The sequence below is a fragment of the Variovorax sp. GW821-FHT09B01 genome, assembly GCF_059418345.1.
This window is the reverse complement of the sequence record NZ_JBWKPQ010000002.1, coordinates 265835-492938: the sequence shown is the minus strand read 5'-3', so window position 1 is coordinate 492938 and position 227104 is coordinate 265835. Positions and strand designations below refer to the sequence as shown.

The following is a 227104-nucleotide window of genomic DNA, read 5'->3' as shown; positions in this document are numbered from 1 at the left end:
CCCAGCGAGATGAAGAAGGCCGTGAGGCTCATCTGGACCGCGCCGATGTCGGCGCGCAGGCTCTGGCCGATGGCCGGCAGGGCCGGCAGGTACATGTCGATGGCGAAGGGACCGATGGCGGAGAGCAGGCCCAGCAGCAGGGCCATGCGGAAGAAGGGAGAGGAACGCATTGGAGCGATTGTCGCCAATGCGCCGCCCGCGCGCCGGCGGCGCGCCCAGTGTCCCCTCGCCCCGGCCCCGCTAATCTTGCGAAAAGAAACGGTTGACCGGTCGCGGCAGCCCCAGGTTCTCGCGCAGGGTACGACCTTCGTATTCCTGCCTGAAGATGCCACGACGCTGCAGTTCGGGCACCACGCGGTCGACGAAGGCATCGAGCCCGCCGGGCAGCCAGGGGAACATCACGTTGAAGCCGTCGGAGCCCTCGCTCTCGAGCCATTCCTGCATCTCGTCGGCGATGGTCTGGGCCGTGCCGACGAAGGCCAGCCCGCCATAGCCGCCCAGGCGCTGCGCGAGCTGGCGCACCGTGAGGTTCTCGCGCCGGGCCAGCTCGATCACGCGCTCGCGCCCGCTCTGGCTCGCGTTGGTGGGCGGCACCTCGGGCAGCGGGCCGTCGGGGTCGAAGCTGGAGGCATCGTGGCCCAGCGCGATCGACAGCGAGGCAATCGCGCTGTCGTAGTGCACCAGGCTGTCGAGCTTGGCGCGGATCGCCTTCGCCTCGTCGACCGTGTCGGCCACGATGGTGAAGGCGCCCGGCAGGATCTTGAGGTGCTCGGGATCGCGGCCGAGCTTGCGCATGCGCGACTTGACGTCGGCATAGAAGGCGCGCGCGTTCGCCAGCGTGCCCGGCGCCGCGAAGATCAGCTCGGCCGTCTCGGCCGCGAGCTGGCGTCCGGCCTCCGAGGCGCCGGCCTGCACGATCACCGGCCAGCCCTGCACCGGCCGCGCGATGTGCAGCGGCCCGCGCACCGACAGGTGCTCGCCCTTGTGGGCCAGCACATGCAGCTTGGCCGGATCGAAGAAGCGGCCGCTGTCGACGTCGCGCACGAAGGCGTCGTCGGCCCAGCTGTCCCACAGGCCGGTCACCACGTCGTAGAACTCGCGCGCGCGGTCGTAGCGCGCGTCGTGCTCCATGTGGTCTTCGCGGCCGAAGTTCAGCGCCGCGTCGGGATTGGAGGTGGTCACGATGTTCCAGCCCGCGCGGCCGCCGCTCAGGTGGTCGAGCGAGGCGAAGCGACGCGCGATGTGGAACGGTTCGTCGAAGGTGGTCGAGGCGGTGGCGATCAGCCCCAGGTGCTGCGTGTGCTGCGCCAGCGCCGACAGCAGGGTGAAGGGCTCGAACGAGGTGGCCGTGTGGCTGCGCTGCAAGGCCTCGATCGGCATGTTGAGCAGCGCGAGGTGGTCGGCCATGAAGAAGGCGTCGAAGCGCCCGCGCTCCAGCGTCTGCGCGAGCTGCTTGAGCCGCTCGAAGTTGAAGTTGGCGTCGGGCCAGGCGCCCGGGTAGCGCCAGGCGCCGGTGTGGATGCTGACCGGGCGCATGAAGGCGCCCAGGCGCAGCTGCTTGCGCGCGCTCACGGCTTGTCCCAGAACACCAGCGCGCGCAGCTCGATGCTGCGGCGGGGCGGCGCCTCGGGCGAGCCGGTCGGATCCTCGAAGGCCGTGTGGGCCGTGAGCCGCGCCGTGCCGTCCTCGCGCGAATCGAAGATCTTCAGCAGCAGCGCTTCGTCGGGCCGCAGCCGCGGGAACCAGTACCAGCGGTGCTTCGGGTTCCAGGTGAAGGAATAGGTCTCGCCCACCTTGTCGGGGTAGATCAGGTCGCTGGGCACCAGGTCCGCGGGATCGATGGAGCGCGCGTCGCACAGCGCGAGCGGCAGCCGCTCCACGGTGGCCAGTGGCCGCCACAGGTTGACGATCGCGAAGCGCTTCGTGAGCCGCTCGGCCGCTTCGTCGGGCGGCAGGTGGTCGGTGACGCGGCGCCGCGCCGAGGCCGGCGTCTGGTCGTCGTGCACGCGGCGCACCGGTTCGCGCAGATCCGAGGTGCGGCGCGAACCCTGGGCGCTGTCGCGCAGCGTGTGGTCGAACACCACGATCTTCTCGGCCCCGGTCACGTCGCGCAGCAGCGCCTCGGACTCGCGGTAGTAGATGTCGCGGATGGTCGCGTCCTGCGAGAAGTCGGCCAGCACGCTGCGGTGCGCGATCTGGGTGAAGCCGCTGCGGTCGAGCGAGAGCTCGCGCAGCGCCACCAGCGGGCGGCCGTCGCGGATGGCCACGCGCCGCGCCTCCAGCTCGCCCGTGGTCCAGGGCGTGCCCGGCGGCGGCTCGAAGGTGTAGCTCGCGGGCCGGCCCTGGCCCGGCTTCAGGTAGTTGAGCTCGGCCTCGACCGATGGCAGGGTGGCGATGAGCGGATGCTCGTGCGGACTGGATGGCGATGCGGACCTCATGCGCTCCTCGTTCTGAATCAGAAGGGTTCCTTGAACGGCCGCAGGTCGAGTTCCTGCGTCCAGGCGCTGCGATGCTGGGCATGCAGCTGCCAGTAGCTCTCGGCGATGGCATCGAGCTGCAGCAGCCCGTCCTCGCCGGCCTGCGCCGCGCGCTGGGGCGCCCCGCTGCGCAGCCGCTCGCCGTCGATGCCGCCGTCGATCACGACATGGGCGACATGGATGCCCTGCGGCCCGAACTCGCGCGCCAGGCTCTGGCTCAGCGAACGCAGCCCGGCCTTGGCAGCCGCGAAGGCCGCGAACGGCGGCTTGCCGCGCAGCGCGGCGGTGGCGCCCGTGAACAGCAGGCTGCCGCGCCCCGCGGGCGTGGCGCCGTCGAAGGGGTTGGCCAGCAGGCCGCGCAGCGCCTCGCGCGCGAACACGAAGCCGCCGAGCGTGCTGGTGCGCCAGGCCTGGGTGAACTGCTCGACCGAGATCTCGAGCGTGGGCGCGCGCGCCGCGCTGGAGGCATTGAACACCGCCACCGACAGCGGCCCGAGCGCGCGCACGCGCTGGCCGACGCCGTGCACCTCGGCCTCGCTCGCCACGTCGGCCGCGAAGGCATGGGCCGTGCCGCCCGCGGCCGCGATCTCGGCGGCCACGGCCTCGAGCTGCTGCGGCGTGCGGCCGGTCAGCGCGACGACGAAGCCCTCCTGCGCGAAGCGCCGCGCGAGCGCGGCACCGAGGCCCGCGCTCGCGCCGACGCCCGCGATCCAGGCGACGGAGGGACCCCGGGAGGCGGTGGGTTCGGCGGGGGAGGAAGACGGGGAGGAAGCGGCGTTCGTGGACATCGGGACGGCTCGGCAAAGCGTGGATCGTCACGAAGGCTATACCCGCGCCCCGGGGGCCGGAACGATGGAAAAGCGATAACCATATGCGCGAACCGGTCGAGTCCCGGGCCCGATGCAGGCCGGCCGCGGAAGGTGCACAAGCGCCCTGCCCCGTGCTTTCCCGCCTCGGTCATTTCCGTGTCAGGAATGCCGGCCCGGCCGGCCTAACATGGTCCGGCGGCCGGCGACGGCCGCTGCGTTCCTCAACGCCTCCCATATCACACACACAACAGGAGACAACACGTGAATCCGATCGAGCAGAGAACCATCTCGAAGATGAGCTGGCGGCTGTTGCCGCTGCTCATGGTCAGCTACTTCATCGCCTACCTCGACCGCGTGAACCTCGGCTTCGCGGGCGCCGCCATGTCGAAGGACCTGGGCTTCAGCGCGGCCGTGTTCGGCAGCGCGGCCGGCATCTTCTTCATCGCCTACTTCCTGTTCGAGGTGCCGAGCAACATGGCGCTCGAGCGCTTCGGCGCGCGCCGCTGGATCGCGCGGATCATGTTCAGCTGGGGCATCCTGTCGGCGGCCCAGGCCTGGGTCGGCGGCTCGACCAGCTTCAACGTCGTGCGCTTCCTGCTCGGCATCGCCGAGGCCGGCTTCTTCCCGGGCGTCATCTTCTACATCACGCTGTGGTTCCCATCGGCCTACCGCGCGCGCATCGTCGGCTGGTTCATGTTCGCGATCCCGATCTCCACCGTGATCGGCTCGCCGATCTCGGGCTTCATCCTCAACATGGACGGGATGGGCGGCATGCACGGCTGGCAATGGCTGTTCATCCTCGAGGCGATCCCCTCGCTGATCCTGACCTTCTTCGTGCTGTTCTACCTGCCCGACGGCCCGAAGGACGCGAAGTGGCTCACGAACGAGGAGCGCACCTGGCTGCAGGGCACGCTCGACGCCGAGCGGCGCAACCGCGAGTCGATCAACCAGATCTCGTGGAAGCAGTCGCTCTTGAACCCGCGCGTGATCGGCCTGGGCTTCGTCTACATGGGCATCACGGTGCCGCTGTACGGCCTGAGCTTCTTCCTGCCGCAGATCATCAAGGGCTTCGGCGGGCTGGGCAACGTGGAGATCGGCTTCATCAACGCCTTCCCCTACCTGGTGGGTGCGATCGCGATGCTGTTCTGGACCCGCGCCTCCGACGCGCGCAAGGAACGCAAGTGGTTCCTGCTGATCCCGCTGGCCTGCATCTTCGTCGGCCTGGTGCTGGCGGCCGAGACCAGCGCGCCGGTGCCCAAGATGGCGGCCGTGACGCTCGCGGCCTTCGGCATCTTCAGCGCCCTGCCCACCTTCTGGACCCTGCCCACCGCCATGCTCAGCGGCACCGCCGCGGCCGCGGGCATCGCCTGGATCAACTCGATCGGCAACCTCGGCGGCTACATCGGCCCGACCATCTTCGGCACGCTCAAGGACCGCATGGGCAACGACATCTACGCGGTGATCTTCCTCGCGCTGCTGGCGGCCGTGGCTTTCGTGCTGGTGCTGATCATCGGCCACGACGCGCGCACCGAGCAGGCCACGGCGCCCGGACGGGCCTGAGATCGCTCAGGCGCCGGCGCGCAGTTCCGCGCCGGCCAGCCGCGTCGCTTCCGCGGCCTTGGCGGTCTCGAGCTGGTGCCAGGCCTCCCAGCATTCCTTCGAGCAGCAGGGCCACCAGCCCAGCGGCCCGACCACCGCCACCTCGCCGCAGCCGTTGCCGCACCAGCGCAGCACGAAGGACTTGGAGCGGCGGCGCGGCGCGGCGGGTGGCTGCAGGGATTCGAACGGGGAATGACCGGGGTGCATGGGCGGGGCTTTCTTCGCTGTCTTCGAGAGGCCGGAACGGGTCCGACCTCCTGAAGACGAACGAAGGGTGCCAAACCCTCAGTCCTTCGCAAAAAAAAATTTGCGCCTCTTCAGTAAAGCGTGGCCTTCTGCCGCGCCGGCAGCTCGCGGTCGTAGCTCGCGCCGTCGAAGGCGGCATCGGTCAGCGCCGACAGGATCGCGCCGGGCGTGGGCACGTCGGGCCGCGCCTCGTCGGGCCGCGGCGCCCACAGCCGCGAACGCTGGATCGCGCGGGCGCACTGGAAGAACACGGTGTCCACGGCGATCTCGATCACGCACTGCGGCGCCTTGCCCTCCACCGCGAAGCGCGCGAGCAGCGCGGGATCGGCCGTGATGCGCGCGCGGCCGTTGACGCGCAGGGTCTCGCCCACGCCCGGGATCAGGAACAGCAGCGCCACGCGCGGATCGGCCACGATGTTGCGCAGGCTGTCGATGCGGTTGTTGCCGCGGCGCTCGGGCATCCACAGCGTCTTCTCGTCCTTCACCGCGACGAAGCCCGGCGGGTCGCCGCGCGGCGAGGCATCGAGGCCGTCCGGCCCGAGGGTGGCGAGCACCGCGAACGGCGAGGCCTCGATCAGCGCCCGGTAGGAGGGATGCAGCCAGTCGATCTCCTTCTTGAGCGAGGCTTCGCCGGGCTGGCCGAACAGGGCCTGGAGCTGGGCCAGGGTCTGGATCGCGTGCGGGTCGTGGGTCATGACGGTCGATGGTGAAGGGAATCCGGGGACGGCTCGAGTTTCGCGGCACTGCGCCCGCAGGCGATGGCCATCGCGGCCAGCAGCACCGCCGCCACGCCGTAGACCCAGGCCGACGAGGCAACGGGCAGCAGCAGCCCGGCCAGCACCGGCCCGGCGCCCGCGCCGATGTCGCGCCAGGTCGAGCGCGCGGCCAGCGCCTGCACGCGCTCGGGTCCGGGCGTGCGGTGCGCGACGATGGGCGCGATCAGCGGCAGTTGCAAGGCGCGAAGCACCACGATCAGCGCCGCGCAGCTCCAGAGCCAGCCCAGGCCGAAGCCCACCAGCGCCAGCGCCGTGAGCAGCGACAGGCTCACCAGCAGGCGCTCGGCGCCGAAGCGCTCGGCCATGCGGCCGCCCACGGGACTGAGCGCGATCTCGGAGAAGTAGCGCAGCGCCATCAGCACGCCGGCCACCACCACCGCCGCGCCCGGCAGCAGGTCCTTGCCGAGGTACGACAGGCCGACGATGAACAGGCCGTCGAGCGCCAGCCCTTCCATGAAGGACCAGCCGTCGAGGCTGTTCGGTCGCTGGAAGCGCTTGGCCGCCACCGCGACCGGATGCGGCGCCGTCGGCAGCCGGCGCGCGGCCAGCAGCCCGAGCAGCGCCACCGCGGCCAGCAGCCAGAAGATGGTGCGCGGCCCGCTCCAGTGCGCGAGCAGCGCGCCCAGCGGCAGCGCCACCACCGGCCCGAGCGCGATGAAGGCGCGCGAGCGGCCGCTGCGGCGCGCGGCGCCCACGGGGTCGGCCGTGGCCAGCGCCTGCGTCGAGAGGTTGAAGGCCGCGAAGCACAGGCCCCAGACCAGCCGCAGCGGCAGCAGCAACCACAGCCCCGAGAGCGTGGCATAGCCGAGGCAGCACAGCACCGCGCCCGCGACGGCCAGCGTGCAGGTGCGGCGGTCGCCGTGGCGCGCATAGAAGTCGGCCACCCAGCCATAGCCGGCGATGCGCACGAGGCGGTTGGCCGCGAGCAGCAGCCCCGCCTCGGCGAGCGTGACGCCGAACTGCGCGGCATACATCGGCAGCAGCAGATAGAGCACCACATCGCCCGGCAGCGCGAGCCCGAGCGAGAGCGCGGCATGGCGGGAGTTGCGGTCGGTGGTGGAGACGGGGGCCGCGATGGCGGCGGGGACGGAAGCGCAGCGGCTGGAGGAAGATGACATCGAGCCCGCATCGTGCGCCCGCGGAGGCCGCGCCGACAAACGACATTAACGCGCCGCATGCGTGACAAAATCGCACGCATGCCGTCCCGCGAGCCTCCCCTGAACGCCGTGCGCGCCTTCGCGGCCGCGGCGCGCCACCTGAGCTTCACGCGCGCGGCACACGAGCTGCACGTCACCCACAGCGCGATCAGCCGCCAGATCAAGGGCCTCGAGGCCTTCCTCGGCGTGGCGCTGTTCGAGCGCCGCATCCGCCAGGTCGCGCTGACGGCCGAGGGCCAGCAGTTCTTCGCCGAGGTCGAGCCCGCGCTGGCGCAGATCGGCGCCGCCGCGCGTGCCTTGCAGGCGCAGGGCGCGGCGCGCACGGTGCGCATCAACGTGCGGCCCTCGTTCGCGGTGCGCTGGCTGATCCCGCGCCTGCCCTCCTTCGTCGAGCGCCATCCGGACATCGAGCCGCAGGTGGTCACGAGCACCGTGATGCCCGAGCAGGTGGCCGACAGCTTCGACATCGCGGTGCGCCGCGGGCTCGAGGGCTGGCCCGGCGCGATCGCGGTGCAGCCCTTCCTCGAGGACGAGGTGCTGGTGGTCGGCGCGCCTGCGCTGTTCAAGGCCCATCCGCTGCGCGACCTGCGCGCGCTGGCCGCGCACGTGCAGCTGTCGGCGCGCACGCGCAAGGAGGACTGGGAGGCCTGGAAGAAGCAGGTCGGCGCGCCGCGCGTGCGGCCGGCCGGACGGCTGCAGTTCGACCACCTGCACTTCGTGCTGCAGGCCGCGGTCGACGGCCTGGGCATCGCGCTCGCGCCGACCTCGCTGGTGTCGCACGACCTCGCCTCGGGCCGGCTGCACTCGCCGCTGCCCGCGCTGCGCATGCGGCTCGAGCGCTACTACTACGGGCTCGCGCCGGGCGCGGCGCCCGAGGCGCGGCAGGTGGCGGACTGGTTCGAGGACATGCTGCTGGCGCAGCAGGCCGAAGCCGCGGGCTGAGGCCCGTCTTCAGGGGTCCGTTTTCGGCCAGCCCGATGCGGGGCGGTCCGTGACCATCGGCTCATGTCCTCCGCCCTGCCCCGTCCCTTTCTCCACCTGGCCCATGCCAACCTCGCGGCGCAGTCGGCCGAGCAGCTCGGCCTGGCCGCGGTGCCGCTGGTCGCGGTGATGGCCTATGGCGCGGGCGCCGCCGAGACCGGGCTGCTCGCGGCCGTGCAGACCCTGCCCTTCCTGCTGCTCGCGATGCCGCTCGGCCTGCTCGCCGACCGCATGCCGCGCCGGCGCCTGATGCTGCGCGCCGAGGTGCTGCGCGCACTGTCGCTGCTGCTGATGCTCGCCGTGCTGGCGGCGCCGTGGTCCGCGCGCATGGGCATCGCGGGCATGGCGCTGCTGGGCTTCATCGGCGCGATCGGCACCGTGGCCTTCAGCGTCGCGGCCCCGGCGCTGGTGCCCGAACTCGTGCCGCGCGAGGCGCTGGCGCGCGCCAATGGCCGCATCGAGCTGGCGCGCAGCGCGGCCTTCGCGGCCGGCCCCGCCGTGGCGGGCGCGCTCGTGGCCTGGACCGGCGCGGGCGCGGCCTTCGTGCTGGCGGCGGCACTGTCGTTCGCGGCCGTGGCCCTGCTGTGGAAGCTCCCCGAGCCGGCGCGCCGCGTGCCCGCCGCGCGCCATCCATGGACCGAGCTGCGCGAAGGCGCGCGCTTCGTGTTGCGCCATGCCTGGCTGCGGCCGATGCTGTTGACTGGTGCCATCTTCAACATCGCGTGGTTCGTGCTGCAGGCCGGCTATGTGCCGCATGCCGTGCGCGCGCTCGGGCTCGGCGCGCAGGGCGTGGGGCTCACGCTCGCGATGTATGGCGCGGGCATGGTGGCGGGCGCGCTGCTCACGCCACGCATCGCGGCGCGCACGAGCCCGGGCAGTGCGATCCGCGTCGGCCCGTTCAGCGCGGTGCTGGCCGCGGTGTTGATGGCGTCGACACTGCGGTGGCCCAGCGCCGGGCTCGCGGCCTTGTCGCTGTTCGTGTTCGGCGCCGGGCCGATGGTGTGGACCATCAGCTCGACCACCCTGCGCCAGGGCGTGACACCCGCGGGCATGCTGGGCCGCGTCTCGGCCGTGTTCCTCACGGTGAATGCTGGCGCGCGGCCCGTGGGTGCTGCGCTCGGCGCGGGGGCCGGTGCGCTCTGGGGCGAGGCCGGCTGCCTGCTGCTCGCGCTCGCGGGCTTCATGCTGCAGGCCGCCGTGATCGCGCTCGCGAAGCTCGATGCCGCACCCTCGGACGAGGCGTTGCGCAGCCCTACTTGAGCGTCGACCAGACCATCGCGCGGCAGCCCGGCTGGTTGGCGGGCGGCAGCAGGTCGCAGTTGCGCAGCGCCTGGCGCTGGTTGTCGTTCATGCGGTCGTAGCGATCGCGGTCCCGGTCGCGTTCGCGCTCCCAGCCACCGCCACCGCCGCCATAGCGGCGCGGGTCTTCCGAGCGGCGGCGCGATTCGATGTCCTGCAAGTTGTCGCGGTCCTGGCGCGAGAGGTTCTCGTTCTGCAGGCAGCGCGCATAGGCCGGACTTTCGGGGCGGAAGCCATAGGCCATGCAGTTCTGCTCGTCGCGCATGCGCTGCTCGCGCGCATGCTCGCCGGGCGTCACGCAGCCCGCGAGCAACGTGCTTGCGGCAACGGCCACCAGCGCAAGGCGCGGCGCGGAAGAACGGAAGGTGTGAAGAAGAGAAAGCGGTCGGGGTTCGATACGGTTCACAGTCATTGCCGAACTCTAGGCCGCAGAGCCAGGAATGTTCTGAATCAATTCTTAAGAAGCACGTCCTCGAAGAAGGCACCGATCGGCCGTTCGAGGTCGCGCACCTGGACCTCGAGCACCCAGATGCCGTCGCCCGGAACGAAGTCGGCTTCGGCCAGGCGGTGCTTGCCGTAGAGCGCATGCGGAAAGTCCGAGACCCGGTGGCCGGCCGTCTCGCGCACCAGCGCGCAGCCATGCGTGCGCGCAAGCTCGCTCGCGAAGTCGTAGAGCGCGGCGCCGCTCAGTCCCTGCCGCCAGGCCTCCTGCGCGCGTTCGAAGATGTCGCGCGCCGCGCGCGTGACGCGCTCGTGGTCGGCATCGGCACCGCGAACGAAGGTATCGCCGTAGTCGCCCTCGTAGCCGTCCCACACCGGGCCGAGGTCGACGGTGTAGACGTCGTCTTCGCGCAGGCGACGCTGCCGATCGACCGGCTCGCGCGAGGTTCGCTGCGTGTCGGGCCCGAAGCGCACATAGGTCGGATGCCAGTTGTAGGCGGCGCCGAGCCGGCGCAGATGCCGGTCGGCGACCGCGATCGCCTCGCCCGTGGTCATGCCGGGTTCGATCAGCGCGGCGATCTGCGGCAGCGCCTCCATCGAGCGGCGGCGCGCTTCGAGGATGCCGTCGCGCGTGAACGTGGCGCCCACCTTTTCCCAGGGATGGCGCGCGACCTGCTTCGTGCTCGGCAGGAACACCTCGGAGACGAAGCGCGCCTTCGGCAGCCCCTCGGCCTGCAGCAGCGCGCGTGCGTCGCGCACCATGGCCGGGTTGCCGCAGGCATAGACGATGGTCCGCGCCCAGTCGTGCGCGGCCTTCGATGCCGCGTGCTGCACATGCTGCCTGCCTTCCGCGCGCGAAGACGGCACCGCGGTCCAGCGAAAGCCCGCGTGCACCCGCGCCATCTCGTCGAGCCATGCGGCCGCATAGCAGTCGCCGGCCTCGGCCACGCCCCAGTAGAGCGACACCGTGCGGAACGCCCCGCTCGCGAGCGCCGTCCGCAGGATCGGCCGAACGCCCGCGAAGCCGGTGCCGGTGGCCAGCAGCACGAGGTGGTCGATTCCGTCGGCGGGTGCCTGCCACACGAAGGCGCCATGGGGCCCTTCGAGCTCGAGCAGGTCCGCGGGCCGCAGCGCCGCGAGACGCTGCTCGGTGAACAGGCCGCCCGGCATGCGGCGGATGTGGAACTCGAGCCGGTTCGAGGCTTCGCCCTCTTCCGACGGCCGGTTGGCGATCGAGAAGCTGCGGCGCTCGCCGTCCTCGAGCACGAACTGCGCATGCTGGCCCGGCGCGCAGCGAAAGGGCTCGGCGCTCTGCAGCTCGACCACGAGCCGCGTGACCTTGGCCGTGAGCGGCTCGCAGATCACGACCTTCGCGGAGTGCCGCGATGGCGCGAGCGCCGGCGCGCTCCAGTGCGCGAAGCGCAGCCGCAGGTCGCTGGTGGCTCGGCACTGGCACATCAGCAGCTCGCCCGCGTCGACCTGGTAGGCCGCCTCCGAGGGCGGCGCGATGCGCTCGACGCCGCCCTCGAGCAACTGCGCGCGGCACGAGCCGCATTCGCCGCGCTTGCAGGAGAACGGCACGGCCACGCCCTGCGCCAGGGCCGCGTCGAGCAGGCTGCCCGCGCCATCGAGGGGAAATCTCGGGCCGTCGGGCGCGAGGGTGCAGAAGAAGTGCGTGGGGGTCGTCGTCATGGGGAGCTTCGTGGGTGGAATGCCTTGGACGCGAATCTAAATAGAATGTGGCCTTGCTTGTAGATCCATTTCGGAGAAAGCGATAAGGCCACTTTCCAGCCCCCCGCAGGCCCGGCGCACGCCATCGAGCCTCGATCTCGCGACCGAACCGCCGCGCGAGGGCGAGGCCAAGCAGGCCTGGATCTACCGCCAGATCCGCGCCCGCATCCTCGACGGCGCACTGGCCAAGGGCGCGCGCCTGCCCTCGACCCGGCAGCTCGCGCAGCGCTGGCAGGTGTCGCGCGTGACCGTCGACGCGGCCTACGACCAGTTGCGCAGCGAGGGCTACCTGGTCAGCCGGGCCGGATCGGGCACCTACGTGGCGGCGCAGGTGCCCGACCGCTTCTTCGAGGCCGGCGACACGAAGCGGCGCCCGGCCACGCCCCGTACGCGGCCGGCCTGGAAGACCGACATGGCGCCGCTCGCCGCCACCGAGGCCCACCAGGCCTTCATGGCGCGCGTGGCCGATCCGGCGCTGTTCCCGCTCGATCTCTGGCGCCGCACCTTGCAGGCCAGCGCGCGGCGCGTGACCGCGGCACAACTGTCCGACGACGATCCCTTCGGGCTGCTGGCGTTGCGCGAGCAGATCGCCGGCTACCTCGGGGTGGCGCGTGGCATCGCCTGCGAGGCCGAGCGGATCGTGATCGTCTCGGGCATTCGCGAAGGGCTCGACCTCTGCGCGCGGCTGCTGCTCGCGCCCGGCGACAAGGTCCTGCTCGAGGACCCCGGTTACCTGCATGCCGCGCCGATCTTCGGCCACCACGGCCAGCAGCTGATCCATGTCCCGATCGATGCCGAAGGCTTCTCGGTCGCGCAGGCGCGCCAGCATGCGGGGGCGCGGCTCGCGCATGTCACGCCCGCGCACCAGTCGCCCAGCGGCCTCACGATGCCGGTATCGCGCCGCCTCGAACTGCTGTCGTGGGCCGAAGCCGCGAAGGCCTGGGTGGTCGAGGACGACTACGACAGCGAGTTCAGCTACGACAGCGCGCCTTTGCCGGCCTTGAAGAGCCTGGACGCGGCCGACCGCGTGATCCACTGCGGCAGCTTCAACAAGACCCTGTTCGGCGCGCTGCGCATCGGCTACATGGTGCTGCCACGCGCGCTGGTCGCCGACTTCCGCCGTGCCTGCCACATCGCCGGGCGCTCCACCGGCGTGATCGAGCAGATGGCGCTGGCCCGCTTCCTCGAAAGCGGCGACTTCGCGCGCCATGTGCGGCGCGCACGCATGGTCTATGCGCAGCGCCGCGACCTCGTGCTCGGCGGCCTGCGCGCGGCGCTCGAGCCCGCGCGGCTGCATGTCACCGGGGAGCACGCGGGCTTCCACCTCGTGTGGTGGCTGCCGCCGGACATGGCGCTGGCGCCGTTCCTGCGCGCGGCCGCGCAGCGCGGGCTGCGCTTCCAGGCGATCTCGGATTTCTGCCAGCGCAAGGACCTGCCGCCGGGGCTGGTGATCGGCTACACGGCGATGGACGACGTGGCGCTGCGCCGCAACGTCGACGAGCTGCGGCGGCTGATCCAGAGCGCCTGACGCGGCCGTGCCTTTGCATCGTCCTGTCATCAAGGCCCTCTAAAAGGCGAGCGAGACGGTCCACGAATCCGCAATCGCCGCCGCCGCCCGCGGCCAGTTGGAGGAGAACATGAACGAGCCCGCACACATCGGTGTCGCCGCGCGCCTGCGCATCCAGCAGCAGGCCGAACAGATCCAGCGCTCGCTCGACGCGATCGGCGCCGGCCGGCCCGGCGACGCCGAGCCCGAGATGCTGCGCCGCAGCGCCGTGCTGCAACGGCGAGTCGGCCTGCCGGTGCAGGAGGCCGCGCGCGAGGCGCCGCATTCGGGCGCGGAGAAGGTTTGGGGCCAGACGATCGACTTCGTGGATGTCGCATTCCTGCAGCGCGGTGCCTATGCGGCGCGCGCCGTGGCGCGGATCGTGACGCGCGACGGCCAGGGCCTCGGCACCGGCTTCATGATCTCGCCCGTGCTGTTCCTCACCAACAACCACGTGATCGGCTCCAAGGCCGATGCGGCGGACCTGCTGGTGGAGTTCGACTACGAGCGCGACCTCGCGGGACGCCCACGCGTGCCCACGCGCTTCGCCTTCGCGCCCGAGACCTGCTTCCTCACCAACGACCAGGACGACCTCGACTACACCGTGCTGGCGGTCGGCGGCCGCCTGAGCGGCCCCGGCGTGCTCGCGGGCTACAGCTTCCTGCCGATCTCCGCGGCCCGCGACAAGCACCAGCTGGGCGACCACGCGAACATCGTCCAGCACCCCGACGGCCGCATGAAGGAAGCCGTGCTGCGCGAGAACCAGCTGGTCTCGCGCGCGAGCACCACGCTGCACTACGTGGCCGACACGGAGCCGGGTTCCTCGGGCTCGCCGGTCTTCAACGTGCTGTGGCAGGTGATCGCCCTGCACCACTGGGGATCGCCGCACCGCGACCTGCTCGACCAGAACGGAAAACAGATCGCCAAGACGGTCAACGAAGGCATCCGGATCAGCGCCATCGTGACCGACATGAACACGCGCAAGAGCGGCCTGCCGGCGCGCGAGCGCGAGAAGATCACCGAGGCCATCGCCGCGGGCCTGGACCCGCAGGTGGTCTCGTCCGTCGAGTCCGCACCGGCCGTGGCGCATGACGCTTCGCTCGGTGCATCGGTCGACGTGGCCAGCGACGGCACGGCGACCTGGACCATCCCGTTGCGCGTGAGCGTGCAGCTGGGCGGCTACCCGACCCGTAACGGATCGCCGACGCCCGCGCAGGATGCCGCGCCGCAACCGCATGCCGACGTGGCGCCGTCGAGCACCGGCGAAGAGGCACGGGTCCAGGTCGATCCGGACTACGGAAACCGCGACGGCTACCAGCCCGACTTCCTGCCCGGCGTTGCCGTTCCCCTGCCCAAGCCGCGCGGTGCGGCGGCCCTGCGGGCGGTATCGGTCAACACGCGTCCCAAGGCGGGCCGGCCCAAGTACGAACTGCCGTACGAGCACTTCAGCGTGGTGATGCACAAGAAACGGCGGCTGGCTTGTTTCACGGCCACCAACATCGACGGGCGGCTGGCCAAGAGCTACGACCGCAGCACCGGCGTCATCGCCGCCTTCCATCCGGGTGAGGAGGAAGCGGACGAGGCCCCGGAGGCCAGCGAGCTCTGGTTCATCGATCCGCGCATCCCCGAGGAAGAGCAGACCCCGCCCGCGCTGTACGCGGGACAGACGGCGTACGACGCCCAAGGCGCGGCCATCGTCGACAAGCGCAAGGCGGACCATGCGAACCGGATCTTCCAGCAAGGCCACCTGACGCGCCGGCAGGATCCGCTCTGGGGGCCGGACGACATCGTCGTGCGCGCCAACGCCGACACCTTCCACGTGACCAACCGGTCGCCGCAGGTGGGCTTCTTCAACATGGGCAAGAGGAAGCCGGGCGCCGAAGCCGCCGCGCACGCGGGCGGCACGCTGTACTGGCGCGCGCTCGAGGACTTCGCGCTCAACAACGCGGTGGCGGACCAGGCGCGCGTCAGCGTGTTCACCGGACCGATCTTCGACGACGAGAACGACATTCCGTGGGAGCGCGGCATGCCCGAGATGGCCGGGTTCAAGGCCCCGCGCGAGTACTGGAAGATCGTGCTGCGCGTGGAGGACGGCCGCCTGCAGGCGACCGCCCTGAGCATCGACCAGACGCCGCTCATCGACTACGTGCCCGAGGCCACGCTGTCCGAAGCGGCCCTGGCGCGCGTGAGCTTCGAGAAGGTGAAGCGCTACCACGTGAGCATCGCGGAACTGGAGCGCAGGACCGCGCTGGATTTCGGCGCGAAGGTGCGTGGCGCCGATACCCATCAAGGCGGGGAGCGGCGCGAGGTCGCGTCCTTGAGCCAGTTGCTGAGCGTTCCGCGCGCGCCGAGCCGCCGGCGCCGCTGAACCTCGGCGCTAGAACAGCGAAGCCATCCCGTTGGGCCGCGCGCCCTCGATGTCGAGCATCCGGAGCTTGGTCAGCGCCCCGCCCCCGGCCGAGAAGCCGCCGGGCTTGTTGCCGGCCGCGAGCACGCGGTGGCACGGCACCACGGGCGCGAAGGGGTTCAGGCCCATGGCCTGGCCCACCGCGCGCGCCAGCGTCCTGTCGCCCAGTTCCTCGGCGATCTCGCCGTAGGTGCGCGTGTGGCCCGGCGGAATGCGCCGCGCGAGCTCGTAGACGCGCCGATGGAACTCGGACAGGCCGCGCATGTCGAGCGCGATGTCGCGCAGGTCGTCCTGCGCGCCTTCGAGCAGGGCCTGCACCGCCGCGATGGCACGTCGCGCCTCGGCATTCGGCTCGGCCTCGGGCAGCTCGGGAAAGCGCTGGCGCATGCGACGGCGCGCGGGCTGCTCGGTGGGGTCGTCCTGCGGCAGCTGCACGCCGACCAGTCCTTGCGGACCCCAGGCGACGCCGCAGACACCGAGCGCGGTATCGAACACGGCGAAGCCCGGCGTGGTGGCCTCATCGGCGAGCGCAAGCGCCTCGTTCATGCGGGCTCCAGCGCATGCTGGCGCGAAGCCAGCACGGCACCGAGCCACAGCGCGATCGCCGACCCCACGAGGCCGCGCGCCAGCCCGCCCGGGCCGTCGGAGATCCAGCCGGTGATGGTCGGGCCCACGATCTGGCCGAAGGCGAACACGATGGTGAAGACGCTGATGCCCTGGGCCCAGCGCGAGGACGGCAGGTTGTGGCGCACCAGCGCGGTGGTCGAGGCCACCACCGAGAGGAACACGCCGCCGAACAGCAGCCCCGAGACCAGCGCGATGGGCGCCGAGGCGCTGAGCACCGGCAGCAAGGTCGCCACGCCCAGCAGCCCGTTGAGCAGCGCCTGCGGCTGGCCGCCACGGTAGCGGTCGAGCAGCCCGGCCCACAGCCGCGACGAGGCGATGCAGGCGATGCCCAGCAACGCATAGAACAGCGTGACGAAGCCCGCGCTGGCGCCCTGCTCGCGCAGCAGCGCGATCACGAAGGTCATGTAGCCGATGTAGCCGATGCCGAAGAAGGCATAGCCCGCGAGCGCCCAGCCGAAGCGTCGCAGCGCGACCGGCGCGCCGGGTGCGGCACCGGAAGCCGCAGCGGCGGGCGCGGGCGCGGGTCGATCGGGCAGCGCGCGGCCGGCCCAGGCCAGCAGCACGGTCGCCAGGCCGCTGGCCACCGCCAGCGCCCACCAGGCCCAGGCCCAGCCATGCGGCTCGCCCGCCGCGGCCTGCAGCACCTGCGGCACGAGCAGCGCCGAGGCCAGGATGCCGAAGCCGGTGCCGCCGTAATAGATGCCCAGCAGCAGGCCGCCGCGCGAGGCATCGGCCTCGCCGAGCCGCGCGGCCATCAGGCCGCCCGCCACGAACACCCAGGCGCTCGCGATGCCCGCGAGCAGCCGCTGCAGCAGCAGCGCGGGCGCCGCGGTGACGAAGCCGCTGCCGGCCATGAACAGGCTCGCGAGCACCGCGCCCACCACCAGCAGCCGGCTCACGCCGAAGCGCCGCATCAGCGCCGGCGTGACCAGCGCGCCGACCAGGTAGCCGACCGCGTTGGCGGTGTTCATGCCGCCCGCCAGCGCATAGCTCCAGCCGAGGTCGTCGCGCATCGGCGGCAGCAGCAGCGCATAGGCGAAGCGCGTGATGCCGAGCGAGACGGCCGCGCCCATCGACAGGGCGAAGGCCAGCCGCAAGGTGGGCGGCACGGGGGCGGAGGAAGTCAGGGTGGTCGACATCGGGCGGTGCGCGGGGAGGCACCATTCTGCGGCAGCCGGCGCCGCCGCGCTGTCGCGCGTGAATCGGCCGCTCAGTGCACGCCGGCGTCCGCGTGCAGCAGGTGCCGCTCGAGCAGCACCGCCACGTGCACCGCCTCGCGCTGCGCGCCATCGACGATCTGGTGCCGGCAGCTCGTGCCATCGGCCACCACGATGGCCCCGGGCTTGGCGCGGATCGCGGGCAGCAGGCTGGCCTCGGCCATGCGCATCGAGACCTCGTAGTGGCTGGCCTCGTAGCCGAAGCTGCCGGCCATGCCGCAGCACGAGCTCTCGATGAGTTCGGGCGCGGCGCCCGGGATCAGCTTCAGCACCTCCAGCACCGGGCTCACCGCGCCGAAGGCCTTCTGGTGGCAGTGGCCGTGCAGCAGGATCGGCGCCTCGGCCGGCTTGAGCGCGAGCTCGAAACGGCCGGCGCGGACCTCGCGCGCGACGAACTCCTCGAACAGCAGTGCCTGCTTCGCCACGGTCTCGGCCTTCTCGCCGAAGCCCATCACCAGGGTCTCGTCGCGCAGCGTGAGCAGGCACGAGGGCTCGAGGCCCACCACCGGCACGCCCGCGCGCGCCAGCGGCAGCAAGGCATCGATCAAGGCCTCGGCCTTGCGCTTGGCTTCGTCGACCATACCGCTGGCCAGGTAGGTGCGGCCGCAGCAGTGGTGCGCGCCGCGCTTCTCGACCGTGTGCAGCACATAGCCCGCGGCCTGCAGCACGCGCGCGGCCGCGAGCGCGTTCTCGCTCTCGAAGGTGCCGTTGAAGGTGTCGACGAACAGCACCGCGGCCTTGCCGCCGCGCCGCGCGATCGCCAGCACCGTGTCGCGGTCGGCGAACAGGCCGGGCTCGCCGTCCTTGGCGCGCCAGAAGGTGTCGCTGCGCCAGGCCGGCAGCGAGCGCCTGGCCGAGAAACCCAGCAGCTTCTCGCCGAGCCAGGCGGCGCCCGGCACGCTGTTGCGCAGGTTCAGGAGCCACGGCAGCCGGCTCGCGCGGTGCGCGTAGTCGGGCAGCTGCGCCACCAGCCGGTCCTTGAGCGTGTGGCCGTGGCGCCGCTTGTAGTGGGCCAGGAACTCGATCTTCATCTTGGCCATGTCCACGCCGGTCGGGCAGTCGCGCTTGCAGCCCTTGCAGCCCACGCACAGGTCCATGGTCTCGTGCAGGGCCTCGCCGGTGAAGGCATCGGGGCCGAGCTGGCCCGACAACGCCAGCCGCAGCGTGTTGGCGCGGCCGCGCGTGAGGTGCTGCTCGTCGCGCGTGACGCGGTAGCTCGGGCACATGGTGCCGGCGTCGAACTTGCGGCAGTGGCCGTTGTTGTTGCACATCTCGACCGCCTTGGCCAGGCCGCCGGTGCTGTCGCCGCCGGTGCCGGGCGCGGAGGTCTGCTCGGTTACCGGGTCGGCATTCACGTCCCAGGCCGACCAGTCGAGCACCGGCTTGAGCTCGATGCGGCGATAGGGCTTCGGCGCGGTCGGCGGCGCGAAGCGGAACAGCGCGCCGTCGTCCATGCGCGGCGGGTCGATGATCTTGCCGGGGTTGAACAGGCCGATGGGATCGAGCTTGTGCTTGATCGCGCGGAAGGCTTCGTTGATCGCGGGCCCGAACTGCCACTCGATCCATTCGCCGCGGCACAGGCCGTCGCCGTGCTCGCCGCTGAAGGCGCCCTTGTACTTGCGCACCAGCGCCGAGGCCTCTTCGGCGATCGATCGCATCTTGGCGCCGCCATCGGCGCGCATGTCGAGGATCGGCCGTACGTGCAGGGTGCCGACCGAGGCATGCGCGTACCAGGTGCCGCGCGAACCATGGCGCGCGAACACCTCGGTCAGCGCGTCGGTGTACTCGGCCAGGTGCGCTAGCGGCACGGCGCAGTCCTCGATGAAGCTCACCGGCTTGCCGTCGCCCTTGAGGCTCATCATGATGTTGAGACCGGCCTTGCGCACCTCCCAGAGGTTCTTCTGGCGCGCCTCGTCGGGCATCTCGACCACGCTGCCCGGCAGGCCCAGGTCGCCCATCAGTTCCACCAGTCGCGCCAGCGCCTGCAACAGCGGCGCCTTCTCGGCGCCCGAGAACTCCACCAGCAGGATCGCGGCCGGCTTGCCGATCAGCGCGGTCTGCACCGTGGGCTTGAAGGCCGGGTTCGCGAGGCTCAGCTCGATCATCGTGCGGTCGACCAGCTCGACCGCGGTGGGTCCGAGCTCGACGATGTGCTGCGCGGCATCCATGGCCGCATGGAAGGTCGGGAAGTTGACGATGCCCAGCACCTTGGCGCGCGGCAGCGGCGCCAGCTTGAGCGTAAGGCTGCGCGTGTAGGCCAGCGTGCCCTCGGCGCCGATCAGCAGATGCGCGAGGTTCACGCTGCCGTCGGCCGTGTAAGGCTTCTCGCTCTGGTTGTCGAAGATGTCGAGGTTGTAGCCGGCCACCCGGCGCATCACCTTGGGCCAGTTCGCCGCGATCGCCTCGCGGTGCTGGCGCGCGAGGCCGCGCACGAACTGCGCGATGCCCGCGGCGCGCACGCCCAGCGTGCCCACGGGCCCGAAGTCCACCAGCTCGCCGCTCGACAGCCAGGCGCTCGCGCCGAGCACGTTGTGCACCATGTTGCCGTAGGCGATGGAACGCGAGCCGCAGGAGTTGTTGCCGGCCATGCCGCCCAAGGTGGCCTGGGCGCTGGTCGACACGTCGACCGGATACCACAGGCCGTGCGGCTTGAGCTGCGCATTGAGGTGGTCGAGCACGAGCCCGGGCTCGACGGTGGCGGTGCCGGCCTCGAGGTCCAGGTCGAGCACGCGCCGGAAATGCTTGCTGTTGTCGATCACCAGCGCCGCGCCCGTGGTCTGGCCGCACTGGCTGGTGCCGCCGCCGCGCGCGAGCACCGGCACCTTGAGGTCGCGCGCCACGTCGATGGCGGTGGCGATGTCGCGCTCGGTCTTCGGCACGAAGGCGCCGACCGGCGTGATCTGGTAGATCGACGCGTCGGTGGCGTAGCGGCCGCGCGAACCCGCGTCGAACAGCACCTCCCCTTGCGTCTCGGCGCGCAGGCGGCGCGCGAGCGCCTCGCAGGTGTCGTTGGGCGGCAGGACGGTTCCGGCGGGCTGGATGCGGCTGGCGGGTTCGATGAGCATCGTGGGTTTTCTTTTTGGGGGAAAGCGCGCTCAGGGCGCCTTGGAACGGGTCTTCTTCGCGGGCGGATAGATCTCGCCCTCGCGCAGCAGCTCGAGCACGGTGTCGCGCTTGCGCAGCACGTGCGCGACCAGCACCTTGCGCATGGCGGCGGCATCGCGCGCGGCCAGCGCCTCGATCATCTGTTCGTGCTCGGCCACGGCGCTCTTCCACTTGGCCTCGTTCTGGTTGGTGCGAAAGCGCAGCGACTGCACGCGCGCATTGATCGAGCGGTAGGTGTTCGACAGCACCGGGTTGCCCGCGGCCTCGTTGATCGCCGAATGGATGCGCGCATTGAGCCGGTAGTAGCCCGAGAGGTCGTGCCGCGCATAGCAGGCCAGCATTTCGTAGTGCAGCGCGCGCACCTCGGACAGCTGCTCCTCGGTGATGCGGCGCGCCGCCAGTTCGCCCGACATGCCCTCGAGCATCGACAGCACCTCGAAGGTGTCGATCACGTCGGCCTCGGTGAGCTTGACGGCCACCGCGCCGCGGTTGGGCAGCAGGTCGACCAGGCCCTCGGCCGCGAGCAGCTTGATCGCCTCGCGCAGCGGCGTGCGCGAGACGCGCAGCTGCAGGCACAACTCGCGCTCGTTGAGCTTGGCGCCCGGCGCGATCAGGCCTTCGACCAGCATGGTGCGCAGCCGCGCCGCGACCTGGTCGTGCAGCGCGAGACGGGAGATTTCGATGATTTCGGCGGTCATGGGATGCGTTCTTTCGGCCTCGTGATTGCATTTTGAATGCAAAAAAGAACACCCACAACCCTTGAATTTCAGGGTAAACCAGCAGAACAAAATGAATTTTGAATGCAAAACTGGCGCCGAAAGGACCCGCCATGCTGCAACTCGACCTCCACCCCACCGGCCGTCACTTCCTCCAGATCCCCGGCCCCAGCCCGGTGCCCGACCGCATCCTGCGGGCCATGAGCCTGCCCACCATCGACCACCGCGGGCCCGAGTTCGGCACGCTGGGCCTGAAGGTGCTCGGCGGCATCCAGCAGATCTTCAAGACGAAGCACCCGGTCGCGATCTACCCGGCCTCGGGCACCGGCGCCTGGGAAGCCGCGCTCGCCAACACGCTGAGCCCGGGCGACCACGTGCTGATGTACGAGACCGGCCACTTCGCCTCGCTGTGGCAGAAGATGGCCACGCGCCTGGGCGTGTCGACCGAGTTCCTCGCCTATGCGGGCAGCGACGACCAGTTGCCCAACGCGCCGAGCTGGCGCCGCGGCGTGCAGGCCGAGCTGATCGAGGCGCGGCTGCGCAAGGACACCGAGAAGAAGATCAAGGCCGTGTGCGTGGTGCACAACGAGACCTCGACCGGCGTCACCTCCGACATCGCCGCGGTGCGCCAGGCCATCGACGCGGCCGGACACCCGGCCCTCTTGATGGTCGACAGCATCTCGGGCCTCGCGAGCGCCGACTTCCGCCATGACGAATGGGGCGTGGACGTCACGGTCAGCGGCTCGCAGAAGGGCCTGATGCTGCCGCCGGGCATCAGCTTCAACGCGCTCTCGCCGCGTGCGCTCGAGGCATCGAAGAGCGCGAAGCTGCCCAAGGCCTTCTGGGCCTGGGACGAGATCGTCGAGATGAACAAGGACGGCTACTGGCCCTACACGCCCAACACCAACCTGCTCTACGGCCTCTCGGAATCGCTCGACATGCTGCTCGGCGAAGGGCTGGACAACGTGTTCGCACGCCACCGCCGCTGGGCCGCGGGCGTGCGCGCCGCGGTGCAGGCCTGGGGCCTGCCGATCCAGTGCGCCGACCCGGCGGTCTACTCGCCGGTGCTCACCGGCGTGATCACGCCCGAAGGTGTCGATGCCGATGCGCTGCGCCGGCTGATCCACCAGCGCTTCGACCTCTCGCTGGGCACGGGCCTGGGCAAGCTCAAGGGCCGCATGTTCCGCATGGGCCATCTCGGCGACAGCAACGACCTCACGCTGGTGGCCATGGTCGCGGGTGTCGAGATGGGCATGAAGCTCACCGGCATCAAGCTCGCGGGCAGCGGCGTGCAGGCGGCGATGGACCATTTCGCGAGCCATGCGGCCGCGCCGGTGGCGCTGAAGAAGGCCGCCTAGCGACACAGGGAGCCTCGATCGATTCCAGGCCGCAGCGCGCCGCTCGAACGGCGCGGCGGCCTCGGCGCGAGGGCCGCACGGACATGCGCCCTTCCCGCCCCGCATCCGACACCCCCATCCATCCACGGAGACAAGCACGATGCAACGACGTTCCCTGATCCAGGCCGCGACCGCCGCGGCCGCCACGCTGGGCGTGCCCCGGCTGTTCGCGCAGGACTGGCCCAACGCGCCGGTGCGCATCGTGGTGGGCTTCCCGCCGGGCGGCGGCACCGATGCGCTGGCGCGCGTGGTGGCGCAGAAGCTCACCGTGATGTGGAACCAGCAGGTGATCGTCGAGAACAAGGCCGGCGTGGCCGGCGTGCTCGCGGCCGACTACGTGGCGCAGCAGCCCAGCGACGGCAGCACGCTGCTGATGGCCCACATCAACAGCCATGCGCTCGCGCCCAGCCTGCAGCCCAAACTGCGCTACAGCGTGGAACGCGACTTCGTGCCGATCGTGCTGGTGGGCGTCACGCCCAACCTGCTGATCGCGAGCCCGGCGCAGAAGGCGCTCACGGTGAAGGACATCGTGGCCGCCTGCAAGGCCGCGCCCGGCACGCTGAGCTTCGGCTCGGCCGGCGCGGGTTCGGCGCAGCACCTGGCGCTCGAGATGTTCAAGCTGCAGGCGGGCGTCGATGCGCTGCACGTGCCCTACAAGGGCAGCGGGCCGCTGCTGGCCGATCTGATGGGCGGGCAGATCCAGTACAGCTTCGAGACCATGACCGCGGCCACGCCGCACGTGAAGAGCGGCCGCGTGCTCGCGGTGGCGCAGACGCGCACCCAGCGCGCCAAGGGCCACCCGAACGTGCCGACCATGCAGGAGCAGGGCTTCCAGGGCTTCGAGGCCACCACCTGGTACGGCCTCGCGGGCCCGGGCAAGCTGCCGGCGCCGATCGCGCAGAAGGTCAACCGCGACGTCAATGCCGTGCTGGCCATGCCCGATGTGCAGGAGAAGCTCGACACCTACGGCGCCGAGGACGGCGGCGGCTCGCAGGACAAGTTCAGGCAGTTCATCCACACCGAGATCGCCAAGTGGGCCAAGGTGGTGAAGGACGGCAACGTGCGCGTCGAATCTTGAGAAGATCGGCGGCATGAACGCACACACGACCACCCTGCCCCCTTCTCTTTCCGCGCTGGCCGACGCCCTCGTCGCCGCGCGCCGCGCCGACCGCACGCTCGATGCCGTGCCCTGGCTCGACACGCTGCAGGAGCCCGCCGAGGCCTATGCGGTGCAGGACGCGGTGGCCGCGGCACTCGGCTGGTTCGACGCGGGCACCCTGCCCGGCTGCTGGAAATCCGGCGGCGGCTCGCGCAATGCGACGCTCACGCATGCGCCGCTGCCGCCCGCCGGCGTGCGCCAGAGCCCGGCCGATTGCTCCGACCTCGTGTTCCACCAGCCCGGCATCGAGGCCGAGATCGCGCTGCGCCTGGGCCGCGAGGTCACGCCGGCGCTGGCCGCGTCGCTCGCGCATGAAGACGCGGCCGCGCTGGTCGATGCCATGACCGTCTCCATCGAGGTCTGCGATGCGCGCTGGCAGGACCGCGAGGCCGCCACGCCGTTGCTGCGGCTGGCCGACTCGCAGGTGCACGGCGCGCTGGTGCTCGGCGAATGGCGGCCCTTCGCCGCGATCGACTGGGCCTCGCAGCGCTGCGAAACCAGGATCGGCAACGCCGACACGGTGGTGCGCGAAGGCAGCCATCCGCTCGGCGATCCGGCCTGGCTGCTACCGATCTGGCTGCGCCATCTCACGCGCCATGGCCAAAGCGTACCGGCCGGCACGGTGGTCACCACCGGCTCCTGGATCGGCCTCTTGCCCTGCGCGCGCGGCGATCAGGTGACGGTCGATTTCCCCGGCATCGGCGCCGTGCGGCTGCGCGTGTAGCGCCCGCCGCCCACGCCCGAGCAGGCCACGAGGAAGTCGAGCACCGCGCGCACCCGCGCCGGCAGGGTGCCGGCCTTGCCGATGTAGACGGCGTGGATCGGCTCCACCTCGTTCGGGTTGAACTCCTCGAGCAGCGGCACCAGCCGGCCCGCGTCGATGTCGTGCTGCGTGTGATAGAGCGACAGCCGCGTGATGCCGGCGCCCGCGATCGCGAGGTGGCGCAGGGTCTCGCCATCGCCCGCGCGCACCGGGCCGGCCACCGGCAGCAGGATCGTCCGGCCGTCGATGCGGAACGGCCAGTCGGGCGCGCTGCGCCGGTAGGTCCAGCCCAGGCGGCTGTGCGCCTCGAGTTCCTGCGGCGTGCGCGGCGTGCCGTACTTCGCGAGGTAGGACGGCGCGGCCAGGATGGTCTGGCTGGTGTCGCCGATGCGCCGCGCCACCAGGTCGGAGGCCGGCAGCTGGCCCCAGCGGATCGCGATGTCGGCGCGCTCGTCCATCAGGTCGACGATGCGGTCGGTCAGCGCGATGTCGAGCGTGATCTGCGGATGCTGCTCGATCAGCTTCGGCACCAGCGGCACCAGCATGTGGTGGCCGAAGGACACGCTGGCGTTGATGCTGACCCGCCCGCGCGGCGCCGCTCCCGCGGCCGCGCAGCGCTCGGCCTCGTCCATGTCGGCCAGCACGCGGTGGCTGCGCTCGTAGAAATGCAGGCCCTCGGGCGTGAGCTGCAGCTTGCGCGTGGAGCGGTGCACGAGCTGGATGCCCAGCCGCGCCTCGAGCCGCGCCACCAGCTTGCTGACGGCCGAGGGCGTCATGCCCAGCAGCCGCGCGGCGGCCGAGAAGCCGCCCGCGTCGACCACCTGCACGAAGGCCTCCATCTCGCCCGAACGGTTGACCTCGATGCGCGGCATGGCGTGTTCCCCGGTGGATTCGGCTTGTGAGTTGAATTCACAAGTGCGTTGACCGGCGGCATTCTAGTCAACGAGGGACTTCGTCCGCACAGTACAGGGCATCATGCCCATCGCTCTACTCGCCCTCACCGCCGGTGCCTTCGGAATAGGCACCACCGAATTCGTCATCATGGGCCTGCTGATGCAGGTCTCGACCGATCTCCAGGTCTCGATCACGGCCGCCGGCCTGCTGATCTCGGGCTATGCGCTCGGGGTCGCGGTCGGCGCGCCGCTGCTCACCATCGCCACCCGCAGGCTGCCGCGCAAGACCGTGCTGCTGGCGCTGATGGCGATCTTCACGCTCGGCAACATCGCCTGCGCGCTGGCACCCAACTACGAACTGCTGATGGGCGCGCGCGTGATCACCTCGCTCGCGCACGGCACCTTCTTCGGCGTCGGCTCGGTGGTGGCCACCGGCCTGGTGGCGCCCGAGCGCCGCGCCTCGGCCATCGCCATCATGTTCACCGGCCTGACCGCCGCCACCCTGCTGGGCGTGCCCTTCGGCGCCTGGCTGGGCCTGCACTTCGGCTGGCGCGCGGCCTTCTGGGCAGTGGCGCTGATCGGCGTGGCGGCCCTCGCGGTGCTGGCCGTGTTCGTGCCGCGCGTCGAGGGCGAGGCCAGGCCCGCGCCGCTGCGCGAGGAGATCGCCGTGCTGGCCCGGCCCCAGGTGCTGCTGGGCCTGGCGATGACCGTGCTCGGCTTCGCCGGCGTGTTCGCCGTCTTCACCTACATCCAGCCGCTCTTGACGCAGGTCACGGGCCTGTCGGAATCGGCGGTGTCGCCGATCCTGCTGGTGTTCGGCGGCGGCCTGGCCGTGGGCAACATCCTCGGCGGCCGGCTGGCCGACCGCGCCGTGATGCCCGCGGTGCTCGGCACGCTGGCCGTGCTCGCGGTGGTGCTCGGCAGCATGCAGTTCGCGATCGGCACGCCGATCGCGGCCGTGGTCTTCGTCGGCCTGCTCGGCGTGGCCTCGTTCGCCACGGTGGCGCCGATGCAGTTGCGCGTGCTCGAGAAGGCCTCGGGCGCCGGCCAGAACCTGGCCTCGAGCCTCAACATCGCGGCCTTCAACCTCGGCAATGCGCTCGGCGCCTGGGCCGGCGGCGTGGTGATCGACCATGGCCCGGGCCTGCGCGCGCTGGGCTGGGCCGCCGCGCTGCTGACCGTGGCCGGCCTCGCGATTGCGCTGTGGAGCCGCGCGCTCGACCGCCGCGGCGACCGCACCCTGCCGGGCGACTGCGCCTCGGTGCGCGCCTGATCCATCCCCCCATTCAAACAACGGAGAAGTTCTCATGGAACAACGCTTTCTCGGCCGCTCGGGCTTCAAGGTGCCCGCCCTCGGTTTCGGCGCCGGCACCTTCGGCGGGCAGGGCCCGCTGTTCAGCGCCTGGGGCAACACCGGCACCGACGGCGCGCGCCGCATCGTCGACATCGCGCTCGACGCCGGCGTGAACCTGTTCGACACCGCCGACGTCTATTCGAACGGCGCCTCCGAGACCATCCTCGGCGCCGCGCTCAAGGGCCGGCGCGACAAGGCCATCGTCTCGACCAAGCTCTCGCTGCGCGCGGGCGACGGGCCGAACCAGGTCGGCGCCTCGCGCCACCACCTGGTGGGCGCGACCGAGGCCGCGCTGAAGCGGCTGGGCACCGACTACATCGACATCCTGCAGCTGCATGCCTTCGACGCGATGACGCCGGTCGAGCAGGTGCTGGGCACGCTCGACGCCCTCGTGAAATCGGGCAAGGTGCGCTACATCGGCATGTCGAACTTCTCGGGCTGGCAGCTGATGAAGTCGCTCGCGGCTTCCGACCGGCTGGGCCTCGAGCGCTACGTGGCGAACCAGACCTACTACTCGCTGGTCGGGCGCGACTACGAGTTCGAGCTGATGCCGCTGGGCCTGGACCAGGGCGTGGGCGCGATCGTGTGGAGCCCGCTGGGCTGGGGCCGCCTCACGGGCAAGATCCGGCGCGGCCAGCCACTGCCCGCGGGCAGCCGGCTGCACGAGACCGCCGGCTTCGCGCCGCCGGTGGACGACGAGCGCCTCTACCGCGTCGTCGACGCGATGGACATCGTGGCCGAGGAGACCGGCAAGACCCATGCGCAGATCGCGCTCAACTGGCTGCTGCAGCGGCCCACCGTGGCCAGCGTGCTGATCGGCGCGCGCGACGAGGCGCAGCTGACGCAGAACCTCGGCGCGCTCGGCTGGCAGCTGAGCGACGCGCAGATGGCGCGGCTCGATGCGGCCAGCGCGATCGCGCCGCCCTATCCCTACTACCCGTACTGGAACGGGCAGTTCGCGGAGCGCAGCCCGGTGGCGGTGCCGGTCAGCGCGCCGGCAACGGCCGGTTGATTTCGCCGGCCGACACGAAGCGCCGCGCGCGCATCCACTTGGTCACGACCCATTTCTCGCCGCGCGTCACGGGCGCGCTCGCATGCAGCGAGCGCGCATCGACGCGCCCCTCGTCGTCGCCGTACTCGAAGTAGCAGGCATTGCCGCGGATCGGCGACATCGCCAGGCCCAGCTGCGGAAAGACGGTCTGGCCGCCCTCTGGCACGTCGTTGAGGTAGGTCACGAGCGTGCTCACGCGCTGGCCGCTGCGCGCGATCGATTCGCGGTTGGCCAGGTTGCCCGGCGCCAGGTAGTCGTGGTGAGGCTCGCTGCCCGCGCCTTCCGGGTAGTGCAGCAGCTGCAGGCCCTCGCCGTTCTCCAGCGGCAGGTTCATCAGCGCCGACAGCCGCCGGTCGAGGCGGGCCACGAGCTCGTTCTCGGCCAGGCGAAAGAACATGCCCCAGCTCGCGCGCCGGTCGCTGACCACGTCGCGCCCGCTCATCGGATCGACCAGGGTGGAAGGCGCGAGACGCGGACGCGCCATCTCGATCAAGGCCCGGCATTCCTCGGCATCCATCACATTGCCCAGCGAGGCATGGACGGGGTCCTCGCCACGCGCATGCACGACGATCTCGCGGTCGATGGCCTGGATTCGCGTGCCCGACGCGAGCCGCATCGCGGGCTTGGCGGCGTCCGCGTCCGGCAGCTCGACGGCATCGGCCGGCATCGGCGCGCCGCGCTGCCGCGCATCGACATGGGCCGCGACGATGGCCTGCGCGGCGCGTTCGTTCATGCCCTTGCCTCGCATCGTGGCGACCAGTGCCTGCGGCATCTGGCCGGCATCGAGCATGCCCTGGAGCCAGCGCCCCAGCTCGGGGGAAAAGCGCACGACGGTGCTCATGGCCGGCCTCGGCTCAGACGGGACCCAGGTGCGGCACCCAGCCCTTGTCACCGCGCGTGAAGCCCTGGCGCAGCTGCAGCGGGCCGTTGGCGCCATTCATGATGCGCGCGACCATCGGGAACACACGCTGCGCGTCGGGGTCCTGCATCCATGGCGCCGGGTCGATGCGGTAGGTGTAGCTCACCACGGCCATCGGATGGCTGGCGTCGGCGCCGGCCAGCTTCACGTCGACGATCTTCTCGCGCTGCAGGTGCGCCACGCAGAAGTCGTTGGCATGGTCGGCGTCGCGGGTCGCATGCGAATGCGGCTTGTAGAACTTGCGGCCCTCGTCGGTCAGCTCGAAGCGCTTGACCGCGCCGTCGGGGTTCTCGGCGCTCTTGGGCGCCGCGACAATGGTGCTGCGCACCAGGCCCAGCTTCTCCATCACCGGGAACTGCACCGCATGGCGCGCGCCGGAGCCGGCCTCGGCTTCGGTCAGGTCGATCGGCCAGTCGAACATCGCGAGGCAGATGTCGCCGCGCTCGGCCAGGTAGGCATCGAGCGGGGCCGCGAGGTTCTCGGCGGTGGGTGCGTTGGCGTCGGGGCCGGCGCTGCAGGCGGCGAGCGCGCAGAGCGCACCCATCGCGGTGAGGGTCGTCAGGGTCTGGAACGAGGAACGGAGAGTCATGGGGTTCTTGTGGATGTATCGGGTAGCCATGGCGCGGGTGGTTGCGGACTCAATGCAGGTCGAGTTCGTCCGCGACCCAGCCGCGCCGCGTGAGGTGGACGCCGAGCCGCATCTGCATCGTTCCCTCGCGCTGGATCGCGCGCGCGAGCAGCGGAAAGGCCTGCTGCACCTCGGGCGCGGTGGCCCAGGGATCGAGCGCGATGCGGTAGGTGAAGAGCAGCGAAGTCGTGGTGCGGTCGTCGCGGGTCTGCGGCGGATCCCAGCCGACCAGGCGATCGAGGCTCAAGGTGGCCGCGCACAGATCGCCCGGATGCACGACGGCCTGCGTGGTGGTGCGCACCACCACGGGCACCTGCAGGTAGTGCTGGCGCCCGGCGTCGGTCAGCGCGTATTCGCGCGCGGCCGCGACGTCCTTGCCGGTCACGAAGCCCAGCTTCTCGAGCAGCGGCATCTGCTGTGCGTCGGGCTCGCTCGACCCGGCCGCGACTTTGATCGGCCAGTCGTACTTGGCCAGGCACACATGCCCGCGCTGCGCGAGGTAGTCGTTGGCGGCCGCGGTGAAGTTGTCGCGGTTCGGAAAGCGGGCCTCTTCGTTGCCGCAGGCGGCTAACAAGATCATCGGCAACGCCAGGCTCGCGGCGATGCCGAAGCCCCGCCAGGGGCTGGAGTGCGTGCCCTTCATTTCGCGCACCGGTCGGAAGCCGAGGACATGGCGGACGGCTGGTAGCCGTCGCTCAGCGTGCCGAGGAAACAGGTCAGGTCGGCGATCTGCTGCGCCGTCATGGCCGGTGCCGAGCCCGGCGTGCGCGGCTTCGTGCCGCTGGCCAGCGTCTTCTCGCCGCCCTCGCCCGTGCCCAGCGGCACTTCCTCGTCGACGTTGCCCTGCTGCGCGCGCGGCAGGTCGTTGTATTTGCGCACCGTCGCGCCCGGCACGGCCGTGGGCTGCAGCGCCCAGGCCGGATTCGCCTGCGCCGCGCCGTTGCCGTCCTTGTCGGCCGGATACCAGTATTCGGGATGGGTGTCGCGCGTGTTGTAGAAGTTGAGCACCTGCTCCATCGAATGGAACACGCCGTTGTGGAAGAAGCTGCCGCGCGTCGCCACGTTGCGCAGCACCGGCACCTTGAACATGCCGCAGTACGGGTTCGCCGTGTCCGGCGTGGCGGGCATGTGGTCGGTGCGGAAGGGACCGCACAGCCCCATGTCGAAGTACTTCGGGTCGTCGTTGGCCGGGATCGGATCGGGATTGTTCGGGATCGAGCGGTCGTTGCGCGGCGCGGCCAGCGCCTGGTAGGTGAAGTCGGTCATCAATCCGGTGTTGCCGTTGAAGTTGGCGCCCGTGTAGTGGCAGCCCGAGCAGTTGGCGACGCCGCTGCTGTGGAACAGCACCTCGCCGCGCCGCTCGGCGGGCGTCAGCGTGCCGCCGATCTTGTTGAAGACATAGAGGTCGTACTTGCTGCTGTATGGGTGGAAGCTCAGGTCCTCGGTCTCGAGGGCCTGGATCGCCTTGCCGAGGTCGTCGAAGGCGGCATTGGTGTCGTCGAAGACCTGGGCGCCGAAGGCCTGCTTGAACAGCGCCGCATAGCTGCCCTCGCGCACCGCCTTCACCACCGCCTCCTTCGAGGCGGCATTCATCTCGACCGGGTTGAGCAGCGGCAGCGCGGCCTGCGCCGCCATCGTGGCCGCGCGGCCGTCCCACATGAAGCCGCCGCCCGGCGACTCGGAGGTCACGCCGTCGGGGTTCGGCGCGTTGTCGTCATAGGCCGGCGTCGATTCGCGGTAGCGCAGCGAAGGCACGGCGCGCGCGCCGGTCTGCGCGATGTCGGAACCGAGCTGCACCGAGATGCTGTTGGGCGGGCCGTAGGCGTACTGCGGATCGTGGCAGCTCGCGCACGACATGTTGCCGCCGCCCGAGAGCCGCTTGTCGAAGAAGGCCAACTGGCCGACCTGGGCCGGCAGGCTCAGCACCGGCGTGCGCGCGACAGCGGCACCTTTGGCCGTCGCCAGGTCGCTACTGTTGCAGGCCACCAGGGCCCACAGCGCGGCCGCGAGCACCATGCCGAGCGCGACCGTCTTTTCCATTGCCAAGTTCATCATTCAACGTTGCATCCCGCGAAGGCGGCCGGGCCGCCTTGCGGGATTCGGAAACCTGAAACGCCGGATTCCAGGCGGTCCGCAGCGGATCCCGTCTGGAATGGCATGAGGGAAACGGATCCGCCGGGCGAAGCGATCTGCCTCGCCCCGCGGATCGTCCCGGGCTTACTTACTTGGTCGCCCAGACGTTGACCTGGCTCGCGTCGGGTCCCACCTGCGGTGTGATCTGGCCTTCGAGCTTGCCGGTGACCGGGTCCTGCACGCCGACGATGTCGTTCGGATAGAGCTTCTGCGTGTAGCCGGCCGGAATCACGTAGGCATGGTTGATCGGCCGCACCGAGTCGAAGTGCGTGTCCGCGCTGCCCGAGTACTCAGGCAGTGCCGCGATGTTGGCCGTGATGAAGGCTTCGGTGTACTTGGCGCGGTTCAGGTAGCTCGCATCCATGGCCGGGTCGGCGATCTGGAACATGTCCTGCAGCGTGCGCACGAACGAGAAGTGGCTGTAGGCATCGCTGTCCACCACCTGCTTCTTCGCGCCGCCCACGTCCTGCTGGTTGCTGATGATCCCGAAGATCGAGTTGCCGTGGCCGAAGTTGCCGTTGCTGTAGTTGAGCGGCGGCGCGGTCGGCAGGCCCTTGCCGTTCGCATCCACGGTCAGCGGCGTGGTCTTCGAATTCGGACCGCCGGCATTCCAGCCGCAGCACGAACCGTTGCTGCCGCCTTCGCCTTCGTCGTACATCACGACGATCGCCACGCGCTTGTTCGGGTTCTTCCACAGCGCCGAGTTCTGGATCTTCTTGACCACCATGCCGAGGTAGATGTCGGCGCGCATGACGCCGTTGGCCTGGCCGTTGTTGTTGCTCACGCAGCTGGTGTCGCTGCCGACGCCGTGCATGTCGTCGCACTGGTCGGGCACCACGAAGTTGATGTTGCCCACGTCGCCGGTCTCCAGGTCCTTGCTGAACTGGTCGTAGATCCAGCCGCTGGGCAGGCCGTAGACCGAGGTCTTGAGCCAGTCGGCTTCCTGGTACTGGGTGCCGAAGATCGTGCGGTTGGTGGCCACGAACTCGGGCAGGTTGCGCGCGTCCTGGAAGGCGATCGAGGGACCGTGCTTGACCTTGTAGAGGCCGTTCACCACGGCGAAGTTCGACGTGCCCACGAGGCTGGGCGTGGAGCCGTCGAGGTTGGTGACGCCCAGGCGGCTCGCGTCGTAGGTGGCGGCCACCTGCGCATCGGCGATGCTGTCGGCGCGCACGTCCTGGCCGGGGTTCATCGATTCGCTGTAGGTGCGGATCGTGCGGCCGGTCTTCGACATCAGCGTGAACAGGTTGTCGCCTGGGATGTTGTGCACGGTGCCGGTGGTCGGCGTATCGCCGCAACTCGCGCTGGCCGCGCTGTAGCCGGCGCGGGTGGCGCTGTTGGCGGGCGGCAGCTTGGCCTGCGCGGGCAGCGGCTGGCCGTCGGACGCCGTGCCGGCCTTGAACTCGACGTCGGTGACCACGTAGGGCGTGCCCGCGACGGCGCCGCAGCCGAACCAGTTGTCGTCGGTGATGCCGAAGTCGTCGCCGCCGCCCAGCGCGGTGTAGTTGGGCTCGGACGGGTTGCCGGTCGAGTAGTAGGTGCTGAGCTGGTTGTACTTCTTGAGGATGTAGTTGATGTTGACGGCACGCGGGTTGTCCACGATCACGTCGGTCGACTTGTTCTCCTCGATGATCACGAAGATGTTGTCGTAGGCCGGCACGCCTTCGACGTTGAAGGCCGCCTGCTGCGCCTGCGCGAAGGTGATGGGCGCCTGCTTCTGCGTCGGCTGCGAGCGCGCGACGCTGCTGCCGTCCTTGTTGCTGATGGTCACGCCCGACAGGCCCACCAGGCGCGGGTCGCCGCCAGCCACCGCCAGGTGGTCGGGGAACATGTCCTTGCGGTCGAGCTTGGCCGTCGCGTAGGTGTAGCGGTTGGTCAGCTCGTTGTCCTGGTACAGGGCCGCGTACTGGTCGGTGCCCTTCAGGCCGTTGACGTCGGCCAGCGGATCGGTGAGCGCGGCCGTGCCGAGGTTGAAGGTGGGCACGTTCAGGCGCGCGAGCAGGTTGGCCTTCTCGGCCTTGTAGCTGCTGCCGTTGGCTTCCACCAGGCGCTGCGCTTCGCTCGACAGCGGGCTGATGACGATCTTGGCCGCGCCCTGGTCGGCGATCTGGTCGGCCGAGGCACGCAGGATCAGGTGGCTCGCGACCTTGGCGCCGGTGGCCGTGTTGGTCGCCGAGGTGCCGATGTCGGCCACCAGCTGGCCGCCCTGGGTGGTGGTCAGCGTGAACTTGCCGCTGGCATCGGTGGTGGTCGAGGCTTCGCCGCTGTCGAGCACGCCATTGCCGTTGGCATCGACGAAGACCGTGGCCTTCGCGTAGTAGCCGGCCTTGAGCGTCGGGTTGCCCGTGTTGCTGCCGGGCACGTAGCCGCTGGCGGCCACGACGCCGCTGAGGGTGGTGCCCGTGGGCGGCAGGAAGGACACGCCGCCGTCACCGCCGCCGCCGCAGGCGCTGAGCACGGAGGCTGCGAGCACCGTGAGCGCGGGGCACAGCAGGCCGGTCTTGATCTTGTGGATGGGTTTCAAAGTCGACTCTCGATCGTTGGGGAATGCGAACGGACGCACGGATTCGCCGAATCCGGCGGCCCTTGATTCAAGGACCGGTCGATGGTGGTTTTGCCAAATGTCAGTCCGAAGGCAGCAGACTTAGGCGCGCGTTAGCGCTTTCTTCCGCCCTCGAAGACATCGCGCGCACGAGCGTGCGCGGCGTGCGCAGCACGCCGTAAAAGCAACGGATTTGCAGTTTCGCGCCCCGTGGTCAGGGCGCGGTCAGCGAGCCTGGGTGGCTGCTATTTCGGCGCGGCCTCGCGCCGCGCCAGCGCATGCATCTGCGTGGCTTCGCGCGGCAGCCACAGCGAGAGCGCGAACACCGCGAGGCCCACCACCAGCATCATCACGAAGGTGAGATGCAGCGAGCCGCCGAGCGCGAGCCGCAGCGCCGCGTCGCCGGCCGCGGGCGAGGCCGGGCCCTGCAGCAGCAGGCGCAGCTGCTCGTCGGTGAAGGCGAGGCGACCGTCGGCGCGCGTGAGGCCGAAGTTGAAGACCGCGCCGAAGAAGGCCGCGCCGAGCGCGCTGCCGAGGTTGCGCGAGAACACGTTGGAGGCGGTGGCGCTGCCGCGCTGCGCGACGTCGACCGACTCCTGGATCAGGATCAGCGAGCTCAGGCTCAGCAGGCCCATGCCCAGGCCGATGACGAACGAGCCCACGCCCGCGAGCACCGGCGTGCTGCCCGCGGCGAGCAGCACGAAGCTCGCGCAGCCCACGGGAATCAGGGCCGCGCCGGCCACGAGGATGCGCCACAGGCCCACGCGCTGGAAGATGCGCGAGGTCAGCGTGGCGCCGATCGGCCAGCCTAGCATCACCATGGTCAGGGTGAGGCCCGCCGTGACCGACGAGCGCTCGAGCACCACCTGCACGTACATCGGCAGGAAGGTGGTGATGCCGATCAGCACCATGCCCGCGAGCAGGGCCGCGCCGTTGACGGTGGCGATGACGCGCGCGCCCCAGAGCTTGAACGACACCATCGGGTCGGCCGCGCGGCGTTCCTGCCACACGAACAGCACCACGGTGAGCGCGAAGGCCGCGGTCCAGCCCCAGGCGGAGGCATCGTTGCCGATGCCGAACTCGGTGAGCGCGATCATCAGCGCCGCGATGCCGGCGGCGAACAGCACCGCGCCCACGATGTCGATCGAGGCCCGGCGCGTGGCCGGGGTCTCGTGCAGGAAGGCCCAGAAGCCCAGCGCGGCGGCGATGCCGATCGGCACGTTGATCCAGAAGATCCAGGCCCACGAGAGCTTCTGCACGATCAGCGCGCCGAGCATCGGCCCGAGCACGGCCGACACGGCCCACACGCTCGCGAGGTAGCCCTGCACCTTGCCGCGCTCGCGCACCGGATAGAGGTCGCCCACGATGGTCAGCGCCACCGGCTGGATGGCGCCGGCGCCGATGCCCTGGATCAGCCGGAAGCAGATCATGGCGGGCATCGACCACGAGAAGCCCGCGAGCAGCGAGCCGACGAGGAAGATGGCGATGCCCGCGAACATCACGGGCTTGCGCCCGTAGAGGTCGGAGAGCTTGCCGAACACCACGGTCATCGCGGTCTGCGCGAGCAGGAACGAGGCGAAGACCCAGCTGTAGAGATGCAGTCCGCCGAGCTCGGAGGCGATCTGCGGCATGACGGTGGAGACGATGGTCGCCTCGATCGCGACCATGGCCATCGACGCCATGATCGACGCGATGACCAGCGGGCGGTGGGTGGTCTTGGTGGGAGGGGCTTCGGGTGTCACGCGGGACTTCCAGGGGAGCGCGGTGCGTCGGGGCACACGGGGCGCGGGAAGCGCACGGGGCACGGGCACGGATTGCGAAGGGCTGCATGCTATAGCCATCACGAGCCCCTGTCCGCTGCTCGGACTCTTCGCAGGATCAGGCAAGTCGGCGGGCGCCCTGCCCGCGCCCTCGCCTCGTCAGCCTTCGCCTTCGGGCGGTTCGAGGAAGGACGGCGGCGACTGCGGGAAGGCTGCCTTGCCCTGGCTGCCCTCGCCCGGCACGAAGAAGGCATAGCGGTTGCGGCCCGCGGCCTTGGCGGCGTAGAGCGCGGCATCGGCGCGCGCCAGCAGCTCGGCCGCCGTGACCGCCGATTCGGCCGGGCCGTGGAAGGCGATGCCGATGCTGGTCGCAACCTCGATGCGCTGGCCGTCGACGCGGAAGGCCGGGTGGTTGATCTGCGCCACGATCTTCGAGGCCACGGCCGCGACCGCCTCGCGCTGCTTGAGGTTCTCGATCACCAGCACGAACTCGTCGCCGGCCAGCCGCGCCGCCATGTCGCTGGCGCGCACGCAGGCCTTGAGCCGGCGCGCGTACTCGGCCAGCACCGCGTCGCCCACCGCATGGCCCAGCGTGTCGTTGATGGCCTTGAAGCGGTCGATGTCGAGGAACATCACGGCCAGCGAATGGCCGGTGATGCGCCCGCGCAGCACCGCGTCGGGCAGGAACTCGTTGAAGGCCAGCCGGTTCGGCAGGCCGGTCAGGGTGTCGATGCGCGCGAGCTCGATCAGCTGGCGCTCGACCAGCTTGAGCGCCGTGATGTCGAGCGCGAGCGAGAAGATGCCGTGCGTGCTGCCATCGCTGCGCGTGTCGGGCACGTAGATCACCTGCGTCACGCGGTCGTAGCCCGCGCGCTGCGTGCGCGCCTCGAACTCCACCTTCTCGCCGGCCAGCGCGCGCGCCAGCATCGGGCGGCGCGACAGGTAGACCTCGCGGCCCGCCACCTCCTCGAGATGGCGCCCTTCCACCTGCGCGGGCCCGAGGCCCAGCCATTCGTGGCTGGTGGCGTTGGCGAAGGTGATGCGCTCCTCGCGGTCGATGTAGGTGATCAGCGCCGGCATGCTGTTGGTGATGGCGCGCAGCCGCAGCTCGCTCTCGGCGGCGCGCAGCTCGGCTTCCTTCAGCGCCGTGATGTTGAAGGCCATCAGGTAGAAGCCCAGCACCTCGCCCTCGAGGTTGATGTCGGAGATCAGGTGGGTCTGGAAATGGCCGTCGCTGCCCTGGATCGGCGCGTCGACCGGGAAGTGCGCGTTCTTGCCGGCCAGCACCGAGGGCAGGTGCGGCCGGATCTGCGCGTACACCGCATCGCCGAGCGAGGAGCGCAGGCTCACGCCCGCGAGCGGGCCGTCGAACAGGTCGGCCAGGCGCCGCGCGCGGCTGTTGGCGAACAGGCAGTTCTCCTCGCGGTCGAAGTAGCCGACCAGCGCCGGGATGCTGTTGGTCACGTCGCGCAGCCGGCGCTCCTGCTCGGTCAGCGCCTTGCGCACGTTGACCTCGTCGGTGATGTCGAAGGTCATCGCGAACACGCCGCGCACCACGCCCTCGGTGTCGCGGTCGGGGATGTAGTGGGCCTTGTAGGTGCGGTCGCCGACGCCGCGCGCCGGGTTGCCGGCCTTCTCGATGATCACGGTCTCGCCGCGCAGCGCGCGCTCGTAGTACGGCGCGACGACCGCGAAGTCCTCGGCGCCGCGTGCCTCGGGCATCGGGCGGCCGACGAGCTCGCCGTCGTCGTGCATCGCCTTCACGTGCGCATTGACGAAGGTGTAGCGCAGCGCCGCATCGACGTGCGAGACCAGCGCCGGGATGTTGTCGGCGATGGTGCGCACCTGGGCCTCGGAGCGCGCCAGCAGCTGCTCGCTCGCGCGCTGCTGCGCCATCAACTGGTCGAAGCTGCGCGCGAGCTCGCCGATCTCGTCCTGCGCATAGCTGGCCGGCGGCTCGGGCACGCCGGCGGCCGGATCCTGCGCCGACTGCATGCGGCCGTGCAGCGCGGCCAGCGGCGTCAGGCGCCGCCGCACGAAGCCCAGCGCGAGCGCGCCCGCGAGCAGCGCCGCCACCAGCCCGCCGCCCAGCGCCACGCGCTCGATCGCATCGATGCGCGCGAAAGCCTCGTCGCTCGGGTACATGGCGCCGACGATCCAGTTGGTCTGGTCGGTGCGCTGGAACGCGAACAGGCCGCGCACGCCCGATTCGTCGATGCCCTCGCTGGTGCCCTCGAAGCCCGCGATCGCGCGCCGGATCTCGGGGTTGGCGCCGTTCTCGGTCGGCAGCCGGTTCAGGATGCGCGCCGCGTCGGGATGGTCGACCACCACGCCGTCGGCCGTGAGGATGAACAGGTAGCCGGTCTTGCCGAAGCGCACGTCGGCCAGGTCGCCGAGGATGTTGCGGTCCTTGAGGTTGATGGCGCCCGAGATCACGAAGCGCACCTTGCCCTGTGCATCGAGCACCGGCTCGGTGATGGCGATCTGCGCCAGCCCGTTCAACCGGTTGCGGTAGGGCCGCGAGATCAGGCCCAGCCCCGACTGCACCGTCTGCTGGAAGTAGGCGCGGTCGCGGATGTTGATGGTGCCGACCTGGCTGGCGTTGCTGAGGTTGGCCACCAGGTTGCCGTCGAGGTCGAGGAAGGCCACGTTGTCGAAGGCCAGGCGCAGCGACTTGTGGCGCTCGAGGAAAGCCTGCAGCGGCCGGCCGTCCTGGAAGTTCTGCGCCTCCACGCTGTCGACGAAGGTCTGCAGCAGGATGCGGCGGCTGCCGAATTTCTGGTCGACACCGGTGGCGATCGAGGAGACGCGCGCGAACTGCTCGCCGGTGATCGAGGCCCGCAGGCTGCCGCGCACCAGTTGCAGCGCGACCATCGCGATCGCGACGGTCGCGGCCAGCACCACGGCGGCGACGCCGAGGCTGACGCGGGTATGGAGTCCGAAGCGGCGATGGAACGGTCGCGAAGGGGTCATGAATGAGATGGGAAGGCCAGTGGCGCGCCGGGGTTCCGTGCCGGCTCATGCGACCTGGGGCGAGTATCGGTGCGTTCGTCGGTCAGCGGAAGGTGAGAAACGTCATACACCTCCGCTTCCCCATACGCGGCGGCGGCCCGAACGGATGCAGCCGCCGCGTCCTCCCGTCAAACGGCAACGAGCGGCTGCCCGGCCGCCGGCGCCGTCACCGCGCCGGTCAGCGCATCCACCATCGCATCCACCATCGCATCGACCTCGGCCTCGGCCCGGGCCAGCGAGTCGGCCAGCAGCGCGCCGCCGAACTCGTCGCCCTCGGCCGCGGCCTCGTGCACCTCGGTCAGGCCGATGTACGAGAAGGCCGTGCGCACCATCGCCTCGGCATGGTTCATGTGCGCGATGCGGCCGCCAGGTCCATAGCCATGGTCGCCGCGCGCGCCCAGCAGCACCAGCCGCTTGCCGGGCGGCAGCATCGGCCAGTACGGCACGGCGCCGCGCGCGCGGTCGAAGCCGAAGGTGCGGCCCACGCGCACCACGTTGTCGATCCAGGCCTTGAACTGCGCCGGCACGCCGAAGTTGTACATGGGCAGGCCGACCACCACGAGGTCGGCCGCCAGCAGTTGGTCGACCAGGCGGTCGCTCTCGGCCAGGCGCTCGGTCATCCACGGCTCGCGCTGCTCGGGCGCGGTGAAGGCGGCATGGATCCAGCGCCCGTCGACGAAGCCCGGCGGCTGTTGGCCGACGTCGAGGTGCTCGACCGCGTCGCCGGGCCGCAGCGCGTGCCAGCGCTCGACGAAGCGGGCCGACAGGCGGCGCGAGTGGGAGCCATGGGGATCGGTGCCGGAACGGCCCGCTCGGGCGCTGGTGTCGATGTGGAGCAGTCGGAGGGACATGGTCGGTGGTCCTTGAGATGAGTGAACGGATGTCTTTCGTCTCGCGATGCCAGAATGGCGATCGTCCGAGGCGTAGCGAGAATCTATGGGCCTCGCTGCCGCCTCACAAACGATCGTTTTTCCTTCAATGAACGAGCCATATTCATCTGTCAGGGCGCCCAGGCGATTGCCGCCGCTGCTCGCGCTGCGCGCCTTCGAGGCCGCGGCGGCGCATGGCAGCTTCCTGCGCGCGGCGCGCGAGCTGTCGGTCACGCCCTCGGCCATCAGCCACCAGGTGCGCGCGCTCGAGGACACGCTGGGCCAGCCGCTGTTTCGCCGGCTCACGCGGCAACTGGCGCTCACGCCCGCGGGCGAGCGGCTGTTCGAGGACCTGCGCCAGGGCTTCGACGCACTCGAGGCCGGCGTCGAGCGGCTGCGCCGGCCGGCCGCCACCCAGGCCGTGACGCTGAGCACCAACACCGCCTTCGCCGCGCGCTGGGTGATCCCGCGCATGGCGGCCTTCCGCGCGGCCTGCCCGGGCATCGAGCTCAGGCTGCATGCGAGCGACACGGTGGTCGACCTGGCGCGCGGCGAGGCCGACATCGCGGTGCGCCTGGGCAGCGGCCGCTGGCCGGGCCTGGCGGCGCGCGCGCTGATGCCCGAGCGCTACGCGCCGCTGTGCAGCCCGATGCTGGGGCTGGCGCGCGTGGAGGACCTGCCGCGGCACCGGCTGATCCATTGCGACTGGCAGCCGCAGGCCCATGCGCCGGCGCTGTGGCCGCGCTGGTTCGAGGAAGCGGGCATGGCGCCGCCGCGCGGGCGCTCCGCGAAGCAGGCGGCCAAGGAGGCGCCGGAGGCCGAGCTCTCGTTCTCCGACGAGACCCATGCGATCCTGGCCGCGCTCGGCGGCCATGGGGTGGCGCTGCTGAGCCTCACGCTCGCGGCCGAGGAGCTGCGCAGCGGCGCGCTGGTCCAGCCCTTCGGGCCGGCGCTCGATACCGGGCGCTACTTCCTGGCCACCGCGAACGGGCGCGAGCACGAGCCGGCGGTGCGCGCGGTCTGGGACTGGATCGCGTCGCAGGCACAGCCGGCGGGCTGATCAGTCCTCGAAGGGCTCGGCGATCTCGCGCAGCGCCATGCGCTTGTAGGCCGCGACCAGCGCCGCGCCCTCCTCGCTCGCCACGCCGATCGCGAGGCGGATCGTGGCCTCGCCCAGCTCCCAGATCAAGAAGGCCGACTGCTCGATCTGCGCGCTGCGCGTTGGATCGGCATTGCCGTGCACCTTGCGCATGGCCTCGGCCAGCATGCCGCCGGCGATGCGGCTCTCGGCGATCTGCAGCCCGAGCAGTTGCCGGTCGGCCTGCATGCCGCTCCAGATGTCGCGCATCACGGGCCGCGCGCTGACGATCTCGAAATAGCGGTCGACCAGCGCCGAGAAGGCCAGCCGCAGGCTCGCGAGGTCGTGCACCTCGCGCAGGCCCTCCTCGATGCAGCCACGGCTGTGCAGGTTGATGCGCTCGGCCAGCACGCGGATCAGCGCGCTCTTGTCGGGGAAGTACTGGTAGAGCGAGCCGATCGAGATGCCGGCGCGCGCGGCCACCTCGCTCATCTTCAGCGAGTCGCTGCCGCCGCGCTCGATCAGCGCCGAGGCGCATTCGAGGATCAGCTCGACCCGCGCCTTGCTGCGCTCCTGCGTGGGGTTCTTGCGGGCGGCCGAGGCGGTGGCGATGGAATTCATGGCGGATCGGACTCGAAAAAACGGTTGACGCTCGAAATGTGAGGGAATATCATTTTTTACGTGAGCAGTCCTCACATTAACCCAAGGAGTCCGAGATGGCAATCGATCAGACCAAAGTCCAGACGCGGGACGATGCACGTCCCATCCTCGTCCTGGGCGCCCACGGCAAGACCGGCGCGCGCGTCATGGCGCTGCTGCAGGCCGCCGGCCATGCGGTGCGCGCCGGCTCGCGCAACGCCCTTCCCGCCTTCGACTGGAACGACCGCGCCACCTGGGGCCCGGCGCTCGAGGGCGTGAGCGCCGTCTACATCGCCTACCAGCCCGACCTCTGCGTGCCCGGCGCGGTCGAGACCGTGAGCGACTTCTACCAGGCGGTCGCCAAGGCCGGCGTGCGCAAGACCGTGCTGCTGTCGGGCCGCGGCGAACCCGAGGCCGAGGACGCCGAGGACGCGCTGCGCGCCACCGCGCTCGACTGGACCATCGTGCGCGCGAGCTGGTTCTTCCAGAACTTCAGCGAGAACTACTTTCTCGAGGAGATCGTCGCCGGCGAGATCACGCTGCCCGAGGGCCTCGCGCCCGAGCCCTTCGTCGATGCCGACGACATCGCCGAGATCGCGGTCGCCGCGCTGCTCGATCCCGAGGGCGGGCGCCATGGCGGCCAGCTCTACGAACTGACCGGGCCCGAGGCGCTGGACTTTCCGGAGGCGATCCGCCGCATCGGCCAGGCCGCGCACCGCGGCATCGGCTGCCGCATCGTGACGATGGACGACTACGCCGCCGCGCTGGGCCAGGCCGGCCTGCCGCCCGATCTCGCGTGGCTGGTGATCTACCTGTTCAAGACCGTGCTCGACGGGCGCAACACACCGGTGGCCGACGGCGTGCAGCGCGCGCTGGACCGCCCGCCGCGCAGCTTCGCCGAGTACCTCGCGCGCACCGCGCCCACCGGCATCTGGGGAGCCGCATCGTGAGCGGCAAGCTGCTGACCGTGCTGGTGCTGGCCGGCGCGCTGTCGAGCGCGCTCGTCGCCGGCATGTTCTACGCGTTCTCGTCCTTCATCATGGCCGCGCTGGCACGCGTGCCGGGGGCCGAGGGCATGCGCGCGATGAACGCGATCAACGTGACCGTGATCACGCCGAGCTTCATGGCGCTGTTCATGGGCACGGCCGTGCTCGGCATCGCTCTCGCGATCTGGTCGCTGTTCTCGATCGCGCAGACCGACTCGCAGCTGGTGCTGCTGGGCGCCCTGCTCTACGTGCTCGGCTGCTTCGGCGTGACCATGGTCTTCAACGTGCCGCTCAACGACCAGCTGGCGGCCGCGCCCACCGAGGCGCTGTGGAACAGCTACCTGCGGACCTGGACCCTGTGGAACAGCGTGCGCACCGCCGCGGCCACGCTGTCGTCGGCCGTGCTGGTGGCGGTGGCGCTGCGGCAGGCCGCGGCCTGAGCGTCAGGGCGCGCGCAACTGCTCGCGCAGCTTGGCGCCGATCTCGGGCCGCTCGAGGAAGGGATCCGCGGGATTGGTGATCGAGACGATGTTCTCCATGCGGCTGCGCACGTTGCCCAGCGCCTTCGGATGGCTGAAGACGTAGAACTGGTTGTCGCTGATCGCGTCGAAGACCTTGGCCGCGACCTCGGCCGCCGTGATCTTGCCGCTGCTCACCGCCTTGTTGCTCATGGCCTGGCCGATCAGCTGGCTCTTGGTGAGCTCGCTCTGCTTGGGCGCATCGGGTCGGTTGCGTTCGCTGCTGGTGATGCCGGTGGGCACGAAGTACGGGCACAGCAGGCTGGCGCCGATCTGGTCGGTGACCAGGTTCAGGTCCTGGTACATGGTTTCGGTGAGGCTCACGACCGCGGCCTTGGCGGCGTTGTAGATGCCCATGTTCGGCGGCGTCAGCAGGCCGGCCATGCTCGCGGTGTTGGTCACGTGGCCGCGGTACGAGGGGTCCTTCGCTGCCGCCTCGAGCATCATCGGCACGAACAGGCGCACGCCGTGGATCACGCCCCAGAGGTCGACGCCGAGCACCCAGTCCCAGTCGGCCACGGTGTTCTCCCACACCAGGCCGCCCGCGCCCACGCCGGCGTTGTTGAAGACGAAGTGCGGCGCGCCGAAGCGCTCCTTCACGGCGGCGGCCAGCGCTTCCATCTGCGCCGCGTCCGACACGTCGACCTTGCGCGCCAGCACCTGCGCGCCGGCGGCTTCCATCTCGGCCTTGGCCTTGTCGAGTGCGTCCTGCTGCACGTCGACCAGCACGAGGTTCATGCCGCGCGCCGCGCCGATGCGCGCGCATTCGAGTCCGAAGCCCGAGCCCGCGCCGGTGAGCACGGCGGTCTTGCCCTTGAAGTCCTGAATCATTGGATACGTTCCTTTGGAATGGCTCTGCGCCGAGCATTAGAGCGCGTCGGCGCGCACACGACTGTCGTTCGTGCGACGCATCAGGAAGCCTTTGGTTTACGCATGGGCCGACAGGGCCGAAGGGTGTCGTGGAAGCTACATGAAAGCTTCCTATAAACCGCCGCAGACCGCTTGCCGGCCCTTCATCCATCGAGAGAACTCCCATGATCCATGCAGCGCCGAGGCCGACCTGGCAACTCAGAACTTTGGTACTCGCGGCGGTCGTCGCATTGACGGCATGCGGTGGCGGAGGCGGCGGCGGTGCCGTCTTCCCCTTCGTTCCCCCGCCGCCCACCGACACCGCGCCACCGCCCGTGCAACCGCCGCCGCCGGCACCGACCTGCGCCGCCGCGATTCCGGCCGATGCACCGCTCGCGGCCATTCCCGCCGTGCAGGGCACGGGCCACCTGAGCCCGATGGCCGAGCAGGCCGTGACCGTGCGCGGCGTGGTGGTCGGCGACTTCCAGGCCACCGGCACCGGCGATCCCCGGCTCAACGGCTTCTTCGTGCAGTCGCTGGTGCCCGATGCCGATCCGCTGACCTCCGAGGGCCTCTTCGTCTACGCACCGGCCAACGCCACGCGCGTGGCGGTCGGCGACTACGTGCAGGTCTCGGGCACGGTCACCGAGTTCGGCCAGACCGCCGGCGCCGGTGCCAAGCCCGACAGCATCACGCAGATCGCGGGCAGCAGCGACAAGCCCGTGGCCATCTCGATCTGCGGCTCGGGCCTCGCGATCGCGCCGACGCCGATCACGCTGCCCGTGGCCGACGAATCCACGCTCGAGCGCTACGAAGGCATGCTGGTCGAGATCGCGCAGCCGCTGGCCGTGTCGGAGCTGTTCGAGCTGGGCCGCTACGGCCAGCTGGTGCTGGCGCTCAACGGGCGCCAGTTCAATCCCACCAACGGCAACGCGTCGGCCACGCACGAGCAGAACCTGCTCGCGCGCATCGTGCTCGACGACGGCGGCTCGCGCCAGAACCCGAACCCCATCCCCTACCTGAGCGCCGCCGGCACTGACGGCACGCGCCGCATGGGCGACACGACGCAGAAGGTCACGGGCATCCTGAGTCACAACTTCGCGGCCTACCGGATCCAGCCGACCGAGGCGACCAGCTTCGCGCAGGCCAATCCGCGCCCGGCCACCGCGCCCGCGGTCGGCGGTGCGCTGAAGGTCGCAAGCCTCAACGTGCTGAACTACTTCACCACCTTCCAGAACGGCGAGAACGCCGCGGGCCAGACCGGCCAGGGCTGCACGCTCGGCAGCGAGGCCGTGAGCGCGGGCAACTGCCGCGGCGCCAACAACCGCACCGAGTTCGATCGCCAGCAGGCCAAGATCGTGGCCGCCATCGCGGGCCTCGATGCCGACGTGATCGGCCTGATGGAGATCCAGAACACCGACGTGGCGACCGACAACCTCGTGGCCGCGCTCAACGCCAAGCTGGGCGCGGGCACCTACGCCTCGGTGCGCAGCGGCAGCTTCGGCACCGACGCGATCAAGGTCGACATCCTCTACAAGCCCGCGAAGGTGCAGCGCGTCGGCGGCCTGGTGTTTCCCACCGGCACCGACCTCACGGAGTACGTCGCGCCCAGCGGCCGGCCGCCGCTGGCGCAGCGCTTCAGCGCGGTGGGCAACCACGGCGGCTTCTGGTTCGTGGTCAACCACCTGAAGAGCAAGGGCAGCTGCCCGGGCACCGGCGACATCGACCTGGGCCAGGGCTGCTTCAACCTCGCGCGCACCAAGCAGGCAACGGCGCTCAACAGCTTCGTCGCCAAGCTCAAGGCGCAGGGCGAAGCCGACGTGCTGATGATGGGCGACTTCAACAGCTACCTGCTCGAGGACCCGACGAAGGTGCTCGAGTCGGCCGGCAACGAGAGCCTGCTCAAGCGCATGCCCGCCAACGACCGCTACACCTACGTGTTCGGCGGCGAGACCGGCGCGCTCGACCATGCCTATGCCTCGGGCTCGCTGGCCACGCAGGTCGCGGGCGTGGGCGTGTGGCACATCAATGCCGACGAGCCGACCGCCCTCGACTACAACACCGACTTCACGACCGACGACCGTTACGCGCCCACGCCGTTCCGCGCCTCGGACCATGACCCGGTGCTGGTGGGGCTGAACCTCGCGGCCGATGCGGCGGTGACGCTGCCGATCCTCGGCGGCACGATCCCCGCAAGCGCCAAGGCCGGCGAAAGCTATGGCGTGACGATCACGGAAGCCCTGCCCGGCGGCACCGCCACCTTGACCTCGCTCTCGGTCGACTGGGGTGACGGCAGCACCGCGACGACCGCGCCTGGCGCGGGCACGGTGACACACACCTACACGGCCGCGGGCAACTTCGAGGTCGTGATCACGCTGACCAACTCGGCGGGCCAGACCGCCACGCGCTCCGGCACCGTAGCAGTCAGCAAGATCGTGGTGGTTCCGCCCGGCCCGCCCGACCTGTTCTTCAGCGAGTACATCGAGGGCAGCTCGAACAACAAGGCGATCGAGCTCTACAACCCGACCGCGGCGGCGCTGGACCTGAGCCTCTACACCGTCAAGCTGTACTCGAACGGCGCGAGCACGGCGACCAACACGCAGGTGCTCAGCGGCACGCTGGCCGCGGGCGCGACGCTGGTGCTCTCGAACAGCGGCGCCACGGCCCCCTTCAAGCCCGCGGGCTCGATCGTCAGCAGCGTGGTCAACTACAACGGCGACGATGCGCTGACGATCGAGAAGTCGGGCACGGTCATCGACCGCATCGGCCAGGTCGGCGTGGACCCCGGCAACGAGTGGAAGAGCGGCGCCATCAGCACGCTGAACCAGACCTTGCGCCGCAAGCCCGAGGTCAAGGCCGGCGACCGGAATCCGCTGTTGCCCTTCGATCCCGCGGAGCAATGGGGCCCCGCCGTCCCCCTGCCCATCGACACCTCGGACGGCCTGGGCTCGCACACGGTGAACTGAGCGGGATCGCCGGGTCGGCGATCACCGGCCCGGCGGTTTCTTCAGGCCTCGGCCTTCTTCAGCACATAGCCGATGCGCGGAAAGTGCACATGCACCCGTCCCGTGCGCTCGCCGTTGCGCTCCAGCGTGTAGTGGGTGCGCGTGGCCGCCACCAGGGTGCCCGGCGTTTCCTCGAGCCCGAAGCTCTCGGCGCGCAGGGTGACGGCGCTGCCCAGCGGGATGCCGTGGTCGTCCTGGAAGGTGCTGTCGGTCAGCAGCGAATGCGGGGTCGCGGCCTTGGCCACGGCGATGGCTTCGTCGGCGCCGAACTTGTCGGGCGTGCCGTGGCCGATGGCCGCCATGCGGTTCATCCAGTCGACCACCGCGGGCGTGAGGTCGAGGATGCCCTTCACCGCCTCGATGCGGCGCGTGTACCACAGCGGGTGGTAGGCCGCGAAGTCGGCGATGCTGGGCACCTCGCCGAGCAGGAAGGGCTTGTCGTCGAGCATGTCGGACAGCCGGCGCAGGTAGGACTTGTAGGCGCTGGTGGCATCGCCCGGGCGCAGCCGCGTCATGTTGCCGGCGCTCATCTTCGCGCGGTCCTCGCCGAAGGCCTTGGCGGCCTCGGGCGGCGCCTTGGCGAACACCTCGGCCGCGCCCTTGGGCTGCAGGTTCCAGGCCATCGCGGCCCAGAACAGGGTGGTGTCGGCCCACTGCGCGAGGATGCGCGACATGCCCTTCTCGGGCTCGGGGTACAGCGTGGGCGCGGGCTGCAGGTGCTCGAGCACGTCGGCGATCAGCGCGCTGTCGCAGTAGATGTCGGCACCGATCTGCAGGAACGGCGTCTTGCGGTAGCCGCCCGTGAGCACCTCCACGTCGGGCTTGGGCATGATCGGCGGGATGAAGACCGACTTCCACGGCAGCTGCTTGGCGCCGAGGATCAGGCGCACCTTCTCCGAGAAGGGCGAGGTCGCGTAGTGGTGCAGGATCAGATCGGCCATCGTGGTTTTTCCTTGTGAGAGGGAGACAGTGTTCTTCTAGACCGGCTGCGCGCGCCGCACGATCGCATCGAAATCGGTGCCCGCGCCCAGCGTGCCGAAGGCATGGCCCCAGTCGCCGCCCAGGCGCGAGGCGCAGAACGCGCCCACCACGGCTGGCGGCGCGGTCTGCGCGAGCAGCGAAGCCTGCACGGCCAGCGCCACGTCCTGTGCCAGACGACGCGCCTCGACCTCGGAGGCCATCGCCTCGATGCGCGCGGGCAGCGCGTCGGCCAGGCGGTCGAGCGCCGCATGCTGGCCGCGCGCGGGCGCCAGTTCGTGCGCCAGCGCCGCCACCGCGTCGCCCTTGCGCAGGCCGCGCAGCAGATCGAGCGCCATGATGTTGCCCGCGCCCTCCCAGATCGAGTTGAGCGGCATCTCGCGGTAGACGCGCGCCATCACGCCCTCGCCGCCCTCCTCCACGTAGCCGTTGCCACCCAGGCATTCCATCGCCTCCTGGCCCAGCAGGCTGCCGCGCTTGCAGATCCAGAACTTGGCGACCGGCGTCAAGAGCCGCGCCATCAGGCGCTCGTGCTCGTCGGCGGGCCGGTCGAAGGCGCGCGCGAGGCGGATCGCGAGCGCGGTGGCGGCCTCGCTCTCGAGCGCCATGTCGGCCAGCACGTTCTGCATCAGCGGCTGCGCGATCAGCGGCTTGCCGAAGGCGCTGCGCTGCGCCGTGTGGTTCAAAGCCAGCGCGAGGGCCTGGCGCATCAGCCCGCTGGTGCCGAGCGCGCAGTCCAGCCGCGTCATCGTGCCCATCTCGAGGATCTGCGGAATGCCGCGGCCCTCCTCGCCCACCAGCCAGGCGCTGGCGCCGTGGAACTCGACCTCGGAACTGGCGTTGGCCTTGTTGCCGAGCTTGTCCTTCAGGCGCTGGATGCGGATCGCGTTGCGCGTGCCGTCGGGCAGCACGCGCGGCAGGAAGAAGCAGCTGAGTCCGGCCGGCGCCTGCGCCAGCACCAGGAAGGCATCGCACATCGGCGCCGAGAAGAACCACTTGTGGCCCGTGATCTCGTAGCGCTCGCCCCAGCCATCGCTGTCCGCGCGCACGGCCTTCGTGGTGTTGGCCCGCACGTCGGAGCCGCCCTGCTTCTCGGTCATGCCCATGCCCATGGTCACGCCGGCCTTGTCGGCCACCGGCTTGAGCGCGGGGTCGTAGACGAGGCTGCCGAGCTTCGCGCCCCAGTCGGCATGCACGGCCGCGTTGTCGCGCAGCGCGGGCGTGGCCGCGTAGGTCATCGAGATCGGGCACAGCATCGAGGGCTCGAGCTCGGTGAAGAGCATGAAGCCCGCGGCGCGCAGCACATGGGGCGATGCCGCCGCGCCGGGCTCGGCGCGCCAGGGCGTGCCGTGCAGGCCCGCGCCCACCGCCGCGGTCATCAGCAGGTGGTAGCTCGGATGGAACTCGACCTCGTCGATGCGCCGACCGAAACGGTCGTGCGTGTGCAGCTCGGGCGTGTGCACGTTGGCCAGCCGCGCATGCGTCTGCATGTCGGCCGAGCCCAGCGTCTCGCCCAGTTGCCGCAGCGACTCCGTCGGCAGTTGCGGCGCATTGAAATTCAACGCATCGCGCAGGGGCCGGTTGGTGTCGAAGAGGTTGTAGCCGGCCAGCGGCGCCGGCTGGTTGAATACCTCGTGGGTCGCGTCCATGGCCGGCTCCTTCGCGTTCTCTTCTCTCAGATCAGCTTGACCAGCTGCTTGCCGAAGTTGCGGCCCTTGAGCAGGCCCAGGAAGGCCTCGGGCGCGGCCTCGATGCCCTGCGCGATCGACTCGCGCGGCTTGAGCTTGCCGCTGCCCACCAGCGCGCCGAGCTCGGCCAGCGCCTCGGGCCACACCTCCATGTGCTCGCTGACGATGAAGCCCTCGACCTTGAGCCGGTTGATCAGGATCAGCGCGGGGTTCGCGAGCGGCAGCGGCTGGCCATCGTAGCCCGCGATCATGCCGCACAGCGCGACGCGCGCGAAGGCGTTGGTGCGCAGCAGCACGGCGTCGAAGATGTAGCCGCCGACGTTCTCGAAATAGCCGTCGATGCCCTTCGGGCAGGCTTCCTTGAGCGCTGCGCTCATGGTCTTGACGTCGGGATGCTGGCGGTAGTCGATGCAGGCATCGAAGCCCAGTTCGTCGGTCACGTACTTGCACTTGTCGGGCCCGCCCGCGATGCCCACCACGCGGCAGCCGCGCGCCTTGGCCAGCGCGCCGAAGGCGCTGCCCACGGCACCGCTCGCCGCCGTGATCACCACGGTCTCGCCGGCCTTGGGCGCAATGATCTTGACCAGGCCGTACCAGGCGGTCACGCCCGGCATGCCGACCGCGCCCAGGTAGTGCGACAGCGGCACGTGGGTGGTGTCCACCTTCTTGAGCGCACCGGGCTGCGAGGCATCGACCACGCTGTATTCCTGCCAGCCGCCGAAGCCCACCACCTTGTCGCCCACGGCGTACTTCGGATGCTTGCTCTCGACCACCTCGCCCACGGTGCCGCCCTGCATCACCTGGCCCAGCGGCTGTGGCTGGGCGTAGCTCTTGGCGTCGTTCATGCGCCCGCGCATGTAGGGGTCGAGGCTCATGTAGTGGTGGCGCACCAGCACCTGGTTGTCCTGGAGCGCCGGGGTTTGCGCGGTCACGAGCTTGAAGTTGCTCGCGACGGCTTCGCCCTCGGGGCGGTTGTCGAGGATCTGCTGCTTGTTGGTCGGCATGGTCGTGTCTCCTGGAAACTGGATGGCGGCGCGCGAGGCGCCTTGGGACTGCGGCGGCGGAACGGGGTCCGCCGCCCCTGGACTGTTCGCGGTCAGTCGGTCGACGGCGGGCGCATCGCGTTGGCGCTCGCCGGGCCGGTCGGCAGCCGGCGCTTCACGTACTTGAAGGTGCCGGTGGCATGGGCGCACACGCGCTCCTGCTCGTCGTAGATCTTGGCCTCGGTGAAGGCCAGCGTGGCGGTGCGGTGGATCAGCGTGCCGCGTGCGTGCAGCGGGCCGACCGAAGGCTGCATGAAGCTGGTCTTCATCTCGATCGTGACCACGCCGGTCTCGGGCGTCACGCTGCGCGCGGCCGCGGCCATGGTGATGTCGAGCAAGGTCATGCAGGCGCCGCCGTGCGTCACGTCGAAGGTGTTGAGGTGCTCGGGCTTGGCCGTGTAGCGGATCTCGGATTCGCCGTTCTCGAACTTCACGAGCTCGAAGCCCAGGTGGCGCGCGAACGGGATCTGGCTCGTGTACGAGCGGATGTTGATGTCGTCGGAGTCTTGGGTCATTGCTTCAGGCCGCGCCCAGGACCACGCTCACGCCGCCGTCGACCGCCAGCCACTGGCCGGTGATGTGCTTGCCGGCATCGCTCGCGTACAGCAGCGTCAGGCCCTTCAAGTCTTCGTCGTCGCCCAGGCGGCCCAGCGGCGCCTGCGCGGCCATCTTCTCCTCGCCCAGCGACTTGATCAGGCCGGCCGCCATCTTGGTCATGAAGAAGCCCGGGCAGATCGCGTTGACGGTGATGTTGTACTTGCCCCATTCGGCCGCCAGCGTGCGCGTGAAGCCGATCACCGCGGTCTTGGAGGTGTTGTAGGCCAGGGTCTGCATCTCGGGCGGGTTGCCGTTGAGGCCCGCGATCGAGGCGATGTTGATGATGCGGCCGCTCTTCTTCGGGATCATGTACTGGTTGGCCACGTGCTGCGACAGGATGAAATAGCCGCGCACGTTGAGGTTCATCACCTTGTCCCAGGCCTCGACCGGGTGGCTCTCGGCCGGCGAACCCCAGCTCGCGCCGGCGTTGTTCACGAGGATGTCGATCGCGCCCAGGCGCTGCAGGGTCTCCTCGGCCAGGCGGCGGGTGTCCTCTTCCTTCGCGCAGTCGGCGGCGATCCAGCGCGCGTCGATGCCGGCGGCCTGCAGCTCGGCCGCGGCCTGCTCGAGGTCGTCGGCCTTGCGCGAGCTCAGCATGATCTTCGCGCCGGCCTCGCCGAGCGCATGGGCCATCTGCAGGCCCAGGCCGCGCGAGCCGCCGGTGATGAGCGCGGTCTTGCCGCGGAGGTCGAACAGTTGCTGGGTGGTGCGGGCGGTCATGGGAATGTCTCCGGGTGTCGATGGTGTTCGGGGGTCAGAGCTCGTAATCCATGCACTGGCGCGCTTCGCGCACGGCGCCGATGAAGGGCTTGAGCGCGACGTGCTGCGGATGCTCGGCATAGGCCGCGAGCGCGGCGGCGTCGGTGAACTCCGAGTTGAGGATCAGGTCGTAGGTGGCTTCCAGGCCCGGCTGGGCCAGCGCGACCTCGAAGCGCACGGTGCCCGGCGACAGCGTCGCGCAGGCCTCGAGCAGCGCCTTGGCCTTGGCGAGGTTGGCGGCCTTGTCGGCGCCCTCGGCGTGCGCCTTGAACTTCCACATCACGATGTGCCTGAGCATGGCCTCGCTCCTTACTTGTCGTTCATGCGCGAGCGCACGTAGATCAGCACGAAGCCCACGGCGGTCGCGATGCCGCCGGGCACGGCCATGGCCCAGCCGGTGGCCGGCTCGGTGCGGCCGGTGGCGATGCCGAGGATGACGAGGAACAGGCCGCCGTAGATCAGGATCCAGATCCACTTCTCGAGCGTGGCATGCGGTTTCGGTGGCTTGGCGGGAGTGGGAGGGGTCATGGCAATGGCGGGCATCAGAATGCCTCTTCGGGCAAGGCGGTACAGGTCGGATCGCGGCTCTCGACCACGTTGAGCCAGGCGCCGTTCTTGGGCAGCTCGTAGTGGAAGAAATAGCGCGCGGCCGCCATCTTGCCAGCAGTCGCGGGCGCGGCCTGCGCCGGGTCGAGTTCGAGCGCGCGCTGCGCCACGTCGAGCCACAGCCAGGCCAGCACCGTGTGGCCAAAGGCCTGCATGTACGGCACCGCGTTCACCAGCGCCTCGGCCGGGTCGCCGGTGGACCAGGCGGCCTCGGTGGCGCTGCCCACGCGCTGCAGCGCCTCGCCCAGCGCCTTGGCATGGGCGGCGAGCGCGGGCGCCTTGGCGGCGCGGCCGATGGTCTCGGTGATGCGGCCCGCCAGCAGCTGCAGGCCGCGGCCCTTCTCCATCAGCACCTTGCGACCCAGCAGGTCGGCCGCCTGGATGCCGTGCGTGCCCTCGTGGATCATGTTGAGGCGGTTGTCGCGCCAGTACTGCTCGACCGGGAAGTCGCGCGTGTAGCCGTACCCGCCATGGACCTGGATCGCGAGCGAGTTGGCCTCGAGGCACCATTCGCTGGGCCAGCTCTTGGCGATCGGGGTCAGCACTTCGAGCAGCAGCCGCGCCTCGTCGGCCGCCTGCTCGTTGCCGGTCTTCTGCTCGTCGACCAGCCGCGCGCAGTAGAGCTCGAGCGCCAGCGCGCCCTCGCAATAGGCCTTCTGCGCCAGCAGCATGCGGCGCACGTCGGCGTGCTCGATGATGCGCACCTGCGGGCCGGCCGAGTCCTTGACCACCTTGGCCTCGCCGCCCTCGGGCTTCTTCACGAGGCGGCCCTGCGGCCGGCTCTTCGCGTAGTCGAGCGAGGCGTAGTAGCCGGCCATGCCGAGCATGGTGGCGGCGGTGCCGACACCGATGCGCGCCTCGTTCATCATGTGGAACATGCAGTGCAGGCCCTTGCCGGGCGCGCCGACCAGGTAGCCCACCGCGCCGGCCTTGCCGCCGACCGGGTACTTGCCCTCGCCGAAGTTCAAGAGCGTGTTGGTGGTGCCGCGCCAGCCCAGCTTGTGGTTGAGGCCCGCGAGCGCCACGTCGTTGCGCTCGCCCGTGAGTTCGCCCTGCGTGTTCACCATGCGCTTGGGCACGATGAACAGCGAGATGCCGCGCGTGCCCGGCACCAGCTTGCCGTTCTCGTCGGGAATCTTGGCGAGCACGATGTGCACGATGTTCTCGGTCAGTTCGTGGTCGCCCGAGGAGATCCACATCTTGTTGCCCGTGAGCCGGTAGCGCGGGCCCAGCGGATCGTCCTGGAAGCCCTCGCCATCGGGCACCGCGCGCGTGGCCACGTCGCTCAGCGAAGAGCCGGCCTGCGGCTCCGACAGGCACATGGTGCCGGCCCAGCGCCCGGAGAACTCGTTCTTGGCGAACACCTCCTTCTGCATGTCGGTGCCATGCACCATCAGCAGGTTGGCGTTGCCGCTGGTCAGCATGTTCGAGCCGATGCTCACCGAGGCCATCGCGAAGAAGCTGTTGGCCGCGGCCTGCACCGTGTAGGGCAGTTGCATGCCGCCGATGTCGTAGTCCTGCGCCGCGCTCATCATTCCCGATTCGACGAAGGCCTTGTGCGCGTCGTGCGTGGCCTGCGGCAGGATCACCTTCTCGCCGTCGAAGTGCGGCTCCTGCGTGTCGACGGTGCGGTTGAACGGCGCGTACTTCTCGCGCGCGATGCGCTCGCAGGTGTCGAGCACCGCGTCGAAGGTCTCGCGCGAGTGGTCGGCGAAGCGTTCGCGCGAGGCCAGCGTTTCGGCATGCAGCCAGTCGTAGAGCAGGAAATCGAGGGTGGGACGCAGGCTCATGGTGTGTTCCAGGAAAGCGGGATCGGGGTCGGACAGCGAGCGCGGAAGGCGCGGAAAGCCAAGAAAAAGTCGCAGAGAAAAACCAATGAAAATTCTGGTTTCTCTTCTGCGACTTCTGCGTAACCTTCGCGACTTCTGCGTTCGGAAGTCCGAATTCAGCGGTTCAGGACGAAGCTCAGATCACCTCGAACACGCCCGCGGCACCCATGCCGCCGCCGATGCACATCGTGACCACGACCTTCTTCGCGCCGCGGCGCTTGCCTTCGATCAGCGCATGGCCCGTGAGGCGCTGGCCGCTCACGCCATAGGGGTGGCCCACGGCGATGGCGCCGCCGTCCACGTTGAGGCGGTCGGCCGGGATGCCGAGCTTGTCGCGGCAATAGATCACCTGCACCGCGAAGGCTTCGTTGAGCTCCCACAGGTCGATGTCGTTGACCGTCAGGCCCAGGCGCTTGAGCACCTTGGGGATCGCGAAGACGGGGCCGATGCCCATCTCGTCGGGCTCGCAGCCCGCCACCGCGAAGCCCAGGAAGCGGCCCAGCGGCTTCAGGCCCTTGCGCTCGGCGTACTTCTCGTCGACCACCACGCAGGCGCCGCCGCCGTCCGAGAACTGGCTGGCATTGCCGGCCGATATCAGGCCGCCCGGAATGGCCGAGCGGATGCCGCTGATGCCTTCCTTGGTGGTGCCGGGGCGGATGCCTTCGTCGTTCTCGATCGTGACTTCCTTGGTGCGCAGGCCCATCACGGGGTCGGCCACGCCGGCCAGCACGGTGATCGGCGCGATCTCGTCCTTGAAGCGGCCGGCTTCCAGCGCGGCGGTGGCCTTCTGCTGGCTCGCGGCGCCGTACTCGTCCATGGCGTCGCGGCCGATGTTGTAGCGCTTGGCGACCTGCTCGGCCGTCTGCAGCATGTTCCAGTAGATCTCGGGCTTGTGCTTCACCAGCCAGGGGTCGGCCAGCATGTGCTTGTTGGCTTCGTTCTGCACGCACGAGATGCTCTCGACGCCGCCGGCCACGTAGACGTCGCCCTCGCCCGCGATGACGCGCTGGGCGGCGGTGGCGATGGTCTGCAGGCCCGAGGAGCAGAAGCGGTTGATGGTCATGCCCGAGGTGGTGATCGGGCAGCCGGCGCGCAGCGCGATCTGGCGCGCGATGTTCGAGCCGGTCGCGCCTTCGGGCGTGGCGCAACCCATGATCACGTCGTCGACCTCGGCGGCCTCGATGCCGGCGCGGGCGATCGCATGCTGCACCGCATGGCCGCCGAGCGTGGCGCCGTGCGTCATGTTGAAAGCACCCTTCCAGCTCTTGGCGAGCGGCGTGCGGGCGGTGGAAACGATGACGGCGCTGGTCATGGTGAGGTCCTTTTCGAAGATGGAAGGGGAAGCCGGGTTACTGGGGCTGCGCGCCGGAGGCGTTGCGCAGCAGCTGCTGATAGAAGCCGATCATCTCGCCGTAGTTCGAGATCGCGAGGCGTTCGTTGGTGCCATGGAAGCGCGCGAGGTCCTCGTTCTTCATGCGGAACGGCGAGAAGCGGAACACCGCGTCGCTCAGGATCGAGAAGTGGCGCGAATCGGTGGCCGCGGTCATGAGGCCGGGCGCGACGATGGCGTCGGGGAAGGACTGGCGCACCGAGCGCTCGATGGTGCGGTAGCCGGCGCTGTCGGTCGGCGAGACCGGCGAGGCCTCGGAGTTGCCGGGGTAGCGCTTGATCTTGATCTCGTCGTTGCCGAGCTGCTTGCGCAGGTGGGCCTCGACGCTGTCGATGGTGTCGCCGGGCAGCACGCGGAAGTTGACGGCGGCCTCGGCGCGGCCGGGCAGCACGTTGTCCTTGTTGCCGGCGCGCACGATGGTCAGCGCGGTGGTGGTGCGCAGCATCGCGTTGCTGCTCGGGCTCTTCTGCAGCTGGCCTTCGACCAGCGGCGCCGTGAGCCAGAGGTTGGACAGCATCACGCGGTTGATGCCGCTCATCTCGGGCGCGAGCGTGCCGAACATCTGGCCCGCCACGCCCTGGATGCCGCCGGGCATCGGGTGGGCCTCGAGCCGCGCGAGCGCGGCGCTCATGCTGCCGATCGCGCTGTGCGCGGGCGGCATCGACGAGTGGCCGGGCGCGGTGTCGAGCGAGAGGAAGAAGGTGGCGTAGCCCTTCTCGGCCAGGCCGATCAGCGCCGCCGGCTTGCTCAGGCCCGGCAGCACGCCGTCGAGCACCAGCAGGCCCTCGTCGAGCACCCAGTCGAGCTTCACGCCACGTGACTTGAGCAGCTCGGCGATCGGCAGCGCGCCGCGCAGGCCGCTGACCTCCTCGTCGTCGCCCATCACCAGGTAGACCGTCTGCTTCGGCTGGAAGCCGCTGGCGATCAGCAGCTCGATGGCCTCCATCTGCGCGAACAGGTTGCCCTTGTTGTCGAGCGTGCCGCGGCCCCAGACGAAGCCGTCCTTGATCTCGCCGCCGAAGGGATCGACGCTCCAGGCCTTCTCGGTGCCCGGCGCGATCGGCACCATGTCCTGGTGCGCCATCAGCGCGATGGGTTTGGCCGCGGCATCGCTGCCGGTCCAGGTGTAGAGCAGCGCCTTCTGGCCCACCACTTCCTTCTTGAGGGTGGCGTGGACCTTGGGGAAGTTCTGCTCGAGGTAGGCATGCAGCCGGTCGAACTCGGCCAGGTTGGCGGCCGGGTCGTCGAGGCTGGACACGGTACGGATCGGGATCGCGCCCGCGAGCCGCTTGGCGGCGGCCTGCAGGTCGATGTCGAGCTTGGGCGCGGGCGCCACCGCGAGCTGGCGCGAGGGCGTGGTCCAGGTCTTGACCGCCACGACCGCCGCCAGCGCGACGAGCGCCAGCAGCAGTCCCAGGAGGATGCGTTTCAACATGGGCGGTCGCGGTCCCGGACGATCAGCCGAAGGACTTGCCTTCGGCCACCAGCTTCTGGATCAGCGCCGCGGGCTGCCAGAACTCGGCGTCGTCGCGCGGGTTCTTCGCGAAGCGCTTCATGGTCTCGGCCACGTTGTACAGGCCGACCTGCGAGGCGTAGTGCATCGGGCCGCCGCGCCAGATCGGGAAACCGTAGCCCGTGAGGTAGACCATGTCGATGTCGCCCGACTTCGAGGCGATGCCGTCCTCGAGGATGTGCGCGCCTTCGTTGACCAGCGCATAGACCAGGCGCTGCACGATTTCCTCGTCGGAGATCTTGCGCGGCGTGATGCCCAGCTCCTTGCGGTGGTCCTCGATCATCTTGTTGACGAGTTCCGAGGGGATCGCGTCGCGCTTGCCGGCCTGGTAGTCGTACCACCCTGCCCCGGTCTTCTGGCCGAAGCGGCCCAGTTCGCAGAGCTTGTCGGCCGTGCGGCTGTACTTCATGTCGGCGCGCTCGACGGCGCGGCGCTTGCGGATCGCCCAGCCGATGTCGTTGCCGGCCAGGTCGCCCATGCGGAACGGACCCATCGCGAAGCCGAACTTCTCGATCGCCTTGTCGACCTGCTGCGGCGTCGCGCCCTCGTCGAGCAGGAAGCCGGCCTGGCGGCTGTACTGCTCGATCATGCGGTTGCCGATGAAGCCGTCGCACACGCCCGAGACCACCGAGGTCTTCTTGATCTTCTTGCCGATGGCCATGACCGTGGCGAGCACGTCCTTGGCGGTCTGCTTGCCGCGCACCACCTCGAGCAGCTTCATCACGTTGGCCGGGCTGAAGAAGTGCATGCCGACCACGTCCTGCGGACGCTCGGTGAACGATGCGATCTTGTCGACGTCGAGCGTCGAGGTGTTCGAGGCCAGGATCGCGCCCTTCCTGGCGACGCGGTCGAGTTCCTTGAAGACCTTCTCCTTGACGCCGATCTCCTCGAACACGGCCTCGATGATCAGGTCGGCGTCCTTCAGGTCGTCGTAGCTCAGCGTGGTGCTCAAGAGCGCCATGCGCTGCTCGTACTTGTCCTGCTTGAGCTTGCCCTTCTTGACCTGGGCTTCGTAGTTCTTCTTGATGGTGGCGATGCCGCGGTCGAGCGCTTCCTGCTTCATCTCGAGGATCTTCACGGGGATGCCCGCGTTGAGGAAGTTCATCGAGATGCCGCCGCCCATGGTGCCGGCGCCGATCACGCCGACCGACTTGATCTCGCGCTTGGGCGTGTCCTCGGGCACGTCGGGAATCTTCGAGGCGGCGCGCTCGGCCATGAACAGGTGGCGCAGCGACAGCGACTCGGGCGTGAACATCAGCGCGGTGAACAGGCGGCGCTCCTCGGCCATGCCCTCGTCGAACTTGAGCTTGGTGGCGGCCTGCACGGCGTCGATGCACTTGAGCGGCGCCGGATAGTTCTTCGACATGCCGCCGACCATGTTCTTGGTGAACTGGAAGTAGGCATCGCCCTGCGGATGGCGGCACGGCAGGCTGCGCACCAGCGGCAGGTCGCCGCCCTTGGCCGCGACCGACTTCGCGAACTCGACGGCTTCGTCGAACACGGTCTCGGGCGAGGCGGCGAGCTTGTCGAACAGCTTCTGGCCCGGCAGGCTGGCGAGCACTTCGGACTTCACGGCCTCGCCGCTCACGATCATGTTGAGGGCGGTTTCCACGCCCAGCACGCGCGGCAGGCGCTGCGTGCCGCCGGCGCCGGGCAGCAGGCCCAGCTTGACTTCGGGCAGCGCGACGTTGGTGCCCGGGGCCGCGACGCGGTAGTGGCAGCCGAGCGCGAGCTCGAGGCCGCCGCCCATGCACACCGAGTGGATGGCCGCGACGATGGGCTTGGTGGCGGCTTCGAGCGCGAGGATCACGCTCAGCAGGTTGGGCTCCTGCAGCGCCTTGGGCGTGCCGAATTCCTTGATGTCGGCGCCGCCCGAGAACGCCTTGCCGGCGCCGGTGATGACGATGGCCTTGACGGCATCGTCGGCATGGGCCTTCGACAGGCCGTCGGTGATGCCGATGCGGGTCGAGAAACCGAGACCGTTGACCGGGGGATTGGTCAGGGTGATCACGGCGACATCGCCGAGCACTTTGTATTCAGCCGTCATGCTGCGTTCCTTGGTGTGTGAAGAGAAAAAAGAAAAAGCACGAGTGTTCTTTTTCCGGGGATTTTAGGCCTTTGGCGCGGCGCAACAATGGCACGCAGTCGCTGGAGGGACAAGGAGCAAAGGCGGACGCCGGACGCCAAGGACTTCGCGCCCTTCGCCTCCGGCCATCCGCCTTCCACAGCCTACCTCAGACCTCGAGCCATTCCTTGCGCGTCGCGCCGTCGGCGCGCAGGCTGGCGGGCGTGCCGTCGAATACGATGCTGCCGTGGCCCATGACGAGCGCGCGGTCGGAGATCGCCATCGCGATGGTGAGCTTCTGCTCGATCAGCAGCACCGAGATGCCCTTGTCCTTGAGGGTACGCAGGTACTGCCCCACGAGCTCGACGATCTTCGGCGCCAGGCCCTCGGTGGGCTCGTCGATGATGATCAGGTCGGGGTCGCCCATCAGCGTGCGGCACAGCGTGAGCATCTGCTGTTCGCCGCCCGAGAGCACGCCGGCCTCGGTGTGCTGGCGCTCCTTGAGGCGCGGGAACATGCCGTACATGTCATCAAACTGCCAGCGGCTGCCCTTGCCCGAGCCCTTCTGCCCGAGCAGCAGGTTCTGGTGCACCGTGAGCTTGGGGAAGATGTCGCGGTTTTCGGGCACGTAGCCGATGCCCAGGTGGGCGATCTCGTAGGCCTTGCGGCGCAGGATGTCCTGCTCCTTCCAGCGCAGCGTGCCCTCGGCATGCACCAGGCCCATGATGGCCTTGGCGGTGGTCGATCGGCCCGAGCCGTTGCGGCCCAGCAGCGCGACGATCTCGCCGGGCTGCACGTCGAAGGAAACGCCATGCAGCACATGGCTCTTGCCGTAGTAGGCGTGGATGTCGTGAAGCTTCAGCATCTCAGTGTCCCGCTCCCTGTGCATCGGCCACCGACGAACCCAGGTACGCCTCCTGCACGCGCGCATTGGCGCGCACCTCCGCGGGCGTGTCGAAGGCGATCACCTCGCCATACACCACCACCGCGATCTTGTCGGCCAGGCCGAACACCACGCCCATGTCGTGCTCCACCGTGAGCAGGGTCTTGCCGGTGGTCACGTGCTTGATCAGCGCGATGAAGTGCGAGGTCTCGGTCTTGCTCATGCCGGCCGTGGGTTCGTCCAGCAGGATCACGTTGGCGCCGCCGGCGATGGTCACGCCGATCTCGAGCGCGCGCTGCTCGGCATAGGTGAGGTTCACCGCATGCACGTCGCGCTTGCGTTCCAGCCCGATCTGGCGGATCAGCTCCTCGGTGCGCGCATTGGCGTCGTCGAGGTTCGAGAGGAAGCGCAGGAAGGTGTACTTGTAGCCGAGGCTCCAGAGCACGCCGCAGCGCAGGTTCTCGAACACGCTGAGCTTGGGGAAGATGTTCGTGATCTGGAAGCTGCGCGAGAGGCCCAGCCGGTTGATCTCGTAGGGCTTCTTGCCGTCGATGCGCTGCCCGTTGAGCAGCACCTCGCCGCTGGTGGGCGCGAGCCGCCCGCTGATCAGGTTGAACAGCGTGGACTTGCCCGCGCCGTTCGGCCCGATGACGGCCACGCGCTCGCCGGCCTTCACCGCGAGGTCCACGCCGCGAATGATCTCGGTCTTGCCGAAATTCTTTCGCAGCGCCTTGAGTTCCAGTGCGTATTCAGCGCTCATGTGTTACGCCGCCTCCCGACGCTTGATTTCCGTTTCGATCTCTTCCTGGGCCTGGCCCCAGACCCGCACGAAGCGGCGCCGCGCGACCTCGAGCGCGCCCAGGCCGATGGCCAGGATCGCGACCGCGCCGAGCCAGCTGCCCATGCCCGCGGTGTCGAGCGAGACGCCGAAGAAGTTCAGCCGCGAGCCCATCGCCGCGTTGAGCTGGATGTGGTAGATCATCTCGATCAGCGCGGCCGCGCCGATCACCACCGGCACCAGCGCCGCGGCGAGCGCGAGGTAGAGCCACCAGAAGCGGTCGAACTTGCCGAACTTGGCCACGCGCAGGTTCATCATGATCAGGCTCGCGATGCCGCCCGGGGCGAACATCACCATGAACACGAACACCAGCCCGAAGTACAGCTGCCAGGCCTTCGAGAGCTCCGACAGCAGGATCGAGGCGAACACCAGCAGCACCGCGCCGATCATCGGGCCGAAGAAGAACACCGCGCCGCCGAGGAAGGTGAACAGCAGGTAGCCGCCCGAGCGCACCGCGTTGAGGCTGTCGGCCGCGTTCACGATCTCGAAGTTGATCGAGGCCAGGCCGCCGCCGATGCCGGCGAAGAAGCCCGCGATGATGAACGCGAAGTAGCGCACGCGCTGCGTGTTGTAGCCGATGAATTCCACGCGCTCGGGGTTGTCGCGCACCGCGTTGAGCATGCGGCCCAGCGGCGTGCCGGTGAAGGCGAACATCAGCGCGGTGCACACGAAGCAGTAGAACGCGATCAGGTAGTAGACCTGGATCTGCGGCCCGAAGGTCATGCCGAGGAAGGGCGTGCCGTAGACGCGGTCGGTGGTGATGCCGCCCTCGCCGCCGAAGAAGCTCGGGAACATCAGCGCCATGGCGGCCACCAGTTCGCCGATGCCCAGCGTGATCATCGCGAAGGTGGTGCCCGACTTCTTCGTGGTGACGAAGCCCAGCAGGATCGCGAAGAACATGCCCGCGAGCCCGCCCACGAGGGGGATCAGCACCAGCGGCACCGGCACCGCGCCCTTGCTCGCGAGGTTCATCGTGTGGATCGCGATGAACGAGCCCAGCCCGACGTAGACGGCATGGCCGAAGCTCAGCATGCCGCCCTGCCCCAGCAGGATGTTGTAGCTCAGGCAGATGACGATGAGGTAGCCCATCTGCGAGAGCATGGTCAGCGCCAGGCTGCTCTTGAACAGGTGCGGCGCGACGATCAGGGCGATGGCGAACAGCGCCCAGATCAGGTAGCGCCCGATGTTCCAGGGCTTGAAGCGGTAGTAGCGCGAAGCTTGCGTGGTCGATGTCATGGCGTCAGTCCTCCCGGGTGCCCAGCAGACCCTTGGGCCTGAAGATCAGGATGAGGACCAGGAACAGGTACGGCAGGATCGGTGCGACCTGCGAGATGGTGAGCTTGAGCAGCTCGTAGCCGAAGGTCTGGTCGTTGACCGCCATGCCCAGCGCCTGCAGTCCGCCGGCCAGCGACTGGTCCATGGCGACCGCGAAGGTCTGGATCACGCCGATCAGCAGCGAGGCCAGGAAGGCCCCGGCCAGCGAGCCCATGCCGCCGACCACCACCACCACGAAGATGATGGAGCCGACCGAACCCGCCATCGCCGGCTCGGTGACGTAGGTGTTGCCGCCGACCACGCCCGCGAGGCCCGCGAGCGCGGCACCGCCGCCGAACACCAGCATGAACACGCGCGGCACGTTGTGGCCCAGCGCCTCGACCATGTCGGGGTGCTTGAGCGCGGCCTGGATCACGAGGCCGATGCGCGTGCGCGTGAGCAGCAGCCACACCGACACCAGCATCAGCACCGCCACCAGCATGATGAAGGAGCGCGACTTGGGGAACTGGGTGCCGTAGAGCGTGAACAGCGGGCCCTGGAGCTGCGCCGGCAGGCCGTAGGGCACGGTCGAGCGGCCCCACACCAGCTGCACCAGCTCGAGGATCAGGTAGGAAAGACCGAAGGTCACGAGCAGCTCGGGCACGTGGCCGAACTTGTGCACGCGCCGCAGGCAGTAGCGCTCGAAGCCGGCGCCCAGGGCGCCCACCAGCAGCGGCGCGAGGAACAGCGCCGGCCAGAAGCCGACGATGTTCGACAGCGTGTAGGCGATGTACGCACCCAGCATGTAGAAGCTCGCGTGCGCGAAGTTGAGCACGCCCATCATGCTGAAGATCAGCGTGAGGCCGGAGCTCAGCATGAACAACAGCAGGCCGTAGCTCACGCCGTTGAGCAGCGAGATGACGAAGAATTCGACGTTCATCGGTCTTTCGGATCACATGAAAAAGAAAAAGGCCCGAGTGTTGAAGTCGGGCCTCGACCGTTCAGGGGCGTCCCGCGTTCAGGAGGGCCGCTTCATCTGGCACGTGGTGGGCGTGCTCGCCACGTAGGCTTCGTAGTACTTGACCGGGGCCAGCGTGTAGCCGGTGTTCTCCGGGCTGTACGGGTTCTTGGCGTCGGCCTTCTGCCAGCGCGTGATCCACAGGCCCTGCTGCAGCTGGTGGTCGGCCTTGCGCATCTCGACGTCGCCGTTGAAGCTCTTGAACTTCATGCCCTCGAGCGTGGCGGCCACCTTCACCGGCTCGGTCGACTTGGCGCGCACAAAGGCTTCGCTGAGCATCGCGTAGACCGTGTAGACGTCGGTGGTGTAGAGGTCGTCGTTGAAGCGCTTCTTGAACTCGCCCATCAGCGGCTGGACCGGGCCCGGCGCGTTGTAGTGGCTGTAGCCGACCTGGTAGACCTTGCCGTCCGAGGCCGCGCCCATGGCGGTCGGCGTGCCGTTGGTGACGGCGTAGTAGGTGTAGAACTTGACGTTGAGGCCGGCATCGTTGGCCGCCTTGATCAACAGCGCGAGGTCGGAGCCCCAGTTGCCGGTGATCACCGAGTCGGCGCCCGAGGCCTTGATCTTGGCGATGTAGGGCGCGAAGTCGCGCACCTGGGCCAGCGGATGCAGGTCGTCGCCGACGACTTCGACGTCGGGGCGCTTGGTCTTGAGGTTTTCCTTCGCGAACTTCGAGACCTGCTGGCCATGCGAGTAGTTCTGGTTGATCAGGTAGACCTTCTTGATCTCGGGCTGGTCCTTCATGAAGGTGGTCAGCGCCTCCATCTTCATCGAGGTGTCGGCATCGAGGCGGAAGTGCCAGTAGCTGCACTTGCTGTTGGTCAGGTCGGGATCGACGGCCGCATAGTTGACGTAGAGCACTTCCTTGCCCGGGTTGCGGGCGTTGTGCTTCTCGAGCGCGTCGATGATGGCCAGCGCCGGGCCCGAGCCGTTGCCCTGCACCACGTAGCGCGCGCCCTGGTCCATGGCCGAGCGCAGCGCGGCGGTGGTTTCCTGGGGGCTGAGCTTGTTGTCGATGCCGATGATCTCGAACTTCACGCCGGCTACGTTCTTCTTGTTGAATTCTTCGGCCAGGAACTGGAAGGTCTTGAGCTGGTTGGTGCCGACCGCGGCCATCAGGCCCGACAGCGGGTCGAGCCATGCGATCTTGACGGTTTCACCCTTCTGGGCCAGGGCGCCGGCGGCGCTGGCGGCAAGGATGGCTGCGGTAGCGATTTTCAGAGCGAACTTCACGATCTATATCTCCTGGTCAAACCGATTCAAAAAACCTTGCACGAGCGTACAAGCCTTCGCAGCCCCTCCCCTCAGGGAATGCCCGTAAGGGAGATGCCGCGAGGCCCGTTTCTATCGCGCAGGCGACAGCGCATTTCTCCAATTTCTACCCGCCGGTAGGCTGTTGCTACCGACGGGTAGGAAATGCGCGCACGAATAGCCTCAGGGGCGCTTCATCTGGCAGGTCGTCGGGGTGCTCGCCACGTACGACTCGTAATACTTCACGGGAACATTGGTGTAACCGGTGTTCTCGGCGTCATAGGGGTACTTGGCGCTGGCCTTCTCCCAGCGCGAGATGTACAGGCCCTGCTGCAACTGGTGGTCGGTCTTGCGCATCTCGACCTCGCCGTTGAAGCTCTTGATCTTCATGCCCTCGAGCGCGGCCGCGACCTTGACCGGGTCGGTCGACTTGGTCTGCGCGAAAGCGGCATCGAGCAGCGCGAACACGTGGTAGATCGACGCCTGCGTGAGGTCGTCGTTCATCTTCTTCTTGTAGCCGCCGAGCAGGCGCTGGATGTCGCCGCCCATGTTGTAGTGGGCATAGGCCACGGTGTAGACCTTGCCGTCGGAGGTGGCGCCCATGGCGGTGGGCGTGCCTGCGCCGGGCGCGTAGTAGGTCAGGAACTTGACGTTGAGGCCCGAGTCATTGGCCGCCTTGATCAGCAGCGACAGGTCGGAACCCCAGTTGCCGGTGATCACGGTGTCGGCACCCGAGGCCTTGATCTTGGCGATGTAGGGCGCGAAGTCGCGCACCTGGGCCAGCGGATGCAGGTCGTCGCCCACGATCTGGATGTCGGGGCGCTTGGTCTTGAGGTTTTCCTTGGCGTACTTGCTGACCTGCACGCCGTGCGCGTAGTTCTGGCCGAGGATGTAGACCTTCTTGATGTCCGTCTGGTCCTTCATCCAGGTGGTCAGCGCCTCCATCTTCATCGAGGTGTCGGCGTCCACGCGGAAGTGCCAGTAGCTGCACTTGCTGTTGGTCAGGTCGGGGTCGACCGCCGCGTAATTCATGAAGAGCAGTTCCTTGCCCGGGTTGCGCGCGTTGTTCTTCTCGACCGCATCGATGATCGCGAGCGCCGGGCCCGAGCCGTTGCCCTGCATGATGTAGCGCGCGCCCTGGTCCTGCGCCGAGCGCAGCGCGGCGGTGGTCTCCTGCGGGCTGAGCTTGTTGTCGATGCCGATGATCTCGAACTTCACGCCCGAGGTGTTCTTCTTGTTGAACTCTTCCGCCAGGAACTGCGTGGTCTTGAGCTGGTTCGTGCCCACCGCGGCCATCAGGCCCGAGAGCGGATCGAGCCAGGCGATCTTGACGGTCTCGCCCTTCTGGGCGAAGGACGCGCCGGCACCGGCCAGCAGGGCGCACACGGCGATGGACTTGAGGGCAAAACGCATGAAGAGTCTCCAGGTTGAAGGGCTGCCCGATTGGCTGCATCCGCAGCGTACAAGCGCACTTTTTTCGTCCGCACAGGGATTGCCCGCAAGCCGGGCCGTGGAGGTGGCCGTGCTATCGCCTAGGCGACACGGCCACCGCCCCACCCGCTTTACAGGCCGGGCAGCTTGTAGTCCTTGAGCTGCTCGCGCAGCCGGGTCTTGAGGATCTTTCCGGTGGCGCCCAGCGGAATTGCCTCGACGAAGACCACGTCGTCGGGGATCTGCCACTTGGCGGTCTTGCCTTCGTAGAACTTCAGCAGTTCCTCACGCGTGACCTCGGCACCGGGCTTTTTCACCACCGCGACGATCGGGCGCTCGTCCCACTTGGGGTGGAAGACGCCGATGCAGGCCGCCATGGCGATGGCCGGATGCGAGACCGCGATGTTCTCGATGTCGATCGAGCTGATCCATTCGCCGCCGGACTTGATCACGTCCTTGCTGCGGTCGGTGATCTGCAGGTAGCCGTCGGCATCGATGGTGGCGACGTCGCCGGTGGGGAACCAGCCGTCGATCAGCGGATCGCCGCCCTCGCCCTTGAAGTACTCCTTGACGATCCACGGGCCCTTGACCAGCAGGTCGCCGTAGGCCTTGCCGTCCCAGGGCAGCTCGTTGTTCTCGCCGTCGACGATCTTCATGTCGACGCCGAAGATCGCGCGGCCCTGCTTGAGGCGCACCGCGAGCTGCTCCTCGGGCGACTGCTTCAGGTGCTTGTTCTTGAGCGTGCACAGCGTGCCCAGCGGGCTCATCTCGGTCATGCCCCAGGCATGCAGCACCTCGACGTCGTACAGGTCCTGGAAGGCCTTGATCATGGCCGGCGGGCAGGCGGAGCCGCCGATCACGGTGCGGTTCAGGGCGCTGAACTTCAGGCCGTTGGTCTGCATGTGGCCCAGCATCATCTGCCACACGGTGGGCACGCCGGCCGCGAAGGTCACGCCCTCGCCCTCGATCAGGTCGTAGACCGACTTGCCGTCGAGCGCCGGCCCCGGGAACACCAGCTTGCAGCCCACGAGCGCGGCCGAGTACGGAATGCCCCAGGCGTTGACGTGGAACATCGGCACCACGGGCAGCACCGAGTCGCGCGCCGAGATGCGCATCACGTCGGGCAGCGCCGCCGCATAGGCGTGCAGCATGGTCGAGCGGTGGCTGTAGAGCGCGGCCTTGGGGTTGCCCGTGGTGCCGCTCGTGTAGCACATGCTCGAGGCCGAGTTCTCGTCGAACACCGGCCATTGGTAGTCGGTGGACTGGCCGCCGACCCAGTCCTCGTAGCTCACGAGGTTGGGGATGCCGCTGTCGACCGGCAGCTTGTCGGGCCCGCACAGCGCGACCCACTTGCGGATGGTCGGGCACTTGGCATGCACGGCCTGCACCAGCGGCAGGAAGGTCAGGTCGAAGCACAGGATCTGGTCTTCGGCGTGGTTGGCGATCCACGCGATCTGGTCGGGATGCAGGCGCGGGTTGATGGTGTGCAGCACGCGGCCGCTGCCGCTGACGCCGTAGTAGAGCTCCAGGTGGCGGTAGCCGTTCCAGGCCAGGGTCGCGATGCGGTCGCTGAACAGCAGTTGCTCGCCGTCCAGCGCATTGGCCACCTGCCGGGAACGCGATGCGATGTCGCTCCAGGTACAGCGGTGGATGTCGCCCTCGACCCGCCGCGAGACGATCTCGCCGTCACCGTTGTGGCGCTCGACGAACTCGATCAGCGACGAGATCAAAAGCGGTCGGTCTTGCATCAAACCCAGCATCTACAGGCTCCTTCTTTCAACAAAATTCAGCGGTTTCAAAGATTACGGCGATTCACGCAATTTATGTGCGTTCGCACAATGACAGAAACCCGCAGTCTGCGAGGACCGATCTGTCGTCCGGATGACAGCTGGCGTCCGCCGGAGCATGCAGACGCCTCGCCCCTCGCGCGACCTTCGCCACCACCGCGGCGGCCATGGCCGTCGCGGCGGTGCGCCTTGCCGGTGCGCGCAGTGCTCAAGGCGCGCTGTTCTGCAGCTGCGTCTTGCTGGCGTCGAGCACGATCTTGCGCGGCCAGTTGGGCCAGGTCACGCCCAGGCCCGCATGGTTCGGATCGCCGGTGCGCGCGAACGCGGACAGGCTGCCGACCATCGCGTCCGACAGCGCCTCGCGGCCCGGCCGGTTCGCCTCGCCATAGGCGAAGGAGAAGATGTTGGTGCCGAAGTTGTGGAACATGAACACCGTGTCGAGGCCGTGCGTCGCGCCGTAGACGGTATTGAACGGCGCCACCTGCTGGCTCCAGTCGAAGCGGTAGTACCAGGTCTTGGTCGGCAGGTACTTCGCGACCGAGTCGATCTGCGCGGGCAGGCCGTTGAGGAAGATCGCGTTGGTCGCGAAATCCGAGGCGGCCTTCCATCCGGTCAGCGGCTTACCTACCGGCAGGTAGGGTGCGTTGATCAGGTCGGCCTCGGTGAGCGTGACCGGTGCATCGGGGTTGAAGTTGTACTGCAGCCCGAAGCGTTCGTAGTCGGTCGGCTTGAAGCCCAGGCCCTGCCCCGTGAAGGTGCCGAACAGGTTGGCGAACAGCGTGCCCTCGTCGCGCGTGTTGCCGATCAGCATCGGCACCTTGTTGAAGCGGCCGGCATCGACCTCGGCCCGCGAGTTCACGGGCAGGATGGTGCCGTCCTCGATCGGCGCGGGCGCGTTGCCCAGCTGCGGGTTCGCGAGCACGATGGTCAGCAGCTTGTCGGCCGGCAGGCCGCGCAGGTAGGTGGCGATCTGCGCGTTGGTCTGCGAGGCCACCCAGGCATTGGCCGAGGTGGTGTCGACGGCCTTGCCGTCGGCGATGGCGATGGCCGCGAGCAGCCCCTTCGAATAGGTCTGCGCGGTGGCACGCGAGGAGAAGGCGATCCCGCCGCTCAGCGGCACCGCCTTGTGCAGCAGGCCGGCCGATGCGCTCGAGACCACCAGGCCCCAGGTGTTGACCGCGCCCGCCGACTGCCCCATCACCGTCACGTTGCCCGCGTCGCCGCCGAAGGCGCCGATGTTGGCCTGGATGAACTTCAGCGCCTGCATCTGGTCGAGCAGCGCGAAGTTGCCCGAGTCGTTCTTCGCCTCGCCGTTCTTGAGCTGCGGCAGGTCGAGCCAGCCGAGCACGCCCAGCCGGTAGTTGATCGTCACGACGACGGCATTGCCGCGCTTGGCGAGTTGCGCCCCGTCGTAGCCCGGATCGGCCGTGTAACCCGAAATGTTGCTGCCGCCGTAGATGTAGACGATCACGGGCAGCTTGGCGGCGTCGCCGCTCGGGCGCCAGATGTTGAGCGTGAGGCAGTCCTCGTCGCCCACCGGCTTGCCGAAGCCCTCGCGGGTGCCGAGGCCGAAGGGCGCGTCGTCGGGTGCCGGGCTGAAGTAGCGCCCGCCCTGGGCGCAGCTGCGGCCGAACTTGGCGGCGGAGCGCACGCCCTCCCAGGCCCTGGGATCGGCCGGCGGCGCCCAGCGCAGCGCGCCGACGGGGGCCTGGGCGAACGGAACGCCCTTCCACGACAAGGTACCGGTGCCGGCGCTGTCGTCCACGCCCTCGATCTTGCCGGCGGTGGTCTGGCGCACCATCGGGCCGTCCGCGGCCGGTGGCGGCGCGGGCGGCGGCGGGGGTGGCGGTGCCACCGGGAAGAATCCGCTCGACCCCGAGCCGCCGCCGCCGCAGGCCACGAGGGCCATGCTGGCGGCCGCGATCGCGGCCATGGCGATGGCCGAAGCCACCCTTGTCTTCTGTCCTGCCGCACCCTGGCTTTTTCGTGCCGTTGCCATTTCTTGCATGTGTTTGTCTCCACACCGGGTTAATCGGAATTCCTGCATCGGTGCCCCGCGGCCATACTCCGGCCCGCCGAACCCGAAAAAATTCTAGGAACGGGTGCCGTTTCCACCGCTATCGCAAGCGAGCCAATCGAATGACTTCAGGAGCCTCCAACCCGCGCCACGCGCGCCGGCCTGCGCGCCGTCCGGGCTGCATGCCGCAGCCCGAGTTGCGCACCAGCTCGTCGGCATGGCTCGAGGGGGTGCTGAGGATGTTCGAGGCCGAGGGCCTGGACGTGCCCTCGCTGCTGCGCGACGCCGGCTTCGACCCCGAATCGCTGCTGCGGCAGAACGCGCGCATCCCGGTCGACGAGATCACCGTGTTGTGGCAACTGGCCGTGGCGCGCGCGGGCCGGCCCACGCTGGGCCTGCACCGCGGCCTGGCCGCCACCCACAGCAAGTTGGGCACCGTCGCCCACGTCATGGCCTGCTGCGTCGATCTCGGCGAGGCGATGGACCGGCTCGCGCGCTACATGCCCGTGATCTCCGATGCCACCGCCTTCTCGGTGCAGCCCGAGGCGCGCGGCAGCTGGATGGTGATGCAGCACACGGGCGGCAGCCTGCCGATCCCGCGCCAGCGCGTCGAGTACGCCCTGCTCACCATGCTGATGCAGTGCCGCTGGCTGATCCGGCGCGAGATGGAGCCGCTGGCGATCGAGTTCGCCTATCCGGCCCCCGACGACGACCGGCCGCACCGCGAGGCCTTCGGCTGCGAGGTGCGCTTCGGCGCGCCGGCCAACCGCATGCTGCTGTCGGCCGCCAACCTGGCGATGACGCTGCCCACCAGCCACCCCGAGCTCGGCGAGATGCAGGAACACCTGCTCGACGACCAGCTCGACCAGTTGGGCCAGACCACCACCAGCACCCTGGTCTGCGCCGAGATCGCGCGCCGCCTGCCGCACGGCGAGCCGCGCCGCCAGGACGTGGCCTCGGGCCTGGGCCTGGCCGAGCGCACGCTGCAGCGCCGGCTGCAGGAGGAATCGGTGTCGTTCCAGGCGCTGCTCGACCGCACCCGGCGCGAACTGGCGCAGCAGTACCTGGCGCAGGAGCGCCACACGCTGACCGACGTGGCCGACCTGCTGGGCTTCGTCGACAGCAGCAACTTCTTCCGCGCCTGCAAGCGCTGGTTCGGCCTGCCGCCGGCGCAGTACCGCACGCGGCTGTGGCATGGCGACGCGGCCGGCTCGCTGTTGCGCGCCGCCGCCTAGTTTCTGGTCTCCGAGGCCCCCCTTGGCCAGGGGTCTAGCGCTCTGCCGGACAATCGGGGCATGACGCCCACGAGCCTGCTTGCCGAAGAGAACCGCCCCACGTCGACCGAAACCCGGCCCGGGAGCGCCGACCTGGGCCTGGGCTGGGCCACCACCGGCTTCTCCACGCTCGGGCCGCGCTTCTACACCGAGCTGCGCCCCACCCCGCTGAGTTCGCCCACGCCGCTCTACTGGGTCGGCCACAGCGAACGGGTCGCGCGCGAGCTGGGCCTGCCCGAAGGCTGGCGCAGCGACGCGCTGCTCGAGGCGCTGAGCGGCAACATCCCGCTCGAGGGCGCGCGGCCGCTGGCCAGCGTCTACAGCGGCCACCAGTTCGGCGTCTGGGCCGGCCAGCTCGGCGACGGGCGCGCGATCCTGCTCGGCGAAACCGCGGACGGCCTCGAGATCCAGCTCAAGGGCGCGGGCCGTACGCCCTATTCGCGCATGGGCGACGGCCGCGCCGTGCTGCGCTCGAGCATCCGCGAGTTCCTCTGCAGCGAAGCCATGCACGGCCTGGGCATCCCGACCACGCGCGCGCTGTGCGTGACCGGCTCGGACGCGCGCGTGCGCCGCGAGGAGATCGAGACCGCCGCGGTGGTGACGCGGGTGGCACCGAGCTTCATCCGCTTCGGCCATTTCGAGCACTTCGCGGCGAACCAGCAGCACGAGGAGCTGCGCGCGCTCGCCGACTACGTGATCGACCGCTACTACCCGGCCTGCCGCCACAACGAACGCTTCGGCGGCAACCCCTATGCGGCGCTGCTCGAGGCCGTGAGCGAACGCACCGCCACCCTGCTGGCGCACTGGCAGGCCGTGGGCTTCTGCCACGGCGTGATGAACACCGACAACATGAGCATCCTCGGGCTCACCATCGACTACGGCCCGTTCCAGTTCCTCGACGGCTTCGATCCGCGCCACATCTGCAACCACAGCGACACCGGCGGGCGCTATGCCTTCAACCAGCAGCCCAACGTGGCGTACTGGAACCTGTTCTGCCTCGGCCAGGCGCTGCTGCCGCTGATCGAGGACCAGGAGCTCGCGCTGGCCGCGCTCGAGTCGTACAAGGCCGCGTTCCCGAACGCCTTCGAGAACCGCATGCGCGCCAAGCTCGGCCTCGCCGACGCGGCCGACGGCGACCGCGCGCTGATCGAGGGCGTGCTCAAGCTGCTGGCGGCCGAAAAGACCGACTACACGATCTTCTGGCGCCGCCTGGCCCGCTACCGGGCCGACGGCAACATCGAGCCGGTGCGCGAACTGTTCATTGACCGCGCCGGCTTCGACGCCTGGCTGCTTTTGTTTCTGGAGCGCCATGCCCACACCCCGCGCGAGCAGGCGGCCGAACTGATGCTGCGCAGCAATCCGGAATACGTGCTGCGGAACCACCTGGGCCAGCAGGCCATCGAAGCGGCTGGCCGCAAGGACTTCTCGGGCGTGGCGACCTTGCTGGCCCTGCTGGAATCCCCATTTGAAGAACATCCCGGCGCGCAGGCGTATGCCGGGTTCCCGCCCGACTGGGCTTCCACGATCGAAATCAGCTGCTCATCATGAACACACCCGTCCAGAAAACCGATGCCGAATGGAAAGCGCTGCTCGCCGAAAAGGGTGCCGAGCCGGCCGCCTTCGAGGTGACCCGCCACGCGGCGACCGAGCGCCCCTTCACCGGCAAGTACGAAGCCCACTGGGACGACGGCACCTACCACTGCGTCTGCTGCGGCGCCAAGCTGTTCGAGTCCGCCACCAAGTTCGACGCCGGCTGCGGCTGGCCCAGCTTCTCGGAGGAAGCGGTGCCGGGCGCGATCCGCAACATCGTCGACCGCTCGCACGGCATGGTGCGCACCGAGAATGTCTGCGCCAATTGCGGCGCGCACCTGGGCCACGTCTTCCCCGACGGACCGACCGAGACCGGCCTGCGCTACTGCATGAACTCGGCCTCGCTCGACTTCCAGAAGAAGCCCTGAGCGGCGCCTTCTCCTTTTTCTTCCGGCCCCGCCACCATCCGACTGCATGAAACTGATCCTCGACTTCTTCCCGATCCTGCTGTTCTTTGGGGCCTACAAGCTCGCCGACATCTACACCGCCACCGGCGTGCTGATGGCCGCCACGGTGGTGCAGATGGCGATCATCTATGCGATGGAACGCAAGCTGCAGGCGATGCAGAAGGCCACGCTGGTGCTGATCCTGCTGTTCGGCACGCTCACGCTGGTGCTGCACGACGACCGCTTCATCAAGTGGAAGCCGACCGTGCTCTACGGCGCGATGGCGGTGGCACTGGCCGTGGCCCTGTGGGCCTTCCGCAAGAACTTCCTGAAGATGCTGCTGGGCTCGCAGCTCGAGCTGCCCGACCGCATCTGGATGCGGCTGAACATCGCATGGATCGGCTACTGCCTGTTCATGGCCGCCATCAACGGCTACGTCGCGGCCTACTTCACGACCGAGGCCTGGGTCAACTTCAAGCTCTGGGGCTACGTGTTCCCGATCGTGTTCCTGGTGGCGCAGGGCCTGTACATCTCGCCGCACCTCAAGAGCGGCGACGACAAGCCGGCCGCCTGAGCATGAGCAGCACCACCGCTTCGCATCCGCTGCCGACCGTGGCGGCCCTCGAGGCCGCGCTGCGTGCCGCACTGCAGCCGACGGCGCTCGAAGTCATCGACGAGAGCGCCGCGCACGCGGGCCACGCGGGTGCCAATGCCGAGGGCTTCGGCACCCATTTCCGCGTGCGCATCGCCTCCCCGCTGTTCGAGGGAAAGCCACGCGTGGCGCGTCATCGGCTTGTGTATGATGCCCTCCAACTTTTCATCGCACAGGGTCTGCACGCCATCGCCATCGAGGTGCTCTGAGTCGTCCATCCACCGCCAGCCTCCGGCTGCCGGGCCCGGTTCTCCGCGGCGGCGCTCCCTCCCCTGTGTCTTTGCTCCGGTTTCCTCCACGCGCACTTTCATCCAACGCGCATTTCTCAGCCTGACATTCAATCCATGAAAAAACAAATCTTGCAGGCCGTCGCGGCCGCAGCGCTGCTTGGTGCCGTTCCCATGGCTGCCCTGGCGCAGAACGCAGCCATCGTCAACGGCAAGGCGGTGCCCAAGGCACGCATGGACGCGCTGGCCCAGCAATTGGCCGCGGCCGGCCGCCCCGTCACGCCCGAGATGCAAGGCCAGCTGCGCGAGGAAATCGTGGCACGCGAAGTGTTCATGCAGGAAGCGCAGAAGCAGGGCCTCGACGCCACCGAGGACTACAAGAACCAGCTCGAGCTCGCCCGCCAGGCGATCCTGATCCGCGCCCTGTTCGAGAACTACCGCAAGACCAACCCGGTCTCGGACGCCGACGTGAAGGCCGAGTACGACAAGTTCGTCGCGGCCAACGGCGGCAAGGAATACAAGGCGCGCCACATCCTGGTCGAGACCGAGGACCAGGCCAAGAAGATCATGGCCGACCTGAAGAAGGGCGGCAAATTCGAAGACATCGCCAAGAAGCAGAGCAAGGACCCCGGATCGGGCGCCAACGGCGGCGACCTCGACTGGGCCAACCCCGCCAACTTCGTGCCCGAGTTCTCGGAAGCGATGATCAAGCTCAAGAAGGGCGAGACCACGCCGGCGCCGATCAAGACCCAGTTCGGCTGGCACATCATCCGCGTCGACGACATCCGACAGGCCCAGCTGCCGAAGATCGAGGACATCAAGCCGCAGATCACGCAGCAGCTGCAGCAGCAGCGCCTGCAGAAGTACCAGGAAGACCTGCGCGCCAAGGCGAAGATCGAGTAAGCGGCGCGCCCTGCCCGCCCTCACCCATGCAAGACGGCCTTCGGGCCGTTTTTCTTTGGGCTTGTTTCTTGCAAGAATCCGCGGCGCGCCATCGGCGCGGAGGGTGTCGACCATGGGCTTCTACCACTCGACCGAGGCGCTCGCGCCGCGGCACAAGACCGAGTTCTGGCGCGAATCGGTGTGCCGGCGCCTGATACCGGCGCGCGGCGAATTCGCACACGACTTCGACGGCTGCCTCTCGGGCCAGCAGCTCGGCAGCCTCACGGTGTGCCGCATGCAGTCGAAGCCGCACACCTTCATCCGCACCGACCAGCTCGCGCGCGTCGCGCCCGACGACGACATCGTGGCCGCCTTCTTCCAGCGCGGCCAGGCCAACATGGCGCAGCAGGGCCGCACGCTGCGCGCCTCGGCCGGCGACATCGTGCTGTACGACGCGGCACGGCCCTTCGTGCACGAGCTCGCGCCCGAATCGCTGCTGCTGGTGCGCTTTCCGCGCCAGCAGCTGCTGTCGCGCTTCCCGAAGGCCGAGCACATGATGGCGCTCAAGATCGCCGACGGCAGCTCGCTGGCCGGGTTGCTGCACGGCATGGCCGAGGAGGCGCTGCGCTTCGAGGCGCGCGACTCGGCGCTGGCCGCGCAGGCGCGCTTCGCCGCCGCCTTCCTCGACACGCTGAGCGCCGCGATGGAACTGCAGGACGTGGCCGAGGGCGCCGCCGCGGCCACGCGCCACGGCTCGATCTACGAGAAGGCCGTGCGCTACATCGACGCCCACCTGGACGACACCGGCCTGTCGATGGCCGGCGTGGCCGAGGCCGCCCATGTCTCGCCGCGCACCCTCACGCGCGTGTTCGCGGCCCACGGCACGACCGTGATGCACCACCTGTGGAAGCGCCGGCTCGAGCAGAGCTTCCACATCCTGTCCGAGGGCCGCGTGCAGCAGGTCACGCAGGCCGCCTACCAGTGCGGCTTCAGCGACCTCTCGCATTTCTCGCGCGCCTTCAAGAGCGCCTACGGCACCACGCCCGCAACGCTGCTGCGCGGCGCGGGCGGCACGATGGTTGCGCTAAACCAGACCCGATAGCCAGCCCTGCACATCGCCGGCCACCCGCGCGTGCGAGCCGGTGTAGATGTGGTCGCAGCCCTCGACCGCGATGCGCCGGACCGCGGGTGCATGGACGAGGGCGCGCTCCATGTCCACCGAGAAGGAAAGCTGCGGACGCTCCAGTTCGCCCGCCAGCAACAGCGTGGGCACGCGAATGCGGTCGGCGAAACGCAACGCCGTCGTCGCGGCGTCGGGGCCGTACTTGTTGACGTAGGTCCGATGGCACATCACGCCCTTCGCCGCCGGCGTGCTGGTGGGCATGTCGATGTGCATGAGTTCCTCGCCCCGCCCTTCGGCGATCCGATCGCCGCAATGCGCCAGCAAGCGCTCATGCGCGGGCCAATCCCAGACCTGCTCGTCCGGCAGGCGCGGCGAGGACAGCATGGCGAGCGCGATCACCTCATCGACCGGATGGAAGGCCTGGGTATATGCCGCCTTGAGGCCACCGAGGCTGTGGCCGCCGATCACGATGCGGCGACAGCCACGCTCGCGCAGCCATCGCAGCGCGGCCTGGAAATCCAGCACGCAGTCCTCGAAGCGCTCGAAGGCTGCGCCGATCCAGCGTCGATCGCCAGGGTTCAGCGCAACCCAGTCGTGGCCGCGGTTGTTGATGAAAGCCACTCCCCACCCCTGGCTCGCGAGATGCAGGCAGACCGTCCAGAGTCCCGACAAGGTGAAGCTGCTGCCCACACCGTGCGTCCACAGAAGAACCGGCAGGTCCGGTGCCCTGGGAGGAATCCAGGCGACCTGGACGGTGACACCGTCGTCCGTCAGCAGCTTGTGCACCTCGAGCGTGGTGTTCATCTCAATCCGCCTTCAGGTTGGCGACGCGCACGACCCGGGTCCATCGGGCCAGATCCTTGCGCGTCAGGTCCGCCAGCTCCTGCGGACTGCCGGAAAGCACAGACAACCCCTGCTGGTCGAATAGCTGCTTCATTTCCGGCGTGGTCAGCACGGCATTCACATCCGCATGAATGCGCTGGACCCGATCCGCCGGCACGCCCACGGGTGCGTACATCCCATACCAGATGTCGCCGTCGATGTCCTTCACGCCGCTGGCCTCGGCCAGCGACGGCACTTCGGGCGTGGCATCGGCGCGCTGCCTGCCTCCCGCCGCCAGCATTGCCAGCCGGCCGGATCGCACATGCGGCAATGCGACATGGATCGGCAGAAAGCCGAGCTTGACCGTGCCACCGATCAGGCCCTTCACGACCCCGGGCGTGTTCGTGTACGGGATGTGCGTGAGGCTGATGCCCAGGCTTTGCTTGAGCAGTTCCATCGTCAGATGATGGGGCGTTCCGTTGGCGGGCGAGCCGTAGTCGATGGCGCCCGGCGCGGCCCTGGCCAATCGGACCAGTTCTTGCAGGTTGTTCGCCCCGAGGCTCGGATGCGCCACGAGCGCCAGGCGCCCGATGGCAAGGGGCGCGATGGGCTGCAGGTCCTTGACCGGGTCGTAGGGGGCCTCGGGACGCAGGCTCTTGTTGAGAACCAGCGTGTTGGCCGTTACCAGCAGGTGATGCCCATCGGGCGTCGCCGCAGCCAGGTACTTGGTGCCGATCATCGAGCTGGCACCCGACCGATTCTCGACCACCACGGGCTGCGCCCATTTCTCGGCCAGCTTCTGGCCGACCACCCGTCCCAGGATGTCCGGCCCGGTTGCCGGCCCGAAGGGCACGACCAGCTTGACCGGACTGGATGGAAATCCGGTCTGGGCCGCCGCGGAACCCCAGAGCGCATGGCCGGCAAACGCTGCAGCGCCTTGCAGCCAGTCCCGGCGCCTCGGTCCGCGCGACGACCCGGCAAGCGACCGTCGGACCTCGGTCACCATTTCCTCTTTTTTCATATCCCTGCTCCCTTCATGACTCGGAGCGCCATTGCATCGCACCGCCAGTAATTGGGGAAATTTAGATGTCATATGAATTAATAACATCGAAATATGAATCAGAGGCCACGGCGCCTGCGCGCCCGACCGCGCTTCAGCGCAGGTATTCGCCCGCCGCTTCGGGCTGGAACTGCAGCGCGGCCACGCGCGCCGAACCGTGCACGCCGGCCGGCGTGGTCCATTCCACCAGTTGCCCCACGCGCGCGCCCAGCAGGCTCGCGCCCACCGGCGACATCACCGAGACCTCGCCCTCGGAAGGCTTGGCATCGCGCGGATAGCACAGCGTGATCGTGTAGCGCTCGCCGTTCGCGGGGTCCTCGAGCTCGACGCGCGAGTTCATCGTGACGAGGTCGGGCGACGCGTCCTGCGGCGCCACGATCTCGCTGCAGTCGAGCATCTCCTCGAGGGCCTGCGCGATCGGATCGGCCGCGCCGCGCGTCTGCAGCGCATGTGCGGCAAGCTTGTGCAGGCGTGCGTGGTCGAGCTGGGTGAGGGTTCGTTCGAGTCGCGTGAACGAGGCGGTGGCTTGCATGGGTGGCTCCTGATGAAGTGAAGGCGTGCCGCGGGCTCCATCGAGGGAGCGGGACAGAACGGACGCGCCGGCGCGCGGGCTTGGAGGAGGCCCGGCGATCAGGAGGTGCGCGAAAGAAGAAAGGGAGGAGGAAGGATCGCCGGGCTCAGGAATGCCAGGGCGATCGGCGCTTGAGCGCCGTCAACCGCGCCGCGCGGCGCCGGCCACGCGCGAGCGCGCCCCGCAGGGCCGGTGCGGTCAGCGTGGAAGCGGAAGTGCGCAGCATGCGGCCGAGTCTACCGGTCCGGTGGCGCAAGCGGCCATCAAAGGCCCCACCGGCCTTGCCGGATTGGGACCCTTGCCGTCGGCGATCAGCCCACCCAGCGGCGGGCGTTGCGCCAGATGCGCATCCAGGGGCTGTGCGCGCTCGCGTCGCCGCCGGTCCAGCTCATCTGGATGTTGCGGAACACGCGCTCGGGGTGCGGCATCACGGCAGTGAAGCGGCCGTCGGCCGTGGTCACCGAGGTCAGGCCGCCCGCGCTGCCGTTCGGGTTGAACGGGTACTGCTCGGTGGGCTGGCCGTGGTTGTCGACGAAGCGCATGGCCGCGATGGCCTTCGACGCATCGCCGCGGTGCTTGAAGTTGGCATAGCCCTCGCCGTGCGCGACCGCGATCGGCAGCCGCGTGCCGGCCATGCCCGCGAAGAACAGGCTCGGCGAATCGAGCACCTCGACCATCGACAGGCGGGCCTCGAAGCGCTCGCTCTGGTTGGTGGTGAAGCGCGGCCAGGCCTCGGCGCCCGGGATGATGTCGGCCAGCTCGGCGAACATCTGGCAGCCGTTGCACACGCCGAGGCCGAAGGTGTCGGCGCGGCCGAAGAAGCGCTTGAACTCGTCGGCCAGGCGCGGGTTGAAGGTGATGCTGCGGGCCCAGCCGATGCCGGCGCCCAGCGTGTCGCCGTAGCTGAAGCCGCCGCAGGCCACCACGCCCTTGAAGTCGGCGAGCCGCGCGCGGCCCGACTGCAGGTCGGTCATGTGGACGTCGAAGGCCTCGAAGCCGGCTTCGTTGAAGGCATAGGCCATCTCGACGTGCGAGTTCACGCCCTGCTCGCGCAGGATCGCGACCTTGGGCCGCGAAGCCAGCACCGCGGGTGCGGCGGGTTCGGCGCCGGCCGGCAGGTGCCAGTGCAGGCCCGGGTCGGCGGACTCGCCGGCCGCCGCGTGCTCGGCATCGGCACAGGCCGGGTTGTCGCGCTCGCGCGCGATCTTCCAACTCACCGAGTCCCAGACCTGGTGCAGGTCGTGCAGGCTGGCGCTGAACACCGACTTGGCATCGCGCCACACCTCGAGCTTGCCCTTGCCGGCCTCGATGGCCGAGCTCGCGGGCCGGGTCTTGCCGACGAAATGGCTGTGGGTGCTCAGGCCATGGGCGCGCAGCACCTGCATGACCTCGTTGCGCTCGGCGGTGCGCACCTGCAGCAGCATGCCGAGCTCCTCGTTGAACAGCGCCTTGAGCGTGAGCTCCTCGCGCCGCGCGCTGACCTGCTGCGCCCAGTTCTTGGCGTCGCCGGTCTCCATGCGGCTGTCGGAGATGCCGTCGCCTTCGGTGACCAGCATGTCGACGTTGAGCGCCACGCCCACATGGCCCGCGAAGGCCATCTCGCAGGCCGCGGCGAACAGGCCGCCGTCGCTGCGGTCGTGCATGGCGAGCAGTTTGCCGTCGGCGCGCAGCGCATTGACGGCATTGACCAGCGCCACCAGTTGCGCCGGATCGTCGAGATCGGGCACGGTGTCGCCGCTCTGGCCCAGCGTCTGCGCCAGGATGCTGCCGGCCATGCGGTGCTGGCCGCGGCCGAGGTCGACCAGCACCAGCGTGCTGTCCTCCTCATCGGCGTCGAGCTGCGGCGTGAGCGTGCCGCGCACGTCGTCGAGCGAGGCGAAGGCGCTCACGATCAGGCTGACCGGCGAGGTCACCTTCTTCGTCTCGCCGCCCTCCTTCCACTGCGTGCGCATCGACAGCGAATCCTTGCCGACCGGAATCGAGATGCCCAGCGCCGGGCAGAGCTCGAGGCCGACGGCCTTGACCGTGGCGTAGAGCGCGGCATCCTCGCCGGGCTCGCCGCAGGCGGCCATCCAGTTGGCCGACAGCTTGACGCGCGACAGCTCGATCGGCGCCGACAGCAGGTTGGTGATGGCCTCGGCCACCGCCATGCGGCCGGAGGCGGGCGCGTCGTAGGCGGCCAGCGGGGTGCGCTCGCCCATGCTCATCGCCTCGCCCGCGAAGCCCCGGTAGTCGGCCAGGGTCACGGCGCAGTCGGCCACCGGCACCTGCCACGGGCCGACCATCTGGTCGCGATGGCTCAGGCCGCCCACGGTGCGGTCGCCGATGGTGATCAGGAAGCGCTTGGAAGCGACGGTCGGGTGCGACAGCACGTCGATCGCGGCCTTCTGCAGGTCGACGCCCGTGAGGTCGAGCGGCCGGAAGCTGCGCGCCACCGACTGCACGTCGCGGTGCATCTTGGGCGGCTTGCCGAGCAGCACGTCCATCGGCATGTCGACCGGCTGCAGCGCGGCGCCCTCGTCGGCCACCAGCAGCTGGCGCTCCTCGGTCGCCACGCCGACCACCGCGAAGGGGCAGCGCTCGCGCTCGCAGAAGGCCTTGAACTGTTCGAGCGATTCGGGCGCGATCGCCAGCACGTAGCGCTCCTGGCTCTCGTTGCACCAGATCTCCTTCGGCGCCATGCCCGATTCCTCGAGCGGCACCGCGCGCAGGTCGAAGCGCGCGCCGCGGCCGGCGTCGTTGGTCAGTTCGGGGAAGGCATTGCTCAGGCCGCCCGCGCCCACGTCGTGGATCGCGAGGATCGGGTTGGCCGCGCCCTGCTGCCAGCAGTGGTTGATGACCTCCTGCGCGCGGCGCTCGATCTCGGGGTTGCCGCGCTGCACCGAGTCGAAGTCGAGCTCGGCCGCGTTGGCGCCGGTGGCCATCGAACTGGCGGCGCTGCCGCCCATGCCGATGCGCATGCCAGGGCCGCCGAGCTGGATCAGCAGCGAGCCGGCCGGGAAGCGGATCTTCTTGGTCTGCGTGGCGTCGATGCTGCCGAGGCCGCCCGCGATCATGATCGGCTTGTGGTAGCCGCGCTGCACGGTATCGAGGTCGCTCGCCAGGGCCTGCTCGTACTCGCGGAAGTAGCCCAGCAGGTTGGGCCGGCCGAACTCGTTGTTGAAGGCGGCGCCGCCCAGCGGGCCCTCGGTCATGATCTGCAGCGGGCTTGCGATGTGCTCGGGCTTGCCGTAGTGGCCGTCCTCGGGCCAGAGCTTCGAGACCGTGAAGCCGGTCAGGCCGGCCTTGGGCTTGGAGCCGCGGCCGGTCGCGCCCTCGTCGCGGATCTCGCCGCCGGCGCCGGTCGAGGCGCCCGGGAACGGCGAGATCGCCGTCGGGTGGTTGTGGGTCTCCACCTTCATCAGCACGTGAGTCAGCGCCGTGTCCTTGGTGTAGGCCGGCGTGCCCGCGGCATCGGCGCCGCGCGGGATGAAGCGCTCGACCTCGCCGCCTTCCATCACCGAGGCGTTGTCGGCATAGGCGATCACCGTGTGCTGGGGGTTCTGGCGCTCGGTGTGGCGGATCATCGAGAACAGGCTCTGCGGCTGCGCCGCGCCGTCGATGGTGAAGTCGGCGTTGAAGATCTTGTGGCGGCAGTGCTCGCTGTTGGCCTGGGCGAACATCATCAGCTCGACGTCGCTGGGGTTGCGGCCCAGCTTGGTGAAGGCATCGACCAGGTAGTCGATCTCGTCCTCGGCCAGCGCCAGGCCGAAGCCGGTGTTGGCGGCTTCCAGCGCCGCGCGGCCCTGGGCCAGCACGTCGACCGTGGCCATCGGCTGGGCCGGCAGTTCGCTGAACAGGCTGGCGGCCTGGTCGACCGTGGCGAGCACCGATTCGGTCATGCGGTCGTGCAGCGGGCCGGCCGCGGCGGCCAGCGGCTCGCCCTCGAGCACCGGCGCCTTGCCGAGCAGCGGCGCCTTGAGCTTCAGGTGGTATTGGGTGACGCGCTCGACCCGGCGCAGCGCCAAGCCGCAGTTGTGGGCGATGTCGGTGGCCTTGGAGGCCCAGGGCGACACAGTGCCCAGGCGCGGTGTGACGACCACCGCCGCCGAGGCCTTGGCCGCCGGCACCTCGAAGGGCTCGCCGTAGCTCAGCAGCGCCTCGAAGCGCTCGCGGCCCGCGGCGTCGAGCGCGCCGTCGGTCACCACCAGGTGCACGAAGCGCGCGGCGATGCCCTCGATGCGCGGATCGACGGCCTGGAGCTTCGGCAGGAGCTGCCGCGCGCGGAATTCGCTGAGTGCGCTGCCGCCCTCGAAGATGGTTACGACGGGAAGGGCTGTGGAAACGGAAGCGGACTGCGTCACGATGGGTGGGGCCTTGGGGCCGCGTTGGGCTTTGGAGAGGTCTGGAAATCCGTGGGCGGGCGGCCGCTGACTGGGGCCGTCCGCGCAGGACGCGAATTTTAGGTCATGGCGAAAGCCTCGCCCGGGCGGCCGGCCAGAGCCCGTCCGGGCGCTGATTTCTTCGCCCGGATGGGATAATTCCACGCATGAGCATTACCTACAAAGACGCCGCGGGCATCGCCGCCATGCGCGTCGCCTGCCGCCTCGCGTCCGAGGTGCTGGACTACCTCACGCCCTTCATCAAGCCCGGCATCACGACCAACGACGTCGACCGCCTGGCCGCCGAGTACATGGTCAAGCAGGGAACCACCTCGGCCACGGTGGGCTACATGGGCGCCAGCAGCGTCCCCTTCCCCAAGTCGCTGTGCACCTCGGTCAACCACGTGGTGTGCCACGGCATCCCGAACGACAAGCCCCTGAAGAAGGGCGACATCATGAATGTCGACGTCACCGTCATCAAGGACGGCTGGTTCGGCGACAACTCCCGCATGTACGTCGTGGGCGATGCCTCGATCGCGGCCAAGCGCCTGTGCCACATCACCTTCGAGGCCATGTGGCACGGCATCCTGCAGGTGCGCCCCGGCGCCCACCTGGGCGACGTGGGCCACGCGATCCAGAAGTTCGCCGAGGGCCAGGGCTTCTCGGTGGTGCGCGAGTTCTGCGGCCACGGCGTGGGCCAGCGTTTCCATGAGGAACCGCAGGTGCTGCACTACGGCCGCCCCGGCACCATGGAAGAGCTCAAGCCCGGCATGATCTTCACCATCGAGCCGATGATCAACGCCGGCAAGCGCGAGGTGAAGGAAGACTTCAAGGGCGGCCAGTACGACGGCTGGACCATCGTCACGCGCGACCATTCGCTCTCGGCCCAGTGGGAACACACGGTGCTGGTCACCGAAACGGGCTACGAGGTGCTGACCCTGTCCGAGGGCAGCCCGCCGCTGCCTTCCTTCGTGAGCGCCATCAGGACATGAGCCGCGCGGCCGGCCGCGCCACCCCACCGCCATGATCGAAGCCGCCCGACACGACGTCGCGACGCTGCGCGAAGCCTACCGCGCGAAGAAGCTCGCCCTTTTCGAAACCCTGCGCTTCGCGCGCGCGCCCACGCGCAGCGTGCACACGGTGCTGCGCCAGCTCGCGGCGCTGGCCGACGAGAGCCTGCAGACGCTGTGGCAGGACGCCGAGTTCGGCGACGGCCTGGCGCTGGTGGCGGTCGGCGGCTACGGGCGCGGCGAGCTGTTCCCCTATTCCGACGTCGACGTGCTGCTGCTGCTGCCGCCCGAGGGCGGCGAGCAGGCGGTCGAGCCGGCGCGTCTCGAGGCCTTCATCGGCCAGTGCTGGGATGCCGGCCTGGAGATCGGCTCGAGCGTGCGCACCATCGAGGAATGCCTGGCCGAGGCCGAGAAGGACGTCACGGTCCAGACCTCGCTGCTCGAGGCGCGGCTGATCGTGGGCGACAAGAAGCTGTTCGCCACCTTCCGCAAGCGCTTCGGCACGGTGATCGACCCGCAGGCCTTCTTCATCGCCAAGTCGCAGGAGATGCGGCACCGGCACCAGAAGTTCGACAACACGCCCTACGCGCTCGAGCCCAACTGCAAGGAATCGCCGGGCGGCCTGCGCGACCTGCAGACCATCCTCTGGGTCGCCAAGGCCGCGGGCTTCGGCAGCCGCTGGGACGACCTGGCGCGCAACGGCCTGGCCACGCCCTTCGAGGCGCAGCAGATCAAGCGCAACGAGGCGCTGCTGTCGCTGATCCGCGCCCGGCTGCACGTGATCGCCAACCGGCGCGAGGACCGGCTGGTGTTCGACCTGCAGACCGCCGTGGCCGCGAGCTTCGGCTACGTGAGCGAATCGCAGCGCAAGTCGAGCGAGGCGCTGATGCGGCGCTACTACTGGGCCGCCAAGGCGGTCTCGCAGCTCAACCAGATCCTGCTGCTCAACATCTCCGAGCGGCTGCAGCCGATCGACGAGCTGCCGACGCCGATCAACGAGCGCTTCTTCGAGCGCGCCGGCCTGATCGAGATCGCGCGCGACGACCTCTACGAGAGCGAGCCGCACGCCATCCTCGAGACCTTCCTGCTCTACCAGAAGACCATCGGCGTGAAGGGCCTGTCGGCGCGCACGCTGCGCGCGCTCTACAACGCGCGCCACGTGATGGACAGCAAGTTCCGCAACGATCCGGCGAACCACGAAACCTTCATGCGGATGCTGCAGCAGCCCTACGGCATCACGCATGCCTTCCGGCTGATGAACCAGACCTCGGTGCTGGGGCGCTACCTGCGCGTGTTCCGCAGCATCGTGGGGCAGATGCAGCACGACCTGTTCCACGTCTACACGGTCGACCAGCACATCCTGATGGTGCTGCGCAACGTGCGGCGCTTCTTCATCGCCGAGCACGCCCACGAGTACCCGTTCTGCTCGCAGCTCGCGGCCGGCTGGGACAAGCCCTGGCTGCTGTACGTGGCCGCGCTGTTCCACGACATCGCCAAGGGCCGCGGCGGCGACCACTCCACGCTGGGCGCGCGCGACGTGGCGCGCTTCTGCAAGCAGCACGGCATCTCGCGCGAAGACTCGAAGCTGATCGAGTTCCTGGTCTCCGAGCACCTGGTGATGAGCCAGGTGGCGCAGAAGCAGGACCTGAGCGACCCCGAGGTGATCGGCGCCTTCGCGAAGCGCGTGGGCAACGAGCGCTACCTCACGGCGCTCTACCTGCTGACGGTGGCCGACATCCGCGGTACCTCGCCGCGCGTGTGGAATGCCTGGAAGGGCAAGCTGCTCGAGGACCTCTACCGCTACACCCTGCGCGCACTCGGCGGGCGCATGCCCGATCCCGACACCGAGGTCGAGTCGCGCAAGCGCGAGGCGCTGGTGCAGCTCGCGCTGCATGCCCAGCGCTTCGAGGCGCACAAGGCGCTGTGGGACACGCTCGACGTGGGCTACTTCATGCGCCACGACGCCAGCGAGATTGCCTGGCACGCGATGCAGCTGTCGCGCTTCGTGCCGCCGAAGAACGTGCCGATCGACCCGGCCGCGCCGCCGGTGGTGCGCGCGCACCTGTCGCCGGTGGGCGAAGGGCTGCAGGTGGTGGTCTACACGCCCGACCAGCCCGACCTGTTCGCGCGCATCTGCGGCTACTTCGACCAGGCCTCGTTCAGCATCCTCGACGCCAAGGTCCACACCACGAGCAACGGCTATGCGCTCGACACCTTCCAGGTGGTGACCACCTTCCTGCCCGACCACTACCGCGACCTGATCAACATGGTCGAGACCGGGCTCGCGCAGACCCTGACCGAGGCCGGCGCCCTGCCGTTGCCGAGCATGGGCCGGGTGTCGCGCCGGGTGCGCAGCTTCCCGATCAAGCCGCGCATCAGCCTGGTGCCCGACGAGAAGGCGCAGCGCTGGGTGCTCAGCATCTCGGCCAGCGACCGCGCCGGCCTGCTCTATTCGGTGGCGCGCGTGCTGGCACGGCACCACCTGAACCTGCAGCTCGCCAAGGTCACGACCCTGGGCGAGCGCGTGGAAGACAGCTTCCTCATCAGCGGTCCCGAATTGCAAGGCCAGCGCACCCAGGCCGCGATCGAAACCGAGCTGATGGAAGCCCTGGAGGCCTGAATGGCCCGCCCGGCGGCCCGCTCCGCCGGGCCAGTTTCGCGACAAAAGTTCACATATTCTTGTGAATTGAATACCAAATGTTTCTTTTTTCTGTCTGAACGGCAGAATGGACCCCATGGACACATTGCTGACCCAGCTTTCGAGTTCCGTATCGTCGGCCAGGACCCTCGAGGACCTGACCCGTCCCATGCTCGAGATGCTCGAGGCCGTGACCGGCCTGGAATCGACCTATCTCACGCGCATCGACCTGGAGCAGGGGCTCCAGCACATCCTGTATGCGCGCAACGTGCGGCGGCTGCAGATTCCCGAGGGCCTCGCCGTACCCTGGGGCGACACCCTGTGCAAGCGCGCCCTCGACGAAGGCCGTGTCTACACCGACAACGTCGCCGAATGCTGGGGTGATTCCGACGCCGCGCGCGAGCTCGGCATCCAGACCTATGTGAGCACCCCGGTGCGCACCGACAGCGGCGGCCTCTACGGCACGCTGTGCGCGGCCAGCGCCGAGCGCCAGCCGCTGCCGGCCAACGCCACCAACGTGCTGGGCCTGTTCGCGCGGCTGATCGGCCACCAGGTCGAGCGCGAGCAGCTGTTCCAGCGGCTCTCGGCGGCCAATGCCGAGCTCGCCACCCATGCCGCGACCGACGCGCTGACCGGCCTGCCGAACCGGCGCGCCTTCCTCGAGGGCCTGCGCCGCATGCTGGCCCAGGGCCAGCGCGACGGCACTGGCGTGCTGGTGGCCTTCGTCGACCTCGACGGCTTCAAGAAGATCAACGACCTGCACGGCCACGAGACCGGCGACGACTTCCTGGTGGAGATCGCGCGCCGGCTGCACGACACGCTGCGCGCCGGCGACCTGCTGGCCCGCCTCGGCGGCGACGAGTTCGTGGTGGTCGGCCCGGGCCCCGCGCTCGCAGGCGGCGAATCGCCGGCTGCGGCCGACGCGCTCGGCCAGCGCGTGGCGGCGGCCACGGTCGGCGATTTCCATCTCGGCACGGTCCGGATCGGCTACGAGGGCGCCAGCGTGGGCGCGGTGTCCGTCGACCCGCGCTTCACCACGGCTGAGGAGGCGCTGCGCCTGGCCGATGCCGCGATGTACCTCGACAAGCGCGGACGCAGCGGCCGACCGCACGGATGACCTGATGATCGGCCGGCCACGCGGGCGCCTCGAGCGCGTGTTCGGATCGCTCAAGGTCCGCCTCACGCTGGGCGGCATCGTGGCGCTGGCCCTGGGCATCGCGCTCAGCACCAGCGTGCTGCTGGGCATCGCCGAGCGCGACCTGCTCGCCGCGCAGCAGCAGCGCGAACTCGGCGAATCGGCCCGCACCGCCGCCCTGCTCTCGCGCAGCGTGGTCCAGCTGCAGCGAGCGCTGCTGTCGATCGCCGAATCGCTGGACGAGGCCACGCTCGACGACCCCGTGGCGCTCGCGCGCTTCATGGACAGCAAGCCGATCCTGCGCGGGCTCTTCACCGTGCTGTACATCGCGCGGCCCGACGGCGAGGTGCGCATCCTGGTCGATGCCGAGAACGGCGTCTCGCGGCCCGCGCTGCCGCTGACCCAGCGCAGCTACTTCCGCCGTACCCTGGCCGAGGGCCGGCCGATCGTCTCGGAGCCGCTGAACGGCCCGCTGTCGGGCGAGCCGATCGTGGTGTTCACGCAGCCGGCGCGCAATGCCTCGGGCATCTACGCGGTGTTCGGCGGCGTGCTGCGGCTGTCCAGCCGCGACCTGCTCGACGGCCTGGTCGATCCGCAGGCCGGCGACGACAACGCGCTGCTGGTCGTCACCACGCTCGACGGCCGCGTGCTCGCGCATCCCGACCGCCGCCGCATCATGAGCTCGCTCGCCGACGAACCGCGCCTGGGGCAGGCCTTCAAGGCCTGGACCGCCGAGCACAGCCCGGCGGAGCCCGCGGGCGTGGCGCTGCCGCAGCCCGGCGAGATCGCCAGCGCCGCGGGCGTGGCCGGGCCCGACTGGATGGTGTGGCGCACCCGGCCCCACTCCGAACTGACCGCGCCCTTCGCTACCGCGCGCGCCCAGTCGCTGCGCTGGGCCGGCCTGATCGTCGCGCCGCTGGCGTTCGCGCTGTTCGCGCTGCTGTGGTGGGGGCTGCGGCCGCTGCGCCTGCTGGAGCGGCGCGCCCAGCACCTGTTCGACGGCAGCCTGGGCGCGGCCGACGGCTGGCCGCGCGCGGGCGGCGAGATCGGCCAGCTCGGCAACGTGCTGCGGCGCGTGGGCATCCAGCGCGCCGAGCTCGAGCGGCTCAACGGCGAAAGCATCGCCAAGCTTGGCTCGGTGATGCGCGCGGCGCCGGTCGGCATCGCGCTGGTGCGCGACGGCCGTTTCGACCTCGCGAGCGACGAGCTCTGCCGGCTGCTGGACTGCGCGCGCGAGGACCTGCTGGGCCGGCTGACCAGCAAGGTTCTGGTGCCGCCCGAGCCCGGCGAAACCCCGCTGGCCGCGCTCGAGGCGCTGGCCTTCGGCGCCGACCAGGCCTACGTGGGCGAATGCCAGGTGCAGCGCGCCGACGGCAGCCGCTTCTGGGCCCGGCTGCGCAGCAAGCCGGTGGACGCGGCGCGCATGGAGCTCGGCACGATCTGGATCCTGACCGACATCGACCAGCAGCGCCGCACCCGCGCGGCGCTCGAGTGGTCGGCCGCGCACGACAGCCTGACCGGACTGGCCAACCGCCAGCGCTTCGAGGCCCATGCGCAACGGCTGATCGCGGGACTGCCGGGCACCATGCCGGCCGCGATGGTCTTCATCGATCTCGACAACTTCAAGCGCGTGAACGACACCGGCGGCCACCTGACCGGCGACGCCATGCTGCGCGCGGCCGCCGGCGCCATCGCCTCGCGGGTGCGCGCGGGCGACCTCGCGGCGCGGCTGGGCGGCGACGAATTCGTGCTGCTGCTCGAGCGCTGCCGCCATGCCGACGCAGTGCGCGTGGCCGAGGCCATCGTGACCTCGATCGCCGAGATTGCCATGCCTTCGCTGCCCGAGGACCTGCGCATCGGCGCGAGCATCGGCGTGGCCAGCCTCACGCCGCAGACGCTGAGCGTCGACGCCTGGCTGCGCGCCGCCGACGAGGCCTGCTATGCGGCCAAGACCGCGGGCCGCGGCGTGGTCCGGGCGGGTTCGGCGCCGGCCGAGCGCGTGCCGGGTTGAGCGGCCGACTATCGACATCCTTCTGGTTTTATCGCCAACCCGCCATCGCTGGCCGGGGCCACAAGGCCCTTCAAAATCACACTAGTTCACACTTCCTGGGGAAACCCCGGATCCAGTGAATCCATTTGGCTGACGAATACGTAACACCCAAGTTACCAGTTCGATGCCACGGGCCCCACGCGAAAGTCGGGGCCGCGGATCGCACTGAACGGAACAGGCCGGAATGCGACTGGTTCGTCACGAATTCCCGACAATCAGCCGTGAACTAATACCAACTCAGTAAACGATTGTTGTCAATCGTTAACCATTCCCAGAGAATGCCCCAGCATGGAAGAAACAAACGGGGACCTCGATCACTTTGAACGCCGAGCTTGCAGCGCGCAGTGGCTCGCATTCAATCGCGGCATGGCAGCCGAGCTTGCCGCCGGGCTCCCGCCCGAGGATCTGCATCAGCTTTTCTTCCGCATCGGCGAGAACGTGGCGCGCACCTTTCCGGTGCCTCCCTGCGCGAGCCTGGCCGAACTGGAAGCCGAGTTCAACGCCCGCTGGGACGGCATCGACTGGGGCTACAGCACCCTGCGCGAGGAAGCCGACGGCCTGCGCATCCGCCATGCCTGCAGCCCGCTGGCCATGGCTTTCGGGCCCGAATCGACCGGCTGGAGCAGCGGCTTCTTCGAAGGCGTCTACCAGACCTGGTTCGGCAGCCAGCGCCTGCCCGCCGCGCTGCGGGTGCAGGCGCTGCCGTCCCATCCGCAGCCCGGCGCGGTGATCGAACTCCGATTGGCGAGGTCTTCCCCATGAACAACGACGATCCATCCGCCGAGGACGTGGCCGGACTGTTCCGCAAGTTCGGCGGCGACTCGCATGTCTACAAGGAATTCGCGCCGCCCGAGCCCACCGACGGCGAAGGCCGCGCCGGCTGGCCGCTGCTGTCGGGCGCGCCGATCGAGCGCGCGCCCGAACCGCCGCCAGCCCCGGTACCGCCGCCGCCCGCTGCACCCGTGAAGCCGGTGCAGGCCGCGCCCGTGCCGCCGCCGGCCCCGATCATGGCCCCACCGCCCGTGGCGGTGCGCCCCGCGCCGGCCATCGCGCCCGCACGGCCGGCCGCCCCGCTCGCGAGTCCGTTCGGCCCGGCACCGACCGTCCCGCCGCCGGCCCAGCCCGTGCCCGCCTGGGCCGCCGCCCGGCCCGCTCCCGCTTTCGCCCCGGGGCCCGCCCCGGCCCTTCCCTCCACCGCCACGCCGACACCTCCCGCCTCGGACGCACGGAGCCCGACCGAGCTGGACGCGCTGTTCGCGCGCCTGGCGGGACCGCAGCGCCCCGAGCCCCCGCCGGGCCCCATGTCACGCTGGCGCCGGCCGACGTGACCATGGTCGTCATCCCCGTCATTTCATCCAAGGGCGGTGTTGGCAAGACCACCGTCGCCGCCAACCTGAGCACCGTGCTCGCCGAGCGCGGCCACCACGTGCTGGCGATCGACCTCGATCCGCAGAACGCGCTGCGCTTCCACCTCGCCAACGATCCGCACCAGTGCGTCGAGGGCCTGGCCGAGGTCGCGGCCGGCCAGCTGACCTGGACCCAGGCGATGCGCCCCGGCCATGGCGGCACCGTAGTGCTGCCCTTCGGCACGGTCGACGACGAGCAGCAGATCGAACTCGAGCAGCAACTCGCGCGCTACCCGGGCTGGCTCGGCGACACGCTCGCGCGCTTCGCGCTGCCCGACGACACGCTGGTGGTGCTCGACACGCCGCCCGGCCCCACGGTCTACATGCAGCAGGCGCTGCGCACGGCCAACTTCTGCGTGGTCACGGTGCTGGCCGATGCCGGCTCCTTCGCCACCCTGCCGATCATCGAGCGCATGGTCGACAAGTACTGCCGCCCGCGCGCCGACTACGGCGGCAGCGCCTACGTGGTGAACCAGGTGGCGCCGAGCCGCCGGCTCAACCACGACGTGTTCGAGATGCTGCGCGCGCGCCTGCAGTCGGAACTGCTGGGCGTGCTGCACCAGGACGAATCGGTGTCCGAGGCGCTGGCCTCGGCGCTGCCGGTGCACCGCTATGCGCCCCTGAGCCAGGCGGCGCAGGACCTCTCGGTGTGCGCCGACCGGCTGCTGGCGCGCATCGCCGCGGCCGCCGCGAACCGCGCCGCCCACGCACAGCCCGCGGCCGACCCGGCCTGGCAGATGGAGTCCCGATGAGCAGCAGCAAGGCGCAGCCGGCATCCGAGGCAGGCTCCGCGCCGCCCCCCTCGCCCGATACCCCGCTGGGCGCCGACCGCCCGCCGCGGCCCGCGCCGGCCTTCCTGCGCCTGTGGCCGGTGCGGCTGCTGGGCTGGCTGATCCTGCTCACGACGGCACCGGCGCTGATCATCGCGCCCATGACCTTCGAGCAGCAGCTGGTGCTGTCGATCGGCATCTTCCTCGCGGCCCTGTTCGTGAACCGCTTCCGCGGCCACTTCGCGGGCCTGGTGCTGATGCTGCTGTCGGTGATCGTCTCCTCGCGCTACACCTACTGGCGCATCACCGAGACGATGTACATGGACAACATCGTCGACCTGGTGCTGGGCGTGGGCCTGCTCATGGCCGAGCTCTACGCCTTCGTCGTGCTGCTGCTGGGCTACATCCAGACCGCCTGGCCGCTGGGCCGCAAGCCCTCGCCGCTGCCCGTGGACCCGGCCGAGTGGCCGAGCATCGACCTGTTCATCCCGACCTACAACGAGCCGATGTCGGTGGTGCGCCCGACGGTGCTGGCCGCGCAGGCCATCGACTGGCCGCGCGACAAGATCAAGATCTACGTGCTCGACGACGGCCGGCGTCCCGAATTCCGCGAGTTCTGCGATGCCGTGGGCGTGACCCACGTCACGCGCGACAACAACCGCCACGCCAAGGCCGGCAACATCAATGCCGCGCTCAAGAACACCAGCGCCGAGTTCGTCGCGATCTTCGACTGCGACCACATCCCCACGCGCTCGTTCATGCAGATCGCGATGGGCTGGTTCAATCGCGACGCAAAGCTGGCCATGGTCCAGCTGCCCCACTATTTCTTCTCGGCCGACCCCTTCGAGCGCAACCTCGACACCTTCGGCACGGTGCCCAACGAGGGCGAGCTGTTCTACGGCCTGATCCAGGACGGCAACGACCTGTGGAACGCCAGCTTCTTCTGCGGCTCGTGCGCAGTGCTGCGCCGCACGGCGGTCGAGGAAGTCGGCGGCATCGCGGTCGAGACCGTGACCGAGGACGCCCACACCGCGCTGAAGATGCACCGCCGCGGCTGGAACACCGCCTACCTCGCGCTGCCGCAGGCCGCGGGTCTCGCGACCGAAAGCCTCTCGGGCCACGTGGGCCAGCGCATCCGCTGGGCGCGCGGCATGGCGCAGATCTTCCGCGTCGACAACCCGCTGTTCGGCCGCGGGCTGCACTGGGCGCAGCGGCTGTGCTACCTCAACGCGATGCTGCACTTCCTGTACGGGCTGCCGCGGCTCATCTACCTGACGGCGCCGCTGGCCTACCTGTACTTCGGCGCGAGCGTGATCCATGCCTCGGCCTCGATGATCTTCGCGTTCGCGCTGCCGCACATCCTGCACGCCAACCTGACCAACAGCCGGATCCAGGGGCGCTTTCGCTACCTGCTGTGGAACGAGGTCTACGAGGCGGTGCTGGCCTGGTACATCTTCCGGCCCACGCTGGTGGCGCTGATCAATCCCAAGCTCGGCAGCTTCAACGTGACGGCCAAGGGCGGCCTGATCCAGGAGCAGTACTTCGACACCTCGATCGCCAAGGCCAGCCTGGTGCTGCTGGCGCTGAACTTCATCGGCGTGGCGCTGGGCATCTGGCGCCTGACCTGGGTCGATCCGCAGAACATCGCCACCGTGTGGCTGAACCTGGCCTGGACCATCTACAACCTCATGATCCTCGGCGCCTGCGTGGCGGCGGCCAACGAGTCGCGCCAGGTGAGGGCCGCGCACCGCGTGACGCTCGACGTGCCGGCGGCGCTGTACTTCGCCAATGGCCACTCGATGCGCTGCAACACCTTCGACTTCTCGACCGGCGGCCTGGGCCTGGAGCTGCCGACCGAGGTCAAGCTGGCGCCCGACGAACCGATCGAGGTGGCGCTGTTCCGTGGCGACGCGGAATCGCGCTTCCCCGCCACCGTGCGCTTCAGCAACGGCAAGCGCCTGGGCATCCGCTTCGCGCCGATGAGCTTCGCGCAGGAGCGTGCGCTGGTGCAGTGCACGACCGCGCGCGCCGACATCTGGGCCGCGCGCTGGGGCAACCATCCGCGCGTGGGCGTGCACCGCGTGCTGGCCCACCTGACGAGCATCAGCCTGGTCGGCTTCAAGGACATGTTCTCCCATTACTACCGGGCCGGCCTCTCGCGGCTGCGGCTGCCCAAGCGCTCCGTCGGAACGAAGAAGGAAACCGCGTGACGATCACTCCGAAAGCGCCGCGCCGCGGCGCCGCCCCCTCCTTCCGTCCGGCCGCCGGCGCTATGCTGGCCCTGCTGGCGCTGACCGCGGCCGGCACGGCCTCGACGCAGCAGCAGCGCCCGGGCGCACCCGCCGCCGCCGCGCCGGCCTTCACACCGGCGACCGTGCCCTCGATCGCGCCGGCCGCCGTGCCCACGCTCGCGCTGCCGCCCCAGCAACTGCCCGGCGCGGCCGGCGTGCCGGTGCCCGTCGCCAGCACGGCCGCCGCCGGCGGCACGGTGCGCGAACTCAACCTCACGCAGCTGGGCATCGACTACGCGATCCAGCTGCGCGGCATCAGCGGCACCATCGGCATCCCGTTCAACATCCGCGCCGACGAGCTGGTGACCTCGGCCTCGTTCCGTCTCAACTACGCCTACTCGCCCTCGCTGATCCCCGAGCTGTCGCACCTGAAGGTGACGGTGAACGACGTGCTGGTGGCCACGCTGCCGGTGAACCGCGCCGACGGCGGCAAGCCGCAGACCGCCGACATCCCGATCGACCGGCGCCTGATCACCGAATTCAACCGCATCAATGTCGAGCTGATCGGCCACTACACGCGCGACTGCGAGGACCCGGCCCACACCAGCCTGTGGGCGCGCATCGACGCCTCGAGCACCTTGCGCCTGAACGTGTCGCCGCTCAAGCTGAGCAACGACCTGGCGACGCTGCCGCAGCCCTTTTTTGACCGCCGCGACGTGCGCCGCGCGCGCATTCCCTTCGTCTTCGGCAGCGCCGAGTCGGGCCCGCTGCTCGAGGCGGCAGGCGTGGTCTCGTCGTGGTTCGGCGCGCTGGCCGACTACCGCGGCGCCGTGTTCCCTGTCTCGCGCGGCCAGCTGCCCAGCGGCCATTCGGTGGTGTTCGCCACGCCCGAGACCAGCCTGCCGGGCCTGGTGCTGCCCGCGATCCAGGGGCCGGCGCTGGCCGTGGTCGACCATCCGCAGGACCCGACCGCCAAGCTGCTGCTGGTGATGGGTCGCGACGCCAACGAGCTGCGCACCGCCGCCGCCTCGCTGGCGCTCAACAGCCGCGCGCTGTCGGGCGCGACCAGCGCGATCGCCGCCTTCCAGGAGCCGCCCGCGCGCAAGCCCTACGACGCGCCGCGCTGGGTGCCCAGCGACCGCGCGCTGCAGTTCGGCGAGCTCACGACCGCGGCCGATCTCTCGGTCACCGGCTACAACCCCGACGTGGTGCGGGTCAACCTGCAGCTGCCGCCCGACCTGTTCACCTGGCGCAGCCGCGGCATCCCGCTCGACCTGCTCTACCGCTACACGCCGCGCGTGCGGCCCGACCAGTCGACGCTCAACGTCAACGTCAACGAGAACTTCATCGGTGCGATCCCGCTGCGCTCGGCCAACCCGGCCGGCGACCGCTGGTACAACCCGCTGGCCGTCAAGCTGATGCCCGACGGCACCCTGGCCGAGCGCAAGGAAGTGATCCTGCCGCCGCTGGCGCTGGGCCCGCGCAGCCAGCTGCGGCTGCACTACTACTTCGAGCCCGTGGCCGGCCGCTGCATCCCGCAGCTCGACAACGTGCGCGGCTCGATCGACCCGACCTCGAAGATCGACGTCTCGGGCTTCCCGCACTTCATCGCCATGCCCGAGCTGGCGGCCTATGCCAACGGCGGCTTCCCGTTCTCGCGCATGGCCGACCTGTCGGACACCGCGGTGATCCTGCCCGACCAGGCCGACACCTCCGACACCGAGACCTACCTCGGCCTGATGGGCCAGATCGGCCGCGCCACCGGCTACCCCGTGCTGCGCGTGAAGGTGGGCCGCTCGGCCGAGGTCTCGCAGTGGGCCGACAAGGACCTGCTGGTGATCGGCAACCTGCAGAACCAACCGCTGTTCACGCAGTGGGCCGAGCGCATGCCGCTCAAGCGCGCCGCGGCCGCCAACGGCAGCGGCGACGGCTCGCCGCAGTTCAAGCTCTCGAGCTGGATCGACACCGCGATCGACTTCGTGATCGGCGCGCGCACCCGCGAGGACTTGCCGGGCTCGATGCAGATCGCGGTCAGCGACGACGGCCGCGACGCGGTGCTCGCGGGCTTCGAGTCGCCGCTGCGCAGCGGCCGCAGCGTGGTCGCCGCGATCTCCAACAGCACCTCGAAGGACGCGCTGCTCAACGCGCTGATGACACCCGACCTGCTCAAGCGCGTGCAGGGCAGCATGGCCATCGTGCGCGACGCGCAGGTGCACAGCGTGCTCGGCAGCGAGACCTACTACGTCGGCCGCCTGCCGCCGATCGCCTGGCTGCAATGGAACCTCTCGCGCAGCCCGCTGCTGCTGGCGGCACTGGTGGTGCTGCTGGCCGTGATCGGCGCCGCGGTGGCCTATGCCAGCCTGCAGATTCGCGCGCGCCGCCGCCTCAAGTGACGACCCTCGCCCCGGAGACCGACCCCACGATGCCAGGTTCGAAGCCCACGCTTCCCCCTTCCGCTCCCGACCGGCGGCGCCGCTCGCTGTTCGCGGCGGCGGCCGCCTCCGCGCTGGCCTGGACCGGCACGCGCGCGGCCGCGCAGGCCACGCCGCCCGCCGCGCCGATGCCCGCCACCTGCCATCCCGCCGCCGACTGGAACGCCTTCGTCGCGCGCCACATCCAGCGCGACGGCCGCGTGATCGACTTCAACACGCCGCAGCAGCACTCGACCTCCGAGGGCCAGTCCTACTGCATGTTCCTGGCGCTGGTGCACAACGACCGCGAGCTGTTCGCGCGCGTGCTGGGCTGGGCCGAGACCAACCTCGCCAACGGCAGCATCGCGAAGAACCTGCCGGCCTGGCAGTGGGGTCGCAAGCCCGGCGGCGGCTGGGGCGTGCTCGATCCGAATCCCGCCTCCGACGCCGATCTCTGGATCGCCTATGCGCTGATGGAGGCCGGCCGGCTCTGGAACGAGCCGCGCTACGCGAGCATGGGGCGCAGCCTGCTGGCCATGGTGGCGCGCGAGGAAGTGGTGCTGCTGCCGGGCTTCGGCCGCATGCTGCTGCCCTGGCCCAAGTCGGTGGCCACCGGCTCGGTGTGGCGGCTCAACCCGAGCTACATGCCGCTGCAGCTGCTGCGCTATTTCCAGCAGACCGATCCGCAGGGCCCCTGGGCCGCGGTGGCCGACAACACGGTGCGCCTGCTCGCGGCCACGGCGCCGCGCGGCTTCTCGCCCGACTGGTGCGCCTGGTCGGAGGACGCGCGCGCCTTCGTCGCCGATCCCGAGAAGGGCACGGTCGGCAGCTACGACGCGATCCGCGTCTACCTCTGGGCCGGCATGCTGGCCGAGTCCTCGCCCGACCGCCGGCCGCTGCTGCAGGCGCTGGCCGGCCCGAAGCGCCTGCTGGCCGACCGCCAGCCGATCCCCGAGCTGGTCGACACCGCCACCGGCACCGTGCGCGGCATGGGGCCGCTGGGTTTCGCCGGCGCGCTGCTGCCCTACCTGAAGGCGCAGGACATGCCCGAGGCGCTGGCCACCGAGCTGGCGCGCCTGCCCAATTCGCGCGCCGACGGCCAGCCGTCGACCGCCCTGCTTCCCTACTACGAACAAATGCTGCTGCTCTTCGGCCAGGCCTGGCTCGACGGGCGCTACCAGTTCCTTCGGAACGGCCAGCTGCAAACCTCATGGAGACTGCTATGTCGACCCACCCGCACGGCATGACATCGCCGCGCCCGACCCGGTTGCGCCGTGCTCCGGGAGGCCTGCCCTCCGCGCGCTGGCTGGCCTGCCTGGGCCTGTTCGCCACCCTCGGCGCCGCCAACCCGGCACACGCCCAGGCCGACGCCGCCACCGCCCTGATCGAACAGGGCAACTACTGGCAGTCGCAGGGCCGCGTCGACCTCGCCGAGGAGAGCTGGCGCAAGCTGCTGAGCGTCAACCCGCAATCGGCCGATGCGATGTACGGCATGGCGCAGGTCGAGCTCTCGCGCGGCAATGCCGAGCCGGCGCGCAGCTGGATCGCGCGGCTGCGCGCGGCCGCGCCCAACGACCCGCGCCTGTCGCGCCTGCAGCAGCAGGCGCAGAACCCCGGCCAGGGCAGCCTGCTGCAGCGCGCCCGCGCGGCGGCGCGCGCCGGCCGTGCGGCCGAGGCGGTGCAGCTGTACCGCGACCAGTTCGACAACCGGCCGCCGCCCGAAGCGCTGGCGCTCGAGTACTACCAGACGCTGAGCAGCACGCCGCAGGGCGCCGACGAAGGCCGCCGCGGCATCGAGCAGCTGGCGCGCGAATACCCCGAGAACGCCAGCTACAAGCTCGCGCTCGCGCAACTGCGCACCTACAGCGAGAGCACGCGGCGCGAAGGCATCCGCGCGCTGGTCGATCTCTCGAAGCAGCCCACCGTGGGCGCGGCCGCGCGCACGAGCTGGCGCCAGGCGCTGATCTGGCTCGACGCGCGCGCGCCCGACATCCCGCTGTACCGCGAGTTCCTCGCCAACAACCAGAACGACACGGCCGTGGCCGCGCGCCTCGAAGCGCTCGAGAGCGGCCGCACCACCGCGGCCTCGGGTCCGGGCGTGCCGCTCGGCGAGGGCTACCGCGCGCTCGAGCGCGGCGATCCGGCGACCGCCGAGCAGCGCTTCCAGCAGGCGCTGCGCGCCAAGGCCGACGACAGCGAGGCGCTCGGCGGCCTGGGCCTGGTGCGGCTGCGCCAGGAGCGCTTCGCCGAGGCGCAGCAGTACCTCGAGCAGGCCGCGCGCGGCGGCAACACCAAGTGGAATTCGGCGCTGCAGAGCGCCACCTACTGGAACCTCGTGAACCAGGCCCGCGCCGCGCAGGGCCGCAACGACCTGCGCAACGCGCAGGCGCTGCTCGAGCGCGCGGTGCGCATCGACGGGCGCGAACCCGTGGGCCAGGTCGCACTGGCCGACCTGCGCGCCGCCGCCGGCGAACTGCCGCAGGCCGAGCAGGGCTACCGCCGCGTGCTCGAGAGCAAGCCCTCGGACGGCCAGGCGCTGCGCGGCCTGATCGCGGTGCTGGGCCGCCAGGGCCGCGCCGACGAGGCGCTCGAACTCTCGCGCCGCCTCACGCCCGAGCAGGCGGCCCAGCTCGGCGGCCTGCGCGACATCCAGGTCGAACAGGCGCGTGCCAAGGCCAAGCAGCAGGCGGATGCCGGCGACGCCGCTGGCGCGCAGCGCACGCTCGAGGACGCGATGCTCGCCGCGCCCGACAGCCCCTGGGTGCGGCTGGACCTGGCCAACATCTACCGCCGCCAGGGCCTGGTGGCCGAGGCGCGCGGCGTGATGGAGGGCCTGCTGATGTCGCAGCCCGACATGCCCGACGCGCTGTTCGCGAGCGCCCTGCTGGCTTCCGAGACCGGCGACGCCGCCGCCGGCATCCAGTACCTCGAACGCATCCCGGCCGGCTCGCGCACCCGCGAGATGGCCGCGCTGCAGCGCCGGCTCTGGGCCCAGTCGCAGGCGCAGCGCGCGCAGGCACTCGCGCGCCAGGGCCAGGTCGACGCCGCGCGCCAGCTGCTGGGCCAGGCCGAAGCCTCGCTGAGCAGCGACATGCCGAGCGAAATCTTCGGCCAGCTCGCGGGCGCCTATGCCGACATCGGCGACGCGCCGCGCGCGCTCGCGATGAGCCGCCAGCTGCTCGCGCGCACGCCGACGCCGACCGTGGCCAACCGCCTGCTCTATGCCTCGGTGCTGCTCAAGACGCGCCAGGACATCGAGCTGTCGGCCGTGCTGCGCCAGCTCGCGAGCACCAGCATGACCTCGTCCCAGCGCGCCGACTTCGATGCGCTGCGCATCGCCTACGCGCTGCGCCAGACCGATGCGCTGCGCGAGGCCGGCAACCTCGAGGCCGCCTACAACGCGATGGCGCCGGTGCTGGCCGAGCAGCCCGACGACCCGAAGGCATTGGCCGCGCTCGCGCGGCTGTATTCGGCCGCGCGCGACGAGAGCCAGGCATTGGCGCTCTACCAGCGCGTGCTGCAGCGCAGCCCGACCGACCTCGACACCCTGCTGGCGGCCGCCGCGAGCGCGAGCGCGCAGCGCAACCACAGCGACGCCGAGAGCTACGTGATGGCCGCGCTCAAGCAGGCGCCCGACGAGTCGCGCGTGCTGACCGCGGCCGGCCGCGTCTACCGCAATGCCGGCGACAGCCGCAAGGCCGAGCAGTACCTGCGCGCCGCGGTCGAGGCCGACAGCCGGCTCGCGGCCGGCGGTTCGCCCGGCGCGCCCGGTGTGCCGGGCGGCCTGCCGCCAGCGAACCCCTTCGCCGGCATGACCGGCGGCGCCGCGAGCACGGCCCTGCCGGTGCCCGCGGGCGCCGGCGGCAATCCCTTCGCCCAGGCGCGGATGCAGCCGGTGGCCTATGCGGCGGCTGCCCCCGCGGGCGCGTACCCGGCCGCCTATCCCGTGCAGTACCCGGCTTATCCCGCCGCGCCCGCGAACGCGGGCTATCCGGGCGCGACGCCGTGGCCCGCGGGCTCGCAGCCCGCGGCCAATGCCAAGGGCCGCCGCACGACGAGCACCGCCGCGCCGGCCGCGAACACGCGCACCGCCGCGCGCACGGCCAACACGCCCCAGGCCACGGCCTACATCGCGCCGCCGCTGCAGCAGTACCCGGTGGCCGGCGCGCAGCCGGTGGCACCGGTCTACGCGCAGGCGCCGCAGGCCGGCTATCCGCCGGCCTACGTGCAGGGCGGCGGCCTGCTGCCGCTGCCGCGCCCGGGTGCGGCGCCGGCCGACCTCGGCTGGAACGCGGCACCGCGTGCCCAGCCGCCGGCCGATTCGGCCGCGGCGGAACTGCGCGAGCTCGAGGCCGCGCGCTCGGTCTCCATCACCGCGGGCACCGTGTTCCGCAACCGCGCGGGCGAGGCCGGCCTGAGCCGGCTCACCGACTTCGAGATTCCGTTCGAGGCCCGCTTCCCGGTCGGCGACGGCAAGATCGTCGTGGGCGTCACGCCCACCTTCCTCGATGCCGGCTCGCCCGCGGGCGACTGGGCCACCGCCAGCCGCTTCGGCGGCGGACCCGGCTCGGCCTTCACGGGCCTGCTGAACGGCACCACGGCGGGCCAGCAGAACGCCTCGGGCCTGGGCCTGAGCGTGGGCTACGAAGGCAAGAACTTCGGCGCCAGCATCGGCACCACGCCGCTGGGCTTCCAGCAGGTCAACCTGATCGGCAACGCCACCTTCAAGGGCGCCTTCGGCGATGCCTGGTCGTACAAGGCCGACCTGTCGCGCCGGCCGGTCACCGACAGCCTGCTGTCCTTCGCGGGCGCGAAGGACGAGCGCACCGGCGAGCGCTGGGGCGGCGTGGTCGCGACCGGCGCGCGCGGCGACATCGGCTACGACGACGGCACCTACGGCTTCTACGGCTACGGCGCGCTGCACGGCCTCACCGGCAAGAACGTGGCGAGCAACTCGCGCTTCGAGATCGGCGGCGGCAGCTACATCCACCTGCTGAGCGAACCCGGCAACAAGCTCACGCTGGGGCTCAACCTCGGCATCATGGGCTACGACAAGAACCTCAGCTACTACACCTTCGGCCATGGCGGCTACTTCAGCCCGCAGAGCTTCGTGAGCCTCGCGCTGCCGGTGGACTGGAGCGGGCGCAACAACCGGCTGTCGTGGCGCGTCAATGCCTCGCTGGGCGTGCAGGCCTTCAACCAGAAGGAAACGCCCTACTTCCCGACCGACAGCAGCCGCAACGGCGATGCCGGTCGCGCGGCCGCCGGCGCGGCGTCGCTGGGCCTCACCAGCACGATCTACAACGGCCGCTATCCGAAGACCTCGAAGACCGGCCTGGCCTACAACCTCGCCGCGGTGCTCGAGTACCAGCTCGCGCCGAAGATGTACCTGGGCGGCTCGGTCGGCCTGAACAACGCGCAGGACTACCGGCAGTTCACCGGCAGCCTCTACCTGCGCTACGTGTTCGACGGCTCGAGCACGCTGGGCGTGCCCACGGGCACGACGCTGCGGCCGCTGGTGTCGCCGTACACGCCGCTGCTCTGAACGGCGACGGCCCATGAAAAAGCCGCGCGGCCCCGAGGGGCTCGCGCGGCTTTCGTCTTTGAAGAGGGCTCAGCCGCCCGAGACCGACGGCCCCGCGACAGGCACCGCCTGCGCGCGGTGTTGCTGCGGACCCCACAGCGGCACGCGCTCGAAGTCCTGCACCCATTGCGGAATGTCGCAGGCCGACAGCGGCATCGAGATGCCGTAGCCCTGGGCCAGCGTGCAGCCCATCTCGAGCAGTGCCTCGCCGAGCTCGAGCGTTTCGACGCCCTCGGCCACGGGCGTGCGGCCCAGCGCCTTGAGCAGCGCGAGGATGCCCTGCACGATCGCGCGGTCCTGCTCGCTCTCGAGCATGCCGCGGATGAAGGACTGGTCGATCTTGACCGAGGACACGGGCAGCTGGCGCAGGTAGGTCAGCGAGGAATAGCCGGTGCCGAAGTCGTCGATGGCGACCGGCACGCCCAGGCCCTTGCAGGCCTCGACGAAACGGGCCACGGTGGAGAACTTGCTGATGGCGGTGGTCTCGAGGATCTCGAGCTCGAGCGTGCCGGCGCCCAGCTTGGGGAACTGCGCCAGGTGCTGCGCGAGCCGGTCGACGAAGTCCCAGCGCATCATGTGGCGCGGGCTCACGTTGACGCTGATCGCGGTGCGCAGGCCGGCCGAACGCCATTCGTGCGCCTGCCGCAGCGCCGCGCCGATCACCCAGTCGCCCATGCGCTCGGCGAGCTCGTCGCCCTCGGTGAGCGGCACGAACTGCCCGGGCTGCAGCAGGCCGCGCTCGGGATGCTGCCAGCGAATCAGCGCCTCGACGCCCACCATCACGCCGCGCTGCATGTCGACCTTGGGCTGGTAGCAGAGGAAGAATTCGTCGCGCTCCAGGCCTTCCTGGATGCGCTGGCGCGCGCGCACCATCTGCTCGTCGGCATGGGCCTGCGGCGCGTCGAAGTAATGCACCCGGCCGTCGCCCGCGCGCTTGGCGAAGAAGGCCGCATGGCTGGCCTGGCGCAGCGCGAGCTCGGGCGGCGGGCCGCTGGCGTCGAGCAGCCGCGCACCGAGGCTGGCCTCGAGGCTGACGGCATGGCCGCGCCATTCCCAGGGTTCGGACAGCGCGGCCAGCATGCGTTCGAGCACCTGGTGGCATTGCGAATTGCCGATGCCCGCGAACACGGCCGCGAACTCGTCGCCACCGACATGGGCCAGCAGGCCCTCGCGCGGCAGTTGGGCCTTGAGGCGGCGGCGCGCTTCCTCGAGCGCGGCGTTGCCGCCGGCCATGCCCAGGCGCTGGTTCACGTCGGCGAAACGATCGAGGTCGATGAAGCAGACGATGGCCAGCCGCTTGCCCTCGCGGGCCCAGTCGGCCAGCAGCGGGCGCAGCACCTCATCGGGCGGAAGGCGGTTGAGTCCGGAATCCGGCAGGGCCATGGCGGGAGGTTGCTTGGTCGACAAAGGGCTGAGTCCGGAAAATCGCAATCTATTGTTCTCTCAAAACTGACCGTGGAGCGATCCGTGCGGGGCGAATTGTGAGGTTCGCGGTCTTCGCGCAACACCGCGGCACCCAAGCGTTCGCGGATGCGGCGCCTGGAACGGGGAAGCGGGATCGAAGTGGCGGGTCGGGCTCTCTTCTATTGGCAGCTCGCTCCCACGATGCGGCCCGAGGGTTCGACCCTCACGTTGAGCCGGGTCGGATCGAGCACGGGGTCGGACGGGTCGGTGACCAGCAGGGTGCGCGCGAACTTCGCGCCGCTGCGCTGGCGCATTTCCTCGAGCAGCGGCGCGGTGACGCGCAGGCCCAGCGCGAAGCGCACGCCCTCGGCCAGACAGCTTTCGGGCGGCGGCGCAAAGGCCGGCGGCTCCGGCACCTCGGAGGTGAGGGGACGGTCCTTGGGCGGCGCCTGGCAGCCGGCGGCCAGCAGGAGCAGCGCCGTGAGAGAAAGCCAGTGTCGGCCGTGGATGCGCATTCGGGGTTCCTTGAACGGGGCGTAGCTTAGTCGGGCGCGGACGCGAATTTGGGCGATCTGGGCGAAACGAGAACAAAAGTATCGACAAAATTCACGATCTCCCTACTGGATTCGGGAGGGGAAACGTTTGCGCAATCTTGGCATGCGATCCGGCGCCCGGTCCAGTGGAGATGACGCGCCGATCTCCGACTGTGCCATCGGCGCCAGCCACCGTATCCTCGGAACACCCGGCCCGGCGCCGCCTTCAGAACCCTGGACACACACCGATGAGCCCTGCCTCCAAGACCTCGGCCCCCGCCGCCCTCCCCGGCCAGCCCGCGCCGCACGACCTGCTGGTGAACGTGCCGCGACTGATCTCGGCCTACTACAGCGGCCGGCCCGATCCCTCGGTGGCCGCGCAGCGCGTGGCCTTCGGCACCTCGGGCCACCGCGGCTCGTCCTTCGACAACGGCTTCAACGAATGGCACGTGCTCGCGATCAGCCAGGCGATCTGCGACTACCGGCGCCAGAAAGGCATCGACGGGCCGCTGTTCCTCGGCATCGACACCCATGCGCTTTCCACGCCGGCCTTCAACAGCGCGGTCGAGGTGCTGGCCGCCAACGGCGTCGAGCTGATGCTCTCGCAGGACGACGAATACACGCCCACGCCCGCGGTGTCGCACGCGATCCTGGTCTACAACCGCGGCCGCAGCACCGGATTGGCCGACGGCATCGTGATCACGCCCTCGCACAACCCGCCCGAGAGCGGCGGCTTCAAGTACAACCCGCCCAACGGCGGACCGGCCGGCACCGACATCACCTCGGCGGTCGAGGCCGCCGCCAACGGCTTCCTGGCCAACGGCCTGCAGGGCGTGAAGCGGCTGCCGCTGGCGCAGGCGCTCAAGGCCTCGACCACGCACCGGCACGACTACCTGAACACCTATGTGGAAGACCTCGCGCAGGTGCTCGACATGGACGCCATCCGCGACGTTCGGATCGACCTGGGCGTCGATCCGCTGGGCGGCGCGGGCGTGCACTACTGGCCCGCGATCGCCGAGCGCTACAAGCTCTCGCGCCTGACGGTGCTGAGCCAGGAGGTCGACCCGACCTTCCGCTTCATGTCGCTCGACTGGGACGGACGCATCCGCATGGACCCGTCCTCGCCCGATGCGATGCACCAGTTGATCGCGCTCAAGGACCGCTTCGGCATCGCCTTCGCCTGCGACACCGACCACGACCGCCACGGCGTGGTGGCGGGCAGCAGCGGCCTGATGCAGCCCAACAGCTACCTCGCGGTGATGATCGACTACCTCTACACGCACCGCCCCGACTGGCCCGCCGCCGCGGCCGTCGGCAAGACCGTGGTGAGCAGCCGCATGATCGACCGCGTGGCCCAGCGCCTGGGCCGCCGTCTCTACGAGGTGCCGGTGGGCTTCAAGTGGTTCGTCGACGGGCTGGTCGACGGCTCGCTGGCCTTCGGCGGCGAGGAGAGCGCGGGCGCGACCTTCCTGCGCCGCGACGGCACGGCCTGGACCACCGACAAGGACGGCATCGTGCCGGCGCTGCTGTCGGCCGAGATCGCCGCGCGCACCGGGCGCGATCCGGGCGAGCGCTATGCCGAACTCACGCAGGCGCTGGGCCGGCCGGTGTCCGACCGCGTCGACGCGGCGGCCACGGTCGAACAGAAGAAGCGGCTGTCGAGCCTGTCGCCCGCGCAGATCCGCTCGACCGAACTCGCGGGCGAGAAGATCGTCGAGGTGCTGAGCCATGCGCCCGGCAACGGCGCGGCCATCGGCGGCGTGAAGGTCGTCACCGAGAACGGCTGGTTCGCGGCGCGTCCCTCGGGCACCGAGAACATCTACAAGATCTACGGCGAGAGCTTCCAGGGCCAGGAGCACCTGGCGCGCATCCTCGAGGAAGCGCAGCAGGTGGTGGACGGCGCACTCGCGGCGCCCTGACACCGGTCGCGCGATGCGCACGCTGCCCCTGCGCCTCTCGCCCGGCGACGACCTGCGCGCGGCGCTCGACCGCGTGCTTGCGCAGCAGGCGGTGGACGCGGCCTTCGTGCTCTCGGGCATCGGCAGCCTGCGCGGTGCGCGGATCCGCTTCGCGGGCACGCCCGAGCCCGCGGCACTCGAGGGCGACCTGGAGATCCTCACGCTCGCGGGCTCGCTCTCGCCCACGGGCTCGCACCTGCACATCAGCGTGGCGGACGCGCAGGGCCGCGTCTGGGGCGGCCATGCGGCGCCGGGCTGCGTGGTGCGCACCACCGCTGAAGTGCTGTTGGCGCTGCCGCCCGAATGGCGCTTCTCGCGCGAGCACGACGAGGCCACGGGCTATGCCGAACTGAGGATGCGCGAGAAAACTCTGGATCGCGAATGAGCCGGACGGGCCTCAGTGCGGCTTGTCGTTGAGGTCGTACTTCATGACGCGGCCATGCCGCCCCTCGATGTCGCGCTCGACCTCGTAGACGTCGCCGCTGTCCGGCCGGCGCTGCGCGAGCACCGCGTCGAGCGCCGCGAGGTCGGCCGCGTCGAGCTGCAACGCGAGCATGCGCAGGTGGTCGGGCAGATGGTCGCCGCGGCGCACGCCGACGATCACGGCCGCCACCTCGGGCTGCGCGAGCACCCAGCGCATCGCGACCGCCGACAGCGAGGTGCCATGCCGCTGCGCGATCTTCTGCAAGGCTTGCAGCAGTGCCTGGAACAGATCCCAGCCGCCGAAGTCGTCGATGATCAGCTTGTACTTGACCAGCGAACGGTTCTCCAGCGGCTCGGCCGGTTCGCTCACGCCGAGCCAGCGTTCGGAGAGAAAGCCGCCAGCCACGCTGCCGTAGCACAGCAGCTTCACGCCGGCCTGCGCGCACCAGGCCGCGAGCCGCGTACGTGGCCGCTGGTCGAGCAGCGAGTACTGCACCTGCATGCTGCGCAGCGGCAGGCCCGCGTCGCCCAGTTCGCGCGCGCGCTGCGTGTCGAAGTTGGTGCCGCCCAGCAGTTCGATCTTGCCGGCGCGCTGCAGCTCGGCGAGCCAGTGCGCGACCTCGACATAGCGCGGCACGCGGTAGTCCCACCAGTGGAACTGCACCAGGTCGAGCCGCTCCACGCCGAGGCGGCGCAGCGAGCGATCGATGGTCTGTTCGACCTGCTGCTTGTCGATGCTCGGCAGCAGCGCGAGGTCGGGCACGAACTTGGTGTGCACGCGCAGCTGCGCGAGGCTGTCGGCGCCGTGGCGCGCGCGGTGCTCGCGGCGGAACTCGCCGATCAGTTCCTCGACGCCGGTGTAGATGTCGGCGCAGTCGAAGGTGGTGATGCCGGCCTGGTAGTAGGCCGACATGTCGGCGATGGCCGCGGCGCGGTCGATGCCGCCATGGCCGCCGGCGAGCTGCCAGCCGCCCTTGAGCATGCGCGAGATGGAATAGCCAGGGGCGAGTTCGGTGCGGGGGACGGTGCTCATGGTCGAAGGTCGGAAGGGTGGACCACGGCCGTGGTGTCGGCGTGGCGGAAGACGCGCGTGCCGATGCGCGTGATGCGAAGGCGCGAGGGGCAGTTCGGATCGGGGCAGGCGATCTCGGCGTCGGTGCTCATCCAGTCGTTGCCGTCGGTGGCGCGCTGCTTGGCGGCCAGCAGCGGCAGCACCGCGCCCAGCGAATAGATCGAGAAGCCCTGCCCCGGCGGCAGGTGCAGCATTTCGCCGCGCAACTCGAAGTGGTCGCCGGGCTGGCCGCAGTAGATGCGCGCGCCCTCGGGCGCGACCACCTCGACGCGCAGGTCGTGCAGCGTGAAGCTGCGCTCGGCGGCGGAATCGGTCGGTGTGCTCATGGGGGGCTCCTGCTCAGGGATTGGGCGGCGTCACCGACAGGATGATTTCGGTCGGCGCCTGCGAGGCGTTCATGTAGCGATGCGGCAGCCGCGCGTCGAAGGAGATGCTCTCGCCGGCCTGCACCGGGTAGTCGACGCCCGCGACCTGCGCCACCAGCGCGCCGGCCACCACGTAGACGCATTCGGCCGAGGCATGGCCGCGCGGCTCGTCGGCCGACATCTGGCCCGGCTGCAGCACCGCGCGCAGCACCTCGAGCTGGCCCACGCCGGCGGTCAGCCGCTCGTAGGCGACCTGGCCCTGCGGCGCCGTGAGCATCGCGCGCCGTCCCGGCCGGCTGACCCAGACGGTGGGCGGCGCGGGGTCGGAGAACAGCGAGGACACCGATTCGCCGAACACGCCGGCCAGCCGGCGCAGGGTTTCGAGGCTGGGGTCGGTGACCGCGCGCTCGATCTGGCTCAGCAAGGTGGCCGACACGCCGGCCTGGGCCGCGAGCTCGCGCAACGAGAGGCCGCGTGCGGTGCGCAGTTCCTTGAGCCGTTCGCCGATCATGGGTGGGGATTTCCTTTTTGTGCAGCCTGACAGCACGAATAAGGCAATGCTATGTGCCATGACGGTGCACGTCAAGATGGCTGGACGCCCAGAGATAGCGCATTAAATACGAGGAAAACCCGAATACTCACCACTTGTGCTTAGTGCACTTTGGCTGCACACTCCGCGCCCATCTCGTGCAGCAGCACTTCACAGGAGTTTCGAATGGCCGGCCCGTCTCCCTCCTCCATCGCATCGCCTCCCCGCCGCCGCACCTACCGATGGCTGCTGGCCTTCCCCTTCGTCTGGCAGGCCGGCCTCGCGCCCGTGGTCAACGACATCGCGCTGCGGCCCTTCGGCCTGCCGTTCCCGATGGCCTGGCAGATGGCGGGCATCGTGCTCACGAGCGTGGCGATCGCGCTGGTGTTCCGGCTCGACGCGCGCCATGGCGTGGAGGACGAGGAAGCCGACTTCCTCGCGCGGCACCAGGACGCCGGTACCGACGGCCACGGGAGCGCGCGATGAAGCTCGCGATCGTCCTGGCCATCCTGCTCGCCACGGTCGCGGGCGCCATCGCCTATGGCCGCCGCACCCGGCGCGCCGCCACCTTGGCCGAATGGGCCGTCGGCGGCCGCAGCCTCGGCACCCTGCTGTTCTGGTTCATGAACGCGGGCGAGGTCTACACCACCTTCGCGGTGCTCGGCATCTCGGGCTATGCCTGGGCGCTGGGCGCGCCGGCCTACCTGGCCTTCTGCTCGGTGTCGATGAGCTATGCGGTCGGCTACTGGCTGATGCCGAAGATCTGGCGCGCGGGGCGCATCGGGCGCCTGCTCACGCAGTCCGACTTCTTCGCCGCGCGCTACGAGGCGCCCTGGCTCGGCGTGCTCACCGGCGTGGTCGGCATCGCCTCGCTGGTGGTCTACGTGCAGATCCAGCTCGTGAGCCTGGGCCTGATCGTGCAGCTCACGCTCGACGGCGCGGTGTCGAGCGAGGCCGCGACCATCGGCGCGGGCCTGTTGATGATCGCCTTCGTGTTCGTGGCCGGCGTGCGCTCGGCGGCCTTCGCGGCCGGCGTGAAGGACGTGCTGATGGTGCTGGTCGTGGTGCTGCTGAGCGTGACGGTGGCGAGCAAGGTGGGCGCGGCCTCGCTGCTCGACCTGTTCGCGCTGGCCGAGGCGAAGCACCCGGGCATCGGCAGCTTCCCGGGCCTCGATGCGAGCTCGCCGACCACCGCGATCTGGCTCATGACCTCGGCCATCAACATCGCGCTGGGCAACTGGGTGTTCCCGCACCTGTTCCAGATGTCGTACACGGCGCACAGCGCCACCGCGATCCGGCGCAACGCGATCTGGCAGCCGATCTACTCGCTGGCCTATTTCTTCATCATCCTGCTGGGCTTCGCGGCGCTGATCGCGGGCACGCAGCCGCCGGGCGGCAACCTCAACGCGGCGCTGCTGCAGTTCGTGTCCGACCGCTATCCGGCCTGGACCGTGGGCCTGCTCGCGGGCACCGGCTTCCTGCTGGCGCTGGCGCCGGGCTCGCTGCTGCTGCTGACGGCCGGCTCGATCTTCACGCGCAACGTGGTGCGGCCCTTCAGGCCCGCGCTCGGCGAAGGCACGGCGCTGGCGCTGTCGCGCGGCTCGCTGGTGTGCTTCGCGGCGATCGCCGTGTGGCTGTCGATCAGCCAGAAGGGCTCGCTGGTGAAGATCCTGCTCGACGCCTATTCGGCCATCGGCATGCTGGCGCCCGGCGTGTTCCTCGGCTTCCTCTGGAAGCGCACCAGCGCGCTCGGCGTGCTGGCCGGGCTGATCGCGGGCTTCGCGGCCCTGCTCGCGCCGCCGGCCGCCAAGTTCTGGGCGACCGCGCTGCCGCAATGGGAGGCCGGGCTGATCGCGATGGCGATCAATGCGGCGGTGGTGGTGGCCGTGAGCCTGGTCACGCAGCGGCCGCGTGCCGCCGCGCTGGCACTGGGGCAGTTCGACGACGAGGCTCCGCGAACCGCATCCGGCGGCCTGCCCGCGCGCGCCGCCTGAGCGGGCTTCAGCCTTCCAGCGTTTCCACGCGCAGCGTCGCGACCGCGCCGGCCACGGCCGGGTGCGACTGCAGCGCATGCACCGCGAGATCGAGCGCGCCCTGCGCCATCGGCTCGGTCAGCACCAGCACCTGCGCGCCGGCCGCGCAGGGCGCGGCCAGCGTCACCTGCCGCACCGGCACCTGCTGGCCGGCGAGCCAGGCCGTCACGGCCTCGATGCCACCGGCCGCATGCACCGGCACGCGCAGGTAGTGCGCGCTGCGCACCGCCGCGCGCGGCAGCACCTCGAGCGCATTCATCGCATGCGCATGGAAGCCCAGGTGCGGCACGCGCTGCGCGGCCGGGGTGCCGGCCAGCCGCGCCACGTCCACCAGGTCGGCGATCACGGCCGAGGCGGTCTGTTCCGAGCCGGCACCGGCGCCGTAGTACATCGTCACGCCCGAGGCATCGCCCTTGACCATCACCGCGTTCATCGAGCCGTTCACATGCGCCATCAGGTGCTCGGCGGGCACCAGCGCGGGCTGCACGCGCAGCTCGACACCGGCTTCGCGGCGGCGCGCCACGCCCAGCAGCTTGACGCGAAAGCCCAGCTGCTCGGCGCAGGCCACGTCCAGCCCCTGCAGCGCCGTGATGCCTTCGGCCTGCACGTCGGCGAAGCGCAGCGGCATGCCGAAGGCATTGGCCGCGAGCAATGTGAGCTTGTGGGCCGCGTCGATGCCCTCGACGTCGAAGGTCGGATCGGCCTCGGCATAGCCGAGCGCCTGGGCCTGCGCGAGCGCCGCGCCGAAGTCCAGGCCCTCGTCGCGCATCTTGCTCAGGATGAAGTTGGTGGTGCCGTTGACGATGCCCGCCACCCATTCGATGCGGTTGGCCACGAGGCCTTCGCGCAGCGCCTTCACGATCGGAATGCTGACCGCCACCGCGCCCTCGTAGGCCACCGCCACGCCGTGGCGGCGCGCGGCCTCGAAGATCTCGCCGCCATGCTCGGCCAGCAGCGCCTTGTTGGCCGTCACCACGTGCTTGCCGTGGGCGATCGCGGCCAGCACCCAGTCGCGCGCCGCGCCGGTGCCGCCGGCCACCTCGACCACCACGTCGAGCTCGGGATGGGTCGCGACGCGCATCGCATCGTCGGTGAGCGCCACGCCCTCGCCCACGATGCCCGCGGCGCGCGCGAGGTTGCGCGCGGCCACGATGACGATCTCGATGCCGCGCCCGGCGCGCGCGGCGATCTGGTCGTGATTGCGTGCCAGCACGCGGAAGGTGCCCGAGCCGACGGTGCCGATGCCGATCATGCCCACGCGCAGCGGGCGCATGGCCTGGCTGGGCACGACGGTTTCGAGGGACTGGACGGGATCGCGGTACATGGGCTTCTCCAAACGACAAAAACAAAAACCCAGCTGCCAGAGCTGGGTTTCATTCGTTCGGGGGAAGAGCGATCACCAGGTGGCTGCCGGAACGGCCACCTGCGCGTGCTCAGGTGGCCGCGGTGGTAATGGTGGTAATCATTCGTGCATCCATTGCCCATCCGGTCCGCGCGGAAGCGGACGGCATCATGCGGCCCATGAGGGCGGCGCTCGATGCGAAGGCGGGGTGGAAACACGACATGGGGGCGGAGTGTACAGGACGCTTCAGGCCGGCTCGGCCTGGACCACGCGCGGCACGGCCGACAAGCGCTCCTCGAGCCACACGCTGTAGCGCGAGAGCCCGAAGCACAGCAGCCAGTAGATCGCCGCGATGAACAGGTAGCCCTCGAGGTAGAACGGCCGCCAGGTCGGATCGCCGCCGAGCGACAGACCGAGTGCGCCCGTGAGCTCGAACAGCCCCACCACCGTGACCAGCGAGGTGTCCTTGAGCGTGCCGACCACGTTGTTGGTCAGCGCCGGCACGACCAGCCGCAGCGCCTGCGGCAGCACGATGTCGCGCTGCACCGGCCAGCGGCCGAAGCCCAGCGCCATCGCGACCTCGGTCTGGCCGCGCGGCACGGCCTGCAGGCCGCCACGGATGATCTCCGCCAGGTAGGCGGCCACGAACAGCGACAGCCCGGCCAGCACGCGCACCAGCACGTCGGGCTGCCAGCCCGTGGGCCATAGCAGCGGCAGCAGGAACGAGGCCATGAACAGCACCGAGATCAGCGGCACGCCGCGCACCAGCTCGATGTAGCTCGCGCAGAGCGTGCGCACCACCGGCCAGCCCGAGCGGCGTCCGAGCGCCAGCAGCAGCGCGAGCGGAAAGGCCAGCGCCAGTCCGACCACGGCGAGCCCGATGGTCAGCGGCAGGCCGCCCCAGCGGTTGGTCGGCACGTGGCTCCAGCCGAACACGCCGCCGCGCATCAGCAGCACGAAGGCCGCGAGCGCCAGCAGCCACAACGGCGGCAGCCACCAGCGCCAGCTGCGCGGCCAGGCGCTGAGCACCGTGACCGCCGACAGCAGCGCGACCGCGATCGCGGGGCGCCACTGGTCTTCATAAGGGAAGCGGCCGAACAGCATCGGCCGCCACTTCTCGGCCACCACGCCCCAGCAGGCGCCGTGCTGCACCGCCCGGCAGGCCTCGGCATCGGGGCGGAACACCGCGTGCACCACGGCCCACTCGACCAGGTGCCAGCCGGCCCAGGCCAACAGCGCCGCGAGCAGCAGCGTGGCAAGCGTGCGCAGCGGCGAACCCCAGAGTTCGTGCCGCCAGGCGATCGGGCCTCGCACGACCCTCATCGCCAGCCCCGCAGCGCGACGCGCGCGTTGTAGCGGTTCATGCCCAGCGAGATCACGAGCGACAGCAACAGGTAGACCGCCATGATGATCGCGATGCACTCGAAGGCGCGGCCGTTCGCGCCGATGGTGGTGTTGGCCACCGACACCAGCTCGGGATAGCCGACCGCCACCGCGAGCGAGGAGTTCTTGACCAGGCTCAGCACCTGGTTCGTGAGCGCCGGCACGATCACGCGCAGCGCCTGCGGCAGGATCACGATGCGCAGTAGCTGCACCGCCGAGAAGCCCATCGCCTGCCCCGCGAGCACCTGCCCCTGCGACACCGACAGGATGCCCGCGCGCACGATCTCGGCCACGAAGGCGGCCGAGTAGAGCGACAGGCCCGCGACGATGGTCACGTACTCGGGGCTCAGCGCCGCGCCGCCGTTCACGCCGAAGTCGCCGCGCTCGGGCCATTCGAGGTGCGTGGGCCACCAGCCGCCCTCGCCCGCCACCGGCCACGGCACGCTGAGGCCGCCCTTGCTGAGCCACACGCCCGGCAGCAGCCGCACCGGCTCGGTCGGGTCGGGCAGCAGGTTCGCCATCACGAAGGCCAGCATCAGCAGTTGCACCAGCAGCGGCACGTTGCGCAGCAGCTCGACATAGGCGGTGCAGATGCCGCGCACCAGCACGTGCGGCGCGAGCCGGCCGATGCCGATCAAGGTGCCGAGCAGCACCGAGAAGACGACGGCCGGCACCGCGGCGCGCACGGTGTTGACGAGGCCGGCGAGGAAGGCTCGCCACGACGGCTGGCTGGCCTCGAAGTCGAGCCAGCCCTCGCTGATCGCGAAGCCCGCGGGCTCGGTGAGGAAGTCGAAACCCGAGCGCACGCCGCGCGCGCGCAGCACCTCGAGTGCGTGATGCACGACCCAGAAGGCGCCGGCCACCACGGCCAGCACCAGCAGCACCTGCACGGCCCAGGCCAGCCAGGCCGAGCGGCGCGCGCCGCCCGCGGCCCGCAGGCTCATCGCACCGGCGGTGCGTAGATCAGGCCGCCCTTGCTCCAGAGGTTGTTGGAGCCGCGCGGCAGCTTCAGCACCGACTTCGGTCCGACGTTGCGCTCGAAGATCTCGCCGTAGTTGCCCACGGCCTTGATGGCGCGGTAGGACCAGTCCTTGTCGAGGCCCAGCAGCTTGCCGAGGTCTTCACCGGCGCCCAGCAGGCGTTGCTGCGCGGGGTCCTTGCTCGAGGCCTTGAGCTGTTCGGCGTTGGCCTCGGTGATGCCGGCCTCTTCCGCTTCGATCAGCGCATTGGGCACCCACTTGGCGATCGCGAACCACTCGTCGTCGCCGCGGCGCACCAGTGGCGCCAGCGGCTCCTTGGAGATCAGCTCGGGCAGGATCAGGTAGTCGTCGGGGTTCTGCGCCTCCTTGTTGCGCAAGCCGGCTAGCGCCGAGGCATCGGTGGTGAAGGCCTGGCAGCGGCCCGAGAAAAAGGCCTTGAACGAGGCCTCGAAGCTCTCGAACACCACGGTCTTGACGGGGATGTTCTGGGCCCGGAAGTAGTCGGAGACGTTCTTCTCGTTGGTGGTGCCCGACTGGGTGCAGATGGTCGCGTTCTTCAGTTGCTTGGCGCTCGTGACCTTGAGCTTCTTCGGCACCAGGAAGCCCTGGCCGTCGTAGTAGGTGATGGTCGTGAAGTTGAAGCCCAGCGAGGCGTCGCGCGTGAGCGTCCAGGTGGTGTTGCGCGCGAGGATGTCGATCTCGCCGGCCTGCAGCGCCGAGAAGCGCTGCTGCGAATTGAGCGGCACGAACTCGACCTTCTTCGCATCGCCGAGCACGGCCGCGGCGATCGCGCGGCAGGTGTCGACGTCGAGGCCCGACCAGTTGCCCTGCGTGTCGGGCGCCGAGAAGCCGGCCACGCCATTGGTCACGCCGCACTTGACGCTGCCGCGCTGCTTGACCGCATCGAGGGTCTTGCCGGCGAAGGCGGGCGCGGCGGCGACCAGCGCGGCGGCGGCCGCGGCCAGGGCGAAGGCGGATCGGAATCGGGGCGTCATGGGTGGGTTCTCCTCAAGGGTCACGGTCTGCGGTGGGGGTGTCTGCGCAAAGGCAAAAAGGCAGTGTACGAGGCGGCGCGCCGGGCCGCCAAAGAACAGGCGGTTGGATGCATATGCGAAGCCCGTGCATGCGTCGTGGGCGCATGCGCGGATGCATGCCGTTTCTTCACTACCATACGGCCCTCGCAACATTTCGAACCATCACCGAGGAACCCCGACCATGTTCAAGTCCGACGACACCGGCAAGCTCATTCTTCGCGTCGCCCTGGGCATCTTCATCCTTCTGCACGGCATCGCCAAGGTGACCAAGGGTGTCGACGGCATCGGCGGCATGCTGGCCTCGCATGGCCTGCCGGGCGTGCTGGCCTACCTGGTCTACGTGGGCGAGATCATCGCGCCGGTGCTGCTGATCATCGGCCTCTACACGCGGCCCGCGGCGGCGATCGTGGCGATCAACATGCTGGTGGCGATCTGGCTGGTGCACCGCAAGGACCTCGGCGCCCTCAACGGCCAGGGTGGCTGGGCGCTCGAACTGCAGGGCATGTTCCTGTTCTCGGCCATCGCGCTCGCGTTCACGGGCGGCGGTCGCTTCGGGCTCAACAGCAAGTAATTCGGGCCACGCAACCGGGCCGCGGGCCCGGTCCGCCGCTCAATCGTCGTCGGCCGCGTCGAGGCCCGGGAACAGCACCTCGGTGTAGCCGAAGCGCGAGAAGTCGCGCACCCGCATCGGATAGAGCTTGCCCAGCAGGTGGTCGACCTCGTGCTGCACCACGCGCGCATGGAAGCCGCTGGCCGTGCGGTCGATCGGATCGCCATAGGGATCGAAGCCCGTGTAGTGGATGTTCGAGAAGCGCGGCACCACGCCGCGCAGTCCGGGCACCGACAGGCAGCCTTCCCAGCCCTCTTCCTCGGCCTCGCCGATCGGCGTGATGACCGGGTTCAGCAGCACGGTGCGCGGCACCGGCGGAGCGTCGGGGTAGCGTGGGTTCACGACGTCGGTGCCGAAGATCACCAGCTGCAGGTCGACGCCGATCTGCGGTGCCGCGAGGCCGGCCCCATTGACCGCATGCATGGTCTCGAACATGTCGCGCACCAGCAGGTGCAGTTCGTCGGTGTCGAAGGCGGTGACCGGCTGCGCGATGCGCAGCAGGCGCGGGTCGCCCATCTTGAGGATTTCGTGGATGGCCATGGCGCGGATTATCGCGAGGGCTCGCGGGCCGCGCAGGCGGGCGCGCCGCGCCCACCCGGCGCTGTCGGCTTAATGGCCCGGCAGAGACGGCGCGATGTTCTGCGGCACATAGCCGGGCATGCCCGGCAAGGCACCCGGAACGCCGCGGCCGGTGCCGGGCGTGACCGGCACGGTGCGCTGCGGCTGCGGGCGTGGCAGCGCCACCGGCGGCACGACCGCGGGCGGGCGTCCGCCCCAGCCGGGACGTCCGCCGCCATTGCCGTTCCAGCCCGGACGGGACGGGTACGGATAGGCGGGACGTCCGTAGTACGGCCGGTCGCGGTAATAGGGACGGCGGTCGTAGTAGGTGCCGCCGCCGTTGATGTACACGGGCGCGGGCTGCACCACGACGGGATCGGAATAGTAGGGATCCGAATACCCTCCGCTGTAGCCCCCGTTGTAGTACGGATCGCCGGGCACCGCGACGCAGCCCGTGAGCAGCGCGAGGCCGCCGGCCGCGAGGCATAAACCGAGAACACGAGTTTTCTGCATGAGGGTCTCCTTGTCAGCCTTCTGCGTTCATTCAACGTACCAGCTTGTAGGCCCTGTTGACTGCGCTGGTGTGAAGTCGCGTAACGGCCGGTAAGTCGAGAGGCCGTCCCCTCACTCCGCAGCCGGAGGCACGCCGTTGGCGAGTATGTCCAGCATACGCGCCTCGTCGATCACCTCGACGCCGATCTCGCGCGCCTTGTCGAGCTTGCTGCCGGCTTCCTCGCCGGCCACCAGGTAGTGGGTCTTCTTGCTGACCGAGCCGGCCACCTTGGCACCGGCCGATTCCAGTTTGTCCTTCGCATCGTCGCGGCTCAGCGTAGGAAGGGTACCGGTGATGACGAAGGTCAGTCCCGCCAGCGGCTTGGGCAAGCGCGCCGCGGGCTCGCCCTCCTCCCAGCTCAGGCCGCAGGCCCGCAGCTGCTCGACCACCTCGCGGTTGTGCGGCTGGTCGAAGAAGGTGCGCAGGCTCTGCGCCACCACCGGGCCGACGTCGTTGACCTCGAGCAGCAGCTCCTCGCTCGCATCCATGATCGCGTCGAGCTTGCCGAAGTGCTTGGCCAGGTCCTTCGCGGTGCTCTCGCCCACATGCCGGATGCCCAGACCGAACAGGAAGCGCGGCAACGTGGTCTTCTTCGAGGCCTCGAGCGCGTCGACCAGGTTCTGCGCCGACTTGTCGGCCATGCGCTCCAGCCCCGCCAGCGTGGTGAAGCCCAGCTTGTAGAGATCGGGCAAGGTGCGGATCAGGTTGGCGTCGACCATCTGCTCGACCAGCTTGTCGCCGAGCCCGTCGACGTAGACCGCGCGGCGCGCCGCGAAATGCAGGATCGCCTCCTTGCGCTGGGCACCACAGAACAGTCCGCCGGTGCAGCGGTAGTCGGCTTCGCCCTCCTCGCGCACGGCATCCGAGCCGCAGACCGGGCACTTGTGAGGCATGGTGAAGATGGCACCGCGCTCGCCCTCGGGCCGCGCCAGGCTCTCTGGCGTGACGCCCACCACTTCGGGGATCACGTCGCCCGCGCGCCGCACGATCACGCGGTCGCCCACGCGCACGCCCTTGCGGCGCGCCTCGTCCTCGTTGTGCAGGGTGGCGTTGGTCACGGTCACGCCGCCGACGAACACCGGCGCCAGCTTGGCCACCGGCGTCAGCTTGCCGGTGCGCCCGACCTGCACCTCGATGCCGAGCACCTCGGTGATCTGTTCCTGCGCCGGGTACTTGTGCGCCACCGCCCAGCGCGGCTCGCGCGAGACGAAGCCGAGCTGGCGCTGCAGCTCGACGCTGTCGACCTTGTAGACCACGCCGTCGATGTCGTAGGGCAGGCTGTCGCGCTGGCGCCCGATGTTCTCGTGGAACGCGATCAGCTCGATCGCGCCGGTCGCGCGCGCCGTCTGTATCGCCACCGGGAAGCCCCAGGCATGGAACTGCTGGAGCCAGTCGAACTGGGTCGGACAGTCGGGCCCGCCCTCGGCCGGCGGCGTGACCTCGCCGAGGCCGTAGGCGAAGAAACTCAGCGGCCGCTCGGCGGCGATCGCCGGGTCGAGCTGGCGCACCGCGCCCGCGGCCGCGTTGCGCGGGTTCACGAACACCTTCTCGTTCTTCTGGCCGGCCGCGATCTTCTGCCGCTGGCGCTCGTTGAGCCCCTCGAAGTCGGCGCGCTTCATGTAGACCTCGCCGCGCACCTCGACCACCGGCGGCGCGTTGCCCTTCAGCCGCAGCGGGATCTCGCGCACGGTGCGGATGTTCTGCGTGACCTCCTCGCCGACCTCGCCGTCGCCGCGCGTGGCGGCCTGCACCAGCACGCCGTGCTCGTAGCGCAGGTTCATCGCGAGCCCGTCGAACTTGAGCTCGCAGACGTAGGCGATCTGCGGACCGTCCTCGGCCAGGCCGAGCTCGCGCCGCACGCGCGCGTCGAAGCTGCTGGCACCGCCGGGCGTGATGTCGGTCTCGGTGCGGATCGACAGCATCGGCACCTTGTGGCGCACCTTGACGAAGCCATCGAGCACCTTGCCGCCCACGCGCTGCGTCGGCGAGTCGGGCGTGCGCAGCTCGGGAAACTCGGCCTCGATCGCCTGCAGCCGCTGGAACATGCGGTCGTACTCGGCATCGGGCAGCGCGGGCGCGTCGAGCACGTAGTAGAGATGGGCGTTGTGGTGGAGCTTCTCGCTCAGGTCGGCGGCTTCGCGGGCCGCTTCGTCGCGCGTGGTCATGGGGTGTCTTCCGAAAAAACGATGCGGCCGCCCGACCGCTTCGTGGCGGGCTGGGCGGCCTTGTGCATGGCGGGAACGGCTTAGCTGAACAGGCGGCGCGCCAGCGGCGAGCCCGCCGCGAGGTCGCGCGCGTCGAGCGTGTCGTAGAGCTGCTCGAGGTCGGCGCCGATGGCGTCCATGGTCTCGTCGCGCAGCAGCTGGCCGTCGCTGTCGGTCACCACGCCGTCCATTTCGCGCGCCAGCGTGGCGGCGATCTCGCGCATGCGGGTGAACGGCTGCTCGCCGCGGTCGACCTGGGGCACGTCGAGGCTCAGGCTCAGTTCGCGGATCGCCGACTGCGCCGGGTCGTCGGCCAGCGCGGCCTGGGTGTCGAAGGCCAGGCCCAGGATTGGCGGCAGGCCCAATTCGCTGGTCGGCAGCACCATGCGGCCCGGGATGATGCCGGCCACGAAGCCCAGCCGCGCCGCGTTCTGCTGCACGTAGCCCGGGCTCCAGGCCGCATGCAGCGCGCGCAGCACGAAGCCCAACTGCGCATCGTGCGCGCTGGCGAACTGGTCGAGCTCGCGGGCGCGCGCCACCTCGTCGAGCATCTCGGGAAATTCGGGCGCGCCGTTCACCGTGTCGGCGAAGGCCTGGGCCTTCACCACGAACTCGGAATACTCGATCTCGTTGAGCGCACCGGTGCGGTTGGCCAGCTGCACGCCGACCTGGAACGCGCCGTAGCGCTGTCCCGGCACGGGCGGCTCCCATTGCCGCGAGTGCTCGTTCAGGCCCTCGATGGCGACCGGCTTGCTGCCCGCGCGGCGCGTCGGCGGCATGGCGGCGATCGCGGCATCGCCCGAGGCCAGGCCGTCGAGCGAGATCGGCGCGATCACGTCGATCAGCGGATCGAGCCCGCCGCGCCGTTCGCCCGTGGGCACCGGCAGCGTGCCGGGCGCCGGCAGGTCGGGATCGAACAGCGGTTCGTGCCGGTCGTGCGTCGGCACCTGGCGCGGATCGATGTGCATCACCGGCTCGTAGCCGTCTTCGGACGGTGCGCGCTGCGCATCGGCCGGTTCGCCGTCGGCGGCATCGGGCTGGCGCGGTGCGTTGCGGCGCGAGCGCAGGGCGTCGTAGCCGATCACGGCCGCGAGGACGAGGCCACCGAGGATGGCCAGGGCAAGCGTGAGATTGCTCATGGGTGCGCGCGCCTCAGGCTGCCTCGACCATCGAGGCCGCCGCTTCCATGTCGACCGCGACGATGCGCGAGACGCCCTGCTCCTGCATCGTCACGCCGATCAGTTGCTCGGCCATTTCCATGGCGATCTTGTTGTGACTGATGAAGAGGAACTGGGTTTCGCGGCTCATGGCGGTCACGAGTTTGGCGTAGCGCTCGGTGTTGGCGTCGTCCAGCGGCGCATCCACTTCGTCCAGCAGGCAGAAGGGCGCAGGATTGAGCTGGAAGATCGCGAACACCAGCGCGATCGCGGTCAGCGCCTTTTCGCCGCCCGACAGCAGGTGGATGGTCTGGTTCTTCTTGCCGGGCGGCTGCGCCATCACCTGCACGCCGGAGTCGAGGATCTCGTCGCCGGTCATCATCAGTTTCGCGTTGCCGCCGCCGAACAGCTCGGGGAACATGCGGCTGAAGTGCTCGTTCACGGTCTTGAAGGTGCCGCCGAGCAGGTCGCGCGTTTCGGCGTCGATCTTGCGGATGGCGTCCTCGAGCGTGGTGATCGCCTCGTTGAGGTCGGCCGACTGGGCGTCGAGGAAGACCTTGCGCTCGCTCGCCACCGCGAGCTCGTCGAGCGCCGCGAGGTTGACCGCGCCGAGCGCCACCACCTCGCGGTTCAGGCGGTCGATTTCGCCCTGCAGGCCGGTCAGCCGCACCTTGTCGGTCTCGATCGAGAGCGCGATGGCCTCGAGGTCGGCGCCGGCATCGGCCAGCAGCTGTTCGTACTGCTCGAAGCCCAGGCGCGAGGCCTGCTCCTTGAGCTGGAATTCGGTGATGCGCTGGCGCAGCGGATCGAGTTCGCGCTCGAGCTGCAGCCGGCGCTCGTCGCTGGCGCGCAGCTTGAGCGTGAGGTCGTCGTACTGGCTGCGCGCGGCGCCCAGCGCGGTCTCGCGTTCGAGCTTGAGCGCGAGCGCGTCCTGCAACCCGGCCTGGGCGGCGGCATCCGACAGCCGGCTCAGTTCGCCGCGGGCGCGTTCATCCTCGTCGGTCAGTGCCACGGTCTGCTGCGACGCTGTCTCGATCGAGCGGTTGAGCTCGCCGCGGCGCGCGTCGAGCGTGCGTTGCGCGAAGGTGGCTTCCTGCGCCTGGCGCTCCAGGCTGCGGTGCTGCTCGCGGCTGGCGGTCAGCGCGCGGCCGGCCTCGATCACGCGTTCGTCGAGCTCGGCATGGCGCTCCTGGCTGTCGGCCAGCTGCATGTCGAGTTCCTCGAAGCGGCCTTCGGCGGCGATGCGGCGCTCCTGCAGTTCCTCGAGCTGGGCGTCGACCTCGCCGAGATCGGCCGCGAGCTGCTCGCTGCGCGCGCGGGTCTGCTCGGCCAGTTGCGTGAGGCGCAGGGTCTCGACCTGCAGCTCGTGCGCGCGCGACTGCGTGTCGGCGGCTTCGCGGCGCGCCGACACCAGCCGCTGCGCGGCATCGGCGTAGGCGGCCTCGGCGCGCACCAGTGCGGCACGCGCGTCTTCGCTGATCAGCGCCTGGGCGCGCAGCTGGCGGTCGAGGTTCTCCATTTCCTGCTGGCGCGCCAGCAGGCCGGCCTGCTCGGAATCGGGGGCGTAGAAGTTGACGCCGTGCGAACTCACGGCATGGCCGCTCTGCACGTAGATCGTCTCGCCGGGCTGCAGCGTGCCGCGTTGGGCCAGCGCCTCTTCGAAGCTCGCGGCGGTGTAGCAGCCATGCAGCCAGTCGGCCAGCAGCGCCTGCTGGCCCGCGTCGTTGAGGCGCAGCAGGCTCGACAGCCGCGGCAGATTGGCGGCGCCCTCGGGCACGCCGGCGACCGGCGGGTTGTAGAAGGCCAGCTTGGCCGGCGGCGCGTCGTTGGCGAAGGCGCGGACCATGTCGAGGCGGCTGACCTCGAGCGCGCCCAGGCGCTCGCGCAGCGCGGACTCGAGCGCGTTCTCCCAGCCCTGTTCGATGTGGATGCGGCTCCACAGGCCCTGCAGGCCGTCGAGCCCGTGCTTGGCGAGCCAGGGCGCGAGCTTGCCGTCGGTCTTGACCTTCTCCTGCAGCGCGCGCAGCGCCTCCAGCCGCGCCGACAGCTCGGCATGGCGCGCACCCTCGCTGTTCACCGCCTGCTGGCGCGCGCGACGGTCGTCGTCGAGCCGCGGCACCGCTTCCTGCAGGTCCTGCAGCCGCGCATCGGCCTCGCTGGCCGCTTCCTGCGCGGCCTCGAGCTGCTCCTGCATCGCGACCAGCTTCGCCTCGTCGGGCGCGGCCAGCCCCTTCTGGTCGGCGCGCAACCGCTCGCTGCGCTGGTTGAGCTGGCGCGATTGCTCCTCGATGTTGCGCTGGTCGGCGGCCAGCACCTGGATCTGCTGCTGCACCTGCACGACGGCCGTGCGCTGCGCGTTGGCCTGGTCCTGCGCCCGCTGCTGCGCTTCCTCGAGCTCGGGCATGCGCGCGTCGTGCTCCTCGAGCTGGGCCGCCAGCAGCACGGCCTGCTCCTCGGCGTCGATGCCCTGGCCGGCCAGCGTCTCGATCTCGGCCTCGGCCTCGACGCGGCGGTTGTCCCATTGCGCGATCTGCTCGCGCAGCTGCACCAGCCGCTGCTCCACGCGCTGGCGGCCCTCGACCACGAAGCGGATCTCGCCCTCGAGCCGGCCGACCTCGGCACTGGCTTCGTAGAGCTTGCCCTGGGCCTGATTGACCAGGTCGCCGGCGCCGTAGTGGGCCTGGCGCACGGTTTCGAGTTCATTCTCGATATGGCGCAGGTCGGCGGTGCGCGACTCGAGGTCGTTGATCGCCTTCTCGGATTCGGCCTTGATGCGCGCCTTGTCGCTCTCGCTCTCGGCGCGCTTGAGGAACCACAGCTGATGCTGCTTCCTGGTGGCGTCGCCCTGCAGCGCGTTGTAGCGCGCGGCGACCTCGGCCTGCTTCTCGAGCTTCTCGAGGTTGGCGTTGAGCTCGCGCAGGATGTCCTCGACCCGGGTCAGGTTCTCGCGCGTGTCGCCCAGGCGGTTCTCGGTCTCGCGGCGGCGTTCCTTGTACTTCGAGACACCCGCGGCCTCCTCGAGGAACAGGCGCAGTTCCTCGGGCTTCGATTCGATGATCCGGCTGATCGTACCCTGGCCGATGATGGCGTAGGCGCGCGGGCCGAGGCCGGTGCCGAGGAACACGTCCTGCACGTCGCGCCGGCGCACCGGCTGGTTGTTGATGAAGTAGCTGCTGGTGCCGTCGCGCGTGAGCACGCGTCGCACCGCGATTTCGCCGAACTGGTTCCACTGGCCGCCGGCGCGGTGGTCGGCGTTGTCGAACACCAGTTCCACGCTCGAACGGCTGGCCTGCTTGCGCGTGGTCGTGCCGTTGAAGATCACGTCCTGCATCGACTCGCCGCGCAGTTCCGAAGCGCGCGACTCGCCCAGCACCCAGCGCACCGCATCCATGATGTTCGACTTGCCGCAACCGTTGGGCCCGACCACCCCGACCAGTTGGCCCGGCAGCAGGAAGTTGGTGGGTTCGGCGAACGACTTGAAGCCCGAGAGCTTGATGGAATTGAGACGCACGACTTGTCGGCCTGTCCTGGGTCAGTGTGTCCCCGCCCTGGAAGGCGGCTCAACAATTAACGCCAAGGTATTGATTTGTAAGGAAAATTGCACGGGCCCGCCGCTTGAAGCAGGCCGCCGCCCCAGCCGTGGATGATAACGTCAGGGCATGAGCGAATCCTCGGTTTCTCCCCTGAAAGACCGCCGCGCCTGGCTGCTCGCGGGCACCGGTGCCCTGCTCGGGCTCGGCGGCTGCGGTGCGTTCCAGAACACCCAGCGCGCCGAGCCCTACGCCAACCAGGAATGGCTGCAGTCGAGCGCCAATCGCATCGCCAACCTCTCGCTGCGCGACAACCTCGAATCGATACGGCGCGTACAGACCACGCTCTACCGGCGCAATCCGCGCGAATGGCGCAAGTCGGCCGCCAGCATGGACGCCGCCAGCCAGCGCGCCTGGGCCGCGGTGACGCAGGGCCCCGACCTGCCCGAGCTGCACGGCGTCACCGGCATCGAGGCGATCCGCCTGGCCTTCGACACCGGGCCGCAGGGTTACCAGGGCGACCGCGTGGCCGCGCTGGTGGTGGGCTGGGCCTCGATGCTCAAGCAGGCCAATGGCGACACCTGGGAACAGAGCATGATCGACGGCATCAATGCCGAGAACAGCTACCGGGCCGCGCGCAACTTCGAGATCTCGCTGTGGCTGATCGCCTCCAAGACCGGCCCCGACGGCCAGCCGCTGCTGCTGGCCACCGAGATCAGCGAACGCGGCCGCAACCTCGTGGCCGACCGCGAGCTGTCGAAAGTGGTCGCGCGGCTCGACCTGCTGGCGGCCCAGGCCGACGAGAAGTACCGGCGCGCGGCGCTCGATTTCGGGCAGAACTGGGTGATGGGCGTGGTGATGCCCTTCTTCACGCTGGTGCCGCGCTGAATCTGGGCGGACGGCACGCCGCCGTCGCCTCGGCCCAGAGATGCCTTGGGAAACATATTTCCGAATTGGTCATTTGCGGTAATATCTTTCCATGACCAAGCAGAAACTGATCGCCGCGCTGATCGCCCGCCGCGAGGCCTCCGGCCTCTCCGGCGCCGAGGTCGCGCAGCGCTCGGGCCTGACCGAGCGTTCGGTGCGCAACGCGCTCGGGCCGCAGGGCAATCCGCAGATGTCCTCGCTGCTCGCACTGGTCGATGCGCTGGGGCTCGAGCTTCAGCTGGTGCCCAAGGGCTTCGGCGCCAGCGCTGTGCTCGACACCGATGCCGGCTACCGCCCCGTTGCCACGCGCGTAGGTACCGCGGTGGCCGCCTTGGCGCTGCCGCCCGAGCCGCCGCCCTACCTGCGCGAAACTCCGGCCCGCCGCGGCTCGCGCAAGCGCTCGCCATGAACGTCAAGATCCTCGAGATCGCGCTCGGCACGCGCCGCTTCGGCAAGCTGTTCCAGTACGCCGACCTGTGCCGCTTCGTGGCCGAGCCCGAGATCGTCGCGGCGCCGCCGGCCGAGGTGCTGTCGCTGTCGATGGTGGCGAACGATGCCGCTTCGCAGGCGGCCCTCTGGAGCGACATCAAGAATCCGCTGTTCAACGCGCAGGGCGGCCAGTTGCCGCGCTTCTTCCAGAACCTGCTGCCCGAAGGCGTGCTGCGCAGCCACATCGCGCAGTTACGCGGCTGCCGCGAGAACGACCATTTCGAGCTGCTCGCGGCCTGCGGTGGCGACCTGCCGGGCGCGGTGAGCGCGCGCCCGGTGTCGGTGGACCGCGCCACCTTGCAGCGGCTCATCACGCAGGACCAGGACGCGCTCGAGATGTCGGTGGTCGAGCTGCCGATGCCGCAGGGCATTTCGGTGTCGGGCGTGCAGCCCAAGCTGGGCCTGCGCCGCCAGGGCGGGCGCTACGTGGCGCGCACCCGCGCCGGCGCCAGCACGCGTGTGATCGCCAAGCTGCCCGTGGCCGGGCGGCCGCACATGCCGCAGCTGGAGATGCTCTCGCTTCAGATGGCCGCCGCCGCAGGTGCGGAGGTCTGCCATGCCGAACTCGCGCCGCTGTCTGCAATTTCAGCCGAGCACAGCTACGCCCTGCCCGACGAGCCCGAGTTCCTCGCGGTCACGCGCTTCGACCGCGAAGGCGCGCGCCGCATCCACTTCGAGGACTTCGCGCAGGTGCTGGGCTTCGACCCGCTGCACAAGTACGGTGGCAGCTACCTCGACATGGCGCTCGCGATGCGGGCCTTTCCCTCGCTCGGCGAGGAGGCGGTGCTCGAGCTGGTGCGCCGGCTCGCGGTCAACGAGTTGCTCGGCAACCCGGATGCGCACCTGAAGAACTTCGGCGTGCTCTATCCCGACGGTGCCTCGCCGCGCTTCGCGCCGGCCTACGACATCGTGGCCTATGCGGCGCTGCAGGGCGTCGAGGGCCATGCGCTCCCGCTGCTCCCCACCACGGGCCATGCCGCGCCCCGGCGCAGCGGCCTGTTCAGCCCCGCCAACGTGCGCGCCTTCTGCTTTTCGGCCGGCCTGCACGAGCCGCAGGTGCGGCGCGTGGTCAGCGACACCGCGCGCCGCGCGCGCGAGCAGTGGCCCGCGATGATCGACGGCTCCACCCTGCCCGCGCCCTGGAAGGCGCGGCTGCAGCAGCGCCTGCAATCCCACCCCTTGCTGCAGGGAATGGCCCGGCGCGGCCAATAGGCCCCGGGTCTGGCGGAACCGGCATCGCCGCGAGGCACGAGATACACACGCGCACAACTTTCCGCGATGATGCTTCCCGCCCAGGTGACATAGTTCAACGCAACATGACGGGAATTGGCGCATGCGAGTCGGTATCGTGGTTCTGGAGTTGTTGATCGACGCGGGCGCAGCCTGCGCCGCCTTGGGCCTGCTCGGTGCCGGCAGCGCCGCCTTCACGGCCGCGAGGCGGCGCTTCATCGGCGGCGACGGCAGCCTCCTCGCTGCGCCCTCCCCGCAAGGCCAGCCTGACGACCGTGTCGACAGCGTCCATTCACGCGATTCGTCCTCGCGCCGGGAGTCCGCCCCCAGAAGCTGAGGCAAACTGTCGCCGGCTCCCTGAATCTTCCACATCTACCAGCGACACCATGAGCTCCATCAATTTCATCGGCGGCGAAAAAGGCGGGGTCGGCAAGTCGGTCACGGCACGGGTCCTGGCCCAGTACTTCATCGACCACAGCCGCTCCTTCACGGGCTTCGACACCGATCGCTCGCACAGCTCGTTCACCCGCTTCTACGAAGGCTTCGCCTCGCCTGTGGTGGTCGACAGCTTCGAAGGGCTCGACACCGTGGTCAACGGCTTCGAGACCCATCCGCAGCAGAGCGTGATCGTCGACCTCGCGGCGCAGACGCTGGCACCGCTGGCGCGCTGGATCAAGGAATCCGACCTGTTCGACGTCTTCGCCGAGATCGGCGTCACCGTCAATTTCTGGCACGTGCTCGACGACGGCAAGGACTCCTCCGACTTGCTCGGTACGCTGGTCGATACCTTCGGCAAGCGGCCCAACTACATCGTGGTGCAGAACTACGGCCGCGGCAGCGACTTCGGCACCCTGCTCGGTTCGCAGTCGATGTCCAAGGCCACCGCGAACGGCGCGCGCGTGATCGCGCTGCCGCGCCTGCACGAGGCCAGCATGCGCAAGATCGATGCGCAGAGCACCAGCTTCTGGAAGGCCGTGAACGACCGCGAAGGCCCGCATGCGCTGGGGCTGCTCGAACGCCAGCGCGTGAAGTCGTGGCTCGCGACCGCCTACGCGGCCTTCGACACGCTGCCGCTCTGAGCGCCAGCTAGATCATTCCGCCGTTGACGGAAATCACCTGCCCGGTGATGTAGGCCGCCTCGTCGCTCGCGAGGAAGGCGGCCAGCGCCGCCACCTCCTCGGGCTTGCCGGCGCGCTTGGCGGGCACCATCTGCTGGATCAGCGCCGGGTCGAACGCCGCGTCGGCCATCGGCGAGGCGATGATCCCGGGCGCGATCGCATTCACCGTCACGCCGCGCGAGGCCACCTCGAGCGACAGCGCCTTGGTCGCGCTGTTGAGCGCGCCCTTGGCCGCCGCGTAGTTCACCTGGCCCTTGTTGCCCACCAGCGCCGCCACCGACGAGATGTTGAGCACGCGTCCCCAGCGGGTGCGCAGCATCGGCAGCAGCAGCGGCTGGGTCACGCGGAAGAAGCCGTTGAGCGAGATGTCGATCACCTTGTGCCACTGCTCGGCGCGCATGCCCGGCAGCACCGCGTCGTCGTGCACGCCCGCGTTGTTGACGATCACCTGCACCGGCCCCGCCTCGAGCATGCGCGCGCAGGCGGCGGCGCACGCCTCGTCGCTGCGCAGGTCGAAGACATGGCATTCGGCCTTGCCGCCGGCCGCGGCGATCTTCGCGGCCAGCTGCTCGACCGCTTCGGGACGCGAGTTCGCATGCAGCAGCACGGTCGCGCCGTCGCGCGCGAAGCGTTCGGCCATGGCGGCACCGAGCGCGCCGCTGGCGCCCGTGATCAGGGCGCGTTTTCCTTGGAGGCTCATGATTCCTTCGGGGTGTCCAGGGCCAGTGGCGTGTTCAGCACCACCACCGCGCGGCCATCGGCCAGCGCACGGCCTTCGCCGTCCCTGAGCCAGAACTCGTACATCACCTGCTGGGCGTCGCCCGACAGCCGCCGCGCCTCGACCTGCAAGCGCCCCTTGACCTCGTCGAGCCGCGCCACCGTCGTGCGCACGCTGCGCGTGCTCGCGAGGAAGCCGGCCGAGGGCCTGTCGCCTTCGCTCGCCAGCAGCCCGCCATGCAGCGCCATCGCCTGCGCGGCGTACTCGACGGCATTCGGCGCCAGCAGCCCGCTGGCCGTGCGCAACGGGTTGTCGGCCTGGCGGTGGGTCGTGGTGCTGCAGCGGATCGTCTCGGCATCCCAGCCCTCGAGCCGTTCGAGCAGGCACATGCTGCCGCGGTGCGGTATGCGCTGCGCGATGCCGTCGCGCTCGAGCGTCTGCGGCAGAAAGCTCATCGCGCGCCCTCCAGTGCGAGGTCGGCCACCAGCAGCACATTGGCGAACGGCGTGCCTTCGCTCATCGGAATGCTCTGCACGCCGAAACCCAGCCGCTCGAGCAGCGCCTTCCATTCGACCAGCGGACGCCCCCAGGTCGGCGACACCTTGTGGCCGCGCACGCGCGTCACGGTGCGGTCGACCCACTGGCTGATCGCGAAGCCGCGGCGGCTCGATGCATCGCCCACGCGCAGCAGCAGCCGCGCCCGGGGACTGCCGCCACGCTGCAATGCATCGCGCACGCGGCGCAGCACGCCTTCCTGCGCGGCATGGTCCACGTAGTGCAGCACGTCGAGGATCACGACCAAGTCGCAGTCGGGCAGGTCGGCCGCGCACATGTCGGCGCAGAGCAGCCGCGGCGCGGGCTCGAGATGGCCGATCGAGGCCTCGGCGCGCGCCACGTCCTTGGGCATCAGCTCGATGCCGGTGTATTCGGCGGCGCTCGGCGTGGCACCCCAGCCGGCGGGCCAGCGGCCCTGCTGCTGCATGCGGCTCATCGAGGCCAGCAGGCTCGCGAACAGGCCCTGGCCGCAGCCGATGTCGACCACGCGCCGATGCTGTGCATCGATCAGCCCGCGTTCGAGCAGGCCGCGGAACACCGGATCCCGCCCGAGCTTGCCGCGCGCGAAGTGCCAGGCGAAGCTGCCGCCCTTTTTGTAGGGATCGGTGGCGGCCTCGTGCAGCTCGCGCCAGGCGCCGTCGGTCGAGAGCACGGCGCTCATTCCCGAAGCCCCTCGGGCAGGGTCACGGCGCGCAGTCCATCGGCGCGCAGACGTTCGAGCAGCAAGGGCAGTACCTCCAGCAATACGGGTTCTCCACGGGCGGTGCGCGCGGCATTGCCGTCGTGCAGCAGCAGGATGTCGCCGGCCGCCAGGCCCCGCGTGAGGCGCGACAGCACGCGTTGCGCATCGCCCTCGCGGGTGTCGAAGCCGCGGCGGGTCCAGCTCACGAGCGACAGGCCGAACCGGTGCAGCACCGGCTCCAGGAAGGGATTGCGCAGCCCGGCCGGCGCGCGAAAGCAGCTCGGGCGCTGGCCCGTGACCTCGCTCAGGATCTGCTGCGCCCGTGCGATCTCGCTGGCGAAGCCACGCGGGCCGAGGAAGGAAAAGTTGTGCCGATGCCGCGCCGTGTGGTTCTGGATGCTGTGGCCGCGCGCCACGATCTCGCGCGCCAACGCCGGCTGGGCCTGCACGCGCTCGGCGATGCAGAAGAAGGTGGCGTGCTGGCCATGGGCGTCGAGCAGGTCGAGCACACGCGGCGTCACCGCGGGTTCGGGGCCGTCATCGATGGTGATCGCTACCTCGCGACGCGCGACGGCCGCCGCGGGCAGCCGCGTGACATTGGGGCCCAACAGGCGGCTGCGCGGCGTGAGTCCGGCCGCGGTGATCAACGCATGGTTGAGCACGATCGCGCCAAGGGCCCAGGGCCAGGCGCCCGGCACCAGCACGCCCGCGCCGACGGCGGCCGCATGCCAGGCCGCGCTGGCGCGGATGGCCGGCGGCCAGGGCCAGGATTCGGGGACGGCGGGTGCGGTCGACATGGCGCGGGATTGTGCGTCAGCCGCGCGCGCCGCCGTCCGAAGACCCCGCCTCGCCCGCGGGTGGCGTCACGCGGCGCGCGAAGGCGGCCGACAGCAGCAGCGCCAGCAGCGCACCCGGTGCTACCACGCGGCCGATCGAGGACAGCGCGGGAATGTCGGAGATCGCGATCAGGCCGAAGGAGACCACGGTCGTCAGGTTGGCGAGCATCAGCGAGGCCAGCGTGTCCTCGTCGGCCCGGCCCGTCGTGCGCAACTGGTCGAAGAACAACGCGTAGTTCGAACCCACCGCCACGATCAGCAGCAGCCCCACCAGGTGCAGGATGCCGAGCGCGGCCTGCATCACGGCCATGCCGCCGAGCGTGAGCATCACGGCGAACAGCAGCGGCTGGCACACCGCCAGCAGGCGCCGGCCCGAGCGCAGGTAAATGCCCAGCAGCACGACCACCGCCAGCGCGCCCAGCAGCACCTGCACGAAGGCCTCGTGCAGGTAGCGCTGGTAGAGGCTGCCGAGCTCGCGGCCCACGTCGACCACCTGCACCTCGGGCACGCCGACGAGCGCGGCCTCGAGCTTCGCCTGCTCGAACTTCGGCCCCGGATGCAGCGCGATCAGCGTCGACCAGCCGCCGCCCGGGCGCTCGTACATCAGCGAGCTGACCACCGCGCGCAGCGGGCCTTCGCGGAGTTCGTCGAGCTGCACCGGCTTGAGCTGCCGCGCGGCCTCGACGTCGGCGATGAAGGGCGCGAGCCGGCTGGCCGGCAGCGGCAGGCCCTGCGTGGCCTCGGCCAGGCGGGTGCGCAGCGTGTCGGCATCGGGCAGGCTCGCCAGGCGCGCCTGCTGGGCCGCAATGCTCGGCAGCACGCGCGTCACGGTCTCGAAGCCGCCGAGCTCGCCGCGGTCGACCAGCGCGCTGAGCTTCGCGCTCGCGGCCTCGTTGTTGCGCAGCGCCGCCTGAGCGTCGGTGCCGTTGGCCATCACGATGATGCCGCCGTCGCTGGTGCCGATGTCGTTGCGCAGCATCTCGTCGAGCTGCTGCTGCGCGCGCGGCACCGGGCTCATCGCGCTGAGATCGGCGCGCCACAGGTGGCCGCCCTGCCACAGCACCAGCGCCACCGCGGCCACGCCCAGCGCCGCCAGCGGCCAGCGCAGGCGCGGCAGGTTGCGCACCAGCAGGCCGGCGAAGCTCGCCATCTGGCGCCGCATGCCCATGCCGGTGGCGCCGTCGGGTGCGAGCATCGGCAGCGCGTAGCGGGTGGCGACGGCGGCCGCGACCAGGCCGGCGATCGAGAACACGCCGAGCTGGGCCAGGCCCGGGAAGCCCGAGAACACCAGCGCCGCGAAGCCGCAGACCGAGGTCAGCAGCCCGATGCGCACCGTGGGCCAGTGCACCGTGCGCCAGCGCTGCCAGCCGGTGCCGGGCACCGCGGCGCCGCGCGCCTGGATCAGGTAGTAGATGGCGTAGTCGACGGTCTCACCGATCAGCGTGCTGCCGAAGCCCAGCGTGAGCCCGTGCACCGAACCGAAGACCCAGCTGACCGCCGCGGTGCCGATCACCACGCCGGTGGCCACCGGCAGGAAGGCGATCACCAGCGCGCGCGGCGAGGCGAAGGCCAGCAGCAGCAGCCCGCCCATGACGATGCCGCCGACGATCGCGAGATGGATCGCCTCGGTCTTGATCTTGTCGCGGCTGAGCACCGAGAACACCGGCGGGCCGGTCAGCAGCAGTTGCGGCTTGGCTTCGCCCAGATCGCGCGTGGCCGCCTCGTGGGCCGCGTGCACGCGCGCGATCGCCACCGCCTGCGCGTCGAGGTCGCTGCCGGCGGCACGCGTGGTCAGGATCATCAGCGCGCGCGGCGCGGTGCGCGACATCCACACGCCGCCTTCGCTGCGCGGCGCGCTGGCCGGCACCAGCTCCTCGGCGATGCGCGTGGTCTCGCCCGTGGGATCGCGGTCGAGGAAGGGCTTGATCACGTTGCCGGCCGGCGTGCCGAGCATCGACAGCGTCTCGTTGATCGCGTCGCGCAAGCCCTCGACCGTGAAGCGCTCGGGCGCCACGCCCGGCGAGAGCTGATAGCGGTGCTGGAACACCCAGGTGCCGGCCTCGGTCCAGTCGCCGGTGTCGCCGTTCTGGATCAGGTCGAACAGCTGGCTCTCGCGCATGCTCTTCGCCATCGCGCGCGACACCTGCGCGCGCGCCTCGGGCGTGCCACCCTCGAGGCCCAGCATCAGGGTGCGCGAGGCCACGCCACTTTGCAGCTGCTCGATCAGCACGCGCTGGCGCGCATCCGGGCTCTTGGGCAGGAAGGCCGACAGGTCGGCGTTGAAATGGGTGCGCGAGATCTCGAACACGCCGGCCAGCAGCAGCGCCACCCAGACCAGCAGCACGACCGCGCGGCGCTGCCAGCTCGGCGGCCCCTGCGGCGCGGTCGCGCTCACGGCGTGCCGCGCCCGGCCGGCGCCGCCGCCGGTGCGGGGGCAGCCGCGGGACGGTCGGGCACGATGTTCATCACCGAGCGGTCGCCGCCGACGAACTCCATCTCGAGCCCGAGCACGTCGCTCGCGCGCCCGCTGATGCGCATGCTGCGCACCTGGGCCGCGAGCCGGCTGTCGATCGGCGTGAGGTCGAGCGCCCACTGGTTGGCCGACCCGGTCACGGTGCTGCGGAAGTAGCGCTGCAGCGTGGTGCCGTCGCCGCTGAGCGTGCCGCGCATGGCTTCGACCAGGCCCAGCAGCTCGGGCATGCTGTCGAGCGCGAGCGTGCGGTTGCGGCCGCTGCGCGACAGGGTCAGCGTGTTGCCCTCCACCGCCATGGTCTCGACGCGCGGCGACAGCGTGCGGCGCACCAGCTTGTCGGGCGCGTCGAAGCTCAAGGTGCCGCGCGCATCGAGCGGGCCTTCGAGGCCGTGCACGAAGCGCTGCTCGGTGAAGCGGGCCTCGCCGCTCTTCTGTTTGGCCAGCAGGCCCATCAGTTCGCTGAGGTCGAAGGCCCAGGCCGGTGCGGCGCCGAAGGCCAGCACGAGCAGCAGGGCCTGGATGAACCGTTCAACCCGCCGCGGGCGCATCTGCATCTTCGAGCCAGAAATCATGGAAATTGAACCAGTTGTAGGGGTAGGCGCGGCACAGCGCCTCCAGGCGCGCCACATAGGCTTCGACCGCGGCGCGGATCAGCCGTTCGCGCTCGGCGGCATCGGCCGGGCGCTGGCCGAAGTCGGCCAGGCGTTCGAAGCGGACATCGTAGCGCGCACCGCCGTGGTAGACCCCGGCCATGAAGAACACCGGCCGCCGCAGCAGCGCCGCGAGCCGGAACGGCCCGTCGTTGAAGCTGGCGGGCCGGCCCAGGAACGGCAGCACGATGTTGTTGCCGCGCTGCTGCGCCGGCTGGTCCTCGCTGCCGGGCAGCGTGCGGTCGGCCAGCATGCCGCCCATGCCGCCGCCGTCGAGCCAGTCGCGCAGCGCGAGCATCGAGTGCGGTCGGCCCAGCGCGATCACGTGCGGCCGCGCTTCGGGCAGGCTGATCGCATTGAGGATGGCGGTGATGCGCTGCGCGTTGTCGGGATACATCAGCATCGCGAGGCGCATGCGCGCCTGGTCGGGCTGCTGGCGCTTGCAGGCGCCCATGGCCTCGAAGCTGCCCACGTGCGCACCGAGCAGGAAGGCGCCGCGCCCCTCGAGCGCCGCGTTCTCGAGCTCGACCTGGCCGTCCATGCGGAAGTCGAACAGGTCCATGCGACCGCGCAGGAAATACACCCGGTCGAGCACCGTCGAGGCGAAGGCATGCAGCAGCTTGAAGCCGTCGACCCAGCCGGCCTGCGGGCCGATGGCGCGGAACAGGTAGCGCTTGATGTGGCGCCTCGGCGTGGGCGCGAACAAGAGGAAGTACAGCGCGATCGGCGGCAGCAGCAGCCGCGTGATGCGCCGGCCGAAGAAGATCGCCATGAAGCAGATGAAGCGCAGCGCGAGCATGTTGCTGCGCTCGGGGGCGCGGGTCCAGTCGGCCGCCTCGGCCTCCGTCCGGGCCGCGGCGTTCACCGCGCGGGTCTCGGCCTCCGTGTGCTTCATCGCGGCGACTCTGCCACGGGGGTCCAGCGGCCGGTGACAGCCACCACGCCGTCGCAGCGCACGTCGAAGCGCACACCGCCGCCGCTGGCCTCGGGGTTCAGCTCGATCGCCAGCACGGCGCCCGGGCGCACCGGCGCCAGGAACTTGGCCGCGGCCAGCGTGGGATGGGCGCCGAGCCGGGCCAGCAGCGCCGGCACGCGGCGGATCGCCTCCTGCACCTCGGCCAGCACCAGCGCGCCCGGCAGCAGCGGCTGGCCGGGAAAGTGGCCGGCGAACGCCGGATGGTCGACCGGCACCGTGTGCAGAAGCCGCACCGGCGTGCCGTCCTCGGCCAGTTGCGCCAGCGCGAACTCGCGTAGCGCGCGCACCGTGAGTTTGCCCGTGCCCTCGCGCGGAAAACTCTTCACGTGCACCACGCGCCGCGGCACGAAGACCGGCTCGAGCCGTTGCCGCAGCGCAGCAACGATGACCGCCGCCGTGAGTTCGGGAGCGACCACGAAGGCGATCGGCCGCACCACGCCGTCGGCCACCTCGTCGGGCAGCCAGAAGGCGCCGTCGTCCACGCCGGGGATGCTGTTGAGGTGATAGTTGAGGTGGGCCAGCGAACTGCGCCGGCCGGCCACGTGGATCAGGTCGTTGGCGCGGCCGAACAGCCGGAAGCGGCGTTCGTCGAGCAGCTCGAGCACGTCGGCCATCGGCGTCGGCTCGGGCAGGAAGTCGCCGCTGAAGATGAAGCGCTCGTTGCCGTCCTCGCCACCCGGCTCGGCATGCACGCGGATCTCGCCGAAGGTCTCCCAGACCTCGGTCTCGGTGGTGCGGCGCATCGCGACCTGGCCTGACTCGGTGCTGCCGTAGATCTCGAGCAGCACGCCGTGCAGCGCCTGCTCGGCCTGGGCGGCGAGCTGCGGCGACAGCGGCGCGGTGGCCGAGAGGATCAGGTCGACCTCGGGCAGCGCGATGCCCGACAGCAGCAGCGTCTTGAGGTGGAACGGCGTGGTCACCAGCGCGCGCGGCCGCGGCACCGAGGCCAGGGCCTGCGCCACGTCGGCCGGGAAGAAGGGCCGCCCGCTGTCGAAGGCGGCACCGCCGAGCATCGCCAGCAGCACCGAGGATTCGAGCCCGTAGCTGTGCTGCACCGGCACCGTGGCGACCAGCGTCAGGCCCGCGAGCGAAGGAAGATCGAGCACGCGGCACAGGCGCTCCACCGCCACCGCCACGTCGCCCGTGAGCGTGCGCCAGGTCTTGGCATGCGGCTGGGGCGCGCCGGTGGAGCCCGAGGTCAGCAGGCTGGCCGCGTGGCGTTCGGCGTCGATCATGGGCACGGCGGCCGTGTCGGCGCCACCGCCGGCATCGCCCGGCGCTGGGCCAGCCGCCTTCTCGATCACCAGGCGCGCCATGCCGGGCGTCTGCAGCGCCGGGTCGTCGACCAGCGCGAACAGGCCGTCGCCATGCGATTCGCGCAGCCGCGACAGCGTGTCGGCGCGCGCGTCGGGCGGCAGCAGGCTGGCATGGCCGCGCACCAGGGCCGCGGCCATGCCGACGATGAAGTCGTAGCGGTCGGAACAGAGATTGACCGCGGCGCCCTGCGCGGGCAGCTGCGGCGCGAGGCGGGCCACGTCGGCCAGGAATTGGCGCGTGCTCAGCGGCACGCCGGCGCGCCAGGCGAGCGGCGCATCGGGATCGCGCTCGGCGAGCAGCGGCAGCAGGCCAGGATTCGGTGTCACGCGGTGCCTTTTCCTCTCTCGTGTCGGTCCGCCGGGCCGGCGAGGCTCAGCGCGGGCCGCCGCCGGCGCTGCTGTCGGCCGACGAACTGCCGTAGAAGGCGCGCACCGCATCGACCATGCGGGTGCGCTCGAACTCGGGGTGCAGCCGGTAGCGCAGCAGGTGTTCGCCGACGAACAGCAGCGCCACGCTGGCAGGCGTCAGCACGTTGGCCAGCAGCGACCAGGCCGAGAACGACAGCGTGAGGTAGACCACGATCGACGACAGCACCACCAGCGCGAAATAGCCGGTCCAGATGCGCGTGAGCTGCGTGGTGTAGGCGCGCATCGCGCCGCGCAGCGGATGCACGCGCTGCGCGAACTGGGTGATCAGCGGCACGCTGTCGCCGCGCAGCGTGGAGCCGAACCAGCCGCAGAGCAAGGCATTGATGGCCACGTGCTGGAACACGTAGAGCCGGTTGGTGTCGCCCGCTTCGCCGCTGAGCACCAGCGCGAACCCGGCCAGGCCCAGCGCGACCACCGCGGCGAAGCCCCAGCGGCCGAAGCGGCTGGCGGCGAAGCCCATGGCGGCGAGCCACAGCGGCCCGAGCAGCACGACCACCGCCCACGGCTCGGTGGCGTGGAACAGCATCATCCAGTGGGAAGCACCGGCATAGGCCACCCCCACCAGCAGCAGGAGCGCCAGGCGCCATCGTGACATGGGGTTCAGGCCGCGCGGTTCTGGGCGACGTGGGCCGCGAGCGTGCGCAACGACTGGAAGATCTGCTGGTTGCGTTCGTCGTCCGAACGCAGCTGGAAGCCGTAGCGGCGCGAGACTTCGAGCGCGACCTCGAGGATGTCGATCGAATCGAGGCCGAGGCCTTCGCCGTACAGCGGCTCGGTCGGGACGATGTCGGCTGGCGCCACCTCGAGGTTGAGGGCGTTCACCAGCAGCACGGCCAATTCCTGCTCGATCGGCGACTGTTCGGCATCGCCATCGGCGGGAATGGGGGGCTGAGCAGTCGAAGACAAGAAAAACCTCCAGAAACTTTTGCCGCAAGGGCGCGTGGGCCGTGGATTATAGGAGGGCAGCTTGATTAGACTGGCCGCCTCGACACGACCCGGAACCGTCCATGGCCGACCCTCTTCTGATCGCCCGCCACGAGAGCGTGGAATGCGCCCTCCTCCCTGCCCTCGCCAACCGCCACGGTCTCATCACCGGCGCCACCGGCACCGGCAAGACGGTCACGCTGCAGACCATGGCCGAAAAGCTGTCGGCCATCGGCGTGCCGGTGTTCATGGCCGACGTCAAGGGCGACCTGACCGGGATCAGCCAGAAAGGCGCCATCGGCGAGAAGATGGCCGCCACGCTCAAGGAGCGCGGCATCGACCTGCCCGAGCCGCTGGGCTGCCCCGTCACGCTGTGGGACGTGTTCGGCGAACAAGGGCACCCGGTGCGCGCCACCATCTCCGACATGGGGCCGCTGCTGCTGGGCCGCATGCTCGACGTGAACGAAACCCAGGCCGGCGTGCTGAACCTGGTGTTCAAGATCGCCGACGACAACGGCCTGCTGCTGCTCGACCTCAAGGACCTGCGCGCGATGCTGCAGTACGTGGGCGAGAACGCGAGCCAGTTCACCACCGAGTACGGCAACATCAGCGCCGCCAGCGTGGGCGCGATCCAGCGCGGCCTGCTGCAGATCGAGACCCAGGGCGGCGACAAGTTCTTCGGCGAGCCCATGCTCAACATCGCCGACTTCATGCAGACCGAGGGCGGCCGCGGTGTGGTCAACATCCTCGCGGCCGACAAGCTCATGAACTCGCCGCGGCTGTACGCCACCTTCCTGCTGTGGATGCTGTCGGAGCTGTTCGAGCAGTTGCCCGAGATCGGCGACCCCGAGCAGCCCAAGCTGGCCTTCTTCTTCGACGAGGCCCACCTGCTGTTCAACGAGGCGCCCAAGGCGCTGGTCGAGCGCATCGAACTGGTGGTGCGGCTGGTGCGCTCCAAGGGCGTGGGCGTGTATTTCGTGACCCAGAACCCGCTCGACATTCCCGATTCGGTGCTGGCCCAGCTCGGCAACCGCGTGCAGCATGCGCTGCGCGCCTTCACGCCGCGCGACCAGAAGGCGGTGAAGGCCACGGCCACCACCATGCGGCAGAAACCCGGCCTCGACATCGAGAAGGCCATCACCGAGCTCGCGGTCGGCGAGGCGCTCGCGAGCTTCCTCGACGAGAAGGGCCGCCCGAGCGTGACCGAGCGCGTCTACGTGCTGCCGCCCGGCAGCCAGATCGGCCCGATCACGGCCGCGCAGCGCCAGGCGCTCTTGGCCAATTCGCTGGTGGCGGGCGTCTACGAGAAGGCGGTCGACCGCGAATCGGCCTACGAGAAGCTCAAGGGCCGCGCCGAGACCGCGTCCGGTGCCCCTGCCGCGGGCAAGGCGGCGCCCGGCAAGCCGGCCGAGGAAGGCTCGGGCGCCGGCGGCATGCTCAACGACCTGCTGTTCGGCCACACCGGCCCGCGCGGCGCCAAGCACGACGGCCTGGTGCAGACCATGGCCAAGTCGGCGGTGCGCACCATGGGCACCTCGGTCGGCAAGGAGATCCTGCGCGGCGTGCTCGGCGGCATCTTCGGCTCGAAGAAGCGCTGAGCCGCGGCGCCGACGGCACCTCCATGTCCTCGGGCAAGACACCGGCCAGGGACATCGCGGCGTTCTGGGAGCGCTGCATCTGGCCGCGCGTGCTCACCCAGTGCGAACGCGAGACCGCCTACAAGGCGCTCTACACGCGCGAACACGGCCAGGGCGAATTCGTCTGCCAGCGCAACGAGATCGCCGACAGCTGGATCGGCGTGATCGAGGGCTTCCTGCGCGTGCAGGACACCTCGGCCGACGGCAAGCCCGTGATGTTCACGGGCGTGGCCGCGGGCGGCTGGATCGGCGAAGGCTCGCTGCTGAAGGTCGAGCAGCGCAAGTACGAGATCGCCGCCACCCGCCCCACCGTCACCCTGCACCTGCCGCGCGACACCTTCGCCTGGCTGCTCGACAGGAGCGTGCCGTTCAACCACTTCATGCTGTCGCACCTGAACGAGCGGCTCAGCCAGTTCATCGCCACGGTCAAGTTCGACCGCCTGCTCGAGCCCACGGGCCGCGTCGCGCGCGGCATCGCGAGCCTGTTCCATCCGGTGCTCTATCCCAACACCGACGCCACCCTGCAGATCAGCCAGGAGGAGATCGGCTGGATGGTCGGCGTGTCGCGCCAGCGCGTGAACGTGGCGCTGCACGAGCTCGAGGCCGCGCAGCTCATCAAGACCGGCTACGGCTACATCAACGTGCTCGACCGGCAGCGCCTGTCGCGCTATCCGACCAACCAGCCGGGCTGAAACGCCCGCGCGTGGCGGGCGTCGCGGCGCATCGACCGCTCAGAGCGGCGTCGACACCGGCGCGGCCGGCAGGTCCTGCCCGCCCGGGCCGCCGCGGAAGGTGGTCGGCGTCCACGGCACCTGCCCCACGCCCGGCTTGCTCCAGTCGCACACGCCATCGGGGAAGGTCGCCTGCAGCCGCACCTGCTGGCCGCCCGTGAAGACCGCGCCTGCGTAGTCGGCCGATGCGAAGTCGATCGGCTTCAGCTGGCACTTGAACACGTCTTCCGCGAGCGGTCCGCCCGACACGATGCGCACCGACTCGTAGGGCTTGACCGGGCAGGCGGCGCTGCCGAAGCCGATGTCGACCAGCTCGGCGGTGGTCATGCCCGCGGTCGCGATGCACTGGTCGACCGCGTCGGAGGGCTTGTTCTTCACGACCTTCTTCTCTTTCGTGTCGGCGGACCTGTCGGCCTCCATGGCGCTGAGCCAGCGGTCCATCATCAGGAAGGCCTGCCGGGTCAGCGCGACGCCGGTGCCGGCGTTGCTCGCCAGCACCACGTGGTTGTCGTGCCCGCCGTTGCCCGCGTCCAGGCGCGCGCGTTGCTGGTAAGTGCGCCAGGCCATGTGGATGTCGGCGCCGAGCTCGGGCCGCAGGTCGATGACCGGCACCTTCGCGAGGTTCTTCGCGTAGCTGACGAGGCCGCTGCGGTAGAGCGCGGTCATCGCGCTGGTCTGCATCCGGGCACGCGCCGCGGGAATGACGGCCTTGTCGCCCGACCAGATCATGTCGGCGTCCCAGCTGCCGATGCCTTCGTTGAGCGCGACGAACTCCTCGGGCGTGATGGCGCCGGAGCGCAGGGCCTTGAGCCCGTACTGCACGCCCGCGTTGTCGTAGGGCAGGTTCGGCACGGTGTTGCCGTTGAGCTCGGTGGTGCCGAGGATCGCGGTCATCACGTCGTGGATCGTGCAGCGCACGCCGTTGGGCCGCAGCGCCGGGTCGTACACCAGCGCCGCCGGAAAGCCCGGCCCGCAGTTGGTGGCCTGCACCGGGTTCTGCGGCGCGAGGAAGGAATAGACCCAGTTGGTGCAGTAGTCGGCCGTCGGATGGCCTTCGATGGCCGCGCGCGCCGCCGGCGACAGGCCGGCACCCGGGCCGGTGCCGTAGTAGCGCCAGAGGTTGCCGCAGTCGCGCGTCTCGATCCAGGTCGTCACCGCGTCGGGGTAGCTGTAGCCGGTCTGCAGGCCGTCGAGCAGGCCGGGCATCACCGAGGCCGGCACGGTCTGCATCATCGAGCCGCCCGAGCCGCCGTCGGACATGGTGTAGCGGATCTCGCCATAGGTGTCGATGATGTGTTCCTTGACCATCATGATGTTCTCGGTCGCGAGGAACTCGTTGTTGTTGTCGTTGTGGTTGGTGAGCTGCGAATTGACCGTCATGAAGCCGGCGCGCAGCGCGTTGTCGTCGAACAGCGCCGTGCCCGGGTTCTGCTGGAAGCGGTTGCCCGAGGCCGAGGCGCCCATCTTCCAGAGCACCTTGCCGTTCCAGCCCTTCTGCGGCTCCCACGGCGTCCACGGCTTGGCGGGATCGAAGTACACCGCCACCTGGTACTCGCTGCGGCCCATCGTGCCCAGCTCCACGCGCAGCAACGCCTTCACGGTGTCGCCGCGGTCGGTCGTGAAGTTCGCGATCTCGGCGTCCTTCGGGCGCTTGGCCGGGTCGTACTGCAGGAAGCAGGCGTAGGGACCGAAGGGCTGCTGGCCGCAGTCGGTGCCCTCCTTGGCCTTGGGCTGGTAGTAGTAGGTGTAGATGGTGGGCGCGTTGCAGTCGGCGTCGACCGGGTCGGCGTCGAGTCCGCTCACCTGCGTGGTCGCGGTGGCCGAGAGCCCGGTGCCGGGCACCGTCACCGTCGTGACCGAGCCGGCCTTCGTGGCGCAGATCCACGGCTGCACCGGCGTGCCCGCGAAGATGTTGCCGCCACGGGCGAAGTTCTCGATCGCGAGCTTCGCCCCCGTCTTCGTCGACTTGAGCGTGGCCGTGAGCGTGTTGCTGCCCACGCGCAGCCCGGTCACGGTGCCGAGCACGCGGCCGTTGGCGCGCAGCGCGAAGGCGGAGGAGATGTCCTTGCCGTCGAGGTCCACCGCGAGGTCGAGCGCGCTCTTGCCCTCGGGCAGCACGATCTCGACGTAGGCATCGCCGTCGCTGATCATGTCGGCGCGGTTCGACAGCGTCCTGATCTTGAGTTCGCCCGTCGCCGCCGGCGGTGGCGATTCCGGCTGCGAGCCGGAGGGCGGAAGAATCGGCAGTGCCACGCCGCCGCCACCGCTGCCGCCGCAGCTCGCGAGGGTGACGACCGCGCACAGGCCCAGGACCCGCAGTCCCGTTCTGAGGATGTCTCGCATCGATGTCTCCTGTTGTTGTGAGAGAAACGCGACGCGATTGCAATCCTTTCGCTCTTTTCGAACTGTTCAGCGAACGACATTTCGCCACCGGACAGGGTTTGTCCCAGTGAGACGTACGAGCGCTCGCAGGCGCTGCCCGCGCCGGCCTCTACCAGCGCAGCAGCCGCGGCCCCAGCAAGGCGCCCACCAGCACCGGCACCGCGATCCCGCTCACGTACCAGACCGCGAGGAACGGCGCCGTGAGCTCCATGCAGTGCAGCGCATAGACGGCCGCGCCGACACCGCCGGCGAGTGCGCCAGCCGCCGCGCCCGCGAGCGCGGGCCGGGTCGGCGCGAGGCTGCGCAGCGCGGCCATCGCGCCGACGAACACCGGCAGCGCCATCACCGCGATGCTCATGGCGCAGATGCGCCACGACTGGCCCATCAGCGAGGGCATGCGCCCTTCCATCGGCGTATCGAACCAGGCCATCACGGCCAGCGCCCAGACCGCCAGCACCGGCAGCACGGCACCGATCCAGGCCCGGCGCACCGGCACGCCCGGGCGCGCGAGCCGCTGCACCATCACGAAGGCCGCGCCCGCGATCGCCAGCGGAAACAGCAGCTTGACCCAGAACATCGGCCAGAACAGGGCCTGCAGCAGGTCGCGCCGCGGCCCGTATTCGAGCAGCAGGATCGCGAGCGACAGCGGCGCGCCGATGGCCAGCGCCAGCCCCAGCCGCCGGCTCGCCGCCTGGCGCGGCACGGCCACCGGGCCGGCGGCGAGCATGGCGACCAGGTCGTCGGTCTTCATGCGGCGCTCCCGAAGCGCGCGGCCAGCGCCTTGAGTCCGCGGTGGATGCCCACCTTGACCGCCGATTCGGACATGCCCGTGAGGCTCGCGGTCTCGGCCACCGACAGGCCCTCGATCTTCACGTGCACGATCGGCAGGCGCTGGCGCTCGGGCAGGGTTTCGAGCAGGCCGCCGAGGTCGCGGCGCGCATCGCTGGCCTCGATCTCGGAGGCCGCGAACAGGCCCTGCTCATCGTCGAGCGGATCCTGCAGCGCCTCGCGCGAGGACTTGGCGCGCAGCAGGTCGATCATCTTGTAGCGCGCGATCGCATGCACCCAGGCCGTCAGCGGCTGGTCGCTCTGGTAGGTATGGCGCTGGTTGTGCATGGCGAGCAGGCATTCCTGGACGAGGTCTTCCACATCATCGGGCCAGCCGAACAGCCGCCGGCCCAGGAAAGCGCGCAGGTGCGCGCTGAGTCGCTGCAGGAAGTCGCGGTACGCCTTCGCGTCGCCGTCGAGGCCGCGAAGGAAGAGGCTGCGCAGCGCCGCCTCGGCGTCGCTCGTGTGCATCCTGCTGCCTTCGTTGTTTCGTGCCATCGGACCGGCTGGTTACAGCCTCGTCGAAAAAGTTCCGACGGATTGTGCCGCGCCGCCGCAAGGGCCCGCGCGGCCGCGGGCCTTGGCGCTGCCGCGCCGCTCGCTGGACTAAGCTGCGCCGCACCCCTGCAAGGAGCGCCCATGTCGTCCGGCATCGCCCCGGTGTTCAAAGGACTCGTCTCGCATCCCTGGGCCTACCCGGCGCTGGAGGCGGTGCACATCGTCGGCATCGCGATGCTGTTCGGCGGCCTGCTGGTGTTCGAGCTGCGCGCGCTGGGCCTGGGCCGCGACCTGCCCGCGGCCCGGCTCGCGCGCCTCACGCTGACGCCCGCGCTGGCGGGTTTCGGCCTGTGCGCCGCCACCGGCCTGGCCATGTTCGCGGGCCAGCCCGGCGAGCTGCTGGCCAACCCGGCCTTTCGCATCAAGCTGCTGCTGATCGCGCTGGCCGGCGCGAACGCGGCGCTGTTCCATGCGCGCGGCGGCTCCGCGCTGCTCGACGGGCCCGCCGCAAAGACCGGACGGCTGCAGTGCCTGTTGTCGCTGGCCTTCTGGCTCGCTGTCATCATCTGCGGGCGCTGGATCGCCTATGCCTGAGCGGGCCCCGGCCCGCTCCACCCTTCCTCCGAGGAGACCGCCATGCCGCTGCCAAGACGCGCCTTCGTTGCCAGTTCGCTGGGCCTCGGCCTGGGCTTCGCGCTGCCGGCACGCGCGCACCATGGCTGGAGCAGCTTCGACCAGGAGCGCCCGCTCTACCTCGAGGGCCGCGCCACCCGCGTGATGTGGCGCAATCCGCATGGCGAGCTCGAACTCGAGCTGCCCGAGAAACCCGCGCTGCCGGCCGACCTGAAGCAGCGCGCGCTGCCGAAGCAGAGCGCCTCGGTCGACGGCCCCGCGCTGCTCGCCAAGGCCCAGCTGCCGACGCGGCGCGACCGCAAGTGGCTGGTCGAACTCGCGCCACTCACGCGGCTGTCGGCCTGGGGCGTGGAAGAGATCAAGACCGGCACGCAGCTCGGCGTGCTGGGCTTCACCTTCACCGGCGAGAAAGGCGACGCGGTGCTGCGCGCCGAGTACCTGTTCGTCGACGGCAAGGTCTACGGGCTGCGCTCCTCGCCGGCCTGAGCTTCTTTCCGCGTTTCTTCTCGCGCCCTCCGCCGCGCCGCGCACGCGGCGTTGTCCGTCGTTCCCCGGCTTGCAAGCCATGCGGTCGATCGGTACATTGCATTTTTTGAGGGCCATTCATGTCCGTCGACAGCACTGCGATCCCTTCGTCCTCCGCCTCCCCCGTTCCTCCCGCCGTGCCGGTGCCACCGGTTCCCTCGGCCGCCGCGCTCCCGGTCCAGACCGTCGTCCCCACGCCCAGCGGCCACATCCGGCTGACCTCGCACAGCGGCGGTTTCGGTGCGCTGCCGATCCGCTGGGGCGCGGCCACCGCCACCGAGCGCGGGCCGATCGTCGGCACCACCACCAAGCGCGCGCACCGCAACGTCATCGGCACGCACAGCGGCTCGTACAGCGTTTATCGCGCGCTCGCGGTGGCCGCGGGCGCGCTCAAGCGCGAGCACAAGGCCGACCTCACGAACACCGCGCCCACCGACATCATCGGCCCCTATCCGCAGTGGGGCGAGCCCGGGCGCATCGTCTCGCTCGACCCCTGGGGCGCGCTGGTGGCCGATGCCTTCAAGAACGAACTCGCGGCCGGCTACGACATCCGTCCGACCATCGCCATCACCAAGGCGCACGTGATCCTGCCCGAGGTGATCGAGGCGCTGCAGAGCGGCCGCCTCAAGGCCGACGGCCATTTCCTCACGGCCGGCGGCGCCGCGATGGTGACCAAGGCCGCGATCGAGCCCGTCTGGTACCTGCCCGAGGTGGCGCGGCGCTTCGGCTGCTCCGAGACCGACCTGCGCCGCGTGCTGTTCGAGGAAACCGGCGGCATGTACCCCGAGCTGGTCACGCGCTCCGACCTCGAGGTGTTCCTGCCGCCGATCGGCGGGCAGACGCTCTACATCTTCGGCAACCCGCGCGACCTGGCCAATCCCGAGGTCGAGCTCACGGCGCGCATCCACGACGAGTGCAACGGCTCCGACGTGTTCGGCTCCGACATCTGCACCTGCCGGCCCTACCTCACGCACGCCATCGAGGAATGCATCCAGGGCGCGCAGCGCGGCGGCGTCGGGCTCATCGCCTACTCGCGCAAGGAAGGCCGCGCGCTCGGCGAGGTCACGAAGTTCCTGGTCTACAACGCGCGCAAGCGCCAGGTCGGCGGCGACACCGCCGACCAGTACTTCGCGCGCACCGAATGCGTGGCCGGCGTGCAGGACATGCGCTTCCAGGAGCTGATGCCCGACGTCTTCCACTGGCTGGGCATCCGCAAGATCCATCGGCTGGTGTCGATGAGCAACATGAAGTTCGACGCCATCGTCGGCTCGGGCATCGAGATCGGCGAACGCGTGAACATTCCGGACGAACTGATTCCCGCCGACGCGCGCGTCGAGATGGACGCCAAGATGGCCGCCGGCTATTTCACGCCGGGACCGGTGCCGGACGCGGAGGAACTCAAGAAGGCCAAGGGCCGGGGACTGAACGAATGACGAGCAACAGCAGCAACAACAGCAACGGCAACGACGATTTCCGCGACCATCTGCCGGTCGACGGCTCGGGCAGCCTGCGGCCCGGAGACGAGGGCCGGGTCGATCCCGCGACCGAGTTCGCGGTCGATGCCGGCCATCCCGCGGGTGCCGCGCGCCTCTTGCGCAGCACCGCCGAAGTGCGCCGCCGCGCCGCCGGCCTGCTGGCGCGCGCGCGCCAAGGCGAATCGCGCTGGTTCCGCATCGGCGACGACAACGCGCTCGAGGACGCCGCGCGCACCGTGGCCGAGGTCACGCGCGAGCGCTATCCCTGGGACACCATCCCGTATCACAGCCGCTGGCGCCATTTCGAGGCCGGCGGCGTCGACCGCCGGGCCCAGCTCGACGAGCTGCTCGGCGAGGCCGACGCGCGGCAGCGCGCGCGCGCCCACATCGACCTGGTGCTGGTCAGCGTGCTGCTCGATGCCGGTGCCGGCCCCGACTGGCACTACACCGAACCGGCCAGCGGCGAGCGCTTCTCGCGTTCCGAGGGCCTGGGCGTGGCGAGCTTCCACGCCTTCACCAGCGGCCTGTTCTCCTCCGACCCTGAGCGCCCGCTGCAGGCCGATGCCGCCGGCCTGCGCGGCCTGGTCACCGACCGGCTCGGCGCCGCCTTCCAGGTCAGCGAGGTCAATCCGCTGGTCGGCCTCGCGGGCCGTGCCACGCTGCTGCGCCGGCTCGGCGAGGCGCTGGCCGAGCAGCCCGAGGTCTTCGGCGAGGACGGCCGGCCCGGCAACCTGTTCGACGCGCTGGTCGGCCCCTTCGGCCCGGCCGCGCCGCCCACCGCCGAGATCGGCGCGCACGCGATCCTGTCGCTGCTGCTCGATGCGCTGTCGCGCATCTGGCCCTCGGCCAATGCGGTCGACAGCATCGCGGCCGACGGCAGCGACAACCCCGGCGGCATCGGCTCCGGCGATCCCGCGCTGGCGCTCGGCGACTGCTGGCGCCACAGCGCGGTGCCGGGCCCGGGCCTGACCAACGGCTGGATGCCCTTCCACAAGCTCTCGCAGTGGCTGACCTATTCGCTGCTCGAACCCTTCGAGTGGGCCGGCGTGAAGGTGCGCCACCTCGAGGCCCTGACCGCGCTGCCCGAGTACCGCAACGGCGGCCTGCTGATCGACAGCGGCGTGATCGTGCCCAAGGACTCGGCGCTGCTCGAACGGCGCTGGAAGGCCGGCGACGAGTTCATCGTCGAGTGGCGCGCGCTCACCGTGGCCCTGCTCGACGAACTGGCGCCGCGCGTGCGCAAGGTGCTCGGCCGCAGCGAGGAACAGCTGCCGCTGGCCTGCGTGCTCGAGGGCGGCACCTGGGCCGCGGGCCGGGCACTGGCACAGCGCTTGCGTGACGGTGCGCCACCGTTGCAGATCGAGAGCGACGGCACCGTGTTCTAGTTCGCCAGTCTTTTAGACTTCCGGGTTTCGCCAACGCAGAACGAATCGAAGAATTCCAATGAGCAACGTCCACCTCCTCGACCACCCCCTCGTCCAGCACAAGCTCACGCTGATGCGCCGCAAGGACGCGTCCACCAACAGCTTCCGCCGGCTCCTCAACGAGATCAGCATGCTCATGGCCTACGAGGTCACGCGCGACATGCCGATGCAGGACGTCGAGGTCGAGACGCCGCTCGAGACCATGCAGGCCAAGGTCATCGACGGCAAGAAGCTGGTGCTGGTGTCGATCCTGCGCGCGGGCACCGGCATCCTGGACGGCATGCTCACCGTGGTGCCCGGCGCGCGCGTCGGCCACATCGGCCTGTATCGCGACCCGAAGACGCTGACCGCGGTCGAGTACTACTTCAAGATGCCCGGCGAGATGGACAGCCGCGACGTGATCGTGGTCGACCCGATGCTGGCCACCGGCAACTCGGCGGTGGCGGCGGTCGAGCGGCTCAAGGAACTCAATCCCAAGTCGATCAAGTTCGTCTGCCTGCTGACCTGCCCCGAGGGCGTGGCGACCATGCAGAAGGCGCACCCCGACGTGCCGATCTACACCGCCGCGATCGACCGCGAGCTCAACGACCACGGCTACATCCTGCCGGGCCTCGGCGACGCCGGCGACCGCATCTTCGGCACCAAGTAAACGCAGACAAGAAGAGAAGCGGCCCGGTTCCTGCTTCGCAGCATCGGTCCACCGCCCCGCGCAGGGCGCGGTGCGACGATCCGAGCCCGCACCAGTTCCACCAGATCCATCACCCGAGGAGAAGCACCGTGACAGCACGCCGCCCCCTGATCGTTCGTTCCATCGCCATCGCCGCGGCCCTCGCGGCCGGCCTTCCCGGCCTCGCCCTCGCGCAGGCCAAGCTCAAGGTGGCGGCGGTCTACACCGTCCCCTTCGAGCAGCAATGGGTGGGCCGCATCCACAAGGCGCTGAAGGCCGCCGAGGCGCGCGGCGAGATCGAGTACAAGGCCACCGAGAACGTCAGCAACGCCGACTACGAGCGCGTGATGCGCGAATACGCCACCGGCGGCAACCAGCTGATCCTCGGCGAGGTGTTCGGCGTCGAGGCCGCGGCGCGCAAGGTCGCCAAGGACTTTCCGAAGGTCGCCTTCCTGATGGGCTCCTCGCTCAAGCCGCAGGCGCCCAACTTCAGCGTGTTCGACAACTACATCCAGGAGCCGGCCTACCTCAGCGGCATGGTCGCCGGCGGCATGACCAAGAGCAACCGCATCGGCATGGTCGGCGGCTTCCCGATCCCCGAGGTCAACCGCCTGATGAACGCGTTCATGGCCGGCGCCAAGGAGACCAATCCCAAGGTCGAGTTCAGCGTGAGCTTCATCAACAGCTGGTTCGACCCGCCCAAGGCCAAGGAAGCGGCCTTCGCGATGATCGACAAGGGCGCCGACATCATGTACGCCGAGCGCTTCGGCGTCTCGGATGCCGCCAAGGAAAAGGGCAAGCTCGCGATCGGCAACGTGATCGACACCCAGGCCCAGTATCCCGACACCGTGGTCGCCTCGGCGCTGTGGAACTTCGAGCCCTCGGCCGACCGCGCGATCAAGCTGGTGAAGGAAGGCAAGTTCGCCGCCGAGGACTACGGCATCTACTCGCAGATGAAGTACAAGGGCTCCGAACTCGCGCCGCTGGGCACCTTCGAGAAGAAGGTGCCGGCCGAGATCGTCGCCAAGGTCAAGGCCAAGCAGGCCGACATCCTCGCCGGCAAGTTCACCGTGAAGGTGGACGACGGCCAACCCAAGTCCACGGCGAAATGAGCCGCCCGATGACCCTGCGCTGGCGTTCCCTGCTCGCGGCCGGCGTGCTGGCCTTCGGCCTCGCGGGCTGCGTCGGTGTCTACAAGGGCACCGGCGTCAGCATCAACAGCGGCACCCGGCTCGACGACACGCCGCGCATCGCGGTCATCTCGGCCTTCGAGCCCGAACTCAAGCTGCTGCTCGCGCGCCTGCAGGGCGCGGCGAAGCACGGCGTGAACGGCGTCGAATTCACCACAGGCACGCTCGAGGGCAAGCCGGTCGTGCTGTTCCTCTCGGGCATCAGCATGACCAACGCGACCATGAACACGCAGCTCGCGCTGAACCGCTTCCGCGTCACGAACATCGTGTTCAGCGGCATCGCGGGCGGCGTGAACCCCGCGCTGCACGTCGGCGACGTGACGGTGCCGGCCCAGTGGGGCCAGTACCTCGAAGTGCTGATGGCGCGCGAGACCACGCCCGGCAAGTACGCCGCCCCGCCCTTCATCACCGACGCCACCCTGCCCAACTTCGGCATGATGTTCCCGCGCCCGGTCGAGGTGCGCTCGGCCGCGCGGCCCGGCATCGAGCGCAAGTTCTGGTTCGAGGCCGACCCGAAGATGCTCGAGGTGGCGCGCGGCATCCGCAACGTCGACCTCGCGAGCTGCAGCGCCGGCAAGTGCCTGGCGCGCAAGCCCCAGCTGGTGGTGGGCGGCAACGGTGTCTCGGGCCAGGCCTTCATGGACAACAAGGCCTATCGCGAATACACCTTCAAGACCTTCCAGGCCAACGTGCTCGACATGGAGACCGCGGCCGTGGGCATGGTGGCCTACAGCAACGGCGTGCCCTACATCGCCTTCCGCTCGCTCAGCGACCTGGCCGGCGGCGGCGATGGCGAGAACGAGATGGGCACCTTCATGAACATCGCGGCCGACAACTCCGCGAAGGTCATGCTGGCGTTCCTGGCTGCCTGGAAGTGACGGCGCCGATCCGCCTCGTTCTGCTGCCCGGCATGGATGGCACGGGCGATCTGTTCGAACCGCTGCAGGAAGCCCTCGACCCGCACACGCGGGTCGACATCGTGCGCTACCCGGGTTCCGAGCCGCAGGGCTACGACGAACTCGAGCCCCGCATCCGCGCGCAACTGCCGGCCGGCGAGCCCTTCGTGCTGCTCGGCGAATCCTTCTCGGGCCCGCTCGCCATCGCGATCGCGGCCACGCCGCCGCCGGGCCTGCGCGGCCTCATCCTGTGCTGCAGCTTCGCACGAGCTCCCGCGCCCGGGCTCGCGCTGCTGCGCGGCGGCCTGCTCGGGCTGGCGATGAAGTTCCTGCATGCGGCACCGCTGCGGGCGCCCATGCAGCGCATGCTGCTGGGGCGCGGCGCCGATCCGCGCCTGGGCGCGCAACTGCAGGCCGCGCTCGGCAAGGTCTCGACGGCCGTGATGACGCATCGCCTGCGGGCGGTGCAGCGCGTGAACGTGACCGCGCTGCTGCCCCGCATCCGCGTGCCCGCGCTGTACCTGCAGGCGCTGCAGGACCGCCTGGTGCCCGCGAAGGCGGCCGCGATCATCGAGCGCGCCTTGCCGGCGCTGCGCATCGTCCGGCTCGACGGGCCGCACGGACTGCTGCAGGCCTCGCCCGCCGCCGCGGCCCGGGTCATCGACAATTTCTGCCGCGAGCGCGCCCTGTCCGCGCCCGCCACACCATGAATCCCAACGTGCTCCGGCTCGAAGGCATCACCAAGCGCTTCGGCAGCCTGGTCGCCAACGATGCCATCTCCCTCGACCTGCGCGCCGGCGAAGTGCTGGCGCTGCTCGGCGAGAACGGTGCCGGCAAGTCGACGCTGATGTCGATCCTGTTCGGCCACTACGTCGCCGACGAAGGCCGCATCGAGGTCTTCGGCGCGCCGCTCGCGCCCGGCAACCCCAAGGCCGCACTGGCCGCGGGCGTCGGCATGGTGCACCAGCACTTCACGCTGGCCGACAACCTCAGCGTGCTCGACAACGTGACCATGGGCACCGAGCCGCTGTGGCGCCCGCTGTCGCGCCGCGCGGCCGCGCGGGCCCGGCTGCTCGAGGTGGCGCAGCGCTTCGGGCTGCCGGTGCGGCCCGAGGCGACCATCGGGAGCCTCTCGGTGGGCGAGCGCCAGCGCGTGGAGATCCTCAAGGCGCTGTACCGCGGCGCGCGCATCCTGATCCTCGACGAACCCACCGCCGTGCTCACGCCGCAGGAGAGCGAGGCGCTGTTCGCCACGCTCTCGCAGATGGTGGCGCAGGGCCTGTCGGTGATCTTCATCAGCCACAAGCTCGGCGAAGTGCTGCGGGTGTCGCATCGCGTGGCCGTGCTGCGCGGCGGCAAGCTGGTGGCCGAGGCCGCCACGGCCGACACCACGCAGGCGCAGCTCGCGCTGTGGATGGTCGGGCATGCGGTCGAGGCGCCGCAGCGCCGGCCCGCGAAGTCGGTCGGCGACGCGGTCTGCGTGCTCGACCGCGTGAGCACCGCGGCTTCGAAGAGCGGCGGCCAGGACCGGCTGCGCGAGGTCTCGCTGACGCTGCGCGCGGGCGAGATCACCGCGATCGCGGGCGTCTCGGGCAACGGGCAGGTGGCGCTGGCCGAGCTGCTGTGCGGCACCCGCCGCGCCACCGCGGGCCGCGCGCAGCTCATGGGCCGCGCCCTGCCGCCCTCGCCCGCGCGCCTGGTGCAGCGCGGGGTGGCGCGCATTCCCGAGGACCGGCATGCGGTCGGCGTGGTCGGCGACCTGCCGGTGTGGGAGAACGCGGTGTCGGAGCGGCTGCGCAGCCCGGTGTTCTCGCGCGGCGCGATGTTCGTGAAGCGCGCGGCCGCCCGGCTGCATGCGCGTCGCATCGAGCAGGCCTTTGACGTGCGCGGCGCCGGCCTGATGGCGCCGGCGCGCTCGCTGTCGGGCGGCAACATGCAGAAGCTGATCCTCGGCCGCGCCCTGCTGCCGCCCGAGCAGCCCGAGCCCGGCCGCGACGAGGAACGCAGGTACCCGACCCAGGCCCCGCGCCTGATCGTGGCGCACCAGCCGACCTGGGGCCTGGACATCGGCGCCGTGGCCTATGTGCAGCAGCAGCTGATCGCCGCGCGCGATGCCGGCGCGGCCGTGCTCGTGATCTCCGACGACCTCGACGAGGTGCTGGCGCTCGGCGACCGCGTGGCGGTGATGCACGGCGGCCACCTGGGCGAGGCGCGCGCCGCCTCGGCCTGGACGCGCGAGGCGATCGGCCTGGCGATGGCCGGTGCCACCGTCTCCACCACCTCCACCGCGAAGGAGGCCACGCCATGATGCGGCTCGAACGACGCCACCAGGCCTCGCGCACCGCGCTGGTCCTGGCGCCCATCGGCGCGGTCGCCTTCACGCTCGCGATCAGCGCGCTGCTGGTGCTGTGGGCCGGCGCGCCCGTGGGCCGCACCTATGCGCTGCTGCTGCAGGGCGGCTTCGGCTCGGTGTTCGCCTGGAGCGAGACCCTCACGCGCGCGATCCCGCTGATCCTCACCGGCCTGGCCGCCACGGTCGCGTTCAAGGCGCGGCTGTTCAACATCGGCGCCGAGGGGCAGCTCTACGCGGGTGCGCTGGCCGCTGTCGCCGTGGGCGGCATGCACGGCGGCACCGGCTTCGAGCTGTCGCCCTGGCTGCTGTTCCCGCTGATGATGCTGGCCGCCGCCGTGGCGGGCGCGCTGATGCTGCTGGGCCCGGCGTTGATGAAGAACAGGCTCGGCGTCGACGAGGTCGTGACCACGCTGCTGATCAACTTCATCGTGCTGCTGGGCGTGTCGGCGCTGCTCGACGGGCCGATGAAGGACCCGACCGCCATGGGCTGGCCGCAGAGCGTGTCGCTGCAGTCCGACCTGGAGCTCGGCAAGCTGATCGCCCAGACGCGCGTCCACACCGGGCTGCTGTGGGCCGTGTCGCTCGCGGTGATGGTGTGGGCGGTCTTCAAGTACACGGTGCTGGGCTTCGACATCCGCGCCGTCGGCGCCAATGCGCGCGCCGCCGCCTTCGCCGGCGTGCCGGTGACGCGCACCGTGGTCTCGGTGGCGCTGCTGTCGGGCGCGCTGGCGGGGCTGGCGGGCGCGATCGAGGTCGCGGGCCGCACCAGCTACGTCACGCTCGACATGTCGCCCGGCTATGGCTACACCGGCATCGTGATCGCGATGCTGGCCGGCCTGCATCCGCTGGGCGTGATCGCCGCCGGCGTGTTCGTGGCCGGCGTGCTGGTCGGCGCCGACACCATGAGCCGCGCCGTCGGCGTGCCGACCTACATCGCCGACGTGATCGTCGCGGCCTCGCTGATCGCGGTGCTGGTGGCGACGCTGCTGACCCAGTACCGCGTGCGGAGGAGCCGATGACCGACCTGCTCGACATCCTCGCCAACCCCGCCTTCTGGGTCGCGGTGCTGCGCATCGCCACGCCGCTGATCCTCGGCACGCTCGGCGTGCTGCTGTGCGAGCGCGCCGGCGTGCTCAACCTCGGCATCGAGGGGATCATGGTCGCTGGCGCCTTCACCGGCTGGCTCGCGGTGTACCTGGGCGCGCCGCTGTGGGCGGGCGTGGGCATCGCGGCGCTCACGGGCGCCGTGTTCGGGCTGCTGCATGCCTTCCTGACCGTGGGGCTGGCGCTCTCGCAGCACGTGTCGGGGCTGGGCATCACCATGCTCGCGACCGCGCTGAGCTACTTCGGCTACCGCGTGAGCTTCCCGAAGGTCAACACGCCGCCGACCATCGTGCCCTTCGCGCCCATGGAGTGGCTGCACATCCCGGTGCTCGGCGCCCAGACGCCGCTGACCCTGCTCGCGCTGGCGCTGGTGCCCGCGGTGGCCTGGCTGCTCTACCGCACGCCGCTGGGCCTGGCGCTGCGCATGGTCGGCGAGAACCCGCAAGCGGCCGAGAGCCAGGGCGTGTCGGTCGCGGCCACGCGCACCGGCGCCATCGTCGCCGGCTCGGCGCTGATGGGCGTGGCGGGCGCCTTCCTCACGCTGTCGGCCTTCAACGCCTTCTTCTTCAACATGGTCAACGGCCGCGGCTGGATCTGCGTGGCGCTGGTGGTGTTCGCCTCGTGGCGGCCGGGCAAAGCCTTGCTGGGTGCGCTGCTGTTCGCCTTCTTCGACGCGCTCCAGCTTCGCCTGCAGCAATCGGGCGATGCCTTCCTGCCGTATCAGCTGTACCTGATGCTGCCCTACCTGCTGTCGATCCTCGCGCTGGTGCTCGTGGCCCGCAAGGCCAGCTATCCGCAGGCGCTGATGAAGCCCTACCGCAAGGGCGAACGCTGAGGGGTGGCGGCCGGCAGCGCCGGTTCGCCGCCGCGGCGCAGCAGCTGCACCAGTGCACGCAATGGCGCGGTGATGCGCCATGAACGCGAGTTGCGCAGCTCGGCGATCTGCCGTTCCAGCTGCGCGACGCGGCGGCTCGCGTTGGCCAGTTCGCGCTTGAGCGCGCTGCGGTCCAGCGCGGCATGGTTCGGGAACGCGAGACGCGGCGTGCCCACGGCCTCGGCACCGGCCGCCGGCTCGGCCAGCTCGCGTCCGATGCGCACCTTCGATGGCTCCGCGACGCGGGCATGGGCGCGCAGGGCCGAAGCGCGGTCGACGCCGTCGCCCAGCGTGGCGCTCAAGGCACCGTACAGATAGTCCGGGTCCTCGATGAAACGCGGGAAGTCGAGCAGCACGATCGGCACGTTCCGCTTCACCAGCGCATGCAGCAGCTCGTGGAAACCCAGCGCGAGCAGGCGCGCCTGGTCGATCGGGTTGAGCGAATAGACCACCCCGCCCGCCGTCGTGCCCCAGGTCTCCCATTGCTTGCAGTCCTCGTGCAGGCCGGGCATGGCATGGCGCGCGCGCAGCTCGTTGACGGTGCGGCTGGCGGCCGCCTCCACGATGCCGCGCATCGGGATGACGACGGCGTCGACCACCGTCTGCTCGTCGGCCAGCACGCGCTCCACGTACTCGAACAGCCAGGGCGACTTGATCACGTAGGGTGCATCGGGGTCGTTCAGCGGGAGGTCCTCGAGGCCCGCGTTGGCGTCCTCGTCGTAGCCCCGGTACTGGTCGCGCGCGATGTGGGTGTCCAGGCCGCATTCGGCGAGGTACTCCACCAGGAATGTCGTGCCCGCGCGGCCCGTGCCGGCGATCAGCAGGTGGTGCTTCATGCGCGGGTGCCCAGGGGAGCGACGACCGGCCGTGAAGCCGTGCTGAAAGCCAGCATCAGCGACTCCACGGCGTCGGCCAGCCGGCAGGCCGAGGTGTCGATGACCAGGTCGGGCGCCACGGGCGGCTCGTAGCTGTCGGAGATGCCGGTGAACGCCGCGATCTCGTTGCGGCGCGCCCGGGCATAGAGCCCCTTCACGTCGCGCTGCTCGCACAGCGCGAACGGCGCATGCACGTGGATCTCGCGGTAGGCCTCGCCGACGATCTCGCGCGCCATCGTGCGCTGCGCCTGCAACGGCGTGATGGCCGCGACGATCACGACCATACCCTGCCGGCTCAGCAGCCGGGCGACCTCGGCCATCCGCCGGATGCTCTCGCTGCGGTCGGCCTGGCTGAACCCCAGCCCCTGGCTCAGGCCGGCGCGCACCTCGTCGCCGTCGAGCACGACGCTGGCCACCTGCTCGCCCTGCAGACGGGCCCGCAGGCCCTGCGCGATGGTGGATTTGCCCGCGCCGGACAGCCCGGTCATCCACATGACGCATGATGGACCGCCGGGATGCCCCGGCAGTGCCAGGACGCCAGGTCCGAAGTCAAGGTCATCGCGCTTCATTGTTTTCAAAGCGTAAGCGGCACCCCTCGGACTTTTGTCTCTGCAAGGTAAAAAATTCTGAGTAGAGAATTACGATGGCCCGCCATCGCTCTCCACACACCCATGCCGAACTTCCTCCAATCCGCCTCGATCGCCGCCGTGCTCGCGTGCGGCACGGCCGCCCATGCACTGGGCACCGACTACGGCTACGACCGCTTCCAGACGCCCGATGCCGTCACCTGGGTCCAGCTCTGCGGCACCTGGGGACCGAACCACCAGGGCACCTACCGCGTGGTGCATGCCGAGCAGTACGCGCAGTCTTTTCTCTATGTGCAATGGATGGCGCGCGACGCCAACGGCAGCCTGCAGGCCGCGCACACGGTCCCCATCGCCGAGCTCGACAACGACCATGCCGAGATCGCGCTCAGCGAGCTGACCTGCCGCGCCACGCCGCGCGGCATCGTGCTGACGGCCAAGGCCGACTCGGGGCACGACGACAAGCTGCGGCGCGTGACCATCGAGGTCGGCCCGGCACCGGGCCAGTACCGCTTCCGGCCGCAGCGCACGCGCTGAGGCCAGCCAACCGGCCACGCCAGGCCGAATCTCCCCACAACGATCCCCAAGCCCCACGATGCTCGACCTCCTCCTCACCAACGCCACCCTCCCCGACGGCCGCACCGGCATGTCGATCGCCGTGCAGGACGGCCGCATCGCCGAAGTCACGGCCGGCCTGGCCGCGCCGGCGCACGACACGCTCGATGCCGCCGGCCAGCTGGTCGCGCCGCATTTCGTCGACCCGCATTTCCACATGGATGCCACGCTGAGCTACGGCCTGCCGCGCGTCAACCAGAGCGGCACGCTGCTCGAGGGCATCGCGCTGTGGGGCGAGCTCAAGCCCCTGCTGACGGCCGAGGCGCTGATCGAGCGCGCGCTGGCCTACTGCGACTGGGCCGTGGCCAAGGGGCTGCTCGCGGTGCGCTCGCATGTCGACACCAGCGATGCCAGCCTGCTGGCGGTCGACGCGCTGCTCGAGGTCAAGCGCCGCGTGGCGCCGTACCTCGACCTGCAGCTGGTGGCCTTCCCGCAGGACGGCGCGCTGCGCATCCCGGGCGGACTCGAGAACATCGAGCGCGCGCTCGACAAGGGCGTGGACGTGGTCGGCGGCATCCCGCACTTCGAGCGCACCATGGCCGACGGCGCGGCCAGCGTGAAGCGGCTGTGCGAGATCGCGGCCGAGCGCGGCAAGCTGGTCGACATGCACTGCGACGAATCCGACGACCCGCTCTCGCGCCACATCGAGACCCTGGCCTTCGAGACGCAGCGCCTGGGCCTGCAGGGCCGGGTCACGGGTTCGCACTGCACCTCGATGCATTCGATGGACAACTACTACGTGAGCAAGCTGCTGCCGCTGATCGCCGAGGCCGGCGTGAGCGTGGTATCGAATCCGCTGATCAACATCACGCTGCAGGGCCGCCATGACAGCTACCCCAAGCGCCGCGGCATGACGCGCGTGCCCGAGCTGCTGGCCGCCGGCGTCAACGTCGCCTTCGGCCACGACTGCGTGATGGACCCCTGGTACGGCATGGGCTCGGGCGACATGCTCGAGGTGGCGCACATGGGCCTGCACGTGGCGCAGATGACCAGCCAGGCCGGCATCCGCCAGTGCTTCGAGGCCGTGACCACCAACGCCGCGCGCGTGATGCACCTCGAGAACTACGGCCTCGAGGCCGGTTGCGATGCGAGCTTCGTGCTGCTGCAGGCGCGCGATCCCGTCGAGGCGATCCGGCTGCGCGCCACGCGCCTGAAGGTGTTCCGCAAGGGCCGGCTGCTGGCCGAGACGCCGGCGGCGACGGCCTCGCTGCACCTGCCGGGCCGCGGCGACGCGACGAGCTGGAGCCTGCCGAAGGCCTGAGCCTTCGCGCCGCTCGCGCAACTCCGCCGGCCGGGTGGCTGCACCTCGGCGGTGGATGGCTTCATCCGCGCGTTGCGATAGCTAGCTAGGCCGCGCGCGATTCGGGCGCCAGCGCCTCGGCCAGTGCCGCCAGCGCCTCGCCCACCGGCCGCTCGACCTTGAGCGCCAGCAGCGCGTCGGCCCGCGTACGCCCGAGGTTCACCGCGGCCACCGGCTTGCCGGCCGCCGCGGCTGCCTGCACGAAGCGGAAGCCCGAATAGACCATCAGCGACGAGCCCGCCACCAGCACCCCATCGGCGGCCTCGAGCGCTGCGAAGGCGGCGGCGACGCGCTCCCGCGGCACGCTCTCGCCGAAGAACACCACGTCGGGCTTGAGCAGGCCGCCGCAATGGGCGCAGGCCGGCACGTCGAAGGCCGAGAAGTCGTGGCCCTCGAGATCGGCATCGCCGTCGGGTGCCGCGCGCGCCTCGAGCGCGGCCCAGCGCGGATTGCGCGCGCGCAGTTCGCGCTGCAGCTCAGCGCGCGGCATGCGGCGTTCGCAGCCCATGCAGCGCACGGTGTCGATGCGCCCGTGCAGGTCGATGGTGGCGCGGCTGCCGGCGGCCTCGTGCAGGCCGTCGACGTTCTGGGTCAGCAGCAGGCCGACGCGGCCGGCCGCCTCGAGCCGCGACAGCGCGCGGTGCGCGGCACCCGGCCGGGCCAGCGCCATGGTCGGCCAGCCGATCAGGCTGCGCGCCCAGTAGCGGCGTCGGGTCGCCTCCTCGCCCATGAAGGCCTGGTAGGTCACGGGCGACGGCCGCTTCCATTCGCCGCGTGCATCGCGGTAGTCGGGGATGCCCGATTCGGTGCTGCAGCCCGCGCCGGTCAGCACGAACAGCTTGCGGTGGCGCGTGGCGAAGTCGGCGAGCGCGGCGGCGGTGGCGTCCATGCGGGGAGCATACGTGGGCCGGGCCAGGGCCGTGCGCACGGGGGAAATCGGGGCCGCCGTTGCGGCCGCGCGCCGTCCTTCCTACGATGCCGGCATCCCCCACGAGGAGCTCGCATGAACGTCCAGGGCGCCTGCCATTGCGGCCGCATCCGCTACGAAGCCGAGGTCGACCCCGAGAAGGTCGCGCTGTGCAACTGCACTGACTGCCAGGTGCTCTCGGGCACCGCCTACCGTGTGTCGGCCACCGTGCCGGCCGCGAGCTTCCGGCTGCTCGCGGGCACGCCGAAGGTCTACGTGAAGACGGCCGAGAGCGGCACGCGGCGGCGCCAGAGCTTCTGCGAGCACTGCGGCACACCGATCGCATCGAGCGCGGACAGCGACACGCCGCCGGCCTACTCGCTGCGCATCGGCCCGCTGGCGCAACGCGCGCTGCTGCCGCCGCGGCGCCGGCAATGGTGCCGCTCGGCGCTCGACTGGTCGCAAGACCTGAGCGCGCTGCCCGCGATCGAGGGCCAGGCCACCTGAAATCTCAGGCGGCGGCGATGCGCCCGTCGCGGAAGTGCACGACGCGGTCGGCCACGCCGAAGTAGCGGTCGTCGTGTGAGATGACGACCAGCGTGTGGCCCTTGGCGCGCAGCTCCGGCAGCAGCTCGGTATAGAACTGGTGGCGAAAGCTCGGATCCTGGTCGGCCGCCCATTCGTCGAACACCATCACGGGTCGCGCCTCGACCCAGGCATGCACCAGCGCGAGCCGCTTGCGCTGGCCGGTCGAGAGATCGATGGTGCTGAAGGCACCGTCGTTGACCGCCACCTTGCCCTCGAGCGCGAGCCGCGCCAGGCCGGCACGCGCGAGATCGTCGCGCTGCGCGTGCGTGAGGCCGGGCTCGTCGGTCAGCGCCTCGAACAGGTGGAAGTCCGAGAGCACCGGCGAGAACAGCTGGCGGTAGGTGTCGCGGCTCGCGTCGGTCACCGCCTCGCCATCGACCGTCAGCGTGCCGGACTGCGGCAGGTAGAGGCCGGTCAGCAGCTTGAGGAAGGTGGTCTTGCCCGAGCCGTTGTCGCCCGCGATGAAGAGGATCTCGCCGCGCGCGATGCGCAGGTCGATCGGGCCGAAGACGAACGGTGCGGTGACCTGCGAGGCTTGCGCGCCGTCCTCGGCTTCCGCGGGCGCGAAGGCGTAGCGGACGCCGCTGAGCGCGATGGCCTCGGCGAAGGCCGGGCGCGCGCCCATGCCGACGACCGCATCGGCCAGCCCGGGTTCCGGGCTCTCGAAGCGCTCGGTCAGTTCGGCGACCCGGCCCAGCGCCACGCGCGCCCGCGCGAAGAACGGCAGGAAGCCCAGCACCTGGTCCATCGGCCCCTTGAGGTAGAGCAGCGCCAGCACGAAGCCGCTGAGCGCCTCGGCCGACAGGTTCCAGAAGCGGGCCGCGCCGAAGACCACGGCGATGAACAGGAAGTACAGCGCCGAGCCGGCCTCGTGCGCGAACGAGAAGGCATCGCCGGCCTTCACGCTGGCCTGGCGGATGTCGTCGACGCTGCGCAGGATCTCGCCCTGATAGACCTGCGCGCGACGGCCGCGGCTCAGGCGCAGCTCCTTGGCCGCGTCGCCGAGCCGGCGCCAGGCCTTGTGCAATGCATCCTCGCCCTCGCGCGCCGCGTCGAAGCCGGCGATGGCACGTTCGAGCGCCAGCCGGTGGATCGCGATGCCGCCCGCCATCACCACAGCCAGCAGCGCCGCGAGCTGCCACGAGAGCCAGACCAGCCAGCCCAGGCAACCGAGCACGATGGTCGCGGAGACCACCGTCATCGGCAGGCCCAGGCACAGGCCGCTCACCATGCCGATGTCGTGCGTCAGCACGGGCGTCAGCCGGTGGGTGCGGAAGCGCTCGAGCTCGTCGATGGGCGCCGCGAGGATCCGCTGCGCGAGCCGGGTCCGCAGGCTGCGCAGGATGTCCTGCCCGATGCGGTTGGTGAGCGCGTCGGAAAGCACGCGCCCGGCCAGCGTGAGCAATGCGAGGCCCACGAAGGCCAGCGCCAGGCCCGAGGCCAGGCCGCCCTCGGCATGCAGCATGCGGTTGATGAGCGCGAGCAGCGCGACCGTCGCGGCGCTGCCGCCAACGCCCGCGAGTGTCGCCACGCCAAGGCCGAGCGCGTGGCGGCGCAGCAGGCCGTTCGGGCCCAGGAAGAGATCGGTGGTGGTGGCTTGGGGCATTCGGGCTGGTTCGGCGAAACGAAGGCCGCATGGCGCGGTCCGGCAGCGAGAAGGCCGCGGATCGTAGCAGCCGGGCGAAACCGCCCCGCCCCGGGCTCAGCCTTGCGAGTGGCCGGGCTGCAGCAAGTCGCACCACATGTGCACTTTGCCCAGCAGTTGGCCGTCGAGCGCGATCGCCAGCGGCTCGACGCCGAAAGACTGAAAGCCGCAGCGTTCGTAGAGCCGCTGGGCGGCATCGTTGCCTTCGGTCACGGTGAGCTGCACCAGGCGCAGGCCCGGCCGCTGGCGGGCGTGGTCCAGCAGCGCCAGCACCAGCCGGCAGCCGAAGCCCGCCTGCCGGGCCGATTCGGCCACCGACATGCCGAACAGCGTCGCCTTGTGCCGCGCGCGTTCGCGCCGCTCGAAGCTCAGGCCGGCCGCGCCGACCAGCCCGCTGGCGTTGAAGGCACCGTAGACCACGTCGGCCGTGTCGTCGCCCGGCGCCAGCCGCTCTTCCCACCAGCGCAGCGGCAAGGCGCCGCGCTCGGCCGCTGTGGAGGTGAAGGCGCTGCGATGCCGCTCGTAGGCATCGAGCATGCGCGCGCGATAGGCCACCGCGTCGGCCGGCACCAGCCGCCGGACGACATCCGCTGCGGTCTTCTGTTCAGAACCGGACACAGACGGCCTGCCTTTCCTGCAGCACGGCCTCCTGGGCGAAAGCCTGGCGGTAGGCCGCGATGATCTGGGCGACGGCCGCGTCGGCCTTGTCGTCGCGCGGATGCAGCAGCACCACGATCTTCGAGGGCTCGCGCACCACCGCGCCCGCCTCGCCGCGCCATTGGCCCACGGCGTCGATCACGGTGAGGCCCTGCGGGAAGGCCGGGGTCACGGTGCTGTCGAGGAAGCGCAGCCACTCGGCCTCGGACACCTGGCCGCCGGTGGGGATGGCGCGGCCGAAATAGAGGGTGTCACGCTCGAAGGGCGAGAGGCCTGGGGCGCAGGCCGCACCCGGCGATGCGGCAGGCGAAGTGGCGAACGAGCCGCATCCCGACAGCGACAGTGCCAGCATCGCGGCTGCGAGCCCGTGCAGGAATCGTCGCGTCGATGGCATTGGCATCGGCAGGAACGACCCCGCAGGCTCAGCGCGACGGCGCGATCGCGTCGGCGTAGTCGTAGAGCGCGCCCAGCAGCTCCTCGCCCTGCTCGTCCACCGTCTCGGACAGCGCATCGATCTCGGCGAACAGGCCCTCGACCGTGCGGGCACCGCCCTCGCCCTCGAACAGCCGCGCCGCGCGGTGCTCTTCCCAGCGCTGCGTCTCTTCCTCGCTCAGCGTCTCGGGCCAGTTGCGCGCGCGGTAGCGGAACACGATCTCCTCGAGCCGCCCGTCGTCGAAACCGGTGCGGTCCTTCGCGAGCTCGGCCGGAGAGAGCGCGCGCAGCTGGTTGAGTCGGCGCCGGTCGCCGTTGCCGACGAAGCCGCCGTAGAGGTCCTCGTCGACATCGGGCGTGGCCTCCTTCGGCCGTTCGTAGACCTTGGCCCAGATCGCGCTCATGTCGGGCAGGTCGCGCGCGATCGCGGCATGGCGCATGGCCGTGTCGAGATCGATGCCCCAGCGCTCGGCCATGGGCGCCGCCAGCGTGCGCAGGTTGCCCACCACCATCGGCGACTTGTTGAGGTGCACGCCCTTGATCGGCAGCCGCACCACGCCCTCGGGCAGTTCGGCGGCGCGCGTGAACATGCGCAGGCGCACGGTGTCGGCATCGAGGTCGCGCAGTTCGCTCGGGTCGTGCGCGAGGTCCCAGGCCAGCAGCTCGTTCTTGTTGGTGGGATGGCTGGCCAGCGGCCACATCACGGCCAGGCAGCCGCGCTCGGCCGGGAACATGCCCGAGACGTGCAGGAAGGGCTTCGCGGTCTCGCGCACCGCCGGCAGGCCGAGCTCGCTGGCCACGCGGTCCTTGCGGTGCAGCGCGAAGGCGAAGTCGAACAGCTTGGGCTGCGCGTTGCGGATCAGCCGTGCCAGCGCGATGGTGGCGCGCACGTCCGACAGCGCATCGTGCGCCGACTCGTGCAGCAGGCCGTTGGCCTTGGCGAGGTCCTCGAGCTTGAAGCTCTGGCTGCCGTCCTCCTTCTTCGGCCACTGGATGCCGTCGGGCCGCAGCGCATAGGTCAGGCGCACCACGTCGAGCAGGTCCCAGCGGCCGCACTCGTTCTGCCACTCGCGCGCATAGGGATCGATGAGGTTGCGCCAGAACAGGAAGCGCGTGACCTCGTCGTCGAAGCGGATGGTGTTGTAGCCCACGCCGATGGTGCCGGGCTGCGAGAAGGCGCGCTCGATCTGCGCCGCGAACTCGTGCTCGGGCAGGCCGCGTTCGAGGCACAGCTGCGGCGTGATGCCGGTGATCAGCGTGGCTTCCGGGCTCGGCAGGTAGTCGGGCGCGGGCTTGCAATAGATCATCAGCGGCTCGCCGATCTCGTTGAGCGCCGCGTCGGTGCGGATGGCGGCGAACTGCGAGGGCCGGTCGCGGCGCGGGACGGCGCCGAAGGTTTCGTAGTCGTGCCAGAGGAAGGTTTGAGCGGTCATGTCGTTGGGGAAAAGCGAAAGCGGATACCGGGTGCGGCGCCCGGCCTCAGAGCAGCGGCGACGACAGCCGCGCGACCGAGTCGCCGAGCCGTTGCCAGAAGGGCTGGGGCCGGTGCGCGCGCACGGCGGCCGAGCTGTGCAGGTCGGTCTCGAACTGCGCCGCCAGCGGTCGCGCCAATGCCGGACCATAAACCACCGCGCAGACCTCGAAGTTGAGGCGGAAGCTGCGGTTGTCGAAATTCGCGGTGCCGATCATCGCGCAGTCCTCGTCGACCACCAGCGTCTTCGAGTGCAGCATGCGCGCCTTGTACTCCCACACCTTCACGCCCGCGGCGATCAGTTCGTCGAAGTAGGAGCGCGCGGCGGCGCTCACGATGGCCGAATCGCTGCGCCGCGGCACCAGCAGCCGCACATCGACACCGCGCAGCGCGGCGCTCGTGAGCGCCATCAGCGCGGGCTCGCCGGGCACGAAGTACGGCGTGGTGAGCCAGGCGCGGTGGTTGGCGTTGTGGATCGCCTCGACGTGCATGCGGTGGATGGCCTCGAGCGTGTTGTCGGGTCCGCTGGTGACGATCTGCACCGGGATCTCGCCGGCTTCCACCTTGGGCAGCATGGCGTCGAGCCCGTCGCCGAAGCTGTGCAGGTCTTCGCCGGTGGCATAGGTCCAGTCCTCCATGAAGGTGGTCTGCAGCCAGCGCACCGCGCTGCCTTCCACGCGCAGGTGCACGTCGTGGTAGGCATCGGGACGCGTGCGCTTGTCTTCCTCGTCCGTGATGTTGACGCCGCCGGTGAAGCCCACGCGGCCGTCGCACACCACGATCTTGCGGTGGGTGCGGTAGTTGGTCACCGGACGCAGGCGACGGCCGATCCTGGTGTCGTGGAACAGCGCCACCTGCACGCCCGCGGCCAGCATCGGTGCCATGAACTTGCGGCCGATGCGCTGGGAGCCCAGCGCGTCGATCAGCAGGCGCACCTTCACGCCCTCGCCAGCGCGCGCCACCAGCAGGTCGCGCAGCGCGGTGCCGATGGTGTCGGGCTCGAAGATGTAGTACTCGAGATGCACGTGGTCGCGTGCCGCGCGCACCGCCTCGAAGATCGCGTCGAAGGTGCGCGCCCCGCCCGAGAGCAGTTCGACGCCGGTGGCGCTCGATACCGGGATGCCGCAGGTCGCGGTGCCCAGCCGCGCCATCTGCTGCAGCGCCGGTGGCGCATGCTCGGCCGCGTCGCGCAGCCGCGCGAGGTCGGCTTGCGCGTTGGCGTTCGCACGGGTGCGCAGGCGCTTAAGCCGCTGCTTGCGCAGGCGCTGCGGCCCGAGGAAGTAGTAGATGACGAACCCCGCGAACGGCAGCAGCGCCAGCGACAGGATCCAGCTCATCGTCGACACCGGCGCGCGCTTCTGCATCACGATCCAGACCGACAGCACGGCGATGTAGCCGCTCCATGCCAGGGAGAGGCCGGTTTTCCATTCGGGACTGAGTTCGGGGAGGATCAAGGCGAAGCGATCGGACGTCGGGGCCGGCCCGAGGACGCCGCAGGCATCGGGAAAAGGCGTGATCGGCCTGGCCGCACGCCGCTTTCCATCCCTGAAGCGCCCGCCCGAGGAAAAGAAAAAAGGCCGGCAGCGCGATGCTACCGGCCTTTTGAGGACGAATGTCCCGTCGATCGGCGGGGATCAGCCGGTCGCGGCTTCCTCGGCCTCGGGCTTGGACTTGCCTTCCTTCTTCGGCAGCGGCTGGATGTCGAGCAACACCTCGTCCTTCTCGTCGAGGTCGACTTCCAGTCGCCCGCCTTCGGTCAGGCGGCCGAACAGCAGTTCGTCGGCCAGTGCACGACGGATCGTGTCCTGGATCAGGCGCTGCATCGGCCGTGCGCCCATCAGCGGATCGAAGCCCTTCTTCGCCAGGTGCTTGCGCAGCTTGTCGGTGAACGTGACCTCGACCTTCTTCTCGGCCAGCTGCGTTTCGAGCTGCAGCAGGAACTTGTCGACCACGCGCAGGATGATCTGCTCGTCGAGCGCCTTGAAGTTGACGATGGCATCCAGCCGGTTGCGGAATTCGGGCGAGAACAGGCGCTTGATGTCGCCCATTTCGTCGCCGGCCTGCCGCGGGTTGGTGAAGCCGATGGTCGCCTTGTTCATGGTCTCGGCACCCGCGTTCGTCGTCATGATGATGATGACGTTGCGGAAGTCGGCCTTGCGCCCGTTGTTGTCGGTCAGCGTGCCGTGGTCCATGACCTGCAGCAGCACGTTGAAGATGTCCGGGTGCGCCTTCTCGATTTCGTCGAGCAGCAGCACCGAGTGCGGCTTCTTCGTGACGGCCTCGGTCAGCAGACCGCCCTGGTCGAAACCGACGTAGCCCGGAGGCGCGCCGATCAGGCGGCTCACCGCGTGACGCTCCATGTACTCCGACATGTCGAAGCGGATCAGCTCGATGCCCATGATGTAGGCGAGCTGCTTGGCCGCTTCGGTCTTGCCGACGCCCGTGGGACCCGAGAACAGGAACGAGCCGATCGGCTTGTCGCCCTTGCCCAGGCCCGAACGCGCCATCTTGACCGCGGAGGCCAGCACTTCGAGCGCCTTGTCCTGGCCGAACACCACGCTCTTGAGGTCGCGCTCGATCGTCTGCAGCTTGCCGCGGTCGTCGTTGCTGACGTTGGCCGGGGGAATGCGCGCGATCTTCGCGACGATTTCCTCGACCTCGGTCTTGCTGATGGTCTTCTTGCGCTTGCTCGCTGGCAGGATGCGCTGGGCCGCGCCCGCTTCGTCGATGACGTCGATCGCCTTGTCGGGCAGGTGACGGTCATTGATGTACTTGGCGCTCAGTTCGGCCGCGGCCTGCAGTGCGGCCACCGCGTACTTCACGCCATGGTGTTCCTCGAAGCGCGACTTCAGGCCCTTGAGGATGTCGACGGTTTCCTGCACCGAGGGCTCGACCACGTCGACCTTCTGGAAACGACGCGACAGGGCCGCATCCTTCTCGAAGATGCCGCGGTATTCGGTGAAGGTGGTCGCACCGATGCACTTGAGCTGGCCGCTCGAGAGCGCCGGCTTCAGCAGGTTCGACGCATCGAGCGTGCCGCCCGAGGCCGCGCCGGCACCGATCAGGGTGTGGATCTCGTCGATGAACAAGATCGCGTTCGGCTTGTCCTTGAGCGACTTGAGCACGCCCTTGAGGCGCTGTTCGAAGTCACCGCGGTACTTGGTGCCCGCGAGCAGCGCGCCCATGTCGAGCGAGAACACGTTCGACTCGGCCAGGATCTCGGGCACGTCGCCCTGCGTGATGCGCCATGCCAGGCCCTCGGCGATCGCCGTCTTGCCCACGCCGGCCTCGCCGACCAGCAGCGGGTTGTTCTTGCGCCGGCGGCACAGGATCTGGATCACGCGCTCGACCTCGTACTCGCGGCCGATCAGCGGATCGATCTTGCCGTCCTTGGCCATCTGGTTGAGGTTCTGCGTGAACTGTTCGAGCGGCGAGGCCTTCTCGTTCTTCTCGCCGCCGCCCTCTTCGCTCTCGTTCGAGGAGGCTTCGCTGTTGCCCTTGACGGCTTCCGGCGGATCGCTCTTCTTGATGCCGTGGGCGATGAAGTTCACCACGTCGAGGCGGGTCACGCCCTGCTGGTGCAGGTAATAGACCGCGTGCGAGTCCTTCTCGCCGAAGATCGCGACCAGCACGTTGGCGCCGGTGACTTCCTTCTTGCCGTTGCCGGTGGACTGCACATGCATGATGGCGCGCTGGATCACGCGCTGGAAGCCCAGCGTGGGCTGGGTGTCCACATCGTCGGTACCCGCCACCTGGGGCGTGTTGTCCTTGATGAAGTTGGTGAGCGACGCCCGCAGGTCGTCGACGTTGGCCGAGCAGGCGCGCAGAACTTCCGCGGCGCTCGGGTTGTCCAGCAAAGCGAGCAGCAAATGCTCCACGGTGATGAACTCGTGGCGCTGTTGCCGGGCCTCGACGAAGGCCATGTGCAAGCTGACTTCCAGTTCCTGGGCAATCATGTGATTTCCTTTTTGCCTTGCTGTAAATAAGTTCTCAGATGGGTTGGAGCTTGCCTAAATCAACAGGTTCATTCCACGGGTTCGCTGACACATTGCAAAGGATGCCCTGCCTGCTTGGCCGCCTCCATCACCTGGTTGACCTTGGTGGCCGCCATGTCGCGGGAATAGACCCCACAGACGCCGCGGCCATCGAGGTGGATCTTGAGCATGATCTGGGTGGCGCTTTCGCGGTCCTTGCTGAAGTACTCCTGCAAGACGACGACCACGAACTCCATGGGCGTGTAGTCGTCGTTGAGCATGACCACCTGGTACATCTGGGGGGGCGCCGTTTTCTGCGGACGTCGCTCGAGGACGACCGAATCTCCGTCGTCTCGCGCCGGTTTGCGCACCGGTGGCGTGGGAGGGGTCGAAGGAATTCTCGTTGCCATGAAAAAGATTCTATAGAGCGTGCAAGCGCCGTGCCGGCTCGGGAAAAGCTGGTGGCGAGAATTCGACAAATCAAGAGGCTTGCGTCTCATACGCCGTCAAAAATCCATTCAACGGATTTTGACGATATCCGGCTCGGATATTCCGCCGAACAGGCTTTCGGGGGACCGGCAATTTGGGCCTTTGGGCGTGTTCGGCGGGCGGCAGTTCCGCTGGGAATCGGTGATTTCCTTGGCGCCAAGGTCTTGCAGCCGGGGTTCTGGGCCGGAATGGGCTACACAGCCCGGGAGCGCTTGCGCCTTTTTTCGCCGCGCCTATCGGGCCGAATGGCTTCCTCCACCGCCAGCCTCGGGACCCTCGCCCCCTGCGTCCTGTCCGTAAACATCGCGCCGACAGCCCGCCGTCTCACCCATCGGCAGCCAGAGCGTTCACAAGCCCGGGGGTTCACCTGCAACAACTTCGGCAGGCAGCACGGCCGGCACCGGCGAGGTGCGCCAGCGGAATGCCCGCTGCAGCGCCGCCCCATCGGAGACGCAAATGGCTTGCCAAACTGTTCCAGCTGACGCGGTTCGGGTGCGCCGGCGCAGCGCTCGCCAACCGATTCGGCGCCGCCTTGGGTCGCCACCCGACAGCCGCCTGGGTTCAGGCGCCCGTTTTCAACGGAAATCCGTAGCAATCCGCCCGCAGATGTAAGTCATGCCCGGTTGAAATTCAAGCCGAGGGATGAACCCAGGTGAGAGCACCTCAGGCGTACTCGATGTGGCAGGCGATGCGTTTCCCAGCACCGCCTGGCGATCCGTCCGCAAGCATCCCGGCGCCATGGCTTCGGAGGCTCACGTGCATGCGGACGATCTCGCGCTTGTCCCGCAGTGCGTCGAGCCAATGGCCCGACAGCACCGGCAACAACTGCTGCTCCATGAACGCGACGAGTTGCCGCGCGCCGGTGTCGTGGACCCGGCATCGCCCGATGACATGAGCGACGAGATCGTCCGCGTAGCTCAGATCGATGCCGTGCTGCTCGCCCATCCGGTCCGCGATGCGCTGCAGATGCAGCGCGGCGATGCCGGCCATGACCGGCGTCGACAGCGGCAGGTACGGCACCACCGTCACGCGGTCTAGAAAGGCGGCGGAAAAGACGCGGCGCAGCGGCGCCGCTGCCAAGCCTGAACACAAGGCGTCGACCGAGGGCATCGCTGCCGGGTTCCTGCAGGCGTGCTCGATGAAGGCCGAGCCGACGCTGCTGGTGAGCAGGATCGTGGTGTGGCGAAAGTCGACGCGTTGTCCTTCGCCGTCCTCCAGCCATCCCTGGCCGAACACCTGGCAGAAGAGCTCGTGCACATCGGGATGGGCCTTCTCGACCTCGGCCAGCAGCACGACGCCATAGGGCCGGCGGCGAACGGCCTCCGTGAGCACGCCGACCTCACCGTATCCGACGCTGCCCGAAGGCGCGCCCCGGAGCATCGCCACGCTGTGAGGCTCCTGGAACTCGCTCATGTTCAGGGTAATGAGGCTCTGCTCGCCGCCGTGCATTGCCTCGGCCAAGGCCAGCGCCGTTTCGGTCTTGCCGACACCGGGAGGCCCGGCCAGCAGGAACACGCCGGAGGGCTTGCATGGATCCGTGAATCGCGCGTGCGCCGTCTGGATGCGCCGCGCGATGATGTCGAGCGCGCCCGCTTGGCCAAGCACGCGCTGCTCGAGCACCTGCCGCAGCTGAAGCACGGCCAGGGCCTCGTCGGTGAGCAGCCGCCCGGTGGGGATACCGGTCCACTCGGCGACGATCTTCGCAACCACGGCTTCGTCGACCTGGAGAAAGACCTGCGGCGTGTCTTGCTGAAGGCCTTGAAGCTCCTGCTCGAGCACCGATGAATCGAGGTGCGGAAGATGGTCCGGCTCACCCTCCCCCTCCGTTCTTTCTTCTACCCTCAGCGCCTGGATCTGCCGGACCAGCGCCTTCTCCCCCCGCCACTTGTTCTTCTGCGCCCTGAGCTCATCGCGGATCTGCTCGAGCGAATCGCGCACCGCGATCAGCCGTGCCAGCCGGGTCTCGCAACCGCGGGCCATCCTGGTTTCGTCGCGCAGCAGCCCGACCTCGACCGCGAGCGCCGCGATCCGCTGCCGCAGGCCCGTCACGGCAGGGGGCGGCACGTGCAGCGACATGGCCACGCGCGCACAGGCCGTGTCGAGCAGGCTGATGGCCTTGTCGGGCAGCTGCCGCGCAGGCAGGTAGCGATGCGACAGCACGACAGCGGCGCGCACCGCTTCGTCGAGCACGGTCACGCCATGGTGCACGGCGAAGGTGGTGGCGAATCCCCGCACCATGTCGATGGCGTCCGCCGCCTGCGGCTCCATGATCTGCAGCACCTGGAAGCGGCGCGCGAGCGCAGGATCCTGTTCGACGTGCCGCCTGCATTCGCGCCGAGCGGTGGCGCCGATGACGCGCAACGCACCGCGCGCGAGAACTGTCCTCAAGAGATTGGCGGTATCTCCCGCTGCGTCCCGGTCACCTGCGTCGACCAACGCATGCAATTCTTCGATGAACAGGATCACCGGCCGAGTCGACTGCGTCGCTTCCCGCAGCAACGCCTCGAGCCTGTGCCCGAACTCTCCATGCGCGCCGGCACCGGACAACAGTGCGCCGACGTCGAGGCTCAGCAGCCGCGCATGGCGCAACTTCGGCGGGACCTCGGCCCTGGCGATCGCCAACGCGAGCCCCTCGACGACCGCGGTCTTGCCCACGCCGGCCTCGCCGGTGAGCAAAGGGTTGTTCTGGCGCCGACGCAGCAGGATGTCGACCATGGCGCCGATCTCCTGGCCACGGCCGATGACGGGATCGATCCGCTCCACACGTGCATGCTCGGTGAGATCGGTGCAGTAGACAGCCAGCGCGGACCCAGCCGAGGTGGCTGGTGCCATCGCGAGACCGGCATCGCCGGGAAACACCGACACGGTGCCTGAGCCATCGTGAGGTCCTTCCGCTTCTTCGGGTGACCCCTTCACGAGCGCGAGCAGTTCATCGGGGCGCCTTTCGATCGCCAAGGCCCGAAATGCGGGCGATATCTCGAACAGCACGCGCCGAAGCTCCGGGGTCTGCAACAGCGCGCTCATCAGTTGCACTCCGCGGATGCAACGGCTGCCGAACTCGAGACTGGACAAGAGCCAGGCGCGCTCGATCGCCGCTTCGATGTGGTGCGAGAAGTCGCTCAACGACGAAGTGCCGGCGGGCAGGCACGACAAGGCCGCGGCAAAACCCTTGTCGAGCAGTGGCAGGCTGATGCGATGGTGATGGCACAGGCGATGCAGGTCGCCATCGCCGGCCTGACGGAGTTGGTGCAGCCAGTGCACGAGTTCGACATGCGGATTGCCGCGCAGCTTCGCGAACGCCGTCGCCGATTCGATCGCGCGAAACAGCGTGGGGTCGAGCTTCAGGAACAGTGCTCGCCGAGACAAGATCATGGCTGGCCATCCCCTCGCTCACGCTGCATGCATGCCTGCGCGAAGCGATGCGCGGCTTGCGCGCATGGCGGCATCGATCGCGACTTCTTCCTGTCCCTCATCGTGCACTCCCCTGATCCTCTATGCGCACGATTCTGTCGAGGCAGTAGCGTGTTTTTTCGTCCCCAGTTTTCAGCAATAGTTAAATGCGCGTAGGCATCACCTTGTCCGTGATCTTTGCCCCCAACGAGTCTTTCCGGACCGTCAAAAGAGGCGTGCGCGGCAAAGAAAAAGCCCCCGAGGCTCGCGAGAACCTCGGGGGCTTGTGACTGTCGCTTCGGCGTTCGAGAACGCCGAGGGCAGGATCACATGTTGTCGATCATCACCTGGCCGAAGCCCGAGCAGCTCACCTGCGTGGCACCGTCCATCAGGCGGGCGAAGTCATAGGTGACCTTCTTGCTGGCGATCGACTTTTCCATCGCGCTGATGATCAGGTCGGCGGCTTCCTTCCAGCCCATGTGGCGCAACATCATTTCGGCGGAGAGGATTTCGGAACCGGGGTTCACGTAGTCCTTGCCGGCGTACTTGGGCGCGGTGCCGTGGGTGGCTTCGAACATGGCGACGGTGTCGCTCAGATTCGCGCCCGGGGCGATGCCGATGCCACCGACCTGCGCGGCCAGCGCGTCGGACACGTAGTCGCCGTTGAGGTTGAGCGTGGCGATGACGCTGTACTCGGCGGGACGCAGCAGGATCTGCTGCAGGAACGCGTCGGCGATGCTGTCCTTGACGGTGATGTCCTTGCCGCTCTTCGGGCTCTTGAACTTCATCCACGGGCCGCCGTCGATGAGTTCCGCGCCGAATTCCTTCTGGGCCAGGGCGTAGCCCCAGTCACGGAAGCCACCTTCGGTGAACTTCATGATGTTGCCCTTGTGCACCAGCGTGACGCTCGACTTGTCGTTGTCGATCGCGTACTGCAGCGCCTTGCGCACCAGGCGCTCGGTGCCTTCCCTCGACACCGGCTTGACGCCGATGCCCGAGGTGTCGGGGAAACGGATCTTCTTGACGCCCATTTCCTCTTGCAGGAACTTGATGAGCTTCTTGGCCTTGTCGCTCTCGGCTTCGAACTCGATGCCGGCGTAGATGTCTTCCGAGTTCTCGCGGAAGATGACCATGTTGGTCTTGTGCGGCTCGCGCACCGGGCTGGGCACGCCTTCGAAGTACTGGATGGGGCGCAGGCAGACGTAGAGGTCGAGTTCCTGGCGCAGCGCGACGTTCAGCGAACGGATGCCGCCGCCGACGGGGGTGGTCAGCGGGCCCTTGATCGAAACGACGTAGTCGCGCACGGCGTGCAGCGTTTCTTCGGGGAGCCAGACATCGGGACCGTAGACCTTGGTCGACTTTTCGCCGGCATAGACTTCCATCCAGTGGATCTTCTTCTTGCCGCCGTAGGCCTTGGCCACCGCAGCATCCACCACCTTCAGCATCACGGGCGTGATGTCCAGTCCAGTGCCGTCGCCTTCGATGAAGGGAATGATCGGCTGGTCGGGCACATTGAGCGAGTTGTCGGCGTTGACCGTGATCTTCTGGCCTTCGGTCGGGACTTTGATGTGCTGGTAGCTGGACATGAGGGGAGGAAGACTCCGGAGTGGAAGTAATTCGGTGACGACTGTCTGCGAATTCAGACAGCGAGGGGGATTCGCTGTACAGCCCGCGAACAAATCGCTGTACATTTTAGACGCAACCCATCAGTGGGCGTTTGTCAACCTGCGGGCCGCCGGCCTCGTTAGTGCCTGACCTTCTGCTCGCCGGGAGGCGTTTCCAACCAATTCTCGATAGAGGAATCCATCAATGAGCAAACTTCTCGCAGTCATGATCGCTGGCCTGTTCGCAGCCGGCGCCTATGCCCAAAACCCGGCTGGCACCACCCCCGAGCAAGGGAACGCCAGCAACAGCAAGGCGCAGCAACGCGCTGAAGCCCGTAAGGACGCACGTCCCGCTGGCAAGGTGGCCGCTCCCGCTGGCGACATCGCCAAGACGCCCGAAGGCGGCGCCATCGGCACCGACAAGGCTGCTACCTCCGGCGAGAAGCGCGCTGAAACCCGCGACCAACGTCGTCGCAACAAGGACGGCAGCGTGAAGCGCAAGTCGACCCAAGGCGGCACGCCCAACTAAGGATTCGTCCTCTTGAAAGAAAGCGCTCCATCGGGGCGCTTTTTTTTCGCGCTCATTTTTTGCTCATTCTTCCGGGGCCCGCACTGTCAACCGCAACGAATGCTTTCCGTTGAACATGCACCTCCACAGGGAGGTGGTCCATATCTAACAATCTCAAAGGATTTGTCATGAAGAAGCTGTTCGCTGCCCTGGTCGCCGGTCTTGTCGCATTCGGTGCCTTTGCCCAACAACCCGAACCCGCCGCAGCAGCTCCCGCCGCTGCCGCCACCAAGGCCAAGGCACCGGCCAAGAAGCACGCCGCCGCCAAGAAGCACAAGGCTCGCAAGGTGGCCAAGGCCCACGTCGCCACCAAGAAGGCGTAAGCTAGCCGCCTTCACAGGCCATGCCCGCCAGGCCCGCTTCCGCGGGCTTTTTTCATGGGGCCGGGCACGGCCTTCTTTGTATGGAAGAGTCTGAAAGAACCCCGATGCTCCAGCGTTTTGCCGCCCTGTTGGCCTTCTCCGTCGCCGCTTCCGCCGCCCTGCTCGCTCCGGCCCACGCCCAGCAGGAACCCCAAACCAACCTCGCCCGCACCAAGCTGTCGATCGGCCTGTACACCATCGATGCGCAGATCGCCCAGGCGCCGGTCGAGCGCCAGGTCGGCCTGATGTTCCGCAAGGAGATGCCGCAGGCCGAAGGCATGATCTTCGTGTTCGAGCAGCCCGCCACCCAGTGCTTCTGGATGCGCAACACGCTGCTGCCGCTGACGGCCGCCTTCGTGGCCGAGGACGGCCGCATCGTCAACCTGGCCGACATGAAGCCGCAGACCGACGACTCACATTGCTCCGAGGAGCCCGTGAAGTACGTGCTCGAAATGAACCAGGGCTGGTTCAAGAAGAAGAACATCAAGAAGGGCGCGAAGATCACCGGCGAGCTGTTCGCCGCGGGCAAGCGCTGAGTCCCCTCGCAGGCCGCGCACCGCCGACCGATTTCGGTTGGCCCAACAAAAAGCCCCGCGTCGCGGGGCTTTTTCATGAAGGCACCGCGATGGTGCCCCTCGTCGATCTCAGCCGAAGTTCTTCTCGGCGAAGTCCCAGTTGACCAGCTTGGCCAGGAAGGTCTCGACGAACTTGGGACGCAGGTTGCGGTAGTCGATGTAGTAGGCGTGTTCCCAGACGTCGACCGTCAGCAGCGCCGTGTCGGCGGTCGTCAGCGGCGTGCCGGCGGCGCCGGTGTTCACGATGTCCACGCTGCCGTCGGGCCTCTTCACCAGCCAGGTCCAGCCCGAGCCGAAGTTGCCCACGGCCGACTTCACGAAGGCTTCCTTGAAGGCATCGAAGCTGCCCCACTTGGCGTCGATGGCCTTGGCCAGCGCGCCGCTCGGAGCGCCGCCGCCTTGCGGCTTCATGCAGTTCCAGAAGAAGGTGTGGTTCCAGATCTGGGCCGAGTTGTTGTAGATGCCGCCGCTGGACTTCTTGATGATCTCTTCGAGCGTGAGCGACTCGAACTCGGTGCCCTTCTGCAGGTTGTTGAGGTTCACCACATAGGCGTTGTGGTGCTTGCCGTAGTGGTACTCGAGGGTCTCCTTCGAGTACTCGGGTGCCAGCGCGTCGAGGGCGTACGGCAGGGGTGGGAGCACATGTTCCATGGTTTTTTCTCGTGGGTTGGTTGTGGGGAATCAATGATTCTAGAAAGGAATCGTGGCACTCACGTCGGACGTGTTCCCGTCGCGCCGCGTGACCCGACGGTCAGATCGACGGAGCCATCGGCCAGGCGGGCAACGACGGCATCGCCGGGTGCGAGCGCCTTCGCGCTGACCACGGCGCGCCCGTCGGCGTCGGTGATCCAGGCATAGCCGCGCTGCAGCACGAGCGCGGGATCGAGCAGGCGCAGCCGCAGCGCGACGCGTTCCAGGCGCTCGCGGCGCTGCACCAGCGCGCGCTCGAACTTCGCGGGGAAATCGCCGGCCAACGCCTGGGCCGCCTGCGATTGCCGCTGCGTCCTCGACAGCACCGCATAGTGCAGGCGCTGCGCATGGTGCGCGAGCCGCAACTGCTGACGCGCGACCAGCGACGAGGGACGGCCGAGCCGGCCCGCGGCCTGGTCGAGCCGCTGGCCCAGCACGTCGAGCCGCGCGCCGATGGCGTCGTCGAGCCGCTCCTCGAGCAAGGTCAGGGCATCGAGCCACAGCGCCTGCGGCGCGCTGACCAGTTCCGCCGCGGCAGTGGGCGTCGGCGCGCGCAGGTCGGCGCAGAAATCGGCGATGGTGAAGTCGGTCTCGTGGCCCACGCCGCTGATCAGCGGCACCGGGCTCTGCACGATGGTGCGTGCCAGGCTCTCGTCGTTGAAGGCCCAGAGGTCCTCGATCGATCCACCGCCGCGCACCAGCAGGATGACGTCGACCGCCGGTTGCATCGCGTAGAGCGATTGCAGCGCGCGCACCAGTTCGCCGGGTGCAGCGGCGCCCTGCACCGCCGCGGGCGCCACCGTCACGGGAATGTGGGGCACGCGCCGGCGCAACGCGGTCACCACGTCATGGAGCGCCGCGGCGCCCAGCGAGGTGACGACGCCGATCGCGCGCGGCATCACCGGCAGCGCGCGCTTGCGCGCCGGATCGAACAGGCCCTCGGCCTCGAGGCGCGCCTTGCGCTGCAGGAACTGCTCGAACAACGCGCCCTGCCCGGCCCGGCGCAGGCTCTCGACCACCAGTTGCAGATCGCCGCGCGGCTCGTAGACCGCGAGACGCCCGCGCACCTCGACCTGGTCGCCGTCGCGCGGCGAGAAATCGAGCAGGCCGGCCGCGCGGCGGAACATGGCGCAGCGCAGCTGGCCCGATTCGTCCTTGAGCGAGAAGTAACAATGTCCGCTCGCCGCGCGCGAGAAACCGGAGATTTCGCCGCGCACGGACACCGGATTGAAGCGGGCATCGAGCGCATCGGCGACCGCGCGGCACAACGCGCCGACGGCCCAGACGCGCGGTCCGGAAACCGGATTGGGGTCACGCAAGTTCACAAAACCGCCGAATCGTGATTTGGCACTCTTCCACAACGGGTGCCGTGGCTCGGGCGCCAGGGCCCTGGGGTCGGACAATTGCACGGTTTCTCGTGCAAGTTGTTGATTTCATTTAAAAAAGCGGTGCCCAAAATTCAATCGATCTAATGGAAAGCCCAGTTGGCGCGGCTCGCGGCAACTTGCGCAGCGGGTTAATCACAAAGTTATCCACAGAATCTGTGCGTCTTGGCCGACACGCAAACAAGCCGTGTGGCGATGGTGGGCTCAGTGGATAATCGCCGCGCATTGACAGCCTACGGGGCCGGAGGATTCCTTGTTTTCCATCATAGTTGCTGCAGGCTGGCCCATCTGGCCGCTGCTCGCTTGCTCGGTGATTGCACTCGCACTCGTTATAGAACGTTTCACAAGTCTCAAGACAGTGAAGGTGCTTCCGCCCAAGCTGCTCGACGAAACCATCACCGTGTCGCACAGCGCGGTACCCAGCCCCGATGTGGTGACCAAGCTGGAAAACAACTCGATGCTCGGCCAGGTGCTGGCCGCGGGCCTGCGGGCGCTGAACGCCAATCCGCGCTGCACCGAGGACGACCTGCGCGCCGCCATGGAAGCCTCGGGCCGCACGGTGGCGCACCGGCTGGAACGCTACCTGCCCGCCCTCGCCACCATCGCCTCGGCCGCCCCGCTGCTCGGACTGCTGGGCACGGTGATCGGCATGATCGAGATCTTCGGCTCGCAGTCGCCGACCAGCGGCGCGGTCGGCTCGGGCAACCCGGCGCAGCTCGCGCACGGCATCTCGATCGCGCTCTACAACACGGCCTTCGGCCTGATCGTCGCGATCCCGACCCTGATCTTCTGGCGCTACTTCCGCAGCCGCGTCGACGAGTACCTGCTGAACCTGGAACTCTCGGGCGAGCGCTTCGCGCGCCATCTCAACGCGATGCGCAAATGAGGGCGCTCCCCGCCTTCATGGCCGCCACCGGGAGCGCCCGGTGAGCCGCGGCCGCATGCAGTTTCGCCATGGCGCGCGCGACGAACCCGAGATCAACCTGATCCCGTTCATCGACGTGCTGCTGGTGGTGCTGATCTTCCTGATGCTGTCGACCACCTACAGCAAGTTCACCGAGATGCAGCTGCGGCTGCCGACGGCGGACGTGGACGCGCAGCGCGACTACCCCAAGGAAGTGATCGTCGGCGTGTCGGCCGACGGACGCTATTCGATCAACAAGACGCCCGTGCCCGACCGCAGCGTGGAGACCGTGGCGGCGGCGCTCGCCGCGGCCGCCACCGGCGGCAAGGACAGCGTGGTGATCATCAGCGCCGATGCCAGCAGCCCGCACCAGGCCGTGGTCACTGTGATGGAAGCGGCGCGGCGCGCAGGCCTGATGCAGATCACCTTCGCCGCCCAGTCGACGGCGCAAGCCGGGCACTGAGTTGCCGTCGCAGGGGCGCAACGGCACCCACGCCGACGCAACCGCCCCGCGGCTTCGGCGCGCCTGGTTGTCGCGCGGACCGCTGGCGATGTTGCTGTGGCCGCTGTCCCTGCTCTTTCGCACGCTGGTGGCACTGCGCGTGCTGCTTTATCGCCTCGGCTGGCTGAAGGCCGAACGCGTGCCGGTGCCGGTGGTGATCGTCGGCAACGTGATTGCTGGCGGCGCGGGCAAGACGCCGGTGGTAATGGCCGTGGTGCAGCATCTGCGTGCGCGCGGCTGGCAGGTAGGCGTGGTGTCGCGTGGCTACGGCCGGCATACCGAGGACTGCCGCGAAGTCCTGCCCGACAGCGATCCGCGCGAGGTCGGCGACGAGCCGGCACTGATCCGGCGCAGCACCGGCGCGCCAGTGTTCGTGGCGAGGCGTCGCGCCGAGGCCGCGCGCGCGTTGCTCGCCGCCCACCCCGCCACGCAGGTCGTCGTGAGCGACGACGGCCTGCAGCATCTGGCGCTGGCGCGCGATATCGAAATCTGCGTGTTCGACGACCGCGGCATCGGCAACGGCTGGCTGCTGCCGGCCGGCCCCTTGCGCGAACCCTGGCCGCGCGATTGCGACCTGGTGCTGCACAGCGGCGAGCACCCCGCATTCCCCGGCGGCTTCACCGCCACCCGTCAACTGGCGACCTACGCGATGGCCAGCGACGGCACCCGGACGCCACTGGCCTCGCTGGCTTCGCGCCCCATCACGGCACTGGCGGCGATCGCGCGGCCCGAAGCCTTCTTCGAGATGCTGCGCGCGCAAGGCATCGAACCCGAACGAACCATCGCCCTGCCCGATCACCACGATTTCGCCGACTGGCACAACGACGTGCCGGCCGGCCATCTGCTGCTCTGCACCGAGAAGGACGCGGTCAAGCTCTGGCGCAAGGAGCCTGGTGCGCTGGCCGTGCCGCTGCTGTTCGCGCCCTCCGAAGCCTTCCTTGCGGCGCTCGACGCAAAGCTATCATCGACCGATGGACACCAAGCTGCTTGAACTGCTCGTCTGCCCCGTCACCAAGGGCCCCCTGACCTGGAATCCGGAGAAGCAGGAACTCTGTTCGCGCAGTGCGCGCCTGGCCTATCCGGTGCGCGACGGCATTCCGGTGCTGCTCGAGAACGAGGCCCGCACCCTGTCCGACGACGAGCTCGGGCTGTGAGCTTCACGGTTCTGGTGCCGGCCCGGCTGGCGTCGACGCGGCTGCCCGACAAGCCGCTGGCCGACATCGCGGGCGTGCCGATGGTGGCGCGCGTGGCGCAGCGCGCGGCGCAGTCCGGCGCGGCGCGCGTGGTGGTGGCGGCGGACCATGCCTCGATCCTCGCGGCCTGCCAGACCCACGGGGTGGAGGCGATCCTCACCCGCCAGGACCATCCGAGCGGCAGCGACCGCCTCGCCGAAGCCTGCGAACAGCTCGGCCTCGACGGCGACGCGGTGGTGGTCAACGTGCAAGGCGACGAGCCGCTGATCGACCCGGCGCTGATCGACGCCGTGGCCGCGGCGCTGCTCGCGCGGCCCGATGCCGCCATGAGCACCGCGGTGCATGCGATCGATTCGGTGGCCGACTATCTCAATCCGAACGTCGTGAAGGCCGTGCTCGACGCGCAGGGCAATGCGCTCTATTTCAGCCGTGCGCCGATTCCCTGGTGGCGCGACGGTGCCGCGCCGGGCGTGCCGCCTGTGCAACTGCCTTCGCCCGCGCCACTGCGCCACATCGGCATCTACGGCTACCGCGCGGGTTTCGTGCGCCGGTTCCCCTCGCTGCCGCCCTCGCCGCTCGAAACCATCGAGGCGCTCGAGCAACTGCGCGCGCTGTGGCATGGGCATCGCATCGCGGTGCATGTAAGCGATGCGGCACCGGGACCGGGCGTGGACACGCCGGAAGACCTGGCGCGGGTGCGCGCACTGTTCGGCGCCGCGAACTGAGCGCTGGCCTAGCGGCGGCCGGCCGCTGCGATCAGTCACGCGGATGCCATCCAGGCCTGGAAGTTCCAGGCTTCGAACGGCAGTCCAATCTTCGTCCAACTTGCCCGATCCATCCACGAAGAGCCGGCTTCGGAGCGCAAGGAGTCTCGATCTTCTCTTTCGGGCCATCGCCATCGCAGGTGCCCGGCGAAATTGTTCACGGGGCCGCGTGCTATCCTCGACGCAACTCCGTCCGTGGCACTTTGTCTTCATCGAAGGGTGCCTGCGCGACGTGACACAAATCCAAGAACCCTCCGAGGACACCATGAGACTGATTTTGTTGGGCGCGCCCGGGGCGGGCAAAGGCACGCAGGCGGCCTTCATTTGCCAGAAGTACGGCATTCCGCAGATTTCCACCGGCGACATGCTGCGCGCTGCCGTCAAGGCCGGCACCCCGCTGGGCCTGCAGGCCAAGGCCGTGATGGATGCGGGTGCGCTGGTCAGCGACGACCTCATCATCAATCTAGTGAAGGAACGCATCGCCCAGCCCGACTGCGCCGAAGGCTTCCTGTTCGACGGCTTCCCGCGCACCATTCCGCAGGCCGACGCGATGAAGGCCGCGGGCGTCAAGCTCGACTACGTGCTCGAGATCGACGTGCCCTTCAGCGACATCATCGAACGCATGAGCGGCCGCCGTTCGCACCCGGCTTCGGGACGCACCTACCACATCAAGTTCAACCCGCCCAAGGTCGAAGGCAAGGACGACCTGACCGGCGAGGAACTGATTCAGCGCAAGGACGACGAGGAAGAGACCGTGCGCACGCGGCTCGACGTCTACAGCCAGCAGACCCGTCCGCTGGTCGACTACTACTCGGCCTGGGCCAAGACCGATCCGGCCGCCGCGCCGAAGTACCGCGCCATCCAGGGTGTGGGCACGGTCGAAGAGATCACGCAACGTGCACTGGCCGCACTGAGCAGCTGATCCTCGGCTCGAATCGCAAGCCGCGTGCGGGCCTCGAGGCCCGCACGCGGCTTTTTCTTTGGCATCCCGACTTCAGAGCAATTCGAGCGTCAGCGCGATGCGCGCCTTGACGGGCGTCAGCGCGCCCGCATCGCGCAGGCGGTCGCCCGGCTTGGGCAGGATGCGCCCTTGCGTGCAGCGGGTGGCGCGCAGCACCGCGATGCCGGCCTCCTGCGCCTCGAGCGCCGCTGCCTCGAGCGCATGGTGCAGCGTGCCGTTGCCGGTGGTCGCCAGCACGAGGCCGTGCAGAGGCGACGCCGCCGTGCCATCGGCACGCAGCGCATGGATCAACGCGCCGCTCGCGCCCGCGTGGCTCATCACGATCTCCACGCGCGGCCATGCGGCCTCGTCCTCGGGAAGACGGCCGAGGGCTACGCCTGCTTCCGAAGCCGGCCAGTCACGCATGCGCCGTACCTCGCCCTCCTCCACGTAGCCCACCGGCCCCGCGTCGCCCGCGTCGAAGGCATCGAGCCGATAGGTGTGCACCTTCTGCACGTCGAAGGCACCGAGCACCGTGCCCGCGCATACCGCGGTCACGCCCTGCGCGCCCGGTGTCGCGGCCACGGCGATCGCATCGCGCACGTTCTGCGGACCGTCGGGCGACAGCGCGGAGGCCGGGCGCATGGCGCAGGTCAGCACGATGGGCTTGCGCGGCGCCAGCACCGACTGGAGGAAGAAGGCGGTCTCCTCGAGCGTGTCGGTGCCATGGGTGACCACCACGCCGGCCACGTCGGGCTGCGCCAGCCAGTGGGCGCAGCGCAGCGCCAGCGCGCGCCAGATCGCGAAGGACATGTCCTTGCTGTCGACCTGCGCCACCTGCTCCGCCGCCAGCGTCACGCCAGCGGGCGCCTCGATGCCGCCGAGCAGGTCGGCCACGCCCACCTCGCCGGCGGTGTAGCCGATGTTGTCGCCACTGTTCGCCGCGCGGCCCGAGATGGTGCCGCCGGTGCCGAGCACCACCACGCACCGCGGATTCGAGAGGGATGAATTCACCATGGCTTGCCAACTTTGAAAAACTGGTTAAAAATACAGGTACTGGATGTTCAGCCAGTGCCGCAAGGAACCACCATGCAGTTCGCCGTGAAGCTTACCGCCCGCCAGCAGCAGATCCTCGATCTGATCCAGAGCGCCATTGCCCGTACCGGGGCGCCGCCCACTCGTGCCGAAATCGCGAGCGAGCTGGGCTTTCGCTCCGCCAATGCCGCCGAGGAGCATCTGCAGGCGCTGGCCCGCAAGGGCGTCATCGAACTCGTGAGCGGCACCTCGCGCGGCATCCGCCTGAAGGGCGATGCCCTGCGCTCGCTCGCCGAATCGCGCAACAGCCAGTTCTCTCTGTCGCTGCCCGGTATGGCGCAACTCGCGCTGCCGCTCATCGGCCGCGTCGCGGCCGGCTCGCCGATCCTCGCGCAAGAGCATGTCGACCAGACCTACTACGTCGAGAACACGCTGTTCCAGCGCCAGCCCGACTACCTGCTCAAGGTGCGTGGCATGTCGATGCGCGACGCCGGCATCATGGACGGCGACCTGCTCGCCGTGCAGGCCACCAAGGAAGCGCGCAACGGCCAGATCGTGGTGGCGCGCCTCGGCGACGAAGTGACCGTCAAGCGCCTCAAGCGCAACAAGCAGGTGATCGAGCTCCATGCCGAGAACCCCGACTACCCGACCATCGTGGTCCAACCCGGCGAGCCCTTCGAAATCGAAGGCCTCGCGGTCGGCCTGATCCGAAACACCATGCTGATGTAGGCCTGCCGAGCCGGCCCGGCGGTCTGCATCGCCGAGCCGTTTCGCGGATCCGCATCACGCATCCCCCATCCGGTCGCTGCAGGTGGCGGGCGTATGGCGCTTTGTCGCCATCACCCTGCTGCGCCCGATGACAACGAATCCTGCCTGTGTTCAACCTCAAACCTTCTTGGAGTTCACATGGGAATCGCCCTCCTCACCTTCGTCGATCTTTGGATGCCGCTGCAGTCGCTCGCGAGCCGCTGGTTGCCCGCCCGCCCCGCACACCGTCGCGATGACGACCTGTGCGCCAGCGAGCTGCGCTATGTGTCGGTACGGCCGTCGTGCACGGCACGCGGTGACAGCGGACATAACGCCGTCACGGCCGCAGCCGTCGCGCAGGCGCCTTCGCGTCCGCTGCGGGTGGTGCGCGTCGTCGACCGCCAGCAGGGCGGCGCGCGCAACAGCAACCGCGTCGTGATTTCGGGCCGGATGGCGGATGTGTGCGCCGAGCTCGACCGCCTCGCTGCGCTCGAGGCACTCGAAGCCGCCGCCGTGGCGCCCCGCCCCGTGCACCTGCACTGAGAGCATCGGCCCAGCGTTTCACGCAGTCGCTCGATCACGTGAACGCGCAAGGTCTAGGCTCAGGGGTGTGAAGAAACCATAGCAGCCGGTTTGTTCAACCCTGTCGGGAAGGCAGTGCCGACCTCGCCCCTTTGCCCGCCTTTGCCCCTGCTTCTCCTGCCTTTGCCCCCGTTTTCACCTCTTTCGGGGCCCAGGGGCCGTATCCAAACGTTCAACGGCGCGCCGATTCCATGCTGCGAGGCACAATGGCATGCCATGAATATTGTGATCCTCGACGATTACCAGGATGCGGTGCGCAAGCTGCACTGTGCTTCGAAGCTCGATGCCTACGCAGCCAAGGTCTACACCAACACCGTCAAGGGCATCGGTCAACTCTCGGTGCGACTCAAGGACGCCGATGTGATCGTCCTGATCCGCGAGCGTAGCCAGATCTCGCGCCAGCTGATCGAGAAACTCCCCAAGCTCAAGCTGATCTCGCAGACGGGCCGCGTCAGCAGCCACATCGACGTGGCCGCCTGCACCGAGCGTGGCGTGGCGGTGGCCGAGGGCTCGGGTTCGCCGCAGGCCCCGGCCGAACTGACCTGGGCGCTGATCATGTCGGCGATGCGCCGGCTGCCCCAGTACATCAGCAACCTCAAGCACGGCGCCTGGCAACAGTCGGGACTCAAGTCGGCCTCGATGCCGCCCAATTTCGGGCTCGGCTCGGTGCTCAAGGGCAAGACGCTCTGCGTCTGGGGCTACGGCCGCATCGGCCAGCTCGTGGCGCGCTATGGCCAGGCCTTCGGTATGCAGGTCGTGATCTGGGGCCGCGAGGCGAGCTGCGCCAAGGCGCGCTCCGATGGCTTCCAGGTGGCGCAGAGCCGCCAGGAGTTCTTCGCGATGGCCGATGTGCTGTCCGTGCACCTGCGGCTCAACGACGAAACCACCGGCCTGATCACGCTCGAGGACCTCTCGCGCATGAAGCCGACCTCGCTGTTCGTCAACACCTCGCGCGCCGAGCTGGTCGAGCCCGATGCGCTGCTCGCCGCGCTCAACCGCGGCCGCCCCGGCCTGGCGGCGATCGACGTGTTCGAGAGCGAACCGCCGTTGCAGGGCCATGCGCTGCTGCGCCTCGAGAACTGCATCTGCACGCCGCACATCGGCTACGTGGAGCAGGAGAGCTACGAGATGTACTTCGGCCAGGCTTTCGACAACGTCGTGAGCTTCATCAAGGGCAACCCCACCAACATCGTCAACCCCGGCGCGTTGCAGGTCCGGCGGTGAAGCCGTGAGCCAGCCAGCGCCACGGGGCGCACTCTGGGCGCTGCTCGCTGGCAACTTCGTGATCGGCACCGGGGTGATGGTGGTGCCGGGCACGCTCAATGAAATCAGTGTTTCGCTCGAGGTCAGTGCCGCCACCGCGGGGCAGTTGATCACAGCCGCGGCCTTCGTCACCTGCCTCGGCGCACCGTTGCTCGCGGCCGCGGTGGCCGGCTGGGACCGGCGTCGGCTGCTGGCCCTCACGATGCTCTGGTACGCGGCCTGGCACGCGGTGTCGGTCTTCATGCCGAGCTTCGGCGCCCTGCTGCCCGTGCGCATGCTCGCGGTGATCGCGCCGGCCATCTTCACGCCCCAGGCCGCCGCCTGCGCCGGCATGCTGGTGCCGCCCGAGCAGCGCGGGCGTGCGGTCACCTTCGTCTTCCTCGGCTGGTCGATGGCCTCGGTGCTGGGCCTGCCCATCGGCGCGCTGATCGGCGGCCATTTCGGCTGGCGCGCGGCCTTCCTCGCGATCTCGGCGCTCAGCGTCGTGAGCGCGGTCTCGGTATGGCTCACGCTGCCCGGCGGCATCCGGCCGGCGGCGCTCACGGCCGCGGCCTGGGCGCGCGTGCTGCGCAGCCCGGTGCTGATGGGCATCGTGTCGATCACCGCACTGCAGGGCGCGGGCCAGTTCGTGCTGTTCAGCTACTTCGGCCCGATCCTCAAGCAGCGCTTCGGCGCCGACGCCACGGCGCTGAGCCTGATGTGGGGCTGGTTCGGCGTCTGCGGCCTGCTGGGCAACATGGTCGTGAGCCGCATCATCGACCGCGCGGGTGCCGGTCGCATGGTGCTCGCGACCACGGGCCTGATCGCATTGAGCCTGGCACTCTGGCCGCTGGCGGACAGCCTGTTCTGGATCGCGGTGGTGGTCTCGCCCTGGGGCCTGGGCTGCTTCTCGACCAACTCGGCCCAGCAGGCACGACTGGTGGGCTTGGCGCCCGCGCTGGCGCCGGGCTCGGTGGCGCTCAACAGCTCGGGCATCTACATCGGCCAGGCCTTCGGCGCCGCGCTCGGCGGCTGGCTGCTCGCGCGCGACGCCATGCACTGGATGAGCTGGGTCGGGCTCGCGCTGCTGCTGGTCGCCATCGTGCTCAGCGTGAGCATCGACCGCAGTCGCCGGCCAGCCTGAACGGCGCGGCGAAACCCCGTCGCGCCGGCGCCCGCATGCCTCCCCGAGAAACACCGGGGAAACCCTTCTCCCGCCAGACTGCAAAATCGCTGCTGCAGCGGCCGGCGTGCGCGCACGCGCCAGCGGCCCGCCAGATACCTCTCAACCTTTGAAAAACCCCAGCCACACATGACAGTGAACTACACCCGGATCGGCGTCGTCGGCGCCGGTGCCATGGGGCGCGGCATCGCCCAGATCGCGGCCCAGGCCGGCAGCGAGGTACTGCTGCTCGACAGCTTCGAGGGCGCCGCGGCGCGCGGGCGCGAAGCCATCGTCGCCCAATGGAACAAGCTGCACGAGAAAGGCCGCATCGACGAGGCCACGCGCGACGCCCAGATCGCGCGCGTACGGATCGCCGAGTCGGCGCAGGCACTGGCCGGCTGCGACCTCGTGATCGAGGCCGTGGTCGAGAACCTCGAGGTCAAGCACAAGCTGTTCGCCGAGCTCGAAGCCATCGTCGCGCCCGGCGCCACGCTGGCCACCAACACTTCCTCGCTCTCCGTGACCGCGATCGCGGCCGGCCTCAAGCACCCCGAACGCTTCGCGGGCTTCCACTTCTTCAACCCGGTGCCGCTGATGAAGGTGGTCGAGGTGGTGGCCGGCTTCAAGACCGCGCCCGAGGTCTGCAGCCGGCTCGCGGGCTATGCCACGCAGATGGGCCATAGCGCGGTGCAGGCGCAGGACACGCCCGGCTTCATCGTCAACCACGCCGGCCGCGGCTACGGCACCGAGGCGCTGCGCATCGTGGGCGAAGGCGTGGCCGACTTCGTGACCGTCGACCGCATCCTGCGCGAGCAGGCGGGCTTCCGCCTCGGCCCCTTCGAGCTGCTCGACCTGACCGCGCTCGACGTCTCGCACCCGGTGATGGAATCGATCTACCGCCAGTACTACGACGAGCCGCGCTACCGCCCGAGCGTGATCACCGCGCAGCGCCTCGCGGCCGGCGCGCTGGGCCGCAAGACCGGCGAAGGTTTCTACCGCTACGAGGACGGCGCGATGCAGCAGACCCCTGAGGCACCGGCGCCGAAGCTCGATACGCTGCCCGCCGTGTGGGTCTCGCCGCGCGCCGCGCGCCGCGCCGAACTGCTGCGCCTGGTCAACACGCTGGGCGCCCAGATCGACAGTGGCGCCTCCGCCGCGCCGCAATCGCTGATCCTGGTCGCGCCGCTGGGCTTCGACGTCACCACGGTCGCGGCCGTCGATCGCCTCGATGCCACGCGCACCGTCGGCATCGACATGCTGATCGACGACGCCGCCAGCAAGCGCCGCGTGCTCGCCACCAACCCAGCCACCCGGCGCGACATGCGCGACGCCGCGCATGCCCTCTTCGCGCGCGACGGCAAGGCCGTGAGCGTGATCCGCGACAGCGGCGGCTTCGTCACGCAGCGCGTGATCGGCACCATCGTCAACATCGCGGCCGACATGTGCCAGCAGCGCGTGTGCACGCCGGGCGACCTCGAGACCGCGGTGCAGCTCGGCCTCGGCTATCCGCGCGGCCCGCTGGCCATGGGCAACCTCTACGGACCGACCAACATGCTCGAGGTGCTGTTCAACATGCAGACCGTCTACGGCGATCCGCGCTATCGCCCGAGCCCGTGGCTGCGCCGCCGCGGCGCGCTGGGCCTGAGCCTGCTGCACGAGGAAGAGTGAGCCGCGACATGACCGCCGAACTCAAGAGCACGAGCGAAGGTCGCACCATGGTGCTGACGATCGCCAACCCCAGCCAGCGCAATGCGCTCGGTCCCGAGATCTATGCCGCCGGCATCGAGGCGCTCAACGGCGCCGAGAACAGCAGCGAGATCCGCAGCGTGGTCATCGTGGGCGAAGGCCCGTGGTTCTGCGCCGGCGGTTCGCTGCAGCGGCTGCAGGCCAACCGGCAGCGCGAGCGCTCGGTGCAGGCCGAGAGCATCGAGGGGCTGCACAACTGGATCGATTCGATCCGCACCTTTCCGAAGCCGGTGATCGCGGCCGTCGAGGGGCCGGCCGCGGGCGCGGGCTTCTCGCTCGCGCTGGCCTGCGACTTCGTGGTGGCCGCGCGCGACGCGGTGTTCGCCGCCTCGTACAGCAACGTCGCGCTGTCGCCCGACGGCGGACTGAGCTGGCATCTCGCGCAGATGCTGCCGCGCCAGCTCGCGAGCGAATGGCTGATGAACGGCGAACGCATCGGCGCCGAGCGCCTGCATGCGCTGGGCCTCGTGAACACGCTGAGCGATCCGGGCCAGGCACTGGCCGGTGCGCTCGCGCTGGCCGCCAAGCTCAACGAACGTGCGCCCAACTCGCTCGCGAGCATCAAGGAACTGCTGAGCGAGGGCCGCGGTGCCACGCTATCGTCGCAGCTGAGCCAGGAACGCGACCACTTCGTGCGCAACCTGCACCACGCCAATGCCGGCATCGGCATCGCCGCCTTCCTCGAGAAGAAGAAGCCCCAGTACGAGTGAGTACGCGTGACGGGCGGCGGCGCCTCGCGTCGCTCCCGTGACAACCCTACGCCTTTCAGTCGCCGACAGGACAGACCATGGACGACCCCATTCTTACCATCGAAGAACGTGAAGCGATCAACAGTGGTCGCTGGTTCTCTTCCCTCTCCCCTTCGCTCAGGCACGACATCCTCCGATGCGCATTCGTCAGACGGTACAAGGACGGCGACCTGATCGCCGCGCGCGGCGATCCGCCCGAGCACTGGATCGCCTGTGCCAGGGGCGCGGTGCGCGTGAGCTCCACGGCCGTCTCGGGCAAGCAGGTGACGCTGACCTACGTGGAGCCGGGCATCTGGTTCGGCGACGTGGCGATGTTCGACGGGGACCGGCGCACGCACGATGCCTATGCGCATGGCGACAGCACCATCCTGTGCGTGGCGCGCGCCGACTTCCAGAAGATCCTGGCCGCGCACGTCGAGCTCTACGAGGCGCTGATGCGCCTGCAGGCACGGCGCATCCGCACGCTGTTCGGGCTGGTGGAAGACCTCAACACATTGCCGCTGCGCGCGCGGCTCGCCAAGCAGCTCATCCACCTGGTGCGCAGCTACGGCGTGCCCAACCTGGACGACGGCAGCCAGATGCGCATCGGCCTGCAGCTGGCGCAGGAAGAACTCGCGCAGCTGCTGGGCGCCTCGCGCCAGCGCGTGAATCAGGAACTCAAGACCATGGAACGCGAGGACATCATCCGCATCGAGCCGGCCGGACTGGTGGTGCTCGATCGCGCGGCACTGATGCGCGTCTCGGAATCGGATCGATAGCATGAGCCAGGATTTTTCGAACTTCGTCGGCACCCGCGCGGTGTCGCAGCAGCACGCCTTCGACGTCGACGCGCTGTCGGCCTGGCTCGAGAAGAACCTCGAGGGCTTCAAGGGTCCGCTCACGGTCGAGATGTTCAAGGGCGGCCAGTCCAACCCGACCTACAAGCTGGTCACGCCCACGCAGAGCTACGTGATGCGCGCCAAGCCCGGCCCGGTCGCCAAGCTGCTGCCCTCCGCCCATGCGGTGGAGCGCGAGTTCAAGGTGATGAGCGGCCTGGCCGGCACCGACGTGCCCGTGCCGCGCATGCACTGCCTGTGCGAGGACGAGGCCGTGATCGGCCGCGCCTTCTACGTGATGGAGTTCATGCAGGGCCGCGTGCTCTGGGACCAGTCGCTGCCGGGCATGAGCAATGCCGAGCGCAGCGCCATCTACGACGAGATGAACCGCGTGATCGCGGCACTGCACACGGTGAAGTACGCCGAGCGCGGCCTCGCGGACTACGGCAAGCCCGGCAACTACTTCGAGCGCCAGATCGGCCGCTGGAGCAAGCAGTACGTGGCCTCGATCACGCAGCCCATCCCCGAGATGGACAAGCTCATGGAATGGCTGCCGGCGCACATGCCCGCGAGCGCGCGCGACGAGAACATGACCTCGATCGTGCACGGCGACTTCCGGCTCGACAACCTGATGTTCCACGCCACCGAGCCGCGCGCGATCGCGGTGCTCGACTGGGAACTGTCGACGCTGGGCCATCCGCTGGCCGACTTCAGCTACCACTGCATGTCCTGGCACATCTCGGGCGCGACCTTCCGCGGCATCGCGGGCCTCGACCACGCGAGCCTGGGCATCCCGACCGAGAGCGAATACATCCGCAAGTACTGCGAGCGCACCGGCCTCACCACGCCCGAGGCGCTGGCGCCCGACTGGAACTTCTACCAGGCCTACAACCTGTTCCGCATGGCCGCGATCCTGCAAGGCATTGCCAAGCGGGTCGAGGCCGGCACCGCATCGAGCGAGCAAGCCGTGGCCTCGGGCCGCGGTGCCCGTCCCATGGCCGAAATGGCCTGGCAATTCGCGCAGCGAGCATGAGCCTCCCGGCCTTTCACGTCGCCCTCCGGCATGTGATCCGCCGCCCCTCGCGGGGGAGGCCCGGCCCGCTCGTGCGCTCACGAAACGCACAACGCACCCTGTGCGCACACGGCCGTACCGGCGGCTAGGCACCACCCGAGCCGCCCGCCCTTCACCCCCAACGGAGACCCCCATGGATTTCGAATACTCGGCCAAGACCAAAGACCTCCAGAAACGCGTCAGCGCGTTCATGGACGAATACATCTATCCCGCCGAAGCCGAATACAGCGCCGAACTCGCGGCCAACACGGCTGCCGGCAAGCGCTGGACCGCGCTCAAGACCGTCGAGAAGCTCAAGGACAAGGCCAAGGCCCAGGGCCTGTGGAACCTGTTCCTGCCGGTCGACAGCGCAGCCGCCTCGGGCTACGACGGCGCCGGCCTCACCAACCAGGAATACGCGCCGCTGGCCGAGATCATGGGCCGGGTGCCATGGGCCTCTGAAGCCTTCAACTGCTCCGCGCCCGACACCGGCAACATGGAGACCATTGCGCGCTACGGCTCCGACGCCATCAAGGCACGCTGGCTCAAGCCGCTGCTCGAAGGCCAGATCCGCTCGGCCTTCGCGATGACCGAGCCCGACGTGGCCTCGAGCGACGCGACCAACATCTCGACGCGCATCACGCGCGAAGGCGACGAGTACGTCATCAACGGCCACAAGTGGTGGATCTCGGGCGCCGCCGATCCGCGCTGCGCCGTGTTCATCACCATGGGCAAGAGCGATCCCGAGGCACCCAGGCATTCGCAGCAGAGCATGGTGATCGTGCCGGCCGATGCCAAGGGCATCCGCATCGTGCGCCCGCTCAACGTGATGGGCTACGACGACGCGCCGCACGGCCACGTCGAGATGTACTTCGAGAACGTGCGCGTGCCGGTCGACAACATCCTGCTCGGCGAAGGCCGCGGCTTCGAGATCGCCCAGGGCCGCCTCGGCCCCGGACGCATCCACCACTGCATGCGCCTGATCGGCCTGGCCGAGCGCGCGCTCGAGCTGATGTGCCGTCGCGCTTCGTCGCGCGTGGCCTTCGGCAAGACCGTGGCCTCGCAGACCGTGACGCAGGAACGCATCGCCGAGGCGCGCTGCAAGATCGACATGGCCCGCCTGCTCACGCTCAAGGCCGCCTGGCTCATGGACGTGGCCGGCAACAAGGTCGCGAAGAACGAGATCGCGATGATCAAGGTGGTGGCGCCCTCGATGGCCTGCCAGGTGATCGACTGGGCCATGCAGGTGCATGGCGGCGGCGGCATGTGCGACGACTTCCCGCTCGCCTACGCCTATGCCGGCGCGCGCACGCTGCGCTTCGCCGACGGTCCGGACGAGGTGCACCGCAACGCGATCGCCAAGTGGGAGCTGGGCAAGTACGCGCCGGGCAAGGCCGAGGCGGAGATGCCGGTCACGCGCTTCTGAGCGAGCGGCTTTTCCAAAAGCAAAGGGCGCGATCTTCGCGCCCTTTCTTTTTTTCTACCGCCCGCGCGGGAAGCTCAAAGCTTCTTCTGCATGAACATCGCGCTGCCGAAGGCCGGGTCGAGCTGGTAGTCGGCGAAGCCTTCGCGCTCGTAGGCCTTGCGCGCGGACACGTTGCCCGACAGCACCTCGAGCGTGAGCTTGCAGGCGCCGCGCGCGCGAGCCTCCTGCTCCACGCGCTCGAGCATACGCTGCGCGAGCCGCTGGCCGCGGTGGCTGGACGCCACGACCACGTCGTGCACGTTCACCAGCGGACGGCAGGCGAAGGTCGAGAAGCCTTCGACGCAGTTGATCAGCCCGACCGCTTGCCCGTCGTCGTAGGCGAGCACGCTGAAGGCCTGCGGCCGGGCCGCGAGCGCGGCCGGCAGCTCGGCGCGCACCTGCGCGCTCAGGGGCGTGCCGCCACCGGCCGGATCGCGCGCATAGCCATCGAGCAGTTCGACGAGCGCCGCGGCCTGCGCGGCATCGCGGTAGTCGGCAAGCACGACCTCGATCGTCACTTCGCGCCTTCCACCGTGGCCACGAGACGCCGGGCGCTGGCCTCGGCCACCTGCGCATCGCGTGCCTCGACCATCACGCGCAGCAGCGGCTCGGTGCCGCTGGCACGGATCAGCACGCGGCCCGAGTCGCCGAGCTCGGCCTCGATGCGCTTGGTTTCGCTGGCCAGCGCCTCGTTGTCCTTCCAGTTCTGGCCGGGCGCCAGGCGCACGTTGATCAGCGTCTGCGGGAACAGCGTCACGCCCTCGAGCAACTGCGCCACGCTCTTGCCGCTGCGCACGCAGGCCTGCAGCACCTGCAGCGCGCTCACGATGCCGTCGCCGGTGGTGTGGCAATCGAGCGCCAGCAGGTGGCCCGAGCCCTCGCCGCCCAGCAGCCAGCCGTGCTTCTCGAGTTCCTCGAGCACATAGCGGTCGCCGACCTTGGCGCGCACGAACTCGATGCCCTGCCCGCGCAGCGCCACCTCGACCGCCTTGTTGGTCATCAAGGTGCCGACCACGCCGGCCGGCTTGCTGCCGCGCGCGATGCGCTCGGCCACCATCAGGTAGAGCAGTTCGTCGCCGTTGAAGAGGCGGCCGCTGGCATCCACCAGCTGCAGCCGGTCGGCGTCGCCGTCGAGCGCGATGCCGTAGTCGGCCTTCTGGGCCGTCACGGCGGCGATCAGGGCCTCGGGGTGCGTGGCGCCGAAGCCGTCGTTAATGTTGAGGCCGTCGGGCGTGCAGCCAATGCTCTGCACCTCGGCGCCCAGCTCGTGGAACACGTCGGGCGCCACCTGGTAGGCCGCGCCGTGGGCCGCGTCGACCACCAGCTTCAGGCCGCGCAGGGTGAGGTCGTTGGAGAAGGTGCTCTTGCAGAACTCGATGTAGCGGCCGGCCGCGTCGTTGAGGCGGCGCGCCTTGCCCAGGCTGGCCGACTCGACCCAGACCGGGTCTTCCTCGAGCGCGGCTTCCACCGCGAGTTCCCACTCGTCGCTGAGCTTGGTGCCCTGCGCGCTGAAGAACTTGATGCCGTTGTCGGGGTAGGCGTTGTGGCTCGCGCTGATCACCACGCCGAGGCTGGCGCGCTGCGCGCGCGTGAGGTAGGCCACGCCCGGGGTCGGCAGCGGGCCGAGCAGCACCACGTCGACGCCAGCGGAGTTGAAGCCCGATTCGAGCGCCGACTCGAGCATGTAGCCCGAGATGCGGGTGTCCTTGCCGATCAGCACGGTGGGCCGGGCCTCGGTCTTCTTGAGCACGCGGCCCACCGCGTGCGCGAGGCGCAGCACGAAGTCGGCGGTGATCGGCGAACGGCCGACGGTGCCACGGATGCCATCGGTGCCGAAGTACTTGCGAGTCATGTTCTTGTCTTTGCTTTGGATGTTTGAAGGAATATTTCTGGGGAAACCTGGCCCGGCTGCCGTGGCGATCCGATGGCTATGCGGCGGCCTTCATCGCGCGCCAGACCGCGAGCGCGGCGACCGTGTCGCGCACATCGTGCACGCGCACGATGGCAGCACCATGATCGACCGCGAGCACGGCGGCCGCCACGCTGGGCACCATGCGCTGCGCGGCCTGCTCGATGCCGGTGACGGCGCCGATCGAGGACTTGCGCGACCAGCCCAGCAGCAGCGGATGGCCCGCGCCGAGCAGTTCGCGCTGCCGGGCGAGCAGCGCGAAATTCTGCGCCACGGTCTTGCCGAAGCCGATGCCGGGGTCGAGCGTGATGCGTTCGGGCGCGATGCCGAGCGCGCCCAGGGCGTCGAGCTGCGCGCGCCAGAAGTCCAGCACCTGCGGCACGACCTCGCCGTCCATCGGCGCGGCCTGCATGGTCTGCGGATCGCGGTGCATGTGCATCAGGCAGATGCCGCAAGAGGGATGCGCGGCGATCACCTCGCGCGCGCCGGGCTGGCGCAGCGCCCAGATGTCGTTGACGATGTCCGCGCCGAGGTCGAGCACCGCGCGCATGACCTCGGGCTTGTAGGTGTCGATGGAGATCGGTACGTCGAGCTTCACCGCCTCGCGCACCACCGGCAACACGCGCGCCAGTTCTGCTTCGAGCGGCACAGCGGGACTGCCGGGCCGGGTGGATTCGCCGCCGATGTCGAGGATGTCGGCGCCCTCCTCCAGCAACTGCTCGCAATGATGCAACGCAGCCGCGGTGGAGGCATGGGCGCCGCCGTCGGAGAAGGAGTCGGGCGTGACGTTCACGATGCCCATCACGCGCGGCTGCGCGAGGTCGATCGTGAAGCGGGCGGTCTGCCAGGAGGACATGGCGAGGTGCATCGTCATGCGGCCGCGAGGGCCCGAACATTGAAAACGGGGCCTGAGGCCCCGTTGCTGTTTGATGCCAGACGCACTTCTCAGGCGGCGGTCGGCGAAGGTTCCGGATTCACGGCCGGCGTGCCGCCGTTGCCGCCACCGTTGCTGCCCGAGGGGGGCGTGCGCGGCGTCCAGTCCTTGGGCGGGCGCGGCTCCTTGCCGGCCATGATGTCGTCGAGCTGCTCGGAATCGATGGTTTCCCATTCGAGCAAGGCCTTGGCCATCGCGTGCATCTTGTCGCTGTTCTCTTCGATCAGGCGACGCGCCAGCGCGTACTGGTCGTCGATGATGCGGCGCACTTCGGAGTCGACCTTCTCCATGGTCTGCTCGCTCATGTTGGTGGTCTTGGTCACCGAGCGGCCCAGGAACACTTCGCCTTCGTTCTCGGCGTAGACCATCGGGCCGAGCGCATCGCTCATGCCGTACTTCATGACCATGTCGCGCGCCAGGTTGGTGGCGCGTTCGAAGTCGTTGCTCGCGCCGGTGGTCATCTGGTGCATGAACACTTCCTCGGCGATGCGGCCGCCGAACAGCATGCTGATCTGGTTCAGCATGTACTCGCGGTCGTAGCTGTAGCGGTCCTGCGCCGGCAGGCTCATGGTCACGCCCAGGGCACGGCCACGCGGAATGATCGTGACCTTGTGGACAGGGTCGCACTTGGGCAGCAGCTTGCCGATGAGGGCGTGGCCGGACTCGTGGTAGGCCGTGTTGCGGCGCTCTTCCTCGGGCATGACCATGCTCTTGCGCTCGGGGCCCATGAAGATCTTGTCCTTGGCCTTCTCGAAGTCCTGCATCTCGACCACGCGCGCATTGCGGCGGGCGGCCATCAGGGCGGCTTCGTTGCAGAGGTTGGCCAGGTCGGCGCCCGACATGCCAGGCGTGCCGCGCGCGATCACGCTCGGGTTCACGTCCTGGCCCAGCGGGACCTTGCGCATGTGCACGCCGAGGATCTGTTCGCGGCCGCGGATGTCCGGCAGCGTGACGTAGACCTGGCGGTCGAAACGACCCGGACGCAGCAGCGCGGCGTCGAGGATGTCGGGACGGTTGGTCGCGGCCACGACGATCACGCCGAGGTTGGTTTCGAAGCCGTCCATCTCGACCAGCATCTGGTTGAGGGTCTGCTCGCGCTCGTCGTTGCCGCCGCCGAGGCCGGCACCGCGCTGGCGGCCCACCGCATCGATTTCGTCGATGAAGATGATGCAGGGGGCGTTCTTCTTGGCGTTCTCGAACATGTCGCGCACGCGGGCCGCGCCCACGCCGACGAACATTTCGACGAAGTCGGAACCCGAGATCGAGAAGAACGGGACCTTGGCTTCGCCGGCGATCGACTTGGCCAGCAGGGTCTTGCCGGTGCCGGGCGGGCCGACCAGCAGCAGGCCGCGCGGAATGCGGCCGCCGAGTTTCTGGAAGCGCTGCGGGTCCTTGAGGAAGTCGACGACTTCACGCACCTCTTCCTTGGCCTCGTCGCAGCCCGCGACGTCGGCGAAGGTGACGGTATTGTTGTTCTCGTCCATCATGCGCGCCTTGCTCTTGCCGAAGCTGAAGGCACCGCCCTTGCCGCCGCCTTGCATCTGTCGCATGAAGTAGACCCACACGCCGATCAGCAGCAGCATCGGGCCCCAGCTGACCAGCAAGGTCATGAGCAGGGAGCCCTCCTCGCGCGGCTTGACGTCGAACTTGACGTTGTTGGCGATCAGGTCGCCGACCAGGCCGCGGTCGAGGTAGGTGGCCGTAGTGCGGATCTTGCGGTCGTCGTTGGTGATCGCGACGATCTCGCTGCCGCCCTGGCCTTCCTGGATCGTGGCGCTCTTGATGCGGTTGCCGCGGACTTCCTCGAGGAAATCCGAATAACCGATATTGCCTGCACCGGCGGCGCCGCGGGTGTCGAACTGCTTGAACACAGTGAACAACACCATCGCGATGACAAGCCAGACGGCAACCTTGGAAAACCACTGATTGTTCAAACGAAGCTCCAGTCGAAAGCGCGTGACGGGAAGATGAAAATACGCGCTTGGGTACGCAGTTGCGCCCCATTTTAGGCTTTTCAAGCTGCGAAAAGCTCGGATTTCCCTAAAGCAGCCATAGCCTGACAAGGGTTTGGGCGGTTTTCGGTATCAACGCGTATCAGACGCCGGTTTTCAGGCCGATTCCGACCATGAAGGTCTCGGACGATCGGTCGCGCGAAGCCTTGGGCTTGAACGGCTTCACGGCGCGGAAATGGGCCTTGAAGAGCTTCACGAGCTGGTCGTAGCCGCTGCCGTGGAACAGCTTGGCCACCAGCGCGCCTTCCGGCTTGAGGTGCTGCTGCGAGAAATCGATGGCCAGCTCGATCAGGTGGGCGATCCGCGCCGCGTCGGCCGACTCGATGCCCGAGAGGTTGGGCGCCATGTCCGACACCACCACGTCGGCCTTGCGGCCGCCCAGCGCCTCGGTGAGCTGCGCCAGCACGCTGTCCTCGCGGAAGTCGCCCTGCAGGAAGTTCACGTCCTCGATCGGCTCCATCGGCAGGATGTCGATCGCCACGATGGTGCCCTCGAGCGCCCCCGTGGCGGCCCCGCCCGGCGACATGCGCCGGCGCACGTACTGGCTCCAGGCGCCGGGCGCCGACCCGAGGTCGACCACCAATTGGCCGGGCTTGATGAGGCCCAGCGCCTCGTCGATTTCCTTGAGCTTGTAGGCCGCGCGGGCGCGGTAGCCCTCCTTCGTGGCCAGTTTCACGTAGGGATCGTTGATGTGGTCGTGCAACCACGCCTTGTTGACTTTGTTGGACTTCGCCTTGGTGCTCATGGATTGGCCTGGGTGCCGGGCCCCGGTTTCTTCGGGGGCCGGCGGCTCGGCTCGTGGAGGTGCTGATCTACGTCCGATAATACGGGGATGCCCGCCATTCAACTTACCCCTGCCGAGCGCAAGGTGCACCGCGCCGAAGCTCACCACCTGGATCCGATCGTCATGGTCGGTGGCGACGGGCTCACCCCTGCCGTGAAGAAAGAGGCCGATGCGGCCCTCAAGGCCCACGGCCTTATCAAGGTGCGCGTTTTCTCCGACGACCGCGCCGCGCGCGAAGCGATGCTGCAGGAGCTGGCCGACGAGCTCGATGCCGCCCCGATCCAGCACATCGGCAAGCTGCTGGTGCTGTGGCGTCCCAAGCCCGAGAAGGAACGCGTCGTCGACGAGGACCGCATGCCCGGCCCGCGCGACGTGAAGATCGTCAAGTACAGCAAGCGCGGCGGCCAGCGCCCCGAGATCAAGACCCTGCGCGTGCTCGGCAACCAGCGGCTCACGCCCGGCGGCACGATCAAGCGCGCCAAGGCCAAGCGGCCGCTGTCGGCCAAGAAGCGCAACCAGGCGGACTGAGCTTGGCGCCAGCACAGGGCGCCACGCGCCACATCCTTTGCATGAAGTGGGGCACCAAGTACGGCCCCGAGTACGTCAACCGCCTCTACGCCATGGTGCGCCGCCACCTGAGCGGCGATTTCCGCTTCGTCTGCCTGACCGACGACGGCCAGGGCGTGCGGCCCGAGGTCAGCTGCCTGCCGATCCCGCCGCTGAACCTGCATCTGGCGCCGGGCCAGCGCGACGGCGCCTGGAAGAAGCTGACGACCTTCGAGGCCGATCTGCACGGCCTGCGCGGCACCGCCCTCTTCCTCGACCTCGACGTGGTGATCGTCGGCAGCCTCGATGCCTTCTTCGAGCACCCCGGCGACTTCCTCATCATCCGCGACTACGACCGTTTCTGGCGGCGCGGCCGCATCACCGGCAACTCCTCGGTCTACCGCTTCGAACTCGGCGCACATGCCGACGTGCTCGGCTATTTCCGTGCCAACCTCGACAAGGTCCAGGCCGAGTACCGCAACGAACAGACTTACCTGTCCGACGTGCTGCACAAGCAGGGCAAGCTGGCCTACTGGCCCGACGGCTGGTGCCCGAGCTTCAAGTACCACGGCATCCCGGCCTGGCCCTCCAACTACTGGAAGGCGCCGTTCGTGCCGCAGGACGCGCGGATCATGGTGTTTCACGGCGAGGTCAACCCGCCCGATGCGCTGGCCGGCCGGCGCAACCGACGCTTTCGCTACATCCGCCCGGCGCACTGGGTCGCCGAGCACTGGACCGAGTAGGTCCTTTCGGGCGTCAGCGCGGCCGCTGGCCGCCGCTCATGCGCCAGAGCAGCACGCTGGTGCACAGCCACTGCACGAGGTACATGCCGCTGCCCACCGAGTGCCAGAGCTTGAGGTTCTCGCGCGCCACGATGCGCGGCGCCACGGCGTACTGCTGCAGCAGCGCGAGCAGCATGGCGGCCAGCACCAGGAACAGGGCCGTCAGCACCGGCGGGGTCATGCCGTCGTCGGCCTTGGCGCGGAAATGGATCAGCAGGACGAGTCCGCACAGCAGCGCGATCCAGCTCTGGGCCTCGAACAGCTGCGCCGCGAAGTTGCCCGCCACCGAGGGATTGCCGAGCCGCGCGAACAGCATCGGCACGACGAGAAAGCCGATGGTCGTGAGGCTGCCCCACCAGAGGGCGGCCAGCATCAGCGCGACACGGTCTTTCATCGCGATACCGCTCAGAGGTAGCTGACCGCCACGATCTCGTAGCGCTTGAGGCCACCGGGCGTCTGCACCTCGACGCTGTCGCCCTCTTCCTTGCCGATCAGCGCGCGCGCGATCGGGCTCGACACATTGATCAGGCCCTGCTTCAGGTCGGCTTCGTCCTCGCCCACGATCTGGTACTTGACCGGATCGCCGCTGTCCTCTTCCTCGAGCTCGACCGTGGAGGCGAACACCACCTTGCCGCCGGCATCGAGCTCGGTCGGGTCGATCACCTGCGCGGCCGAGAGCTTGCCCTCGATCTCGATGATGCGGCCCTCGATGAAGCCCTGCCGGTCCTTGGCGACTTCGTACTCGGCGTTTTCGCTGATGTCGCCCTGGGCGCGTGCCTCGGCGATGGCATTGATGATCGCGGGCCGCTCCACCGTCTTGAGGCGGCGCAGTTCGTCGCGCAGCTTCTCCGCGCCGCGCTTGGTGATGGGGATGGTTGTCGCCATATATCGTTCTCCATAAAGCGAAACCGCCGAACGCTGCCGTTCGGCGGTCGATGGGGGAAGGCTCTCAAACGAGAGGTCGTCCGGTCAGCCGGCTCAGGATGGCGAGCGGGCTCGAAGCGGGATTGTATTGCTTCGCCGCGTCCAGGTGCAGGGTCTGTTCGAGCATGTACTGCCCGGCCATCACCGCGTGCGAGGTCTGGTCGGAGAAGCACACCCAGACCGAGCCGGGCGGGAACTCGGCGTTCTCCTGCGGCGAGGTCTTCTGGTAGTCGAGGTCCGACTTCATGCCGTCGTGCAGCTGCAGCATCAGGTGGTCGTATTCGCTGCGGAAGGACTTGGTCACGTGCAGCGCCTGCAGCAGCCTGGCCTGCCAGCGCGCATAGGGCTTGGCGCGTGGCAGGAAGCGGCGCGCGATGTCCTCGAAGGGCTCGCCCACGCGCCACACGCGCGGCGCGCCGTCGGGATTGACGTTGGTGAAGACGCGCAGGATGCGCTCGCCGTAGTTGGGCCGCGAGGGAAAGGCGTCGACGTGCAGCCGCCGGTCGTCGGCGCGCCACGACTGCACGCGCGTCTCGACCTGCGCCGGGCGGTAGCTGGTGGGCGCGAGCCGCAGCGCGGGCGTGTAGTGCGGCAGCAGCCCATGGATGAGCTGCTGCGCCTGCGCGCGAAAGCGCCCGACCATGCCGGCCGCGAGCCGTTGCACCGCCTCGTCGCCCACGGCGCCCTTGAGCTTGCCGTTGGCGTCGAGGCTGATGTTGCGCACGTCGGGCGACAGCAGCGCGGGCGTGAGCAGCGCGCGTTCCTGCGGCAGCAGCTCGAAGCCCAGCCGCGGAAAGTACAGCACCTTGCCGGCCTCGAGTTCCGCGATCCACGCCTCGTTGGGCGTGGCCGCGTTCCAGTCGTTCAGTGCCAGTTCGACGAGCTGCGTTTCCATGGCGAGGCTCAGGCCGTGGCCAGTTGCGCGTGCATCTCCTGCACCGAGATCACGTCGAGGTCGTCCATGTAGCGCATGCCTTCGACCGCGGCTTCGGCGCCGAAGATCGTGGTGAAGGTGGTCACGCGCGCCAGCAGCGCCGAGGTGCGGATCTGGCGCGAGTCGGTGATCGCGTTGCGGCGTTCCTCGACCGTGTTGATGACCAGCGCGATCTCGTTGTTCTTGATCATGTCCACGATGTGCGGGCGGCCTTCGGTCACCTTGTTCACCGTCGCGCATTCGATGCCCGCGGCATTGATGGCCGCGGCCGTGCCCTTGGTCGCGATCAGCACGAAGCCGAGCTGCGACAGGCCGCGCGCGACTTCCACCGCGCGCGTCTTGTCGTTGTTCTTCACCGAGATGAAGACCTTGCCCGACTTCGGCAGGTGCGTGCCGGCGCCGAGCTGCGACTTCACGAAGGCCTCGCCGAAGGTCTTGCCCACGCCCATCACCTCGCCGGTCGACTTCATCTCGGGGCCGAGGATGGTGTCCACGCCTGGGAACTTGACGAACGGGAACACGGCCTCCTTCACGCTGAAGTACGGCGGCGTGACTTCCTTCGTCACGCCCTGCGACGCGAGCGACTGGCCCGCCATGCAGCGTGCCGCCACCTTGGCGAGCTGGATGCCGGTGGCCTTGCTGACGTAGGGCACGGTGCGCGAAGCGCGCGGATTGACTTCGAGCACGTAGATCGCGTCCTTGCCGTCCTTCTGCTGGATCGCGAACTGCACGTTCATCAGGCCGACCACGTTCAGCGCCTTGGCCATCGCGGCGCTCTGGCGCTTGAGCTCGGCCACGGTCTCGGCCGACAGGCTGTAGGGCGGCAGCGAGCAGGCGGAGTCGCCCGAGTGCACGCCGGCCTGTTCGATGTGCTCCATCACGCCGCCGATCAGGGTCTGGCCCTCGGCATCGCGCAGGCAGTCGACGTCGCATTCGACGGCGTCGTTGAGGAAGCGGTCGAGCAGCACCGGCGAGTCGTTGCTGACCTTGACCGCCTCGCGCATGTAGCGCTCGAGGTCGCGCTGCTCATGCACGATTTCCATCGCACGGCCGCCGAGCACGTAGCTCGGGCGCACCACCAGCGGATAACCGAGGGCCGCGGCCTTCTCGAGGGCTTCCGCTTCGGTGCGCGCGGTGGCGTTCGGCGGCTGCAGCAGCTGCAGTTCGTGCAGCAGCTTCTGGAAGCGCTCGCGGTCTTCGGCCGCGTCGATCATGTCGGGCGAGGTGCCGATGATCGGCACGCCGTTGGCCTCGAGGTCGAGCGCGAGCTTCAGCGGCGTCTGGCCGCCGTACTGCACGATCACGCCGACGGGCTTTTCCTTGTCGACGATCTCGAGCACGTCCTCGAGCGTGAGCGGCTCGAAGTACAGGCGGTCCGAGGTGTCGTAGTCGGTCGACACGGTCTCGGGATTGCAGTTGACCATGATGGTCTCGTAGCCGTCTTCGCGCATCGCGAGCGCGGCATGCACGCAGCAGTAGTCGAACTCGATGCCCTGGCCGATGCGGTTCGGACCGCCGCCGAGCACCATGATCTTCTTCTTGTCCGTCGGATCGGCCTCGCACTCGTCCTCGTAGGTCGAGTACATGTAGGCGGTGTTGGTCGCGAACTCGGCCGCGCAGGTGTCGACGCGCTTGTAGACCGGGCGCACGCCCAGGGCGCGGCGCTTCTCGCGAATGGCCGTGTCCGTGGTCTTCAGCTGCTTGGCGAGCCGGCGGTCGGAGAAGCCCTTCTTCTTCAGCGCGAGCAGCGTGTCCTTGTCGATGTCGTCGAGCGACTTGGTTTCCAGCTCGAGCTCGATCTTCACGATCTCCTCGATCTGCACCAGGAACCACGGGTCGATCTTGGTCAGCGCGAACACTTCGTCGACGCTCAGGCCCATCGCGAAGGCATCGCCCACGTACCAGATGCGCTCGGGTCCGGGCTCGCCCAGTTCCTTCTCGAGCACTTCGCGGTCCTGCGTCTTCTCGTTCAGGCCGTCGACGCCCACCTCGAGGCCGCGCAGGGCCTTCTGGAACGATTCCTGGAAGGTGCGGCCCATCGCCATCACCTCGCCCACCGACTTCATCTGCGTGGTGAGGCGCGAATCGGCCTGCGGGAATTTCTCGAAGGCGAAACGCGGGATCTTGGTGACCACGTAGTCAATCGAGGGCTCGAACGACGCGGGCGTGGCACCACCGGTGATCTCGTTGCGCAGTTCGTCGAGCGTGTAGCCCACGGCCAGCTTGGCCGCGACCTTGGCGATCGGGAAGCCGGTGGCCTTGGAGGCCAGCGCCGACGAACGCGACACGCGCGGATTCATCTCGATGACGACCATGCGGCCGTCCTTCGGGTTGATGGAGAACTGCACGTTCGAGCCGCCGGTGTCGACGCCGATCTCGCGCAGCACGGCCAGCGAGGCGTTGCGCAGGATCTGGTATTCCTTGTCGGACAGCGTCTGCGCGGGTGCCACGGTGATCGAGTCGCCGGTGTGCACGCCCATCGGGTCGAGGTTCTCGATCGAGCAGACGATGATGCAGTTGTCGGCCTTGTCGCGCACGACTTCCATCTCGTACTCTTTCCAGCCGAGCAGCGATTCCTCGATCAGCAGCTCGTTGGTCGGCGAGGCTTCGATGCCGCGCTTGCAGATGGTCTCGAACTCGTCCGGGTTGTAGGCGATGCCGCCGCCGGTGCCGCCGAGCGTGAAGCTGGGACGGATCACGGTCGGGAAGCCGAGCGTCTTCTGCACGGCCCAGGCTTCGTCCATCGTGTGCGCGATGCCCGAGCGCGCCGACCCGAGACCGATCTTGGTCATCGCGTCCTTGAACTTCAGGCGGTCCTCGGCCTTGTCGATGGCTTCGGGCGTGGCACCGATCAGCTCGACCGGCTTGCCCGTGGCCGCGCCCTGGTACTTGTCGAGCACGCCGTTGCGCCAGAGGTCGAGCGCGCAGTTCAGCGCGGTCTGGCCGCCCATGGTCGGCAGGATCGCGTCGGGGCGTTCCTTGGCAATGATCTTCTCGACCGTCTGCCAGGTGATCGGCTCGATGTAGGTGACGTCGGCCGTGGCCGGGTCGGTCATGATCGTCGCGGGGTTGCTGTTGATCAGGATGACCTTGTATCCCTCCTCGCGCAGCGCCTTGCACGCCTGCACGCCGGAGTAGTCGAACTCGCAGGCCTGGCCGATGATGATCGGGCCGGCGCCGATGATGAGGATCGATTTGAGGTCTGTGCGCTTAGGCATGCTCTTTCTCCGTCTTTTCCGTATTGTTCTTTTCCATGAGTGCCGTGAAGCGATCGAACAGGTAGCCGATGTCGTGCGGGCCGGGCGAGGCTTCGGGGTGGCCCTGGAAGCAGAACGCCGGCTTGTCGGTGCGGGCCAGGCCCTGCAGCGTGTTGTCGAACAGGCTCACGTGCGTGGGACGCAGGTTCGCCGGCAGCGACTTCTCGTCGACCGCGAAGCCGTGGTTCTGGCTCGTGATGCTGACGCGGCCGCTGTCGAGGTCCTTGACCGGATGGTTCGCGCCGTGGTGGCCGAACTTCATCTTGAAGGTCTTCGCGCCCGAGGCCAGCGCCATGATCTGGTGGCCCAGGCAAATGCCGAAAGTCGGGATGCCGGTCTCGATCAGTTCCCTGACCGCGCTGATCGCGTAGTCGCAGGGCTCCGGGTCGCCGGGACCGTTGGCCAGGAAGATGCCATCGGGCTTGAGCTTGAGCACGTCGGCCGCGGGCGTCTGCGCCGGCACCACCGTGATGCGCGCGCCGCGCTGGGCGATCATGCGCAGGATGTTCTTCTTGACGCCGTAGTCGAAGGCCACGACGTGGAAGCGCGGCGTGATCTGCACGCCATAGCCCGGCTTGCCGTTCGAGTTGGCGAGCTTCCACTCGGTCTCGGTCCACTCGTAGGTCTGCTGCACCGACACCACCTTGGCGAGGTCGAGCCCGGCCATGCTCGGCGCGGCCTTGGCGGCGGCGATGGCCTTGTCGATCAGCGCCTGGGTGACCGCTTCCCCTTCGGCCAGTCCCAGGATGCAGCCGTTCTGCGCGCCGTGCGTGCGCAGGTGGCGGGTCAGCTTGCGGGTATCGATGTTGGCGATGGCGACGGTCTTGCCCTCCACCAGGTACTGCGACAGCGTCGCGGTATGGCGGAAGTTGGAGGCGATCTGCGGCAGGTCCCGAATGATGAGGCCCGCGGCATGGATCTTGTCGGCTTCGATGTCCTCGGGATTGACGCCGTAGTTGCCGATGTGCGGATACGTGAGCGTCACGATCTGCTGGCAGTAGCTCGGGTCGGTGAGGATTTCCTGGTAGCCGGTCATCGCGGTGTTGAACACCACTTCACCGACGGTGGAGCCGGTGGCCCCGATCGAGTTGCCTTGAAAGACCGTGCCGTCTGCGAGCGCCAGGATGGCGGGCGGGAAACTTCCCTTGAGAGACAAAAGCACTGGGTTCTCCGGATGGTTACGGTCGCCCGGCATCCAGGGCTTTGAAGCCTTGGGACTGCTGCTTAAGGGGAAGATGGCGTGGAATGCGGCCGGGCGACGCTGATTTGCGAGTAAGCCCCCGATTGTAGCCCGGCGGCCGTCGCCTCTTGCCTCGCGGGGCATGAAGATTCGCTTGCCCGTACACCAGCCATGCGTCAATGGCATGAACCCGGCGAGCAACTGAGAATGTTTCTTATCTTTTCAGGGTGGCCGCGCCGCTGGCGTGCAGGCAGATGGCGGCGGCCGCCGCCACGTTGAGCGACTCCTCGCCCCCGGGCTGCGCGATACGGATGTGGTGCGTGGCCAGCGCCTCGAGCGCGGCCGACACGCCCTGCCCTTCATGGCCCAGCAACCAGGCGCAGGGATGCGGCAGCTTCGCCTCGTGCAGCCAGTCGCCGCGGTGCGAGCTGGTGGCGACCAGCGGCACTGCCAGCGCCTCGAGCGCGGCGGCATCGACGCCCTCGATCAGCCGCAGGCCGAAATGGGCGCCCATGCCGGCGCGCAGCACCTTGGGCGACCAGAGCGCCGCCGTGCCCTTGAGCGCGATCACCTGCTGGAAGCCGAAGGCCGCGGCACTGCGCAATACGGAGCCGACGTTGCCGGCGTCCTGCAGCCGGTCGAGCACCACGGTGGGCGCCTCGGGCAGCACCACGGGCCGTTCGGGCAGCTCGAGCAGGAAGCCCATCGGCGCCGGCGATTCCAGCCCGCTCGCCGCCTTCAGCAGTTCGTCGTCGACGACCACGGTCTTGCCGGCATCGCGCGACCATTCGACCGGTGCCTGCGGCCAGAACGACAGCGAGAACACGGCCACCGCCGGCGTCACGCCGCGCGCCAGCGCCGCGCGGCACAGATGGTCGCCTTCGAGCCAGATGCGGCCCAGCTTGCGGTAGGCGCCCGGATCCTGCGCCAGCTTGCGCAGGTCCTTGAGCAATGGGTTGTCGCGCGAGCTGATGCGGGTCGGGCCGGCGGGCGTGATCATCGGATCAGGGCGCCGAACGCAGTTCGATGGCCACGACCTGGGTCTGCACCGACACAGCGGGCAGCGGCGATTGGACCTGGACCACCGGCACCGCCGGCGCCATGCGCGCCAGCGCGGCCGCCACCGGGCTGAACGAGCGCCGGTGATGCACGCAGGCGCCATGCTGCAGCAGGGCCTCGAGATGCTCGGGCGTGCCGTAACCCTTGTGGCCCGCGAAGCCGTAGTGCGGAAACTCCTGGTGCAGCTGCTCGCAGAGCCGGTCGCGGTGCACCTTGGCCAGGATCGACGCGGCCGAGATCGCCTTCACGCGCGCGTCGCCCTTGACGATGGCCTCGGCCAGCACGTCGAGCTGGGGCAGCCGGTTGCCGTCCACCAGCACCTTGGCCGGCTTCAGGCGCAGGCCCTCGACCGCGCGACGCATCGCCAGCATGGTCGCCTGCAGGATGTTGTGGGTGTCGATCTCCTCCACGCTGGCCTGCGCGATCGAGCAGCACAGCGCCTGGGCCATGATCTGGTCGTGCAGGCGCTCGCGCTGCAGCGCGGTCAGGGTCTTGGAGTCGGCCAGGCCGCGGATCGGGCGCTGGTCGTCGAGGATCACGGCCGCGGCCACCACCGGCCCGGCCAGCGGACCGCGTCCCGCTTCGTCCACGCCCGCCAGCAGGCCGGGCGCGTCCCAGGCCAGGGGCGCCTGTTCAGCCTTCAAGAACTTTCTGGATCGCATCGGCGCACAGTGTCGGCGTATCGCGCTGCAGTTGCACGTGGAGTTCGGCAAAACGCGCCTCGAGCGCGCGCACCCGCTCGGGCGCGTCGAGCCATTCGAGCGTGGCCTGGGCCAGCGCCTCGGGCGACGCGGCCTCCTGCAGCAATTCGGGCACCACGAAGTCGCGGCACAGGATGTTGGGCAGCCCGACCCAGGGCTGGAGCTGCTTGCGCTGCATCATCCGCCACGAGAGGCTGTTCATGTTGTAGGCGATGACCATCGGCCGCTTGAACAGCGCCGCCTCGAGCGTGGCGGTGCCGCTGGCGATCAGCGTGACGTCGCAGGCCGACAGCGCGGCATGCGACTGCCCGTCGAGCAGCGTCACCGCGTCGCCCAGGCCGCTGGCCTTCAGCAGCGCCTCGACCTCGGCGCGCAGGCCCGGCAGGATCGGCGCCACGAAGCGCAGCGCGGGCCGCGCCTTGCGCATCAGCGCGGCGGCCTCGAAGAAGCGGGCCGCCAGGTAGCGGACCTCGGAGCGCCGGCTGCCCGGCAGCAGCGCCACCACCTGGGCGTCGGGCGCGAGGCCCAGCGAGGCACGCACCGCCGCGCGGTCGACCGTCATGGGAATCACGTTGGCCAGCGGATGCCCGACGTAGCTCGCCTGCACGCCCTGCGAGGCCAGCAGCTCGGGCTCGAACGGGAAGATGCACAGCACGTGGTCGGCCGCGGCGCGGATCTTCTCGATGCGCTCGGGCCGCCAGGCCCAGATCGACGGGCAGACGAAGTGCACCGTCTTCATGCCGCGGCCGCGCAGGCCGGCCTCGAGGTCGAGGTTGAAATCGGGCGCGTCGACGCCGATGAAGAGTTCGGGCCATTCGCGCAAGAGCCGCGCCTTGAGCTGGCGCCGGATGCCCGCGATCTCGGCGTAGTGGCGCAGCACCTCGATGTAGCCGCGCACCGCGAGCTTTTCCTGCGGCCACCAGCTCTCGAAACCGTGCGCCAGCATGCGCGGGCCGCCGATGCCTGCGGTTTGCAGGCCGGGCCAACGCGCGGTGAGGCCGTCGAGCAACAGCCCGGCCAGCAGGTCGCCGGATGCTTCGCCGGCGACCAGCGCGAAGCGTCGCTGCCCGTTGGATGTCATCGCAGGAGGCTCAGCGCGCTATGCCGCGCGTGGAGGTGGCGAGGAAGCCGTCCATCAGCGCCACGTCGGCGGCGGCATCGGGCGTTTCGGCGGCCAGCGCGGCGATGCCGGCGCGCGCCTCCTCGAGCGTCTTGCCCTGGCGGTACAGCAGCTTGTGCATGTCGCGAATGGCTGCGATGCGCCCGGCGGAGAAGTCGCGCCGGCGCAAGCCGACCAGGTTCACGCCGCGCACCGCCAGCGGGGTGCCGTCGACCACCATGTAGGGCGGCACGTCCATCGCGACATGGGTGCCGAAGCCGATCATCGAATGCGCGCCAACGCGCATGCGCTGGAGGATGCCCACCAGGCCGCCGACGGTGGCCCAGTCGCCGATCTGGACATGGCCGGCCAGCGTGGTGTTGTTGGCCATGGTGATCTGGTTGCCGAGCTGGCAGTCGTGCGCGATGTGCACGTAGGCCATGATCCAGTTGTCGTCGCCGATGCGGGTCACGCCCGCGTCCTGCACCGTGCCGACGTTGAAGGTGCAGAACTCGCGCACCGTGTTGCGGTCGCCGATCGTGAGCTCGGTCGGCTCGCCCGCATGCTTCTTGTCCTGCGGTACCGCGCCCAGCGAGGAGAACTGGAAGATCCGGTTGTCGCGGCCGAGGGTCGTGTGGCCCTCGATCACGCAGTGCGAGCCGATGACCGTGCCCGCGCCCACCCGCACATGCGGACCGATCACGGTATAGGGACCGACCGAAACCGACGGATCGAGCTCGGCCTTGGGATCGACGATGGCCGTCGGATGAACCTGCGTCATGCGCCGATCGTCAGGCGTTGATCTGGCGCATCGCGCACATCAGCGAGGCTTCGCAGGCCAGCTCGCTGCCCACCAGCGCCCGGCCCTTGAACTTCGAGATGCCGGCCTTCATGCGCTCGATCTCGACCTCCAGCGTGAGCTGGTCGCCCGGCTCCACGGGACGCTTGAAGCGCGCGCCGTCGATCGCGGCGAAGTAGTAGACGGTGTTGTCGTCGGGCACGATGTCGAGCGAACGGAACGACAGCAGCGCCGCGGCCTGCGCCATGGCTTCGAGCATCAGCACGCCGGGCATCACCGGGCGGTGCGGGAAGTGGCCGTTGAAGAACGGCTCGTTCATGGTCACGTTCTTGAGCGCCGTGATGCGCTTGCCCTTCTCCATGTCCAGCACGCGGTCGACCAGCAGAAAAGGATAGCGGTGCGGCAGCAGCTTGAGGATTTGATGGATGTCGAGCGTCGTCGTCATGGTGGTCTGTTCCTGCATCGTCTTCATTGTTGGGAGGGAGCCTTCTCCAGCGCCTTCAGTCGTTCGCGCAGGCTGTGCAACTGCTTGAGCGTTGCAGCGTTCTTTTCCCAGGTCGCATTGTCATCGATGGGGAACATGCCGGTGTACTGGCCGGCCTTGCGGATGGAGCGTGTCACCACGGTGGCGGCGGACACGTGGACGTTGTCGGCCACGCTCAGGTGGCCCAGCACGATGGCGCCGCCGCCGAAGGTGCAGTTGGCACCGATGGTCGCGCTGCCGGCCACGCCGACGCAGCCCGCCATCGCGGTGTTGCGGCCGACGCGCACGTTGTGGCCGATCTGGATCAGGTTGTCGAGCTTCACGCCGTCCTCGAGCACGGTGTCGTCGAGCGCACCGCGGTCGATGCAGGTGTTGGCGCCGATCTCGACGTCGTTGCCGATGCGCACCGCACCGAGCTGCTCGATCTTGACCCAGCCCTCCTTGCTCGGCGCGAGGCCGAAGCCGTCGGCACCGATGACCACGCCCGGATGCAGCAGGCAGCGCTCGCCGATGGTGCAGTCCTCGCTCACCGTGACGCGCGACTTCAGCACCGTGCCGGCGCCGATGCGCGCACCGCGCTCGATCACGCACAGCGCGCCGATGCGGGCCGTGGGATCGACCAGTGTTTCGGGATGAACCACGGCCGAGGGATGGATGCGCTCGGCCTCGGGCCGCGCATGGCTCGCCTTCCACAGCTGCGTGAGCCGCGCGAAGTACAGGTAGGGATCGGGCGTGACGATGCAGGCGCCGCGAGCGGCCGCCGCCTCGCTCATCGCGGGCGACACGATCACGCAGCCGGCCCTGGAGGCCGCGAGTTCCTGCTGGTATTTGGGATGGCTCAGGAAGCTGAGCGCATCGGGCTGTGCATTCTGGAGCGGGGACAAGCGCTCGATGGACAGCGTCGCATCGCCACGAAGCTCGCCCCCGAGGGCGTCAACGATGGCTCCTAGCTGCAGTGCCACGCCGGTACGCGGCGTTACTTGCCGCCCGTGGGCGAGGAAGCGGACGACGGCGTGCTCACCGAGGCGTTGAGCGCCTTGATCACCTTGTCGGTGATGTCGTGCTTCGGGTTGATGTAGATCGCTTCCTGCAGGATCGCGTCGTACTTCTCGGCTTCGGCGACCTGCTTCACCACGCGGTTGGCGCGGTCGTAGACCTGCTGGAGCTCTTCGTTCTTGCGGGCGTTGAGGTCTTCCTGGAATTCGCGGCGGCGGCGCTGGAAGTCGCGGTCCTGCTCGATCAGGGTGCGCTGGCGTGCGTTGCGCTGGCTCTCGGGCAGGGCCGCGGCTTCGCGCTCGAACTTCTCGGACGCGGCCTTCAGGGCGTCGCCCTGCGTGGTCAGGTCCTTCTCGCGCTTGAGGAACTCGGCCTCGAGCTTGGCCTGCGCCGCCTTCGCGGGCTGCGCCTCGCGCAGCACGCGGTCGGGATTGACGAAGCCGATACGAAATGTTTCCTGCGCCTGCGCCCACGCGGGCGCCGCGATCCATGTCATCGCGGGAATCAGCAACGCGCCTGCCGCGGCGCGAATCAAATGCGTCATTAGAAAGAGGTTCCGATCTGGAATTGCAGGCGCTGGATTCTATCCTTCGGGATCAGGATGACGCCCGTGTTCGGGTCCTGCACTTCCTTCTGCTGGCGCACCGGCACGGCGTAGGCGATCCGCAGCGGGCCGAGCGGGGAGATCCAGCTGATGCCGAGACCGACCGATGCGCGGATCTTCTTCGAAGCCTTCCACTGCTCGTCGGTGAGGCCGGCCGAGCGCGAGCCGAACACGTTGCCGGCGTCGAAGAAGCCGTACAGGCGCAGCGTGCGGTCGTTGCCGGCGCCGGGGAACGGCGTGCTGAGTTCGGCGTTGAAGATGGCCTTCTTGGTACCGCCGAGCGCGGCGCCTTCGGTCTGGCCGAGCAGCGGCACGTCGCGCGGGCCGAGCGAGTTCTGCTCGAAGCCGCGCACCGAGCCCAGGCCGCCGGCGTAGAAGTTCTTGAAGATCGGGTAGACCTTGCCGCCGAGCGCCTTGCCGTAGCCCACTTCGGAGTTGATCGCGAAGGTGTACTGCTTGTTGATCGGGAAGAACTGCTGGTACTGGTAATTGGTCTTGAAGTACCGCATGTCGCCGCCGATGCCCACCTCGAGGTTGGCACGTTGCAGGCGGCCCTTGGTCGGGACCAGCGCGCTGTCGCGGTCGTCGCGCGCCCAGCCCACGGTCAGCGGGATGCCCCAGACGCTGTCGTTCGAGCAGCCGTCGATCACGTCGAAATTGAGGCCCGGCACGAGGCTCGGGATCGGACGCGTCGTGCAACCGAAGTAGTTGCGGTAGGAGTTCGGGGTCAGGAACGCGTAGGTGTTCTTGGCATTGAAGGCATAGCGCTCCACGCCGATGCCGAAGAACACGGTGTCGAGTTCGCTGAACGGCACGCCGAAGCGGATCGAGGCGCCCTGGTTGACCAGCTGGTAGTCGCCGTCGACCGCCGTGTTGTACGGGCGGGTCGTGTTGTGATAGACGCTGATCGTGCGCGAGATGCCGTCCTTGGTGAAGTACGGATCGGTGGTGGTCACCGAGATCGTGCGGTTCGACTTGCTGGTGTTGACCTGCAGGCCCAGGTAGTTGCCCGAACCGAACACGTTTTCCTGCTGGATGCCGAAGGTCAGCGAGACGCGCTCGGCGCTCGAGTAGCCGGCGCCCAGCTGCAGCGAGCCGGTGGGCTTCTCGGCCACGGTGATCAGCAGGTCGACCTGGTCGGGCGAACCCGGTAGTTCCTGGGTTTCGACGTTCACCTCGGTGAAGTAGCCCAGGCGGTCCACGCGGTCACGCGACAGCTTGATCTTGTCGCCGTCGTACCAGGAAGCCTCGTACTGGCGGAATTCGCGGCGGATCACTTCATCGCGCGTGCGGGTGTTGCCGCCGACGTTCACGCGGCGCACGTAGACGCGGCGCGAGGGCTCGCCCTGCAGCACCAGCGTCACGCGGTTGTTGGTGCGGTCAATCTCGGGCTTGGCCTGCACGCGTGCGAAGGCGTAGCCGAAGGTGCCGAAGTAGTCTGTGAAGGCCTTGGTGGTCGCCGTGACCTGCTCGCCGTTGTAGGGCTCGCCCGGCTTGATCGTGACCAGGGTTTTGAATTCCTCGTCGCGGCCGAGGAAGTTGCCGTCGAGCTTGACGCCCGCAACGACGAACTTCTCGCCTTCGGTGATGTTGACTGTGACCGTCAGGTCCTGGCGGTCGGGCGAGATCGCGACCTGGGTCGAGTCGACGCGGAACTCGAGGTAGCCGCGCGTGATGTAGTAGCTCTTCAGCGTCTCGAGGTCGGCATTGAGCTTGGCGCGCGAGTACTGGTTCGACTTGGTGTACCAGCTGAGCCAGCCGCCGCTGTCCTGGTCGAACAGGTCGAGCAGCGTGCTCTCGCTGAAGTCCTTGTTGCCGACGATGTGCACTTCGCGGATGCGCGCCGAATCGCCTTCGGTAACCGTGAAGGTCAGGTTCACGCGGTTGCGCTCGATCGGCGTGACGGTGGTCACGACCTGCGCGTTGTAAAGGCTGCGGCTCACGTACTGGCGCTTGAGCTCCTGCTCGGCGCGGTCGGCCAGGGCCTTGTCGTAGGGCCGGCCTTCGGTCAGGCCCACTTCGCGCAGCGCCTTCTGCAGCGCGGCCTTGTCGAATTCCTTGGTGCCGACGAAGTCGACGTCGGCGATGGTCGGGCGTTCCTCGACGATCACCACCAGCACATTGCCGTTGACGTCGATGCGCACGTCCTTGAACAACCCCAGATCGAACAGCGCGCGGATAGCGGCCGAACCGCGATCGTCGCTGTAGGTGTCGCCCACGCGCAGCGGCAGCGACGCGAAGATGGTTCCGGGCTCCACGCGTTGCAGGCCTTCAACGCGGATGTCGCGCACGGTGAAAGGCTCGACGGCCCAGGCTGCCGTGGCCGCGAGCGTGCTGGCCACCAGTGCGGCAACGCTACGCAGGCGAAAGCGACTGAAGTTTTTGTTCATCTGTGAATTGATCCGGCGCGGAAAGGGCCGGCAAGATAGTTAACCAAAGAGCCGCGATGTGTCGTTGAACAAGGCAATCGACATCATGACCAGGAGCAGGGCAACGCCACCGCGCCCAAGCCAGTCCATCCAGACGTCGGAGACGCTTTTACCGGTCAGGCCCTCCCAAAGATAATACATCAGGTGCCCCCCATCGAGGACCGGCAGCGGGAGCAGATTCAGCACGCCCAGGCTCACGCTGATGAGCGCGAGGAACACCAGGTACTGCGTGAAGCCGAGGCTGGCGGACTTGCCGGCGTAGTCGGCAATGGTGATCGGGCCGCTGAGATTCTTGATCGAGGCCTGGCCGATAACCATCTTGGCCATCATGCGCACGGTCAGCGCCGAGACCTCCCAGGTGCGGACCACGCCGCGCCAGACGCCGTCGACCGGGCCCTGTCGCACGGTCACCATGTCGGGCGGCGCCCCCACGTAGGCGCCGATGCGGCCGACCTTCAGGCCGCCCTCGTCGCGCACCTCGGGCGTGACTTCGAGCGTCTGGACGCGGCCTTCGCGTTCGATCTGCCAGGGCAGCGCGAGCGCCTTACCCTCCTTGACCGAGGCGCGAATCGCCTCGCGCAGCTGCTGGCCGTCGACGATGGCGGTGTCGCCGATGGCGCGCACCAGGTCGCCGCGCCGCAGGCCCGAACGCTCGCCGGCGCCGCCGGCCATCACCTCGCCGATCTCGGGACGGGTCATGGGCGCGAGCACGCCGATCTTGCGGAACATCTGGGCGTCGGCGTCCTTGGCCTCGATGCGGCTCAGCGGCAGCACCAGGGTGCGGGCCGGCTGGCCGCCCTGCCCCGCCACCTCGAGCGTCAGATCGTGGCCATCGAGCGCGCCGCGGGTCATGCGCCAGCGCAGGTCCTCGAAGGACTGGACCTCGGTCAGGTCGTCGCCCTCGAAGCCGGCGCGCGCGATGTGCTCGCCGCCGCGCAGTCCGGCCTGCTCGGCCAGCGAAGCGGCCACCGGCCGCGCCAGCGTTGCGACCGGCTCCTGCACGCCGATCCAGTTGACGGCCGTGTAGAGCGCCACCGCCATCAGCAGGTTGGCGATCGGGCCGGCCGCGACGATGGCCGCGCGCGAACGCAGCGGCTGGGTGTTGAAGGCGCGGTGCCGCTCCTCGGGCGCCACCGGGGCCTCGCGCTCGTCGAGCATCTGCACGTAGCCGCCGAAGGGAAACAGGCCGATGGCGAACTCGGTATCCTGGCCCGGATGCTGGCGCCGCGGCTTCCAGGCGTAGACGGGCTTGCTGACGCGCCAGAGGATGCGGCCGAGCAGCGAGGGGCTGTCGGGGCTGCCGAACGGCAGCGTGGCCACGCCGAAGCGCTTGACCTTCACCCCGCAGGCGACCGCGACCCGGTAGTGGCCGTATTCATGAACGGTGATCAGCAGGCCGAGCGCGACGATGAATGCAACGAGGGTGAGCATCCGGAACCTTGCTTCTTGAAATCGGTGACGCGCGGGGCGTCAGGCGGAAAGGCGCAGCGCCGCGGCATTCGCGGCAGCGCGGGCGCTGGCGTCGATGGCCAGCAGATCGGCCAGCGACGCCGGCTTGGAGGGCGCGACCGCCTCCAAAGTTTCCATGTTGACCGCATGAATGCGATCGAAGCGCAGCCGGCGCGCCAGGAAGGCCTCGACCGCGACCTCGTTGGCGGCGTTCAGCACGGCCGTGGTGCCGGGCACCGCGCGCAGCGCCTGCCAGGCCAGGTCCAGGCCCGGGAAGAGCGCCGCGTCGGGCGCGTCGAAGCTCAGGTCGGCCAACTGGCGGAAATCCAGCCGCGCCGCGCCGCTCTCGATGCGCTCGGGCCAGGCCAGGCCGACGGCGATCGGCACCCGCATGTCGGGCGTGCCGAGCTGGGCGAGGATCGATGCGTCGGTGAACTGCACCATCGAATGGACCACGCTCTGCGGATGGATGACCACCTCGATCTGCTCGGGTGCCACGCCGAACAGGTGCCGCGCCTCGATCACCTCGAGGGCCTTGTTCATCATGGTGGCCGAGTCGACCGAGATCTTGCGCCCCATGACCCAGTTGGGATGGGCGCAGGCCTGCTCGGGCGTGACGCTGCCGAGAGTGTCGGGCGCGCGGGTGCGGAACGGACCGCCCGAGGCCGTGAGGATGATCTTGTCGATGCGCCGCGCCCAGGTGGCGGGATCCTCGGGCAGCGACTGGAAGATGGCCGAATGCTCGCTGTCGATCGGCAGCAGCGTCGCCCCGCCCTCGCGCACCGTGCGCATGAACAGGTCGCCGCCGACCACCAGCGCCTCCTTGTTGGCCAGCAGCAGGCGCTTGCCGGCGCGCGCGGCCGCCAGGCACGGGCCGAGGCCCGCGGCGCCGACGATGGCCGCCATGACGGCATCGACCTCGTCGTGCGACGCTATCTCTTCGATAGCACCGACACCTGACAGGGCCCGGGTCGGCAGATTGTTCTGTTGGAGCTTTTCGGCCAGCGCGGCCGCATGGGCCTCGCTTGCCATGACCGCGAAGCGCGGCGAGAAGCGCGCGCACTGCGCGAGCATCTCGTCGACTTTGGTAGCGGCCGAGAGCGCGAAGACCTCGAAGCGCTCGGGATGACGCGCGATGACGTCGAGCGTGCTGACGCCGACCGAACCGGTCGAGCCGAGCACCGTCACGCGTTGTCTGGGGGAAGTGTTCACAGAAAAGCCAGCATCATTGCAATGGGGAGCGTGGGCAAGAGGGCATCCACCCGATCGAGCACCCCGCCGTGGCCGGGCAGCAGCCGGCTGCTGTCCTTGGCGCCCGCGCTGCGCTTGATCAGCGATTCGACCAGGTCACCGACCACGCTCATCGCCGCCAGGAAGACCACGCCGAGCAGCAGCAGCCACCAGCCGCGCGTCGCCAGCCGGCTGTAGAGGCTGGCCACCGCGGCCTGCGCCGAGGCATCGGCCCAGACCCAGGCCAGCGCCAGCACCACCACGCCCGCCATACCGCCCCAGACGCCTTCCCAGCTCTTGCCGGGACTGATCGCGGGTGCGAGCTTGCGCCGCGTGAACTTGAGGCCGAAGGTCCGGCCGGCGAAATAGGCGAAGACGTCGGCGACCCAGACCAGCACCAGGATCGAGAGCAGGAAGTTGATCCCGATCAGGCGCGCCTGCACCGCGGCCAGCCAAGCCACCCAGAGCGCCAGCAACCCGCCCACGAGGCGGATGCCGCGCGGCACCTTGGGCCAGCCCGGCACCGCGGCGCGCAGCAGCGCCGCGCCGCCGAGCACCCAGGCGGCGCTGGCGAGCGTCCACAGCAGCAGCAGCGGCCGCTCGAGCAGCCCGAGCCACCACGAGAGCGCGCACAGCAGCACCATCTCGAGGCCGAGGAACACGGACACCCGCTGGCCATAGCCGTTGAGGCGCCCCCACTCCCAGGCCGCGGCGCCGATCAGCACCAGCATCACGCAGCCGAAGGGAACATAGGAAGGATAGAAAAGCGCAGGCAGGAGGATCGCCAGCAGGACGATCGCCGTGAGGATGCGTTGCTTGAGCATGCAGCGGGGTCGTCCGGGGAGAGAGGTTCAGGCCGTCTGGCGCGATCGGGCGTTGGTCGTGACCTGCGCCGATGTCTTGCCGAAGCGGCGCTCGCGGTTCTGGAATGCGGCGATGCCCTCGTCGAGCGCGGCCTCGTCGAACTCGGGCCAGAGCTTGTCGCTGAAGAACAGTTCGGCGTAGGCGCTCTGCCAGAGCAGGAAGTTCGACAGCCGCTGTTCGCCGCCGGTGCGGATGAACAGGTCGGGATCGGGCACGTGGGCGAGCGCCATCGCGCGGTCGAGGTTGAGCTCGGTCAGCGGTTCGCCGCGCTCGGCCAGCTTGGCAGCGGCCTGGGCGATGTCCCAGCGGCCACCGTAGTTGAAGCACACGTTGAGCACCAGGCGCTCGTTCATCGCCGTGGCGTTCTCGGCGTCGATCAGCCCCTTCACCATCTTCGGCGACAGGCCGCCGCGCTCGCCGACGAAGCGCAGTTGCACGCCGTCGCGGCCGAGCTTGGGCACTTCGCGCGCCAGCGCGCCGACCATCAGGTCCATGAGGCCCGAGACCTCCTCGGGCGGGCGGTTCCAGTTCTCCGAGGAGAAGGCGAACACGGTCAGCACCCGCACGCCGCGGTCGACGCAGGCCTTGACGCAGCGGCGCAGCGACTCCACGCCCTGCTTGTGCCCTGCCACGCGGGGCAGGAAGCGCCGCGTGGCCCAGCGGCCATTGCCATCCATGACGATGGCGATGTGGTGGGGAATGGTCTGCGGCTTGGAGGCGGCCATGGGCAGCCTCAAACGGCCATGATCTCCGCTTCCTTGGCCGCGATCAGGCGATCGATTTCCGCGATGTGGCGGTCGGTCACCTTCTGGATCTCGGCTTCGGCACGCTTCTGGTCGTCTTCCGAAGCCAGCTTGTCCTTGACCAGCTTCTTGACCGACTCGTTGGCATCGCGGCGCAGGTTGCGCGTCGCGACCTTGGCGCTCTCGCCTTCGTTGCGCACCAGCTTGGTCATCTCGCGGCGGCGCTCTTCGCTCATGGCCGGCAGCGGCACGCGGATCAGCTCGCCCATCGAGGCCGGGTTGAGACCCAAGTCGCTTTCGCGGATGGCCTTCTCGATCTTGGCGCCCATGCCCTTTTCCCAGGGCTGCACGCTCAGCGTGCGCGAGTCGAGCACCGACACGTTGGCCACCTGGCTCAGCGGCACCTGCGAACCGTAGTACTCGACGTGGATCGAGTCGAGCAGCGCGGCGTTGGCACGGCCGGTGCGGATCTTGGTGAGGTTGTTCTGGAAGGCAGCGATCGACTGGTTCATCTTCGCGTCGGTCGTGCTGCGGATATCGGCAATGGTCATTCTCAAATACTCCTAGGCATGCACCAGCGTGCCCTCGTCCTCGCCCATGACGACGCGCTTGAGCGCGCCGTTCTTGAAGATCGAGAACACCTTGATCGGCAGCTTCTGGTCGCGGCACAGCGCGAAGGCTGCCGCGTCCATGATGCCGAGATTCTGCGCGATGGCCTGATCGAAGGTCAGGCTGGCGTAGCGCGTCGCGTCGGGATGGGTCTTCGGGTCGGCGCTGTAGACGCCGTCGACCTTGGTCGCCTTGAGCACCAGCTCGGCGCCGATCTCGGCGCCGCGCAGCGCGGCGGCGGTGTCGGTGGTGAAGAAGGGGTTGCCGGTGCCGGCAGCGAACACCACGACCTTGCCTTCCTCGAGGTACTGCAGCGCCTTGGGCCGCACGTAGGGCTCGACCACCTGCTCGATGGCGATGGCGGACATCACGCGCGCCACCAGCCCCTGCTTGTTCATGGCATCGGCCAGCGCCAGCGAGTTCATCACCGTGGCCAGCATGCCCATGTAGTCGGCCGTGGCGCGGTCCATGCCGACCGAGCCGCCCGCGACGCCGCGGAAGATGTTGCCGCCGCCGATCACGACCGCCACCTCGACGCCCATGTTCACGACCTCGGCCACTTCCGCGACCATGCGCACGATGGTGGCGCGGTTGATGCCGAAGGCGTCGTCGCCCATCAGTGCCTCTCCCGACAGCTTCAACAAGATTCGCTTGTGGGCTGGGCGGGGATCAGACATGGGCAATTTCCTTTAAGAGTGAGCGGGGGCGAGTGTAGAGCTTGGCGGTGAAAAGGCGACAGCATGCACCTGCACGCTGTCGCCTTCTGGCGGGGGACGGTCTCAGGCTGCGGCCTTGGCGGCTGCGACCTGGGCCGCGACTTCGGCAGCGAAGTCGTCGACCTTCTTCTCGATGCCCTCGCCGACCACGTACAGGGTGAAGCCCTTGACGGTGGTGTTGACGGCCTTGAGCATCTGCTCGACGGTCTGCTTGTCGTTCTTCACGAACGGCTGGTTGTGCAGCGAGACTTCCTTGAGGAACTTCTGCACGCCACCCTCGATGCGCTTGGCAACGATGTCGGCGGGTTGCGGCTTCTTGCCTTCGGCTTCGGCGGTCTTGCGGTCTTCTTCCGCCTTGCCCGCGGCCACGGCGCGCTCCTTCTCGATCAGCTCGGCCGGCACGTCCGACGCGGCAACCGACACCGGCTTCATGGCGGCGATGTGCATCGCGACGTCCTTGGCGGCGGCATCGTCACCCTCGAACTCGACCACCACGCCGATGCGCGTGCCGTGCAGGTACGAAGCCAGCTTGCCGTTGCCGGCGAAGCGCTTGAAGCGGCGGAAGCTCATGTTCTCGCCGATCTTGCCGACCAGGCCCTTGCGCACGTCCTCGAGCGTGGGGCCGAAGCCGTCCTGCTCGTAGGCCAGCGCACCCAGCGCGGCGATGTCGGCCGGGTTGTTCTGCGCGACCAGCTTGGCAGCGGCATTGGCCAGCGCCAGGAAGCTGTCGTTCTTGGTGACGAAGTCGGTTTCGCAGTTGATCTCGATCATCGCGCCGGCGGCGTCGTCGACATAGGCAGCCACCACGCCTTCGGCGGTGATGCGGCTCGATGCCTTGCCGGCCTTGTTGCCGAGCTTGATGCGCAGCAGCTCTTCGGCCTTTTCCATGTTGCCGTCGGCCTCCGTCAGAGCCTTCTTGCACTCCATCATCGGCGCGTCGGTCTTGGCGCGCAGTTCGCCGACCATGCTTGCGGTGATTGCAACCATTGTTTCTCTCCGTATTCAGAAAATCAGATTAAAAAAAAGGGGCAACGAAGCCCCTTCTTCAGGCGCGGGGACGCGCAGCTCAGGCCGAAGCGCTTTCTTCGACTTCGACGAATTCGTCGCTACCTTCGGCGATGGCCTTGACCACGTCGCTGGTCGCGCTGTTGCGGCCTTCGATGATCGCGTCGGCAATGCCACGGGCGTACAGCGTGACGGCCTTCGACGAGTCGTCGTTGCCAGGGATCACGTAGTCGATGCCTTCGGGCGAGTGATTGGAGTCCACCACGCCGATCAGCGGAATGCCGAGCTTCTTGGCTTCGGCCACGGCGATCTTGTGGAAGCCCACGTCGATCACGAAGATGGCGTCGGGCAGCGCAGCCATGTCCTGGATGCCGCCAATGTCCTTCTCGAGCTTCTCGATTTCACGGGTGAAGGTGAGCTGCTCTTTCTTGCTCAGGCTGTCGAGGCCGGCTTCCTGCTGGGCCTTCATGTCCTTCAGACGCTTGATCGAGGTCTTGACGGTCTTGAAGTTGGTCAGCATGCCGCCGAGCCAGCGGGTGTCGACGAAGGGCACGCCGGCGCGGCGGGCTTCGGCAGCGACGATTTCGCGCGCCTGGCGCTTCGTGCCGACCATCAGGATCGTGCCGCGGTTGGCCGTCAGCTGCTTGGCGTACTTGGCCGCATCCTGGAACATCGGAAGCGACTTTTCCAGGTTGATGATGTGGATCTTGTTGCGATGACCGAAGATGAACGGGGCCATCTTGGGGTTCCAGAAGCGGGTTTGGTGACCGAAATGGACACCGGCTTCCAGCATTTCGCGCATGGTGACGGACATTGAAGTTACTCCGAAGGTTGGGTCTAAAATCCAGCCCGTTTTTGCACTCCGCTGGACACTGCATGCCGGCTTGGCCGGCAACGCTGCATCAGCGAGGTCGCAACACCTTGATTGGGCTGGTTTGCGAATGTGTTTCGTCGGTGTGGCGCTCCGTCTTGACAGATGAAGTACCGCGTGAGCGAAACCCAAAGAGTATAGCACGCACCTCGGACACCCCTGCCCCGCACGCCTTGCCAGATCCCGAAGCCCCACCTTCCAGCCGCCCGTCGGACGCCGTTCGACGGATGCGCGCCCTCGATGCCCCGCCGTGTACCCGGGGAACGCCCCGGGGCGCCAATGCTCTGGCATGCTGCGCTGCACGACGAGACGGCATGGCTGCTGCAAAAACAATAGCTAGGCACCTTCGTCAGATGGACGTCAGCACTCTTTTTTATCCTGAATCTCAATGAAAATCGCGATCGTGGGCGCCGGCATCATCGGTGTCACCACCGCCTGGGAGCTGGCGTCCGACGGCCATGAAGTGACCGTTTTCGAACGCCGGGGCGCCGCCGCCGAGGAAGCCAGCTTCGCCAACGCCGGCGTGGTGGCGCCCGGCTACGTCACGCCCTGGGCAGCGCCCGGCATGCGCCTGAAGGTGCTGCGCTCGCTGCTGTCCTCGCACGGCGCCATCAAGCTGCGCTGGCCGCTGTCCTCGCGCGACCTCGGCTGGATGTCGCGCTGGCAGAAGGCCTGCAAGCTCGAAACCTACCTCGCGAACCGCGCGCGCATGCAGCGCCTGGCCTTCTACAGCCGCACCCGGCTGCACGAGGTGAGCGAGGCCCGCGAACTCAGCTACGAGCGCAGCGACGGCTACCTGGTGCTGCTGCGCTCCAAGCGCGAGCGCAAGCTGGTCCAGCCCGGCCTCGAGGTGCTGCGCAGCGCGGGCAGCGTGTTCCGCGAGGTCGATGCCGACGAGGCCCGGCTGATCGAGCCCGCCCTCAATCCCGACACGCCACTGGCCGGCGCCATCCACCTGCCCGAGGACGAGGTCGCCAACTGCCGCCAGTTCGCGCTGCTGCTCAAGTGGGAGGCCGAGTCGCTCGGCGCGCAGTTCCACTTCAACTGCGACATCGCGCCGCTGAGCCGCGCCGCGCCCACCTCGCTGTCGCTGGCCAGCGGTTCCGATGCGCTGCACTTCGATGCCGTGGTGGTCTGCGCCGGGCTCGGCTCGGCCTCGCTGCTGCGCCCGCTCGGCCTGCGGATCCCGATGGCGCCGGTCTACGGGCATTCGGTGAGCGCGCCGGTGCGCGAGCCGCTCAACGCGCCGCGCAGCGCGATCATGGACGAACGCTACAAGGTCGCGATCTCGCGCCTCGGCCAGCGCGTGCGCGTGGCCGGCAGCGCCGAAATCGGCGGCTCGGCCGACACCTTGAGCCAGCCCGCGATCCTCACGCTCTACAAGGTGCTGCAGGACTGGTTCCCGGGCGCGGCGACCCTGCAGTCGGGCGTGCAGCAGTGGAAAGGCGCACGGCCGATGCTGCCCGACGGGCCGCCGGTGCTCGGCGCAAGCGGCATTCCGGGTGTGTGGCTCAACCTCGGCCACGGCTCCAGCGGCTGGGCGCTGTCGTGTGGCAGCGCGCGCGTGGTGGCCGATCTGATCGCCGGGCAGGACCCTGGCGTGGACCTCGAAGGGCTGGGCGTCGAGCGGCTCGGGTCCTGAGACTCAGGCCTCGTCCTTCGGGCCCCACTGGCGCGGGTGAGTAGCCGGCCGCTCGACCGGCAGCGGCGGCGGCTCCGGCGGCCGCAGACGCCGGGCCAGCCCGGACAGCAACGCGGGCGCGACCAGCACGCACACGGCCAGGCACAGCAGGTCCGCCGCCATCAGCAGCCAGCGCCACGCACCCGCGGCGCCATCGATCATGGGATCGAGCCAGCGGATCAGCCCGAAGCCCCAGCCGACACTCGCGGCCCAGGCCAGGTCGCGCAGCGGCACCCATCGCAGCGATTCGGCCAGCAGGAACACGGCCCAGACGATGGCCAGCCACCCCAGCGCCCAAGCCAGGCCTTCGCTCAACACCATGCTGGTGACAACGAAGGCCACGAACCACGCAAGCAGCAACGCGATCAGCCAGCCGAGGAGCCCGAGACGTTTCATCGCGCGATCATAGGCAGGGGCAGAATCGCCCGATGCATCGCATCACCTCCGCCACCGCAGCCGACCTGTTCGACCTCGCTGCCACGCGCCGCATCGAGCAGGCCGCCGCGGCCGCCCTGCCCGCTCACGCGCTGATGCAGCGCGCCGGGCTGGCCGTGGCACGGCTCGCAATGGCGATCGCGCCGCACGCCCGCACGGTCTGGGTGGCCTGCGGGCCGGGCAACAACGGCGGTGACGGCTTCGAGGCGGCCGCGCAGCTGCGGCAACGCGGGTTCGAGGCCGTCGTCAGCTTCGCGGGCGACGAGGCCCGCCTGCCGGCCGACGCGAAGGCCTCGCTGCAGCGGGCTCGCGATGCGGGCGTCGTCTTCGCCTCGAAGCCGCCCGCGCGCTACGAACTCGCGATCGATGCGCTGCTCGGCATCGGCGCCATCCGCCCACCTCAAGGCGCGATGGCCGAGTGGCTGCGCCGCATGCATGGGGAGGCGCATCCAGTGCTCGCGGTGGACGTGCCATCGGGCCTGAATGCGGACACCGGCACGCTTTCGCACGGCGACGATCTTCTGGCACAAAGCGCGGCATCGCGGCGCATCTGCCTGAGCCTGCTGACTCTGAAGCCCGGCCTCTTCACGGCCCAGGGCCGTGACGCTGCCGGCGAGATCTGGTTCGACGACCTCGGCTGCGGCGTGACAAGCGAATCACCCGTGGCGCGCCTGCCGGGCGCGCCATCGCTCGTCCCGCGCGCCCACGCCTCCCACAAGGGCAGCTATGGCGACGTGGCCGTGATCGGCGGCGCATCGGGCATGGCCGGCGCGGCATTGCTGGCCGGTTCCGCCGCGCTGCATGCGGGCGCGGGCCGCACCTTCGTCGGCCTGCTCGATCCGGGCGCGGCGCCGGTCGACCTCGCTCAGCCCGAACTGATGCTGCGCGACGCCCGTTCGCTCGATCTCTCGGCGATGGCCGTGGTCTGCGGCTGTGGCGGCGGCACCGCGGTGCGCGAGCTGCTGCCGCGCGTGCTGTCGACCGCCCGCGCGCTGGTGCTCGATGCCGATGCGCTCAACGCGATCGCGAGCGACGACGGCTTGCGGACCCAGTTGAAGGCGCGCACGAAACGCGGTCGGCCCACGGTGCTCACGCCGCATCCGCTCGAGGCGGCGCGCCTGCTCGGCGGCACCGCCGGCGAGGTGCAGGCCGATCGCCTGGCGGCCGCGCGCCGGCTGGCGGCGCAGACGGGCGCCGTCGTGGTGCTCAAGGGGTCGGGAACGATCGTCGCCGACGACTCGGGCACGGTGCCCGTCCTCAATCCGACCGGCAATGCCCGCCTCGCGAGCGCCGGCACCGGCGACGTGCTCGCCGGCATGGTCGGGGCGGGACTGGCGGCGGGCCGCGGCGCCTTCGACGCCGCCTGGGAAGCGGCCTGGCATCACGGCCACCTGGCCGACACCTGGCCGGCCGACGCGCCGCCGCTGACGGCCGGCGCGCTGGCGCGCCAGTCCTCCCGCTGACGGGCTTCTAGCCGCGGCCGACGAAGGGCATCTTCGTCGCCATCACCGTGTGGAACAGCACGTTGGCCTCGAGCGGCAGATTCGCCATGTAGAGCACCGACTGGCCGACGATCTTCACGTCGATCAGCGGCTCCACCGCGAGCTCGCCATTGGCCTGCGGCACGCCCTTGGCCATGCGCGCGGCCAGCTCCGTCATGGCGTTGCCGACGTCGATCTGGCCCACGGCGATGTCGTGCTTGCGCCCGTCGAGCGACGCCGTCTTCGTCAGGCCCTCGACCGCATGCTTGGTCGCCGTGTAGGCGGCCGAGTTCGGCCGTGGCGCGGTGGCCGAGATCGAGCCGTTATTGATGATGCGGCCGCCCTTGGGCGTCTGCGCCTTCATCGTACGGAAGGCCTGCTGGATGCAGAAGAACATCCCGTTGAGGTTGATGTCGACCACGCCGCGCCATTGCTCGGGCGTCCAGTCCTCGAAGGAACCGGGCGGGTTGCCGACGCCCGCGTTGTTGAACAGCAGGTCGACGCGACCGAAGCGCTCGACGGTGGCGCCGAACAGCGCCTGCACCGACTCGGCGCTGGCCACGTCGGTCGGCACCGCGAAGGCGCGCGCACCGGCGCCCGATTCCTCGGCCACCTGCTCGAGCGGCTCGAGGCGGCGGCCCGCCAGGGCCACACTCCAGCCGTCGCCCAAAAGGGCCAGCGCCGCGGCGCGGCCGATGCCGGTGCCGGCCCCCGTGACGATCGCGATGCCCTTGTTCTTGTCTGTACTCATGCCCGTTGTCTCCTTCTCGGCGTGTTCATGGATTCGAATGGAATGGATGTCGATGAAAGGGGCACTCAGCCACGGCGCGTCTTGCGCCCCTTCATCTTGTTGGCGGCCTTCTTGACCGCCGACTTGAAAGCCTGCATCGCGGACTGCGGACCGCCCGCGGCCGGTTCCCGCCCGGCGGCGCGCGTGCCGCCGCTCGGCGCCTCGGCCTTCTGGCGCGAACTGCGCTTGGCCGAGGCCTTGACCGGCACGCCGCCGGACGCGGCACCCTTGTCCTTCATGGCGCGCGCGGTGAGCTCCTCGCCCTCTCGCACCAGGCGGAAATCGATCTTGCGGCCATCGAGGTCGACGCGGCTGACCTGCACCCGCACCCGCGTGCCGATGGCATAGCGGATGCCCGTGCGCTCGCCGCGCAGCTCCTGGCGCATCTCGTCGAACTTGAAGTACTCGCCGCCGAGCTCGGTAATGTGCACCAGGCCCTCGACGTACATCGCATCGAGCGTGACGAAGATGCCGAAGGTGGTGGCCGCGGTGACCACGCCGCCGTATTCCTCGCCGAGGTGCTCGCGCATGTACTTGCACTTGAGCCAGGCCTCGACGTCGCGGCTGGCCTCGTCGGCGCGGCGCTCGTTGGCGCTGCAATGCAGCCCGGCGGCCTCCCAGGCCTGCACTTCCTTGGTCGGTGCGACCGTGGCCTTCTGCGGCTTGGTGGTCGGCGCCTTCACGCGCGAGGCCAGCCGCTTGGCGAGCTTGGCATGCGCCTCGCCCGGCGTCGGCAGCATCGGCAGTTGGTAGCGCGTCTTGCCGAGGATGGCCTTGATCACCCGGTGCACCAGCAGGTCGGGATAGCGCCGGATCGGGCTCGTGAAGTGCGTGTAGGCCTCGTAGGCCAGGCCGAAGTGGCCGCTGTTGATCGGCGTGTAGATCGCCTGCTGCATCGAGCGCAGCAGCATGGTGTGGATCTGCTGCGCGTCGGGGCGCTCCTTGGTCGCCTCGGCGATGGCCTGGAACTCGCCGGGCGCCGGATCGTCGGTGATGCTCAGGCCCACGCCCATCGCCTTCAGATAGCCGCGCAGGATTTCCTTCTTCTCGGGCGTCGGGCCCTCGTGCACGCGGTACAGGCCCGGGTGCTTGCCCTCGGCGATGAAGTCGGCGCTGCAGACGTTGGCCGCGAGCATCGCTTCCTCGATCAGGCGGTGCGCCTCGTTGCGGGTGCGCGGCACGATCTTCTCGATGCGGCCTGCGTCGTCGCAGATGATCTGCGTCTCGGTGGTCTCGAAGTCGACCGCGCCGCGCTTGCCACGCTGCTTGAGCAGGGCCTTGTAGACGTCGGCGAGGTTCAGCAGGTCCTTGACGCGCTCCTTGCGCTTGGCCGCCTCGGGGCCGCGCGTGTTGCCGAGGATGGCCGCCACTTCGGTGTACGTGAATCGCGCGTGGCTGAACATCACGGCCGGATAGAACTGGTAGGCGTAGATCTCGCCATCGGCGGCGACCAGCATGTCGCAGACCATGCACAGGCGCTCGACCTCGGGGTTCAGCGAGCACAGGCCGTTCGAGAGCTTCTCGGGCAGCATCGGAATCACGCGGCGCGGGAAGTACACGCTGGTGGCGCGGTCGTAGGCATCGATGTCGATCGCCGAGCCGGTGCGCACATAGGCGCTGACGTCCGCAATCGCAACCAGGAGGCGCCAGCCCTTGCCGCGGCCGACCTTCGCGGGCTCGCAGTACACGGCGTCGTCGAAGTCGCGCGCGTCCTCGCCGTCGATCGTGACCAGCGGCACGTCGGTGAGGTCGACGCGACCCTTCTTGTCGGCCGGACGCACCTTCTCGGGCAGCGCCTTGGCCTCGGCCAGGCACGCTTCGGAGAACTCGTGCGGCACGCCGTACTTGCGCACCGCGATCTCGATCTCCATGCCGGGATCGTCGATCTCGCCGAGCACTTCCTTCACCCGGCCCACGGGCTGGCCGAAGAGCGCGGGCGGCTCGGTGAGCTGCACCACGACCACCTGCCCCACCTTGGCGGGACCGGTCGCGCCCTTGGGAATCAGCACGTCCTGGCCGTAGCGCTTGTCCTCCGGTGCCACGAGCCAGATGCCGCCCTCGTGAAGCAGGCGGCCGATGATCGGCTGCTCGGGGCGCTCGATGATCTCGACCACGCGCCCCTCGGGGCGACCGCGGCGGTCAAGCCGCACCACGCGCGCCTTGACGCGGTCCTTGTGCAGGACCGCGCGCATCTCGTTGGGGGGCAGATAGATGTCGGCTTCGCCGTCGTCGCGTTGCACGAAGCCATGTCCGTCGCGATGGCCCTGAACCGAGCCTTCGAATTCATCCAGCAAGCCGCTGGAAGTGACATTATTTTTGATATGATCTCCTTCTTTCCTGAAATTCAAAGCGTACCTGCTTCGGCAAGTATGCGGGCCCAGATGGCGGAATTGGTAGACGCACTAGTTTCAGGTACTAGCGAGTAACATCGTGGAGGTTCGAGTCCTCTTCTGGGCACCAAGTTTAAATAGACTCTCATCGAGTCCTTCGATTCAAGCCACCGGTCTCCGGTGGCTTTTTTCTTGCCCGCTCCGATCATGGTCGTCATCGACATCGTCCGATGGCGCGCGGTCAGTCCGCGCACCCGAGCCTGTGTCGTGAACGCATCATCGTGCGCACAAAATTGCGAGGCCGCGAGAAAATCGTTTTTGATTTGATATACTCGTAGGCTTTCCTGAAATGCCCAGATGGCGGAATTGGTAGACGCACTAGTTTCAGGTACTAGCGAGTAACATCGTGGAGGTTCGAGTCCTCTTCTG

Annotated in this window: 197 protein-coding genes, 1 tRNA gene and 1 pseudogene (1 of these 199 only partly in view); 80 read left to right on the top strand and 119 right to left on the bottom strand. The window is 69.3% G+C overall.

The window, feature by feature from the left end; all coding sequences use genetic code 11:
• The 4 genes from AC07RV_RS09400 to AC07RV_RS09385 all read right to left on the bottom strand — a co-directional run.
• A protein-coding gene (locus AC07RV_RS09400; protein WP_203201039.1) for a multidrug effflux MFS transporter crosses the window boundary here: on the bottom strand, positions 1–170 show its 5' portion. The gene continues 1048 nt to the left of window position 1, outside the view; the window shows 170 of its 1218 coding nt (coding positions 1–170); the start codon lies at positions 168–170; its stop codon lies beyond the left edge, outside the window.
• Positions 171–240: 70 nt separating this feature from the next.
• Complete coding sequence (locus AC07RV_RS09395; protein ID WP_093342462.1) at positions 241–1536, bottom strand: LLM class flavin-dependent oxidoreductase; 1296 nt, start codon at positions 1534–1536, stop codon at positions 241–243.
• A 32-nt stretch (positions 1537–1568) separates the two neighbouring features.
• Positions 1569–2438 carry a CmcJ/NvfI family oxidoreductase gene (locus AC07RV_RS09390; protein WP_296782676.1) on the bottom strand — a complete coding sequence of 290 codons (870 nt, stop codon included), beginning with the start codon at positions 2436–2438 and terminating at the stop codon, positions 1569–1571.
• Between the two features lie 17 nt (positions 2439–2455).
• Entirely contained in the window at positions 2456–3265 is an 810-nt protein-coding gene (locus AC07RV_RS09385; protein WP_296782678.1) for an SDR family NAD(P)-dependent oxidoreductase, read from the bottom strand.
• A gap of 282 nt (positions 3266–3547) precedes the next feature.
• Between AC07RV_RS09385 and AC07RV_RS09380 the strand changes: the two genes are divergently transcribed.
• The gene (locus tag AC07RV_RS09380) at positions 3548–4846 is read left to right on the top strand and encodes an MFS transporter (RefSeq protein ID WP_093342022.1); all 1299 of its coding nucleotides are present in this window, start codon (positions 3548–3550) and stop codon (positions 4844–4846) included.
• Positions 4847–4852: 6 nt separating this feature from the next.
• Here AC07RV_RS09380 and AC07RV_RS09375 read toward each other — a convergent pair whose 3' ends face one another.
• The 3 genes from AC07RV_RS09375 to AC07RV_RS09365 all read right to left on the bottom strand — a co-directional run bounded on the left by AC07RV_RS09375 (position 4853) and on the right by AC07RV_RS09365 (position 7025).
• Positions 4853–5092 carry a hypothetical protein gene (locus AC07RV_RS09375; RefSeq protein ID WP_296782680.1) on the bottom strand — a complete coding sequence of 80 codons (240 nt, stop codon included), beginning with the start codon at positions 5090–5092 and terminating at the stop codon, positions 4853–4855.
• A gap of 110 nt (positions 5093–5202) precedes the next feature.
• Positions 5203–5826, bottom strand: coding sequence for a pyridoxamine 5'-phosphate oxidase family protein (locus AC07RV_RS09370; protein ID WP_203201044.1), 624 nt, complete (start codon positions 5824–5826; stop codon positions 5203–5205).
• A complete protein-coding gene (locus tag AC07RV_RS09365; RefSeq protein ID WP_296782682.1) occupies positions 5823–7025 on the bottom strand; it encodes an MFS transporter in 1203 nt (400 codons plus the stop codon). Before AC07RV_RS09365 ends, AC07RV_RS09370 begins: the two co-directional genes overlap by 4 nt.
• A gap of 78 nt (positions 7026–7103) precedes the next feature.
• Here AC07RV_RS09365 and AC07RV_RS09360 point away from each other — a divergent pair, with 78 nt between their 5' ends.
• Together AC07RV_RS09360 and AC07RV_RS09355 are read left to right on the top strand one after the other, a co-directional pair.
• A complete protein-coding gene (locus AC07RV_RS09360; protein WP_296782684.1) occupies positions 7104–8006 on the top strand; it encodes a LysR substrate-binding domain-containing protein in 903 nt (300 codons plus the stop codon).
• A 63-nt stretch (positions 8007–8069) separates the two neighbouring features.
• Positions 8070–9305, top strand: a complete 1236-nt coding sequence (locus tag AC07RV_RS09355; RefSeq protein WP_296782686.1) for an MFS transporter — start codon at positions 8070–8072, stop codon at positions 9303–9305.
• Here AC07RV_RS09355 and AC07RV_RS09350 read toward each other — a convergent pair.
• Positions 9298–9678, bottom strand: a complete 381-nt coding sequence (locus AC07RV_RS09350) for a hypothetical protein (protein ID WP_444852962.1) — start codon at positions 9676–9678, stop codon at positions 9298–9300. The genes AC07RV_RS09355 and AC07RV_RS09350 overlap by 8 nt on opposite strands.
• Positions 9679–9794: 116 nt before the next feature.
• Positions 9795–11477 (bottom strand): NAD(P)H dependent flavin oxidoreductase family protein, encoded by a 1683-nt coding sequence (locus AC07RV_RS09345; protein ID WP_296782690.1) that lies wholly within the window; start codon positions 11475–11477, stop codon positions 9795–9797.
• Positions 11478–11544: 67 nt separating this feature from the next.
• Here AC07RV_RS09345 and pdxR point away from each other — a divergent pair, with 67 nt between their 5' ends.
• Both pdxR and AC07RV_RS09335 read left to right on the top strand, forming a co-directional pair.
• Complete coding sequence (gene pdxR, locus AC07RV_RS09340; RefSeq protein WP_492713619.1) at positions 11545–13044, top strand: MocR-like pyridoxine biosynthesis transcription factor PdxR; 1500 nt, start codon at positions 11545–11547, stop codon at positions 13042–13044.
• Positions 13045–13153: 109 nt separating this feature from the next.
• A complete protein-coding gene (locus tag AC07RV_RS09335; RefSeq protein WP_296782692.1) occupies positions 13154–15430 on the top strand; it encodes a DNA/RNA non-specific endonuclease in 2277 nt (758 codons plus the stop codon).
• A gap of 9 nt (positions 15431–15439) precedes the next feature.
• Here the strand turns inward: AC07RV_RS09335 and AC07RV_RS09330 are convergent, their stop codons facing one another.
• From AC07RV_RS09330 to AC07RV_RS09315, 4 genes are all read right to left on the bottom strand, one after another.
• A complete protein-coding gene (locus tag AC07RV_RS09330; protein ID WP_296782694.1) occupies positions 15440–16015 on the bottom strand; it encodes a methylated-DNA--[protein]-cysteine S-methyltransferase in 576 nt (191 codons plus the stop codon).
• Positions 16012–17235: a YbfB/YjiJ family MFS transporter gene (locus AC07RV_RS09325; protein ID WP_296782696.1), complete on the bottom strand. Its 1224-nt coding sequence runs from the start codon at positions 17233–17235 to the stop codon at positions 16012–16014. Before AC07RV_RS09325 ends, AC07RV_RS09330 begins: the two co-directional genes overlap by 4 nt.
• Before the next feature lie 71 nt (positions 17236–17306).
• On the bottom strand, positions 17307–20378 hold the full coding sequence (locus tag AC07RV_RS09320; protein ID WP_296782698.1) for an FAD-binding and (Fe-S)-binding domain-containing protein: 3072 nt from the start codon (positions 20376–20378) through the stop codon (positions 17307–17309).
• Between the two features lie 30 nt (positions 20379–20408).
• The gene (locus AC07RV_RS09315) at positions 20409–21116 is read right to left on the bottom strand and encodes a GntR family transcriptional regulator (RefSeq protein ID WP_261205684.1); all 708 of its coding nucleotides are present in this window, start codon (positions 21114–21116) and stop codon (positions 20409–20411) included.
• Positions 21117–21247: 131 nt separating this feature from the next.
• On the opposite strand from AC07RV_RS09315, the gene AC07RV_RS09310 reads away from it, so the two are divergent.
• The 3 genes from AC07RV_RS09310 to AC07RV_RS09300 all read left to right on the top strand — a co-directional run bounded on the left by AC07RV_RS09310 (position 21248) and on the right by AC07RV_RS09300 (position 24414).
• Entirely contained in the window at positions 21248–22492 is a 1245-nt protein-coding gene (locus AC07RV_RS09310) for a pyridoxal-phosphate-dependent aminotransferase family protein (RefSeq protein WP_296782700.1), read from the top strand.
• Between the two features lie 139 nt (positions 22493–22631).
• A complete protein-coding gene (locus AC07RV_RS09305; protein WP_203201054.1) occupies positions 22632–23609 on the top strand; it encodes a Bug family tripartite tricarboxylate transporter substrate binding protein in 978 nt (325 codons plus the stop codon).
• Positions 23610–23622: 13 nt separating this feature from the next.
• On the top strand, positions 23623–24414 hold the full coding sequence (locus tag AC07RV_RS09300) for a 2-keto-4-pentenoate hydratase (RefSeq protein ID WP_296782703.1): 792 nt from the start codon (positions 23623–23625) through the stop codon (positions 24412–24414).
• On the opposite strand, the gene AC07RV_RS09295 is transcribed toward AC07RV_RS09300, so the two are convergent.
• Positions 24363–25325 (bottom strand): LysR family transcriptional regulator, encoded by a 963-nt coding sequence (locus AC07RV_RS09295; RefSeq protein ID WP_296782705.1) that lies wholly within the window; start codon positions 25323–25325, stop codon positions 24363–24365. The genes AC07RV_RS09300 and AC07RV_RS09295 overlap by 52 nt on opposite strands.
• A 103-nt stretch (positions 25326–25428) precedes the next feature.
• On the opposite strand from AC07RV_RS09295, the gene AC07RV_RS09290 reads away from it, so the two are divergent.
• Both AC07RV_RS09290 and AC07RV_RS09285 read left to right on the top strand, forming a co-directional pair.
• Positions 25429–26619, top strand: a complete 1191-nt coding sequence (locus AC07RV_RS09290; protein WP_296782708.1) for an MFS transporter — start codon at positions 25429–25431, stop codon at positions 26617–26619.
• Positions 26620–26653: 34 nt separating this feature from the next.
• The gene (locus AC07RV_RS09285; RefSeq protein WP_296782710.1) at positions 26654–27712 is read left to right on the top strand and encodes an aldo/keto reductase; all 1059 of its coding nucleotides are present in this window, start codon (positions 26654–26656) and stop codon (positions 27710–27712) included.
• On the opposite strand, the gene AC07RV_RS09280 is transcribed toward AC07RV_RS09285, so the two are convergent.
• The 8 genes from AC07RV_RS09280 to AC07RV_RS09245 all read right to left on the bottom strand — a co-directional run bounded on the left by AC07RV_RS09280 (position 27687) and on the right by AC07RV_RS09245 (position 39596).
• Positions 27687–28592: a 2OG-Fe(II) oxygenase gene (locus AC07RV_RS09280; RefSeq protein ID WP_296782711.1), complete on the bottom strand. Its 906-nt coding sequence runs from the start codon at positions 28590–28592 to the stop codon at positions 27687–27689. The genes AC07RV_RS09285 and AC07RV_RS09280 overlap by 26 nt on opposite strands.
• A 13-nt stretch (positions 28593–28605) precedes the next feature.
• Positions 28606–29259: a hypothetical protein gene (locus AC07RV_RS09275; protein ID WP_296782713.1), complete on the bottom strand. Its 654-nt coding sequence runs from the start codon at positions 29257–29259 to the stop codon at positions 28606–28608.
• Positions 29260–29308: 49 nt separating this feature from the next.
• Positions 29309–29941 carry a hypothetical protein gene (locus AC07RV_RS09270; protein WP_296782714.1) on the bottom strand — a complete coding sequence of 211 codons (633 nt, stop codon included), beginning with the start codon at positions 29939–29941 and terminating at the stop codon, positions 29309–29311.
• Positions 29938–31338 (bottom strand): cytochrome-c peroxidase, encoded by a 1401-nt coding sequence (locus AC07RV_RS09265; RefSeq protein ID WP_296782716.1) that lies wholly within the window; start codon positions 31336–31338, stop codon positions 29938–29940. The genes AC07RV_RS09270 and AC07RV_RS09265 overlap by 4 nt, the downstream gene beginning before the upstream one ends.
• A gap of 181 nt (positions 31339–31519) precedes the next feature.
• Positions 31520–33955, bottom strand: a complete 2436-nt coding sequence (locus tag AC07RV_RS09260; RefSeq protein ID WP_296782719.1) for an alkaline phosphatase family protein — start codon at positions 33953–33955, stop codon at positions 31520–31522.
• Between the two features lie 263 nt (positions 33956–34218).
• Complete coding sequence (locus AC07RV_RS09255) at positions 34219–35655, bottom strand: MFS transporter (protein WP_296782902.1); 1437 nt, start codon at positions 35653–35655, stop codon at positions 34219–34221.
• A 237-nt stretch (positions 35656–35892) separates the two neighbouring features.
• Positions 35893–38706, bottom strand: coding sequence for a sensor domain-containing diguanylate cyclase (locus tag AC07RV_RS09250; protein ID WP_093342058.1), 2814 nt, complete (start codon positions 38704–38706; stop codon positions 35893–35895).
• A gap of 167 nt (positions 38707–38873) precedes the next feature.
• Positions 38874–39596 carry an FMN-dependent NADH-azoreductase gene (locus AC07RV_RS09245; RefSeq protein ID WP_296782722.1) on the bottom strand — a complete coding sequence of 241 codons (723 nt, stop codon included), beginning with the start codon at positions 39594–39596 and terminating at the stop codon, positions 38874–38876.
• Between the two features lie 127 nt (positions 39597–39723).
• Here AC07RV_RS09245 and AC07RV_RS09240 point away from each other — a divergent pair, with 127 nt between their 5' ends.
• Positions 39724–40674: a LysR substrate-binding domain-containing protein gene (locus AC07RV_RS09240; protein ID WP_296782724.1), complete on the top strand. Its 951-nt coding sequence runs from the start codon at positions 39724–39726 to the stop codon at positions 40672–40674.
• Here AC07RV_RS09240 and AC07RV_RS09235 read toward each other — a convergent pair whose 3' ends face one another.
• Positions 40675–41313: a TetR/AcrR family transcriptional regulator gene (locus tag AC07RV_RS09235; RefSeq protein ID WP_296782725.1), complete on the bottom strand. Its 639-nt coding sequence runs from the start codon at positions 41311–41313 to the stop codon at positions 40675–40677.
• Positions 41314–41408: 95 nt separating this feature from the next.
• Between AC07RV_RS09235 and AC07RV_RS09230 the strand changes: the two genes are divergently transcribed.
• Positions 41409–42281 (top strand): NAD(P)H-binding protein, encoded by an 873-nt coding sequence (locus tag AC07RV_RS09230; protein ID WP_296782726.1) that lies wholly within the window; start codon positions 41409–41411, stop codon positions 42279–42281.
• Positions 42278–42757, top strand: a complete 480-nt coding sequence (locus AC07RV_RS09225) for an anthrone oxygenase family protein (protein ID WP_296782728.1) — start codon at positions 42278–42280, stop codon at positions 42755–42757. The genes AC07RV_RS09230 and AC07RV_RS09225 overlap by 4 nt, the downstream gene beginning before the upstream one ends.
• Before the next feature lie 3 nt (positions 42758–42760).
• Here AC07RV_RS09225 and AC07RV_RS09220 read toward each other — a convergent pair whose 3' ends face one another.
• Positions 42761–43666 carry an SDR family oxidoreductase gene (locus AC07RV_RS09220; RefSeq protein WP_296782730.1) on the bottom strand — a complete coding sequence of 302 codons (906 nt, stop codon included), beginning with the start codon at positions 43664–43666 and terminating at the stop codon, positions 42761–42763.
• Positions 43667–44019: 353 nt separating this feature from the next.
• Between AC07RV_RS09220 and AC07RV_RS09215 the strand changes: the two genes are divergently transcribed.
• Complete coding sequence (locus AC07RV_RS09215; protein ID WP_296782732.1) at positions 44020–46650, top strand: ExeM/NucH family extracellular endonuclease; 2631 nt, start codon at positions 44020–44022, stop codon at positions 46648–46650.
• Between the two features lie 41 nt (positions 46651–46691).
• On the opposite strand, the gene AC07RV_RS09210 is transcribed toward AC07RV_RS09215, so the two are convergent.
• The 19 genes and pseudogenes from AC07RV_RS09210 to AC07RV_RS09120 form a co-directional block, all read right to left on the bottom strand.
• Positions 46692–47630: a glutathione S-transferase family protein gene (locus tag AC07RV_RS09210; RefSeq protein ID WP_093342070.1), complete on the bottom strand. Its 939-nt coding sequence runs from the start codon at positions 47628–47630 to the stop codon at positions 46692–46694.
• Between the two features lie 36 nt (positions 47631–47666).
• Positions 47667–49316, bottom strand: coding sequence for an isovaleryl-CoA dehydrogenase (locus AC07RV_RS09205; RefSeq protein ID WP_296782734.1), 1650 nt, complete (start codon positions 49314–49316; stop codon positions 47667–47669).
• 26 nt (positions 49317–49342) lie between these two features.
• Positions 49343–50359 carry an NADP-dependent oxidoreductase gene (locus tag AC07RV_RS09200; RefSeq protein ID WP_296782737.1) on the bottom strand — a complete coding sequence of 339 codons (1017 nt, stop codon included), beginning with the start codon at positions 50357–50359 and terminating at the stop codon, positions 49343–49345.
• A gap of 92 nt (positions 50360–50451) precedes the next feature.
• The gene (locus AC07RV_RS09195; protein WP_093342075.1) at positions 50452–50913 is read right to left on the bottom strand and encodes a PaaI family thioesterase; all 462 of its coding nucleotides are present in this window, start codon (positions 50911–50913) and stop codon (positions 50452–50454) included.
• Between the two features lie 4 nt (positions 50914–50917).
• The gene (locus AC07RV_RS09190) at positions 50918–51715 is read right to left on the bottom strand and encodes an SDR family oxidoreductase (protein ID WP_093342076.1); all 798 of its coding nucleotides are present in this window, start codon (positions 51713–51715) and stop codon (positions 50918–50920) included.
• A gap of 34 nt (positions 51716–51749) precedes the next feature.
• Positions 51750–52052, bottom strand: a complete 303-nt coding sequence (locus AC07RV_RS09185) for a Dabb family protein (protein ID WP_093342078.1) — start codon at positions 52050–52052, stop codon at positions 51750–51752.
• A gap of 11 nt (positions 52053–52063) precedes the next feature.
• Positions 52064–52282 carry a hypothetical protein gene (locus tag AC07RV_RS09180; protein ID WP_296782740.1) on the bottom strand — a complete coding sequence of 73 codons (219 nt, stop codon included), beginning with the start codon at positions 52280–52282 and terminating at the stop codon, positions 52064–52066.
• Positions 52283–52296: 14 nt separating this feature from the next.
• Positions 52297–54150: an acyl-CoA dehydrogenase gene (locus tag AC07RV_RS09175; protein WP_093342081.1), complete on the bottom strand. Its 1854-nt coding sequence runs from the start codon at positions 54148–54150 to the stop codon at positions 52297–52299.
• A gap of 175 nt (positions 54151–54325) precedes the next feature.
• The gene (locus tag AC07RV_RS09170) at positions 54326–55501 is read right to left on the bottom strand and encodes an acetyl-CoA C-acyltransferase (RefSeq protein ID WP_093342083.1); all 1176 of its coding nucleotides are present in this window, start codon (positions 55499–55501) and stop codon (positions 54326–54328) included.
• Between the two features lie 37 nt (positions 55502–55538).
• Positions 55539–57035: pseudogene (locus tag AC07RV_RS09165) on the bottom strand (M20 family peptidase); the annotation flags it as partial.
• 1 nt (position 57036) lies between these two features.
• Positions 57037–59139, bottom strand: coding sequence for a 3-hydroxyacyl-CoA dehydrogenase NAD-binding domain-containing protein (locus tag AC07RV_RS09160; RefSeq protein WP_296782745.1), 2103 nt, complete (start codon positions 59137–59139; stop codon positions 57037–57039).
• 187 nt (positions 59140–59326) lie between these two features.
• Positions 59327–60022: an ABC transporter ATP-binding protein gene (locus AC07RV_RS09155; protein ID WP_093342087.1), complete on the bottom strand. Its 696-nt coding sequence runs from the start codon at positions 60020–60022 to the stop codon at positions 59327–59329.
• Between the two features lies 1 nt (position 60023).
• A complete protein-coding gene (locus AC07RV_RS09150) occupies positions 60024–60800 on the bottom strand; it encodes an ABC transporter ATP-binding protein (RefSeq protein WP_093342089.1) in 777 nt (258 codons plus the stop codon).
• Between the two features lie 3 nt (positions 60801–60803).
• Positions 60804–62114 (bottom strand): branched-chain amino acid ABC transporter permease, encoded by a 1311-nt coding sequence (locus tag AC07RV_RS09145; RefSeq protein WP_203201080.1) that lies wholly within the window; start codon positions 62112–62114, stop codon positions 60804–60806.
• A 4-nt stretch (positions 62115–62118) separates the two neighbouring features.
• Positions 62119–63072, bottom strand: a complete 954-nt coding sequence (locus tag AC07RV_RS09140) for a branched-chain amino acid ABC transporter permease (protein WP_093342092.1) — start codon at positions 63070–63072, stop codon at positions 62119–62121.
• A 78-nt stretch (positions 63073–63150) separates the two neighbouring features.
• On the bottom strand, positions 63151–64383 hold the full coding sequence (locus AC07RV_RS09135; protein WP_093342094.1) for a branched-chain amino acid ABC transporter substrate-binding protein: 1233 nt from the start codon (positions 64381–64383) through the stop codon (positions 63151–63153).
• Positions 64384–64584: 201 nt separating this feature from the next.
• On the bottom strand, positions 64585–65814 hold the full coding sequence (locus AC07RV_RS09130) for a branched-chain amino acid ABC transporter substrate-binding protein (RefSeq protein ID WP_296782753.1): 1230 nt from the start codon (positions 65812–65814) through the stop codon (positions 64585–64587).
• 149 nt (positions 65815–65963) lie between these two features.
• Positions 65964–67592, bottom strand: a complete 1629-nt coding sequence (locus AC07RV_RS09125) for a 3-(methylthio)propionyl-CoA ligase (protein WP_296782755.1) — start codon at positions 67590–67592, stop codon at positions 65964–65966.
• Between the two features lie 235 nt (positions 67593–67827).
• Positions 67828–69570 carry a carboxylesterase/lipase family protein gene (locus AC07RV_RS09120; RefSeq protein WP_296782757.1) on the bottom strand — a complete coding sequence of 581 codons (1743 nt, stop codon included), beginning with the start codon at positions 69568–69570 and terminating at the stop codon, positions 67828–67830.
• 188 nt (positions 69571–69758) lie between these two features.
• Between AC07RV_RS09120 and AC07RV_RS09115 the strand changes: the two genes are divergently transcribed.
• The 7 genes from AC07RV_RS09115 to AC07RV_RS09085 all read left to right on the top strand — a co-directional run bounded on the left by AC07RV_RS09115 (position 69759) and on the right by AC07RV_RS09085 (position 75749).
• Positions 69759–70871: an AraC family transcriptional regulator gene (locus AC07RV_RS09115; protein WP_296782759.1), complete on the top strand. Its 1113-nt coding sequence runs from the start codon at positions 69759–69761 to the stop codon at positions 70869–70871.
• A 60-nt stretch (positions 70872–70931) separates the two neighbouring features.
• Positions 70932–72458 carry a protein adenylyltransferase SelO gene (locus AC07RV_RS09110; protein WP_296782761.1) on the top strand — a complete coding sequence of 509 codons (1527 nt, stop codon included), beginning with the start codon at positions 70932–70934 and terminating at the stop codon, positions 72456–72458.
• Positions 72455–72868 carry a peptide-methionine (R)-S-oxide reductase MsrB gene (msrB, locus tag AC07RV_RS09105; RefSeq protein ID WP_057597047.1) on the top strand — a complete coding sequence of 138 codons (414 nt, stop codon included), beginning with the start codon at positions 72455–72457 and terminating at the stop codon, positions 72866–72868. Before AC07RV_RS09110 ends, msrB begins: the two co-directional genes overlap by 4 nt.
• A 46-nt stretch (positions 72869–72914) precedes the next feature.
• Positions 72915–73460: a septation protein A gene (locus AC07RV_RS09100; protein ID WP_093342103.1), complete on the top strand. Its 546-nt coding sequence runs from the start codon at positions 72915–72917 to the stop codon at positions 73458–73460.
• A gap of 2 nt (positions 73461–73462) precedes the next feature.
• Entirely contained in the window at positions 73463–73747 is a 285-nt protein-coding gene (locus tag AC07RV_RS09095) for a BolA family protein (protein ID WP_093342105.1), read from the top strand.
• A gap of 135 nt (positions 73748–73882) precedes the next feature.
• Positions 73883–74668: a peptidylprolyl isomerase gene (locus AC07RV_RS09090; RefSeq protein WP_208509384.1), complete on the top strand. Its 786-nt coding sequence runs from the start codon at positions 73883–73885 to the stop codon at positions 74666–74668.
• A gap of 112 nt (positions 74669–74780) precedes the next feature.
• On the top strand, positions 74781–75749 hold the full coding sequence (locus AC07RV_RS09085; RefSeq protein WP_296782764.1) for a helix-turn-helix domain-containing protein: 969 nt from the start codon (positions 74781–74783) through the stop codon (positions 75747–75749).
• Here AC07RV_RS09085 and AC07RV_RS09080 read toward each other — a convergent pair.
• The 4 genes from AC07RV_RS09080 to purL all read right to left on the bottom strand — a co-directional run bounded on the left by AC07RV_RS09080 (position 75732) and on the right by purL (position 82566).
• Complete coding sequence (locus AC07RV_RS09080; protein ID WP_296782766.1) at positions 75732–76574, bottom strand: alpha/beta hydrolase; 843 nt, start codon at positions 76572–76574, stop codon at positions 75732–75734. The two genes, AC07RV_RS09085 and AC07RV_RS09080, sit on opposite strands and share 18 nt — an antisense overlap.
• 1 nt (position 76575) lies before the next feature.
• A complete protein-coding gene (locus AC07RV_RS09075) occupies positions 76576–77613 on the bottom strand; it encodes a Bug family tripartite tricarboxylate transporter substrate binding protein (RefSeq protein ID WP_296782768.1) in 1038 nt (345 codons plus the stop codon).
• A 133-nt stretch (positions 77614–77746) separates the two neighbouring features.
• Complete coding sequence (gene rnk / locus AC07RV_RS09070) at positions 77747–78184, bottom strand: nucleoside diphosphate kinase regulator (protein ID WP_296782770.1); 438 nt, start codon at positions 78182–78184, stop codon at positions 77747–77749.
• Between the two features lie 350 nt (positions 78185–78534).
• Entirely contained in the window at positions 78535–82566 is a 4032-nt protein-coding gene (gene purL, locus AC07RV_RS09065) for a phosphoribosylformylglycinamidine synthase (protein ID WP_296782772.1), read from the bottom strand.
• 185 nt (positions 82567–82751) lie between these two features.
• Between purL and map the strand changes: the two genes are divergently transcribed.
• The 11 genes from map (at position 82752) to AC07RV_RS09010 (ending at position 101780) form a co-directional block, all read left to right on the top strand.
• Complete coding sequence (gene map, locus AC07RV_RS09060; RefSeq protein ID WP_208509381.1) at positions 82752–83576, top strand: type I methionyl aminopeptidase; 825 nt, start codon at positions 82752–82754, stop codon at positions 83574–83576.
• Positions 83577–83607: 31 nt separating this feature from the next.
• The gene (locus AC07RV_RS09055; protein ID WP_296782774.1) at positions 83608–86214 is read left to right on the top strand and encodes a [protein-PII] uridylyltransferase; all 2607 of its coding nucleotides are present in this window, start codon (positions 83608–83610) and stop codon (positions 86212–86214) included.
• Positions 86215–86329: 115 nt separating this feature from the next.
• The gene (locus AC07RV_RS09050) at positions 86330–87349 is read left to right on the top strand and encodes a GGDEF domain-containing protein (protein ID WP_296782775.1); all 1020 of its coding nucleotides are present in this window, start codon (positions 86330–86332) and stop codon (positions 87347–87349) included.
• A 4-nt stretch (positions 87350–87353) separates the two neighbouring features.
• Positions 87354–89378, top strand: a complete 2025-nt coding sequence (locus tag AC07RV_RS09045) for a sensor domain-containing diguanylate cyclase (RefSeq protein ID WP_296782776.1) — start codon at positions 87354–87356, stop codon at positions 89376–89378.
• Between the two features lie 327 nt (positions 89379–89705).
• Positions 89706–90179 (top strand): cellulose biosynthesis protein BcsD, encoded by a 474-nt coding sequence (gene bcsD / locus AC07RV_RS09040; protein WP_093342118.1) that lies wholly within the window; start codon positions 89706–89708, stop codon positions 90177–90179.
• A complete protein-coding gene (locus AC07RV_RS09035; protein WP_296782780.1) occupies positions 90176–90745 on the top strand; it encodes a hypothetical protein in 570 nt (189 codons plus the stop codon). The genes bcsD and AC07RV_RS09035 overlap by 4 nt, the downstream gene beginning before the upstream one ends.
• A gap of 2 nt (positions 90746–90747) precedes the next feature.
• On the top strand, positions 90748–91575 hold the full coding sequence (gene bcsQ / locus AC07RV_RS09030; RefSeq protein ID WP_296782783.1) for a cellulose biosynthesis protein BcsQ: 828 nt from the start codon (positions 90748–90750) through the stop codon (positions 91573–91575).
• Positions 91572–93803 (top strand): UDP-forming cellulose synthase catalytic subunit, encoded by a 2232-nt coding sequence (gene bcsA, locus AC07RV_RS09025; RefSeq protein ID WP_296782785.1) that lies wholly within the window; start codon positions 91572–91574, stop codon positions 93801–93803. Before bcsQ ends, bcsA begins: the two co-directional genes overlap by 4 nt.
• The gene (gene bcsB, locus AC07RV_RS09020; RefSeq protein WP_296782787.1) at positions 93800–96217 is read left to right on the top strand and encodes a cellulose biosynthesis cyclic di-GMP-binding regulatory protein BcsB; all 2418 of its coding nucleotides are present in this window, start codon (positions 93800–93802) and stop codon (positions 96215–96217) included. Before bcsA ends, bcsB begins: the two co-directional genes overlap by 4 nt.
• Positions 96218–96246: 29 nt before the next feature.
• Positions 96247–97482, top strand: a complete 1236-nt coding sequence (gene bcsZ, locus AC07RV_RS09015) for a cellulose synthase complex periplasmic endoglucanase BcsZ (protein WP_296782789.1) — start codon at positions 96247–96249, stop codon at positions 97480–97482.
• Positions 97458–101780, top strand: a complete 4323-nt coding sequence (locus tag AC07RV_RS09010; RefSeq protein WP_296782791.1) for a cellulose biosynthesis protein BcsC — start codon at positions 97458–97460, stop codon at positions 101778–101780. Before bcsZ ends, AC07RV_RS09010 begins: the two co-directional genes overlap by 25 nt.
• 69 nt (positions 101781–101849) lie before the next feature.
• On the opposite strand, the gene AC07RV_RS09005 is transcribed toward AC07RV_RS09010, so the two are convergent.
• The gene (locus tag AC07RV_RS09005; RefSeq protein WP_093342124.1) at positions 101850–103202 is read right to left on the bottom strand and encodes a putative bifunctional diguanylate cyclase/phosphodiesterase; all 1353 of its coding nucleotides are present in this window, start codon (positions 103200–103202) and stop codon (positions 101850–101852) included.
• Between the two features lie 200 nt (positions 103203–103402).
• A complete protein-coding gene (locus tag AC07RV_RS09000) occupies positions 103403–103738 on the bottom strand; it encodes a hypothetical protein (protein ID WP_296782794.1) in 336 nt (111 codons plus the stop codon).
• Between the two features lie 266 nt (positions 103739–104004).
• Between AC07RV_RS09000 and pgm the strand changes: the two genes are divergently transcribed.
• The gene (gene pgm / locus AC07RV_RS08995; protein WP_296782796.1) at positions 104005–105675 is read left to right on the top strand and encodes a phosphoglucomutase (alpha-D-glucose-1,6-bisphosphate-dependent); all 1671 of its coding nucleotides are present in this window, start codon (positions 104005–104007) and stop codon (positions 105673–105675) included.
• A 13-nt stretch (positions 105676–105688) separates the two neighbouring features.
• A complete protein-coding gene (locus AC07RV_RS08990; RefSeq protein ID WP_296782798.1) occupies positions 105689–106099 on the top strand; it encodes a PPC domain-containing DNA-binding protein in 411 nt (136 codons plus the stop codon).
• A 12-nt stretch (positions 106100–106111) separates the two neighbouring features.
• Here the strand turns inward: AC07RV_RS08990 and AC07RV_RS08985 are convergent, their stop codons facing one another.
• The 3 genes from AC07RV_RS08985 to AC07RV_RS08975 are packed head-to-tail and all read right to left on the bottom strand — an operon-like array spanning position 106112 to position 108085.
• Positions 106112–107170, bottom strand: a complete 1059-nt coding sequence (locus AC07RV_RS08985; protein ID WP_296782800.1) for an aldo/keto reductase — start codon at positions 107168–107170, stop codon at positions 106112–106114.
• The gene (locus AC07RV_RS08980; protein WP_093342132.1) at positions 107167–107535 is read right to left on the bottom strand and encodes a TIGR04076 family protein; all 369 of its coding nucleotides are present in this window, start codon (positions 107533–107535) and stop codon (positions 107167–107169) included. The genes AC07RV_RS08985 and AC07RV_RS08980 overlap by 4 nt, the downstream gene beginning before the upstream one ends.
• A 13-nt stretch (positions 107536–107548) precedes the next feature.
• Positions 107549–108085, bottom strand: coding sequence for a helix-turn-helix domain-containing protein (locus AC07RV_RS08975; protein WP_093342133.1), 537 nt, complete (start codon positions 108083–108085; stop codon positions 107549–107551).
• Positions 108086–108289: 204 nt separating this feature from the next.
• Here AC07RV_RS08975 and AC07RV_RS08970 point away from each other — a divergent pair, with 204 nt between their 5' ends.
• Positions 108290–108589, top strand: coding sequence for a DUF3311 domain-containing protein (locus tag AC07RV_RS08970; protein WP_296782803.1), 300 nt, complete (start codon positions 108290–108292; stop codon positions 108587–108589).
• Positions 108586–110097 carry a sodium:solute symporter family protein gene (locus tag AC07RV_RS08965; protein WP_296782805.1) on the top strand — a complete coding sequence of 504 codons (1512 nt, stop codon included), beginning with the start codon at positions 108586–108588 and terminating at the stop codon, positions 110095–110097. Before AC07RV_RS08970 ends, AC07RV_RS08965 begins: the two co-directional genes overlap by 4 nt.
• Before the next feature lie 7 nt (positions 110098–110104).
• Here AC07RV_RS08965 and AC07RV_RS08960 read toward each other — a convergent pair whose 3' ends face one another.
• The 4 genes from AC07RV_RS08960 to AC07RV_RS08945 all read right to left on the bottom strand — a co-directional run bounded on the left by AC07RV_RS08960 (position 110105) and on the right by AC07RV_RS08945 (position 114836).
• Positions 110105–111460, bottom strand: coding sequence for a homoserine dehydrogenase (locus tag AC07RV_RS08960; protein ID WP_296782808.1), 1356 nt, complete (start codon positions 111458–111460; stop codon positions 110105–110107).
• Positions 111461–111724: 264 nt separating this feature from the next.
• Positions 111725–112801 (bottom strand): amino acid ABC transporter permease, encoded by a 1077-nt coding sequence (locus AC07RV_RS08955; RefSeq protein ID WP_296782809.1) that lies wholly within the window; start codon positions 112799–112801, stop codon positions 111725–111727.
• Complete coding sequence (locus tag AC07RV_RS08950; RefSeq protein ID WP_296782811.1) at positions 112798–113805, bottom strand: ABC transporter permease subunit; 1008 nt, start codon at positions 113803–113805, stop codon at positions 112798–112800. Before AC07RV_RS08950 ends, AC07RV_RS08955 begins: the two co-directional genes overlap by 4 nt.
• Positions 113802–114836, bottom strand: a complete 1035-nt coding sequence (locus AC07RV_RS08945; RefSeq protein ID WP_203201111.1) for an amino acid ABC transporter substrate-binding protein — start codon at positions 114834–114836, stop codon at positions 113802–113804. Before AC07RV_RS08945 ends, AC07RV_RS08950 begins: the two co-directional genes overlap by 4 nt.
• Positions 114837–115056: 220 nt before the next feature.
• Between AC07RV_RS08945 and AC07RV_RS08940 the strand changes: the two genes are divergently transcribed.
• Positions 115057–115446, top strand: a complete 390-nt coding sequence (locus AC07RV_RS08940) for a DoxX family protein (protein WP_296782814.1) — start codon at positions 115057–115059, stop codon at positions 115444–115446.
• Positions 115447–115485: 39 nt separating this feature from the next.
• On the opposite strand, the gene def is transcribed toward AC07RV_RS08940, so the two are convergent.
• The 5 genes from def to smc form a co-directional block, all read right to left on the bottom strand.
• Positions 115486–116025, bottom strand: coding sequence for a peptide deformylase (gene def, locus AC07RV_RS08935; RefSeq protein WP_296782816.1), 540 nt, complete (start codon positions 116023–116025; stop codon positions 115486–115488).
• A gap of 69 nt (positions 116026–116094) precedes the next feature.
• A complete protein-coding gene (locus AC07RV_RS08930) occupies positions 116095–116556 on the bottom strand; it encodes a hypothetical protein (protein WP_256222437.1) in 462 nt (153 codons plus the stop codon).
• 111 nt (positions 116557–116667) lie between these two features.
• Entirely contained in the window at positions 116668–118761 is a 2094-nt protein-coding gene (ligA, locus tag AC07RV_RS08925) for an NAD-dependent DNA ligase LigA (RefSeq protein WP_296782820.1), read from the bottom strand.
• Between the two features lie 80 nt (positions 118762–118841).
• The gene (locus tag AC07RV_RS08920; protein ID WP_093342147.1) at positions 118842–119939 is read right to left on the bottom strand and encodes a cell division protein ZipA C-terminal FtsZ-binding domain-containing protein; all 1098 of its coding nucleotides are present in this window, start codon (positions 119937–119939) and stop codon (positions 118842–118844) included.
• A gap of 13 nt (positions 119940–119952) precedes the next feature.
• Positions 119953–123468, bottom strand: a complete 3516-nt coding sequence (smc, locus tag AC07RV_RS08915) for a chromosome segregation protein SMC (protein WP_296782823.1) — start codon at positions 123466–123468, stop codon at positions 119953–119955.
• A 148-nt stretch (positions 123469–123616) separates the two neighbouring features.
• Between smc and AC07RV_RS08910 the strand changes: the two genes are divergently transcribed.
• The 3 genes from AC07RV_RS08910 to AC07RV_RS08900 all read left to right on the top strand — a co-directional run bounded on the left by AC07RV_RS08910 (position 123617) and on the right by AC07RV_RS08900 (position 126115).
• Positions 123617–124375 (top strand): hypothetical protein, encoded by a 759-nt coding sequence (locus AC07RV_RS08910; RefSeq protein ID WP_296782825.1) that lies wholly within the window; start codon positions 123617–123619, stop codon positions 124373–124375.
• Between the two features lie 91 nt (positions 124376–124466).
• Positions 124467–124823 (top strand): helix-turn-helix domain-containing protein, encoded by a 357-nt coding sequence (locus AC07RV_RS08905; protein WP_296782827.1) that lies wholly within the window; start codon positions 124467–124469, stop codon positions 124821–124823.
• Positions 124820–126115 (top strand): type II toxin-antitoxin system HipA family toxin, encoded by a 1296-nt coding sequence (locus AC07RV_RS08900; protein ID WP_296782830.1) that lies wholly within the window; start codon positions 124820–124822, stop codon positions 126113–126115. The genes AC07RV_RS08905 and AC07RV_RS08900 overlap by 4 nt, the downstream gene beginning before the upstream one ends.
• Positions 126116–126209: 94 nt before the next feature.
• Here AC07RV_RS08900 and AC07RV_RS08895 read toward each other — a convergent pair whose 3' ends face one another.
• Complete coding sequence (locus tag AC07RV_RS08895) at positions 126210–126425, bottom strand: hypothetical protein (protein WP_296782832.1); 216 nt, start codon at positions 126423–126425, stop codon at positions 126210–126212.
• 94 nt (positions 126426–126519) lie between these two features.
• Between AC07RV_RS08895 and AC07RV_RS08890 the strand changes: the two genes are divergently transcribed.
• Positions 126520–127212, top strand: a complete 693-nt coding sequence (locus tag AC07RV_RS08890) for a P-loop NTPase family protein (RefSeq protein WP_093342156.1) — start codon at positions 126520–126522, stop codon at positions 127210–127212.
• Between the two features lie 7 nt (positions 127213–127219).
• On the opposite strand, the gene fabG is transcribed toward AC07RV_RS08890, so the two are convergent.
• From fabG to AC07RV_RS08840, 10 genes are read right to left on the bottom strand one after another with little or no spacing between them, the layout of a single operon-like run.
• Positions 127220–127951, bottom strand: coding sequence for a 3-oxoacyl-ACP reductase FabG (fabG, locus tag AC07RV_RS08885; RefSeq protein WP_296782834.1), 732 nt, complete (start codon positions 127949–127951; stop codon positions 127220–127222).
• Positions 127948–128424 carry a hotdog family protein gene (locus tag AC07RV_RS08880; protein WP_296782836.1) on the bottom strand — a complete coding sequence of 159 codons (477 nt, stop codon included), beginning with the start codon at positions 128422–128424 and terminating at the stop codon, positions 127948–127950. Before AC07RV_RS08880 ends, fabG begins: the two co-directional genes overlap by 4 nt.
• The gene (locus AC07RV_RS08875) at positions 128421–129185 is read right to left on the bottom strand and encodes a class I SAM-dependent methyltransferase (RefSeq protein WP_296782838.1); all 765 of its coding nucleotides are present in this window, start codon (positions 129183–129185) and stop codon (positions 128421–128423) included. The genes AC07RV_RS08880 and AC07RV_RS08875 overlap by 4 nt, the downstream gene beginning before the upstream one ends.
• Positions 129182–130003 (bottom strand): polysaccharide deacetylase family protein, encoded by an 822-nt coding sequence (locus AC07RV_RS08870; protein WP_296782840.1) that lies wholly within the window; start codon positions 130001–130003, stop codon positions 129182–129184. Before AC07RV_RS08870 ends, AC07RV_RS08875 begins: the two co-directional genes overlap by 4 nt.
• Before the next feature lie 16 nt (positions 130004–130019).
• Positions 130020–132437, bottom strand: coding sequence for an MMPL family transporter (locus AC07RV_RS08865; RefSeq protein ID WP_296782843.1), 2418 nt, complete (start codon positions 132435–132437; stop codon positions 130020–130022).
• Positions 132434–133069 carry a LolA-related protein gene (locus AC07RV_RS08860; protein ID WP_296782845.1) on the bottom strand — a complete coding sequence of 212 codons (636 nt, stop codon included), beginning with the start codon at positions 133067–133069 and terminating at the stop codon, positions 132434–132436. Before AC07RV_RS08860 ends, AC07RV_RS08865 begins: the two co-directional genes overlap by 4 nt.
• On the bottom strand, positions 133044–134060 hold the full coding sequence (locus AC07RV_RS08855; RefSeq protein ID WP_296782847.1) for a lysophospholipid acyltransferase family protein: 1017 nt from the start codon (positions 134058–134060) through the stop codon (positions 133044–133046). Before AC07RV_RS08855 ends, AC07RV_RS08860 begins: the two co-directional genes overlap by 26 nt.
• Positions 134057–135784 (bottom strand): AMP-binding protein, encoded by a 1728-nt coding sequence (locus AC07RV_RS08850; protein WP_296782849.1) that lies wholly within the window; start codon positions 135782–135784, stop codon positions 134057–134059. Before AC07RV_RS08850 ends, AC07RV_RS08855 begins: the two co-directional genes overlap by 4 nt.
• Before the next feature lie 46 nt (positions 135785–135830).
• On the bottom strand, positions 135831–136481 hold the full coding sequence (locus tag AC07RV_RS08845) for a COG4648 family protein (RefSeq protein WP_093342169.1): 651 nt from the start codon (positions 136479–136481) through the stop codon (positions 135831–135833).
• Between the two features lie 5 nt (positions 136482–136486).
• Positions 136487–136792 (bottom strand): phosphopantetheine-binding protein, encoded by a 306-nt coding sequence (locus tag AC07RV_RS08840; protein ID WP_057596224.1) that lies wholly within the window; start codon positions 136790–136792, stop codon positions 136487–136489.
• A 101-nt stretch (positions 136793–136893) separates the two neighbouring features.
• Here AC07RV_RS08840 and AC07RV_RS08835 point away from each other — a divergent pair, with 101 nt between their 5' ends.
• On the top strand, positions 136894–138408 hold the full coding sequence (locus AC07RV_RS08835; RefSeq protein WP_296782853.1) for a helicase HerA-like domain-containing protein: 1515 nt from the start codon (positions 136894–136896) through the stop codon (positions 138406–138408).
• 23 nt (positions 138409–138431) lie between these two features.
• Complete coding sequence (locus tag AC07RV_RS08830; RefSeq protein WP_296782855.1) at positions 138432–139139, top strand: Crp/Fnr family transcriptional regulator; 708 nt, start codon at positions 138432–138434, stop codon at positions 139137–139139.
• Between the two features lie 39 nt (positions 139140–139178).
• On the opposite strand, the gene AC07RV_RS08825 is transcribed toward AC07RV_RS08830, so the two are convergent.
• From AC07RV_RS08825 to AC07RV_RS08815, 3 genes are all read right to left on the bottom strand, one after another.
• The gene (locus AC07RV_RS08825; protein ID WP_296782856.1) at positions 139179–141521 is read right to left on the bottom strand and encodes a DUF6351 family protein; all 2343 of its coding nucleotides are present in this window, start codon (positions 141519–141521) and stop codon (positions 139179–139181) included.
• Between the two features lie 148 nt (positions 141522–141669).
• Entirely contained in the window at positions 141670–142311 is a 642-nt protein-coding gene (locus AC07RV_RS08820; RefSeq protein WP_296782858.1) for a DUF1109 domain-containing protein, read from the bottom strand.
• Positions 142308–142886, bottom strand: a complete 579-nt coding sequence (locus AC07RV_RS08815) for a sigma-70 family RNA polymerase sigma factor (protein ID WP_431509070.1) — start codon at positions 142884–142886, stop codon at positions 142308–142310. Before AC07RV_RS08815 ends, AC07RV_RS08820 begins: the two co-directional genes overlap by 4 nt.
• 162 nt (positions 142887–143048) lie before the next feature.
• On the opposite strand from AC07RV_RS08815, the gene AC07RV_RS08810 reads away from it, so the two are divergent.
• The 11 genes from AC07RV_RS08810 to AC07RV_RS08760 all read left to right on the top strand — a co-directional run bounded on the left by AC07RV_RS08810 (position 143049) and on the right by AC07RV_RS08760 (position 153988).
• Positions 143049–143480: a hypothetical protein gene (locus tag AC07RV_RS08810; protein ID WP_203206202.1), complete on the top strand. Its 432-nt coding sequence runs from the start codon at positions 143049–143051 to the stop codon at positions 143478–143480.
• Positions 143481–143522: 42 nt separating this feature from the next.
• Positions 143523–144005 (top strand): DUF6152 family protein, encoded by a 483-nt coding sequence (locus AC07RV_RS08805; protein WP_296782862.1) that lies wholly within the window; start codon positions 143523–143525, stop codon positions 144003–144005.
• Between the two features lie 119 nt (positions 144006–144124).
• A complete protein-coding gene (locus AC07RV_RS08800; RefSeq protein WP_296782864.1) occupies positions 144125–145477 on the top strand; it encodes a GTP cyclohydrolase II in 1353 nt (450 codons plus the stop codon).
• Complete coding sequence (locus AC07RV_RS08795) at positions 145474–146904, top strand: URC4/urg3 family protein (RefSeq protein WP_296782866.1); 1431 nt, start codon at positions 145474–145476, stop codon at positions 146902–146904. Before AC07RV_RS08800 ends, AC07RV_RS08795 begins: the two co-directional genes overlap by 4 nt.
• A gap of 58 nt (positions 146905–146962) precedes the next feature.
• On the top strand, positions 146963–147592 hold the full coding sequence (gene upp, locus AC07RV_RS08790) for a uracil phosphoribosyltransferase (protein ID WP_093342184.1): 630 nt from the start codon (positions 146963–146965) through the stop codon (positions 147590–147592).
• A gap of 128 nt (positions 147593–147720) precedes the next feature.
• Positions 147721–148722 (top strand): BMP family protein, encoded by a 1002-nt coding sequence (locus AC07RV_RS08785; RefSeq protein WP_057594817.1) that lies wholly within the window; start codon positions 147721–147723, stop codon positions 148720–148722.
• Positions 148723–148730: 8 nt separating this feature from the next.
• Positions 148731–149678 (top strand): 5'-methylthioadenosine/S-adenosylhomocysteine nucleosidase, encoded by a 948-nt coding sequence (locus AC07RV_RS08780; protein ID WP_296782904.1) that lies wholly within the window; start codon positions 148731–148733, stop codon positions 149676–149678.
• On the top strand, positions 149675–150406 hold the full coding sequence (locus AC07RV_RS08775; protein ID WP_296782868.1) for an alpha/beta fold hydrolase: 732 nt from the start codon (positions 149675–149677) through the stop codon (positions 150404–150406). The genes AC07RV_RS08780 and AC07RV_RS08775 overlap by 4 nt, the downstream gene beginning before the upstream one ends.
• The gene (locus AC07RV_RS08770) at positions 150403–152004 is read left to right on the top strand and encodes an ABC transporter ATP-binding protein (RefSeq protein ID WP_296782870.1); all 1602 of its coding nucleotides are present in this window, start codon (positions 150403–150405) and stop codon (positions 152002–152004) included. Before AC07RV_RS08775 ends, AC07RV_RS08770 begins: the two co-directional genes overlap by 4 nt.
• Entirely contained in the window at positions 152004–153068 is a 1065-nt protein-coding gene (locus AC07RV_RS08765; protein WP_172705451.1) for an ABC transporter permease, read from the top strand. Before AC07RV_RS08770 ends, AC07RV_RS08765 begins: the two co-directional genes overlap by 1 nt.
• The gene (locus AC07RV_RS08760; RefSeq protein ID WP_093342192.1) at positions 153065–153988 is read left to right on the top strand and encodes an ABC transporter permease; all 924 of its coding nucleotides are present in this window, start codon (positions 153065–153067) and stop codon (positions 153986–153988) included. The genes AC07RV_RS08765 and AC07RV_RS08760 overlap by 4 nt, the downstream gene beginning before the upstream one ends.
• Here the strand turns inward: AC07RV_RS08760 and AC07RV_RS08755 are convergent.
• Both AC07RV_RS08755 and cysC read right to left on the bottom strand, forming a co-directional pair.
• Positions 153967–154863, bottom strand: a complete 897-nt coding sequence (locus AC07RV_RS08755; protein WP_296782873.1) for a hypothetical protein — start codon at positions 154861–154863, stop codon at positions 153967–153969. The genes AC07RV_RS08760 and AC07RV_RS08755 overlap by 22 nt on opposite strands.
• Entirely contained in the window at positions 154860–155396 is a 537-nt protein-coding gene (gene cysC, locus AC07RV_RS08750) for an adenylyl-sulfate kinase (RefSeq protein ID WP_296782875.1), read from the bottom strand. Before cysC ends, AC07RV_RS08755 begins: the two co-directional genes overlap by 4 nt.
• Before the next feature lie 177 nt (positions 155397–155573).
• Here cysC and AC07RV_RS08745 point away from each other — a divergent pair, with 177 nt between their 5' ends.
• Together AC07RV_RS08745 and AC07RV_RS08740 are read left to right on the top strand one after the other, a co-directional pair.
• Complete coding sequence (locus AC07RV_RS08745; RefSeq protein ID WP_093342197.1) at positions 155574–156023, top strand: hypothetical protein; 450 nt, start codon at positions 155574–155576, stop codon at positions 156021–156023.
• A gap of 58 nt (positions 156024–156081) precedes the next feature.
• Positions 156082–157362, top strand: coding sequence for an amidohydrolase family protein (locus AC07RV_RS08740; RefSeq protein WP_296782877.1), 1281 nt, complete (start codon positions 156082–156084; stop codon positions 157360–157362).
• Between the two features lie 85 nt (positions 157363–157447).
• On the opposite strand, the gene AC07RV_RS08735 is transcribed toward AC07RV_RS08740, so the two are convergent.
• Positions 157448–158290 carry an NAD-dependent protein deacetylase gene (locus AC07RV_RS08735; RefSeq protein WP_296782879.1) on the bottom strand — a complete coding sequence of 281 codons (843 nt, stop codon included), beginning with the start codon at positions 158288–158290 and terminating at the stop codon, positions 157448–157450.
• Positions 158291–158404: 114 nt separating this feature from the next.
• Here AC07RV_RS08735 and AC07RV_RS08730 point away from each other — a divergent pair, with 114 nt between their 5' ends.
• Positions 158405–158815 (top strand): GFA family protein, encoded by a 411-nt coding sequence (locus AC07RV_RS08730; RefSeq protein ID WP_296782881.1) that lies wholly within the window; start codon positions 158405–158407, stop codon positions 158813–158815.
• Positions 158816–158819: 4 nt separating this feature from the next.
• Here AC07RV_RS08730 and AC07RV_RS08725 read toward each other — a convergent pair whose 3' ends face one another.
• The 9 genes from AC07RV_RS08725 to icd form a co-directional block, all read right to left on the bottom strand.
• Positions 158820–160502: a cyclic peptide export ABC transporter gene (locus AC07RV_RS08725; protein WP_296782883.1), complete on the bottom strand. Its 1683-nt coding sequence runs from the start codon at positions 160500–160502 to the stop codon at positions 158820–158822.
• Between the two features lie 96 nt (positions 160503–160598).
• Positions 160599–161159, bottom strand: coding sequence for a GNAT family N-acetyltransferase (locus AC07RV_RS08720; protein ID WP_296782885.1), 561 nt, complete (start codon positions 161157–161159; stop codon positions 160599–160601).
• On the bottom strand, positions 161146–161550 hold the full coding sequence (locus AC07RV_RS08715) for a DUF3574 domain-containing protein (RefSeq protein ID WP_296782888.1): 405 nt from the start codon (positions 161548–161550) through the stop codon (positions 161146–161148). Before AC07RV_RS08715 ends, AC07RV_RS08720 begins: the two co-directional genes overlap by 14 nt.
• A 70-nt stretch (positions 161551–161620) precedes the next feature.
• On the bottom strand, positions 161621–163063 hold the full coding sequence (sbcB, locus tag AC07RV_RS08710; protein WP_296782890.1) for an exodeoxyribonuclease I: 1443 nt from the start codon (positions 163061–163063) through the stop codon (positions 161621–161623).
• A gap of 46 nt (positions 163064–163109) precedes the next feature.
• Entirely contained in the window at positions 163110–164555 is a 1446-nt protein-coding gene (gene cls / locus AC07RV_RS08705; protein ID WP_203201149.1) for a cardiolipin synthase, read from the bottom strand.
• A gap of 180 nt (positions 164556–164735) precedes the next feature.
• A complete protein-coding gene (gene clpA, locus AC07RV_RS08700) occupies positions 164736–167057 on the bottom strand; it encodes an ATP-dependent Clp protease ATP-binding subunit ClpA (protein WP_093342208.1) in 2322 nt (773 codons plus the stop codon).
• A gap of 68 nt (positions 167058–167125) precedes the next feature.
• Positions 167126–167485, bottom strand: coding sequence for an ATP-dependent Clp protease adapter ClpS (clpS, locus tag AC07RV_RS08695; RefSeq protein ID WP_093342210.1), 360 nt, complete (start codon positions 167483–167485; stop codon positions 167126–167128).
• Between the two features lie 742 nt (positions 167486–168227).
• Positions 168228–170936, bottom strand: a complete 2709-nt coding sequence (tssH, locus tag AC07RV_RS08690; RefSeq protein WP_296782891.1) for a type VI secretion system ATPase TssH — start codon at positions 170934–170936, stop codon at positions 168228–168230.
• Between the two features lie 344 nt (positions 170937–171280).
• Complete coding sequence (icd, locus tag AC07RV_RS08685) at positions 171281–172540, bottom strand: NADP-dependent isocitrate dehydrogenase (protein ID WP_093342214.1); 1260 nt, start codon at positions 172538–172540, stop codon at positions 171281–171283.
• Between the two features lie 223 nt (positions 172541–172763).
• Between icd and AC07RV_RS08680 the strand changes: the two genes are divergently transcribed.
• The 3 genes from AC07RV_RS08680 (at position 172764) to AC07RV_RS08670 (ending at position 174024) form a co-directional block, all read left to right on the top strand.
• Positions 172764–173087: a hypothetical protein gene (locus tag AC07RV_RS08680; RefSeq protein ID WP_057594841.1), complete on the top strand. Its 324-nt coding sequence runs from the start codon at positions 172764–172766 to the stop codon at positions 173085–173087.
• 167 nt (positions 173088–173254) lie between these two features.
• A complete protein-coding gene (locus AC07RV_RS08675) occupies positions 173255–173449 on the top strand; it encodes a hypothetical protein (RefSeq protein ID WP_093342215.1) in 195 nt (64 codons plus the stop codon).
• Between the two features lie 104 nt (positions 173450–173553).
• The gene (locus AC07RV_RS08670; protein ID WP_093342217.1) at positions 173554–174024 is read left to right on the top strand and encodes a DUF192 domain-containing protein; all 471 of its coding nucleotides are present in this window, start codon (positions 173554–173556) and stop codon (positions 174022–174024) included.
• Positions 174025–174132: 108 nt separating this feature from the next.
• On the opposite strand, the gene AC07RV_RS08665 is transcribed toward AC07RV_RS08670, so the two are convergent.
• A complete protein-coding gene (locus tag AC07RV_RS08665; RefSeq protein WP_492713616.1) occupies positions 174133–174714 on the bottom strand; it encodes a superoxide dismutase in 582 nt (193 codons plus the stop codon).
• 59 nt (positions 174715–174773) lie between these two features.
• Positions 174774–176078: an exodeoxyribonuclease VII large subunit gene (gene xseA, locus AC07RV_RS08660; protein ID WP_093342220.1), complete on the bottom strand. Its 1305-nt coding sequence runs from the start codon at positions 176076–176078 to the stop codon at positions 174774–174776.
• Between the two features lie 313 nt (positions 176079–176391).
• Between xseA and AC07RV_RS08655 the strand changes: the two genes are divergently transcribed.
• The 6 genes from AC07RV_RS08655 (at position 176392) to adk (ending at position 180423) form a co-directional block, all read left to right on the top strand.
• Positions 176392–177024 (top strand): MotA/TolQ/ExbB proton channel family protein, encoded by a 633-nt coding sequence (locus tag AC07RV_RS08655; protein ID WP_296784605.1) that lies wholly within the window; start codon positions 176392–176394, stop codon positions 177022–177024.
• A 55-nt stretch (positions 177025–177079) separates the two neighbouring features.
• Positions 177080–177505, top strand: coding sequence for an ExbD/TolR family protein (locus AC07RV_RS08650; protein ID WP_296784646.1), 426 nt, complete (start codon positions 177080–177082; stop codon positions 177503–177505).
• A gap of 88 nt (positions 177506–177593) precedes the next feature.
• Positions 177594–178535: a tetraacyldisaccharide 4'-kinase gene (gene lpxK, locus AC07RV_RS08645; RefSeq protein ID WP_296784608.1), complete on the top strand. Its 942-nt coding sequence runs from the start codon at positions 177594–177596 to the stop codon at positions 178533–178535.
• Complete coding sequence (locus tag AC07RV_RS08640; protein WP_057596378.1) at positions 178516–178698, top strand: Trm112 family protein; 183 nt, start codon at positions 178516–178518, stop codon at positions 178696–178698. The genes lpxK and AC07RV_RS08640 overlap by 20 nt, the downstream gene beginning before the upstream one ends.
• On the top strand, positions 178695–179462 hold the full coding sequence (gene kdsB, locus AC07RV_RS08635; RefSeq protein ID WP_296784609.1) for a 3-deoxy-manno-octulosonate cytidylyltransferase: 768 nt from the start codon (positions 178695–178697) through the stop codon (positions 179460–179462). The genes AC07RV_RS08640 and kdsB overlap by 4 nt, the downstream gene beginning before the upstream one ends.
• A gap of 304 nt (positions 179463–179766) precedes the next feature.
• Positions 179767–180423, top strand: a complete 657-nt coding sequence (gene adk / locus AC07RV_RS08630) for an adenylate kinase (protein WP_296784611.1) — start codon at positions 179767–179769, stop codon at positions 180421–180423.
• Between the two features lie 72 nt (positions 180424–180495).
• Here adk and AC07RV_RS08625 read toward each other — a convergent pair whose 3' ends face one another.
• Positions 180496–181458 carry an asparaginase gene (locus tag AC07RV_RS08625; RefSeq protein WP_296784615.1) on the bottom strand — a complete coding sequence of 321 codons (963 nt, stop codon included), beginning with the start codon at positions 181456–181458 and terminating at the stop codon, positions 180496–180498.
• Positions 181459–181530: 72 nt separating this feature from the next.
• On the opposite strand from AC07RV_RS08625, the gene lexA reads away from it, so the two are divergent.
• From lexA to AC07RV_RS08580, 9 genes are all read left to right on the top strand, one after another.
• Positions 181531–182205: a transcriptional repressor LexA gene (gene lexA, locus AC07RV_RS08620; RefSeq protein ID WP_057596370.1), complete on the top strand. Its 675-nt coding sequence runs from the start codon at positions 181531–181533 to the stop codon at positions 182203–182205.
• Positions 182206–182382: 177 nt separating this feature from the next.
• A complete protein-coding gene (locus AC07RV_RS08615) occupies positions 182383–182766 on the top strand; it encodes a hypothetical protein (protein ID WP_296784620.1) in 384 nt (127 codons plus the stop codon).
• Positions 182767–183021: 255 nt separating this feature from the next.
• Positions 183022–184029, top strand: coding sequence for a D-2-hydroxyacid dehydrogenase family protein (locus tag AC07RV_RS08610; protein ID WP_093342231.1), 1008 nt, complete (start codon positions 183022–183024; stop codon positions 184027–184029).
• A gap of 4 nt (positions 184030–184033) precedes the next feature.
• On the top strand, positions 184034–185191 hold the full coding sequence (locus AC07RV_RS08605) for an MFS transporter (RefSeq protein WP_296784624.1): 1158 nt from the start codon (positions 184034–184036) through the stop codon (positions 185189–185191).
• 168 nt (positions 185192–185359) lie between these two features.
• Positions 185360–186880 carry a 3-hydroxyacyl-CoA dehydrogenase gene (locus AC07RV_RS08600; RefSeq protein WP_296784627.1) on the top strand — a complete coding sequence of 507 codons (1521 nt, stop codon included), beginning with the start codon at positions 185360–185362 and terminating at the stop codon, positions 186878–186880.
• 8 nt (positions 186881–186888) lie between these two features.
• Positions 186889–187668: an oxepin-CoA hydrolase, alternative type gene (locus AC07RV_RS08595; protein ID WP_057596382.1), complete on the top strand. Its 780-nt coding sequence runs from the start codon at positions 186889–186891 to the stop codon at positions 187666–187668.
• Positions 187669–187745: 77 nt separating this feature from the next.
• Positions 187746–188465 (top strand): Crp/Fnr family transcriptional regulator, encoded by a 720-nt coding sequence (locus AC07RV_RS08590; RefSeq protein WP_093342235.1) that lies wholly within the window; start codon positions 187746–187748, stop codon positions 188463–188465.
• A gap of 1 nt (position 188466) precedes the next feature.
• Positions 188467–189555, top strand: coding sequence for a phosphotransferase (locus AC07RV_RS08585; protein ID WP_296784632.1), 1089 nt, complete (start codon positions 188467–188469; stop codon positions 189553–189555).
• A 172-nt stretch (positions 189556–189727) separates the two neighbouring features.
• On the top strand, positions 189728–190999 hold the full coding sequence (locus AC07RV_RS08580; RefSeq protein WP_296784636.1) for an acyl-CoA dehydrogenase family protein: 1272 nt from the start codon (positions 189728–189730) through the stop codon (positions 190997–190999).
• A 74-nt stretch (positions 191000–191073) separates the two neighbouring features.
• Here the strand turns inward: AC07RV_RS08580 and AC07RV_RS08575 are convergent, their stop codons facing one another.
• The 5 genes from AC07RV_RS08575 to AC07RV_RS08555 form a co-directional block, all read right to left on the bottom strand.
• On the bottom strand, positions 191074–191556 hold the full coding sequence (locus AC07RV_RS08575) for a GNAT family N-acetyltransferase (RefSeq protein ID WP_296784640.1): 483 nt from the start codon (positions 191554–191556) through the stop codon (positions 191074–191076).
• On the bottom strand, positions 191553–192890 hold the full coding sequence (gene glmM / locus AC07RV_RS08570; protein ID WP_444814223.1) for a phosphoglucosamine mutase: 1338 nt from the start codon (positions 192888–192890) through the stop codon (positions 191553–191555). The genes AC07RV_RS08575 and glmM overlap by 4 nt, the downstream gene beginning before the upstream one ends.
• A gap of 76 nt (positions 192891–192966) precedes the next feature.
• On the bottom strand, positions 192967–193815 hold the full coding sequence (gene folP, locus AC07RV_RS08565; protein WP_296778959.1) for a dihydropteroate synthase: 849 nt from the start codon (positions 193813–193815) through the stop codon (positions 192967–192969).
• 77 nt (positions 193816–193892) lie between these two features.
• Positions 193893–195815: an ATP-dependent zinc metalloprotease FtsH gene (gene ftsH / locus AC07RV_RS08560; RefSeq protein WP_057591678.1), complete on the bottom strand. Its 1923-nt coding sequence runs from the start codon at positions 195813–195815 to the stop codon at positions 193893–193895.
• Positions 195816–195975: 160 nt separating this feature from the next.
• On the bottom strand, positions 195976–196638 hold the full coding sequence (locus tag AC07RV_RS08555; protein ID WP_296776507.1) for an RlmE family RNA methyltransferase: 663 nt from the start codon (positions 196636–196638) through the stop codon (positions 195976–195978).
• An 87-nt stretch (positions 196639–196725) separates the two neighbouring features.
• Between AC07RV_RS08555 and AC07RV_RS08550 the strand changes: the two genes are divergently transcribed.
• On the top strand, positions 196726–197205 hold the full coding sequence (locus AC07RV_RS08550; RefSeq protein WP_093342246.1) for a YhbY family RNA-binding protein: 480 nt from the start codon (positions 196726–196728) through the stop codon (positions 197203–197205).
• Positions 197206–197207: 2 nt separating this feature from the next.
• Positions 197208–197966, top strand: coding sequence for a glycosyltransferase (locus AC07RV_RS08545; protein ID WP_093342248.1), 759 nt, complete (start codon positions 197208–197210; stop codon positions 197964–197966).
• A 13-nt stretch (positions 197967–197979) separates the two neighbouring features.
• Here AC07RV_RS08545 and AC07RV_RS08540 read toward each other — a convergent pair whose 3' ends face one another.
• From AC07RV_RS08540 to rpsB, 21 genes are all read right to left on the bottom strand, one after another.
• The gene (locus tag AC07RV_RS08540; RefSeq protein ID WP_296776521.1) at positions 197980–198399 is read right to left on the bottom strand and encodes a DUF4149 domain-containing protein; all 420 of its coding nucleotides are present in this window, start codon (positions 198397–198399) and stop codon (positions 197980–197982) included.
• Positions 198400–198410: 11 nt separating this feature from the next.
• Positions 198411–198890 carry a transcription elongation factor GreA gene (gene greA, locus AC07RV_RS08535; RefSeq protein ID WP_057591673.1) on the bottom strand — a complete coding sequence of 160 codons (480 nt, stop codon included), beginning with the start codon at positions 198888–198890 and terminating at the stop codon, positions 198411–198413.
• 64 nt (positions 198891–198954) lie between these two features.
• On the bottom strand, positions 198955–199824 hold the full coding sequence (kdoO, locus tag AC07RV_RS08530; protein WP_296776526.1) for a Kdo hydroxylase KdoO: 870 nt from the start codon (positions 199822–199824) through the stop codon (positions 198955–198957).
• Positions 199825–199832: 8 nt separating this feature from the next.
• Positions 199833–203081: a carbamoyl-phosphate synthase large subunit gene (gene carB, locus AC07RV_RS08525; RefSeq protein ID WP_093342252.1), complete on the bottom strand. Its 3249-nt coding sequence runs from the start codon at positions 203079–203081 to the stop codon at positions 199833–199835.
• Complete coding sequence (carA, locus tag AC07RV_RS08520) at positions 203074–204282, bottom strand: glutamine-hydrolyzing carbamoyl-phosphate synthase small subunit (RefSeq protein ID WP_093342253.1); 1209 nt, start codon at positions 204280–204282, stop codon at positions 203074–203076. The genes carB and carA overlap by 8 nt, the downstream gene beginning before the upstream one ends.
• Positions 204283–204514: 232 nt before the next feature.
• On the bottom strand, positions 204515–205300 hold the full coding sequence (locus AC07RV_RS08515) for a TrmH family RNA methyltransferase (protein WP_296776537.1): 786 nt from the start codon (positions 205298–205300) through the stop codon (positions 204515–204517).
• Between the two features lie 4 nt (positions 205301–205304).
• Entirely contained in the window at positions 205305–206021 is a 717-nt protein-coding gene (rnhB, locus tag AC07RV_RS08510) for a ribonuclease HII (RefSeq protein WP_296776540.1), read from the bottom strand.
• A complete protein-coding gene (lpxB, locus tag AC07RV_RS08505) occupies positions 205993–207141 on the bottom strand; it encodes a lipid-A-disaccharide synthase (protein WP_203201197.1) in 1149 nt (382 codons plus the stop codon). The genes rnhB and lpxB overlap by 29 nt, the downstream gene beginning before the upstream one ends.
• 10 nt (positions 207142–207151) lie before the next feature.
• Positions 207152–207940: an acyl-ACP--UDP-N-acetylglucosamine O-acyltransferase gene (gene lpxA / locus AC07RV_RS08500; RefSeq protein ID WP_296776553.1), complete on the bottom strand. Its 789-nt coding sequence runs from the start codon at positions 207938–207940 to the stop codon at positions 207152–207154.
• A gap of 10 nt (positions 207941–207950) precedes the next feature.
• Complete coding sequence (gene fabZ, locus AC07RV_RS08495) at positions 207951–208430, bottom strand: 3-hydroxyacyl-ACP dehydratase FabZ (RefSeq protein WP_177239286.1); 480 nt, start codon at positions 208428–208430, stop codon at positions 207951–207953.
• A complete protein-coding gene (gene lpxD / locus AC07RV_RS08490) occupies positions 208427–209404 on the bottom strand; it encodes a UDP-3-O-(3-hydroxymyristoyl)glucosamine N-acyltransferase (RefSeq protein ID WP_296776556.1) in 978 nt (325 codons plus the stop codon). Before lpxD ends, fabZ begins: the two co-directional genes overlap by 4 nt.
• A 14-nt stretch (positions 209405–209418) precedes the next feature.
• Positions 209419–209982, bottom strand: a complete 564-nt coding sequence (locus AC07RV_RS08485) for an OmpH/Skp family outer membrane protein (protein ID WP_093342263.1) — start codon at positions 209980–209982, stop codon at positions 209419–209421.
• Entirely contained in the window at positions 209982–212432 is a 2451-nt protein-coding gene (bamA, locus tag AC07RV_RS08480) for an outer membrane protein assembly factor BamA (protein WP_093342264.1), read from the bottom strand. The genes AC07RV_RS08485 and bamA overlap by 1 nt, the downstream gene beginning before the upstream one ends.
• A gap of 39 nt (positions 212433–212471) precedes the next feature.
• Positions 212472–213902: an RIP metalloprotease RseP gene (gene rseP, locus AC07RV_RS08475; RefSeq protein ID WP_296776562.1), complete on the bottom strand. Its 1431-nt coding sequence runs from the start codon at positions 213900–213902 to the stop codon at positions 212472–212474.
• Between the two features lie 39 nt (positions 213903–213941).
• Complete coding sequence (gene ispC, locus AC07RV_RS08470; protein WP_296776565.1) at positions 213942–215132, bottom strand: 1-deoxy-D-xylulose-5-phosphate reductoisomerase; 1191 nt, start codon at positions 215130–215132, stop codon at positions 213942–213944.
• The gene (locus tag AC07RV_RS08465) at positions 215129–215974 is read right to left on the bottom strand and encodes a phosphatidate cytidylyltransferase (RefSeq protein WP_296776568.1); all 846 of its coding nucleotides are present in this window, start codon (positions 215972–215974) and stop codon (positions 215129–215131) included. The genes ispC and AC07RV_RS08465 overlap by 4 nt, the downstream gene beginning before the upstream one ends.
• Positions 215975–216001: 27 nt before the next feature.
• Positions 216002–216739 (bottom strand): polyprenyl diphosphate synthase, encoded by a 738-nt coding sequence (gene uppS / locus AC07RV_RS08460; protein WP_296776571.1) that lies wholly within the window; start codon positions 216737–216739, stop codon positions 216002–216004.
• A gap of 8 nt (positions 216740–216747) precedes the next feature.
• Entirely contained in the window at positions 216748–217308 is a 561-nt protein-coding gene (gene frr, locus AC07RV_RS08455) for a ribosome recycling factor (RefSeq protein WP_093342271.1), read from the bottom strand.
• A gap of 12 nt (positions 217309–217320) precedes the next feature.
• Positions 217321–218043, bottom strand: coding sequence for a UMP kinase (gene pyrH, locus AC07RV_RS08450; protein WP_057591659.1), 723 nt, complete (start codon positions 218041–218043; stop codon positions 217321–217323).
• Between the two features lie 102 nt (positions 218044–218145).
• Positions 218146–219069 (bottom strand): translation elongation factor Ts, encoded by a 924-nt coding sequence (gene tsf / locus AC07RV_RS08445; protein ID WP_093342272.1) that lies wholly within the window; start codon positions 219067–219069, stop codon positions 218146–218148.
• Positions 219070–219148: 79 nt separating this feature from the next.
• On the bottom strand, positions 219149–219901 hold the full coding sequence (gene rpsB, locus AC07RV_RS08440; protein ID WP_093342273.1) for a 30S ribosomal protein S2: 753 nt from the start codon (positions 219899–219901) through the stop codon (positions 219149–219151).
• Positions 219902–220346: 445 nt separating this feature from the next.
• On the opposite strand from rpsB, the gene AC07RV_RS08435 reads away from it, so the two are divergent.
• Positions 220347–221600 (top strand): D-amino acid dehydrogenase, encoded by a 1254-nt coding sequence (locus AC07RV_RS08435; RefSeq protein WP_093342274.1) that lies wholly within the window; start codon positions 220347–220349, stop codon positions 221598–221600.
• 3 nt (positions 221601–221603) lie between these two features.
• Here the strand turns inward: AC07RV_RS08435 and AC07RV_RS08430 are convergent, their stop codons facing one another.
• Positions 221604–222035: a hypothetical protein gene (locus AC07RV_RS08430; RefSeq protein ID WP_296776579.1), complete on the bottom strand. Its 432-nt coding sequence runs from the start codon at positions 222033–222035 to the stop codon at positions 221604–221606.
• A 32-nt stretch (positions 222036–222067) separates the two neighbouring features.
• Between AC07RV_RS08430 and AC07RV_RS08425 the strand changes: the two genes are divergently transcribed.
• Positions 222068–223537, top strand: a complete 1470-nt coding sequence (locus AC07RV_RS08425; RefSeq protein ID WP_296776582.1) for an NAD(P)H-hydrate dehydratase — start codon at positions 222068–222070, stop codon at positions 223535–223537.
• A 7-nt stretch (positions 223538–223544) separates the two neighbouring features.
• Here AC07RV_RS08425 and AC07RV_RS08420 read toward each other — a convergent pair whose 3' ends face one another.
• A complete protein-coding gene (locus AC07RV_RS08420; protein ID WP_209541413.1) occupies positions 223545–224306 on the bottom strand; it encodes an SDR family oxidoreductase in 762 nt (253 codons plus the stop codon).
• 65 nt (positions 224307–224371) lie between these two features.
• Positions 224372–226639 carry a ribonuclease R gene (gene rnr / locus AC07RV_RS08415; protein WP_371268787.1) on the bottom strand — a complete coding sequence of 756 codons (2268 nt, stop codon included), beginning with the start codon at positions 226637–226639 and terminating at the stop codon, positions 224372–224374.
• Positions 226640–226720: 81 nt separating this feature from the next.
• Between rnr and AC07RV_RS08410 the strand changes: the two genes are divergently transcribed.
• Positions 226721–226805 (top strand) — tRNA-Leu (locus AC07RV_RS08410).
• Positions 226806–227104: the final 299 nt, after the last annotated feature.

What these genes read in the sequence shown, in the direction of transcription:
- AC07RV_RS08800 (WP_296782864.1), top strand. Translation starts at nt 144,125, where the DNA reads ATGTCCGTCGACAGCACTGCGATCCCTTCGTCCTCCGCCTCCCCCGTT.
- AC07RV_RS09265 (WP_296782716.1), bottom strand. Translation starts at nt 31,338, where the DNA reads ATGGAAAAGACGGTCGCGCTCGGCATGGTGCTCGCGGCCGCGCTGTGG.
- AC07RV_RS08760 (WP_093342192.1), top strand. Translation starts at nt 153,065, where the DNA reads ATGACCGACCTGCTCGACATCCTCGCCAACCCCGCCTTCTGGGTCGCG.
- lpxA (WP_296776553.1), bottom strand. Translation starts at nt 207,940, where the DNA reads ATGACGCAGGTTCATCCGACGGCCATCGTCGATCCCAAGGCCGAGCTC.
- rnhB (WP_296776540.1), bottom strand. Translation starts at nt 206,021, where the DNA reads ATGCGATCCAGAAAGTTCTTGAAGGCTGAACAGGCGCCCCTGGCCTGG.
- AC07RV_RS09375 (WP_296782680.1), bottom strand. Translation starts at nt 5,092, where the DNA reads ATGCACCCCGGTCATTCCCCGTTCGAATCCCTGCAGCCACCCGCCGCG.
- AC07RV_RS09125 (WP_296782755.1), bottom strand. Translation starts at nt 67,592, where the DNA reads ATGCTGGGTTTGATGCAAGACCGACCGCTTTTGATCTCGTCGCTGATC.
- AC07RV_RS08585 (WP_296784632.1), top strand. Translation starts at nt 188,467, where the DNA reads ATGAGCCAGGATTTTTCGAACTTCGTCGGCACCCGCGCGGTGTCGCAG.
- AC07RV_RS08825 (WP_296782856.1), bottom strand. Translation starts at nt 141,521, where the DNA reads ATGCGAGACATCCTCAGAACGGGACTGCGGGTCCTGGGCCTGTGCGCG.
- AC07RV_RS09115 (WP_296782759.1), top strand. Translation starts at nt 69,759, where the DNA reads ATGACTTCAGGAGCCTCCAACCCGCGCCACGCGCGCCGGCCTGCGCGC.
- AC07RV_RS09355 (WP_296782686.1), top strand. Translation starts at nt 8,070, where the DNA reads ATGTCCTCCGCCCTGCCCCGTCCCTTTCTCCACCTGGCCCATGCCAAC.
- AC07RV_RS09335 (WP_296782692.1), top strand. Translation starts at nt 13,154, where the DNA reads ATGAACGAGCCCGCACACATCGGTGTCGCCGCGCGCCTGCGCATCCAG.
- AC07RV_RS09155 (WP_093342087.1), bottom strand. Translation starts at nt 60,022, where the DNA reads ATGCTGAAGCTTCACGACATCCACGCCTACTACGGCAAGAGCCATGTG.
- tsf (WP_093342272.1), bottom strand. Translation starts at nt 219,069, where the DNA reads ATGGTTGCAATCACCGCAAGCATGGTCGGCGAACTGCGCGCCAAGACC.
- AC07RV_RS08650 (WP_296784646.1), top strand. Translation starts at nt 177,080, where the DNA reads ATGCAGTTTCGCCATGGCGCGCGCGACGAACCCGAGATCAACCTGATC.
- fabG (WP_296782834.1), bottom strand. Translation starts at nt 127,951, where the DNA reads ATGAGCCTCCAAGGAAAACGCGCCCTGATCACGGGCGCCAGCGGCGCG.
- AC07RV_RS09255 (WP_296782902.1), bottom strand. Translation starts at nt 35,655, where the DNA reads ATGGCGTCGATGGCCATGGTCGCGATCGAGGCGACCATCGTCTCCACC.
- AC07RV_RS08465 (WP_296776568.1), bottom strand. Translation starts at nt 215,974, where the DNA reads ATGCTCAAGCAACGCATCCTCACGGCGATCGTCCTGCTGGCGATCCTC.
- AC07RV_RS09385 (WP_296782678.1), bottom strand. Translation starts at nt 3,265, where the DNA reads ATGTCCACGAACGCCGCTTCCTCCCCGTCTTCCTCCCCCGCCGAACCC.
- AC07RV_RS08430 (WP_296776579.1), bottom strand. Translation starts at nt 222,035, where the DNA reads ATGAAACGTCTCGGGCTCCTCGGCTGGCTGATCGCGTTGCTGCTTGCG.
- folP (WP_296778959.1), bottom strand. Translation starts at nt 193,815, where the DNA reads ATGCACCTCGCCATGTCCTCCTGGCAGACCGCCCGCTTCACGATCGAC.
- AC07RV_RS09345 (WP_296782690.1), bottom strand. Translation starts at nt 11,477, where the DNA reads ATGACGACGACCCCCACGCACTTCTTCTGCACCCTCGCGCCCGACGGC.
- AC07RV_RS09285 (WP_296782710.1), top strand. Translation starts at nt 26,654, where the DNA reads ATGGAACAACGCTTTCTCGGCCGCTCGGGCTTCAAGGTGCCCGCCCTC.
- glmM (WP_444814223.1), bottom strand. Translation starts at nt 192,890, where the DNA reads ATGACTCGCAAGTACTTCGGCACCGATGGCATCCGTGGCACCGTCGGC.
- cysC (WP_296782875.1), bottom strand. Translation starts at nt 155,396, where the DNA reads ATGTGGATGACCGGGCTGTCCGGCGCGGGCAAATCCACCATCGCGCAG.
- AC07RV_RS08625 (WP_296784615.1), bottom strand. Translation starts at nt 181,458, where the DNA reads ATGGTGAATTCATCCCTCTCGAATCCGCGGTGCGTGGTGGTGCTCGGC.
- AC07RV_RS08930 (WP_256222437.1), bottom strand. Translation starts at nt 116,556, where the DNA reads ATGCAGAAAACTCGTGTTCTCGGTTTATGCCTCGCGGCCGGCGGCCTC.
- AC07RV_RS08735 (WP_296782879.1), bottom strand. Translation starts at nt 158,290, where the DNA reads ATGGACGCCACCGCCGCCGCGCTCGCCGACTTCGCCACGCGCCACCGC.
- AC07RV_RS08870 (WP_296782840.1), bottom strand. Translation starts at nt 130,003, where the DNA reads ATGTCGACCGCACCCGCCGTCCCCGAATCCTGGCCCTGGCCGCCGGCC.
- rpsB (WP_093342273.1), bottom strand. Translation starts at nt 219,901, where the DNA reads ATGTCCGTCACCATGCGCGAAATGCTGGAAGCCGGTGTCCATTTCGGT.
- AC07RV_RS08580 (WP_296784636.1), top strand. Translation starts at nt 189,728, where the DNA reads ATGGATTTCGAATACTCGGCCAAGACCAAAGACCTCCAGAAACGCGTC.
- AC07RV_RS08715 (WP_296782888.1), bottom strand. Translation starts at nt 161,550, where the DNA reads ATGCTGGCACTGTCGCTGTCGGGATGCGGCTCGTTCGCCACTTCGCCT.
- AC07RV_RS08730 (WP_296782881.1), top strand. Translation starts at nt 158,405, where the DNA reads ATGAACGTCCAGGGCGCCTGCCATTGCGGCCGCATCCGCTACGAAGCC.
- AC07RV_RS09220 (WP_296782730.1), bottom strand. Translation starts at nt 43,666, where the DNA reads ATGATTCAGGACTTCAAGGGCAAGACCGCCGTGCTCACCGGCGCGGGC.
- AC07RV_RS08895 (WP_296782832.1), bottom strand. Translation starts at nt 126,425, where the DNA reads ATGGACGCTGTCGACACGGTCGTCAGGCTGGCCTTGCGGGGAGGGCGC.
- AC07RV_RS08745 (WP_093342197.1), top strand. Translation starts at nt 155,574, where the DNA reads ATGCCGAACTTCCTCCAATCCGCCTCGATCGCCGCCGTGCTCGCGTGC.
- AC07RV_RS08860 (WP_296782845.1), bottom strand. Translation starts at nt 133,069, where the DNA reads ATGCAGATGCGCCCGCGGCGGGTTGAACGGTTCATCCAGGCCCTGCTG.
- bcsA (WP_296782785.1), top strand. Translation starts at nt 91,572, where the DNA reads ATGAGCAGCAGCAAGGCGCAGCCGGCATCCGAGGCAGGCTCCGCGCCG.
- AC07RV_RS09275 (WP_296782713.1), bottom strand. Translation starts at nt 29,259, where the DNA reads ATGACTCTCCGTTCCTCGTTCCAGACCCTGACGACCCTCACCGCGATG.
- AC07RV_RS09075 (WP_296782768.1), bottom strand. Translation starts at nt 77,613, where the DNA reads ATGAAAAAAGAGGAAATGGTGACCGAGGTCCGACGGTCGCTTGCCGGG.
- AC07RV_RS08855 (WP_296782847.1), bottom strand. Translation starts at nt 134,060, where the DNA reads ATGAAGCACACGGAGGCCGAGACCCGCGCGGTGAACGCCGCGGCCCGG.
- AC07RV_RS08640 (WP_057596378.1), top strand. Translation starts at nt 178,516, where the DNA reads ATGGACACCAAGCTGCTTGAACTGCTCGTCTGCCCCGTCACCAAGGGC.
- tssH (WP_296782891.1), bottom strand. Translation starts at nt 170,936, where the DNA reads ATGATCTTGTCTCGGCGAGCACTGTTCCTGAAGCTCGACCCCACGCTG.
- AC07RV_RS08675 (WP_093342215.1), top strand. Translation starts at nt 173,255, where the DNA reads ATGAAGAAGCTGTTCGCTGCCCTGGTCGCCGGTCTTGTCGCATTCGGT.
- AC07RV_RS09140 (WP_093342092.1), bottom strand. Translation starts at nt 63,072, where the DNA reads ATGAACGTCGAATTCTTCGTCATCTCGCTGCTCAACGGCGTGAGCTAC.
- AC07RV_RS08670 (WP_093342217.1), top strand. Translation starts at nt 173,554, where the DNA reads ATGCTCCAGCGTTTTGCCGCCCTGTTGGCCTTCTCCGTCGCCGCTTCC.
- AC07RV_RS09205 (WP_296782734.1), bottom strand. Translation starts at nt 49,316, where the DNA reads ATGGACGCGACCCACGAGGTATTCAACCAGCCGGCGCCGCTGGCCGGC.
- AC07RV_RS09055 (WP_296782774.1), top strand. Translation starts at nt 83,608, where the DNA reads ATGATCGAAGCCGCCCGACACGACGTCGCGACGCTGCGCGAAGCCTAC.
- AC07RV_RS09100 (WP_093342103.1), top strand. Translation starts at nt 72,915, where the DNA reads ATGAAACTGATCCTCGACTTCTTCCCGATCCTGCTGTTCTTTGGGGCC.
- AC07RV_RS08830 (WP_296782855.1), top strand. Translation starts at nt 138,432, where the DNA reads ATGTCCTCGGGCAAGACACCGGCCAGGGACATCGCGGCGTTCTGGGAG.
- uppS (WP_296776571.1), bottom strand. Translation starts at nt 216,739, where the DNA reads ATGGCCGCCTCCAAGCCGCAGACCATTCCCCACCACATCGCCATCGTC.
- AC07RV_RS08740 (WP_296782877.1), top strand. Translation starts at nt 156,082, where the DNA reads ATGCTCGACCTCCTCCTCACCAACGCCACCCTCCCCGACGGCCGCACC.
- def (WP_296782816.1), bottom strand. Translation starts at nt 116,025, where the DNA reads ATGGCCATCCACGAAATCCTCAAGATGGGCGACCCGCGCCTGCTGCGC.
- AC07RV_RS09185 (WP_093342078.1), bottom strand. Translation starts at nt 52,052, where the DNA reads ATGCTCAGGCACATCGTGATGTGGAAGTTCAAGGCGCACGCCGAGGGC.
- AC07RV_RS09305 (WP_203201054.1), top strand. Translation starts at nt 22,632, where the DNA reads ATGCAACGACGTTCCCTGATCCAGGCCGCGACCGCCGCGGCCGCCACG.
- AC07RV_RS09160 (WP_296782745.1), bottom strand. Translation starts at nt 59,139, where the DNA reads ATGACGGCTGAATACAAAGTGCTCGGCGATGTCGCCGTGATCACCCTG.
- AC07RV_RS09145 (WP_203201080.1), bottom strand. Translation starts at nt 62,114, where the DNA reads ATGACATCGACCACGCAAGCTTCGCGCTACTACCGCTTCAAGCCCTGG.
- AC07RV_RS09245 (WP_296782722.1), bottom strand. Translation starts at nt 39,596, where the DNA reads ATGTCCCTCCGACTGCTCCACATCGACACCAGCGCCCGAGCGGGCCGT.
- carB (WP_093342252.1), bottom strand. Translation starts at nt 203,081, where the DNA reads ATGCCTAAGCGCACAGACCTCAAATCGATCCTCATCATCGGCGCCGGC.
- AC07RV_RS08945 (WP_203201111.1), bottom strand. Translation starts at nt 114,836, where the DNA reads ATGACGCCCCGATTCCGATCCGCCTTCGCCCTGGCCGCGGCCGCCGCC.
- AC07RV_RS09180 (WP_296782740.1), bottom strand. Translation starts at nt 52,282, where the DNA reads ATGACCCCTCCCACTCCCGCCAAGCCACCGAAACCGCATGCCACGCTC.
- AC07RV_RS09370 (WP_203201044.1), bottom strand. Translation starts at nt 5,826, where the DNA reads ATGACCCACGACCCGCACGCGATCCAGACCCTGGCCCAGCTCCAGGCC.
- AC07RV_RS08950 (WP_296782811.1), bottom strand. Translation starts at nt 113,805, where the DNA reads ATGAGCCTGCGGGCCGCGGGCGGCGCGCGCCGCTCGGCCTGGCTGGCC.
- AC07RV_RS08590 (WP_093342235.1), top strand. Translation starts at nt 187,746, where the DNA reads ATGGACGACCCCATTCTTACCATCGAAGAACGTGAAGCGATCAACAGT.
- AC07RV_RS08820 (WP_296782858.1), bottom strand. Translation starts at nt 142,311, where the DNA reads ATGAAGACCGACGACCTGGTCGCCATGCTCGCCGCCGGCCCGGTGGCC.
- AC07RV_RS09210 (WP_093342070.1), bottom strand. Translation starts at nt 47,630, where the DNA reads ATGGCCGATCTGATCCTGCACCACTACGCGACCTCGCCCTTCTCGGAG.
- map (WP_208509381.1), top strand. Translation starts at nt 82,752, where the DNA reads ATGAGCATTACCTACAAAGACGCCGCGGGCATCGCCGCCATGCGCGTC.
- AC07RV_RS09150 (WP_093342089.1), bottom strand. Translation starts at nt 60,800, where the DNA reads ATGAGCGCTGAATACGCACTGGAACTCAAGGCGCTGCGAAAGAATTTC.
- AC07RV_RS08725 (WP_296782883.1), bottom strand. Translation starts at nt 160,502, where the DNA reads ATGCCCCAAGCCACCACCACCGATCTCTTCCTGGGCCCGAACGGCCTG.
- AC07RV_RS08615 (WP_296784620.1), top strand. Translation starts at nt 182,383, where the DNA reads ATGGGAATCGCCCTCCTCACCTTCGTCGATCTTTGGATGCCGCTGCAG.
- AC07RV_RS08665 (WP_492713616.1), bottom strand. Translation starts at nt 174,714, where the DNA reads ATGGAACATGTGCTCCCACCCCTGCCGTACGCCCTCGACGCGCTGGCA.
- AC07RV_RS08795 (WP_296782866.1), top strand. Translation starts at nt 145,474, where the DNA reads ATGACGAGCAACAGCAGCAACAACAGCAACGGCAACGACGATTTCCGC.
- AC07RV_RS08425 (WP_296776582.1), top strand. Translation starts at nt 222,068, where the DNA reads ATGCATCGCATCACCTCCGCCACCGCAGCCGACCTGTTCGACCTCGCT.
- pyrH (WP_057591659.1), bottom strand. Translation starts at nt 218,043, where the DNA reads ATGTCTGATCCCCGCCCAGCCCACAAGCGAATCTTGTTGAAGCTGTCG.
- AC07RV_RS08900 (WP_296782830.1), top strand. Translation starts at nt 124,820, where the DNA reads ATGAACGTCAAGATCCTCGAGATCGCGCTCGGCACGCGCCGCTTCGGC.
- AC07RV_RS08515 (WP_296776537.1), bottom strand. Translation starts at nt 205,300, where the DNA reads ATGATCACGCCCGCCGGCCCGACCCGCATCAGCTCGCGCGACAACCCA.
- AC07RV_RS08610 (WP_093342231.1), top strand. Translation starts at nt 183,022, where the DNA reads ATGAATATTGTGATCCTCGACGATTACCAGGATGCGGTGCGCAAGCTG.
- AC07RV_RS09330 (WP_296782694.1), bottom strand. Translation starts at nt 16,015, where the DNA reads ATGAACGAGGCGCTTGCGCTCGCCGATGAGGCCACCACGCCGGGCTTC.
- AC07RV_RS09200 (WP_296782737.1), bottom strand. Translation starts at nt 50,359, where the DNA reads ATGCCGACCAACAAGCAGCAGATCCTCGACAACCGCCCCGAGGGCGAA.
- AC07RV_RS08875 (WP_296782838.1), bottom strand. Translation starts at nt 129,185, where the DNA reads ATGAGCGCCGTGCTCTCGACCGACGGCGCCTGGCGCGAGCTGCACGAG.
- AC07RV_RS08420 (WP_209541413.1), bottom strand. Translation starts at nt 224,306, where the DNA reads ATGAGTACAGACAAGAACAAGGGCATCGCGATCGTCACGGGGGCCGGC.
- AC07RV_RS08910 (WP_296782825.1), top strand. Translation starts at nt 123,617, where the DNA reads ATGAGCGAATCCTCGGTTTCTCCCCTGAAAGACCGCCGCGCCTGGCTG.
- AC07RV_RS08765 (WP_172705451.1), top strand. Translation starts at nt 152,004, where the DNA reads ATGCGGCTCGAACGACGCCACCAGGCCTCGCGCACCGCGCTGGTCCTG.
- AC07RV_RS09270 (WP_296782714.1), bottom strand. Translation starts at nt 29,941, where the DNA reads ATGAAGGGCACGCACTCCAGCCCCTGGCGGGGCTTCGGCATCGCCGCG.
- lpxB (WP_203201197.1), bottom strand. Translation starts at nt 207,141, where the DNA reads ATGACATCCAACGGGCAGCGACGCTTCGCGCTGGTCGCCGGCGAAGCA.
- lpxK (WP_296784608.1), top strand. Translation starts at nt 177,594, where the DNA reads ATGTTGCTGTGGCCGCTGTCCCTGCTCTTTCGCACGCTGGTGGCACTG.
- AC07RV_RS09320 (WP_296782698.1), bottom strand. Translation starts at nt 20,378, where the DNA reads ATGCTCATCGAACCCGCCAGCCGCATCCAGCCCGCCGGAACCGTCCTG.
- AC07RV_RS08890 (WP_093342156.1), top strand. Translation starts at nt 126,520, where the DNA reads ATGAGCTCCATCAATTTCATCGGCGGCGAAAAAGGCGGGGTCGGCAAG.
- AC07RV_RS09000 (WP_296782794.1), bottom strand. Translation starts at nt 103,738, where the DNA reads ATGCGCATCCACGGCCGACACTGGCTTTCTCTCACGGCGCTGCTCCTG.
- bcsZ (WP_296782789.1), top strand. Translation starts at nt 96,247, where the DNA reads ATGCCAGGTTCGAAGCCCACGCTTCCCCCTTCCGCTCCCGACCGGCGG.
- AC07RV_RS08990 (WP_296782798.1), top strand. Translation starts at nt 105,689, where the DNA reads ATGCGCACGCTGCCCCTGCGCCTCTCGCCCGGCGACGACCTGCGCGCG.
- clpA (WP_093342208.1), bottom strand. Translation starts at nt 167,057, where the DNA reads ATGATTGCCCAGGAACTGGAAGTCAGCTTGCACATGGCCTTCGTCGAG.
- ligA (WP_296782820.1), bottom strand. Translation starts at nt 118,761, where the DNA reads ATGACCACGCGCGACGAAGCGGCCCGCGAAGCCGCCGACCTGAGCGAG.
- sbcB (WP_296782890.1), bottom strand. Translation starts at nt 163,063, where the DNA reads ATGACCGCTCAAACCTTCCTCTGGCACGACTACGAAACCTTCGGCGCC.
- AC07RV_RS08600 (WP_296784627.1), top strand. Translation starts at nt 185,360, where the DNA reads ATGACAGTGAACTACACCCGGATCGGCGTCGTCGGCGCCGGTGCCATG.
- AC07RV_RS09110 (WP_296782761.1), top strand. Translation starts at nt 70,932, where the DNA reads ATGACGCCCACGAGCCTGCTTGCCGAAGAGAACCGCCCCACGTCGACC.
- AC07RV_RS09235 (WP_296782725.1), bottom strand. Translation starts at nt 41,313, where the DNA reads ATGAATTCCATCGCCACCGCCTCGGCCGCCCGCAAGAACCCCACGCAG.
- AC07RV_RS08940 (WP_296782814.1), top strand. Translation starts at nt 115,057, where the DNA reads ATGTTCAAGTCCGACGACACCGGCAAGCTCATTCTTCGCGTCGCCCTG.
- AC07RV_RS08980 (WP_093342132.1), bottom strand. Translation starts at nt 107,535, where the DNA reads ATGAGCACACCGACCGATTCCGCCGCCGAGCGCAGCTTCACGCTGCAC.
- icd (WP_093342214.1), bottom strand. Translation starts at nt 172,540, where the DNA reads ATGTCCAGCTACCAGCACATCAAAGTCCCGACCGAAGGCCAGAAGATC.
- rnk (WP_296782770.1), bottom strand. Translation starts at nt 78,184, where the DNA reads ATGCAAGCCACCGCCTCGTTCACGCGACTCGAACGAACCCTCACCCAG.
- pgm (WP_296782796.1), top strand. Translation starts at nt 104,005, where the DNA reads ATGAGCCCTGCCTCCAAGACCTCGGCCCCCGCCGCCCTCCCCGGCCAG.
- AC07RV_RS09315 (WP_261205684.1), bottom strand. Translation starts at nt 21,116, where the DNA reads ATGACCGCCGAAATCATCGAAATCTCCCGTCTCGCGCTGCACGACCAG.
- AC07RV_RS09130 (WP_296782753.1), bottom strand. Translation starts at nt 65,814, where the DNA reads ATGCGTTTTGCCCTCAAGTCCATCGCCGTGTGCGCCCTGCTGGCCGGT.
- AC07RV_RS09365 (WP_296782682.1), bottom strand. Translation starts at nt 7,025, where the DNA reads ATGTCATCTTCCTCCAGCCGCTGCGCTTCCGTCCCCGCCGCCATCGCG.
- lexA (WP_057596370.1), top strand. Translation starts at nt 181,531, where the DNA reads ATGCAGTTCGCCGTGAAGCTTACCGCCCGCCAGCAGCAGATCCTCGAT.
- AC07RV_RS09325 (WP_296782696.1), bottom strand. Translation starts at nt 17,235, where the DNA reads ATGTCGACCACCCTGACTTCCTCCGCCCCCGTGCCGCCCACCTTGCGG.
- AC07RV_RS08880 (WP_296782836.1), bottom strand. Translation starts at nt 128,424, where the DNA reads ATGAGCTTTCTGCCGCAGACGCTCGAGCGCGACGGCATCGCGCAGCGC.
- AC07RV_RS09080 (WP_296782766.1), bottom strand. Translation starts at nt 76,574, where the DNA reads ATGAACACCACGCTCGAGGTGCACAAGCTGCTGACGGACGACGGTGTC.
- AC07RV_RS08595 (WP_057596382.1), top strand. Translation starts at nt 186,889, where the DNA reads ATGACCGCCGAACTCAAGAGCACGAGCGAAGGTCGCACCATGGTGCTG.
- rseP (WP_296776562.1), bottom strand. Translation starts at nt 213,902, where the DNA reads ATGCTCACCCTCGTTGCATTCATCGTCGCGCTCGGCCTGCTGATCACC.
- AC07RV_RS08975 (WP_093342133.1), bottom strand. Translation starts at nt 108,085, where the DNA reads ATGATCGGCGAACGGCTCAAGGAACTGCGCACCGCACGCGGCCTCTCG.
- AC07RV_RS09085 (WP_296782764.1), top strand. Translation starts at nt 74,781, where the DNA reads ATGGGCTTCTACCACTCGACCGAGGCGCTCGCGCCGCGGCACAAGACC.
- AC07RV_RS09035 (WP_296782780.1), top strand. Translation starts at nt 90,176, where the DNA reads ATGAACAACGACGATCCATCCGCCGAGGACGTGGCCGGACTGTTCCGC.
- clpS (WP_093342210.1), bottom strand. Translation starts at nt 167,485, where the DNA reads ATGGCAACGAGAATTCCTTCGACCCCTCCCACGCCACCGGTGCGCAAA.
- AC07RV_RS09300 (WP_296782703.1), top strand. Translation starts at nt 23,623, where the DNA reads ATGAACGCACACACGACCACCCTGCCCCCTTCTCTTTCCGCGCTGGCC.
- AC07RV_RS09395 (WP_093342462.1), bottom strand. Translation starts at nt 1,536, where the DNA reads ATGCGCCCGGTCAGCATCCACACCGGCGCCTGGCGCTACCCGGGCGCC.
- AC07RV_RS08955 (WP_296782809.1), bottom strand. Translation starts at nt 112,801, where the DNA reads ATGAGGGTCGTGCGAGGCCCGATCGCCTGGCGGCACGAACTCTGGGGT.
- AC07RV_RS09240 (WP_296782724.1), top strand. Translation starts at nt 39,724, where the DNA reads ATGAACGAGCCATATTCATCTGTCAGGGCGCCCAGGCGATTGCCGCCG.
- AC07RV_RS09195 (WP_093342075.1), bottom strand. Translation starts at nt 50,913, where the DNA reads ATGACCCAAGACTCCGACGACATCAACATCCGCTCGTACACGAGCCAG.
- AC07RV_RS08815 (WP_431509070.1), bottom strand. Translation starts at nt 142,886, where the DNA reads ATGGCACGAAACAACGAAGGCAGCAGGATGCACACGAGCGACGCCGAG.
- AC07RV_RS08540 (WP_296776521.1), bottom strand. Translation starts at nt 198,399, where the DNA reads ATGAAAGACCGTGTCGCGCTGATGCTGGCCGCCCTCTGGTGGGGCAGC.
- AC07RV_RS08965 (WP_296782805.1), top strand. Translation starts at nt 108,586, where the DNA reads ATGAAGCTCGCGATCGTCCTGGCCATCCTGCTCGCCACGGTCGCGGGC.
- AC07RV_RS09310 (WP_296782700.1), top strand. Translation starts at nt 21,248, where the DNA reads ATGCTGCAACTCGACCTCCACCCCACCGGCCGTCACTTCCTCCAGATC.
- AC07RV_RS08780 (WP_296782904.1), top strand. Translation starts at nt 148,731, where the DNA reads ATGACCCTGCGCTGGCGTTCCCTGCTCGCGGCCGGCGTGCTGGCCTTC.
- AC07RV_RS09360 (WP_296782684.1), top strand. Translation starts at nt 7,104, where the DNA reads ATGCCGTCCCGCGAGCCTCCCCTGAACGCCGTGCGCGCCTTCGCGGCC.
- bcsQ (WP_296782783.1), top strand. Translation starts at nt 90,748, where the DNA reads ATGGTCGTCATCCCCGTCATTTCATCCAAGGGCGGTGTTGGCAAGACC.
- AC07RV_RS09295 (WP_296782705.1), bottom strand. Translation starts at nt 25,325, where the DNA reads ATGCCGCGCATCGAGGTCAACCGTTCGGGCGAGATGGAGGCCTTCGTG.
- AC07RV_RS09095 (WP_093342105.1), top strand. Translation starts at nt 73,463, where the DNA reads ATGAGCAGCACCACCGCTTCGCATCCGCTGCCGACCGTGGCGGCCCTC.
- AC07RV_RS09190 (WP_093342076.1), bottom strand. Translation starts at nt 51,715, where the DNA reads ATGACCGCCCGCACCACCCAGCAACTGTTCGACCTCCGCGGCAAGACC.
- AC07RV_RS08970 (WP_296782803.1), top strand. Translation starts at nt 108,290, where the DNA reads ATGGCCGGCCCGTCTCCCTCCTCCATCGCATCGCCTCCCCGCCGCCGC.
- frr (WP_093342271.1), bottom strand. Translation starts at nt 217,308, where the DNA reads ATGACCATTGCCGATATCCGCAGCACGACCGACGCGAAGATGAACCAG.
- AC07RV_RS08835 (WP_296782853.1), top strand. Translation starts at nt 136,894, where the DNA reads ATGGCCGACCCTCTTCTGATCGCCCGCCACGAGAGCGTGGAATGCGCC.
- adk (WP_296784611.1), top strand. Translation starts at nt 179,767, where the DNA reads ATGAGACTGATTTTGTTGGGCGCGCCCGGGGCGGGCAAAGGCACGCAG.
- AC07RV_RS09290 (WP_296782708.1), top strand. Translation starts at nt 25,429, where the DNA reads ATGCCCATCGCTCTACTCGCCCTCACCGCCGGTGCCTTCGGAATAGGC.
- AC07RV_RS08435 (WP_093342274.1), top strand. Translation starts at nt 220,347, where the DNA reads ATGAAAATCGCGATCGTGGGCGCCGGCATCATCGGTGTCACCACCGCC.
- AC07RV_RS09250 (WP_093342058.1), bottom strand. Translation starts at nt 38,706, where the DNA reads ATGACCCCTTCGCGACCGTTCCATCGCCGCTTCGGACTCCATACCCGC.
- AC07RV_RS09280 (WP_296782711.1), bottom strand. Translation starts at nt 28,592, where the DNA reads ATGAGCACCGTCGTGCGCTTTTCCCCCGAGCTGGGGCGCTGGCTCCAG.
- bamA (WP_093342264.1), bottom strand. Translation starts at nt 212,432, where the DNA reads ATGAACAAAAACTTCAGTCGCTTTCGCCTGCGTAGCGTTGCCGCACTG.
- upp (WP_093342184.1), top strand. Translation starts at nt 146,963, where the DNA reads ATGAGCAACGTCCACCTCCTCGACCACCCCCTCGTCCAGCACAAGCTC.
- AC07RV_RS09045 (WP_296782776.1), top strand. Translation starts at nt 87,354, where the DNA reads ATGATCGGCCGGCCACGCGGGCGCCTCGAGCGCGTGTTCGGATCGCTC.
- AC07RV_RS08555 (WP_296776507.1), bottom strand. Translation starts at nt 196,638, where the DNA reads ATGAGCACCAAGGCGAAGTCCAACAAAGTCAACAAGGCGTGGTTGCAC.
- AC07RV_RS08920 (WP_093342147.1), bottom strand. Translation starts at nt 119,939, where the DNA reads ATGAGCAATCTCACGCTTGCCCTGGCCATCCTCGGTGGCCTCGTCCTC.
- AC07RV_RS08770 (WP_296782870.1), top strand. Translation starts at nt 150,403, where the DNA reads ATGAATCCCAACGTGCTCCGGCTCGAAGGCATCACCAAGCGCTTCGGC.
- AC07RV_RS08805 (WP_296782862.1), top strand. Translation starts at nt 143,523, where the DNA reads ATGCCGCTGCCAAGACGCGCCTTCGTTGCCAGTTCGCTGGGCCTCGGC.
- fabZ (WP_177239286.1), bottom strand. Translation starts at nt 208,430, where the DNA reads ATGAAGACGATGCAGGAACAGACCACCATGACGACGACGCTCGACATC.
- AC07RV_RS08985 (WP_296782800.1), bottom strand. Translation starts at nt 107,170, where the DNA reads ATGAGCACCGTCCCCCGCACCGAACTCGCCCCTGGCTATTCCATCTCG.
- AC07RV_RS08960 (WP_296782808.1), bottom strand. Translation starts at nt 111,460, where the DNA reads ATGTACCGCGATCCCGTCCAGTCCCTCGAAACCGTCGTGCCCAGCCAG.
- AC07RV_RS09010 (WP_296782791.1), top strand. Translation starts at nt 97,458, where the DNA reads ATGTCGACCCACCCGCACGGCATGACATCGCCGCGCCCGACCCGGTTG.
- kdoO (WP_296776526.1), bottom strand. Translation starts at nt 199,824, where the DNA reads ATGGAAACGCAGCTCGTCGAACTGGCACTGAACGACTGGAACGCGGCC.
- greA (WP_057591673.1), bottom strand. Translation starts at nt 198,890, where the DNA reads ATGGCGACAACCATCCCCATCACCAAGCGCGGCGCGGAGAAGCTGCGC.
- AC07RV_RS09005 (WP_093342124.1), bottom strand. Translation starts at nt 103,202, where the DNA reads ATGGCCCTGCCGGATTCCGGACTCAACCGCCTTCCGCCCGATGAGGTG.
- AC07RV_RS09230 (WP_296782726.1), top strand. Translation starts at nt 41,409, where the DNA reads ATGGCAATCGATCAGACCAAAGTCCAGACGCGGGACGATGCACGTCCC.
- AC07RV_RS08680 (WP_057594841.1), top strand. Translation starts at nt 172,764, where the DNA reads ATGAGCAAACTTCTCGCAGTCATGATCGCTGGCCTGTTCGCAGCCGGC.
- AC07RV_RS08845 (WP_093342169.1), bottom strand. Translation starts at nt 136,481, where the DNA reads ATGTCACGATGGCGCCTGGCGCTCCTGCTGCTGGTGGGGGTGGCCTAT.
- msrB (WP_057597047.1), top strand. Translation starts at nt 72,455, where the DNA reads ATGAACACACCCGTCCAGAAAACCGATGCCGAATGGAAAGCGCTGCTC.
- AC07RV_RS08550 (WP_093342246.1), top strand. Translation starts at nt 196,726, where the DNA reads ATGCCCGCCATTCAACTTACCCCTGCCGAGCGCAAGGTGCACCGCGCC.
- AC07RV_RS09175 (WP_093342081.1), bottom strand. Translation starts at nt 54,150, where the DNA reads ATGAGCCTGCGTCCCACCCTCGATTTCCTGCTCTACGACTGGCTGCAT.
- AC07RV_RS09050 (WP_296782775.1), top strand. Translation starts at nt 86,330, where the DNA reads ATGGACACATTGCTGACCCAGCTTTCGAGTTCCGTATCGTCGGCCAGG.
- bcsD (WP_093342118.1), top strand. Translation starts at nt 89,706, where the DNA reads ATGGAAGAAACAAACGGGGACCTCGATCACTTTGAACGCCGAGCTTGC.
- AC07RV_RS08755 (WP_296782873.1), bottom strand. Translation starts at nt 154,863, where the DNA reads ATGAAGCACCACCTGCTGATCGCCGGCACGGGCCGCGCGGGCACGACA.
- AC07RV_RS09390 (WP_296782676.1), bottom strand. Translation starts at nt 2,438, where the DNA reads ATGAGGTCCGCATCGCCATCCAGTCCGCACGAGCATCCGCTCATCGCC.
- AC07RV_RS08485 (WP_093342263.1), bottom strand. Translation starts at nt 209,982, where the DNA reads ATGACGCATTTGATTCGCGCCGCGGCAGGCGCGTTGCTGATTCCCGCG.
- AC07RV_RS09090 (WP_208509384.1), top strand. Translation starts at nt 73,883, where the DNA reads ATGAAAAAACAAATCTTGCAGGCCGTCGCGGCCGCAGCGCTGCTTGGT.
- AC07RV_RS09170 (WP_093342083.1), bottom strand. Translation starts at nt 55,501, where the DNA reads ATGACCAGCGCCGTCATCGTTTCCACCGCCCGCACGCCGCTCGCCAAG.
- AC07RV_RS08905 (WP_296782827.1), top strand. Translation starts at nt 124,467, where the DNA reads ATGACCAAGCAGAAACTGATCGCCGCGCTGATCGCCCGCCGCGAGGCC.